Origin of the sequence: uncultured Sulfitobacter sp., from assembly GCF_947497275.1 — a bacterium.
In the GTDB taxonomy this organism is placed as follows: Bacteria; Pseudomonadota; Alphaproteobacteria; order Rhodobacterales; family Rhodobacteraceae; genus Sulfitobacter.
This window is the reverse complement of record NZ_CANMFS010000005.1, coordinates 110,731-304,188: the sequence shown is the minus strand read 5'-3', so window position 1 is coordinate 304,188 and position 193,458 is coordinate 110,731. Positions and strand designations below refer to the sequence as shown.

General features: G+C 61.5%; 203 protein-coding genes, 1 tRNA gene, 3 pseudogenes and 1 riboswitch (1 of these 208 only partly in view). Of the genes and pseudogenes, 93 read left to right on the top strand and 114 right to left on the bottom strand.

Annotation, left to right across the window (positions count from 1 at the left end; all coding sequences use genetic code 11):
* Positions 1 to 74 precede the first annotated feature (74 nt).
* From Q1A06_RS13070 to Q1A06_RS13060, 3 genes and pseudogenes are all read right to left on the bottom strand, one after another.
* Positions 75 to 789, bottom strand: a pseudogene (locus Q1A06_RS13070) (IS66 family transposase zinc-finger binding domain-containing protein); the annotation flags it as partial.
* Positions 790 to 843: 54 nt separating this feature from the next.
* On the bottom strand, positions 844 to 1,197 hold the full coding sequence (gene tnpB / locus Q1A06_RS13065; RefSeq protein WP_299564243.1) for an IS66 family insertion sequence element accessory protein TnpB: 354 nt from the start codon (positions 1,195 to 1,197) through the stop codon (positions 844 to 846).
* Positions 1,194 to 1,607 carry a transposase gene (locus Q1A06_RS13060; protein WP_299564240.1) on the bottom strand — a complete coding sequence of 138 codons (414 nt, stop codon included), beginning with the start codon at positions 1,605 to 1,607 and terminating at the stop codon, positions 1,194 to 1,196. The genes tnpB and Q1A06_RS13060 overlap by 4 nt, the downstream gene beginning before the upstream one ends.
* Before the next feature lie 706 nt (positions 1,608 to 2,313).
* Between Q1A06_RS13060 and Q1A06_RS21040 the strand changes: the two are divergent.
* Positions 2,314 to 2,781 (top strand): annotated as a pseudogene (locus Q1A06_RS21040) (transposase); the annotation flags it as partial.
* 763 nt (positions 2,782 to 3,544) lie between these two features.
* Here the strand turns inward: Q1A06_RS21040 and ftsH are convergent.
* From ftsH to ruvC, 13 genes are all read right to left on the bottom strand, one after another.
* Positions 3,545 to 5,464: an ATP-dependent zinc metalloprotease FtsH gene (ftsH, locus tag Q1A06_RS13055; protein ID WP_299564237.1), complete on the bottom strand. Its 1,920-nt coding sequence runs from the start codon at positions 5,462 to 5,464 to the stop codon at positions 3,545 to 3,547.
* A gap of 83 nt (positions 5,465 to 5,547) precedes the next feature.
* Positions 5,548 to 6,795: a tRNA lysidine(34) synthetase TilS gene (gene tilS, locus Q1A06_RS13050; protein ID WP_299564232.1), complete on the bottom strand. Its 1,248-nt coding sequence runs from the start codon at positions 6,793 to 6,795 to the stop codon at positions 5,548 to 5,550.
* Between the two features lie 3 nt (positions 6,796 to 6,798).
* Positions 6,799 to 7,635 (bottom strand): tol-pal system protein YbgF, encoded by an 837-nt coding sequence (ybgF, locus tag Q1A06_RS13045; RefSeq protein WP_299564229.1) that lies wholly within the window; start codon positions 7,633 to 7,635, stop codon positions 6,799 to 6,801.
* 34 nt (positions 7,636 to 7,669) lie between these two features.
* Positions 7,670 to 8,197 carry a peptidoglycan-associated lipoprotein Pal gene (gene pal, locus Q1A06_RS13040; RefSeq protein WP_299564226.1) on the bottom strand — a complete coding sequence of 176 codons (528 nt, stop codon included), beginning with the start codon at positions 8,195 to 8,197 and terminating at the stop codon, positions 7,670 to 7,672.
* Between the two features lie 88 nt (positions 8,198 to 8,285).
* Positions 8,286 to 9,623 (bottom strand): Tol-Pal system beta propeller repeat protein TolB, encoded by a 1,338-nt coding sequence (gene tolB / locus Q1A06_RS13035; protein ID WP_299564223.1) that lies wholly within the window; start codon positions 9,621 to 9,623, stop codon positions 8,286 to 8,288.
* Positions 9,624 to 9,780: 157 nt separating this feature from the next.
* Positions 9,781 to 10,881 (bottom strand): energy transducer TonB, encoded by a 1,101-nt coding sequence (locus Q1A06_RS13030; RefSeq protein WP_299564220.1) that lies wholly within the window; start codon positions 10,879 to 10,881, stop codon positions 9,781 to 9,783.
* 4 nt (positions 10,882 to 10,885) lie between these two features.
* Positions 10,886 to 11,356, bottom strand: coding sequence for a protein TolR (gene tolR, locus Q1A06_RS13025; protein ID WP_299564217.1), 471 nt, complete (start codon positions 11,354 to 11,356; stop codon positions 10,886 to 10,888).
* A 3-nt stretch (positions 11,357 to 11,359) separates the two neighbouring features.
* Positions 11,360 to 12,055, bottom strand: coding sequence for a protein TolQ (gene tolQ / locus Q1A06_RS13020; RefSeq protein ID WP_299564214.1), 696 nt, complete (start codon positions 12,053 to 12,055; stop codon positions 11,360 to 11,362).
* A 113-nt stretch (positions 12,056 to 12,168) separates the two neighbouring features.
* A complete protein-coding gene (gene ybgC, locus Q1A06_RS13015) occupies positions 12,169 to 12,555 on the bottom strand; it encodes a tol-pal system-associated acyl-CoA thioesterase (protein WP_299564211.1) in 387 nt (128 codons plus the stop codon).
* Complete coding sequence (locus tag Q1A06_RS13010) at positions 12,552 to 13,184, bottom strand: hypothetical protein (protein WP_299564209.1); 633 nt, start codon at positions 13,182 to 13,184, stop codon at positions 12,552 to 12,554. The genes ybgC and Q1A06_RS13010 overlap by 4 nt, the downstream gene beginning before the upstream one ends.
* Positions 13,185 to 13,242: 58 nt before the next feature.
* A complete protein-coding gene (gene ruvB, locus Q1A06_RS13005; RefSeq protein ID WP_299564206.1) occupies positions 13,243 to 14,262 on the bottom strand; it encodes a Holliday junction branch migration DNA helicase RuvB in 1,020 nt (339 codons plus the stop codon).
* 45 nt (positions 14,263 to 14,307) lie between these two features.
* Positions 14,308 to 14,973 carry a Holliday junction branch migration protein RuvA gene (gene ruvA / locus Q1A06_RS13000; RefSeq protein WP_299564203.1) on the bottom strand — a complete coding sequence of 222 codons (666 nt, stop codon included), beginning with the start codon at positions 14,971 to 14,973 and terminating at the stop codon, positions 14,308 to 14,310.
* A complete protein-coding gene (gene ruvC / locus Q1A06_RS12995) occupies positions 14,970 to 15,476 on the bottom strand; it encodes a crossover junction endodeoxyribonuclease RuvC (RefSeq protein WP_299564276.1) in 507 nt (168 codons plus the stop codon). The genes ruvA and ruvC overlap by 4 nt, the downstream gene beginning before the upstream one ends.
* A 345-nt stretch (positions 15,477 to 15,821) precedes the next feature.
* Here ruvC and Q1A06_RS12990 point away from each other — a divergent pair, with 345 nt between their 5' ends.
* The gene (locus tag Q1A06_RS12990; protein ID WP_299564200.1) at positions 15,822 to 16,040 is read left to right on the top strand and encodes a DUF1127 domain-containing protein; all 219 of its coding nucleotides are present in this window, start codon (positions 15,822 to 15,824) and stop codon (positions 16,038 to 16,040) included.
* A 133-nt stretch (positions 16,041 to 16,173) separates the two neighbouring features.
* Here Q1A06_RS12990 and Q1A06_RS12985 read toward each other — a convergent pair whose 3' ends face one another.
* From Q1A06_RS12985 to Q1A06_RS12970, 4 genes are all read right to left on the bottom strand, one after another.
* Entirely contained in the window at positions 16,174 to 16,521 is a 348-nt protein-coding gene (locus Q1A06_RS12985) for a hypothetical protein (protein WP_299564197.1), read from the bottom strand.
* 112 nt (positions 16,522 to 16,633) lie between these two features.
* Positions 16,634 to 17,506, bottom strand: a complete 873-nt coding sequence (locus tag Q1A06_RS12980; protein WP_299564194.1) for a 50S ribosomal protein L11 methyltransferase — start codon at positions 17,504 to 17,506, stop codon at positions 16,634 to 16,636.
* 251 nt (positions 17,507 to 17,757) lie between these two features.
* Positions 17,758 to 18,990: an MFS transporter gene (locus Q1A06_RS12975; RefSeq protein ID WP_299564191.1), complete on the bottom strand. Its 1,233-nt coding sequence runs from the start codon at positions 18,988 to 18,990 to the stop codon at positions 17,758 to 17,760.
* A gap of 77 nt (positions 18,991 to 19,067) precedes the next feature.
* Positions 19,068 to 21,308, bottom strand: coding sequence for a primosomal protein N' (locus Q1A06_RS12970; RefSeq protein ID WP_299564188.1), 2,241 nt, complete (start codon positions 21,306 to 21,308; stop codon positions 19,068 to 19,070).
* 71 nt (positions 21,309 to 21,379) lie between these two features.
* Here Q1A06_RS12970 and fsa point away from each other — a divergent pair, with 71 nt between their 5' ends.
* The 4 genes from fsa (at position 21,380) to Q1A06_RS12950 (ending at position 24,619) form a co-directional block, all read left to right on the top strand.
* The gene (fsa, locus tag Q1A06_RS12965; protein WP_299564185.1) at positions 21,380 to 22,033 is read left to right on the top strand and encodes a fructose-6-phosphate aldolase; all 654 of its coding nucleotides are present in this window, start codon (positions 21,380 to 21,382) and stop codon (positions 22,031 to 22,033) included.
* Positions 22,034 to 22,230: 197 nt separating this feature from the next.
* Positions 22,231 to 22,938 carry a DUF484 family protein gene (locus Q1A06_RS12960; RefSeq protein WP_299564182.1) on the top strand — a complete coding sequence of 236 codons (708 nt, stop codon included), beginning with the start codon at positions 22,231 to 22,233 and terminating at the stop codon, positions 22,936 to 22,938.
* Positions 22,935 to 23,873, top strand: coding sequence for a tyrosine recombinase XerC (locus tag Q1A06_RS12955; protein WP_299564179.1), 939 nt, complete (start codon positions 22,935 to 22,937; stop codon positions 23,871 to 23,873). The genes Q1A06_RS12960 and Q1A06_RS12955 overlap by 4 nt, the downstream gene beginning before the upstream one ends.
* A 47-nt stretch (positions 23,874 to 23,920) precedes the next feature.
* Positions 23,921 to 24,619 (top strand): CDP-alcohol phosphatidyltransferase family protein, encoded by a 699-nt coding sequence (locus Q1A06_RS12950; RefSeq protein ID WP_299564176.1) that lies wholly within the window; start codon positions 23,921 to 23,923, stop codon positions 24,617 to 24,619.
* On the opposite strand, the gene Q1A06_RS12945 is transcribed toward Q1A06_RS12950, so the two are convergent.
* The 6 genes from Q1A06_RS12945 to Q1A06_RS12920 all read right to left on the bottom strand — a co-directional run bounded on the left by Q1A06_RS12945 (position 24,616) and on the right by Q1A06_RS12920 (position 33,961).
* Complete coding sequence (locus Q1A06_RS12945; protein WP_299564173.1) at positions 24,616 to 25,071, bottom strand: methylated-DNA--[protein]-cysteine S-methyltransferase; 456 nt, start codon at positions 25,069 to 25,071, stop codon at positions 24,616 to 24,618. The two genes, Q1A06_RS12950 and Q1A06_RS12945, sit on opposite strands and share 4 nt — an antisense overlap.
* A 51-nt stretch (positions 25,072 to 25,122) precedes the next feature.
* Positions 25,123 to 28,119 (bottom strand): isoleucine--tRNA ligase, encoded by a 2,997-nt coding sequence (gene ileS / locus Q1A06_RS12940; protein WP_299564170.1) that lies wholly within the window; start codon positions 28,117 to 28,119, stop codon positions 25,123 to 25,125.
* 182 nt (positions 28,120 to 28,301) lie between these two features.
* Positions 28,302 to 31,046: a DUF2339 domain-containing protein gene (locus Q1A06_RS12935; protein WP_299564167.1), complete on the bottom strand. Its 2,745-nt coding sequence runs from the start codon at positions 31,044 to 31,046 to the stop codon at positions 28,302 to 28,304.
* Positions 31,047 to 31,089: 43 nt separating this feature from the next.
* Entirely contained in the window at positions 31,090 to 32,100 is a 1,011-nt protein-coding gene (locus Q1A06_RS12930; protein ID WP_299564164.1) for a TIGR01620 family protein, read from the bottom strand.
* Positions 32,100 to 32,549, bottom strand: a complete 450-nt coding sequence (locus Q1A06_RS12925; RefSeq protein ID WP_299564161.1) for a GNAT family N-acetyltransferase — start codon at positions 32,547 to 32,549, stop codon at positions 32,100 to 32,102. Before Q1A06_RS12925 ends, Q1A06_RS12930 begins: the two co-directional genes overlap by 1 nt.
* Positions 32,546 to 33,961, bottom strand: coding sequence for a YcjX family protein (locus tag Q1A06_RS12920; RefSeq protein ID WP_299564158.1), 1,416 nt, complete (start codon positions 33,959 to 33,961; stop codon positions 32,546 to 32,548). The genes Q1A06_RS12925 and Q1A06_RS12920 overlap by 4 nt, the downstream gene beginning before the upstream one ends.
* A 90-nt stretch (positions 33,962 to 34,051) precedes the next feature.
* Here Q1A06_RS12920 and truA point away from each other — a divergent pair, with 90 nt between their 5' ends.
* Positions 34,052 to 34,825 (top strand): tRNA pseudouridine(38-40) synthase TruA, encoded by a 774-nt coding sequence (truA, locus tag Q1A06_RS12915; protein WP_299564155.1) that lies wholly within the window; start codon positions 34,052 to 34,054, stop codon positions 34,823 to 34,825.
* Here truA and Q1A06_RS12910 read toward each other — a convergent pair.
* The 3 genes from Q1A06_RS12910 to Q1A06_RS12900 all read right to left on the bottom strand — a co-directional run bounded on the left by Q1A06_RS12910 (position 34,822) and on the right by Q1A06_RS12900 (position 36,668).
* Positions 34,822 to 35,187 (bottom strand): DoxX family membrane protein, encoded by a 366-nt coding sequence (locus Q1A06_RS12910; protein WP_299564152.1) that lies wholly within the window; start codon positions 35,185 to 35,187, stop codon positions 34,822 to 34,824. The genes truA and Q1A06_RS12910 overlap by 4 nt on opposite strands.
* Before the next feature lie 249 nt (positions 35,188 to 35,436).
* Positions 35,437 to 36,129 (bottom strand): anti-sigma factor, encoded by a 693-nt coding sequence (locus tag Q1A06_RS12905; RefSeq protein WP_299564149.1) that lies wholly within the window; start codon positions 36,127 to 36,129, stop codon positions 35,437 to 35,439.
* Entirely contained in the window at positions 36,126 to 36,668 is a 543-nt protein-coding gene (locus tag Q1A06_RS12900; protein ID WP_299564146.1) for a sigma-70 family RNA polymerase sigma factor, read from the bottom strand. Before Q1A06_RS12900 ends, Q1A06_RS12905 begins: the two co-directional genes overlap by 4 nt.
* A gap of 192 nt (positions 36,669 to 36,860) precedes the next feature.
* Here Q1A06_RS12900 and Q1A06_RS12895 point away from each other — a divergent pair, with 192 nt between their 5' ends.
* From Q1A06_RS12895 to Q1A06_RS12875, 5 genes are all read left to right on the top strand, one after another.
* Positions 36,861 to 38,057, top strand: a complete 1,197-nt coding sequence (locus tag Q1A06_RS12895) for an FAD-binding oxidoreductase (RefSeq protein ID WP_299564143.1) — start codon at positions 36,861 to 36,863, stop codon at positions 38,055 to 38,057.
* Positions 38,058 to 38,172: 115 nt separating this feature from the next.
* Positions 38,173 to 38,619: a GNAT family N-acetyltransferase gene (locus Q1A06_RS12890; protein WP_299564141.1), complete on the top strand. Its 447-nt coding sequence runs from the start codon at positions 38,173 to 38,175 to the stop codon at positions 38,617 to 38,619.
* A 48-nt stretch (positions 38,620 to 38,667) separates the two neighbouring features.
* Positions 38,668 to 40,746, top strand: a complete 2,079-nt coding sequence (locus tag Q1A06_RS12885; protein WP_299564138.1) for a hydantoinase/oxoprolinase family protein — start codon at positions 38,668 to 38,670, stop codon at positions 40,744 to 40,746.
* Between the two features lie 4 nt (positions 40,747 to 40,750).
* Positions 40,751 to 42,451 carry a hydantoinase B/oxoprolinase family protein gene (locus Q1A06_RS12880; protein WP_299564135.1) on the top strand — a complete coding sequence of 567 codons (1,701 nt, stop codon included), beginning with the start codon at positions 40,751 to 40,753 and terminating at the stop codon, positions 42,449 to 42,451.
* Between the two features lie 26 nt (positions 42,452 to 42,477).
* Positions 42,478 to 43,326: an NAD(P)-dependent oxidoreductase gene (locus Q1A06_RS12875; RefSeq protein ID WP_299564132.1), complete on the top strand. Its 849-nt coding sequence runs from the start codon at positions 42,478 to 42,480 to the stop codon at positions 43,324 to 43,326.
* 44 nt (positions 43,327 to 43,370) lie between these two features.
* Here Q1A06_RS12875 and Q1A06_RS12870 read toward each other — a convergent pair whose 3' ends face one another.
* From Q1A06_RS12870 to Q1A06_RS12860, 3 genes are all read right to left on the bottom strand, one after another.
* Complete coding sequence (locus Q1A06_RS12870) at positions 43,371 to 43,841, bottom strand: MarR family winged helix-turn-helix transcriptional regulator (RefSeq protein ID WP_299564129.1); 471 nt, start codon at positions 43,839 to 43,841, stop codon at positions 43,371 to 43,373.
* A 142-nt stretch (positions 43,842 to 43,983) separates the two neighbouring features.
* Positions 43,984 to 45,297 carry an AarF/ABC1/UbiB kinase family protein gene (locus Q1A06_RS12865; RefSeq protein ID WP_299564126.1) on the bottom strand — a complete coding sequence of 438 codons (1,314 nt, stop codon included), beginning with the start codon at positions 45,295 to 45,297 and terminating at the stop codon, positions 43,984 to 43,986.
* A 50-nt stretch (positions 45,298 to 45,347) separates the two neighbouring features.
* Positions 45,348 to 45,812 (bottom strand): CIA30 family protein, encoded by a 465-nt coding sequence (locus tag Q1A06_RS12860; protein WP_299564123.1) that lies wholly within the window; start codon positions 45,810 to 45,812, stop codon positions 45,348 to 45,350.
* 206 nt (positions 45,813 to 46,018) lie between these two features.
* On the opposite strand from Q1A06_RS12860, the gene Q1A06_RS12855 reads away from it, so the two are divergent.
* Genes Q1A06_RS12855 through Q1A06_RS12845 form a run of 3 tightly spaced genes read left to right on the top strand, consistent with a single transcriptional unit; the run spans position 46,019 to position 50,101 of the window.
* On the top strand, positions 46,019 to 46,675 hold the full coding sequence (locus tag Q1A06_RS12855; protein WP_299564120.1) for an ABC transporter ATP-binding protein: 657 nt from the start codon (positions 46,019 to 46,021) through the stop codon (positions 46,673 to 46,675).
* Positions 46,672 to 49,071 carry an ABC transporter permease gene (locus tag Q1A06_RS12850; RefSeq protein ID WP_299564117.1) on the top strand — a complete coding sequence of 800 codons (2,400 nt, stop codon included), beginning with the start codon at positions 46,672 to 46,674 and terminating at the stop codon, positions 49,069 to 49,071. The genes Q1A06_RS12855 and Q1A06_RS12850 overlap by 4 nt, the downstream gene beginning before the upstream one ends.
* Positions 49,061 to 50,101, top strand: a complete 1,041-nt coding sequence (locus Q1A06_RS12845) for a lipocalin-like domain-containing protein (RefSeq protein WP_299564114.1) — start codon at positions 49,061 to 49,063, stop codon at positions 50,099 to 50,101. Before Q1A06_RS12850 ends, Q1A06_RS12845 begins: the two co-directional genes overlap by 11 nt.
* A 19-nt stretch (positions 50,102 to 50,120) precedes the next feature.
* On the opposite strand, the gene pcaQ is transcribed toward Q1A06_RS12845, so the two are convergent.
* Complete coding sequence (pcaQ, locus tag Q1A06_RS12840; RefSeq protein WP_299564111.1) at positions 50,121 to 51,035, bottom strand: pca operon transcription factor PcaQ; 915 nt, start codon at positions 51,033 to 51,035, stop codon at positions 50,121 to 50,123.
* 88 nt (positions 51,036 to 51,123) lie between these two features.
* Here pcaQ and pobA point away from each other — a divergent pair, with 88 nt between their 5' ends.
* The 4 genes from pobA (at position 51,124) to pcaG (ending at position 54,126) form a co-directional block, all read left to right on the top strand.
* Positions 51,124 to 52,293: a 4-hydroxybenzoate 3-monooxygenase gene (gene pobA, locus Q1A06_RS12835; RefSeq protein WP_299564108.1), complete on the top strand. Its 1,170-nt coding sequence runs from the start codon at positions 51,124 to 51,126 to the stop codon at positions 52,291 to 52,293.
* Positions 52,294 to 52,389: 96 nt separating this feature from the next.
* A complete protein-coding gene (pcaC, locus tag Q1A06_RS12830) occupies positions 52,390 to 52,770 on the top strand; it encodes a 4-carboxymuconolactone decarboxylase (RefSeq protein WP_299564104.1) in 381 nt (126 codons plus the stop codon).
* Positions 52,767 to 53,513 (top strand): protocatechuate 3,4-dioxygenase subunit beta, encoded by a 747-nt coding sequence (gene pcaH, locus Q1A06_RS12825; protein WP_299564101.1) that lies wholly within the window; start codon positions 52,767 to 52,769, stop codon positions 53,511 to 53,513. The genes pcaC and pcaH overlap by 4 nt, the downstream gene beginning before the upstream one ends.
* Before the next feature lies 1 nt (position 53,514).
* A complete protein-coding gene (pcaG, locus tag Q1A06_RS12820; RefSeq protein WP_299564098.1) occupies positions 53,515 to 54,126 on the top strand; it encodes a protocatechuate 3,4-dioxygenase subunit alpha in 612 nt (203 codons plus the stop codon).
* 110 nt (positions 54,127 to 54,236) lie between these two features.
* Here the strand turns inward: pcaG and arsJ are convergent, their stop codons facing one another.
* From arsJ to Q1A06_RS12805, 3 genes are read right to left on the bottom strand one after another with little or no spacing between them, the layout of a single operon-like run.
* The gene (gene arsJ, locus Q1A06_RS12815; protein WP_299564095.1) at positions 54,237 to 55,502 is read right to left on the bottom strand and encodes an organoarsenical effux MFS transporter ArsJ; all 1,266 of its coding nucleotides are present in this window, start codon (positions 55,500 to 55,502) and stop codon (positions 54,237 to 54,239) included.
* On the bottom strand, positions 55,499 to 56,497 hold the full coding sequence (locus tag Q1A06_RS12810; RefSeq protein WP_299564092.1) for an ArsJ-associated glyceraldehyde-3-phosphate dehydrogenase: 999 nt from the start codon (positions 56,495 to 56,497) through the stop codon (positions 55,499 to 55,501). The genes arsJ and Q1A06_RS12810 overlap by 4 nt, the downstream gene beginning before the upstream one ends.
* Entirely contained in the window at positions 56,494 to 57,339 is an 846-nt protein-coding gene (locus tag Q1A06_RS12805) for a helix-turn-helix domain-containing protein (protein ID WP_299564087.1), read from the bottom strand. Before Q1A06_RS12805 ends, Q1A06_RS12810 begins: the two co-directional genes overlap by 4 nt.
* Positions 57,340 to 57,985: 646 nt before the next feature.
* Between Q1A06_RS12805 and Q1A06_RS12800 the strand changes: the two genes are divergently transcribed.
* The 3 genes from Q1A06_RS12800 (at position 57,986) to Q1A06_RS12790 (ending at position 59,000) form a co-directional block, all read left to right on the top strand.
* Positions 57,986 to 58,073: transfer RNA gene (locus Q1A06_RS12800), tRNA-Ser, on the top strand.
* A gap of 155 nt (positions 58,074 to 58,228) precedes the next feature.
* Positions 58,229 to 58,621: a DUF6538 domain-containing protein gene (locus Q1A06_RS12795; protein WP_299564082.1), complete on the top strand. Its 393-nt coding sequence runs from the start codon at positions 58,229 to 58,231 to the stop codon at positions 58,619 to 58,621.
* Positions 58,587 to 59,000 carry a hypothetical protein gene (locus Q1A06_RS12790; RefSeq protein ID WP_299564075.1) on the top strand — a complete coding sequence of 138 codons (414 nt, stop codon included), beginning with the start codon at positions 58,587 to 58,589 and terminating at the stop codon, positions 58,998 to 59,000. Before Q1A06_RS12795 ends, Q1A06_RS12790 begins: the two co-directional genes overlap by 35 nt.
* Positions 59,001 to 59,063: 63 nt before the next feature.
* On the opposite strand, the gene Q1A06_RS12785 is transcribed toward Q1A06_RS12790, so the two are convergent.
* The 6 genes from Q1A06_RS12785 to Q1A06_RS12760 form a co-directional block, all read right to left on the bottom strand.
* Positions 59,064 to 59,243: a hypothetical protein gene (locus tag Q1A06_RS12785; RefSeq protein WP_299564072.1), complete on the bottom strand. Its 180-nt coding sequence runs from the start codon at positions 59,241 to 59,243 to the stop codon at positions 59,064 to 59,066.
* Between the two features lie 118 nt (positions 59,244 to 59,361).
* Positions 59,362 to 59,559 (bottom strand): DUF2190 family protein, encoded by a 198-nt coding sequence (locus Q1A06_RS12780; protein WP_299564069.1) that lies wholly within the window; start codon positions 59,557 to 59,559, stop codon positions 59,362 to 59,364.
* The gene (locus tag Q1A06_RS12775) at positions 59,556 to 59,690 is read right to left on the bottom strand and encodes a capsid cement protein (protein WP_299564066.1); all 135 of its coding nucleotides are present in this window, start codon (positions 59,688 to 59,690) and stop codon (positions 59,556 to 59,558) included. Before Q1A06_RS12775 ends, Q1A06_RS12780 begins: the two co-directional genes overlap by 4 nt.
* A gap of 363 nt (positions 59,691 to 60,053) precedes the next feature.
* Positions 60,054 to 60,455: a hypothetical protein gene (locus tag Q1A06_RS12770; protein WP_299564063.1), complete on the bottom strand. Its 402-nt coding sequence runs from the start codon at positions 60,453 to 60,455 to the stop codon at positions 60,054 to 60,056.
* 132 nt (positions 60,456 to 60,587) lie between these two features.
* The gene (ychF, locus tag Q1A06_RS12765) at positions 60,588 to 61,685 is read right to left on the bottom strand and encodes a redox-regulated ATPase YchF (RefSeq protein ID WP_299564060.1); all 1,098 of its coding nucleotides are present in this window, start codon (positions 61,683 to 61,685) and stop codon (positions 60,588 to 60,590) included.
* A 75-nt stretch (positions 61,686 to 61,760) separates the two neighbouring features.
* Entirely contained in the window at positions 61,761 to 61,958 is a 198-nt protein-coding gene (locus Q1A06_RS12760) for a hypothetical protein (protein ID WP_299564057.1), read from the bottom strand.
* Between the two features lie 158 nt (positions 61,959 to 62,116).
* Here Q1A06_RS12760 and trpA point away from each other — a divergent pair, with 158 nt between their 5' ends.
* From trpA to Q1A06_RS12715, 9 genes are all read left to right on the top strand, one after another.
* Positions 62,117 to 62,908 carry a tryptophan synthase subunit alpha gene (trpA, locus tag Q1A06_RS12755; protein ID WP_299564054.1) on the top strand — a complete coding sequence of 264 codons (792 nt, stop codon included), beginning with the start codon at positions 62,117 to 62,119 and terminating at the stop codon, positions 62,906 to 62,908.
* A 126-nt stretch (positions 62,909 to 63,034) separates the two neighbouring features.
* Entirely contained in the window at positions 63,035 to 64,204 is a 1,170-nt protein-coding gene (locus tag Q1A06_RS12750) for an alpha-hydroxy acid oxidase (RefSeq protein WP_299564051.1), read from the top strand.
* Positions 64,205 to 64,226: 22 nt separating this feature from the next.
* On the top strand, positions 64,227 to 64,847 hold the full coding sequence (locus Q1A06_RS12745) for a hypothetical protein (protein ID WP_299564048.1): 621 nt from the start codon (positions 64,227 to 64,229) through the stop codon (positions 64,845 to 64,847).
* 298 nt (positions 64,848 to 65,145) lie between these two features.
* A complete protein-coding gene (locus Q1A06_RS12740) occupies positions 65,146 to 65,811 on the top strand; it encodes a 50S ribosomal protein L25/general stress protein Ctc (protein ID WP_299564045.1) in 666 nt (221 codons plus the stop codon).
* A 147-nt stretch (positions 65,812 to 65,958) separates the two neighbouring features.
* On the top strand, positions 65,959 to 66,648 hold the full coding sequence (pth, locus tag Q1A06_RS12735; RefSeq protein ID WP_299564042.1) for an aminoacyl-tRNA hydrolase: 690 nt from the start codon (positions 65,959 to 65,961) through the stop codon (positions 66,646 to 66,648).
* The gene (locus Q1A06_RS12730) at positions 66,645 to 67,685 is read left to right on the top strand and encodes a DUF2332 family protein (RefSeq protein WP_299564039.1); all 1,041 of its coding nucleotides are present in this window, start codon (positions 66,645 to 66,647) and stop codon (positions 67,683 to 67,685) included. Before pth ends, Q1A06_RS12730 begins: the two co-directional genes overlap by 4 nt.
* Positions 67,686 to 67,767: 82 nt before the next feature.
* Positions 67,768 to 68,931, top strand: a complete 1,164-nt coding sequence (locus tag Q1A06_RS12725; RefSeq protein ID WP_299564036.1) for a serine hydrolase — start codon at positions 67,768 to 67,770, stop codon at positions 68,929 to 68,931.
* A gap of 11 nt (positions 68,932 to 68,942) precedes the next feature.
* The gene (locus Q1A06_RS12720; RefSeq protein WP_299564033.1) at positions 68,943 to 69,323 is read left to right on the top strand and encodes a DUF2237 domain-containing protein; all 381 of its coding nucleotides are present in this window, start codon (positions 68,943 to 68,945) and stop codon (positions 69,321 to 69,323) included.
* A complete protein-coding gene (locus Q1A06_RS12715) occupies positions 69,320 to 69,898 on the top strand; it encodes a DUF4893 domain-containing protein (RefSeq protein WP_299564030.1) in 579 nt (192 codons plus the stop codon). Before Q1A06_RS12720 ends, Q1A06_RS12715 begins: the two co-directional genes overlap by 4 nt.
* 10 nt (positions 69,899 to 69,908) lie before the next feature.
* Here Q1A06_RS12715 and trpB read toward each other — a convergent pair whose 3' ends face one another.
* The 12 genes and pseudogenes from trpB to Q1A06_RS12655 all read right to left on the bottom strand — a co-directional run bounded on the left by trpB (position 69,909) and on the right by Q1A06_RS12655 (position 79,825).
* Positions 69,909 to 71,141, bottom strand: coding sequence for a tryptophan synthase subunit beta (trpB, locus tag Q1A06_RS12710; RefSeq protein ID WP_299564027.1), 1,233 nt, complete (start codon positions 71,139 to 71,141; stop codon positions 69,909 to 69,911).
* Between the two features lie 90 nt (positions 71,142 to 71,231).
* Complete coding sequence (locus tag Q1A06_RS12705) at positions 71,232 to 71,879, bottom strand: phosphoribosylanthranilate isomerase (RefSeq protein ID WP_299564024.1); 648 nt, start codon at positions 71,877 to 71,879, stop codon at positions 71,232 to 71,234.
* Positions 71,880 to 71,885: 6 nt separating this feature from the next.
* Entirely contained in the window at positions 71,886 to 72,236 is a 351-nt protein-coding gene (locus tag Q1A06_RS12700) for a LapA family protein (protein ID WP_299564021.1), read from the bottom strand.
* On the bottom strand, positions 72,236 to 72,520 hold the full coding sequence (gene ihfB, locus Q1A06_RS12695; RefSeq protein WP_299564018.1) for an integration host factor subunit beta: 285 nt from the start codon (positions 72,518 to 72,520) through the stop codon (positions 72,236 to 72,238). Before ihfB ends, Q1A06_RS12700 begins: the two co-directional genes overlap by 1 nt.
* Positions 72,521 to 72,776: 256 nt before the next feature.
* Positions 72,777 to 74,453, bottom strand: a complete 1,677-nt coding sequence (rpsA, locus tag Q1A06_RS12690; protein WP_299564015.1) for a 30S ribosomal protein S1 — start codon at positions 74,451 to 74,453, stop codon at positions 72,777 to 72,779.
* Positions 74,454 to 74,672: 219 nt separating this feature from the next.
* Positions 74,673 to 75,170, bottom strand: a pseudogene (locus tag Q1A06_RS12685) (permease); the annotation flags it as partial.
* Complete coding sequence (locus Q1A06_RS21035) at positions 75,161 to 75,364, bottom strand: hypothetical protein (protein WP_366523521.1); 204 nt, start codon at positions 75,362 to 75,364, stop codon at positions 75,161 to 75,163. The gene Q1A06_RS21035 and the pseudogene Q1A06_RS12685, both read right to left, overlap by 10 nt.
* Before the next feature lie 298 nt (positions 75,365 to 75,662).
* On the bottom strand, positions 75,663 to 76,040 hold the full coding sequence (locus tag Q1A06_RS12675; protein WP_299564012.1) for a rhodanese-like domain-containing protein: 378 nt from the start codon (positions 76,038 to 76,040) through the stop codon (positions 75,663 to 75,665).
* Positions 76,041 to 76,064: 24 nt separating this feature from the next.
* Positions 76,065 to 76,880 carry a glycosyl transferase gene (locus Q1A06_RS12670; protein WP_299564009.1) on the bottom strand — a complete coding sequence of 272 codons (816 nt, stop codon included), beginning with the start codon at positions 76,878 to 76,880 and terminating at the stop codon, positions 76,065 to 76,067.
* A gap of 164 nt (positions 76,881 to 77,044) precedes the next feature.
* On the bottom strand, positions 77,045 to 77,665 hold the full coding sequence (locus Q1A06_RS12665) for a d(CMP) kinase (RefSeq protein ID WP_299564006.1): 621 nt from the start codon (positions 77,663 to 77,665) through the stop codon (positions 77,045 to 77,047).
* Between the two features lie 12 nt (positions 77,666 to 77,677).
* Entirely contained in the window at positions 77,678 to 79,033 is a 1,356-nt protein-coding gene (gene aroA / locus Q1A06_RS12660; protein WP_299564003.1) for a 3-phosphoshikimate 1-carboxyvinyltransferase, read from the bottom strand.
* Between the two features lie 87 nt (positions 79,034 to 79,120).
* Positions 79,121 to 79,825 (bottom strand): tRNA (guanine(46)-N(7))-methyltransferase TrmB, encoded by a 705-nt coding sequence (locus Q1A06_RS12655; RefSeq protein ID WP_299564001.1) that lies wholly within the window; start codon positions 79,823 to 79,825, stop codon positions 79,121 to 79,123.
* A 120-nt stretch (positions 79,826 to 79,945) separates the two neighbouring features.
* Between Q1A06_RS12655 and Q1A06_RS12650 the strand changes: the two genes are divergently transcribed.
* On the top strand, positions 79,946 to 80,782 hold the full coding sequence (locus Q1A06_RS12650) for a response regulator (RefSeq protein ID WP_299563998.1): 837 nt from the start codon (positions 79,946 to 79,948) through the stop codon (positions 80,780 to 80,782).
* A gap of 67 nt (positions 80,783 to 80,849) precedes the next feature.
* Here Q1A06_RS12650 and metK read toward each other — a convergent pair whose 3' ends face one another.
* From metK to miaB, 8 genes are all read right to left on the bottom strand, one after another.
* On the bottom strand, positions 80,850 to 82,031 hold the full coding sequence (gene metK / locus Q1A06_RS12645) for a methionine adenosyltransferase (RefSeq protein WP_299563995.1): 1,182 nt from the start codon (positions 82,029 to 82,031) through the stop codon (positions 80,850 to 80,852).
* Positions 82,032 to 82,036: 5 nt separating this feature from the next.
* Positions 82,037 to 82,085: riboswitch (SAM-SAH riboswitch) on the bottom strand.
* A gap of 38 nt (positions 82,086 to 82,123) precedes the next feature.
* Positions 82,124 to 83,599, bottom strand: a complete 1,476-nt coding sequence (gene lnt / locus Q1A06_RS12640) for an apolipoprotein N-acyltransferase (RefSeq protein WP_299563992.1) — start codon at positions 83,597 to 83,599, stop codon at positions 82,124 to 82,126.
* Entirely contained in the window at positions 83,596 to 84,492 is an 897-nt protein-coding gene (locus Q1A06_RS12635; protein WP_299563989.1) for a hemolysin family protein, read from the bottom strand. Before Q1A06_RS12635 ends, lnt begins: the two co-directional genes overlap by 4 nt.
* Positions 84,493 to 84,518: 26 nt before the next feature.
* A complete protein-coding gene (gene ybeY / locus Q1A06_RS12630) occupies positions 84,519 to 85,046 on the bottom strand; it encodes an rRNA maturation RNase YbeY (protein ID WP_299563986.1) in 528 nt (175 codons plus the stop codon).
* A 10-nt stretch (positions 85,047 to 85,056) separates the two neighbouring features.
* Positions 85,057 to 86,085, bottom strand: a complete 1,029-nt coding sequence (locus Q1A06_RS12625) for a PhoH family protein (RefSeq protein ID WP_299563983.1) — start codon at positions 86,083 to 86,085, stop codon at positions 85,057 to 85,059.
* A 140-nt stretch (positions 86,086 to 86,225) separates the two neighbouring features.
* Complete coding sequence (locus tag Q1A06_RS12620; RefSeq protein WP_299563980.1) at positions 86,226 to 86,546, bottom strand: hypothetical protein; 321 nt, start codon at positions 86,544 to 86,546, stop codon at positions 86,226 to 86,228.
* Between the two features lie 12 nt (positions 86,547 to 86,558).
* A complete protein-coding gene (locus Q1A06_RS12615) occupies positions 86,559 to 87,086 on the bottom strand; it encodes an OmpA family protein (protein WP_299564274.1) in 528 nt (175 codons plus the stop codon).
* Positions 87,087 to 87,352: 266 nt separating this feature from the next.
* Positions 87,353 to 88,666 (bottom strand): tRNA (N6-isopentenyl adenosine(37)-C2)-methylthiotransferase MiaB, encoded by a 1,314-nt coding sequence (gene miaB, locus Q1A06_RS12610; protein WP_299563978.1) that lies wholly within the window; start codon positions 88,664 to 88,666, stop codon positions 87,353 to 87,355.
* A 121-nt stretch (positions 88,667 to 88,787) separates the two neighbouring features.
* Here miaB and Q1A06_RS12605 point away from each other — a divergent pair, with 121 nt between their 5' ends.
* Positions 88,788 to 89,657, top strand: a complete 870-nt coding sequence (locus tag Q1A06_RS12605) for a hypothetical protein (RefSeq protein ID WP_299564271.1) — start codon at positions 88,788 to 88,790, stop codon at positions 89,655 to 89,657.
* A 70-nt stretch (positions 89,658 to 89,727) separates the two neighbouring features.
* Here the strand turns inward: Q1A06_RS12605 and Q1A06_RS12600 are convergent, their stop codons facing one another.
* From Q1A06_RS12600 to Q1A06_RS12585, 4 genes are all read right to left on the bottom strand, one after another.
* The gene (locus Q1A06_RS12600; protein ID WP_299564268.1) at positions 89,728 to 90,216 is read right to left on the bottom strand and encodes a calcium-binding protein; all 489 of its coding nucleotides are present in this window, start codon (positions 90,214 to 90,216) and stop codon (positions 89,728 to 89,730) included.
* The gene (locus tag Q1A06_RS12595) at positions 90,159 to 90,641 is read right to left on the bottom strand and encodes a hypothetical protein (protein WP_299563975.1); all 483 of its coding nucleotides are present in this window, start codon (positions 90,639 to 90,641) and stop codon (positions 90,159 to 90,161) included. The genes Q1A06_RS12600 and Q1A06_RS12595 overlap by 58 nt, the downstream gene beginning before the upstream one ends.
* Positions 90,598 to 91,278: a BspA family leucine-rich repeat surface protein gene (locus tag Q1A06_RS12590; protein ID WP_299563972.1), complete on the bottom strand. Its 681-nt coding sequence runs from the start codon at positions 91,276 to 91,278 to the stop codon at positions 90,598 to 90,600. The genes Q1A06_RS12595 and Q1A06_RS12590 overlap by 44 nt, the downstream gene beginning before the upstream one ends.
* Before the next feature lie 305 nt (positions 91,279 to 91,583).
* The gene (locus Q1A06_RS12585; RefSeq protein WP_299563970.1) at positions 91,584 to 91,952 is read right to left on the bottom strand and encodes a hypothetical protein; all 369 of its coding nucleotides are present in this window, start codon (positions 91,950 to 91,952) and stop codon (positions 91,584 to 91,586) included.
* Positions 91,953 to 92,042: 90 nt separating this feature from the next.
* On the opposite strand from Q1A06_RS12585, the gene Q1A06_RS12580 reads away from it, so the two are divergent.
* Together Q1A06_RS12580 and kdsA are read left to right on the top strand one after the other, a co-directional pair.
* Entirely contained in the window at positions 92,043 to 93,161 is a 1,119-nt protein-coding gene (locus Q1A06_RS12580) for a class I SAM-dependent RNA methyltransferase (protein ID WP_299563967.1), read from the top strand.
* Between the two features lie 50 nt (positions 93,162 to 93,211).
* On the top strand, positions 93,212 to 94,057 hold the full coding sequence (kdsA, locus tag Q1A06_RS12575; protein WP_299563965.1) for a 3-deoxy-8-phosphooctulonate synthase: 846 nt from the start codon (positions 93,212 to 93,214) through the stop codon (positions 94,055 to 94,057).
* A gap of 96 nt (positions 94,058 to 94,153) precedes the next feature.
* On the opposite strand, the gene Q1A06_RS12570 is transcribed toward kdsA, so the two are convergent.
* The 3 genes from Q1A06_RS12570 to fabA form a co-directional block, all read right to left on the bottom strand.
* Positions 94,154 to 94,945 carry an enoyl-ACP reductase gene (locus Q1A06_RS12570; protein ID WP_299563962.1) on the bottom strand — a complete coding sequence of 264 codons (792 nt, stop codon included), beginning with the start codon at positions 94,943 to 94,945 and terminating at the stop codon, positions 94,154 to 94,156.
* A gap of 10 nt (positions 94,946 to 94,955) precedes the next feature.
* A complete protein-coding gene (fabB, locus tag Q1A06_RS12565) occupies positions 94,956 to 96,185 on the bottom strand; it encodes a beta-ketoacyl-ACP synthase I (RefSeq protein ID WP_299563959.1) in 1,230 nt (409 codons plus the stop codon).
* Between the two features lie 90 nt (positions 96,186 to 96,275).
* A complete protein-coding gene (gene fabA / locus Q1A06_RS12560) occupies positions 96,276 to 96,785 on the bottom strand; it encodes a bifunctional 3-hydroxydecanoyl-ACP dehydratase/trans-2-decenoyl-ACP isomerase (protein ID WP_299563956.1) in 510 nt (169 codons plus the stop codon).
* Between the two features lie 218 nt (positions 96,786 to 97,003).
* Here fabA and irrA point away from each other — a divergent pair, with 218 nt between their 5' ends.
* Complete coding sequence (gene irrA, locus Q1A06_RS12555; protein ID WP_299563953.1) at positions 97,004 to 97,423, top strand: iron response transcriptional regulator IrrA; 420 nt, start codon at positions 97,004 to 97,006, stop codon at positions 97,421 to 97,423.
* Positions 97,423 to 98,220, top strand: coding sequence for a phytanoyl-CoA dioxygenase family protein (locus Q1A06_RS12550; protein WP_299563951.1), 798 nt, complete (start codon positions 97,423 to 97,425; stop codon positions 98,218 to 98,220). The genes irrA and Q1A06_RS12550 overlap by 1 nt, the downstream gene beginning before the upstream one ends.
* A gap of 425 nt (positions 98,221 to 98,645) precedes the next feature.
* Here Q1A06_RS12550 and Q1A06_RS12545 read toward each other — a convergent pair whose 3' ends face one another.
* The 3 genes from Q1A06_RS12545 to Q1A06_RS12535 form a co-directional block, all read right to left on the bottom strand.
* Complete coding sequence (locus Q1A06_RS12545; protein WP_299563948.1) at positions 98,646 to 99,206, bottom strand: cytochrome c; 561 nt, start codon at positions 99,204 to 99,206, stop codon at positions 98,646 to 98,648.
* A gap of 1 nt (position 99,207) precedes the next feature.
* Entirely contained in the window at positions 99,208 to 100,455 is a 1,248-nt protein-coding gene (gene soxC, locus Q1A06_RS12540; protein WP_299563945.1) for a sulfite dehydrogenase, read from the bottom strand.
* A 524-nt stretch (positions 100,456 to 100,979) separates the two neighbouring features.
* Positions 100,980 to 101,414 carry a peptidylprolyl isomerase gene (locus Q1A06_RS12535; protein WP_299563942.1) on the bottom strand — a complete coding sequence of 145 codons (435 nt, stop codon included), beginning with the start codon at positions 101,412 to 101,414 and terminating at the stop codon, positions 100,980 to 100,982.
* Positions 101,415 to 101,601: 187 nt separating this feature from the next.
* On the opposite strand from Q1A06_RS12535, the gene Q1A06_RS12530 reads away from it, so the two are divergent.
* From Q1A06_RS12530 to Q1A06_RS12485, 10 genes are all read left to right on the top strand, one after another.
* Complete coding sequence (locus Q1A06_RS12530) at positions 101,602 to 102,288, top strand: haloacid dehalogenase type II (protein ID WP_299563939.1); 687 nt, start codon at positions 101,602 to 101,604, stop codon at positions 102,286 to 102,288.
* Complete coding sequence (locus tag Q1A06_RS12525) at positions 102,288 to 103,112, top strand: alpha/beta hydrolase (RefSeq protein ID WP_299563936.1); 825 nt, start codon at positions 102,288 to 102,290, stop codon at positions 103,110 to 103,112. Before Q1A06_RS12530 ends, Q1A06_RS12525 begins: the two co-directional genes overlap by 1 nt.
* Entirely contained in the window at positions 103,109 to 104,077 is a 969-nt protein-coding gene (locus tag Q1A06_RS12520; RefSeq protein ID WP_299563933.1) for a threonine/serine dehydratase, read from the top strand. The genes Q1A06_RS12525 and Q1A06_RS12520 overlap by 4 nt, the downstream gene beginning before the upstream one ends.
* 22 nt (positions 104,078 to 104,099) lie before the next feature.
* Entirely contained in the window at positions 104,100 to 104,888 is a 789-nt protein-coding gene (pcaD, locus tag Q1A06_RS12515) for a 3-oxoadipate enol-lactonase (RefSeq protein WP_299563930.1), read from the top strand.
* A gap of 29 nt (positions 104,889 to 104,917) precedes the next feature.
* A complete protein-coding gene (locus Q1A06_RS12510) occupies positions 104,918 to 106,249 on the top strand; it encodes a lyase family protein (RefSeq protein WP_299563927.1) in 1,332 nt (443 codons plus the stop codon).
* Positions 106,250 to 106,454: 205 nt separating this feature from the next.
* Positions 106,455 to 106,601, top strand: a complete 147-nt coding sequence (locus Q1A06_RS12505; RefSeq protein ID WP_299563924.1) for a hypothetical protein — start codon at positions 106,455 to 106,457, stop codon at positions 106,599 to 106,601.
* Between the two features lie 202 nt (positions 106,602 to 106,803).
* Positions 106,804 to 107,892: an alcohol dehydrogenase catalytic domain-containing protein gene (locus Q1A06_RS12500; protein ID WP_299563921.1), complete on the top strand. Its 1,089-nt coding sequence runs from the start codon at positions 106,804 to 106,806 to the stop codon at positions 107,890 to 107,892.
* A 26-nt stretch (positions 107,893 to 107,918) separates the two neighbouring features.
* Positions 107,919 to 109,160 (top strand): mandelate racemase/muconate lactonizing enzyme family protein, encoded by a 1,242-nt coding sequence (locus Q1A06_RS12495; protein WP_299563918.1) that lies wholly within the window; start codon positions 107,919 to 107,921, stop codon positions 109,158 to 109,160.
* A 131-nt stretch (positions 109,161 to 109,291) separates the two neighbouring features.
* Positions 109,292 to 110,380, top strand: coding sequence for an alkene reductase (locus Q1A06_RS12490; protein WP_299563915.1), 1,089 nt, complete (start codon positions 109,292 to 109,294; stop codon positions 110,378 to 110,380).
* Positions 110,381 to 110,455: 75 nt separating this feature from the next.
* On the top strand, positions 110,456 to 111,898 hold the full coding sequence (locus Q1A06_RS12485) for an MFS transporter (protein ID WP_299563912.1): 1,443 nt from the start codon (positions 110,456 to 110,458) through the stop codon (positions 111,896 to 111,898).
* Positions 111,899 to 111,955: 57 nt separating this feature from the next.
* On the opposite strand, the gene Q1A06_RS12480 is transcribed toward Q1A06_RS12485, so the two are convergent.
* Positions 111,956 to 113,179: an acyl-CoA dehydrogenase gene (locus Q1A06_RS12480; protein ID WP_299563909.1), complete on the bottom strand. Its 1,224-nt coding sequence runs from the start codon at positions 113,177 to 113,179 to the stop codon at positions 111,956 to 111,958.
* A 109-nt stretch (positions 113,180 to 113,288) separates the two neighbouring features.
* Between Q1A06_RS12480 and Q1A06_RS12475 the strand changes: the two genes are divergently transcribed.
* Together Q1A06_RS12475 and Q1A06_RS12470 are read left to right on the top strand one after the other, a co-directional pair.
* Entirely contained in the window at positions 113,289 to 114,179 is an 891-nt protein-coding gene (locus tag Q1A06_RS12475; protein WP_299563906.1) for a LysR substrate-binding domain-containing protein, read from the top strand.
* Positions 114,180 to 114,287: 108 nt separating this feature from the next.
* Positions 114,288 to 114,746, top strand: coding sequence for a hypothetical protein (locus tag Q1A06_RS12470; protein WP_299563903.1), 459 nt, complete (start codon positions 114,288 to 114,290; stop codon positions 114,744 to 114,746).
* Between the two features lie 49 nt (positions 114,747 to 114,795).
* Here the strand turns inward: Q1A06_RS12470 and Q1A06_RS12465 are convergent, their stop codons facing one another.
* Both Q1A06_RS12465 and Q1A06_RS12460 read right to left on the bottom strand, forming a co-directional pair.
* Positions 114,796 to 115,473 (bottom strand): SOS response-associated peptidase, encoded by a 678-nt coding sequence (locus Q1A06_RS12465; protein WP_299563900.1) that lies wholly within the window; start codon positions 115,471 to 115,473, stop codon positions 114,796 to 114,798.
* Positions 115,474 to 115,659: 186 nt separating this feature from the next.
* Complete coding sequence (locus Q1A06_RS12460) at positions 115,660 to 117,216, bottom strand: bifunctional metallophosphatase/5'-nucleotidase (RefSeq protein ID WP_299563897.1); 1,557 nt, start codon at positions 117,214 to 117,216, stop codon at positions 115,660 to 115,662.
* 162 nt (positions 117,217 to 117,378) lie between these two features.
* Here Q1A06_RS12460 and Q1A06_RS12455 point away from each other — a divergent pair, with 162 nt between their 5' ends.
* Genes Q1A06_RS12455 through Q1A06_RS12435 form a run of 5 tightly spaced genes read left to right on the top strand, consistent with a single transcriptional unit; the run spans position 117,379 to position 120,332 of the window.
* Positions 117,379 to 117,729, top strand: coding sequence for a DUF952 domain-containing protein (locus tag Q1A06_RS12455; protein WP_299563894.1), 351 nt, complete (start codon positions 117,379 to 117,381; stop codon positions 117,727 to 117,729).
* Positions 117,726 to 118,157, top strand: a complete 432-nt coding sequence (locus tag Q1A06_RS12450; RefSeq protein WP_299563891.1) for a DUF1330 domain-containing protein — start codon at positions 117,726 to 117,728, stop codon at positions 118,155 to 118,157. The genes Q1A06_RS12455 and Q1A06_RS12450 overlap by 4 nt, the downstream gene beginning before the upstream one ends.
* A 17-nt stretch (positions 118,158 to 118,174) precedes the next feature.
* Positions 118,175 to 119,197, top strand: coding sequence for a quinone-dependent dihydroorotate dehydrogenase (locus Q1A06_RS12445; RefSeq protein ID WP_299564265.1), 1,023 nt, complete (start codon positions 118,175 to 118,177; stop codon positions 119,195 to 119,197).
* Positions 119,194 to 119,535 (top strand): arsenate reductase (glutaredoxin), encoded by a 342-nt coding sequence (arsC, locus tag Q1A06_RS12440; RefSeq protein ID WP_299563888.1) that lies wholly within the window; start codon positions 119,194 to 119,196, stop codon positions 119,533 to 119,535. The genes Q1A06_RS12445 and arsC overlap by 4 nt, the downstream gene beginning before the upstream one ends.
* Positions 119,532 to 120,332, top strand: coding sequence for a class I SAM-dependent methyltransferase (locus Q1A06_RS12435; protein WP_299563885.1), 801 nt, complete (start codon positions 119,532 to 119,534; stop codon positions 120,330 to 120,332). Before arsC ends, Q1A06_RS12435 begins: the two co-directional genes overlap by 4 nt.
* On the opposite strand, the gene Q1A06_RS12430 is transcribed toward Q1A06_RS12435, so the two are convergent.
* The 3 genes from Q1A06_RS12430 to Q1A06_RS12420 are packed head-to-tail and all read right to left on the bottom strand — an operon-like array spanning position 120,329 to position 122,572.
* Entirely contained in the window at positions 120,329 to 121,648 is a 1,320-nt protein-coding gene (locus Q1A06_RS12430; protein ID WP_299563882.1) for an MATE family efflux transporter, read from the bottom strand. The two genes, Q1A06_RS12435 and Q1A06_RS12430, sit on opposite strands and share 4 nt — an antisense overlap.
* Entirely contained in the window at positions 121,641 to 122,153 is a 513-nt protein-coding gene (locus Q1A06_RS12425; RefSeq protein ID WP_299563879.1) for a PaaI family thioesterase, read from the bottom strand. The genes Q1A06_RS12430 and Q1A06_RS12425 overlap by 8 nt, the downstream gene beginning before the upstream one ends.
* Positions 122,150 to 122,572 carry a PaaI family thioesterase gene (locus Q1A06_RS12420; RefSeq protein WP_299563876.1) on the bottom strand — a complete coding sequence of 141 codons (423 nt, stop codon included), beginning with the start codon at positions 122,570 to 122,572 and terminating at the stop codon, positions 122,150 to 122,152. The genes Q1A06_RS12425 and Q1A06_RS12420 overlap by 4 nt, the downstream gene beginning before the upstream one ends.
* Before the next feature lie 137 nt (positions 122,573 to 122,709).
* On the opposite strand from Q1A06_RS12420, the gene Q1A06_RS12415 reads away from it, so the two are divergent.
* Positions 122,710 to 123,090 (top strand): MerR family DNA-binding transcriptional regulator, encoded by a 381-nt coding sequence (locus Q1A06_RS12415; RefSeq protein ID WP_299563874.1) that lies wholly within the window; start codon positions 122,710 to 122,712, stop codon positions 123,088 to 123,090.
* Positions 123,091 to 123,102: 12 nt separating this feature from the next.
* On the opposite strand, the gene Q1A06_RS12410 is transcribed toward Q1A06_RS12415, so the two are convergent.
* Positions 123,103 to 123,291, bottom strand: coding sequence for a hypothetical protein (locus tag Q1A06_RS12410; RefSeq protein ID WP_299563871.1), 189 nt, complete (start codon positions 123,289 to 123,291; stop codon positions 123,103 to 123,105).
* A 593-nt stretch (positions 123,292 to 123,884) separates the two neighbouring features.
* Between Q1A06_RS12410 and Q1A06_RS12405 the strand changes: the two genes are divergently transcribed.
* The 8 genes from Q1A06_RS12405 to Q1A06_RS12370 all read left to right on the top strand — a co-directional run bounded on the left by Q1A06_RS12405 (position 123,885) and on the right by Q1A06_RS12370 (position 131,632).
* Positions 123,885 to 124,283 (top strand): MerR family DNA-binding transcriptional regulator, encoded by a 399-nt coding sequence (locus Q1A06_RS12405; RefSeq protein WP_299563868.1) that lies wholly within the window; start codon positions 123,885 to 123,887, stop codon positions 124,281 to 124,283.
* Between the two features lie 71 nt (positions 124,284 to 124,354).
* Positions 124,355 to 126,136 carry an acyl-CoA dehydrogenase C-terminal domain-containing protein gene (locus Q1A06_RS12400; protein ID WP_299563865.1) on the top strand — a complete coding sequence of 594 codons (1,782 nt, stop codon included), beginning with the start codon at positions 124,355 to 124,357 and terminating at the stop codon, positions 126,134 to 126,136.
* A 54-nt stretch (positions 126,137 to 126,190) separates the two neighbouring features.
* Complete coding sequence (locus Q1A06_RS12395) at positions 126,191 to 126,403, top strand: hypothetical protein (RefSeq protein WP_299563862.1); 213 nt, start codon at positions 126,191 to 126,193, stop codon at positions 126,401 to 126,403.
* A 78-nt stretch (positions 126,404 to 126,481) separates the two neighbouring features.
* A complete protein-coding gene (locus Q1A06_RS12390) occupies positions 126,482 to 126,928 on the top strand; it encodes an acyl-CoA dehydrogenase family protein (RefSeq protein ID WP_299563859.1) in 447 nt (148 codons plus the stop codon).
* 74 nt (positions 126,929 to 127,002) lie between these two features.
* Positions 127,003 to 127,641 carry a glutathione S-transferase family protein gene (locus Q1A06_RS12385; protein WP_299563856.1) on the top strand — a complete coding sequence of 213 codons (639 nt, stop codon included), beginning with the start codon at positions 127,003 to 127,005 and terminating at the stop codon, positions 127,639 to 127,641.
* 53 nt (positions 127,642 to 127,694) lie between these two features.
* The gene (locus Q1A06_RS12380; RefSeq protein ID WP_299563854.1) at positions 127,695 to 128,906 is read left to right on the top strand and encodes an acetyl-CoA C-acetyltransferase; all 1,212 of its coding nucleotides are present in this window, start codon (positions 127,695 to 127,697) and stop codon (positions 128,904 to 128,906) included.
* A 3-nt stretch (positions 128,907 to 128,909) separates the two neighbouring features.
* Positions 128,910 to 129,377 (top strand): hypothetical protein, encoded by a 468-nt coding sequence (locus Q1A06_RS12375; RefSeq protein WP_299563851.1) that lies wholly within the window; start codon positions 128,910 to 128,912, stop codon positions 129,375 to 129,377.
* A 50-nt stretch (positions 129,378 to 129,427) separates the two neighbouring features.
* Entirely contained in the window at positions 129,428 to 131,632 is a 2,205-nt protein-coding gene (locus tag Q1A06_RS12370) for a 3-hydroxyacyl-CoA dehydrogenase NAD-binding domain-containing protein (RefSeq protein ID WP_299563848.1), read from the top strand.
* A 99-nt stretch (positions 131,633 to 131,731) separates the two neighbouring features.
* On the opposite strand, the gene Q1A06_RS12365 is transcribed toward Q1A06_RS12370, so the two are convergent.
* The 3 genes from Q1A06_RS12365 to Q1A06_RS12355 form a co-directional block, all read right to left on the bottom strand.
* Positions 131,732 to 133,513, bottom strand: a complete 1,782-nt coding sequence (locus Q1A06_RS12365; RefSeq protein WP_299563846.1) for a calcium-binding protein — start codon at positions 133,511 to 133,513, stop codon at positions 131,732 to 131,734.
* A gap of 227 nt (positions 133,514 to 133,740) precedes the next feature.
* On the bottom strand, positions 133,741 to 134,421 hold the full coding sequence (locus Q1A06_RS12360; protein ID WP_299563843.1) for a Hint domain-containing protein: 681 nt from the start codon (positions 134,419 to 134,421) through the stop codon (positions 133,741 to 133,743).
* Between the two features lie 233 nt (positions 134,422 to 134,654).
* Entirely contained in the window at positions 134,655 to 135,305 is a 651-nt protein-coding gene (locus tag Q1A06_RS12355) for a sulfotransferase family 2 domain-containing protein (RefSeq protein WP_299563840.1), read from the bottom strand.
* 352 nt (positions 135,306 to 135,657) lie between these two features.
* On the opposite strand from Q1A06_RS12355, the gene Q1A06_RS12350 reads away from it, so the two are divergent.
* Positions 135,658 to 137,286 carry an AMP-binding protein gene (locus Q1A06_RS12350; protein WP_299563837.1) on the top strand — a complete coding sequence of 543 codons (1,629 nt, stop codon included), beginning with the start codon at positions 135,658 to 135,660 and terminating at the stop codon, positions 137,284 to 137,286.
* Here Q1A06_RS12350 and Q1A06_RS12345 read toward each other — a convergent pair.
* Positions 137,281 to 137,745 carry a GNAT family N-acetyltransferase gene (locus Q1A06_RS12345; protein WP_299563833.1) on the bottom strand — a complete coding sequence of 155 codons (465 nt, stop codon included), beginning with the start codon at positions 137,743 to 137,745 and terminating at the stop codon, positions 137,281 to 137,283. The two genes, Q1A06_RS12350 and Q1A06_RS12345, sit on opposite strands and share 6 nt — an antisense overlap.
* Positions 137,746 to 137,869: 124 nt before the next feature.
* Between Q1A06_RS12345 and Q1A06_RS12340 the strand changes: the two genes are divergently transcribed.
* Together Q1A06_RS12340 and Q1A06_RS12335 are read left to right on the top strand one after the other, a co-directional pair.
* The gene (locus tag Q1A06_RS12340; RefSeq protein WP_299563830.1) at positions 137,870 to 138,883 is read left to right on the top strand and encodes a hypothetical protein; all 1,014 of its coding nucleotides are present in this window, start codon (positions 137,870 to 137,872) and stop codon (positions 138,881 to 138,883) included.
* Positions 138,880 to 139,587 carry an SGNH/GDSL hydrolase family protein gene (locus Q1A06_RS12335; protein ID WP_299563827.1) on the top strand — a complete coding sequence of 236 codons (708 nt, stop codon included), beginning with the start codon at positions 138,880 to 138,882 and terminating at the stop codon, positions 139,585 to 139,587. Before Q1A06_RS12340 ends, Q1A06_RS12335 begins: the two co-directional genes overlap by 4 nt.
* Positions 139,588 to 139,611: 24 nt before the next feature.
* Here the strand turns inward: Q1A06_RS12335 and Q1A06_RS12330 are convergent, their stop codons facing one another.
* The 5 genes from Q1A06_RS12330 to Q1A06_RS12310 all read right to left on the bottom strand — a co-directional run bounded on the left by Q1A06_RS12330 (position 139,612) and on the right by Q1A06_RS12310 (position 144,717).
* On the bottom strand, positions 139,612 to 140,997 hold the full coding sequence (locus Q1A06_RS12330) for an SPOR domain-containing protein (RefSeq protein WP_299563824.1): 1,386 nt from the start codon (positions 140,995 to 140,997) through the stop codon (positions 139,612 to 139,614).
* Positions 140,998 to 141,155: 158 nt separating this feature from the next.
* Entirely contained in the window at positions 141,156 to 141,791 is a 636-nt protein-coding gene (gene upp, locus Q1A06_RS12325; RefSeq protein WP_299563821.1) for a uracil phosphoribosyltransferase, read from the bottom strand.
* 27 nt (positions 141,792 to 141,818) lie between these two features.
* Positions 141,819 to 143,018, bottom strand: coding sequence for a phosphopentomutase (locus Q1A06_RS12320; protein WP_299563818.1), 1,200 nt, complete (start codon positions 143,016 to 143,018; stop codon positions 141,819 to 141,821).
* The gene (locus tag Q1A06_RS12315) at positions 143,018 to 144,322 is read right to left on the bottom strand and encodes a thymidine phosphorylase (protein WP_299564262.1); all 1,305 of its coding nucleotides are present in this window, start codon (positions 144,320 to 144,322) and stop codon (positions 143,018 to 143,020) included. The genes Q1A06_RS12320 and Q1A06_RS12315 overlap by 1 nt, the downstream gene beginning before the upstream one ends.
* Positions 144,322 to 144,717, bottom strand: a complete 396-nt coding sequence (locus tag Q1A06_RS12310; protein WP_366523520.1) for a cytidine deaminase — start codon at positions 144,715 to 144,717, stop codon at positions 144,322 to 144,324. The genes Q1A06_RS12315 and Q1A06_RS12310 overlap by 1 nt, the downstream gene beginning before the upstream one ends.
* Before the next feature lie 241 nt (positions 144,718 to 144,958).
* Here Q1A06_RS12310 and Q1A06_RS12305 point away from each other — a divergent pair, with 241 nt between their 5' ends.
* Positions 144,959 to 147,232 carry an NADP-dependent malic enzyme gene (locus Q1A06_RS12305; protein ID WP_299563815.1) on the top strand — a complete coding sequence of 758 codons (2,274 nt, stop codon included), beginning with the start codon at positions 144,959 to 144,961 and terminating at the stop codon, positions 147,230 to 147,232.
* Between the two features lie 45 nt (positions 147,233 to 147,277).
* Here Q1A06_RS12305 and Q1A06_RS12300 read toward each other — a convergent pair whose 3' ends face one another.
* Positions 147,278 to 147,412, bottom strand: a complete 135-nt coding sequence (locus tag Q1A06_RS12300; RefSeq protein WP_299563812.1) for a hypothetical protein — start codon at positions 147,410 to 147,412, stop codon at positions 147,278 to 147,280.
* Positions 147,413 to 147,671: 259 nt separating this feature from the next.
* Here Q1A06_RS12300 and Q1A06_RS12295 point away from each other — a divergent pair, with 259 nt between their 5' ends.
* Complete coding sequence (locus tag Q1A06_RS12295; protein ID WP_299563809.1) at positions 147,672 to 149,564, top strand: propionyl-CoA synthetase; 1,893 nt, start codon at positions 147,672 to 147,674, stop codon at positions 149,562 to 149,564.
* A 199-nt stretch (positions 149,565 to 149,763) separates the two neighbouring features.
* Here the strand turns inward: Q1A06_RS12295 and Q1A06_RS12290 are convergent, their stop codons facing one another.
* The 3 genes from Q1A06_RS12290 to Q1A06_RS12280 form a co-directional block, all read right to left on the bottom strand.
* Positions 149,764 to 150,279 carry a YetF domain-containing protein gene (locus Q1A06_RS12290; RefSeq protein WP_299563806.1) on the bottom strand — a complete coding sequence of 172 codons (516 nt, stop codon included), beginning with the start codon at positions 150,277 to 150,279 and terminating at the stop codon, positions 149,764 to 149,766.
* A gap of 300 nt (positions 150,280 to 150,579) precedes the next feature.
* The gene (locus Q1A06_RS12285) at positions 150,580 to 150,777 is read right to left on the bottom strand and encodes a CsbD family protein (protein WP_299563803.1); all 198 of its coding nucleotides are present in this window, start codon (positions 150,775 to 150,777) and stop codon (positions 150,580 to 150,582) included.
* A 115-nt stretch (positions 150,778 to 150,892) separates the two neighbouring features.
* Positions 150,893 to 151,654, bottom strand: a complete 762-nt coding sequence (locus Q1A06_RS12280; RefSeq protein WP_299563800.1) for an NAD kinase — start codon at positions 151,652 to 151,654, stop codon at positions 150,893 to 150,895.
* A 215-nt stretch (positions 151,655 to 151,869) separates the two neighbouring features.
* Between Q1A06_RS12280 and glyA the strand changes: the two genes are divergently transcribed.
* Genes glyA through Q1A06_RS12265 form a run of 3 tightly spaced genes read left to right on the top strand, consistent with a single transcriptional unit; the run spans position 151,870 to position 154,278 of the window.
* Positions 151,870 to 153,159: a serine hydroxymethyltransferase gene (glyA, locus tag Q1A06_RS12275; RefSeq protein WP_299563797.1), complete on the top strand. Its 1,290-nt coding sequence runs from the start codon at positions 151,870 to 151,872 to the stop codon at positions 153,157 to 153,159.
* A 55-nt stretch (positions 153,160 to 153,214) separates the two neighbouring features.
* Complete coding sequence (locus tag Q1A06_RS12270) at positions 153,215 to 153,880, top strand: class I SAM-dependent methyltransferase (protein WP_299563794.1); 666 nt, start codon at positions 153,215 to 153,217, stop codon at positions 153,878 to 153,880.
* Positions 153,877 to 154,278, top strand: a complete 402-nt coding sequence (locus tag Q1A06_RS12265; protein ID WP_299563791.1) for a cupin domain-containing protein — start codon at positions 153,877 to 153,879, stop codon at positions 154,276 to 154,278. Before Q1A06_RS12270 ends, Q1A06_RS12265 begins: the two co-directional genes overlap by 4 nt.
* Here the strand turns inward: Q1A06_RS12265 and Q1A06_RS12260 are convergent.
* Positions 154,269 to 154,643: a hypothetical protein gene (locus Q1A06_RS12260; protein WP_299563788.1), complete on the bottom strand. Its 375-nt coding sequence runs from the start codon at positions 154,641 to 154,643 to the stop codon at positions 154,269 to 154,271. The genes Q1A06_RS12265 and Q1A06_RS12260 overlap by 10 nt on opposite strands.
* 54 nt (positions 154,644 to 154,697) lie before the next feature.
* On the opposite strand from Q1A06_RS12260, the gene Q1A06_RS12255 reads away from it, so the two are divergent.
* Positions 154,698 to 155,459: an alpha/beta fold hydrolase gene (locus tag Q1A06_RS12255; protein ID WP_299563786.1), complete on the top strand. Its 762-nt coding sequence runs from the start codon at positions 154,698 to 154,700 to the stop codon at positions 155,457 to 155,459.
* 175 nt (positions 155,460 to 155,634) lie between these two features.
* Here the strand turns inward: Q1A06_RS12255 and Q1A06_RS12250 are convergent, their stop codons facing one another.
* Positions 155,635 to 156,330, bottom strand: coding sequence for a YoaK family protein (locus Q1A06_RS12250; RefSeq protein ID WP_299563783.1), 696 nt, complete (start codon positions 156,328 to 156,330; stop codon positions 155,635 to 155,637).
* A gap of 422 nt (positions 156,331 to 156,752) precedes the next feature.
* On the opposite strand from Q1A06_RS12250, the gene carB reads away from it, so the two are divergent.
* The 3 genes from carB (at position 156,753) to Q1A06_RS12235 (ending at position 161,573) form a co-directional block, all read left to right on the top strand.
* A complete protein-coding gene (carB, locus tag Q1A06_RS12245) occupies positions 156,753 to 160,085 on the top strand; it encodes a carbamoyl-phosphate synthase large subunit (protein WP_299563780.1) in 3,333 nt (1,110 codons plus the stop codon).
* A gap of 255 nt (positions 160,086 to 160,340) precedes the next feature.
* Positions 160,341 to 160,826, top strand: a complete 486-nt coding sequence (locus tag Q1A06_RS12240; RefSeq protein WP_299563777.1) for a GNAT family N-acetyltransferase — start codon at positions 160,341 to 160,343, stop codon at positions 160,824 to 160,826.
* Between the two features lie 126 nt (positions 160,827 to 160,952).
* Positions 160,953 to 161,573, top strand: a complete 621-nt coding sequence (locus tag Q1A06_RS12235; protein WP_299563774.1) for a class I SAM-dependent methyltransferase — start codon at positions 160,953 to 160,955, stop codon at positions 161,571 to 161,573.
* A gap of 456 nt (positions 161,574 to 162,029) precedes the next feature.
* On the opposite strand, the gene Q1A06_RS12230 is transcribed toward Q1A06_RS12235, so the two are convergent.
* Positions 162,030 to 162,473: a BrnA antitoxin family protein gene (locus tag Q1A06_RS12230; RefSeq protein WP_299563771.1), complete on the bottom strand. Its 444-nt coding sequence runs from the start codon at positions 162,471 to 162,473 to the stop codon at positions 162,030 to 162,032.
* Positions 162,474 to 162,652: 179 nt separating this feature from the next.
* Here Q1A06_RS12230 and Q1A06_RS12225 point away from each other — a divergent pair, with 179 nt between their 5' ends.
* Entirely contained in the window at positions 162,653 to 163,777 is a 1,125-nt protein-coding gene (locus Q1A06_RS12225; protein ID WP_299563768.1) for a beta-ketoacyl-ACP synthase III, read from the top strand.
* Positions 163,778 to 163,818: 41 nt separating this feature from the next.
* On the opposite strand, the gene Q1A06_RS12220 is transcribed toward Q1A06_RS12225, so the two are convergent.
* Positions 163,819 to 164,280 carry a hypothetical protein gene (locus tag Q1A06_RS12220; protein WP_299563765.1) on the bottom strand — a complete coding sequence of 154 codons (462 nt, stop codon included), beginning with the start codon at positions 164,278 to 164,280 and terminating at the stop codon, positions 163,819 to 163,821.
* A gap of 136 nt (positions 164,281 to 164,416) precedes the next feature.
* Here Q1A06_RS12220 and Q1A06_RS12215 point away from each other — a divergent pair, with 136 nt between their 5' ends.
* Entirely contained in the window at positions 164,417 to 164,998 is a 582-nt protein-coding gene (locus tag Q1A06_RS12215) for a thymidine kinase (protein ID WP_299563762.1), read from the top strand.
* Here Q1A06_RS12215 and Q1A06_RS12210 read toward each other — a convergent pair.
* The 5 genes from Q1A06_RS12210 to Q1A06_RS12190 all read right to left on the bottom strand — a co-directional run bounded on the left by Q1A06_RS12210 (position 164,995) and on the right by Q1A06_RS12190 (position 168,209).
* A complete protein-coding gene (locus Q1A06_RS12210; RefSeq protein ID WP_299563759.1) occupies positions 164,995 to 165,945 on the bottom strand; it encodes a D-glycerate dehydrogenase in 951 nt (316 codons plus the stop codon). The two genes, Q1A06_RS12215 and Q1A06_RS12210, sit on opposite strands and share 4 nt — an antisense overlap.
* Positions 165,942 to 166,280, bottom strand: a complete 339-nt coding sequence (locus tag Q1A06_RS12205; RefSeq protein ID WP_299563756.1) for a tRNA-binding protein — start codon at positions 166,278 to 166,280, stop codon at positions 165,942 to 165,944. The genes Q1A06_RS12210 and Q1A06_RS12205 overlap by 4 nt, the downstream gene beginning before the upstream one ends.
* Positions 166,273 to 167,088 carry a pyrroline-5-carboxylate reductase gene (proC, locus tag Q1A06_RS12200; protein ID WP_299563754.1) on the bottom strand — a complete coding sequence of 272 codons (816 nt, stop codon included), beginning with the start codon at positions 167,086 to 167,088 and terminating at the stop codon, positions 166,273 to 166,275. Before proC ends, Q1A06_RS12205 begins: the two co-directional genes overlap by 8 nt.
* A 32-nt stretch (positions 167,089 to 167,120) precedes the next feature.
* Positions 167,121 to 167,621 (bottom strand): YbjN domain-containing protein, encoded by a 501-nt coding sequence (locus Q1A06_RS12195; protein WP_299563752.1) that lies wholly within the window; start codon positions 167,619 to 167,621, stop codon positions 167,121 to 167,123.
* Positions 167,622 to 167,966: 345 nt separating this feature from the next.
* Positions 167,967 to 168,209, bottom strand: a complete 243-nt coding sequence (locus Q1A06_RS12190; protein WP_299563749.1) for an accessory factor UbiK family protein — start codon at positions 168,207 to 168,209, stop codon at positions 167,967 to 167,969.
* A 91-nt stretch (positions 168,210 to 168,300) separates the two neighbouring features.
* Between Q1A06_RS12190 and lgt the strand changes: the two genes are divergently transcribed.
* Genes lgt through pgeF form a run of 3 tightly spaced genes read left to right on the top strand, consistent with a single transcriptional unit; the run spans position 168,301 to position 171,007 of the window.
* Positions 168,301 to 169,197, top strand: a complete 897-nt coding sequence (gene lgt, locus Q1A06_RS12185) for a prolipoprotein diacylglyceryl transferase (protein WP_299563746.1) — start codon at positions 168,301 to 168,303, stop codon at positions 169,195 to 169,197.
* Entirely contained in the window at positions 169,194 to 170,255 is a 1,062-nt protein-coding gene (locus tag Q1A06_RS12180) for an SAM-dependent methyltransferase (RefSeq protein WP_299563743.1), read from the top strand. The genes lgt and Q1A06_RS12180 overlap by 4 nt, the downstream gene beginning before the upstream one ends.
* Positions 170,252 to 171,007 (top strand): peptidoglycan editing factor PgeF, encoded by a 756-nt coding sequence (gene pgeF / locus Q1A06_RS12175; RefSeq protein ID WP_299563740.1) that lies wholly within the window; start codon positions 170,252 to 170,254, stop codon positions 171,005 to 171,007. The genes Q1A06_RS12180 and pgeF overlap by 4 nt, the downstream gene beginning before the upstream one ends.
* Positions 171,008 to 171,257: 250 nt before the next feature.
* Here pgeF and Q1A06_RS12170 read toward each other — a convergent pair whose 3' ends face one another.
* Positions 171,258 to 171,395 (bottom strand): hypothetical protein, encoded by a 138-nt coding sequence (locus Q1A06_RS12170; protein ID WP_299563737.1) that lies wholly within the window; start codon positions 171,393 to 171,395, stop codon positions 171,258 to 171,260.
* Between the two features lie 409 nt (positions 171,396 to 171,804).
* Between Q1A06_RS12170 and Q1A06_RS12165 the strand changes: the two genes are divergently transcribed.
* Positions 171,805 to 172,521, top strand: a complete 717-nt coding sequence (locus Q1A06_RS12165) for a Hint domain-containing protein (RefSeq protein ID WP_299563734.1) — start codon at positions 171,805 to 171,807, stop codon at positions 172,519 to 172,521.
* Between the two features lie 47 nt (positions 172,522 to 172,568).
* Here Q1A06_RS12165 and Q1A06_RS12160 read toward each other — a convergent pair whose 3' ends face one another.
* On the bottom strand, positions 172,569 to 173,069 hold the full coding sequence (locus Q1A06_RS12160) for an Lrp/AsnC family transcriptional regulator (RefSeq protein ID WP_299563731.1): 501 nt from the start codon (positions 173,067 to 173,069) through the stop codon (positions 172,569 to 172,571).
* Positions 173,070 to 173,332: 263 nt separating this feature from the next.
* Here Q1A06_RS12160 and trxB point away from each other — a divergent pair, with 263 nt between their 5' ends.
* The 5 genes from trxB (at position 173,333) to Q1A06_RS12135 (ending at position 179,406) form a co-directional block, all read left to right on the top strand.
* Positions 173,333 to 174,337, top strand: a complete 1,005-nt coding sequence (trxB, locus tag Q1A06_RS12155) for a thioredoxin-disulfide reductase (protein WP_299563728.1) — start codon at positions 173,333 to 173,335, stop codon at positions 174,335 to 174,337.
* 193 nt (positions 174,338 to 174,530) lie between these two features.
* Complete coding sequence (locus tag Q1A06_RS12150) at positions 174,531 to 176,243, top strand: bifunctional sulfate adenylyltransferase/adenylylsulfate kinase (protein ID WP_299563725.1); 1,713 nt, start codon at positions 174,531 to 174,533, stop codon at positions 176,241 to 176,243.
* A gap of 127 nt (positions 176,244 to 176,370) precedes the next feature.
* Entirely contained in the window at positions 176,371 to 177,594 is a 1,224-nt protein-coding gene (locus tag Q1A06_RS12145; protein WP_299563722.1) for a PhnD/SsuA/transferrin family substrate-binding protein, read from the top strand.
* A gap of 118 nt (positions 177,595 to 177,712) precedes the next feature.
* Positions 177,713 to 178,177 (top strand): DsrE family protein, encoded by a 465-nt coding sequence (locus Q1A06_RS12140; RefSeq protein ID WP_299563719.1) that lies wholly within the window; start codon positions 177,713 to 177,715, stop codon positions 178,175 to 178,177.
* Between the two features lie 158 nt (positions 178,178 to 178,335).
* The gene (locus tag Q1A06_RS12135) at positions 178,336 to 179,406 is read left to right on the top strand and encodes a YeeE/YedE family protein (protein ID WP_299563717.1); all 1,071 of its coding nucleotides are present in this window, start codon (positions 178,336 to 178,338) and stop codon (positions 179,404 to 179,406) included.
* 9 nt (positions 179,407 to 179,415) lie between these two features.
* Here the strand turns inward: Q1A06_RS12135 and Q1A06_RS12130 are convergent, their stop codons facing one another.
* The 3 genes from Q1A06_RS12130 to Q1A06_RS12120 all read right to left on the bottom strand — a co-directional run bounded on the left by Q1A06_RS12130 (position 179,416) and on the right by Q1A06_RS12120 (position 181,013).
* The gene (locus Q1A06_RS12130; protein ID WP_299564260.1) at positions 179,416 to 180,291 is read right to left on the bottom strand and encodes a PhzF family phenazine biosynthesis protein; all 876 of its coding nucleotides are present in this window, start codon (positions 180,289 to 180,291) and stop codon (positions 179,416 to 179,418) included.
* An 83-nt stretch (positions 180,292 to 180,374) separates the two neighbouring features.
* On the bottom strand, positions 180,375 to 180,596 hold the full coding sequence (locus Q1A06_RS12125; protein ID WP_299563714.1) for a DUF1150 family protein: 222 nt from the start codon (positions 180,594 to 180,596) through the stop codon (positions 180,375 to 180,377).
* Positions 180,597 to 180,599: 3 nt separating this feature from the next.
* Entirely contained in the window at positions 180,600 to 181,013 is a 414-nt protein-coding gene (locus tag Q1A06_RS12120; RefSeq protein ID WP_299563711.1) for an Hsp20 family protein, read from the bottom strand.
* 172 nt (positions 181,014 to 181,185) lie between these two features.
* On the opposite strand from Q1A06_RS12120, the gene Q1A06_RS12115 reads away from it, so the two are divergent.
* The 3 genes from Q1A06_RS12115 to Q1A06_RS12105 all read left to right on the top strand — a co-directional run bounded on the left by Q1A06_RS12115 (position 181,186) and on the right by Q1A06_RS12105 (position 183,088).
* Positions 181,186 to 181,410, top strand: coding sequence for a DUF465 domain-containing protein (locus Q1A06_RS12115; protein ID WP_299563708.1), 225 nt, complete (start codon positions 181,186 to 181,188; stop codon positions 181,408 to 181,410).
* A gap of 129 nt (positions 181,411 to 181,539) precedes the next feature.
* The gene (gene purE / locus Q1A06_RS12110; RefSeq protein ID WP_299563705.1) at positions 181,540 to 182,028 is read left to right on the top strand and encodes a 5-(carboxyamino)imidazole ribonucleotide mutase; all 489 of its coding nucleotides are present in this window, start codon (positions 181,540 to 181,542) and stop codon (positions 182,026 to 182,028) included.
* Positions 182,021 to 183,088, top strand: coding sequence for a 5-(carboxyamino)imidazole ribonucleotide synthase (locus Q1A06_RS12105; protein WP_299563702.1), 1,068 nt, complete (start codon positions 182,021 to 182,023; stop codon positions 183,086 to 183,088). The genes purE and Q1A06_RS12105 overlap by 8 nt, the downstream gene beginning before the upstream one ends.
* A 6-nt stretch (positions 183,089 to 183,094) precedes the next feature.
* On the opposite strand, the gene Q1A06_RS12100 is transcribed toward Q1A06_RS12105, so the two are convergent.
* Complete coding sequence (locus tag Q1A06_RS12100; RefSeq protein WP_299563699.1) at positions 183,095 to 184,237, bottom strand: alpha-D-ribose 1-methylphosphonate 5-triphosphate diphosphatase; 1,143 nt, start codon at positions 184,235 to 184,237, stop codon at positions 183,095 to 183,097.
* Positions 184,224 to 185,000, bottom strand: coding sequence for an alpha/beta fold hydrolase (locus Q1A06_RS12095; RefSeq protein WP_299563695.1), 777 nt, complete (start codon positions 184,998 to 185,000; stop codon positions 184,224 to 184,226). Before Q1A06_RS12095 ends, Q1A06_RS12100 begins: the two co-directional genes overlap by 14 nt.
* Positions 185,001 to 185,081: 81 nt before the next feature.
* On the opposite strand from Q1A06_RS12095, the gene Q1A06_RS12090 reads away from it, so the two are divergent.
* Entirely contained in the window at positions 185,082 to 185,540 is a 459-nt protein-coding gene (locus tag Q1A06_RS12090; RefSeq protein ID WP_299563692.1) for an NUDIX hydrolase, read from the top strand.
* On the opposite strand, the gene Q1A06_RS12085 is transcribed toward Q1A06_RS12090, so the two are convergent.
* The 6 genes from Q1A06_RS12085 to Q1A06_RS12060 form a co-directional block, all read right to left on the bottom strand.
* Positions 185,537 to 186,367, bottom strand: coding sequence for a DMT family transporter (locus Q1A06_RS12085; RefSeq protein ID WP_299563689.1), 831 nt, complete (start codon positions 186,365 to 186,367; stop codon positions 185,537 to 185,539). The two genes, Q1A06_RS12090 and Q1A06_RS12085, sit on opposite strands and share 4 nt — an antisense overlap.
* Positions 186,368 to 186,431: 64 nt before the next feature.
* Positions 186,432 to 187,094 carry a response regulator gene (locus Q1A06_RS12080; protein WP_299563686.1) on the bottom strand — a complete coding sequence of 221 codons (663 nt, stop codon included), beginning with the start codon at positions 187,092 to 187,094 and terminating at the stop codon, positions 186,432 to 186,434.
* Positions 187,095 to 187,226: 132 nt separating this feature from the next.
* Positions 187,227 to 187,955 carry a HAMP domain-containing sensor histidine kinase gene (locus tag Q1A06_RS12075; protein ID WP_299563683.1) on the bottom strand — a complete coding sequence of 243 codons (729 nt, stop codon included), beginning with the start codon at positions 187,953 to 187,955 and terminating at the stop codon, positions 187,227 to 187,229.
* A 160-nt stretch (positions 187,956 to 188,115) separates the two neighbouring features.
* On the bottom strand, positions 188,116 to 189,768 hold the full coding sequence (groL, locus tag Q1A06_RS12070; protein ID WP_299563680.1) for a chaperonin GroEL: 1,653 nt from the start codon (positions 189,766 to 189,768) through the stop codon (positions 188,116 to 188,118).
* 82 nt (positions 189,769 to 189,850) lie between these two features.
* Positions 189,851 to 190,138, bottom strand: coding sequence for a co-chaperone GroES (gene groES / locus Q1A06_RS12065; RefSeq protein WP_299563677.1), 288 nt, complete (start codon positions 190,136 to 190,138; stop codon positions 189,851 to 189,853).
* A 209-nt stretch (positions 190,139 to 190,347) separates the two neighbouring features.
* Complete coding sequence (locus Q1A06_RS12060) at positions 190,348 to 191,025, bottom strand: DUF2161 domain-containing phosphodiesterase (RefSeq protein ID WP_299563674.1); 678 nt, start codon at positions 191,023 to 191,025, stop codon at positions 190,348 to 190,350.
* Positions 191,026 to 191,079: 54 nt separating this feature from the next.
* On the opposite strand from Q1A06_RS12060, the gene Q1A06_RS12055 reads away from it, so the two are divergent.
* The 3 genes from Q1A06_RS12055 to Q1A06_RS12045 form a co-directional block, all read left to right on the top strand.
* Positions 191,080 to 191,433, top strand: coding sequence for an MmcQ/YjbR family DNA-binding protein (locus Q1A06_RS12055; protein ID WP_299563671.1), 354 nt, complete (start codon positions 191,080 to 191,082; stop codon positions 191,431 to 191,433).
* A 100-nt stretch (positions 191,434 to 191,533) separates the two neighbouring features.
* The gene (locus Q1A06_RS12050) at positions 191,534 to 192,454 is read left to right on the top strand and encodes a manganese-dependent inorganic pyrophosphatase (protein ID WP_299563668.1); all 921 of its coding nucleotides are present in this window, start codon (positions 191,534 to 191,536) and stop codon (positions 192,452 to 192,454) included.
* 134 nt (positions 192,455 to 192,588) lie between these two features.
* Positions 192,589 to 193,458, top strand: the 5' portion of a protein-coding gene (locus Q1A06_RS12045) for a TIGR01459 family HAD-type hydrolase (protein WP_299563665.1). Its footprint extends 3 nt past the window's final position; 870 of the gene's 873 nt are visible here — the first part of the coding sequence; the start codon lies at positions 192,589 to 192,591; its stop codon lies off the right edge, out of view.

Below are 193,458 nucleotides of genomic sequence, written 5' to 3'. Positions count from 1 at the left end.
GCCCAGAAGTATCCAGTTTTGGTTTTGCGTTTGCCCGCTGCCCGGCAGTCGCCGCTTGCGGCGATGAGAGGGGGGGGGGCAAGAACTGGCGCACGCGCTTCATCCATGAACAGTTTGTGGAGCACTTCAGATCAATGCCTTGGCGGCTGTAAATCTGCGCCTGCAGGTAAAGCGGCAGATGGTCTGCGTATTTGCTGACCAACACATGCGCCACTGTGGCCTCTGCCGGCATGCCGTCGGAATTGAGCTGCGCGGGTGCGGGCGCCTGAACAACCCCATTCGTGCAGGACCGGCAGGCGTACTTCGGGCGGCGTGTAACAATGACCCGGAACTGTGCCGGGATAATATCGAAGCGTTCGGACACGTCCTCACCAATCAATTGGCGCTCGGCACCGCAGCCGCAAATTGTGCTGTCGGGCGCAATCACCTCTTCAATGCGGGGCAGATGCTTGGGCAGCGACCCACGATTGGTTTTACGCGGCTTTGCCGTGGGCGACGCAGGCGGATCAGGGGCTTCGTCTTCGGCGTGAACCGCCGCCATTGCCGTTTCGATGTCTTCCAGCGCCAGCTCAAATTGCTCAGGATTGGCTTTCTCGGAGCGCGTACCGAACAAGGCGCTTTTGAAGTCAGGGACCAACTTCTGCAACCGCTGGATACAATCTTCCTTGCGCTCAATCACAGTGTCCCGGTCCGCGACCAGCGCATCCGCTGAGCAATCTCAGCCTGAGAAGCCAAGATCATTGCCTTCAGCACATCAATATCATCTGGAAGATTTGAACCCGTCATCATGGCGGATACCTACCAAAAGATGCCGCTAATCGCCCGTGCAAAAGCCTGCTTGTTTCACTCTGCCGCAGTCGGTGGGCGTGGTGCCAAAGCCTTCACTTTGCGGCAGTCCAACCCCGAGAACAGCGCCTCAAATTGCGGATGGTTCAATGCCATCAGGCCGTCTTTGATCGCAGGCCCGGTAAAGGTTGTTTCCTCCAGGCGTTTGTAGGCCATCACGAGACCAGTTCCGTCCCAGTCAAGCAGCTTCAGCCGATCCGCCCGCTTCGCGTGGAACACAAACACCGTGCCGGTGAAGGGGTCCTTGCGTAGCTTAATCTTGACTAGAGCTGCCAGACCGTCATGACCCTTGCGGAAGTCCACAGGTTTGGTCGCCACGACGATCCGCACCCGGTTTGACGGAAACATCATGGGGTTGTGGACAGGGCGTGCGCAATCTCAACAACCCGGTCCGGTTGGGTTCCAGCATCCAAACAAATAGTGATTGCACCATAAATGATCTCAACAGCACGTTCCGACGGGACCGCAACCGGCGCAGCCTCAGGTGCCAGCACAACAGGGGCAAATTCGGCACCCGCCAAATCCGGCACAACCAGCTTGCCGTTCTTCGCCAACCGCCGCCACGATGACAAATGATTGGGCCGCAGATCATGCCGCCGCGCAACCTCATTGATCGTCACACCGGGCACCAAAGTCTCGGCGACAACCCGGCCACTAATTGAATCAGACCAATGCCGATTTCCCGAAGGCCCAAACATGACCTCCATTCGGCCAGTGTCCTCCATATGATGCTCTATATGTCCTACCAACGCTGTTTCCATTCCAAATCTACACATGGAAACGGACTCGCAGATCAAGCCGTCGTCGGGAAGGTGGGGTCAGCGCAACGCTTACGGAAAGCAGGCCAGTGCGCATCGAAACAGCACCTTGTGGGTCTGCCGCAAATAGGCCCGCAACAGAAACGCATGGTCATGTGACAGCTTGATGCGTGCGATTTGAAGCTCAACGCCCTCACTGCCGATAATGGTAGCCCAATCCTCGCTCCAATCCCACCGGAACGCCTCGACAGGTTGACACACCAGCGGAACGAATGTCCCCCACCCAGTCGTTTGCCGTACGTGCTGCCGATCAACCTTCCAGGCGCGCACATGCCACCACGCTCTCAGGAGAACCGTCAAATCCCAGTTGCACCAGATCCGCATGCATCCGCTTGGCAGTGGGCCGGTCTTTGCGCGATTTACACTGCTCCGTCAGCAACCAACCCGTCAGTTTTCCCGCAAACGGATCCAGCTTGCTTGGCCGCGTCGACATCCTGAAATCGGACTCAACTATATCAGCCCGCGGATATTTCCTGATGGTGTCGCGAGACAGCCCTGTCCCCCGTGAAATCGCGGGAATAGGCATCCTGTCGCTTAGGCGGTGTCTTCATTTAGGAAACTCCCATTTGCGGTGGGTTCTGATTCAAGATCGAAAAACGGAGCCGATCTTGTACCAGAACTCTGGACGGACGCGTAGTGGACGCGGGCGGAACCACTTGTACCGGGCAAGACTGGTGGTCGTGAGCGTACTGTCACTGACAACAGACTTTTCCTTGGCGCGATCGTGTGGCTTGTGCGAACGGCGTCGCGGTGGCGTGATCCTCCACCTAAACTGGGCAACTGGAAAACGAGGCATTTCCGGTTTCGGCGATGGACGCAAGCGGGCGTTTGGGAGAGACTTCTAAGAACCGTTAAGCCAAGACCCCGACTTCGGATATATGTTGGTGGACGCTACGATCTGAAAGGCACACGCCCCCTCTCGGCGGATTACTACGTGATCGCCCGGCGGGCAGTGGGCGCCAGCGGCGCAAAAGGGGGCTCAAACTCACGCAATCGGACGTTCAAACGGCTGCCTGACCACGAAGATACATGCCGCCGTCGATGTTCTTGCCCTGCCGATCCGGTTCACGATCGCACCGGGCCAAATTCGGGGGAAGCCCTCTGGCACGCGGCCTGATCGAAGGGCTGACGGGTATTGGCTATGTCATGGCGGATGCGCCATATGATGCGGATCATCTGCGCCAATTCAAAGGTATACATTTAGTGCAGTATGCACCTCTCCTTTCTTCGGTGCTCAGTGAACCAGGCAAGGTGCGACAGTCGTGCGCGAGCCATCAAACGAGAAACACGCCCAAGCGTTGCTATAATCACTTCGACCAGTGGTCCTGCGAAATCATCAGATGTCGCTGAGCGCGAGCCATCTGCCATCACGATCATGGGGCCGAAGGGGGGCGTCTTCGACGGAGTTTCATGCATCGAATAGAGCGCCGCCAACATCTCGAGAAGTGGCCGATCTGGTGCGCAATCGTTTAACTCTCGCAGTTTGCCTTATTGGGCGGCACTAAGGTCGGATGCGTAGACTGAGGTGATGTCATCAATAGTTCGCCTATGATGAGGTGCTCTACCATCCCAACAGTCCCATGCTGCCCTTTCGCCAGTGCTGGCTCGCTTTGTTGATCATCCGGCATTGAAAATTCCTTATTACACAACCCGAAAACGGACCGACCAGCTGCATGCGCTGCGAAGGTCCACACCGATGATATTGGTCTGGCTGGGAGAAACGGGAAAGGCTATTTTTTATGACAAATTTTACATTTGCGCTCTGATACGAATACTAGAAATGAAACCGCCGGGAAACAAACTGCTTCCCGGCGGTCTTGCCCCAATTTCCGGAACGAACCGAAATATGGCGGAGCCTTTGTCAATCAAAAGGGCGTCGTTCAGACCGAAGGTTCAGGTTCCATGCCGCCAGAGGGAGGTGTCTTCTTACCCTTCGCTTTGGGGATCGCGGTTACGCTGGGTGCGGATCCGTTATCGGGTGTATCGTCGTCGTTGGGCGCTTGTGGTGGCTTGCCTTCCATCACGCGCTTGATCTCTTCACCGGTGAGTGTTTCGTATTCCAGCAAACCTTGGGCCAGTCGCTCGAATTCGTCCTCATGGTCAGTGATAATCTGCACGGCGCGCGCGTAGCCTTCGTCAATGATCCGCTTCACTTCGCTCTCGATCAGCTCTTTCGTCGCCGCAGAGACGCTGAAGCCACCGGCCCCGCCATTCGCCTGATACCCTGCGGCGGCTTCGGAGTAGTCGATGTTGCCGACCTTGTCGGACATCCCCATTCGCATCACCATACCGCGCGCAAGCTGGCTTGCCTGCATGATGTCGCCCATCGGACCGGAGGACACCGTTTCTGCGCCGTATTTGTGGATTTCCGCCGCCTTGCCCGCCATTGTCATGGCGATCTTTTGCTCGGCTTCGTCCTTGAACATCTGCAGCTTGTCCATCTCGGGCAAGCTCATCACCATGCCCAAGGCACCGCCGCGCGGAATGATCGTCGCCTTGTAGACGGGGTCGCACTTGTCCAGCTTCATGCCGACGATGGCATGGCCCGCTTCGTGGTAGGCCGTCTTTTCCTTCTGGTCCTGCGTCAACACCATGGACCGGCGCTCGGCACCCATCATGATCTTGTCCTTGGCGGACTCGAAATCCAACATAGCAACAAACCGCCGCCCGACCCGCGCCGCGGTCAGCGCCGCTTCGTTCACAAGGTTCGCCAGATCAGCACCCGAAAATCCGGGCGTCCCGCGCGCGATGATGCGCAAATCCACATCGGGGCCAAGCGGGGTCTTGCGGGCGTGCACACCCAGGATCTTTTCACGGCCCTTGATATCGGGATTGCCGACCGAAACCTGACGGTCAAAACGGCCCGGACGCAGCAACGCGGGGTCCAGCACGTCCTTGCGGTTTGTCGCCGCGATAATGATCACGCCTTCGTTCGCCTCGAAACCGTCCATCTCGACCAACAGCTGGTTGAGTGTCTGCTCACGTTCGTCGTTGCCGCCGCCATAACCCGCCCCGCGGTGCCGGCCCACAGCGTCGATTTCGTCGATGAACACGATGCAGGGCGCGTTTTTCTTGGCCTGCTCGAACATGTCGCGTACCCGACTTGCGCCGACACCAACGAACATCTCGACAAAGTCGGAGCCGGAAATGGTGAAGAACGGCACGCCCGCCTCGCCCGCGATTGCCCGCGCCAGAAGCGTCTTACCGGTACCGGGAGGGCCCTCAAGCAACGCGCCCTTGGGGATTTTCCCACCAAGGCGCGAGAACTTTTGCGGATTGCGCAGGAATTCGACGATTTCTTCAAGTTCTTCCTTGGCCTCGTCAATACCCGCAACGTCATCGAACGTCACGCGCCCGTGTTTTTCGGTCAGCATCTTTGCCTTGGATTTACCGAAGCCCATCGCGCCGCCCTTACCGCCGCCCTGCATCCGGTTCATGAAATAGATCCAGACCCCGATCAACAGCAGGATCGGAAGCAGCGAGACAAGGAATGTCTGCAAGCCGCTTTCCTGCTGACTTTCGGCACGCAACGGGATGTTGTTATCGATCAACAGGTTGGTGATTTCGGCATCGGTCGGTTTGATGGTAACATAGTCGCCCCCATCCGAGCGCCGAAAGCGTACTTGCTCTCCGTCGAGCGTAACATTGCTTACATCACCGCTTTCAACGGCGCTGACGAAATCGGAATAGCTTATCTCGCGGTTCTGAAGTCCGCCCGATCCGCCGTTGAACAGGTTGAACAGCGAAAATACGAGGATCAGCAGGACTGCCCAGAATGCGAGATTGCGAAAATTGCCCAAGGGAACTCTCCTGAATGCGTTTCGGCCAGAGATGGATCCCCGGCCACAGGCATAAGATAGACATGCATGCCGTCAGTTCAATGTCATAATGGGGTGTCGAAAAAGGCTTTTTCATCGCGCTTGAGTGTCCAGCGCCAATTCTGATGGGGTTTGGCGCACGGCGATGAGATAACCGTGTCACCGTGCCACAGGGCTGGATGACCCAGCAGCAAGCCGCGCGGCAGATCAAGAGATCTCCACTTATCACATTGTTTCAAACCCTTATCACCAAGTGCGCGGATTTCGTAAGGGCCATTCACTTCCCGTTCTTGGTTGCGCGTGACATGCCACCGCCCGTCCCATGCGGCGTTGATGTCGCAAACAGTATCTCGCACCCGCTCGGATTCACGGAAAAGCCAGATCGTATCGCGCCGTTTTATGACAGCGCAGCCCGCCCCGACGCTCTGTTTTTCGGTCTTTGCTGCTTCCATCAAGCTGTCGACGGTGGCGCGCCGGGGCGGATAGCGATGCTCTGCAATCCAGCCGAGCGCATGTATCCACAGCCGTCTGCGGATCTCGCGAGGATACATAGCGAGTTTTGCCGCGTCGATCGCGACGCCTCCTTGTACGAGTCTTGCGCTGTCGCGAACGGCCGCCTGCGTTGCATGGCGCAGCGCCGCGCGCGCATCCGCCATGTTCTGCGCCACTGCGGACAGGGCCGGAACATCAATGCCTAGATTACCCAGCATGGACAATGCTTTGCGCGCCCTGACCCGGTCAAATCTCAGGTCTTCGTTGCTGCTGTCGCTGACCCACTCAATACTACGCGCTGCCAGATAGTCCTGTAAGGCACCGCGCCGCTGGTCGAGCAAGGGACGCAGCCAGACCATACCGCCCCGTTCGCTTTGCCGCGCCATCGCACAAAGCCCGTCGACGCCCGCGCGCCGTTTTAGCCGCATGAGAACGGTTTCTGCCTGGTCCTCTGCGGTATGACCCAAAGCGACCGCATCCAGTTGGAGCGATTTGGCCCATACCCCCATAAGAGCATACCGCGCATCGCGTGCCGCGTTTTGCAGATTGCCGGTGCCGTCCCACCCCTCCCAGCGAAGCGTCTGGTGATTAATACCGCTGGTTTTACACAGATCCTTGACGCTCTCCGCCTCGCGCGCGGATCCGGGGCGCAACCCATGGTCGACGGTAACAGCTGAAAGCGATATGCTATGAGCGTCGGCGATGCGGTGGAGGATGGTCAGCAAAGCGACAGAATCGCTCCCCCCCGAAACCGCGACACCCAAACGAGTGATATCGGTTGCGCCAAGAGTCGCCGAAACGGCCTCTTCCAGCGGATCCACGATCTAGGAGCAGCCGAGCAGTTGCCGCTCCGCCAGAGCCTGATCCGCAAATGGCGTGCCCGGAAAACGGCCCGGTACCTCGCCCAGGGTCACGCAGGCCTCCTCAGTCTGGCCCAGCGCACCAAGAGCGGCACCCAGCCTGAACAAAGCTTCGGGCGCGTTCTCGCCGGTGGGGGCGGTGCCGAAACTTGCCAGATAGGCGCGCGCGGCCTCGCGCGTGTCGCCCATTTCGCGCAGCGCGTCGCCCCGGCGCAAATCGGCGTCAGCGGCTAACGGAGAGCCTGGATAGGTCTGGTTGAAGGCCGCAAACTGGTCAGCGGCGGTGCGAAAGTCACCGGATGCGAGCGCCTCCTGCGCCCGCGCGAAATCGTCCTGTTCGCCCACGGCGAGTTGCTGTGTCGTGCCGGTCTGCGGAGCGGGTTCCGGTGCCGGTGTCGGTGCGGGCGCAGACGCCTGTCCTTCGCCACCTAGCGTCTGCGTCTCGCCCAGCGCAGAGATGTCTCCGCCTTCCAACTCGACGAGCCTGAATTCAAGGTCGGCAATCCGGCGCGTACCGTCATCGACGATGCGGTTGATGCGATATTCAAGTTCTTCCGTCTTGGCCGTGACACGCGCCAGTTCGCTTTCCATCGTTGCCACACGGTCCAGCACCGATCCAGCCGCCAATTGAGAGTCGGCGCCGGCGGTCCCGGTTGTCGACAACTCGCGCTTGAGCTTCGTCATCTCGGTATTGAGCACGGTCAGTTCCTGCCGGATATCGGCCAGGGTTTGCGCATCCTGTGCGGTGGCGGCCAGCGGCACGGCCCCCAGAACAACGGCGAAAATAAAAGCAAAACGCATCGCGACTATCCTTCTGTACGATGGCCTGTGGCGATCAGCTTGTCAGACCACCCGCAAGCACTGTGACCGCGCGCCGGTTCTTGGCATAGCAGGCCTCGTTCGAACAGATTTCGATCGGGCGTTCCTTGCCATAGCTTACCACACGCAGACGTCCCGCCGGTACGCCTTTGGACAACAGGTACTCGCGCGCGGCATTTGCCCGGCGCGCACCCAGCGCAAGGTTGTATTCGCGCGTGCCCTGTTCATCCGCATGCCCCTCGATCACCGCCTGATAATCGCTGTTAGTCAGCAGCCACGTCGCCTGCCCGTCCAGCGTGGAGCGCCCGATGGGCGTCAGGTTGGACTGGTCCACCTCGAACAGCACACGGTCTCCGATGGTCTGGTTGAAATAAGCGGTGGAAGCCGGATCGTTGGCGCTGCCGGGTTGGATCGAATTCAGCGGCACGCCTCCGTTCGGATTCCCGTTGCCGGCCAACGCATCATCGGCGCCAAAGCGATCAGGGTTGGTGCAGGCCGACAGCGCAACGGCTGCGACGAGGACCGTCATGGGCAGGAATTTCATATGTCTCGACCTCGGGTTGAATGTCATGTTTCTTGTCAATTTGGCGAGCAGACTAGCACAGCCTGCCCGGCAGGGGAAAGGCCCGCAATCACTGCTGCAACGGCGACCAGCTCGGATCAGACCCGCCTTCGGGCGTGGCCACTTTGCGCAGCACCCGTCCGGTGATGTCCACTGAATAAAGCGATGAGGCACCGTCTTCGCCCTGGGTTTCGCGGGTAAACATGATCACGCGCCCATTTGGCGCCCAAGTCGGACCTTCATCCAGGAAAGAAGCCGTCAGCAGACGTTCCTCGGACCCGTCGGTGCGCATGACGCCGATGTGAAAACGACCCGCGTTCTGTTTGGTAAACGCGACCAGATCGCCACGGGGGGACCAGACCGGCGTGCCATAGCGCCCTTCGCCAAAGGAAATCCGCTGCGCCTCCCCGCCACCTGCCGACATGATGTAGAGCTGCGGCGAGCCCGATCGGTCGCTTTCGAAAACGATACGGTTGCCATCGGGGCTGAAACTGGGAGCAGTTTCGATGGACGGTGTATTGGTCAGGCGCACAGATTGCCCCGAATTGATGTCCATGGTGTAGATGTCGGTATTGCCGCCCTGCGTAAGGGAATAAACAACTGTCTGGCCCGACGGCGAGAAGCGCGGCGCAAAGCTCATCGTGCCTTCGGCGCTTTCCAGCACACGCTGTTGCACCGAGCCGACATCAAGGACATTGATCCGCGGAAATCCGCTTTCATAGCTGGTATAGAGCACTCGGTCACCGGTAGGAGAGAATCGCGGCGCAAGAACAAGCGCACTGCTGTCGGTCAGGTAGCGTACATTGGCGCCATCGTAATCCATCACTGCGAGACGTTTCTTGCGATCATCTTTCGGTCCGGTTTCGGAAACGTAAACCACCCGGCTGTCGAAATAGCCGCCCTCGCCGGTGATCCGGCTGTAAACCTCATCCGCGATCTTGTGCGCCATTCGGCGCCAACCGTCAGTGGTTCCCGAGAACTGCAACCCTTCGCCAAGCGTGGTGCCCGACACCACGTCGTAGACGCGAAATTTGACGTTCACGTTCGTACCGCTGACCGACACCGCGCCGGTCACGAGCGCCTGTGCGTTGATCGCCTTCCAGTCGGAATACTGTACCGCCGTCTCGAAATCGGTATACTGCGCAATGAAGGCAGAGCTCGGGATCTCACGAAAAACGCCTGTGCCTTCCAGGTCCGCCGCGATCACGCGGGCCAGATCACCCGCAAGCTGCGCCGCCTCATCTGTCTCGGCCTGAAAGTCCGGCACCGCAAACGGCAAAGGCTGTATGATCCCTTCCTCGATCGTGATGCGCAGTGGGCCCTGCTGGGCGGAGGCCATGCCGGTTGGCAACACGAGTGCGAGCGCGCAGGCGCAGACAATCGCCGAAGCGGTCCTTAGAAAAGTCATACGCCACTCATCCTTTCGCAGTTGAATCTTGGCTTTCTCATCGTTCGCCAGCACGCTGACCCCCGACGCCGCACAGCGTGCGGCTTTCTCACCGACTGTACCAGCCGGTCACGCGACATCAACGCGGCACAGGCCGCAAAGGTTGCGCGCAGGCTCGTCACCGGATTCGCATCCGTTCCGGGTTGAATGTCATCTCGATCTCTTGCCATTGGCCATATTTTTCCGCCGGCAACGGGTATCCGCCCTTCTGGCACAGCAGGATCGCCCGCCGTGCTGCACCGAAAGCGGCCTCCGCCGTCGCCGCGTCCCCACCTTCGCTACCGATCATCCGCAGCGAATTGCCGACAACCTTGCCGTCCTGCGTCATCGACATCGCCACCGTGACGGTGGTCTGAGCCCAGCGCGCACCGGGATCGACGTTCCAGCAGCCCTGGACCGCAAGACGCAGCGCGTCCTTTTCGCCCGACGACATCGGCGGCCCGGTGGGCACATCCGCCTGCGCCGAACTCATCGCCGCCTCAAGAGCTGCCTGTACGGCGGCGTCGTCCACCGGACTGGGGTCTTCCTGCGCCGGTGTGGGCGTAGATGTTTCGGCGGTACGCGCGGGCGCGGGGCGCTCGGGACGGCGGGCGGGCGGGCGCATAGAGGCGGTAGGCGACGAGGCGGGAGGCTGTGCCGCCTCGGTAATGATCCGGTCTGTTGCTTCGGGCGTCTGCGCTGCCTCCTGCTGCTCGCGCACCGTCTCGCCCGTCTCTTCGGGTGTTACGGCGTCCTGCGGCACTGGCTCCTGCACCACGTCGGGCGCTGGTTGCGGCGCAGGTTCGGGTGCGACCCGCTCCGCCGGACGCTCCACCGGCGTCTCGGCGACGGGCGCCTCCTCGACCGTAAGATCCGCAGGCGGTTCCGGCACTTCGGGTGCAGCCTCCGAAACTTCCGGAACCGGTTCCTCCACCGGCTCGGCAGCGGGCTCTTCCGTCACAGGTTCGGGTGGTGGTGGCGAAATGTCGGGGGCCACAGTGACGTCGGGTGCATCCGGCGTGATTTCCGGCGCGGCAGTCTCCGGCTCCGGCGCGATTTCCCGTGACTGTTGTTGCGCATCGAGAAGCGCCTGAAACTCCACACCGCTGATCACCGCGACCTCTTGCACCTCGACAGCGTCGGGCCGTGCCGTAAACCAACCGCCGAACAGGATCCAGCCGATAAGGCCGACATGCCCCACTCCGGAAATAATGTTGCCCGTCTTGCGTGCGCGCGACATGGGATCAGTTCCCGGTTCCGTCCAGCGTCGGCCCGCCGATGTCCGTCACCAGTCCGATGTTGGAAAACCCGCCAGCATTCAGCGCGCCCATGATCTCCATTACCGCACTATACGGCACGGTACCGTCCGCGCGCAGGAACACGCGGTCGCCCTCGCGCTCCGCCGCGACCGCACGCAACTTGACCACGAGTTCCTCGCGCGCTGTTTCCGTGGTCATGATCTGTACCGACCCATCCGCGGTGAGCGTCACGGTCAGCGGCTCTTCCTGCTCGCTCGGCAGTGCGGTCGCTGCCGTTTTCGGCAACTCCACAGGTACGCCGACAGTCAAAAGCGGTGCCGCGACCATGAAGATGATCAAAAGGACCAGCATCACATCCACGAATGGCGTGATATTGATCTCGGCCATCGGTTGCGCGCCGCCTCTGCGGCTGCGCCGTCCACCACCGCTCTTTCTCTGCATTATACCTGCGGCCATGGCTCAGCTGTCCAACTGGCGGCTGAGAATGGTGGCGAACTCGTCGGCAAAGGCTTCGTACCCGCTCAGGATACGCTCGCTGTCGGCGTTCAGCTTGTTATAGAAGATCACGGCAGGGATCGCGGCAAGAAGACCGATGCCCGTCGCCAACAACGCCTCGGCGATGCCGGGTGCGACCACTGCCAGATTGGTGTTCTGCTGCGCCGCGATCTCGATAAAGGCGTTCATGATCCCGATCACCGTCCCGAACAGACCGATGAACGGCGCGGTCGATCCGGTCGTGGCCAGCACCGGCAGCCCCTTCTGCAGCCGCTCGGCTTCTTTCGCAATAGCGACGTCCATCGACCGGTCGATGCGCGCGGTGGCACCGGGGATCAGCCCGCCATCCTCACGATGCGAGCGGCGCCATTCCGTCATACCGGCGGCGAATATCTTTTCCGCGGCACCCGATGGCTCCGCACCGATCTGGTCGAACAACGCATCCAGCGGCTCGCCCGACCAGAAAGCCTGATCAAAGCGGCCCGCCTCGCGCCGCGCCGCGCGATATTGCATGATTTTCTGGACAATGATCGACCAGCACCAAAAGGAGGCGAGAACCAATACGACCATCACCAGTTTCACGGTCAGTGTCGCCTGTGCGAACATCCCCCAAACGGTAATATTGCCGCCGATTGCGGCGGCGATCAGTGCTGTTTGCATAATATCTGCTCTTTGCTTGTCTGCCTCGGACGGGCCTGTTTTACAGGCTCCATTTGGACGAAATCTATCTCAAGGCAAATGGAAAAGCGAGGGCTAGGTGCAAAGGCGCACGATCACGATTGCAGTAGGCGAAGTTCCGCTGGCAAACGTGTGGGCTTTCCCGCCGCGCCGATGCACACGATCTGCACTTTCGCGGTAAAAAGCAGGTCAGGACCGCGCCAGACCTCTTGCGCCATCACCATGCGTGCCGCTGACAGGCTGTCGAGCGTGGTCCGCACCTCCAGCACATCTTCGAACCGCGCGGGCTGGATGTATTCGGCCTCGATCTTGCGCACGGCAAAGACCACGCCGCCGCCTTTCATGCCCAACTGATCGATGCCGATCTCGCGCACCCAATCGCTGCGCCCGCGCTCGATATAGCGCAGGTAGTTCGCATAGTAGACGATACCGGCCATGTCGGTGTCCTCGTAATACACCCGGACGGTCATGCTATGGCTCATTGCACACTGTTCCCCGCCTTTGCGCGCGCATAAAGCCGAAGGGCATATGCCGGATCCTGTGCGGCGTGCGGCAGGACCGGATCGTAAGCCGCCCGGATCAATGCCGCGACATCTGGCCGCAAAATCGTGCTCTCCCCCGCAACGGCCAGAGGCGATTTCTCCCGGAAGGCCGTATCGGACCACAACAGATAGGACTGCACGATCTGGCTCAGGGCCAGCGTCTGCGCCGGCACCGCGGACAGATGCGCATCCATGCGCAAGAATACGAAACACGCCTTGATCGCACCCTTCTCGTCGAACCGGAAGAACCGGTACTGGTTCGCCTCCGCGGCGCCAAGCCTGTCGACCAGTTCCGTCAGATCCGGCACCAACCGGTCCATCCCCGGCACCTCCAGAAGCTCCGCCCAGTCCTCAAAGAAGAACATCATGAGATTCGCACCCAGCTCCGGGTCCGTTTCCGCCATCCTGTGCCCCGTCAGCACCGCCACAGCCTCAAGCGCCCCCTTGACCACTCCCAGCGTCGCATCCTCGACCCCGAAAATAACCGGCGCAATCGGCCGGCCCCAGCGGGCAAATACGAACTGCCCGTCCTCACGGGTGAAAAGCGCTTCGATCTCGTCCGGCTCCATCGCCAAGTCTCCTCTTCCGGCCCCTATTTCTTTTGGCCAAAAATATCCAATTCCGGGATCAGCCAAACAGATCCGTCTGTGGTTTGGGTGGTGCCATTCCCAGATGCTGCCACGCCTTGCGCGCCAACATCCGGCCGCGCGGGGTGCGCTGGATCAATCCCTGCTGCAGCAAGAACGGCTCGATCACCTCTTCGAGCGCATCGCGCGATTCCGACAGGGCGGCCGACATCGTCTCGATCCCGACAGGCCCGCCCTGATAATTCTCCGCGATCAACCGCAGATACCGCCGATCCGCGCCGTCAAGGCCCAGATGATCGACGCCAAGCCGCGTCAGCGCCATATCTGCCAACGCCTGCGTCACCCGTCCGTCGCCCTCGACGACGGCGAAATCGACAACCCGGCGCAGCAGACGTCCCGCGATGCGCGGTGTGCCACGTGCGCGCCGTGCGATCTCACGCGCGCCACCCTCATCCGCAGGGGCGCCCAGCTTGCGGGCATTGCGCTCGACGATGATGAACAATTCGTCTTCGGTGTAGAACTGCAACCGCGTGGGGATCCCGAACCGGTCGCGCAGCGGCGTTGTCAACAGCCCCATGCGGGTTGTCGCACCGACTAGGGTGAAGGGCTGCAATTCGATGCGCACCGTGCGCGCCGCAGGCCCCTCCCCGATCACGAGATCCAGCTCGAAATCCTCCAGCGCCGGGTACAACACCTCTTCGACCGCCGGGTTGAGCCGGTGGATTTCGTCGATGAACAACACGTCTCGCGCTTCTAGATTGGTGAGGATCGCGGCCAGATCACCGGCCTTGGCCAACACCGGACCGGACGTCATCCGAAACCCCACGCCCAGCTCGCGCGCCATGATCTGTGCCAGCGTCGTCTTACCCAGACCCGGAGGGCCGTGAAACAGGGTGTGATCCATCGCTTCTTCGCGTTGGCGAGCGGACTGGATGAACACCTTGAGGTTCGCACGCGCCTCCGCCTGACCCACGAATTCGTCCAGCATCTGCGGACGCAGGGCGCGGTCGTGGTCTTCGGGCAGCGGCTGGGGCCGCAATGTCGGATCGCTGTCCATCATGTTCATCCTGCGCAGATCGCCCGCCGGGGTGCCGGTGCGCGCACCTTACTCTTTCGGGGCGAGGAGTTTCAACGCCGCACGGATCAACGCGGGCGTATCGGCCTGCGGCATGTCGGCTGCGGCCCGCGCCACGGCACCCGCCGCATCTCCGGGACCGCAACCGAGGTTGGACAAGGCCGACAATGCTTCCGACTGGGCGCTGGCATTGGGGGGCTCTGTGCGCTTTGCGCGCGGTGCCGCGGGTGCTTCGATCACCTCGGCCCCGGTGTCTCCGTGCGCCTGGGCTACTGATCCACCCATCGCCATCACGCCGGGCGCCTTGTCCTTGAGATCCAGCACGATCCGCTGTGCGAGCTTCGGTCCGACCCCCTTGGCCGCCTTGACCGCGTTCCAGTCGCCCAGTGCAATCGCACGGCTTACCCCGTCGGGACCGAGCGCCCCCAGAATTGCAAGCGACGCCTTCGCCCCCACACCCTGCACGGACGTCAGCAAACGGTGCCATTCCTTTTCGGCCAGCGTGGCAAAGCCGAACAGCTGCATCAGGTCTTCGCGTACCAGCAGATCGGTATAAAGCGCCGTCATCTCGCCGACACCGGGAAGGCCCGCCAGCGTGCGGTCCGAGCAATAGACCAGATAGCCGACACCGCGCACGTCGATCAGCACGTGATCCGGCGCGCGGTAATCTATGCGTCCCGTGATCTTGCCGATCATGCGCTGGCTCTTGCGATTGCGGTCGCCAGCGTCGACGCCCCGCCGTGGTGCGCGTGGCAGATCGCCACCGCCAGCGCGTCCGCGGCATCTGGCCCCGCGATATCGACCCCCGGCAGTTGCATCCGCACCATATGCGCCACCTGCCCCTTGTCGGCGTGGCCGACGCCCACCACCGTTTTCTTGACGTTGTTGGGGGCGTATTCGCCCACGGCAAGGCCCATCTGCGCGGGCACCAGCAAAGCGATCCCGCGCGCCTGGCCCAACTTGAGCGTGCCCGCCCCGTCCTTGTTGACGAAGGTATGTTCGACCGCTGCCGTCTGCGGGCGGTAAGTCGCGAAAACGCGGGTCAACTGTCCGTGGAGCGCAAGAAGGCGCATCGCCAGATCCTGCCCCGCGTCGGAATGGCAAATGCCGTTCGCCACATGGCTCAGACGGCTTCCCGTCACGTCGATCACGCCCCACCCCATATTTCGAAGCCCCGGATCGATGCCTATCACCCGTATCATCTGCCTCATCCTCGATATTGTTGCTTTTTGGATGCACTAGCACGAAACGCGAACACTGCATAACAAATTCAACCGATGGAACAATTGCGACAAACCGCGTGTCGCTTTTGCAGCGCGTGGCGAAAACTACCCTGAAAACGACCTCCGGTCACCTGCGAGCGACACGCGACCTCCCCCTATTTTTTCTTTTATTAACGGTATGTTACCGCAAACAAAACCTATGCAGAAATCGCATATCAGCGTTGCATTTTGGACCATTGCGGTATGGTCCCATTCTGCCTAACTGCGGATCAACCAGCCGAAGAATTCGGCATAACCAATTTTGCAAGAAGGACGGCTCCAATGGCTGCTTTTGACACCTCCCGCACCACCTACGGCGTTGCATCGTTTGCAAACCGGACAGCCCTCCTTATCAGCGACTTGATAACCTCTGCGATCTCATGGAACGACTCGCGCATCACACGTAAGGCACTGGCTGGTCTGACCGATCGCGAGTTGGCCGATATCGGCCTCGAGCGCGGTGCAATAGAAGACGTCGCACGGAGCGTTTTCATCCGCTGACCCCGTCTGGTACGCGGCTTCAAGCGACGACGCGCATTTCGAAAAATACAATGGCCGCGCCGGAATATGTCCGACGCGGCTTTCTCTTGTGTTTGGAGACACGCGGGCCCTACCGCGCAGCAGTTGAAATGCTCTACCGGAGAAGGGGTCCGATCTGGTTTGCGATGAGCTGCGTAAGCGGATCGACCTGAAGCAGTCTGGCGCCTATCACCTCGACCACCGTTCCGCTTTCCAGCATCGCAAGCCGGTCGTTGTAGGCATCCGGACCATTCGCGGACAGGATAAAAGCCTTGAATACGAAGAAGGAAGCGGCAAGGATCAGCAGGCCCTTGGCTGGGAAATAGATCCGGGCCCGTTTCGCCTTGAGGATGACGACCCCATTCTTGTCCACACGGGTATAGACACCGTACTTGCCCATTTTGGCATGTTTGCGTTCAAGGCCTGTCAGGCGGCGCGAAAAGTGGTCTTTTGTTTCAACCATGGCAGTGGTCTCTTTCAACAGTCGGCCCCCACCGCTGTTAAGTAAATTTTTAGGTTTCAAATGTGTCAAAAGTTAGGCAATTAAGGCAGAACCACCCAAATCATGTCGAATATCAGGTCTTTTTCAGGAGCGTTATCGTCGTCCAGTCACCAATGCTTTCGCGGTGGTGCAGATTGATGCCGTTCTGTGCATAGACGCCGATCACCTCGTCCGCCTGCTCGTTCAGGATACCGGAAAGAATCGCAAAACCACCCTCCTGCATTGCCCGTGCCATGTCAGGCGCGAGTGCGACGAGCGGTCCCTTGAGGATGTTGGCAAACACCAGATCAAAGGGCGCGCCCGCCGCGAGCGCCGGGTGGTCGAACCCCGCCGCCTCCACGCAGATCACCTTTCCCTCCAGTCCGTTCGCCGTCACATTGGCCTGGGCGACGTCGACCGCGACCTCGTCGATGTCGGACGCAAGCACCGGATCACCCCAGATCCGCGCGGCCGCCATCGCCAGAACCGCCGTGCCGCAGCCGATGTCCACGACCCGCCGCCCGACGAAGCCGCCGAGCGCCAGCCGGTCCAGCGCACGCAGACAGCCCAGTGTGGTGCCGTGGTGGCCGGTGCCGAACGCCATCGCGGCCTCAATGAGCAATGGCTCGCATGCGTCCGGCACCTTGTCGGCGTCGTGGCTGCCATAGACGAAAAAACGACCCGCCTCGACCGGCGCAAGTTCGCGACGCACATGGGCGACCCAATCGGTTTCGGGCAGCTCGGATACAATGAACGGTTTCGCCCCCATAGCAGCGGCAAGAACCGCAAGCGCGGTATCGTCGGGTACGTCCTCGAAGTAGCCGCCCACTTCCCACAGGCCCGATCCGTCCTCCATTTCGAACACGCCGACGCCGGTCGGCTCAGGATTCAACGTCTCCATTGCATCGCCAAGCGTATAGGCTGCATCGCGGCCCGCAAGGGTGGTGAGGGCGGTATAGGTCGGCATCGGCGGCTCCTGTGTCTGTCAGGGTTCGGGTAGGCCCGCACGGGCGCCGGGTCAAGGGTAGCCGGATCGCCCACGCGCAGGTTGCGCAGATAGATCCAGCCTCATAGTGCGTACAATCTACCAACGCCCCCTCACGTCACCAGCGTATACCCAAAGCAGAAGATCGGCATGTCGCGGTACATCGTGCGCACAAGGTCGAGCTGCGCCGCGCTAAAGCTCTGGCCGAAGGTCGAGCCGGTCAGAAACCGGCCTTATTCTGCCGGTTGGGGTACCGCTGCGGCGAACACTGTTTCGTGTCCGGGTTCAGGGTGGCGCGGGATCAGCATGGCCAGCATAAGCGATACGGACGCCATGCCCGCCGCCAGCAAGAACACCGCCGTCGGCGAGACAAGCCACAGCAGGCCCAGCGTCACCGGCAAAAATACCGCCGCGATGTGGTTGATCGTGAAAGCGACGGCGGCTGTCGGTGCCATGTCACCGGGGGCACCGATCTTCTGAAAGTAGGTCTTGAGCGCCAGCGCCAACCCGAAAAACATGTGGTCAAGCACGTAAAGCACCGCCGCCACCTGAAAACCCCAGTCAAAAAAGTACACTCCGCCATAGGATAGAAACACGCAGACCAGACCGACATATTCGAACACCAGCGCGTTGCGCTCGCCAAAGCGGGCGACGATACGCCCCAGCAGCGGCGCGATGAGCATGTTGAGCATCAGGTTGACCAGGTACAGCCCTGCGACCTCGTGCACCGCAAATCCGAATTTCTCGACCATCATGAAACCAGCGAACACCATGAAAATTTGCCGCCGCGCGCCGGACATGAATTGCAGCGCGTAGTAGAGCCAGTAGCGCCGCCGCACCACCATCCGCTTGATCTGCGGATGCGGGCTTTCGTATTGCGGATAGGCGAGCAGCGCGAACAGCGCCACCGCGACCGTGATACCGCCCCCCGCCATGAACACGCCGTTATACGTAAGGCCCAGCGGCTCCCACAGCAGCATGATCACGAAATACACACAGAACGTCGCCGCCGATCCCGTCGCCATAAGCCAGCCGAGGATCTGCGGCGCGCGGTCCTTGGGCAGCCATTGCAGCTGCAAGGACTGGTTGACCGTCTCGTAGTAATGAAATCCTACGGAGCTGAGAAACGTCAGGATCATGATGCCGGTGAGTTGCGGAAACCAAGCGGTGATCGCGGTTGCCGTCCCCAGCAACATCAGCGAGACCAGCCCCAACACCTGTTCGCGGATAAAGATGATCAAAAAAATCACCAGAAACGCCAGGAACCCAGGTATCTCGCGTACCGTGTGCAGCAGGCCGATATCGGCCCCGTCGAACTGGGCCACCTCCTGAACGAAGTTGTTGAGCAGCGCATACCAGGTAAAGAACGCTACCGGCATCGCCAGCGCCATCACGAAGAGCAACGTAATGGGCCTCCGCCAGAGCGGTTGGTCGGATGCGGCATCAAGAGGCAAGATCTTTGTCATGCAGCAGCATTACGCCTGCACCGGCACAAAGACGAGATAAAAACGTGCATCGTGCATGTCCGGATTTGCGCGGTAGCCTAGTAAAAACTCTGCGGATCAATATCGATGGCCAACCGGAGATCCCCCTTGAGCCGTAGTTGCCCGACCCATTGTGCCAGCGCCCTTTGCAGCGCGACGTTCTTGTCCGCTTTGACCAGCAACCGAACGCGATGCCGTCCGCGCACCCGCGCAATCGGCGCCGGGGCGGGCCCATATACCTGCGCGCCCGCATCGCGCAGCACGCGGTCGTTGCGCGCCAGTTGGTTGCCTGCGTCAAATACCGCCGCCACGTCCGGCCCGCTCAGGATGATGCCCGCCAACCGACCATAGGGAGGCATACCCGCCTGTGACCGTTCGGCCGCTTCGGCTTGCCAGAACGCTTCCTCGTCGCCTGCGAGAATGGAGCGGATTACCGGATGATCGGGCTGATACGTCTGCAAGAGTGCGGTGCCGGGTTTGTCCGCGCGCCCGGCGCGTCCCGCTACCTGCCGCATCAGTTGAAACGTCCGTTCCGCCGCGCGCAGGTCGGATCCGGTAAGGCCCAAATCCGCGTCGATGACCCCGACGAGCGTGAGATTGGGAAAATTGTGCCCCTTGGCGACAAGCTGTGTGCCGATGATAATGTCCGCAGAGCCCTGCGCAATGCCTGCAATCTCGGCCTTCAACGCCCGCGCGGTGCCGTACATGTCGGAACTCAGCGTGGCAATGCGCGCGTCGGGCCACAGCGCCGCCGCTTCCTCGCCCAACCGCTCCACGCCGGGGCCGACCGGGGCCATCTTGCCCACCGCCTCGCACGACGGACAGGCTTCGGGCATCGGTTTGCTCTCGCCGCATTGGTGGCAGATCAGACGCTTGAGGAAACGATGCTCCACCATGCGCGCGTCGCAATGATCGCATCCGATCTGGTGCCCGCAGGCCCGGCACAACGTGATCGGCGCATAGCCGCGCCGGTTGATGAACAACATCGCCTGCTCGCCGTTCGCCAGCCGCGCATCGACCTCTTTCTTCAACGCAGGCGATACCCAGCGATCGCTCGGCAATCCTTCGCCGCGCATGTCAATCGCGCCCATCTGCGGCATTACGGCAGGCCCGAACCGCGACACCAGATCAAGCCGCGCGTATTTGCCCGCCTGCGCGTTCGACCAGCTTTCGAGCGACGGCGTCGCCGAGGCCAGCACCACATGCGCACCGCAGATCGAGGCGCGCAGCACGGCCATGTCACGGGCGTGATACAGCACGCCGTCCTCCTGCTTGTAGGAGGTGTCGTGTTCTTCATCCACCACGATCAGGCCGAGATTCTGGAACGGCAGAAAAAGCGCCGAACGTGCACCGATTACAAGCTGCGCCTGCCCTTCGCCCACCATGCGCCAGATCCGCCGGCGTTCGGTCATCGTGGCCCCCGAATGCCATTCCGCAGGCTTGGCGCCGAACCGCGCTTCGACCCGCGTCAGGAATTCTGCTGTCAGCGCGATCTCGGGCAACAGCACCAGCGCCTGCCGCCCCTGCCGCATGGCGGCGGCAACCGCTTCGAGGTACACCTCGGTTTTGCCCGATCCTGTGACACCGCGCAGCAAGGTCGTGCCATAGTCGCCCGAAGCAACGCCCGCACCCAGCGCCGCCGCGCCTGCCGCCTGATCCGCCGTGAGAACCTTGCCGGGCAGATCGGGATCGAGCCGTGCGAATGGCAGATCGCGCGGGCTGTCCTCCTCGAACACCACACCCTGTTTTACCAGCCCCTTGATCACGGACGCCGTGACACCGGCCATCTCCGCCAACTCTTTCAGGGTGAACGACAGATCGCCGTATTCGGCCAATGTCTCCAGCACCTGCGTGCGCGCCTTGGTCACGCGATCCGGCGCGCCGGTACCGCGCCGGTATACCTTGCGCATCGAAGGCGGATCGCCCAGGCCCGGCGCGCGGGTGGCCAACCGCAGCATCGCGCTCAGCGGTGTCAGCGTGTAGGCGGCTGATTTCTCCAGAAACAACTTCATCTCGTCGCGCAGGGGCGGTGCATCGAGCACCCGGATCACCGGGCGCACCTTCGCGTAATCGTAATCGCCCTGCCCCGCCCCCCAGACGACCCCCAGCACCTTGCGCGGCCCCAGCGGCACCTCGACGAACGCGCCCAGATGGCAGCCGCCTTCGGGCGCCTTGTAGTCCAGCGCGCGGTCCAGAGGTTGCGTGGTTTGCACCGCGACAAGCTCTCCGGGATCGAAATAGGTCTTTTGCGCCAAGGAGCGGCCTCTCTGTGGATCAACGGGTTTGAGGGCTTTCAGCATCGCAGATCATGCGGTAAAGCAAAGCCAGATATAACGACCGCCGCTGCCAATCCAACCGCGAAGGACCCGACATGAAATTTTTTGTAGACACGGCCGAAATCGACGACATCAAGGAGCTCAACGATCTGGGCATGGTGGACGGGGTTACGACGAACCCTTCGCTGATCCTAAAATCCGGGCGCGATATTCTGGAAGTGACCAAGGAAATCTGTGGTATCGTGTCCGGCCCCGTTTCGGCCGAGGTTGTCGCACTCGAAGCCGATGAGATGATCGCCGAGGGCCGAAAGCTGGCCGAGATTGCCGATAACATCGCCGTCAAGCTGCCGCTGACGTGGGACGGCCTGAAGGCGTGCAAGGTGCTGTCGGGCGAGGGCAAGATGGTCAACGTGACGCTTTGCTTTTCGGCCAATCAGGCGCTGCTGGCGGCGAAGGCGGGGGCCACGTTCATTTCGCCGTTCATCGGGCGTCTGGACGACATCAACCTCGATGGTATGGACCTGATCGAGGACATTCGCACAATCTACGACAACTACGGTTTCGAGACCAACATCCTTGCCGCATCGATCCGCACCGTGGGGCACGTACAGGACTGCGCGCGCATCGGTGCGGACGTAATGACCGCACCGCCCGAAGTGATCCGCAAGCTGGCGAGCCATCCGCTGACCGACAAGGGGTTGGAGCAGTTTATGAAAGATTGGGCCAAGACCGGCCAGAAGATTCTGTGACAGCAGCGCTGGATCGGCAGTGACATTAGCATGTCGTTAACCATCACCGTATAGCGTCAGGTGGCCGGTCGTGCGGATCGGCCACAGGTGACGGAAAAATCCGACGCCTATCTCAAAAAGCGCGCTTTGCGCACAAAAAGGGGCAGCTTTTTGCGCAGGCCCCTGCTATGAAGTGCCAACAAGAAACTGAGAGCAGCATGAGCAGCAGCCCCAAGATCGAAGATGCCGTCCGCGAGGCGATCATCTCTCAACCGGACGTGATTCTGGATGACAGCGATGTCATGCAGGCGCTGATCGCGGCCAACGAAAAAGCGATGGGCGGCAATATCGTCGACCTGCGCGGCATTGCGATGGAGCGCCTCGAGACCCGTCTCGACCGGCTTGAAGATACGCACCGCAGTGTCATTGCCGCGGCCTACGAAAATCTTGCCGGCACAAACCAGATCCACCGCGCGATTTTGCGGATGCTTGATCCGCTGGATTTCGAGCCGTTTCTGCGCGATCTGGGCGGCGAAGTTGCCGAAACCCTGCGCGTCGACGCAGTTAAACTGGTCCTCGAATCCGTGCAAAACGACAACGATCCGGCGGTTCAGCGTCTTGGCGACGTGCTCAGCGTGGCCGAGCCAGGATTTATCGACCGCTATCTCACCCAGTCCCGTGCCAGCACGGTGCGGCAAGTCACGCTGCGCTCGGTACAGGACGCGTCAGAGCAGATTTACGGCGTCAACGCAGAGTGGATCCGCTCTGAGGCCTGCCTCAAGCTCGATTTCGGCGCGGGTCGCCTGCCCGGCATGCTGGTGCTTGGTGCCGAGGATCCGCATATGTTCGGACCCCAACAGGGCACTGATCTGCTGGCGTTCTTTACCGGTGTGTTCGAGCGCGCGATGCGCCGCTGGCTGTCTTGAGCGGGCCTCAAAATACACTCGCCATCAGTCCCGCCGCGCGCGATGCCCTTCAAACATGGCTTGACCATCAGCGCGCGCTGAAAGGCGCCGCCGACAACACGCTGATCGCCTACCACGGCGATGTCACCGAATTCCTCGCCTTCATCAGCGTCCATCACGGTGGCGCGCAGGGTCTGGGCGCGCTTGCGAAGATTACCGTCAGCGACATGCGCGCGTGGATGGCACAGACACGCGGCGCGGGCGTCGGTCCGCGCTCGCTCGCGCGCAAGCTCTCTGCCGTCAAGGCGTTCTATCGCTGGCTGGCCGCGCGTGAGGGATTCGAGCCTACGGCGGTGCTCTCCACCCGTGCGCCGAAGTTCACCAAGAAGCTGCCGCGCCCGCTGGCTGTCGATGCCGCGCGCGAATTGATCGACTGCGTCGAAACGCAGGGCCGCGCGCCCTGGGTCGGGGCGCGCGATGTGGCGGTGTTGACGCTCTTGTGGGGGTGCGGGTTACGGATTTCCGAGGCGTTGGGCCTGAGGGGGTCGGATGCGCCCCTGCCGGACGTGTTGCGCATCACAGGCAAGGGCGGCAAGGAACGCGTTGCGCCGGTCCTTCCTGCAGCGCGCGAGGCGGTCGCGGCATATCTGCGTCTGTGTCCGCATGCGCAAGAACCGAAAGGGCCGCTGTTCCGCGCGGTAAAAGGGGGCAAGTTGGGCCCCGGCGCGATCCAGAAGGTGATGGCCTCCGCCCGCATGCAACTTGGCCTGCCCGCGAGCGCGACCCCCCACGCGATGCGCCACAGTTTTGCCACGCATCTTCTGGACGCGGGCGGGGATCTGCGCACGATACAGGAGTTGCTCGGCCATGCGTCCCTGTCCACCACACAGGCCTACACGGCCGTCGACACATTGCGCCTGATGGAAGTCTACAACCGCGCCCATCCCCGCGCCTGACCCGCTTTTCCTTTTGCATCCCTCCTGCGGATTTGAGACACAGACCTATGAACGCACAAAACAAAGCTCTCGCCGTCCATCTGTTCACCGCGACCGGCGCCGTCTTCGCCATGCTGGCCATGCTCGCCGCCGTGAACGATGAATATGACATGATGTTCCTGTGGCTCGTCGTCGCGTTTTTCGTCGACGGTATCGACGGACCGCTGGCGCGTAAATATGACGTTAAAACCAACGCGCCGCAGTTCGACGGGGTGCTGTTGGATCTGATCATCGACTATCTGACATATGTTTTCATTCCTGCCTTCGCGCTGTTCCAGTCGGGGTTGATGGACGGATGGAGCGGGTGGATGATGATCATCATCGTCACTTTTGCCAGCGCGATGTATTTTTGCGATACCCGCATGAAAACGAAAGACAATTCGTTTTGGGGATTTCCGGGCTGCTGGAACATGCTGGTGCTGGTGATTTTTGCGCTGGACGTGGAATGGTACATCAGCCTCGTTCTGGTGACATTTCTTGCCATCACGATGTTCCTGCCGCTTAAATTCGTCCACCCCGTGCGCACGGAACGCTGGCGCAGCGTCACCTTGCCTATGGCACTGGCCTGGACGTTCTTTGCCGGTTGGGCCGCGTGGGTGAATTTCCACCCTGAAAGCTGGGCGCAGTGGGGGCTTGTCGTGACGTCCGTGTATCTGATGTTTGCCGGGATCGTGCAGCAGTTCTTTTTCGACGACAAAGACAACTAGATCAGGAAACTGCCCGCGCCCTCATGGCGCAGCAGTGCGACCTTGGTTTCGACACCGCCCGCGCCCGAAAAACCGGTTAGCCCCTTCGCACCCAGGACCCGGTGGCATGGGATGATGACCGGAATCGGATTATTGCCGCACGCCTGCCCGACCGCTTGCGCGGGTACGCCCAGCGCCTTTGCGATATCACCGTAGGTGCAGGTTTCGCCAAACGGGATCGCGGACATCGCGGCACAGACATCACGCTGGAAATCGGATCCCGTGACTCGCATCGGCAGATCGAAGTGCTGCTGCGTGCCCGACGCGTAGGCAGCAAGCTGCGTGGCAGCCTCGGTCAACAGATCGGTCCGCGCGCCGCCCGGTACGCGACGCCAGTGCAGCGCCACGATGGCGCCGTCTTCCTCTACGAGGGTCAGATCGCCGAAGGGCGTGGGAACGGTGCATTGATTCATGACACCAAAGTGGTGGATCGCGCCCGCAGGCGCAATCCGGAAGCTGCGCAATCAGTCGAGAGCTTCGTCTACCGCTTCATCACAGCGTGCGCAGATGCCTGGATGCGTATGCGTGCCGACATCCGGCAGCACTTTCCAGCAGCGTTCGCATTTGTCGCCCGCCGCCTTGGCGAACACCACGGCAACGCCTGCGATCTCCGGTAGGCGGAACGCGTCGGCAGGGGCCGCGTCGCCGTTCACGGCGATGTCTGACGTGATGGTCACATCCTCGAACGATACGCTCTTCAACGCGGCACGCTGCGCGTCGTCCTCGACATAGACGATCGGCGCCGCCTCCAGCGAGGCGCCGATCACCTTGTCAGTCCTCTGAACCTCCAAAGCGGCGGTCACGACACGGCGCGCGGCGCGCACCGCTGCCCATTTCGCCGCAAGGTCGACATCGAGCCAGCCTTCGGGTGTCACGGGAATGTCTTGCAGGTGGACCGAGCTGCCCTCCCCCCCGAACCGTTCAAGCCAGACTTCCTCCATCGTGAATACCAGCACCGGGGCCAGCCACGTCGTAAGACGGTGAAACAGAAGATCAAGCACGGTGCGCGCGGCACGGCGGCGCAGCGTGTCGCCATCGCAATAAAGCGCATCCTTGCGGATATCGAAGTAGAACGCGGACAGATCAAGCGTTGCGAAGTTGAACACCGCCTGGAACACACCCTGAAAATCAAAGCGCGCGTAACCGTCGCGCACAACAGTATCCAGTTCTGCCAGACGGTGCAGCACCCAGCGTTCAAGCTCGGGCATGTCCGCCGCATCTACCCTGTCGGCCTCGGTGAAATCGTTCAGCGATCCCAACATATACCGCATCGTGTTGCGCAGGCGGCGATAGCTGTCAGCCACCCCCTTGAGGATCTCCGGCCCGATGCGCTGGTCGGCGGTATAGTCAGACTGCGCCACCCACAGGCGCAGAATATCGGCACCGTACTGTTTGATGATTTCGTCGGGGACGATGGTGTTGCCGATGGACTTGGACATTTTCATGCCCTTCTGGTCCAGCGTGAATCCGTGCGTCACCACCTGCCGGTACGGCGCGCGCCCGTAGGTGCCGCAGCTTTGCAGCAGCGAGGAATGGAACCAGCCACGGTGCTGGTCGGTGCCTTCCATATAGACGTCCGCGATCCCGTCGTCGGACCCGTCGGGACGGTCGCGCAGCGTGAACGCGTGGGTGGAGCCGGAGTCGAACCACACGTCGAGGATGTCCATCACCTGATCGTAGTCGTCGGGGTTCACGATCCCTTCGAGGAACCGCGCCTTCGCGCCCTCTTCATACCACGCATCCGCGCCTTCGGCCTCGAAGGCTTGCGTAACGCGCTCGTTCACATCCGCGTTGCGCAGCAGGAAATCCGCATCCGTCGGGAGCGCGCCCTTCTTTGTGAAGCAGGTGAGCGGCACGCCCCACGCCCGCTGGCGCGACAGCACCCAGTCCGGACGCGCCTCCATCATCGCGTGCAGACGGTTGCGACCCGATTTAGGCGTCCATTTGACGTTGTCGATCTCGGTCAGTGCACGTTCGCGGATCGTCTCGCCGAACTGGTCCTGACCGTCGCCTACCGGTTTGTCGATCGCGGCGAACCACTGCGCCGTGTTGCGGTAGATCACCGGCGCCTTGGAGCGCCACGAATGCGGATAGCTGTGCTTGATCTTGCCGCGCGCCAGCAGGCCGCCGACCTCGACCAGCTTGTCGATCACAGCAGCATTGGCGTTACCCTCCTTACCGTTCGGCTTGAGGATCGCCTTGCCGCCGAAAAACGGCAGATCGTCGCGGAAGCGGCCGTCGGGATTCACGTTGTAGGTGATCACCTGCTCCAGCATTCCCAGCCCGCGATAAAGGTCGTATTCCTCCAACCCGTGGCTCGGCGCGCAGTGGACGAAACCCGTCCCCTCGGTGTCGGTCACGAAGTCGGCGGCGCGGAAATCGCGGATATCGTCCCACTCGCCATCCGCCCCTTCGGCACCCGACAGAGGATGCGACAGCGTCATGCCGGACAGCTGGGCCGGCGTGATATCGCGCAGGCGGCGGTACATCGTGTCGTCCAGCCGTGCCGCAGTCAGCACATCAGCCGCCAGTTTGTCGGCCAGCAGATAGCGATCCCCTATCTTGACCCAGCTTTCCTCGGGACGCCCCGTGACCTCGTACAGCCCGTAGGAGATATCCTCGCCGAAGACGACCGCCTTGTTGGATGGCATGGTCCATGGCGTCGTCGTCCAGATCACCACATACGCGCCCTCGACGTCGCGGGCGACGTCCGCCTGCGCCCGCTCGATGGCCTCGCGGTTTTCGGCGGTCTCGTCCTCGCCCATCGTGACAAGCTCGGGCAGGTCGAACGACGCGACCTTGAACTTCACCCAGATGGTGAAGCTATCCTTGTCGTGATACTCCACCTCGGCTTCGGCAAGTGCTGTCTGCTCGACCGGGGACCACATGACGGGTTTCGATCCCTGATAAAGCGTGCCGTTCATCAGGAATTTCATGAACTCTTCCGCGATAACGCGCTCGGCGTGAAAATCCATCGTCAGGTACGGGTCGGCCCAGTTGCCGGTGATGCCGAGACGCTTGAATTCCTCGCGCTGGATATCCACCCAGCCGCGCGCGAACTCGCGGCATTCGCCCCTAAATTCGTTGATCGGCACCTGATCCTTGTCGCGTCCCTTCTTGCGGTACTGCTCTTCGATCTTCCACTCGATCGGCAGGCCGTGGCAATCCCAGCCGGGGATATAGCGCGCGTCGTATCCCATCATCTGGTGGGAGCGTACGATCATGTCCTTGATTGTCTTGTTCAGCGCGTGACCGATGTGCAGATGCCCGTTTGCATAGGGCGGACCGTCATGCAGGATGAACGGCTTGCGGTCCTCTTTTTCGCGCAGACGGTCGTAGACACCGATTTCTTCCCAGCGTTCCAGCCAAGAGGGCTCGCGCTTGGGCAGGCCCGCGCGCATCGGGAAATCGGTCTTGGGCAGGTTCAGTGTCAATTTATAGTCGGGCGTTTCGGCGCACATGGGGGGCGTCCTTTTTCGTCGGATACGTTCAGAATTGAGGGGGTCGGTGCGAGCGGTTCGAACACCTTTGCCCGGCGGCTCAGACAGGGCCGAGCGCCGGGGAAATAATTCGCTTTATGATCGATATCCGCGTCATCTTCGCGCCGCTTATAGGCCGCAGCCCCGACCGGAGCAAGCGCGTCTTAGTCCGCGCTCGGGCGCAGGGGCGGCCGGACCTGCCCCTTCGCCCGGGCCCAGCGGTCAAGCCACGCCAGCCCGGCAAGTGACAGACCCAGTACCAGCAACGAGAACACCCGCGTGAGCCCGCCAAGACCAGATATGTCGATGAAGAACACCTTGGCCACGGCCAGCCCGATCGCGATCAGACCCGCGCGGCGCAGCCCAGCAGAGCCACGCACCAGCGCCTGATAGAACAACCCCGCCCCCAGCAGCAATAAGGCGACCGTGTAGGTATAAAGCTCCGGCTGTCCGATTCCGGTCGTCAGATCCATTGCCGCCCCGCCCTGCCAGAAATGCCGGATGACCGTCACGGCCCAGAATGCGGCAAGCGCGAGACCCAGCCCGCACAGCACGCGGCGGGCCCTCGCGTCCAACGACCGCAACCGCCAGACGCCGGCCAGCAGTACCGAGGCAGGCAGCAGATACGCCGCACCGAGTGTATTGAACAGAACCGGGCCGAAAACGATCTGACGCACACTGCTGTTCAAAAGCGGGTTCGCTTCGGTCAGGGCCACGACAATCGCCGCGCCGCCCAAAAGCGCGAAACCGACCGCAAGCCCCCAGCGAATGCCGGACAACAGTCGCGGTCCGCCCGACCCGGCACGCTGCACCTGCGCAAGTGACAGGCCGAACCAGATCGCGGCATTCAGACCGAGGCTCCAGTGCGCATCGAAATAGGAAGCGTCGAAGCGGAAGGCGATCCAGCGAAAGATGAGCAGACTGACGGTCATGCCGCCGAACGACCACGCGGCAGATTCGAGCATTATCCTGGCCATCGGACGCCTACGCGCCCGCAGCAACCCAAGCGCCGCGACAAGCGCCGCCAGGCTGCCGCCATAGGACAGGAGCGTGCCGCCCAGCGGTCCGCTGCGGCCAAAGGCCAGCCCCGGATCGACAACCAACCGGTAGCCAAGCGTAACCACGCCCGCCGCGATGAAATAGCTAAGCGGGGATAAATCCCATCTGCGGTCGAGTGCGGCTGCGGCAACGACCGTGGCGGCGAGTGCGACGGTCAGTGCCACATCGCTCAGAATGATCACGAACCCGAAAGCGAGACACGACAACGCCGAGATCACCGCAAAGCTGACCCTTAATTGCGCCGCCCCGTCGCGGCGCGCAAAGCGCTCGGCCAAACCGACCATAAGTGCCGCAAGCGCCGCCGCGTGAAGCGCCCAAGGGTAAGTGCCGATCACTGTCGACGGAATCCAGGTTACTTCGAGCATGATTGCCATCGCGGGCGCGTAAAGGGCTGCGAACGCGGCCCACAGGATTGCGAACCGTCCGCCGCGCAAGGACCGCCACGCTGCGGCCACCGACAGCACGATACCCAGTCCGACGAGAAACGTCACCGTCCAGGGAAAGGCGGCTTCGGGCGCGCCGGTGTAGGTCGATGCGAACATACGGTAGGTGACCGCATTGTTTTCGGCCTGAGCGAGGACCGAAAGCAGCAGGGCCGCCGCCGGCATCGCGGCCAGATCCTGAAGCGCGGGTGCGCGCACGGACCAGATCACGGCGATCAGTGCCAAGATTGAAAAGATCCCGGTGCTGAGCCAGAATTCGACCGCTCCCGGTTTCCACAGGAGCAACAGCATGACGGAACTTGCTAGCATCCCGCCGAACGCGAGCGACGTTGCAAACCCCGGAAGCTGGGTCTTTCCCGCAGCACCCCGCCGGAACAAGGCCGCCGAAACCGGGCGACCTGCGTGGTCCGGCCAAAGCCCGCGTGCGGGGATCAGCGTGGCCAGCAGCGGCAAGGCTAGAAAATACAGCTGTGCGCTAAAGGCGACGGTGCGCCCTGCGTCCCATGTGAGCACGAAGCCCATGAAATACGCCAGAACCAGCGTCAAAACCGAGATCCAGCCCCAGCGCCGGATCGTATCAACGCCAAGCCCCATTATGGCGATTGCGGCGAAGTATCCGTAAAGAGGGCTGGCATCCGCGTCTGATCGGCCCAGCACCACCGGCGCGCTGTACGCGCCGATCACGCCGACAGCCACCAGAAGCGGGCCGTGCATCCACCCCAGTACCACCGCAACCCCCGCGACAGCCACCATGCCGACCATCGCGGCACCGCCGTCAATCAACCCGTAGAGCAGTCGCGCGGACAACACCGCTCCGAACAGCGTGACGATGCCCGCACCGGAGAATACGGACGGCAGATAGGCGGTCGTCGTCTCCTCTCCGTCACCGAACCGGCGGCGAATCCATTCGCCGCCCGCGATCAGGACAGCGCCGAACGCAAGTGCCGCCGCGATACGCGCACCCGGCGGCAACAGCCCGTTTTCCATTCCGTACTGCACAAGAAAGATTCCCGCCAGCGCCAGCGAGGCGGCGGATACAGCATAAAACCAGTTGCGTTGCAGCCATGGCCCGACCGCCGACACCGCGTCCGAGGTGCGCAAAGGGGCGATTTCGGCCTGCTGCGGCACGGGTGGAGGTGCCACGATCTCTTTGCGCGAAGGGCCGACGATATCTGCGCTATCAGAGGCGTCCTGCGCGACCACGGGTGTGGTTGCGGAAGGTTCGCTTTGCGTCGGGACGATCGCGCTATTTGCCCGCAGGCCGTTCAGATCGCGCCGCAGTTCTGCGATCTCCTCCTGCGCACACGCAACTTGCCGCCGCAGCCCCGATTGACGCAGGAAAAGCACGACAATGCTCAGCGGAACACCCAGTACGATTGCGCCAAAGAGCACCAACAGACTTTCCATACTCGCCCCTTTCCAATCCCTCCGCCGCGCAAGCCGCCCCGGTTCAGCCGGCCTTGCCCGCGCCGAACAGGCCGCCCAGACTTCGGGCGATGATACCCCTGACTTTCGGTCTGCGCCCTGCCCCGAACGGCAGCGGACGGCAGACCTCGATGGCCGCCACACCGACCCGCGCGGTCAGCGCCCCGTTTACCAGCCCCTCTCCGAAACGTCGGCTGAGCTTGGCTAGCAACGACCCACCCAGAATCGGCTCCAGCATGTCATCGCCCACCGCCACCGCACCGGTCGCCACCAGATGCGATAGCACCGCCCGCGTCAGACGCCATGAGCCGAAAAAGCCCGAACGCCCGCCGTATATTTCCGCAATCCGACGGATCATCCGCAAGTTCGAGGTAAGCGCCGCCGCCACGTCCGCCAGCGCCAGCGGTACCAGCGCCGTCACCGTCGCCACCTGGCGCGCCGCCGCTTCGACTTCACGCTGTGCCGCTTGGTCAAGCGGCGCAAGAAGCTCCGCTTCGGCAACCCCCAGAAGGCTCGCGGCATCCATCTGGTCCCCGCGCAATTCCGCCAGACGGTCACGCCCCCAGCGGGTATCCTCGCGCCCCTTGTAGAGCGCCTTCAGGCGGTCGGTTACGTCGCGGGCCTGCACCAAATCCTCGTGTGCCAGCGCTTGAGCGGCCGCATGGTGCAGCCCATCGAGCCGACCCAGCCTGCCAAAAGCGGCGATCTCGCGCAGGGCCACCAGCGCAAGCACCAACAGGAACATCCCCATCAGCACGCTCATCGCCAGACCGATCACCGGATAGCGCGCCATCAGATCGGTGATGAAGGTCCACGCCGCCAGTGACACGAGGGCCGCGACAAGCGCGCCCGCCAAAGCCCAGAAGAGCCGCGTCAGACGGGAGGGTTTGCGCGCCGCCAGCCGTGCGGCGATCTGCATCGCCTGACCCTGCGGCGCTCTTTCGTCGGGCGTATCCAGCACCGGCGGCGCTTCTGTCACCGACGGACGCGGGCCGGTGTCTGTATCAAGATCAAAGAAAACGGGACCTTTGGCCATTACGCAGGCTCCTTTCGCCATTCAAAGCGGATATCCGGCAGATGGGCGTCATTGCCTGCCCCGTCACTGCGCGCCACCTCGACGAAACCGGCCTTGCGATAGAACCGCGCCGCCCGCGCGTTCTGCGCATAACTCCACAAGCCGAGCATATCCGCCTCGCGCTGCGCCTCTTGGATCAACGCGCGCGCAACTCCGCGACCCTGCAAATGCGGGCGCAGATACAGCGCGTGTATTTCGCCGCCCCTGCGGGCGACGAATCCCGCCGTTTGGTCACCGCTCACTGCGACGCGGACCCATCCGGCGTCGATCAGATCACCAACAAAACCGATCTCTTGCGCGCCGCTGTAAAGCTGCGGCAAAAATCCCAGACGCGCGTTCGCTTCGCCCATGATGGCGCCTAACGCCCCGGCGTCGAGCGGTCGGGCCGCGCGCAAGTGCACATCGCTCACAGACGGTCTCCGAAAAGGAACTCGGCGGCCCGGTCGAGCCGGATGTGAGGCGGTCCGTCGCCGGGGCGCAGCTTCAGCGGGCTGGGGGCAAACCGCATCACCCGGTAATCCCCGTCAAGCCAGCTTGTCGCGCCCGCCCGCGCCGGGGCCAGCAGCACGTTGGGGTCCTCTGGCAGATCACCGGGATAAAATGCCGCCTGCTTGCCCGTATCAAGCAATGTTCCGCGCACCACACCCAGCGCGGCGCCTTCATGGGTCACCATCTCTTCGGTCGTCGCACGCAATGATGCAATCGCCAAAGCTTGAGTCTGTGCCCCGGCGAACCGGGCGCGGTCACGGGCGTCACGGGTCAGCGCCTCCATGATCGCGGTCAGTTGCTTATGCTGGGTATGGTGCAGATGATCGGCTTTCGTTGCCGCAAAGAGGATCCGCTCAACCCGCTTGCCGCGCAGAACCCCCGATAGAAAGCCATTGCGTCCGGGCCGAAACGCGCCGAGAATTTCGCTCATGGCGGCGCGCAGATCCTCGATCGCGGGCGGTCCTGCGTTGATCGCGCCCAGCGCATCGACCAGCACGACCTGCCTGTCGATCCTTGCGAAATGGTCCCGAAAGAAGGGTTTTACGACCTCCCGCTTGTAGGCTTCGAACCGTCGCGCCATTTCGCGCCGCAGCGATTTGCGCGCGTCCGCGCCATCGCCCGGCAGCGGCGCGAACGTCAGCACCGGCGACCCGGCCAGATCCCCCGGCAGCAGGAAACGCCCCGGCGTACAGTCCGAAAAGCCCTGTGCGCGCGCCTCTTGCAGGTACGCCGCATAGCTTGCGGCGAGTGCCTTGGCCTTGGTCTCGTCCAGCTCTGCCTGCGCATCGGTATCCGCCATCAGCGTCAGATAGCCTTGCGCAGACGGACGGTCGGCGATGCGTGCCAGCGTCTGCGCGCACCATGCGTCATAGGTGAGATCCAGAAGCCCCAGATCGAGCAGCCATTCCCCCGGATAATCGACGATATCAAGGTGGATCGTGCGCGGCCCCTGCAACCCTGAAAGCATTCCCTTCGGCCGCACCCGCAGGCTCAGCCGAAGTTCTGATATCGCACGGGTGCTGTCCGGCCAGCTCGGCTGCGGACCTGTCAGCGCGCCTAGATGCGATTCGTAATCAAACCGGGGAACGGTGTCGTCCGGTTGCGGTTGCAGGAACGCAGCCTCGATTCTCCCCTCGGAGGCAGCGACCAGACCGGGCATCCGCCCCCGATCCATCAGATTGGCCACCAGTGACGTGATGAAAACCGTCTTGCCCGACCGCGCAAGGCCGGTCACGCCAAGGCGGATCACCGGTTCGAAGAATGTTTCCGACACCGTGTCCTGCACGGCCTCGACCTGCCGCCAGATACCATCCGCGATTTGAGAAATGACCACCCGTCTGCGCCCTGCTCCAGTTCCAGCACCTCAACATAAGGCGCGCGTGCGGGGATTGCCAGAACCGCGCCCGCGCGCTAAGCCCGCGCCATGTACCGCTTTGCCCTGAAAATCGAATATCACGGCGCACCCTTTCGTGGCTGGCAGCGGCAGAAACAGCATCCATCGGTGCAAGGTGCCATCGAATCCGCCCTGGCCAAGCTGGAGCCGCGCGTACACAATATCGCTGCCGCGGGGCGCACGGATGCCGGCGTCCACGCGCTCGGACAAGTGGCGCATTGCGACATGGACCGCGACTGGGGGGCTTTTCGACTGTCCGAAGCGCTGAACTATCATCTCAAGCCGCAGCCGGTCGCAATCGTGGATTGCGCGCCTGTTGACGACAGTTTTCACGCGCGGTTTTCGGCGGTCGAACGGCGCTATCTTTTTCGCCTGCTCACCCGTCGCGCGCCTGCGACACATCAGGCGGGCCTTGTCTGGCAGGTCAAACACGATCTGGATATTGACGTAATGCAGGACGCCGCCAACAGGCTATTGGGCAAGCATGATTTCACCACCTTCCGTTCGACGATCTGTCAGGCCCAAAGCCCTGTGAAGACGTTGGACAGGTTAAATATCAGCAGGGTCGAGACGGTCCAGGGCGAAGAGGTTCATTTCGACGTGCGCGCACGGTCGTTCCTGCACAACCAGGTGCGTAGTTTTGTCGGCACGTTGGAGCGGGTCGGCAGCCACGCGATGAGCGCGGATGACGTGCAGGGCGCGCTTGAGGCGCGCAACCGCGCCGCCTGCGGGCCGGTCTGCCCGCCGCAAGGATTGTACCTTGCCGGTGTCGGATATCCCAATCCGCCCTTCGCGGACGGCTAAGGGCGCCAAAATCCCCGTTCGGCGCCGCGTGCGGCCAGCATCAGCAAACCACCTGCGATGGCCCAATTCTTGACCACGATGCTCATCTGCCACGGATCATCGGGCAGAAAATGGAAATAGCTGGTCACGCCGCAATAGAGCGCAAGGGTGATCCCGACCGGACCGGGCAAAATCCCCGCCACAAGCAGGGCAGCCCCGACCGCGTTGAGCGCCAAGGCTGGCCACATCAGCCACACAGGCCACCCCCGCATCGCCAGCAACGCCTGTGTCGCATCCGGGTCCACCAGTTTCTGCAGGGTGCCGGCGATAAACAACAGGGCGATACAATACCGACCGATGCGTTCGATCCAAAGAACCATCATGCATTCAGCTTTGTGAAGTTGTGAAAAACCGCGGGCCCGTGCCATTCCGCACGGACCCGTGATCCACTCGTTAAACGGGGCTGCGCCCCTAACTGTTCAACTTTGCGCAGGCTCACGTTCATGAGGCCCTGCACGAAAGAGCGCACGGCTCTTACCAGCCGATTGCTACACGAGGTACCACGCGCGAGATGCGTCTTAGGTTTCATCGAAGTGCATTATTTTGCAAAATTGTGACACCTGTCGCGGTCGCTATAGCTCGCTGACGGGTGATGCTGCCAAGACTGCGCCGGTCGGTGCGCCGGTCGGTGAGCCGCCCGGTGGCTCGTCCGAGATTGCCAAGGTGATCTGCGCGGCCTGCGTAACCAGATCCGGCGGCAGCGCAATGCGGACCGCCGGGTTGTTCGGCAACACACCGAGAGACACGGGCGCTTCATCGGGCAGGATCGCCCAGAGTTCAAACACGCGGTCGGCTGCCGCCTCCCCCGCGACCCGGTTGATCGCGATCTGCGAGGTTGCGGGGTTCAGCACCGCAAGCACCCGAAGCTCGGTCGCATCCCCGGTGAGCTGCGTCGCATAGACCGGGACCCTCGCATCCGCATCCTGCGGCGCGGGACCAAGTTGCTGGATGCCCATGTAGGCCGCCAAGGCAATCGCCGCGAGGCTGAGCCCCTTCCACACCCACAACCGTTCGGAAAGCGGCACGAACGAAGAGCCGAAAAGCCGCTTCATCAGCTTTTTGCGGCTGCGGCGCGAAGGTCGGACGGCGGCGATATCATCGGTCATTGCAACAAGGCGTTCCTGCCAGTCCGCAACCAACGCGGCAAAGGCAGGATCGCGGCCATATTTGCGCAATGCGGCCTCGCGCTCTTCGCCTTCCAGAAGGCTCAACACCAGTTCTGCGGCCAGTACATCGTCTTCGGGCATGTCGGGTGCGTCACTCATCGGCTCATACACGCCCGCAGGGATATCAGACCACGCCGCAACCAAGTGCGCATGGTATTGAGCGGAACGGCGAATGTCTCGGCCAGTTCCGCGTAGCTTTTCCCTTCAAGATAAGCCCCGCGCAGGGCGGCGCCGCGATCTCCCTCCAACTCGTCCAGACACCCCATCAGCCGCTTGGCCTCCGACGCGGCGATGGCAGATTGCTCCGGCGACGGACCACGCGCGGCAAGCTCGAAACCCGGCATGTCGATGTCCTGATGACCCTTGCGCCGAGCACGCAGACGGTCGATCGAGGTATTGCGTGTGATCGTGATCAGCCAGGTCATCGGACTCAGCCCATTGGACTGATACCTGTGCGCATTCTTCCAGATCTTGACGTAACTGTCTTGCATGGCGTCCTCTGCCGCGGCCTTATTGTTCAATACACGCAAGGCAACACCAAAGAGTTTCGCGGAGGTGGCGTCATACAGCTTGCTGAACGCATCCCGATCCTTCAAAGCCACCCGCGCGATCAGATCCTCAATGTCCTGAAGGTCCATGATAACTGCACAACTCCATTCACTACAGCCTACAGGGTGACGCAACAGCGCGGAATGTCAAATAGCCAGATTGCCAATGCGCCAAAACATGCGGTCTGTCCGGACACCGGGACCGATGGGAAAAATATTTCTGGGCATGGCACTAGCCCTGTGTTTACGTCAGCCTATCCGTTTCAGCGAAAGGCCCGGACCATGACGACCCCGAACCGCTCGGCCTATGATGTGGTGATTATCGGTGGCGCAATGCATGGCGCGTCCGTTGCCTGGTGGCTCAGCCGCGACGACAGTTTCAACGGCACCGTTCTCGTGATCGAGCGTGATCCCTCCTACGCTCTTGCATCCACCTCCCACACCAACAGTTGCATACGCCAGCAGTTCAGCAACGAGGCGAACATCCGTGTGTCGCAATTCGGTGCCGAATTCATCCACAGCTTTCGCGATTTCATGGGCGGTGATCCCGAAGTGCCAAAAATCGTTTTGCAGAACTTCGGGTATATGTATCTTGCCGATACGTCCGAATTCGCAGCCGAATTAAAGCAGGCACAGAGAATACAGGAATCACTCGGGGCCGGCACCCGCCACATGGGTCGCGAAGAAATCGCTTCCGCCTATCCTTTCTACAATCTCGACGACATCGTCGCCGGCAACCACAACACGGTGAACGAAGGCTACTTCGACGGGGGAACGATGTTCGACTGGTTCAAGCGCATGGGGCGGCGCAACGGTGTCGAATTCCTGCACGGTGAAGTGACCGCGATCACGCGCGGCGCGCAGGGCGTTGAAAGCGTGACGTTGGCGGATAGGACGGCCATTTCCTGCGGCACACTGGTTAACGCGTCCGGCCCCCGCGCGGCGGCAACGGCGCGGATGGCGGGGCTTGAAATCCCGGTGGCTCCGCGTAAGCGCTACACCTTTATCTTCGATGCCGCGCACCCGCTGGAGCAGGATCTGCCACTCACCATCGATCCCTCGGGCGTGCATTTTCGTACCGACGGCAGATACTACATGGCGGGCTGCACTCCGGATGCGGATCCTGACGTCGCCTTTGACGATTTCGACTTCGATCATTCTCTTTGGGAGAACAAGGTCTGGCCCACAGTCGCCACCCGTGTGCCGCAGTTTGAGGCGGTGAAGGTAATCAACGAATGGGTCGGCCATTACGCCTACAACACGCTGGATCAGAACGCGCTGCTGGGCCGCGCCGCAGAATGCGAAAACTTCATTTTCGTTAACGGCTTTTCCGGCCACGGCCTGCAACAGGCCCCGGCCATGGGACGCGGCATCGCCGAACTGATTACCTTTGGCGGCTACCGTAGCCTTGACCTGCGCGCGTTCGATGTAAACCGGGTGCTGCGTGGAAAGAGTTTTCTGGAAACGGCGGTAATCTGACGGCCGCCCGCGCAGATCGAAGCCCGCAGTTCGAAGCCCGCAGGCAGTTTTGGATATTGACAGGGCCGGACGGCAATGATGCCCTAAACCCAGCCCGCCGCGAAAGGATGCCACGATGACGGTCACCACACGCCCCGTAGCGAAAAACGACTTCGAGCACTGGAACCGGCTCTATGAGGGCTACGCGCAATTCTACGGGGTTGTGCAGGACCAGCCGATGCGGGACACCGTTTGGGGATGGCTGCACGACGCAGATCACCAGACTTGCGGTCTCATTGCGCAGGACGCGAAAGGTAAAGTCATCGGGCTTGCCCATTATCGCCCCTTTGCGCGCCCTCTCGCGGCGGCGACGGGCGGATTTCTCGACGATCTTTTCGTCGATCCGCAGGCCCGCGGCAGCGGGGCTGCCGCCGCGCTGATCGACGCACTCAGGACCGAGGGCGAGCGGCGCGGTTGGAGTTTGATCCGATGGATCACGGCAGACGATAATTACCGCGCCCGGGCGCTATACGACAAGATGGCAACACGTACACAGTGGCTGACCTACGACATCAAGATCTGATCGCACGCGCGCAGAAACCGGCAGCACATCGAAAGACTGGAAATACTCATGGCCTCACCCTCTATCCGGCTTGGCGTCGATATTGGCGGTACATTTACCGACGTGGTTCTTGAATCCGGCGATGACCGGTACAGCACCAAGGTGCTGACCACCTATGCCGCGCCCGAAAACGCGATCATCGACGGGATGCATCAGGTTTGCACCAAAGCCGGAATCGCGGCGGCGGACATCGGCCAGATCATTCACGGCACAACGCTGGCAACGAACGCGCTGATCGAGCGGCGCGGGGCGAAAACCGCGCTGATCACCACCGAAGGCTTCCGCGATGTGATCGAAATGCGCACTGAGTCGCGGTTCGAGCAATACGACCTGAACCTGCAACTGCCCGCACCACTGCTGCCGCGCCAGATGCGATTTACGGTGCCGGGGCGGATGGACGCGACCGGCGCTGAACTGGTGCCGTTGACCCGCACGGACATCGAACCGGTCGTCGACACCATCGCGCGGGCGGGGTTCGAGAGTGTCGCCGTCGGCCTGATCCATAGTTATCTCAACGACGCGCACGAGCGGCTGGTCCGCGACGTGCTGCGCGACCGCATGCCCAATGTGATGATCTCGCTGTCGAGCGAGGTTTCGCCGCAGATGCGCGAGTACGAACGGTTCAACACCGTGGTCGCCAACGCCTACATCAAGCCGCTGATGAAGAGCTATCTTGACCGTCTGCGTGGCCGATTGCACGACGAGGACGTACGGTGTCCGGTCTTCCTGATGCACTCTGGGGGCGGCATCATATCGATCGAGAGTGCGGCGGAATTCCCGGTGCGGCTGGTCGAATCCGGCCCGGCGGGTGGTGCCGTTTTCGCGGCACATATCGCCGCGCGCTACGGGCTGGACAAGGTCCTGAGCTTTGATATGGGCGGCACCACTGCCAAGATTTGCCTGATCCGCGACCAAACGCCCAAGACATCGCGCGTTTTCGAAGTCGCACGAACCTACCGGTTCAAGAAAGGATCGGGAATGCCCATTTCCATCCCCGTAATCGACATGGTCGAGATCGGCGCGGGGGGCGGCTCGCTTGGCTCCGTCGATGCGATGCGACAGATCCGGGTCGGACCGGAGAGTGCCGGATCGGAGCCCGGCCCCGCCTGCTACGGTCGCGGCGGTATACGCCCTGCGGTCACGGACGCCGATCTGGTGTTGGGCAAACTAGACCCCGACAATTTCGCAGGCGGCACCATCCCGCTCGACCCCGCCGCGTCGGAAACGGCGCTGACCAATGAAATCGGCGACACGTTGGAGATGGACGCCACCACCGCCGCCTTCGGTCTGGCAGAGGTGGTGGACGAAAACATGGCCAACGCAGCGCGGGTCCATGCGGTGGAGAACGGCGAGGATCTAGGCGGGTATACCATGATCGCTTTCGGAGGGGCCGCGCCCCTGCACGCGGGACGGTTGTGCGAAAAGCTGGGCGTAAATCGTTTGCTGGTGCCGCCGGGCGCCGGTGTCGGGTCCGCTATCGGCTTTCTGCGCGCCCCCTTCAGCTTCGAAGCGAACCGCTCGGTCTATATGACTTTGGCGGGCTTTGATCCCGCGCGCATCGTTACATTGCTGACCGAACTGCGCGAAGAGGCGCAGGGGTTCGTGCGCACCTGCGCACCCGACGCGCCAATCCTGAGCGAATTCAAGGTCTACATGCGCTACAAGGGCCAAGGTTGGGAAATCCCGATCATTCTGACCGAAGCGCAGGCGATGGCGCCCGATGCCGTCGTCTTTGACCGGCTGTTCAACGAGGATTACACGCGCCTGTTCGGACGGCCCGTTGCCGGGCTGGACGTCGAAATCACCGTCTGGTCCGTTAACGCGACCACCGAACCTGACAGCGTCGCACAGGTACGCGAGGCGGCCCCCGGCGCGCCGGCGACGTCGCACACGTCCCGCAGCCTTTTCGATCCTGCGCGACAAGAGTTCGCGGAGGCGCAAGTAGTTCTGCGCAACAGAATGAAAACCGGGCAGACCGTGAACGGCCCCGCCGCCCTCACCGAAGACGAGACGACGATCATCCTGCCCACCTCGCGCCGCGCGATCCGTCAACCCGATGGCTGCATCGACATCACCGCAAAGGATTGAACCGATGGCCCAACATTCCAACGTCGCCTATCAGGTCATGTGGAACCGCCTCATTTCGGTGGTAGAGGAACAGGCGCAGGCGCTCGTGCGCACGGCTTTTTCGACGTCCGTACGTGAGGCCGGTGATCTCTCCGCAGGTGTCTACGATGCGCAGGGGCGCATGTTGGCGCAGGCGGTTACCGGCACCCCCGGTCACGTCAACGCAATGGCTGACGCAGTGCCGCATTTCATCCGCCGCATCGGGCGCGACAACATCCGTGAAGGTGATGTGTACCTTACCAACGATCCTTGGGAAGGTACCGGCCACCTGCATGATTTCACCATGGTCACACCATCGTTTCACAACGGCGCTCTAGTCGGGTTCTTTGCCTGTACCGCGCATGTGGTCGATGTGGGCGGGCGTGGTTTCGGCGCAGACGGCAACAGCGTGTACGAGGAAGGTATTCACATCCCGATCATGCGCTTTGTCGATGCCGGCACGGTCGACGCGACGCTCATCGCCATTTTGCGCGGCAATGTGCGCGAGCCGGATCAATTGATCGGGGATCTCTATGCGCTGGCCACCTGTAACGAGATCGGCCACCGCCGCCTAATCGACATGATGCGGGAATTCACGCTCGACGATCTGGGCGGCATTTCCGGCTTCATTCTTGAAAACTCGCGCCGCGCAACGCTTGAGCGGATCGCCGCCCTTCCCCGTGGCAGCGCCAACGGCGAGATGACGGTCGACGGATTTGCCGCGCCGATCACCCTGCGTGTCAAACTGACGATCGAGGAAACCCGCATCCTTTCGGATTTTTCGGGCTCTTCCGGTCTGGACCCCAAGGGTATCAACTGTCCGCTGGTCTATACCAAGGCCTACGCTTGCTACGCGCTCAAATGCGCGATTGCACCGGAAATTCCCAACAATGCGGCATCGCTTGCACCTTTCGAGATTGCGGCGGAGGAAAACACCATCGTGCACGCGCTGCATCCCGCCCCTGTCGCCTTGCGCCATATCGTCGGGCACTTTGTCCCCGATACGGTCTACGCCGCATTGGACCAGTTGCTGCCGGATCTGGTACCCGCCGAAGGCGCGGGATGCCTGTGCAATTTTCAGATGTCCCTGCGTCCCACTGCACACGCCGCCGAGGGCGCGCGCCGTGTCGAGGTGCTGACCTTCAACTCGGGCGGCTCGGGTGCGCGGCCAACCGTCGACGGGCTGAATGCGACGGCGTTCCCCTCGGGGGTGATGACGATGCCCGTCGAGGCAACCGAACACGCAGGCCCGGTCATCATCTGGCGTAAGGAGTTGCGCGCCGGATCCGGTGGCACTGGCAAGCAACGCGGCGGACTGGGCCAGTACATGGAGGTCGGCGCGCGGTCAGGATACGAATTTGATCTCTCCGCCATGTTCGACCGTGTAAACCATCCGGCGCGCGGGCGTCGTGGTGGCGGTGCCGGCGCGCCGACGACGATCGCACTGGACGACGGCACCCCGATGAAAGGCAAGGGCCGCCAACGCGTCCCGGCGGAACGGCGCGTCCTGATGGCCTTTCCGGGCGGCGCAGGCTACGGCAGCGCGTCCGAGCGCGAGCAGCAGGAAATCAAACGCGACCTTGCGCGCGGCTACATCACAGCGCAAAGCGCCGCCCAGGATTACGGCCTGAACGCCGCTGACATCGCAGACGTCCAGCGCGCGATCCGCGCGGGCGAAGACATCTAGCCCCCCTCTGAATGAAAGGCCCCGACATGACCAGAAAACTTAAGAAAATCGTTCTCACCGGTGCGGCAGGTCGCCTTGGCTCCTATCTGCGCGAACCGCTTGCGAACATGTGCGAAACGCTCGTATCCACAGACATTGCGGAGCAGCCCGCTACGCTTTATCCCGGCGAGACGTACAAGCAGGCTGATCTGGCCAGTTTCGACGCCATGATGGAAGTGATCGAGGGTGCCGAAATGGTCGTTCACATGGGCGCTTTCGTGGACGAAGGTCCGTTCGAGCAGTTGCTCGGACCGAACTTCGTCGGCTCGTACAACGTATGGGAGGCCGCTTACCGCCACGGTGTGCGCCGGGTGGTCTATGCCTCGTCCATCCACGCGGTCGGCATGTACCCAAAGAACGAATTTATCGGCACCGACGTTCCCCACCGCCCAGACACGTTCTACGGCCTTGCCAAATGCTTTACCGAGGATCTGGGCCGGATGTACTGGGAAAAGCGCGGGCTTGAAAGCGTGCACATGCGCATCCTGTCCTGTGCTCAGGTCAACAATGCCCGCGCATTGGGATCCTGGCTCAGCTATGACGACCTGATCCAGCTTGTCACCCGCTGCATTGACACCCCCGTAACCGGTTTCGCCATCATCTACGGCGTGTCCGACAACGACCGCGCGCCTGTGGACAACGCAAACGCGCACTTTATCGGCTATCGCCCGAAGGACAACGCGGAGGTGTTCGCCGAAGAGGTGCTGGAGAACGAGCCGCCGATGGATCCGCAGGATCCAAGCCATATGCGTCACGGCGGTCCTTTCGCGGGCGTCGATCTGGGCAACTCCGGGCTTGCCAATATGAACGTCATCGACGATTCCAAAAAGAGCTGACGAAGTATCCTGCCGCCAGGTGGGGCCAAGATTGCGCAGCATCGCTAGAGCGGATCGCGCGTTTCCGATGCTGCGTCGATCTTTGCCAGAACTTCTAAGAAAACTTCCAGATCAGCCTGCGAAATGCCCTCGACCAACAGTCGCTGTCGCTCCTGCACCTTCGGAAGAATATCTCTGACAAGCTGCCGTCCCGCCTCGTCGATGCGCAGGATTTGCTGGCGGCTGTCGACCTGATCGACCCGGCTTGTCACCAGCTTGCGCTCCACCAATCCGCGGATCTTACGGCTTAGCTGTCCCTTGTCCATCTGAAGCAGCCGCGACAGTTGCGACATCGTGGTATCGCCCATCGCTTCGAGCAGGCGCAAGACACGCCAGTCTACGAGACCGATATCGGAATAGATTCGAAGGTAATGAGATATCTGCGCATTCAGCTTATTGTGCGCGCGCGCAAGCCGAAACGTCATGAAAGACGTAAGGTGCCCGGCCAACAGCTCTTTTCCATTCGTGTCGCTCATAGCTGTTTTTTGCAGTATTTAGTTGATATGTCAACCAAATTCTATATCGCTAATTGTTCATATGTTACCATTCGTCGAGACAAAGGTAAACGGTTTGCCGCGCCCCGCTGATGCGGCTTTCCGTACGACCGCGCTACAAATTTCACAGATGCCTGAAAAGGATTTCCGCGACTGGTAGTTTGGCGCGCAAACGCGCACCAAGCAGGAACATCCCGGCGATCTTACGTTGCAGATACAGGACGTCTATCGGAACAATCGGCGGTACGAACCCGTCATGCGCAAGCGCCTCGCCCTCCTGCTGCATCCGGCGACTAAGCGAGGTATCGGCGAAGTCGAACTTCGGCTCGCGCAGCGCATCGAAAGCAAACATGATCAGGCGCAGCACACGCTCTTTGTGATCGGGACTAACGGAATCGTCCAAAAATCCCAAATCCTCAGCGGCTTCCTCGACCGCCTTTCGGTCACCGTTCAAACCGGATTTAAGGAGCGTCCGATAATGCTGTGAAATCTCAGCGCCGATCTTGCGGGTCGCACCGAAATCCAGCAGCACGATGTCGCCCGTGCTTGCCAGATAACGATAGTTCGCAAAATTAGGGTCAGTCTGCATCAATCTGAATTGAAACAATTCTCTGAGCGTCAGATCCACGAGGCGGGCCATGATCAGATCGCGTTCTTCTTGCGATGCGTCTGCGGCAGTCTCGATCGGGGCACCCTCGATGAATTGCATCGACAGGACCGCTGGCGTCGTCCAATCGGGATAGACCTGCGGCAGCACGAACCCTTCGGCATCCTTGAGCAACGTCGCAAAGCGGGTCAGATGCTGCGCTTCGAGCGCATAGTCTGTTTCCTCATGCAGCTGTCGGGCCGCCTCTTCAAGATAGGGATCGAGGGAGATCCCTTTCGGCAACAGACCTGACATGCGGATCAGCGTACCGACATTGGCCACGTCACTGTCGATGCTGCGCACCACACCGGGATATTGTACTTTGACGGCCATGTCGCGCCCGTCCCTGAGCACCGCCCGATGAACCTGGCCGATGGAGGCTGCCGCAATCGGATGGACATTGAACCGCGCGAAAGCGCGCAGCCAGTTGGCGGGCCATTGCGCCGCGAGCACTTTCTTCAGCTGTGCCGGGGGCATGAAATACGCATCGTCGCGCAGGCGCGCCATGATCTGGGCCAGTTCAGGGGGCAAAACATCCCCTGTATCCATCGAGATCAATTGCCCGATTTTCATCGCGGCACCGCGCATTTTCGCGAGTTGATCCGCGATCCGGGTAACGTTGGATGGTGTCAGCAGCAGGCCGCGCCAGGTCGGTCGCTGACCCCGGCCAAGTTGCGCCGCCCCGCCAAGCGCCATGTTTCCCGCAATTCCAGCTGTCATCGAGCCAAGGCGCGTGAGCCGGCCGATGCGGCTTGACGGCACCGCCATTCCCTTGCTGCGCGCATCGGTCATTTCCGCCTCATCCTTTACATTCAATACTGACTATTGACGATTGAAACTGCTCAATAAAACCGAGTTTCGCAAATCGCGATATCGGCCTCCATTTCCGAACCGATCGCCAGAACTCCGATCCGTCGCAAGCGCGCAGAATCGAAACGGACATCTGTCCGGTGCGGCTCGAATATATCGAACGGCAGACGCCGGACTGACCACTCGGTGGGGGCATCGAAGGCGGCGCGAAAGGACTGCCACGGGCGCGCGAGCTGGTCCGTTCGCAGGCGCATTTCGTACGTCGCCGCGTTGCCGCGCACCTCGAATTCGATGCCTTCCCATACAGAAGCGTCGACCGTCTGACCGTCCGCGACATCGAAAGCCATCTGGATGAAGCCGCCGTTGTTGTCGAGCGACACTGCGCCGGTCAGCCGCGCGGCAGGACGCCCCGCAACGGGTCGGTGCGTCACTTCTCCGGTAGAAACGCCGCCCATCACGGTATCGGAGACGTATTCCCAATCGGGACTTAATTTCATTTTAATTTCTTTCGCTGTTGCGCAGGTGCCGACGAAACCCAGCACAACTGCACCAGGTTTGAGAATATGCACATCCGATGTCTTCTCGGGTGATGAAATAGGTGCGCCATCCGCACTGACCAGTGCAACTTTGCCGCGCCGCTGACCAAAAGACGCTGGCCTTCGCAGGCTGGCAGTTTACCTGTTGTGCAATAACGGGGATTGCCATGTTACTCAGCGTCAAAGCTCTTGCTAAATCATATCCGGGCGCTGATGGCCCCGTGCCGGTCCTGCGGCACGTCGATCTGGCGATGCAGGCGGGTGAAACGCTGGCGTTGACCGGCGAAAGCGGATCGGGAAAGAGCACCATACTGCATTTGGTGGGCGGGCTCGATACCGCAGACAGTGGAGAAATCCTGCTGGACGGTCATGACATGACGCGCCTTGATGACAAGGGTCGCGCAGCGATGCGGCGCGATGCGGTGGGCATCGTATTCCAACAGTTCAACCTGATCCCCTCGCTCGATGTAGCGGCAAACATCGCGTTTCAGGCGCGTCTTGCGGGCCGATACGATCCGCACGCCACACAGGATCTCGCCGAGGCACTTGGACTGACGGCGCAAATGGCGAAGTACCCCGAGCAGTTATCCGGCGGACAGCAGCAGCGCGTCGCAATCGCGCGCGCACTCGCCGTGCGGCCCCGGATCATTCTGGCGGACGAGCCGACAGGAAACCTCGACGAAACCACCGCCGAAGACGTGCTGGACCAGATGCTCGCGCTGGTCGCCGGGACGGGTGCCGCGCTGATGATGGTCACCCATTCGCGCGGGCTTGCTGCCCGGATGGAACGGCAAGTGCACCTGCGGCAGGGCACGCTCGAATGATGCGCACAGGACTCTCGGCGCTTTGGTCGCACTGGCGGCGCAATCCGTTGCAGTTGTTTACGCTTGTGGCGGGGCTCGCACTGGCGACAGCGCTTTGGTCCGGCGTCCAGGCCGTCAATGCGGAAGCACGGGCCAGCTATGATGCCGCTGCCGCCACGTTGGGGGACGGCCAGTACGATCAACTTTTGCCCGAACGGGGTGATTTGATCGCGCAGAAAACGTTCATTGCGCTGCGCCGTGCTGGCTGGCTGGTTGGGCCGGTGGTCGAAGGACGCATCGGCGCACCGGACAACCGTGTGCGTTTGGTAGGGCTTGATCCGCTTACCACGCCCTCAGGGCTTGGCCCCTTGGGAGACGCAGCCACCACCGGCCTGCCCGACTACCTTGAGCAATTGCCCGTCTATGCCAACGCGGCAACGGCAGCCAAGCTGGAGGGCCTGCTGAATACCCCAGTGGTGATAGATGCGGATATCGCGCCCGATACCGCCATCACCGATATTTCGGTCGCACAGCGCCTGTTGGGCATGGATGTGCAGTTGAGCCGTCTGATCGTGGCTCCGGTCCAGCCGATCGGTCGCCCGCCGCTTGCGGAAATCGCACCCGACCTGATCCGCCGGCCCGCACAGGGCGGCGGCGATGTCGGGCGGCTCACGGACAGCTTTCATCTCAACCTTACGGCCTTTGGTCTTCTCAGCTTCGCCGTCGGGATCTTTATTGTCCACGGTGCGATCGGCCTCGTGTTCGAGCAACGGCGCGGCATGGTGCGCACGTTACGCGCTCTTGGAATGCCGCTGAACCGGTTGATCGTGCTGATGGCGGCAGAACTGCTGGCGCTGGCGCTTCTGGGCGGGGTCGTCGGTGTTCTTCTGGGCTATCTGATTGCGGCCAGCCTGTTGCCCGATGTCGCTGCAACGATCGAAGGGCTGTACGGCGCGCAGGTCTCCGGCACCTTGCAACTGCGGCCTGCATGGTGGCTTTCCGGGCTTGCAATTTCCGTGCTGGGCACCGGTTTGGCGGCAGCGGGCGCGCTGGTCGGGATCGCGCGCATGCCACTGCTGGCCAGCGCGAAACCGCGGGCGTGGGCCACCGCGCGCGGTACAGCGCGCAGGCTGCAGGCCATGGGCTCGCTGGCACTTCTCGCAGTGGCGGGCCTCCTTGCTCTCGCAGGCGAGGGGTTGATCATGGGCTTTGGTTTGCTCGGCTGCTTGCTGATCGGCGCGGCCTTGCTGCTGCCTCCTGTGCTCGACCGGGTGCTTGCGGGGGCGCAGCGGTTGGCAACAAACGTCACGGCGCAATGGTTCTGGGCCGATACCCGCCAGCAACTGCCCGGTCTCAGCCTGGCGCTTATGGCACTTCTTTTGGCGATGGCGGCCAACATCGGTGTTTCGACCATGGTGTCGAGTTTCAGACTGACGTTCACTGGCTTTCTCGACCAGCGTCTCGCGTCCGAGCTTTATGTCACAACCGAAAGTGCCGCACAGACAGCGGCCTTCGAAGCGTTCGTCGCAGATCCTGCGCGCGAAACATTACCGCTGCTGTCGGTCGATACGACGCTCGCAGACCTTCCCGCCGAACTGTATGGCGCACGGATCGGCGCGACATACCGCGAGAATTGGGTCTTGCTGGCGCAGGCACCTGACGTGTGGACCCGCGTTGCCGAACAGCAGGCGTTGATCGTGAACGAGCAACTGGCGCGGCGCGCGGGGCTTTGGGTCGGCGATGACCTGACCATCGGCACCGGACTGGCCCTGCCGATCGCGGGCATTGTTGGCGATTACGGTAATCCCATCGGTCAGGCGATCGTCGCGGAGCCGCTGTTCCGCGACCTGTATCCGGAGGTGGAGGCCCTGAGCTTCGGGGTGCGCAGCGAAACGCCTCAGGCGCTGCGCGAATCCCTGATCGAAGAGTTCGGCCTGCCTGCGCAAAACATCACCGATCAGGCGCAGATCAAGGCATTTTCGCTGTCGGTGTTCGAACGCACTTTTACCGTCACCGCCGCGCTCAATGTTCTGACGCTTGCCGTGGCGGCCTTTGCCATTTTCATGAGCTTGCTGACGCTCGCCACCATGCGCTTGCCGCAACTGGCGCCGGCATGGGCACTGGGGCTGACACGGCGACGTCTGGGTCAGCTGGAACTGGTCCGCGCGGTCGTGCTTGCGGCGCTCACGGCGCTATGTGCGCTGCCGCTCGGGCTGGCGCTGGCGTGGGTGCTTCTGGCGGTGGTCAACGTCGAAGCGTTTGGATGGCGGTTGCCGATGTTCCTGTTTCCACTCGATTATCTCACACTGGCATTGTTCGCCCTTGTCGCTGCGGTGATCGCGGCCACTCTGCCCGCCCGCAGGCTTGCGCGTACACCGCCCTCGGATCTGCTCAAGGTGTTTGCCAATGAACGTTAAGATACTGATCACGTTTCTCTTGCTACCGGTATGTGCCGTCGCGCAAGGGTTCGCGGGGCTGGGGACGCAGGCGGAGGGCTTTGCCATGCCCGCGCCCGCCCCCCAGTTCGACTTTCCCGCCGACCATGGAGCGCATCCCGACTACCGGATCGAATGGTGGTATCTGACCGCGAACATGACGGGCCCCGACGGGACACCCTATGGACTGCAATGGACCTTGTTTCGATCCGCCCTCGCCCCCGAAACGACCGAAGGCTGGGACAGCCCGCAAATCTGGTTCGGCCATGCGGCAGTGACGACGCCCGAAGCGCATTTTGCCACCGAACGCTATGCCCGTGGCGGGATCGGGCAGGCCGGCGTGCAGGCCGATCCTTTTACTGCATGGATCGACGAATGGCAGTTGGCCGGCACCGGTATCGACCGTCTGCGCCTGACCGCATCCGGGCCTGATTTTGCCTATGACGTCGCGCTTGAGGCGCAAGGGCCGCTCGTGTTTCACGGTGACGGCGGATACTCGGTGAAATCCGCACAGGGACAGGCCAGCTATTACTACTCGCAGCCGTTTTTCGAATTGGCAGGCACGATCACCCTGCCCACGGGCAAGGTCGACGTAACGGGGACCGCCTGGCTGGACCGGGAGTGGTCTTCGCAGCCGCTGGCGGCAGATCAGACCGGGTGGGACTGGTTCTCGCTCTCGTTCGATACGGGGAACAAACTTATGGGATTTCGGCTGCGACAGAGTGATGGCAGCTATTATACGTCGGGAACATGGATCACGCCGGACGGACACACGACTGCTTTGCCGGACGGCAGTTTCGACGCCGAACCGCTGGCGACCACTGCCGTCGCGGGCCGCGACATCCCCACCCGCTGGAGAGTGCAGGTGCCGTCGCGCGATGTCGATACAATCGTCGAGGCCGTAAATCCCCAAAGCTGGATGGATCTGTCCGTTCCCTACTGGGAAGGTCCGGTCCGAATGGTCGGCGGTGCATCCGGCGTGGGCTATCTGGAAATGACGGGCTATGAGTGATCCGCCAGATCGGCAAAATTCAGCGCGGATCTAGACACATGTCGGCCAATAACGCGCTAAACGCGCGCGCGGCGACGGAAGGCGTCTCTTCAGAGCGGCTCATGATGCCCACTGCTCCCCGGGTCGGCGCCATGTCGATCCGCAGAAGCCCCAGCCGTCCATCCGCGATGTCTTGCGCAACGACGCCCCGGCTGATGAACCAGACGGTATTCGTGTCCGCCAAGGTGACGGCACGGCCAAAAGCAGCTGACGCAGTCTCGATCCGGTTTCGGAAAAGCGGCACACCGCGCGAGATCAACAGCCGTGCGACAAGGGGCCGGATGGCGGAATCCTGCGGCGGGTACAGCACCCGAAACTGTTCAAGATCGGCGCAATCTTCGATTTGCAGTGCTTCGCTTGCAGGGTTTGCCACGATCACCACCTCCTCGGTATAGAGCTGCTGAAAGCTCAGGCCGATCATCGTACCGGGTCGTCCAAGCCGACCGACGACCAGATCCAGTCCCCCACTTCTGAGCCGCGCGGTCAGATCATGGTGCGGGCCTTCGTGGATCTCCAGAAGCGTGTCAGGATTCGTCCCGGCAAAGGCGTAGGCCGCCTGAGGCAGCAGCGACGACGCAACAGTCGGCAACGCGCCCACCTTCAACTGTCCCGCCGCACCGCCTGTCGCCTGGATAGAGCGCAGACCGTGCCGCAAGGCTGCCGTGCTCTGCTCCGCGAATTGCAAGAACACCTTGCCCTGGGGCGTGAGCGATATGCCTGCCCGGCTTCGGTCCATCACCACGACACCCAGAATTTCTTCAAGTTCCTTTAGCGTCTTGGAAATCGCGGGCTGGGTAAGGTTCAACTGCTCGGCGGCAGCCTTGAAGCTGCTGGCCCGTGCGATGGCGCTGAACGCATCGAGATGACGAAACTTGATCCGGCGGTCCATATTCATTCCACTTTCGACATACAAACTGCTCAATATCTCATTTTAAGTACCAATAGAACTATGCGAAGCAGATACGAATGCACGGGAGAGTGGTATGAAAACCCAGGTTGCGATTATCGGGGGCGGACCTTCCGGGCTATTGCTCGCGCAGCTCTTGCAGACACGCGGCATTGAAAGCGTCGTGCTGGAACGCAAGACGAGAGAGTATGTGCTGGGCCGGATTCGTGCCGGTGTGCTGGAGCGGGGGCTGGTGCAGTTGCTGGAAGAAGCGGGTTGTGCCGCGCGTCTGCACGCCGAAGGCATCGCGCATCACGGCACGCTGATCTCTTACGGAGACGAGATGTTTCGCGTGGATTTCACCGAGCATACCGGCCAGCAGGTCATGATCTACGGACAAACCGAAGTCACCCGCGATCTGTACGCAGCGCGCGAGAAGGCCGGTGGCGGAATCGAATTCAATGTCGCGGATGTCGTCATAGAAGGCGCGGATACGGATGCCCCGCACGTCGATTATACCGTGGAGGGGGAGGCGCGCAGGCTCGACTGTGATTTCGTCGCAGGCTGTGACGGGTTTCACGGCGTCAGTCGGCAGGCGATCCCGCCAGAGGTACGCAGGGAATACGAAAAGGTCTATCCTTTCGGCTGGCTCGGTATCCTGACGCAGACACCGCCCGTCAACTCCGAGCTGATCTACGCCAACTCGCCCCGTGGCTTTGCCTTATGCTCCATGCGCACCGAAAACCTAAGCCGGTACTACATCCAGTGCTCGCTGTCCGACAAACCCGAAGACTGGACGGACGAGGCTTTCTGGCGAGAGCTCAAACGCCGCATTCCTGCCGAACAGGCCGAAACATTGATCACCGGGCCGAGCATCGAAAAATCCATCGCGCCCCTGCGGTCCTTCGTGACCGAACCGATGCGCTGGGGTCGTCTGTTCCTGTGCGGCGACGCGGCCCATATCGTACCGCCGACCGGAGCGAAGGGGCTGAACACGGCCGCGTCGGACGTGCATTACCTCTATAACGGCTTGCGCGAATTCTACGAAGACAACCGCAGCGATGGCATCGACAGCTATTCACAAAAGGCGCTCTCCCGCGTTTGGAAGGCCCAAAGATTCAGCTGGTGGTTTTCGTCGCTGATGCACACCTATCCGCACCAATCCGAATTCGACCTGAAAATGCAGGTCGCCGAAATCGAGTTTTTGCGCTCTAACAAAGCGGCACAAAAGGCGATGGCGCAGAATTATGTCGGGCTACCCTACTGATCCCGTTCGCAGCCATTGCGTTTGCCCGTTCGTTTGCGCCAAAATCCGATCATGCAGGAGCCGATATGCCCAACTTACCGACTAAAGGAGCATACCATGTCCGACCGTCTTAAACAAGGAATGGCCATGCGCCGGTCCGTTCTGGGCGACGCGCATGTCGACAGGGCGGAAGCCGGGAAAACGGCCTTTGATGAACCGTTCCAGACCATGATCACCGAAGGGGCGTGGGGCACTCTTTGGTCCGACGACACGATCAGCAAGCGTGAACGCTCGATGTTGACGCTGTCCCTGCTCGCCGCAACCGGCAATTTCGAGGAAATTCCAATGCACATCCGCGCCACGGCAAATACCGGTGCCAGCCCGCAGGATGTGGTACAGGCGTTCATGCACGTCGCTGTCTATGCAGGCGTCCCCAAGGCCAACCACGCCATCAAGCTTGCCAGACAGACATTTTCCGAGATGGGGATCGTCCTGTGAGGTCCGCTGGCCCGCCGCCGAAACCGGGCGGCTTCATTCCGCGCGACCGCAATTGGCAGCCCGATGCGCTGACACCGCCCTACAGGACGAGCATCAAACGCAGTCCGCAAGCCGCACCGTTATCGTTCCCCTCGACCATCAGCGAGGAGACATCACCGGTTTTCGGGCATACCCTGCTGGGCAAACATGACAACGACCTTATCCACAACTACGCGGCAGCGGGGGAAAGCGCGATCGGTCCGCGCATCATCGTACACGGCCAGGTTCTGGACGAATCCGGCCGGGGGGTGCCCGGCGCATTGATTGAGGTCTGGCAGGCAAACGCAGGCGGCCGTTACCGCCACAGAAACGAAAGCTACCTCGCCCCGCTGGACCCCAACTTCGGCGGTTGCGGACGCACGATCACGGACGCAGACGGCAGATATGAATTCGCCACGGTCCAGCCGGGTCCCTACCCCTGGCCGAACGGCATGAACGACTGGCGCCCCGCCCATATTCATTTCTCGATATTCGGGCATGGTTTTGCCCAGCGCCTAATCACCCAGATGTATTTCGAAGGCGATCCTCACATTCCGCTGTGCCCGATCGTCGGCACCCTCAAGACACCGCAAGCGGTTGATGCGCTGACCGCACGGCTGGACATGAACAGCGCAGTACCTATGGACAGCCGCGCCTATAAGTTCGACCTCGTGATCCGGGGCCGCAGGCAGACCTTTTTCGAGAACCGCAAGGAAGGACTGTAGCATGCAACGTCTTAATCACCTTCGCGAAAGCCCGAGCCAGACCGCAGGCCCCTACGTCCACATCGGGTGCACACCAAACTTTGCCGGGCTCACGATGTACGGTGGCGATATGGGCGTCTCGATGAAAACCGGCCCGGTTCAGGGTGTCGCAATCACGATCAAGGGGGCGGTATACGACGGTACCGGCACGCCTTTGCGCGATGCGATGGTCGAGATCTGGCAGCCCGATGCCGCAGGTCTTTTTGCGTCCGCCAACGAGACGCGGGGCACGCCCGATCCCAACTTTACCGGCTGGGGCCGCGCGGCGGCCGACATGCACACGGGCGAGTTCACGTTCGAGACGGTCAAGCCGGGCGCCGTTCCGTTCCCCGACGGGCGCATGCAGGCTCCGCACGTCACAGTGTGGATCGTTGCGCGCGGCATCAATATCGGACTGCACACGCGACTTTATTTCGGGGACGAGGCCGAAGCAAACGCGAAAGATCCCATTCTAACACGGATCGAGCATCAAAACCGGATTCCGACCCTGCTGGCCACCAAACAGGACGATGGGAGTTACCGGTTCGACATTCACCTGCAAGGACCGCTCGAAACGATATTTTTCGATATCTGAGAACCGTGTTTGCACCGGCTTTGTGACCGGACACCCCCGTACCGTCGGCACCTGAGGCGCCGCGATCATGGCAAGAACTGGTTGATCTGCGGCATGGTGTTGCCAGACCCTCATGCAGGGGTCTCTTGCGGGCGCAGCTGCCCCGCCGCGCCAGCGGAAAGCCCGACCATCACTGCCGCTGTACCAAGCATCAAAGGCAAACCGCCGCTTTGATACGTCAGCCCGGACAGAACCGTACCGGCAAGCCGCCCGGCGGCGTTCGCCATGTAGTAGAACCCGACGTCCATGGTCACCCGCTCGGCCCTTGTAAACGCCAGAATAAGATAGGAATGGAGCGCCGAGTTGACCGCGAAGACAGCGCCGAAGACCAAAAGCCCGACGACGAGCGTAACCGTCAACCAAGGCTGAGGTCCAGATGCCGCCCATGCTGCTACCGCCAAAGCGGCAGGCACGGCGAACAACAGCCATGCCCACCTGTTCGCGGCGGCGACCAGATCCGCCTCCGGTCGGGTCGACGCCCGCAGAAATGCCGGTGCCGCGGCCTGAACGGCGCCATACAGGATGGTCCAGATCGCCATGAAGCTGCCGATCATGAAGAAAGTGGCGCGGTTGCCGGCCTCGCTGCCGTCCGACAGAACGGCGTAGAAATAAATCGGAATACCCACGACAAACCAGATGTCACGCGCCCCGAACAGAAAGACGCGCGCGATGCTGAGCCAGTTCACATTGACCGATTTGGAGAAAACCTCGGAGAACCTCGCGCCCTTGCGCCCCCTGGGCAGACCCGGCGGCATGGCCAGCAGAACCGCCAGGAGTATGATGGCCAGCACCGCCGCCAGCACCAGCAGCGCCCCGACAAAGCCGACCCCCGCCAGCAGAGCGGCCCCAAGCAAGAAGCCCACCCCCTTCACCGCGTTCTTGGACCCCGTCAGCACAGCAACCCAACGGAAAAGACCGCCCTGCCCGATCGGCGCAAGCAGCTTTACGGCGGACTTCGACGACATCTTGGCCAGATCCTTCGCGACGCCGGACGCCCCTTGGACAATCATCACGTAGGCGACTGACAAACCGATCGCCCAAGCCGGATCGAGCTGCGCCAATGCCATCAGCGCCACAACCTGAAGCGCCAGTCCGGCATAAAGTGTGGAAACCAACCCAAAGCGGGCCGCGATCCAGCCCGCCGAGAGGTTGGTGATGATGCCCGCAATTTCGTAGAATACGAAGAGCCAGGCCAGTTGCACCGGTGTGAAGCCCAGCGTGTGGAAATGCAGCAGGACCAGCATCCGCAGCGCCCCGTCGGTTAGCATGAACGCCCAATAGGCAGCGGTCACGGCAATATAGGCCGACAAGCCCTCGGGCCGCGAGGGCGCGTTCAAAGTGCCTCTCCCACCATCAATGCCACATCCACGAGACGATGCGCATAGCCCATCTCATTGTCGTACCAAGCATAGATTTTCACCTGGGTGTCGTTCACCACCATGGTGCAGGGGGCGTCGACAATGCTCGACCGGGTGTCGTTGGTATAATCGGCAGAAACGAGCGGGCGCTCCTCGTAGCCGAGGATCCCCTTCAACGGCCCATCCGCCGCCGCCTTGAACAGCGCATTCACCTCTTCCGCCGTTGTTTCCCGTTCGACCTCAAACACACAATCGGTAAGCGACGCATTCAACAACGGAACGCGCACGGCATGGCCGTTCAACCTGCCCTTGAGTTCGGGATAGATCAGGGTGATCGCCGTGGCGCTGCCCGTCGTAGTCGGGATCAGCGAATTGAGCGCAGACCGGGCCCGCCGCAAGTCCTTGGCGGGCCTGTCCACAATCGTCTGAGTGTTCGTCACATCATGGATCGTCGTGATTGAGCCGTGCCGGATGCCCATGGCCTCATGGATCACCTTGACCACCGGCGCGAGACAGTTCGTCGTGCAGGACGCCGCCGTGACGATCCGGTGCCGTGCCGGGTCGTAAATGTCATCGTTCACGCCATAGACGATGTTTGCGGCATTCCCGTCCTTGACCGGGGCGGAGGCGACAACCTTTTTCACACCTGCGTCGAAATAGGGCGCAAGCTTGGCCTCGGTCTTGAAGGCACCGGTGCAGTCAATCACCACGTCGACACCATTCAGCGGCAGCGCCGCGAGATCCCGCGTGCCGGTGAAGGGTAACCGGGTCCCGCCGACAGTCACACTTTGCCCGTCATGGGCGAATGTGGTGTCCCAACGGCCGTGCACGGTATCGAATTCCAGCAGATGAGCGTGCATTTCGGGATCACCGACCGTATCATTGATCCAGGCGATCTGTGCGCCCCGCTCCAGCAACTGCCTGAGCGCCAGTTTTCCGATGCGGCCGAGGCCATTCAACGCATAGACGGTCATACGAAATCTCCAGAGTTCAAGCGCCCGATCGCATCCACTGCATCTTGCAGCGAAACCCGGTCGAGCGCGGGGAAAGGTAAGATGGCAAACGCCAGCACACGGTCGGCGACCGCGTCATAAGCAGCTTCGAACGCGCGGCTCTTGTCGGTCCGTGTCCCCTGTGCGGCTGCGGGATCGGGAATGCCCCAATGCGCGCTCACGGGTTGACCGATCCACGCCGGGCATTCTTGGTTGGCCGCCTTACTGCAAACAGTGAATACGAAATCAAACCTTGGCGCGTCCGGTCCCTGCATCTCGGTCACACTTTTGGGCCGAAGCGCCGTAACGTCATGGCCCTTGCGCTCAAGCACCTCGCGCGCGAACGGGTTCACACCCCGTCGAGGGTCGCTGCCGGCCGAGAACACCTCGAACCGATCGCCAGCCTCCTGCCGCAGGATCGCTTCCGCAAAGATCGAGCGCGCGGAGTTGCCGGTGCAGATGAAAAGGACGTTGCGTTTGCGCTCGGGCATGGGGCCGACCCCCGGGGCTGTCAGCGGATAGCCCGGCGAGCACAGATCCGCCCGCCCTCGGCAGCAATCGAGGAACAGGTAATCGAAGGTGCGCCGAACCTCCGCCATCGCAATACAGTAACGCAAGGACGTACCCGTGCGCTCTTGCGTCACCAGCCCCGAACGCATCAACGCCGCGAGATAGGCTGATAGTGTGGATGGCTTAATTGCAAGAGCGGCGATCATCTCCCCTGCCGCAACCTTTTCGGGATAACGCCGCATCAAAAGCCGGAAGATGGCCAGCCGTTGCGGATGTCCCAAGGTAGAAAGGCGTGAGGGAATCTGTTTTTCCATACTTCCAGAATAATCGAATTACCGGTCTGCGCAAGCGGCGATGCGCGGTGAGCGGTCAGTTAATGCTCCTGCATTCTCGGGGATGGTTTGCGGGTCCGAGCTTCCCAGCGCTTCTCTTTGGTTCAGGCAAGCGCACCGTACGCGGTACCTTCAGATCCGGCCCAGTTCAAACCGTCTGCGGGTCTGTTCGCAGCTGCTCTCTGAGTGGTTGGAGCGGTTCGCTGAACCCATGCTGCAACGGGGCTTTGATAACCCAACTCATTACCGGCGACTGCAGAGCGCACGCCGGGTATCTCCGATTCTATCGCCTGGCTTCGCTCCCTTATAATGCACCACCGGTTCGAACTGCTGTGACACTGTTGATAGTTTGACTGATCTAAACTTCGCAACACTTGTATTGGATCGGTGATGCGAAGACTTCGAGAAGGGTAACTCTGATCCGCGACACTATCGATCCGGAATCTCGCACCATGGCCCTTATTCTCATGGAAAAACGCTGTTCAAATTGACCAGATCTTACCCAAACCCGGTGTCGAAAACTCTTGTTTCCTGCCGTCTCCTGCCTACGTTGGCCACACCGACGAAGTTGAAAAAAGCTGAAAAACCGCCTTGTAATATAGGTATTTGCGCGGCTATACGCGTCGGTGGAGACGTGGCCGAGTGGTCGAAGGCGCTCCCCTGCTAAGGGAGTAACGTGCAAGCGTTCGAGGGTTCGAATCCCTTCGTCTCCGCCACCAAAACCGACTACGGTTTGGAGTTTTATCAAATGAAAACGATCAGTTAATAATCCACGACTCATCTCCGCTCCGCTAATTTGCCCCGTTTTGCAACACATTTCGCCGCAAATTCTGCCGCACAAGCTCTTTTCCGCCGATCGACCGCGACCATAATGAAGCGCGGCAATAACTATTATTTGAAAAAGCGCGTGCCGCGTCGGTATCAGAACGTGGAAGAGCGCAGGAGCGTATGGGTCAGCCTGCATGCTGATTCCTTTAGCGTCGCCAAAGAGAAGGCACACGCAGCTTGGCAGCACATTCTCGAAGGCTGGGAAGCCCGGCTTGCCGGAGACACCAGCGACGCCGAAAAGAGATTTGAAGCCGCCAAGAATCTAGCCGCTGTGCGCGGATTCCGTTATCTGCCCGTAGAGCGCGTGGCCGAGCTGCCCCGCATGGATTTCGTGGAACGCATGGAAGCCGTAGTTGGTAAAGACGGCGAGCCCGGCTTGCGCGAAGCTGCGGCGCTTACTCTTGGCTGCTGGTGCGCTGGATGGGCTCAACAATGAGGCTCCCAGTGTCGTGTTGACGATGGTCAACACCGGAGCGGGGCCAAGCGAGCTGGCTGCCCTCACACGCGACCAGATACGGCTTCGGGCCGCCGTACCGGATATCTCGATCGAGCCGGTTGGTCGGCAAATAGAGAGCCAAAACGCCCGGCGAGTCATCCCTTTTACCGGAGTGAGCCTGAAAGCAGTGGTACAAAATCCCGACGGCTTCCCCCAATACCTCAACAGCTCCGCCACCCTCTCGGGTACGGTGAATAAGTATCTCGGGGCAAATGGGCTTTTGGAGACGCCAGAACACTCTCTTTACGGTTTGAGGCATAGCTTTGAAGACCGGATGTTGGCAGCGGAATTGATGAACGGATTAGGCGTGACCTGTTAGGCACGCCCTTGGCCGAGAGCGGTATGGCGACGGGGGTTCCCTCGCCAATGTACAGAAGTTGCTTCAGCGTTTTGCGCTTTGAATGATGGCCCGTGCTCGGGCCACCACATCGTTGGCGGCGATGGCTTCCAACTCGGCAATGTCTGCGTCTATGCGCTGAAAGATCGGCACATAGACCGGATTATCATACATCATGTGCGCAACCTTTTCACGCGCAGCTTTAAGGCGTTCGAGTGTCTCCATTAGTTTTTACCGTGACAGGCGCATTGCGTGGAGAGATGCCGCGCGGCACTAAATTACACGAGGTGGTCAGCCCCCGCGCTTGCGTGGCCGGGTGATCCCATTCATCCGGCCTCAAGGTTCAAAACGTGCCGTTAAGGCGGACGCGGACGGACTTGTACGGGTTGCCCACTGCCGAGACGACCACGCCGATCTTGGGGTTGGCGCTGGCCGTGCTGATGACAGCAGAGTCGGCAGCCTTCCAATCGATTGCGTCGCCTACGGCCAAGTCATCGGGCGAGACTTTGGGCATGTCGAAAAAGCCGGTCGTGACAATCACAAGGGATCGCCAATGGCCGCGTCACCGGACGCGATACCGAAGATGTCGCCGAGCCTCACACCGTCGCCAGCGTTGGCGGCAGCCTCGGCGGTGACGGTCAGGTTGTCACCTGGTTGCACGAAGTTGCGCATATTAGAGTCCTTTCGAGGTACGGAAGTTTAGGGTTGTTGACGTGCGACGCGCTGCCAGCTCGGCAGTATGCCGCTCCAAAGACGCCAGAGCGGCGGACCTTTAGGCGTCGGACTTGTATTCGACTTCTTCGCCGTTCAGGTCTCGCAAGCGTCGCATGCCAACCGCCCGCGCCTTCAAAAGCGCGTCACGGGGTTGCGTGGGCTGATCAAGCGTCAAATATACTCGGAAGTCGCCACACGTTGAGCGCCACGCGAGTCGAGCCAGCCCGCGCTAAAGTCGAGGAAGTCCAGGAAGGACAGTCCCAGCGTATCCCAGCTTTCGCGGCGCTGGACTTGGACACCCTCGGCCCCGCTCATGTAAGCTTAGCGAAGACAGGCCAGACGTGCCGGGTCAGCGAAGAGATACCAAGTGCCCGACGGTAAGCGCGGTTCCACCAGCAGTTCCAACTTGCCCGCAAAGGGGTTCACGTCGGCAGTGCTGCCGGGCTGGATCGCGGCAAGCATTTCCTCGGCTTCGGTTTCCAGATCGGCGGGCACCAGCAGGTAGCGCGGCGGGGCGTCGATGATCGTTTTGCCATCGGTGCCGGTGCGCAGGCGCATGGCTTCGCGGTTCTCGGTCAAGGTCGCCTTGGACGGCAACCCGGCAGTATCCCCGATGTTGCCCCGGCTTCGGGGCCGGCTTGGCGGACGGATGCGTGTTGGGTGCGCCTGCCGATCATGCGCGAAATACAATGACACGAAAAGCAACCGTTGGGGAAATATCATGCGAGAAAACGCATTCGGCAGTGCCCGTTCGAACCGGGGTCTCGTCAGGGGGGCAGCGCCTTCTGATCGAAAATCAGTGTACCCCTGACGGCCGCTGTGCCGCGCGGCACAGCGCACGGTGGTGTGGCTCGATCAGGTGTTGAAAAGGAAATGAAGTACGTCCCCGTCCTTCACCGTGTACCCTTTGCCCTCGGCGCGCATCTTGCCTGCCTCTTTGGCCGGTCCCTCCCCGCCAAGCGCCACGAACTCGTCGTATGCAATGGTCTCTGCACGAATGAACCCTTTTTCGAAATCACCATGGATCACGCCGGCGGCCTTGGGCGCCGAAGTGCCTGATTTGATGGTCCAGGCACGGGCTTCCTTGGGGCCAACGGTGAAATACGTCTCGAGATGCAAAAGCTCGTATCCCGCACGGATCAGCCGGTCGAGACCGGCCTCGTCAAGCCCCATCTCGGTCAGAAACATCTCGGCCTCTTCAGGATCGAGCTGGCTGATCTCTTCTTCGATCTGGGCGGAGATGATGACGTGTGCGTTGCCCTGCGCCGCCGCCATGTCAGCCACTTTCGCGGAAAATGCGTTGCCTTCGGCCGCATCGCTTTCACCGACGTTGCAGACATAAAGAACCGGTTTGGTGGTCAGCAGTTGCAGCATCCGCCATGCCTTTGCGTCGTCCGCGTCGACCTCGACCACGCGGGCCGGTTTGCCCGCTTCGAGCGCGTCGAGCGCGAGCCGCATCAGGCGCTCTTGCTGGACCGCCTCCTTGTCGCCGCCCCTGACACGGCGCACGATGTTCTGAAGCCGCTTCTCGATGCTCTCGATGTCCGCGAGCATCAATTCGGTGTCGATCGTCTCTGCATCGGCCACCGGGTCCACACGACCCTCTACATGGGTAACATCGCCGTCCTCGAAACAGCGCAGGACATGCGCGATGGCGTCCACTTCGCGGATGTTGGCAAGAAACTGGTTGCCCAGACCCTCACCCTTGGACGCACCTTTCACGAGGCCCGCGATGTCGACAAAGGTCATGCGGGTCGGAATGACGCTTTTGGATTTGGCGATGGCTGCTAACGTGTCGAGCCGCGCATCGGGTACGGCAACCTCGCCCACATTCGGCTCGATTGTGCAAAACGGGAAATTCGCCGCCTGCGCCGCAGCCGTGCGTGTGAGCGCATTGAAAAGGGTCGATTTGCCGACGTTCGGCAGACCCACGATACCCATTTTGAAACCCATGACAGCGTCCTTCTGTGCGTTTGCGCTGTCCTAGGCCGTCAGCGCCCTCCGCGCAAGCGGTCGCCAGGCGAAATGTCAATCGGTCCGCGCTGCCGCGCGTTCACGCGAGGTGAAGATCAAAAACCAGGCGAGCAGGATGAACATCGGATGCGTAAGCCCGCCTGATAGAAGCAGGGCGGGGATCCAGATGAAAAACACGACAATGCCGAGGATCGGACGACCGGTCAGCAGGATTGAGAGGGGCGGGAGCAATATGGCGAGGATATAATTCATGGAGGAGATATGGGGCGACGTGAGTGGTTTGAAAAGGGGGCGCCCGGCGAATTCGGACCGGTCGCGTCCCACATGCCCGCCCCGCGCGCTGCCAGTTCCGCATTGCATTAATCCGCCGCTTGGGACAAGAAACCCGTATCAGGACCGAGGATGACCACATGACACGCATCGACGCCACATTCGCCAGGCTGAAAGCCGACGGCAAAAAAGCTTTCGTTTCCTATGTCATGGCAGGCGATCCGGATTTCGAACGGTCTTTCGAAATCGTGCGTGGCCTGCCCGCCGCCGGGGTCGACATTATCGAACTGGGCCTGCCCTTTACCGATCCGATGGCTGACGGGCCGACGATCCAGCTTGCGGGTCAACGCGCGCTGGATGCCGGCATGACGCTGAAACGGACGCTCGAAATGGCGCGGCGATTTCGCGAGGAAGACGACAGCACGCCGATCGTGCTGATGGGGTACTACAATCCTATCTATTCGATGGGCGTCGACCGTTTCCTTGTCGCGGCCAAAGAATCTGGCATCGACGGTCTGATCATCGTCGATCTGCCGCCCGAGGAAGACGCTGAGCTGTGCCTGCCCGCTCAGGCGGCCGGGCTGAATTTCATCCGACTTGCCACGCCGACGACCGACGACAAGCGCCTGCCCCGCGTAGCGCAGAACACATCCGGCTTTATCTATTATGTCTCGATCACCGGCATCACCGGTTCTGCCGAAGCGGATGCAGGCGACGTGGCCCCCGAAGTCGTGCGCATCCAGAAGGCCAGCGGACTGCCCGTCATCGTCGGTTTCGGTGTGAACACCTCCCAGAAATCCCGCGCGATTGCCGAAGTCGCGGATGGTGTTGTCGTAGGCTCCGCCATTGTCAGCCAGATCGCGGCAGGCAAGAGTGCCGCAGAAGTTTTGGCCTTCGTCAAGACGCTGGCCGATGGCGCGCACGCGGCATGACACTTCATCAGCCGAACCTGCCTGCGCGAAGGTTGGCGCCTGCATCACCATAGCGATTCCCTTGACAGTTGATCTGAATGCTTCCAATCGGTAAGCAAAAGTGACCAACGAGAGGGAACGCCGCCCATGCCAGTCATTACCAACATCGACGACCTCAAGCGTATTCACGCACGCCGCGTGCCGAAGATGTTCTATGACTACGCCGAAAGCGGCAGCTGGACCGAGCAGACCTTCCGCGAGAACACCACGGATTTCGACCAGATCCGCCTGCGCCAACGGGTGGCGGTCGATATGTCCGGTCGCACGACCAAGGGGAAGATGATCGGACAGGACGTGGCGATGCCCGTAGCCCTCGCGCCTGTCGGGCTGACCGGGATGCAGCACGCCGATGGCGAGATCAAGGCGGCCCGGGCAGCGGAAGCGTTCGGCGTGCCGTTCACCCTGTCGACCATGTCGATCAACTCGATCGAGGACGTGGCGAGTGCCACGCACAAGCCCTTCTGGTTCCAGCTCTATACCATGCGCGATCAGGACTACGTTTCGCGCCTGATTGAACGGGCGCGCGCCGCGAAATGCTCGGCGCTGGTGATCACGCTGGATCTGCAGATTATTGGCCAGCGCCACAAGGATATCAAGAACGGCCTGTCCGCCCCGCCCAAGCTCACCATGAAATCCATGGCGAACCTCGCGACCAAATGGCGATGGGGGCTTGAGATGCTGCAAACCAAGAACCGCAGTTTCGGCAACATTGTGGGTCATGTGGACAATATCTCGGATGCGTCCGATCTGAGCGCCTGGACCGCGGAACAGTTCGACCCCACGCTCGACTGGGGCAAGATTGCCAAGATCAAGGAACAGTGGGGCGGAAAAGTAATTCTCAAAGGCATTCTCGACGCCGAGGATGCCCGAATGGCGCTGAAAGTCGGTGCCGATGCGATCATCGTGTCCAATCACGGCGGACGTCAGCTCGACGGCGCGCTCAGCTCGATCCGCATCCTACCCGCGATCCTCGATGCGGTCGGGGACCAGATCGAGGTCCACCTCGACAGCGGTATCCGGTCGGGTCAGGATGTACTCAAGGCGCTGGCCATGGGGGCAAAGGGCACCTACATCGGGCGCGCCTGGATCTACGGGCTTGGCGCGATGGGACAGGCTGGCGTGACACGCGCACTCGAAGTCATTCACAAGGAGCTGGACACCACGATGGCGTTGTGCGGCGAGACGAATGTTGCCGATCTGGGACGCCACAACTTGCTGATCCCGCAGGATTTCAGCGGCCGTTGGCAGTCAAGCTGACCAATACGGAGGCTCTGACGCCATGCTGGTCTTTCTGCGCCACAAGATCACATTCCTCGCAACACCGAAAACCGGGACTACCGCCGTGGAACTGGCCCTCAAGTCGCGCGCCGAGATCATATTCGCCAAGAACCGCAAGCACGTCACCGCCGCCCGCTATGCCAACCAGATCGCGCCGTTTCTAGAACAGACGTTCAACGTGCGGCCCGAGTCTGTCGCGGTGATGCGCGAGCCGGTGGACCAGATCCGCAGCTGGTACAAATACCGCAGCCAAAAGCGGCTGGACGGCAGCGAGCTAAGCACCCAAGGCATCAGTTTCGACCAGTTCGTGAGCGAAGTCTGCGCCGACAATCCGCCCGAGCGGGCACAGATCGGGCGCCAGTTCAGCTTTCTCACTGACGGTAAGGACCGTGTCATGGCCGATCACCTATTCGCCTACGAGGATCAGGACGGTTTCGTGGCGTTCTTGTCGAAGCGGCTGAAGCACCCGGTCGAGCTTGGCGAAAAAAACGTCTCTCCGCATGTCGACGCCCTGCTCAGCGGTCCCGTTCTGGACCGATTGCGCACGGTTCGCGCTGCGGATTTCGCTCTTTATGACGCGATCAGATCGGGGGGCGGTCATTTGCAAACGCCACGCACCTGACGCGTCCGCCCCGCCAGTGCCGAAATCAGAGTCAGCAGACTGTCCGTGCCACCCGCATTGAACATGGCGATTGCAGGCGAGCGGTTTGGCGTAGGCACATTGTCATAGACGCCCCGCAGAATTCCCTTGGAACCGCCAGCCCATCCGCTCTGTCCGACGCGTCACCCTGTGCAAGCTGTCTTAGCAGACGCGCGCACCGCATTAGCCCTTTTCACAGCGGCAAAACCGGTCTATAGGCACGGCTTCACGCGGGACTACAGCCTTGGAGGAGTCCCGCCCTATCGTATTGGAGATTATTATGGCCGGAGAGATTCCAGATCTCGAAGTCCTGGAACGGACGGGGACAGGCAAGGGCGCCGCTCGTCAGGCACGCCGCGATGGCATGGTTCCGGGAATTGTTTTTGGTGGCGACGCGGACCCGCTTCCCATCCAGCTCGATTTCAACAAGCTGCTGACAATGCTGCGCAAGGGCCGTTTCAAAGCGACCCTGTTCAATCTGAAGGTCGAAGGCCACGACGACGTGCGCGTCATCTGCCGCGACGTCCAGCGTCACGTCGTCAAGGACCTGCCGACGCACGTCGACTTCATGCGTCTGAAGCGGACCACCAAGATCAACCTGTTCATCGGTGTCGAAGTGACCGGTGAAGAGGAATGCCCCGGCCTGAAAAAAGGCGGCGTGCTGTCGTTGGTCCGCCCCGAGGTCGAGCTTCTCGTGACGGCTGCGGATATCCCCGAAAGCATCACAATCGATGTGTCCAACCTCGAAATCGGCGACAGCCTGACGATTTCCGATGTCACGCTGCCAGCAGGGTCCAAACCGACGATCGACCGTGACTTCGTGATTGCACAGGTTTCTGCGCCGTCCGGTCTGGCCAGCCAGTCCGACGACGATGATGACGTCGATGCGGACGAAGTTCCGACGACCGAAATGGGTCCACCCGACGGCGAACAGTCCGACGATTGATCCCATAGGGACGGCATGCAAATTTCTACGGGGCTGCGTCACGCGGCCCCGTTTTTCGTTCAGGCCGCGATGACCGTCAAAGCACTTTCGTCGCTGGACCCTGACGGCACTGCCCCCTATCTTGCTTTGTAAAAGCGGAGAACTTCCATGAAACTTATCGTCGGCCTTGGCAATCCGGGCGCGAAATACGCCCGCCACCGGCACAACATCGGCTTCATGGCGTTGGACCAAATCGCGTCAGACCATGATTTCGCGCCGTGGAAGAGCAAACATCAAGGCAGCATGAGCGAGGGGCGCTTCGGCCCGGACCGCGCGGTCTTGCTTAAACCCGAGACGTTCATGAACAAATCGGGCGATGCGGTGCAGGCGGCGATGCGGTTTTACAAACTCGGGCCAGAAGACGTGATCGTGCTGCACGACGAGATAGACCTTGCGCCCGGCAAGGTGAAATACAAGCAGGGTGGCGGGCATGCGGGGCACAATGGTCTGCGCTCGATCCACAGCCACATCGGGCCGGAATACGCCCGCGTGCGACTGGGCGTGGGCCATCCGGGGCACAAGGATCGCGTACCGGGCTATGTGCTGCACGATTTTGCCAAGGACGACGCGGCATGGCTCGACGATGTGCTGCGCGGTGTCAGCGACGGCGCGCCATGGCTCGCGCGCGGCGACGGTGCCAAATTCATGAACGCGGTCAGCCAGCGCATCGCGCCCTCGCGCCCGTCGACAGGCAAGAACCCCCCGAGACAATCACCAGACGCGACAGCGCAACCAGAACCCGCTGTGGAACCCGACACCCGCACGGCCCTGCAAAAGCTGATGGACCGCTTCACATGAACCTTCGGGACGCTTTTCACCAGCAGGCCACGAGTTGCACGGCCCTCGGTTCTCCCTTCATGGGACGTTTGCTGGATCTTCTTGCCGATCATTGGCCAGAAGACAGTGCTTTGGCGCAACAATTCGGAGCGTATCAGGGCGATCTGGGGCCTGCCGGTCACTCGTTGCCACTGCGTCTTGCGGGCGGTCTCCACGCGCTGGTGCTCAGACGTCGCGACGCGCGCCTTGCCGCCGTTTATCCGCCGAATACGGCAACCACGCCCGACCTGCGCGACGCCGTATTGGCAGCCCTCGATACCCACAGTGCCTTCCTGATCGACTGGACGAGCAGCCCGCCTCAAACCAATGAGGTGCGCCGCGCCGCCGCGCTGATCGCGGGCGCGCATGTCGCGGCGGCTCACTTCGATTTGCCCATGATCCTGAGCGAACTGGGGGCAAGCGGCGGGCTGAACCTGATGTGGGACCATTACGCGCTGGAAATCGCCGGCACCCGATTCGGACCGCAGATGCCGGTCTTGACCCTGACACCTGAGTGGGCAGGCCCGTTGCCGCCGCCCTATCAGCCGCGTATCGCCAAACGCGCGGGCGTCGATCTCAATCCGCTCGACCCGCAGCGCGGCGATCATCTGCTGCGGCTTACCGCTTATCTCTGGCCTGACCAGCCCGAACGGCTGTCTCTGACACGCGCTGCAGCGTCCGTCATGAACGCCCCGATCGACAAGGGCGACGCGATCGACTGGCTCTCCGAGCGTCTGGCCCGCGCGCCGCAGGGGCATCTGCATCTGGTGCAACATTCCGTCGCGTGGCAGTATTTTCCGGCCGCGACCCGTGCACGCGGGACCGCGATGATCGAAGCTGCGGGCGCGCGGGCCAAACGGGACCGCCCGCTGGGCTGGCTCAGCATGGAAAGCGACGGAGATACCGGTGGCCGGAAAGGTGCCGCTTTGACATTGCGTCTCTGGCCCGGCAACCTGACACTGCCGCTGGGGCGCGCGGATTTCCACGGTCGCTGGATCGACTGGCAGTACCAAGGCTGACCCACCCCGCCGCACAAAGATGCGCTGGCCCCTGCCGCCCGGACATGTTTGAGTTGACCAAAACCAAAGGGGAAAATCGGCGATGCGCACATTCGGAAAATGGTTGGGACGTGTCTTGCTGCTACTGGTGCTGGCCGCTGCCGTTGTCGGTTTGTGGAAGCGCGAAGAGATCATGCGCCTGATGGCGGTGAACTCCTTGTTCTCCGAAGATAAAATCGTTTCAAACTTCAGCCATATGGATGCGGCATTTCTGACCGTTCCCGTATCACGCGGCACCGGCCCGACAGCCGAGTTGCGCTATGGCCCCGACGCGGCACTTCCGCCGGACGTCGCGCCCTGGGTCGAAGAGCGCGATGTAACGGCTTTGGTCGTGCTCAAGGACGGGCAGATCGTGCACGAAAGCTATCACATGGGCACCGCACCGGATGACAAGCGGATCAGCTGGTCGGTCGCTAAAAGCTATCTCTCGGCGCTGATCGGCGTGCTGGTCGAAGAAGGTGCAATCGCCTCCATCGACGACCCCGTAACCCGCTACGCCCCCGCGCTGGAGGGTAGTGCGTATGACGCGGCGACGGTGCGCAATGTGCTGAATATGGCAAGCGGCGTGACCTTCAACGAAGATTATCTGGATTCGAAATCCGACATCAACCGCATGGGCAGGGTGCTGGCCCTCGGCGGCCGAATGGATGATTTCGCCGCCGGCCTCGACGATTCCTTCGCCGCCCCCGGGACCGACTGGCAATACGTCTCCATTGACACCCATGTGCTGTCCATGGTGGTGCGCGGCGCAACGGGACGCGGCATTGCCGATCTGCTGAGCGATAAGATCATCGCGCCGATGGGCCTCGAATATGCCCCCTACTACATCACGGACGGCGTCGGCACCGCTTTCGTTCTGGGCGGGCTCAACATGACGACGCGCGATTACGCACGTATGGGGCAGATGTTCCTGCAGAACGGTTTCTACAACGGTCGCCAGATCGTGCCGCAGGATTGGGTAGCGGCGTCGACGGTCCCTTCCGCGCCAACAGACGAGGGCGAGACGGGATATGGATTTCAGTGGTGGATCCCCGAAGACGCGGTTGCAGGGGAGTTTCTGGCGCGGGGGGTGTACGGGCAATACGTCTATGTCAACCGCGCGCGGGATGTGGTCATCGCCGCCAACGCCGCGGATCGGAAATTCCGCGATAACGGCGTTTTCGATCAGAACCTCGCGATGTTCCGCGCAATCGCAGACAGCTTGTAAGGAGACATCAGATGGAGCCGGACGACAGCATCAATGTCGAAGGCGGGGCGCTCGCGCTGTGCGGCAGCGACCCTGTCACCGGCTTTTTTCGCGACGGGCTTTGCAACACCTGCACCGCCGATCATGGCAATCATACGGTCTGCGCCGTCATGACAGCCGAGTTCCTTGCGTTCTCCAAATACGTTGGCAATGACCTGTCGACACCGCAGCCTGTATTCGGCTTTGCGGGTCTCAAGCCCGGCGACAGCTGGTGCCTGTGCGCAGGCCGTTTCATGCAAGCCGCAGAGGAAGGCTGCGCACCGCAGGTGCATCTTGCCGCGACGCACATCCGGGCGCTGGAGGTGGTGCCGCTGGAAGTGTTGCGAGCCCATGCGCACGGAGGTGATTCATGATCCGCGCGGTCCTCGTCGGCTTGGCGACGCTCACCGCGACAGTCGCATTTGCGGAAATCATCCGGCCACAGGAACAATCGCGTCTGGATCGGTTCGAACAGACCGCTGGCAAAGCGTTGCTGGACGCGCTGGCGCATGGCTCGGAGGTGGACATCGCCGCCGTGACCGAGGCGCTTTCCGGTGCACCGCTTGTCGCCTTTGACCCGGGCCTGCACGGGGATTGGACCTGCCGGACCATTAAGTTGGGCGGGCTGGCGCGGCTAGTGGTCTATACCGATTTCGCATGCCGTATGACGCTTGACCTGACCGGTGTCACATTCGAAAAGCTGACCGGTTCACAGCGCACATCGGGCCGGATCGAAATGCGGGACGGGCGTGCTGTCTATCTTGGTGTCGGATATGTCTCATCGGAAGCGCCGCAAGCCTACAGCGATCTTGAACCCGGTTTTCGCGGCACTGGCACGATGACGCCCGATGTCGCCGTGTTCGAACGCGTGTCGGAGACACGCGCCCGGTTGATGTTTCCCGCCCCCGTCAACGAAAGCGATTTCGACATTCTCGAACTGACCCGCTAGGGGCCGGACCTTAGGCGAACTTGCCCATTTCGAAACCGAGCGCGCGTGCGACTGTAAAGATGTCCTTGTCCCCGCGTCCGCACATGTTCATGCAGATGATGTGGTCCTTAGGCAGTTCGGGCGCGATTTTCATCACATGCGCCAACGCATGCGACGGCTCCAACGCGGGAATGATCCCTTCCAGCTCACAGCACTTCTGGAACGCCGCAAGTGCTTCGGTGTCGGTGATCGAGACGTATTGCGCCCGCCCGATATCGTGCAGCCACGCATGTTCCGGCCCGATGCCTGGATAATCGAGACCGGCGGAAATCGAGAAGCCTTCGAGAATCTGCCCGTCGTCGTCCTGCAAGAGATACGTGCGGTTGCCGTGCAGCACACCGGGACGTCCGCCTGTCAGGGAGGCGCAATGCTCCATCTTGGCGTTAACGCCCTTGCCGCCCGCCTCGACGCCGATGATGTTGACTTCCTTGTCGTCGAGAAACGGATAGAACAGGCCCATCGCGTTTGACCCGCCGCCGATTGCCGCGATTACCGTATCGGGCAGACGACCCTCGGCGCGGTCCATCTGGGTGCGGACTTCCTTGCCGATGATGCTTTGGAAATCCCGTACCATCGCCGGATAGGGGTGCGGCCCCGCGACTGTGCCGATACAGTAGAATGTATCCCGCACGTTCGTCACCCAGTCGCGCAGCGCGTCGTTCATGGCGTCCTTAAGCGTCCCGCGGCCCGATGTCACCGGCAAGACTTCAGCCCCCAGAAGGCGCATCCGGAAGACGTTGGGCGCCTGACGCTCCACATCATGCGCGCCCATGTAGACCACGCATTTCAGCCCGAATTTCGCGCAGACCGTGGCGGTGGCCACGCCGTGCTGCCCTGCGCCCGTCTCTGCGATGATGCGTTTCTTGCCCATCCGCCGTGCGAGAATGATCTGCCCCAGCACATTGTTGATTTTATGCGCGCCGGTATGGTTCAGTTCGTCCCGCTTCATATAGACCTTTGCACCGCCCAATTCGTCGGTCAGACGTTCTGCGAAGTACAACGGGCTCGGACGACCGACGTAATGCTCCCAGAGATCGTCCATCTCGGCCCAGAACGTATCGTCGGTTTTCGCTTTCTCGTATTCTTCCTGAAGTTCGAGGATCAGCGGCATCAGCGTCTCGGATACGAAACGCCCTCCAAAATCGCCGAAACGGCCATTCTCATCGGGGCCGGTCATGAAGCTGTTGAACAGATCGTTTGCCATTGTGCGTCGTCCTTCAGGGGAATCTTGCTGGTCACAGCAGTATCCTTCACCCGCCCGATGGTAAAGAAGGCATCCGTCCATTGCACCCGTTCAGGTGGCAAGAGCGGCCTGTACAAAACGCGCAATCAGCGTGGGATCCTTTTCGCCCGGCGCAGATTCCACGCCCGATGAAACATCGACCTGGCGCGCGCCGGTACGCGCGATCGCCTCCGCTACATTGTCGGGCGTCAAGCCCCCCGCCAACATCCACGGGGACCGCCACACGCGCCCCGAAAGGAGCCGCCAGTCAAAGGATAACCCGTTACCGCCCGGCAAATCGGCGCCTTCGGGAGGCTTCGCGTCGACCAGCAACTGGTCCGCGACACCGGCGTAAAGATCGAGCTGCGCCAGATCATCCGGTCCCGCCACGCCCAGCGCCTTCATCACCGGCAAGCCATACCGCGCCTTGACCTGCGCGACCCGTTCGGGAGTTTCTGCGCCGTGCAGTTGCAGCATATCCAACGGGACGGTCTGCGTCAGTTTGTCCAGCGTCGCATCGTCGGCGTCGACGGTAAGCGCGACCTTGCATATCCCTGCAGGGACATCCGCCGCGAGTGCCGCAGCCGCCGCAAGCGCCAGATGCCGCGGCGATTTCGGGAAGAACACAAATCCGACATAGCGCGCACCCGCAGACGCGGCCGCCGCGACGTCAGCGCCATCGCGCAGACCGCAAATTTTTACCAAAGTGTCGGTGGGCATCGCCGGTTAACCGGCTTCATCCAAAAGCGCGAGCACCTGATCCTTGCCCCTGTGCTTTTCCGCCTTCAGTCGCGCCACTTCGCGCTCGAGACGGCGCATTTCGCGGGCTTGCTTCGCTGCCTCCGCCCGTTCGCCGTATTCGCGGATCCATTCCCAGATAAATCCGACAAGAAGTCCTGCGAGAATGCTGCCCAGAATAACAAGGAACAAAGGCATCCGAACCGTCGGGTTAACCGCGAAAAGCCCCGAGATTTCAACGGGTACAACCTGAAGCGAAACCATATCGCGGTTTGCCAGAGCAACTGAAATCAATGCCACCGCAAAGATGGCGATACACACATACCGTACATAGCGCATTAACTTTTCCCGTTCAGCCGATCACGGAGCAGTTTCCCCGTTTTGAAGAACGGTACATGTTTCTCTTCGACATGAACAGTCTCGCCGGTGCGCGGATTGCGACCAATACGCGCATCCCTTTTCTTGACGGAGAAAGCGCCAAAGCCGCGCAGCTCGACCCGGTCGCCGCGTGACATGGCCGTGGTTATCTCGTCGAAGATGGTGTTCACGATCCGCTCAACATCGCGTTGATAAAGATGTGGATTGTCGTCTGCGATCTTTTGGATCAATTCGGACCGGATCATCACAAGCTCCCCGCTAATTTTGTCGTAGTATACTGAAAACCGGACGCTGCGAAAGCACAGACATGGCCAGTTTGTCGCATATTATATCGTTACCGCGACTTTCCCAGCCAAACTGCACGCATAGCGGTAGAAATCCCTGCTGTATCGCCGATGCCAACATTCACCCCGCCTTAAACTCCGCCGATTCGCAAAAAGCCCCACACATCGCTGTGCAGGGCTTTCTCATTCTTGCTTACGGAATAACCCGCGTGGGTGGTCAGTCGTCGCCGCTTTTCAGCGCCGCACCGAGGATATCGCCGAGCGATGCGCCGGAGTCGGACGAGCCATACTGCTCCACGGCCTCTTTCTCCTCCGCAATCTCGCGCGCCTTGATCGAAACGCCCAGGCGGTGAGCCTTGGTGTCGACGTTGGTGATGCGCACGTCGACCTTGTCGCCGACCGAGAAACGCTCGGGCCGCTGTTCGGCACGGTCACGCGACAGATCGGAGCGGCGGATAAAGGATTTCATGCCCTCGTATTCCACTTCGATCCCGCCATCCTCGATGGACGTAACGGTCACGGTCACGATCGAGCCGCGCTTTACGCCGCCAACCGCTTCGGCGAACTTATCGCCGCCGACACCCTTGATCGAAAGCGAGATACGCTCTTTGTCGACGTCGACTTCGGACACCACGGCGTGAACCATGTCGCCCTTGCGGTAGTCCTGGATGGCTTCTTCGCCACGCTGGTCCCATGACAGATCCGAGAGGTGAACCATACCGTCGATGTCGCCGGGCAGACCCACGAACAGACCGAATTCGGTGATGTTCTTGACTTCGCCTTCGACTTCAGTGCCCTCAGGGTGCGTTTCAGCGAACACCTCCCATGGGTTGCGCATGGTCTGCTTGAGACCAAGCGAAACGCGGCGCTTGGCACCGTCGATCTCCAGAACCATGACTTCGACTTCCTGGCTGGTCGATACGATCTTGCCGGGGTGTACGTTCTTCTTGGTCCAGGACATCTCGGAGACGTGCACCAGCCCCTCGACACCGGGCTCCAGTTCCACGAAGGCGCCGTAATCGGTGATGTTGGTCACGCGGCCAGTGTGGGTCGATTCCAGCGGGTATTTCGCGCCAACCAGATCCCACGGATCTTCCTGCAACTGCTTCATGCCGAGGGAGATACGATGTGTCTCCTTGTTGATCTTGATCACCTGCACCTTGATCGTCTCGCCGATGGCGAGGATCTCGGAGGGGTGGTTCACGCGACGCCATGCCATGTCGGTGACGTGCAGCAAACCGTCGACGCCGCCCAGATCAACGAACGCACCGTATTCGGTGATGTTCTTGACCACACCATCGACCGTCTGGCCTTCGGTGAGGTTGCCGATGACTTCGGCACGCTGTTCGGCACGCGATTCTTCGAGGATCGCACGGCGCGAAACCACGATGTTACCCCGGCGACGGTCCATTTTCAGAACCTGGAACGGCTGCTTGAGACCCATCAGCGGGCCTGCATCGCGCACCGGGCGTACATCGACCTGCGAGCCGGGCAAGAACGCCACGGCACCGCCGAGATCGACCGTAAAGCCGCCTTTGACACGGCCAAAGATCGCACCTTCGACGCGCTCTTCCGCAGCGTAGGCTTTTTCCAGACGATCCCATGCTTCTTCACGGCGCGCCATCTCGCGAGAGATCACAGCTTCGCCGCGCGCGTTCTCTACCTGCCGCAGGAACACTTCGACTTCGTCGCCGACTTCAACTTTGGGAGCTTCGCCTGGTTCGGCAAATTCTTTAAGCTCGACGCGGCCTTCCATCTTGTAGCCTACGTCGATAATGGCCTGGCCCGCTTCGATTGCGATCACCTTGCCTTTGACAACAGAACCCTCTTCGGGCGTGTCCATTTCGAAGCTTTCGTTCAGGAGTGCTTCAAACTCGTCCATCATATTCGCCATGTAGCGTATTATATCCTTTGAGTGATGTATCTGGCCGTGCGGTTGTCTCCGCCGGTCTTGCGTGTGAATTGGACCAGAGAGCGAAGCCGTGCGGAATAAACAAAGAGGGCCGGAAATTTCCGACCCTGCCCCGATTATCACGCCCGGAGCCTGTTTCCGCTCCTTAGACAATCGCGCTATAAGCGATTGCGGCACGCAGCACAAGACCGCAGCGCCGCTTTAGCGCGGAGCGGCAGGCGATTGCCGCCAAACCGAGGTCCAGAGCTGAAACAGCACGCCAGCCGCGAACGATACAGTCAACGCGAACCCGAGGTAGAGGGCAAAAACCCTCCATCGGACCAGCGCGAACACGGCGATCGCAGCGGGCAGCGGGTAGCGAACTGTCCCCTGCCCCCTCAGGCCGCCAATCAGCGGCAGGGCGGCATACCCGTTCAGATATGCAGGCACCCCCACGACTGTTACCAGCCCGATCGGCGCGACGCCCTCACCCCCCAACGCGCAGGCGACCCGATCGGCAGGAACATACGTCAGCTTCAGGCTTTCCAGAAGGAACGCCAGCGTCAGCCATTTGGCGAGAAAAAGCGTAGTCTTAAAATCCTCGCGGGCAAACTTTGCAACACGGGTGTCGTCGTGCCAGAAGGCCCAGACCACCGATTGCACCGTGCGGACCTTCGACACGCCACAACCGCCGTTGCCGATCCCGTCTCTCAGCGTATCGAACTTGCGAGCGAGACGATCCATACACGCTGCTCGCGCAGACCCACGTAACAATCGCAGGTCATAAACGAAACCGTACGGTTCATAGCATTGGAATCCACGCAATTGACGATCTGACGTCCGATGCAGTCCTGAACGACAAGGTCTGCTTCGACCAGCGTACGCAGATGATGCGCGAGCCTTGACGGCGCCATACTGAGATGGGCGCCGATTTCGCCGACATTTTAACTCCTCCTTACCCGCCCGCACCAGAAGGCGGAATATCGTCAGACGGGTGTCATGCCCCAATGCTGCCGGCGTGCGGGCGGAACGGGTGCGGGAGGTGTCATAATGCTGCGTCATTATAAACTAAAAGACTACGTTCGTGGTTATTTAGAGCCGGTAGACCCACGGTCTCTTGATACCTTCGCGCAAAGAAAAAGGCGGACCAGTAGTGGTCCGCCGCAGATTGTCTTCTGAAACTGTAGACATCAACTGCCACCAAAAATCAGATCAGGTTTCGGTTGGCCCCCCCGCCTCTTTCCAGTCAGGAAAACCGCCGATGTTCGTCACCTTCGAATAACCCATCTCCTTGAGAGTTTTGCCCGCAAGCGCCGCCTGTCCACCCGCGCCGCAGATCAGGTGAATATCGGCGTCCTTCTGGAAGACGGGGTTATACATTTTTTCAACTGCCGGATCGGCGTGAAACTCGATTACGCCACGCGGCACCCGGTGGGCGCCCTTGATGGTTCCGCTGTCCGCAATATCGGCGCTATCGCGCACGTCAATAAAGACGCCCTGCCCGTCGGCGTGTTTTGCAATTGCATCCTCGCTGCTCATTGAGGGGACGTCGTCCTTGGCAGCGTCAAGATAGTCTTTTGCCGTTTTCATGTCGTTTCTCCTATTATTGCAGCGCTATTCGCGCCAATGTTCCGCGATCCACGGTGTAGGCAACATGAAGCGACGCAGATGGCGAAACCTCTTCTTGAAATGCCGCGGCCCGCGAATCGCGCGCATCAGGTGCTCGAACCGGCTACGGTCGCCTTCTTCGGGCACCCATCTGCCGACCAACGCATCAGGCGGGTTTGGGGTTGCAGGAAAAATGACCACACGCGCATCGGCGGGCAATTTTGGCGCGATGAAGTAATTGAGCGGAAACAGGGGAACACACTGCGTACGGAAATGGCGCACCCAGGACTTCGGCCAGAATTTAACGCCACCCGGCGCATTGCGCGTTACGAAACGCTGCTCGAACGTATAGGTATCGGCAATTCCTTGTGGATCCGCGCGAAACTTGTCGAGAAGCGGTGCAAGCTTGCCCACAGGGAAGCGGAAAATCGAGGTTTGTCCCAATTTCTCGAAAGGTGTCGTAGGATTGCGCGCCAGAATGATGTCGTCCGGGTCGCCGTACTCGAAGAAACCATCGAGGTTTCCGGTGATAACCAGATCGAGATCGAGGAACAACACCGGTCCCTCGACACCTTCAAGCGTCTCGTTCCAAAGCCGCGATTTGGGCCAAATCCCTTTCGACTTCGGCATGACAATGTTACTTGGGGGTAGATCGCGGCAGATCACCTCGTCGCGTACACCATCGGCGTTGTCCGTGAAGCAGGTCATCGAAAAACTGCCCGTAATGTTGCGCGCGCACATGCCGTACAAGCGGTTGATATAAGGCGCGCCATATTTGGAACCCCAGTTGATGCAGATAATCTGCTTATTGACCGCGACCATCGTAGGCCTCCTGACTTTCTCTTAGTGTCCGTCAACGACGCGGCAAGGTCAATCGATCCGCTCCGGTTGCATCCGCCAGAAATCGCGCGCACCTGATGCAATGGTGTCCGGAATTTTCAACAAAATTCCGGCGCAAATTTTTCAAAAAAATTTGTTTGCTCCCGCTACGTTTTGGTCCTCTTGGCATTTACGGCGCCAATGGCAGCAGAGACGGCTTCGTCGATGCTCAGGTTTGATGTGTCGATCAGCAGGGCATCTTGCGCTGGGCGCAATGGGGCTTCGGCCCGTTGCATATCACGCGCGTCCCGCGCCCGGACATCCGCTAGTACCTGCGCAAGGCTCTCGCTACTGTCGCTGTGTTGCATTTCCGCATGCCGACGTTTCGCACGCACTTCAGCACTCGCAGTCACGAACAGTTTGGCATCGGCATTCGGACAAATGACTGTCCCGATATCGCGACCGTCCAAAACGGCACCGCCCTCTTGTGTCGCGAAATCCCGCTGAAATGCGGTCAATGCATCACGCACGGCCCCGATTACGGCAACCTTGCTAGCCTCTTGAGCAACTGCACTGCTGCGCAGACCCTCCGCTTCGAGATCTTCTCGCGCGAGCGTACGCGCGGCCTCGCAGGGGCCCATTCCGCCGATGACCTTGGCGCCGACCGCCCGGTAAAGCAGGCCGGTATCAAGATAGGCAAAACCGAAATGGGCGGCTACCGCTCTTGACACGGTACCCTTGCCGGCAGCCGCCGGCCCATCAATCGCAACCGTGAAACTGCATCCCATCGCCGATCTCCACTACTGTCCACTATTGCGCGACACCCGTGCGCCCAAAATCGCCATCAACGGTTCGAAAATCGGAAAAGACGTGGCAATCGGCCCGCCGTCATCCACTTGGACAGGCGCGTTGGCAGCCATTCCGAGGATAAGAAACGACATGGCGATCCGGTGGTCGAGGTGGCTCTCGCAAACTGCGCCTCCGGCCACTTGACCGTGGCCCGCGCCGGTTACGATCCACCAGTCCGGTCCGTCCTCGACAGCAACTCCGTTCGCGCGCAGGCCTTTGGCCATCGCCTCGATCCGGTCGCTTTCCTTCACACGCAATTCCTTGACGCCGCGCATCAATGTCTGGCCTTTTGCAAAGGCTGCTACGACGCTCAACACCGGATATTCATCGATCATGCTTGCCGCGCGCGCCGGCGGCACCTCGATACCGATCAGATCGGGTGAAAACCGCGCCCTCAGATCCGCGACAGGCTCGCCCCCCTCGGTTCGCTCGTTCTCAAAGCTCAGGTCGGCGCCCATTTCGCGCAGTGTCGTAAACAGCCCCGCCCGCGTCGGGTTCAGCCCGATCCCCGGCACCAGAACATCCGATCCGGGCACGATCAGCGCCGCGCAGACCGGAAATGCAGCAGAGCTTGGGTCGCGCGGCACCTCGATATGCTGCGCGCGCAGTTCCGGCTGCCCCGTAAGCGTAATTTCACGCCCTTCTTTGGTATCACGTACAGTGATTTCCGCGCCGAACCCCTCCAGCATTCGCTCGGTATGATCGCGCGTCGCCTCTTTCTCGATCACCACAGTCTGGCCCGGCGCGTTCAGACCCGCGAGCAGGACCGCCGATTTCACTTGCGCAGACGGCACCGGCACCGTGTACCGCACCGGCAAGGGATCCGCCGCTCCGACCAGCGTCATGGGCAAGCGCCCGCCCGCGCGGCCTACGGCCTGACAGCCAAACAACGCCAGCGGATCCGTCACCCGCGCCATTGGCCGCCCGTTCAGACTGGCATCGCCGGAAAACGTCGCGGTGATCGGCTGGGACGCCATCGCCCCCATGATCAGCCGCACCCCCGTTCCCGAGTTTCCACAATCAATGACGCCGTTCGGTTCCATGAAACCGCCGACACCGACACCGTGCACAGACCACGACCCGCCTCCGTGATCCACAACCTGCGCGCCGAAATCGCGCATCGCCTGCGCGGTATCCAGAACGTCCTGACCCTCCAGCAACCCGGTGATCGTCGTTTCACCTACGCACATCGCACCCAGAATCAGCGCCCGGTGCGAGATCGATTTGTCCCCGGGCACATCGGCAATACCGGTCAGCGGCCCACAGGCCTGCGCGGTCATGGGAATAGGGTGTCCGTGACCCGACATATCAGCAGCCTTTCCTTGTACGTTCGCCGTCTTCTACCGCAGCAGGCAAACCGCGTCCATGCAGGACAGGCCTGCGCGAAGGCAGCGTCAGATGCGCCGGAATGTGAGATAATGCGGCACGCGCCCTTCGCGCAACGCTTTTTGCTCGTATCGGGTCGAGATCCAGTCATCCCACGGTTGCCGCCAATCGCCGGGCCGCTCGGCCAGCCATTCAAACCCCGCGCGCGGCACTTCTTCGAGAGTCTGGCGAACGTAATCTTCGATGTCCGTTGCGACACGAAAGAGTGCGCCGGGTTTCAGAACGCGGTGCAACGGTTCAAGATGTTCGCGCGTTACAAAGCGGCGGCGGTGATGGCGCGTCTTGGGCCAAGGATCCGGATACAGCAGAAAGGCGCGCGAAATGCTTTGCGCGGGCAACACATCGAACATGTCGCGCACATCGCCGGGATGCACCTTTACGTTCCCGACACCGGCGCGGCGTATTTTTCCCAAAAGCATTGCGACGCCGTTGATGTAGGGCTCGCAGCCGATGATACCCACCTGCGGGTTCGCCGCGGCCTGATGCACCATATGTTCACCGCCGCCGAAACCGATTTCAAGCCACGCAGGCTTGCCCCCGAACATCGCGTCCGGGTCGAGCAGCGCGCGTTCGGGGTTCGCCTCCCAATCCACCGCTCCGGGCGAGAGGGCGGCAAGGTCCTCTTCGATATAGCCCTTCTGGGATTGCTTGAGGCTCTTGCCCTTCAGGCGGCCATAGAAATTTCGACGGGGGCGGACAGGACGTGTGCTCATGCCGCGCGATGTAGCGGCTGCACCGCGATACCGCAATGGGCCAAGCGGGTGATGCTTCACCCCCCGTTAAGACACCGGGCCATATACTGCGGGCTGATCCTATTCCAAAGAAGGCTGCTCATGAGCCGTTTGTCACCGATCCGACCCAACGCCACGCACCCGCCGCCGATGCCAGGCTCCGCGCGCATTCTGATCGTCGAAGACCAGAGATTCGACAGGATGCGCCTGAAACGGCTTTGTACGGCGCTGGAGTTCAACACCCACATCGCAGAGGCCGATACGCTCTCGGCAATGCTGGATCACCTGAACAAGGATCGGTTCGATCTGGTGCTGCTCGATCACAACCTGCCGGACGGCACGGGTCTGCAGGGGGTCGAGATGATCCGCGCCAACCCTGCGAACCGGCACGCGGCGACGATCATGATCACCGGTGTCGAGGATATGGAGATCGCGGTCCGAGCCCTCAAAAACGGTTTCAGCGACTACATGACCAAGGACGAATTGTCGGCGGCCTCGCTGCGCCGCGCTGCAATCAACGCGCTGCAAAAGTCCACGCTCAGTGCGGGGCTGGAGAACCAGGGTGCCCTGCGCGCAGAGTTGCAGAAATGCCTGTCGCGGTTTTCGCGCGAGTGCGCGCAGGAGATAAAACCAGTGGTCAGCCGCATGTTGCGCCAGATGCGCGAATTGCGCGACTTCGACCGGCTGACACCCGAACAGGCGGCGACGAAGTTCGATCGCATGGAGTTATCGTGCCAACGATTGTGGGAGTTTCTTGACGATCTCGACAGCTATACCGCTAGCGATCTGGCGATCGACCAGAGCAGCCCGATGCCAATACCTGGCAACGAGTCCGCAACACCCGACGAGAATGAGCCCGTCAGCCCTGGTCAGGAAAGGTCACGCCATCCGGCAAAGGGCAAACGACCGCCATTGGTGTTCAGTCGCAGACCGGACTGATTGCGCAAACCGAACGGGCAGGCACATCAAATCCCTGCCCCTTACATCAGGTCCGCGATCCGCCCGTTTAAACCGCCGATTGCAGGGCAGCCGCCAGATCGGTCCGTTCCCAGCTGAATCCGCCGTCTTCGTCGGGTGCGCGGCCAAAGTGGCCATAGGCGGCAGTGCGCGCGTAGATCGGTTTGTTGAGCTGCAAATGCTCTCGGATGCCGCGCGGCGTGAGGTCCATCACCCGCGCCACTGCGCGTTCGATTGCCGCATCGTCCACCTCGCCGGTGCCGAAGGTATCGCAGTAGATCGACAGCGGTTTACTCACCCCGATGGCATAGCTCAGCTGGATCGTGCATTTGGTCGCCATCCCGGCGGCCACCACGTTCTTCGCAAGATACCGCGCGGCATAGGCTGCGGACCGGTCGACCTTGGTCGGATCCTTGCCCGAGAACGCGCCGCCTCCGTGCGGCGCTGCACCGCCGTAGGTATCCACGATGATCTTGCGGCCCGTCAGGCCCGCGTCTCCATCCGGCCCGCCGATCACGAAAACGCCCGTCGGGTTCACCCACCATTCGGTCGCCTCAGAAATCCAGCCTTCTGGCAGAACTTCGCGGATATAGGGCTCGACGATGGCGCGGATGTCGTCGCTGGTCTGGCTTTCGTCCGCGTGTTGCGTCGACAGCACGATCGAGGACACACCCACCGGCTTGCCATCCTCATAGCGCACGGAAAGCTGCGATTTGGCATCGGGGCGCAACGTCGGCTCGGTGCCATCCTTGCGCGCTTGGGCCAGACGCCGCAAAACCGCGTGCGCGTAATGAATCGGCGCCGGCATCAATTCTGGCGTCTCGTCCGTCGCGAAACCGAACATGATACCCTGATCCCCCGCGCCCTCTTCCTTGCCCTCACGGCTGTCCACGCCCTGGGCGATATGCGCCGATTGGCTGTGAAGAAGATTGGTGATCTCGCAGGTGGCGTGATGAAATTTGTCCTGCTCGTAGCCGATATCCTTGATGCAGGTCCGCGCGATGCTCTCGATCCGCCCCATGTATTCGTCAAGTTTTGCCTTGTCGGTCAAACCGACTTCGCCGCCGATCACCACGCGGTTGGTGGTCGCGAAAGTTTCCGCCGCAACCCGCGCATGAGGCTCCTCGGACAAAAATGCATCGAGGACCGCATCGCTGATCCGGTCGCAGACCTTGTCAGGGTGTCCCTCGGACACGGATTCCGAGGTGAAAATATAGCTTTTGCGGGACATTTGAGTGCTCCAATGAAATTCTTGCGCCCCGTCAGGAAGCCGTTGGGACGCGTCCCGACCGACCTATGCCCGCAGACAAGGCAGGTCAATCTCTATTTCCGGCCCCGGATGCGGCGCGACAGCGCGGCACCGATGGTGCTCGCAAGCAGGATCAGCGCCAAAGGTAAATCGCCGGTGACACCATAGAACGTTGCTGCCCGCGGCTCTGGTACAAGCGCATCGACATAGCCCGCCTGCCCCAGCCCGATCTGCGTGACACTCCGCCCCCACGGGTCGATCATCGCCGATATTCCGGTATTGGCCACCCGCGCCACCGGCAATCCCTGCTCAATCGCCCGCATACGCGATTGCGCCAGATGCTGTTGCGGACCGGCGTAGGTGCCGAACCAAGCATCGTTCGTCGCGTGGATGATGAAATCCGCGCGTGCCGGTGCGGCGTTGAGATCCTGCGCAAACACCGCCTCGTAGCAGATCAGCGGCAAAGCCCGCCCCAGCGGCCCGAGATCCAGCAAACGCGCCCCCGGACCGCTGGAAAAGCCGTTGCCGAGGCTGGGCGCAAAGCTGGTGATCCCGAAACGCGCGGCCAGATCCCCGAACGGGATGTACTCGCCGAACGGCACCAGATGGTGCTTGTCATAGGTCTGTGTGACGTCGCCCTGCGGCCCCAGAACGACGAGCGAATTGTAATAGCTAAGCTTGTCACTGCGTTGGACACCCATCACGACGGTCTTGCCACCCGCCGCCGCGCTAATTTCCTCCAGAACCCCATCCGCGCGCTCGAGGCTCCATGGAATGGCCGTTTCGGGCCAGAGAATAGCGTCAGGTGCCTGCTGGCCCGCTACGACGGGCGCGGCAGTGTATTCAAGCTGGCGATCGTAGAACACGGGGATCATCAGCGGATCCCATTTCTGGTGCTGTGGCGCGTTCGGCTGTACCAACCGCACCATATTGTCCGTAAGCGGTGCAGGAGGTGCCAGCGGAGGCAACAGCACAACGACAAACACAGGCACCACAAAGATCCAGCGAATCCACAGACGCCGCAGTCCCACCAGGGCCGCAATCGCGACCGCCGCCCCCACGACAGCCATGTTCAGCCCGTGCGGCCCGATCCACGCCAGCGCCTGTCCTGCAAGGCTGCCGACCAGCGCCTGTGCGGGCGACGCCCATGGAAATCCCGTGAAAATATACGCGCGCACCAGTTCAGCCAGTGGCCAGCACAGGAGCAATCCCCAGTGACCCGGCGACAGTCTGCGCGCGCCCCAGAACGCGGCTCCCCAGAACAGCGCCATGCCGGTGGCCAAAAGAACCACCGCGAAGGGAGCCATCCAGCCATGCCGCGCGGCATCGACCAGGAACGGGGACACGATCCAGTGCAGCGCCACGGCGAAATAGCCGAACCCGAAGGACCAGCCAAAGACCGCTGCGCGCCACGCCGTCTGCGCCACGGCACTTGCGCTGATGGCCACGGCCATCGCCGCGATCATCACCAACGGCAGATCGAAGGGGGCCTGCCCCAAAGCTGCCAGTGCGCCAAGCACGACCGGCAGCAGCCGTCGCGACAGGCTCATCCCGACTGCGCGCCGTTCATCCGGACCCGCAAACGTTTGATCCGGCGCGGATCCGCGTCCATCACCTCGAACTCGGGCCCGTCGGGATGTACCACGACCTCGCCGCGCGCGGGCACCCGACCCGACAACATAAAGACCAGCCCCCCCAAGGTGTCGATTTCCTCTTCGTCGACGTCTTCGTGGTCGGTAAGTGACAGGCCGACTTCCTCTTCGAAATCCGATAGCGGCGTCTTGGCCAGCGCCAGATACTGGCCCGGTTTCTCGACGGACCAGTATTTGCCCTCATCGACGTCGTGTTCGTCCTCGATCTGGCCGATGACCTGTTCGATCAGATCCTCGATCGTCACCAGACCGTCAACACCGCCGTATTCGTCGATCACCAGTGCCATGTGGCGTCGCTCGGACTGCATCTTGGTCAGCAACACGCCGATCGTCATGCTGGGCGGCACGTAAACCAGCGGTCGCAGCATTTCTTGCAGGTTGAAATTCTTTGGTTTGCCGTTGAACCCGTGGGTCAGTGCCAGATCCTTGAGATGCGCGATCCCCACGGGCGTATCCAGTGTGCCGTCGTAGACAGGCAGGCGGGTCATGCCGCTTTCCTTGAACACCTTGACCAGTTCGTCCATCGTCGACTGAACGGAAACCGCGATGATATCCGCCTTGGGAATCATCACATCGTCAACCCGCATGAGGCGCAGGTTGCCCATGCCGGCGGTGCTGGGGCTGGATTGCTGAGGCTCTTCCTCGGGCTCGGAGGAACTGAGTGCGCCGATGACGCGGCTGAAAAAACCGCTTCTGACGGGCTCCGCTTCGGCATGCTGTTGCTCTGTGTCGGGGGTGGTTTTTGACTGCGCGCTCTGCGCCGCGTCAGATGGTCCGTCTGTATCGCCCATTGGGTCCTGTCTAATGTAGAGCGCGCCTATTGTGCGCCTGTGGTCGTCTGAGTGGTAGTGTATGGGTCATCCAAGCCCAAATTGCCAAGGATTTCGACCTCGATCTTCTCCATAAGCGCCGCATCGCCGTCATCTACATGATCGTAGCCCAGAAGATGCAGTACGCCGTGTACGATCAGATGGGTCAGATGGTCATCCATCGGTTTGCCGGCAAGATCCGCCTCGCGCGCGCAGGTGTCGAAGCTCAGCGCGATGTCGCCCAGTTCGATCAAACCGTCGAAGCCGCGCGCGGGTGTGCCCGGTGCGGCACCGCTGCCGGGGCGCGAGAGAATCTGTGCGGGCCAGCTGAGCACATTTGTAGGCACGGCCTTGCCCCTGAAATCTGCATTGAGGGCCGCGATGCGCGCGTCGTCGCACGCAAGCACGGAAATTTCCGTCTCTTCCGGGTCCAGTATTATGTGCGACAGCACGGCTCTCACGGCCTGCTCAGCCACGCATGAAAATTGCGTTGCGTCCCAGGGTCCGGATTCGATGACGATATCCAAGGTGTCCATGCCGCGCGGCTCAACCGTTGCGGTGCTGCGTGCGTTCGGCCTCGGCCTCGTAGGCCTCGATGATCGCGGCGACAAGCGGGTGGCGCACCACATCTTTCGATGTGAAGTAATTGAAGCTGATCTTGGGAATGGATTTCAAAAGACGCTCTGCATCCGCCAGACCCGACGCCTGCCCGCGCGGCAGGTCGATCTGTGTGCGGTCGCCGGTGATCACCATCCGCGATCCCTCGCCCAGACGGGTCAGAAACATCTTCATCTGCATCGTCGTCGCGTTCTGCGCCTCGTCCAGCACAACGAAGGCATTGCTCAGAGTGCGCCCGCGCATGAACGCCAGCGGTGCGATCTCGATCGTTTTTTCCTCGCGCAGCTTGGCCAGCTGCTTGCCCGGCAGAAAATCATTCAGCGCATCGTAGAGCGGCTGCATGTAGGGGTCGACCTTCTCATCCTGCGTGCCGGGCAGAAAGCCCAACTTTTCTCCCGCCTCGACGGCCGGGCGGCTGAGAATAATCTTGTCCACCTTGCCCGACAGGAACATCGACACGCCGACGGCGACGGCAAGATAGGTCTTGCCGGTGCCCGCAGGCCCGATACCGAACGCCAATTCATTCTCGAACAGCGATTGGACATAGGCCTTTTGTGCATTCGTGCGCGGCTCGACGCGTTTTTTGCGGGTCTGGATCTCGATCCCCTGTGGAATCGGCATTTCGATCTGGTCTCCCGTCCGCACCCCTGTGCCAGCAGCGGAGTTACCCATCCGCAGGACCATATCCACATCCGCCGGAGACACGCTGCGCCCGCTTTCCAGCCGCGCGTAGAGCGCGTTGAGGATCGCCGCCGCCCGCTCCACTGCGGAAGCATCGCCGTGCAGGCTCAACTGATTGCCCCGCCGGATAATCTGCACCTCAAGCGCCTTTTCGATGGCGGCCAGATGTTGATCGAATGGTCCGCACAGATCGATCAAGAGCCGGTTGTCCGGCAGATCAAGCACTTGACCGGGCGCTGCGGTGTCGTTCGCTGTGGCAATATCGTTCGAGGGCAAGAGCGGCTCCTTCTAGGCAGCTGAATGCGTGAGATAAGGCTGCGGCCCCGTCAATACCAGTGACTGGGGGAGAAAAAACAAAAAGGGCCGCGATGCATTGCACCACGGCCCCTTGTCGATGTCGTGCACCTGGGTCAAGATCAGATCGGATCCCCGATAAGGCTTGTCGACCCTTTCTTGAAGTCGCCGACGGTCTGCGTCGGTGGCGCAACGCCAGAGCACACGGGTTTGCCATATTTATCCAGACGCGCCGACAGATAGCCTTCGACGCCATCATCAATGATCCAGTGATCGCATCCGTTCGGATCGACCCAGATACCGGCCTCAAGCTGGCTGAGGTGTTTGGCGTCGACGCCGCGGTCCATCGTCTTATCAGGCCCGTTCTTGACGAATTGCGCGTCCTCGCAGGCGGCCAGAAAAGACCCCAAACTCACAAGCGCCACGATTTTGGTGATTTTCATGTCTCGGGATCCTTAACGAATACAGATGATTTCGACGCGACGGTTCTTCGCCATGCCTGAGGCCGTGCCGTTGGAGGCAGCGGGCTGACGCTCGCCATATCCGCGTACATCCGCAATGCGCGCACCGGACGATTGCGCCACGCGGGCCACCGAATTTGCACGGTTCAGCGAAAGACGCATGTTATAGGCATCCGACGCGCGGCTGTCTGTATGACCGGTGATGATATAGCTTGTGGCGCTCGCCTGCTGAAAGAACTCGCGCAGCCGCCCCTGACCCGACTTCGAAATGCGCGCGCTGTTGGTGGCGAAGAACTGGTCGCTTTGCATCACCCCGCAGACGTTCCCCCGACGGCAGACCGGAATACCCTGACGGTTGGTGTGCGGAGTCATGTATCCCTCGACACCGTCATCCATGACCCAGTGCTCGCATCCGTCCGGATCGACCCATACGGTTGGAATGTACTGGCCGCCGTCGCGGTCGCGCTGCGATTTGGTCTGGGCGTCGGCGACCGTTCCCTGAAGCGCCAGCACCGCGATCATCGCGGCCCCTGCCGCTCCGCGCGCTGCTTTCAAAAGTGTGTTTGGCACAGCTCTTTTCCTTACCTTGTTCCGCCGGGGATGCTCTGCCGCCCGCAAGCGCCCGCACATCCTCCACATTTCATCAGGTTAAGCAAATCTTTACGCTGAGGGAAGTACAATGTGCCAGATATTGTGCCTGAACTTGCGAAAGCCCCCAATTCCGGTTGGTTTGTCACGGCCTTCGCTCGCGGATCGCACCCTTCAACGCAATATTCCCGTATGGGGTGTCACATCTCGACAGCGGTCAGAGAGTTGGTCATCGCGCGGGTGATCCGAACCGGTACCACATCCCCGACCTGTGCGCGTGCGTCGTCTATGTGGACCGCGTGCAAATATTCGGACTTGCCCAGCATCTGACCCGCTTCACGGCCCGCCTTCTCGACCAGCACCGACAGATCACGTCCGACCATGCTTTCCTGGATGGCGCGCTGTTGGCGGGTGATCAGCGCCTGCAACCGCTGCAATCTCTCGTCGGCTTCACCCGCGTCTACCTGGGCGCGCTCCGCCGCCGGTGTGCCGGGACGGGTGGAGTATTTGAAGCTGTAGGCGTAGCCGTAGTTGACCTCTTCGACCAGATCGAGCGTCGCCTGGAAATCGGCCTCGGTCTCTTCGGGAAAGCCGACGATGAAATCGCCCGACATCATGATGTCGGGGCGCACGTCGCGGATCCGCTCGATCAGGCGCAGATAGCTTTCGGCGGTGTGGCTACGGTTCATCCGCTTCAACATCCTGTCGGAGCCGCTCTGCACCGGCAGGTGCAGATACGGCATCAGCTTGTCCGTATCCGCGTGCGCCGCGATCAGGTCGTCGTCCATGTCGTTGGGATGCGAGGTGGTATAGCGGATCCGCTCCAGCCCGTCGACCTTTGCCAGCGCGCGGATCAACTGCGCCAGCGTCATGCCGCCGTGATACGCGTTGACGTTCTGGCCCAGAAGCGTGACTTCACGCACCCCGCGCTCCACCAGATCCTGCGCCTCCCGCACGACGCGCTCGGCGGGCCGGGACACTTCGGCACCCCGGGTATAGGGTACGACGCAAAACGCACAGAACTTGTCGCAGCCTTCCTGCACCGTCAAGAACGCCGCAGGGGCGCGTCGTGCGGTGCTGCGTCCCTTGAGGTGGGCGAACTTATCCTCTTCGGGAAAGTCCGTATCCAGCGCCGGCTTACCGGCGCGCACCTGCGCCTCCATCTGCGGCAGCCGATGATAGCTTTGCGGTCCGACCACCAGATCGACGGCAGGCTGGCGGCGCATGATCTCGGCCCCTTCCGCCTGTGCGACACATCCGGTCACGCCGATTTTGAGATCAGGCTTCAGTTCTTTCAGCGGTTTCAACCGCCCCAGCTCCGAATATACCTTTTCGGCGGCTTTCTCGCGGATGTGGCATGTGTTCAGCAGGATCATATCCGCGTCTTCAGCGCGGTCCGTCTGCACATACCCGTCAAGGCTCTCGGCCATCCGCTCGCTGTCATAGACGTTCATCTGACAGCCGTAAGTCTTTATAAACAGCTTTTTCGGGGCGTCGGTCTTGGTCTCGGACATGGGGCGTCTCACAAACGGATCGGGTAAAGGGGATGAGGCGGCAGCTATCAGCGCGCGCACCATCTTGCAATGCACGGCGATTTAACCGATTCTGCGGATAACTCAACCGATGCAGGATCCCATGCGCCATACCTCGCTTGAAAGCTTTATCGCACAGAACGCCGGGGCGCTGTCCATGGGGCCGATCGCCATCGTTATCGTCGAGGACGATGTGGAGGTGGACACCACCCTGCGCCACCACCTGCAATCAGGGTTTCTTCAGGTGTTGGCGCTGATGCCCGATGTCTTCGACCTGCCGCGCGATCTGCAGGAAACCGTGCACCGCATCGACTTTGACACCGCCACCATCGACGCGGCGCAAGTCGCGGTGAATGCCGTGATCGACGCGGCACCGGGCCAGTGGATCTATTATTGCTATAACGCGGAATACTTCTTTTTCCCGTTCTGCGAAACGCGCTCTGTCACCGAAATGCTCGCCTTTCATACCGAAGAGCGGCGCGATGCGATGCTGACCTACATCGTGGATCTCTACGCCGACGATCTCGACAGGTATCCCAAGGCGGTATCCCTGGACGCCGCACATCTCGACCGCTCGGGCTATTACGCGTTGGCCCGCCCCGATGTGCTCAACCACGGCCACCCCAAGGAGCGCCAGCTTGATTTCTTCGGGGGCCTGCGCTGGCGCTACGAAGAACACGTGCCCCCCGCCCGTCGCAAGATCGACCGTATCTCGCTTTTCCGCGCCAAGCGAGGTCTGCGCCTGCGCGAGGACCACACGTTCTCGGACGAAGAATACAATACCTACGCCTGCCCGTGGCACCACAACATCACCGCGACGATCTGCTCGTTCCGAACGGCCAAGGCCCTGAAAAGCAATCCGGGTAGTAAATACGAAATCGACACGTTCAGATGGCATAACTCCGCACCGTTCGAATGGCACTCCCGGCAGTTGCTTGATCTGGGCCTGATGGAGCCGGGACAATGGTTCTAGCCGGGATGGTCGGATTTCCCGGATAAATCTCAATTTTTTGCGGTGAAAAACATTTCTTCAGCGTTTTACCTCACGCGAGCACATCAAACGTTGCACCCTGAATCCACAGGTTAATCTCTGCCTGCTCCTGCCCATCCACCAGCGCCCAGAGGGTCTGGCCTGTGGGGCGATAGATGACAAACGCCTCCGCGATGCCAGCGGCACCGGCATTCTGCGTGTCCCCGAATTTGATCTGAAACTGATCGGCGCTTGCCGTTCCGCCGAATTGCAAGACATCCCCCTGCGCTGCTGAGTAGTCCTGAATCCAGTCAGAGCCATGCCCCGCAACACCGGTATGGAAAAACTGATCTGCGCCCAAGCCACCGTTTACGCGATCAGACCCGAACCCACCATTAATGAAATCATCACCGTAAACGCCAAAGATCAAGTCACTCAGCCCTGATCCCGTAATTACGTCAGCACCCTCCCCACCGTACAAAGAATCCGCGCCCTGCCCGCCGATCAATGTGTCCGACGCAGCATCACCGCGCAGCTCGTCGTTTCCGTGGCCGCCGTGTATGAAATCATTGCCATTACCGCCAAAAATGCGGTCTCCCCATCAATCTGCCCGCCGTACAGAAAGTCATCCTGCCCGCCGCCAATGATTATGTCACGACCAAGGCCCCCTTCGATTGTGTCTTCGCCCTGATCACCAGAGAGCACATCGTCAAAACCACTGCCAATGATGGTGTCATCGCCGACGAGCCCGCTGACGGTCACGCCTGAGGTATCTCTAGAACCGTCAAGGACATGATCTCCATCGGCACCCTCAAGATAGTACGTTGCACCGGAGATCTGCCAATTGTAGTCATTTTCGAGCGTTTCGAGGGCCCAGATATCTGAATACACGAGCCCCACTGCGCCTAGATAAATACCAGTAGGGATTTGGGCCTCTCCAACGTCAAGTGCGGACCACCCAGCAAGAGTAGCATCGAAGTTTTCCAATGCTCATATTGGTACCGCTCAGCATGCCGCTTGCTGATGTCAGTGAAGAAACGTCCTGATTCCCAAGGCTCTGATCAAAGGAAGTGGCTCCTACGAGGAAATCCATCATCGTCGTAACGTTGCTGGTATTCCACGCTCCAATGTCTTGATTAAAGGCAGAAGCGTTTCTGACCGTGCTTCTCAAATCCGTCACACTCTCGGTATTCCAATCTCCAACGTCTTGATCGAAGGAGGTGGCCCCCAGAAAAGTGCCTGCTAGAAACCTAACGCTACTGGTATCCCAACCTCCGATGTTCTGATCAAAGGAAACAGCGTTTTGAAACGTGGCCCCGAAGTTAGTTACATTGCTTGTATCCCACCCTCCAATGTCTTGATTGAACTGATCCGCTTCAAGAAACATACCTGTCATGCTGGTGACACTACCGGTATCCCAACCGCCAATATCCCGATTGAACGGATTGGCAGCGAGGCCGCCGACATACCCGGCAAAAGTATAGTTCATCAATGTTACCGAGCTTGTATCCCAATCCTCGATATCGGCTGGGATCTCAGGAAACAGCGTTGGGAAATCAAACTCAGGTCGGAAGTGTTCCGTCAGATCATTACTTGGCGCCGGCATCATGTAGCCTTTTAACATGTACGATCATTACAATGGTACATGTAAGCAGAAGTTTCTCAGTAACGGAATAACCTGTTCTTCCTAGAAGAGATAGGATGGTAAGGGCCACACATTTTCTCAAAACCAATCTGGCTATTCGTCTGCACGGCATTCGCGTTTGCGGCAAAGCCCTACGAAAAATGCCAACCTTTTTTGCACTTTGCCCAAACTCGACGACCTATAACAAATCGATTTCGAAACCTGCGGACGAAATCGCCCAATTCATCGCAATAAGATGGGCAGGTATCACGCCGAGTACCAACGCCAGTCCGCCGCGCCCTGCCCTAGTCCAACGCGGGGCGATTGATCTTCACCCGGCTCTGCGGCAAACGCGCCACCACGAGTGTGCTGAAATCTGGCTGCGCATTCAAACCGAGCTGGTCAGGCACCTCGTCCTCCCCGCTTCCCGCGACATATCCCAGATCTGCAATCGCCTGCGCTTGCGGATCCGCAACGTCTTGCTGTGTATCTGTCCCGATCGCCTTGAGTGCGATATCGGCGACGACCGCCTGTAGCTGGGGATCGCTGCGCAGGACCGCGGCAAAGCCAATCATCAGACCAAAGCCGATGATCCGACCTGCGAGCCGTGCCTTGCGCGCACGACTGCGGCGGCTGATCAGCCGTTCCTCACGGTAAATCTGGGCAAACTTCATGCGCGTCCCTTACGCTGCAAACACGGCCAAATTTAGACGACACGTCACTATTGGGATGCGGCGGATGTCCGCAAACAGTATGCCGATGTCATGACCCAAACCCAAACTTTCGAAATCTTCCTCGCCACCGTCCCCGGCCTTGAGGCAACTCTATGCGAAGAAGCGCTCGAGCTTGGCTTTGCCGGTGCCGCCCCGGTTCCCGGCGGCGTGGTCTTGACCGGCGGCTGGCAGGACGTTTGGCGCGCAAACCTCGCGTTGCGTGGCGCCACGCGCGTGCTGGCAAGGATCGGCGGCTTTATGGCATTCCATCTGGCCCAACTCGACAAGCGAAGCCGCAAGTTTCCGTGGGGCAACCTGCTGCGCCCCGATGTGCCGTTGCGGGTACAGGTCACTACCAAAGCATCAAGGATCTATCACGCGGGGGCGGCCACCCAGCGGATCGAAAAGGCGCTGGTCGAAAGTCACGGCATGACGCTGGACCCAACTGCTGCGCTCGTCCTAAAAGCCCGCATCGACGACAATCAAGTGGTGTTCAGCATCGACACCTCCGGCGAAAGCCTTCACAAACGCGGCCACAAGGAAGCGGTCGGCAAGGCACCGATGCGCGAAACGCTGGCCTCCCTGATGCTGCGGGCTGCGGGCTATAACGGGCACGAACCCGTGGTCGATCCGATGTGCGGATCCGGCACCTTCATCATCGAAGCGGCGGAAATCGCCGCTGGGCTTTTGCCCGGTCGCAACCGCTCCTTCGCGTTCGAGAAACTCGCAAATTACGACGCCGACACCTTCGCGGCCCTGAAGGCACAAATGGCCGGCCCCAGATGCCCGGCACACCGGTTTTATGGATCTGACCGCGACGCCGGCGCCATCCGAATGGCCGCCGCCAACGCCGACCGGGCCGGCGTCGACGCCTTCACGCAGTTCACCTGTCACGCGGCCGGAGAACTCACGCCGCCCAAAGGTCCGCCTGGCCTGGTCATCGTAAACCCACCCTACGGCGCGCGCATCGGCAACAAGAAACTGCTCTATCCGCTCTACGGGACCCTCGGGCAGACCCTGCTCACCCGGTTCAGGGGCTGGCGCGTCGGCCTTGTAACAAGCGAACCCGGCCTCGCGAAGGCGACAGGCCTGCCCTGGAAACCGCAGGGCTCCGCCATTGCCCACGGCGGCACCAAGGTATGGTTCTGGCAAACACCGCCTTTGCGGTAGAAACCCGCTCCACCCCCAGCTAAATAGGTCGCAGCGCAAAGGAGCCCGAAATGACCGATGTATCCGTCGCCGACCTCACGATAGGCAACGCCCGCCCGATGACACTGATCGGCGGCATGAACGTGCTGGAATCACGCGATCTGGCACTGCAGGTCGCGGAGGAATACGTGAAGGTCTGCGAAAAACTCGGCATTCCTTACATTTTCAAAGCCTCCTTCGACAAGGCCAACCGCTCCTCAATCCAATCCTACCGCGGTCCCGGACTGGACGAAGGCCTGATGATATTCGACGAGATCAAACGCACATTCGACGTTCCGGTTCTCACAGACATCCACACCGAGGCCCAATGCGCTCCGGTGGCCGAAGTTTGCGACATCCTCCAGGTGCCTGCCTTCCTCGCTCGACAAACCGATCTCATCGCCGCCGTGGCCGCGACCGGCGCCGTGGTCAACGTGAAAAAACCGCAATTTATCAGTCCTCCCCAGATGAAGAACATCGTCGACAAACTGCGCGAATGCGGCAACGACAGGATCCTGCTATGCGAACGCGGCGCATGTTTTGGCTACGACAATCTCGTCGTCGACATGCTGGGCCTGCGCACCATGCGCGACGTCTCGGATGACGCACCGATCATCTTCGACGTCACCCACGCCCTGCAAATGCGCGATCCCGGCGGCGCGGCGTCAGGAGGCCGCCGCGCCCAGGTTGCGGAACTGGGCCGCGCCGGCCTCGGCGTCGGCATCGCCGGTCTCTTCCTCGAGGCCCATCCAGATCCGGATCAGGCCCTCTGCGACGGTCCCAGCGCCCTGCCGCTCGACAAACTCGCACCATTCCTCGCCCAGATGAAAGCCGTCGACGACGTCGTCAAATCCCTGCCCCAACTCGACATCCGCTAAGCAATTTTCTTTTGGCCGCAAATATCCCGGGGAGTCCGTGGCCAAAGGCCGCGGACGGGGCAGAGCCCCCCTGACCGCCCGAACCATACAAAAAGGCTAGAGGTTTTCCGCCTGCGGCATCCCCAGGATATGATAGCCGCCATCAACGTGTATGATCTCGCCCGTGGTGCAGGCCCCGGCGTCCGATGCCAGATACACGGCCGTCCCGCCGACCGCCTCCAGCGTCGCGTTGGCTCGCATGGGCGCGTTCTGGTCGGTGTGCTTGTAGGTCTTGCGCGCCCCGCCGATCGCCGCCCCGGCGAGCGTCTTCATCGGACCCGGGGAAATCGCGTTCACCCGGATGCCTTCCGGGCCCAGATCGTTCGCAAGATACCGTGTGGTACTTTCCAGTGCCGCCTTGGCTACGCCCATCACATTGTAATTGGGTACCACCTTGTTCGAGCCCTGATAGGTGAGCGTCATCAGCGTTCCGCCCTGTTCGACCATCATGGGATGCGCCCGCCGGGCGACCTCGATGAAACTATAGGCCGAAATATCCAGCGAGTGCTTGAAGTTCGCCCGCGATGTATCGAGAAAACGCCCCGTCAGTTCCGATTTGTCGGAAAACGCAATCGCATGCACCACGAAATCAATCGTCGGCCAGCGCGCGCCCAGTTGCTCGAACGCGGCATCGAGCGACGCGTCGTCGGTCACATCGACATCGACCATGAAATCCGACCCGACGCTTTGCGCCAGCGGTTTCAGGCGGGTGCCGAACGCCTCTCCCTGATAGGTAAAGGCCAGCTCCGCCCCGGCGCCAGCCATCGCGCGCGCAATGCCCCACGCGATCGAGCGTTCATTGGCGACACCCATGATCAGGCCGCGCTTTCCGTCCAGCAATCCCGCCATCTACCCGATCCTACTGCTTGAATTTCGAAAGGATCATCGACCCATTCGTGCCACCGAACCCGAAAGAGTTCGTCATAACGGAATCGAGCGCCGCTCCGTCGACGCGCGTTGTCGCGATCTCCTCGGGGTCAAGCCGGTCATCCAGCGTCCCCACATTGATCGACGGCGCGATGAAGTCGTCGCGCAGCATCAGAAGGCAGAAGATCGCCTCCAGCGCGCCGGCAGCCCCTTGGGCGTGGCCCGTCATCGACTTGGTCGAGCTGACCGGCGGTGTGCTGCCCTTCCCGAACACCCGGCGCACGGCCTCGATCTCGCCGACGTCGCCCACCGGCGTCGACGTGCCGTGCGCGTTGATATAGCTCACGCTGCGGCCTTCCGGCAGCGTCTGCAAAGCAAGGCGCATCGCGCGCTCGCCGCCCTCGCCGGATGGCGCCACCATGTCGTGCCCGTCCGATGTCGCGGCGTATCCGGTCACTTCGGCATAGATCTTCGCACCGCGCGCCAGCGCATGTTCGAGATCCTCCAGCACGACCATCCCGCCGCCGCCCGAGATCACGAAACCATCGCGATCCTGATCGAACGCGCGCGAGGCCTGCGCAGGCGTGTCGTTGTACTTGCTGCTCATCGCCCCCATCGCATCAAACAGGCACGACAGCGTCCAGTCCAGTTCCTCGCCACCGCCCGCGAACATCACGTCCTGCTTGCCCATCATGATCTGCTCCGCCGCGTTGCCGATGCAATGCAGCGATGTCGAACAGGCCGAGGTGATGGAATAGTTGATGCCCTTGATCTTGTAGGCGGTTGACAGGTTCGCGCTCACGGTCGAGGACATGCATTTTGGCACCGCAAAGGGGCCGATCCGCTTGGTCGCACCCGTTTCGCGCACCACGTTGTGCGCGGTGAGCATGGCTGATGTCGACGGCCCGCCAGACCCCGCGACCAGACCCGTGCGCGGGTTCGATACCGTCGCGTCATCCAACCCCGCATCGGCAATCGCCTGTTCCATCGCGATATAGGCATAGGCGGCACCCGGCCCCATGAAGCGAAAGGTCCGCTTGTCGATATGCTCGGACGGATCAATCTTGAGCGTCCCGGCGACGCGGCTGCGAAACCCGTGCTCCGCCATTTCCGGCGAGGCTTCGATGCCGCTGGTGCCGGATTTGAGCGCGGTTGTGACCTCTTCGGCGTTGTTCCCGATGGATGAGACGATGCCAAGTCCCGTGACGACGACGCGGCGCATGCGCAGCACTCCTTTGATACCTTCGATCCTGTTTAGGACAGCAAAACGGTTCGGCGCAACCAAATAGGGTACACCGGCCCGCGCCCCGGATCAGCTTTCGCTGAGCGCGACCTTCATGTCTTTGACCTGATAAATCACGTCGCCATCCGCCTCGACGATGCCGTCCGCCACGCCCATCGTCAGCCGCCGCGTCTGGATCGCCTTGGTAAAGTCGATCTTGTAGGTCAGCATCTTGCGGTCGGGGCGGACCATGCCGGTCAGCTTGACCTCGCCCACGCCCAGCGCATAGCCGCGCCCCTGCCAGCCGCGCCAGCCAAGGTTGAAACCGGTCAGCTGCCACAGCCCGTCCAGACCCAGACAGCCGGGCATGATGGGATTGCCGGGGAAGTGGCAATCGAAAAACCACAGGTCGGGCGTGATGTCGAACTCGGCCACGATGTGGCCCTTGCCATGTGCTCCGCCGTCGCCGGACACGTCCGTGATCCGGTCCATCATCAGCATCGGCGGCGCGGGCAACTGCGCATTTCCCGGCCCGAAAAGCTCTCCGCGGGCGCATTTCAACAGATCGTCTTTATCGAAGCTTGTGGGAAAGTCTGCCATGGGTCGCGGTCCTTGTCTGGAAAGCTGAAATTTCTGTCCCAACGCTCCTACCACCCCGATCTGCGTCGCTGCAAGGGTTGCGAACCGGCTCCTGTCTGCGCTGCGCAAAGGACACGGTCGCCCGGTGCGTGATCCCCATCGCGGGCCGGAATCAGGTTTTCGTTTGAAAACCGCGCTCGCAGCCTCCATATTGCACAGGATGCTGAACGAGGTCGATCATGCTGGACACTGAGCTCGAAACCGGAACGAAATGGCTTGCCGACGCCGGGCTGCGCCCCACCCGGCAGCGGCTTACCCTCGCGGCCCTGCTGGTCGGCGACGGGCAGCACCGCCATGTCACCGCCGAAAGCCTGTTCGACGCCGCCAAGGACAACGGCGGCACCGTATCTCTGGCGACGGTCTACAATACCCTGCGCGCCTTTTGCGACGCGGGCCTTTTGCAAGAAGTCACCGTCGACGGCTCGCGCAGCTACTTCGACACCAACACCCATGACCATCCCCATTTTTTCTGGGAGGATGAGGCGCGCCTTACGGATGCACCGCTGGACCAACTGGTGATCTCGCAACTCCCCGACGTGCCGCCGGGCGCGGAAATCGCCTCTGTCGACGTTGTGATCCGCCTGCGCAAGAAACGCTGATGGCCCACCCGCTTGTGACTGATGAGGCCATCGCGCAATTCCGGCGCGACGGCGTCACACTCGTGCGCGGCCTTTTCGCAGATCATGTCGGCGCGCTCCGGGCCGGCGTGGCGCGCAATATGGATGCGCCGGGCCCCTACGCCTCCGACAACGACAAGGCGGGCGAGACCGGGCGTTTCTTCGACGACTACTGCAACTGGCAGCGCATCCCCGAATTCAACACGGTCATACACTCCTCTCCCGCAGCGCAGGTCGCCGCCGATCTGATGGGTTCGCTGCGTGTCCAACTGTTCCACGATCATGTGCTGGTGAAAGAGCCGGGCACCTCCATGGCGACACCCTGGCACCAGGACGGCCCCTATTACTTCGTGGAAGGCCGTCAGACCGTCAGTTTCTGGTCGCCCCTCGATCCTGTGACCGATGCGACGCTGCGCTGTGTCGCCGGATCGCACCTGTGGGAAAAACCTGTGCTGCCGACCCGCTGGGTAAAGGGCGACGCGTTCTTCGACCCCGCCCCCTACATGCCGGTCCCCGACCCCGATGCCGAAGGCATGGACATACGCGAATGGGACATGACACCGGGCGATGCGGTGGCGTTCAATTTCGGCATTTTGCACGGCGCGCGCGGGAACACTTCGCGTGACAGGCGCCGCGCATTCTCGCTGCGGCTGGTCGGCGACGATGCGCTCTATACCCAACGCCCCGGTCCGACATCGCCACCATTTCCCGATCACGGCATGGTAACGGGCGACCGCCTGCGCGAAGACTGGTTTCCCGTCCTGCTTGACCGGACATGACATAAGGACGTCCCCTGAGGGACCAGCCCTGAGCAGTAAACCGTGCAAACGCCGACAGCTTTTCGGCCTTGGAAAGGGGTTTGTGCCAGCGACAATCGGAATTTTTTATGCATGTGCCGGAAAGAACCGGCCGGTCGGCCAAGACCCGTTTTAGATCACAGGCTTTCCGGCGCAGATCGTTGCCCTCATCCGCAGCTGCGGGGCGAATTGCGTTGCCTGCCAACCGCCGTTTCTTAACCCCAATAATTTCCCCGGACCACACGGTTATCGGCCTGTGCGGTCCAGAGAATCTGCGGGGTGATCAAGGTGCAGCGCCACGGATTCGGACGGCAACGCCGACGTGACATCTGGCATTCCTGCCAAACCTGGCCGTCCCGTCGGGTGAAGACAGTGTTTACTTCAGCACTACCGTTACAAAGCCTAAATCAGTCTGCGTCAGCCTGATTGGCAGGCCATATATCACTGTGAAATCCGTCAGCGTTGGGCATCCGGACCGCGGCAAGCGAGCCCGCATCAAGCGTCGCGTCATCCGGCAGAATATCATTCACATGCAACAGATAAGCGGTCACAGCATAGACTTCGTCAGGGGCGAGGGACTGAGGGCTCTCGAATGGCATGGCGCGATTTACATAGTCATAGATTGTAGTCGCGTGAGGCCAATAACTGCCAATGGTCCTGACCGGTTTGTCGGTGTCCAGGGAACCCTGCCCACCGGCAAGTGCGGGATACCCTTTAACTGGCTCTGTAGGGTCCTCCCCGTGACAATGCGCACACTGATAGGCATAAATCTCTGTGCCCTCGGCAACCGTACCGCTGCCTTCAGGCAGGCCGGTACCGTCAGGATGGATATCAATATCCCAGCCAGCAATTTGTTCCTGTGTTGCGGATGAGCCAATGTCGAAACGCCCGTCGGCATCCTGAGCCATTGCAGGGGCGACCGTCAGAGCCAAGAGAGCTGTTGTCGCAGCCACCATGGTCATTGTCATATTATGCGTTTGCATTTGTCACCTCTGCATTCTCTGCCACTTTCCAACCCTGAATACCGTTATAATGGTAGAGAGCGTTGCGCCCCACCTCGTCAATCAGCCTTTCGCGGGCTGGTTGGACGTCCCCGTGCTCGTCGGTCGCGCGGCTCTGAACCTCGAACGGCTGGCCAGTCCACGTGAAGGGCAAACGGAACCTCGTCAAACATTTCGAGATAATCGGCTCCTGCAATTGTGCCTCTTGCCAGGTTGAGCCACCATCAACCGAAACTTCGACCTTGGCGACCTTGCCGTTGCCTGACCATGCAAGGCCGGAAATCTCGTAGAAACCTTTTTCGGTGAAAGACTTCTCGAAGTTGGGGAAAGTCACGACTGACTTGATCGGCATGTTGAAGGTGAACTGCCTCGCTGTCCCATCGGGAAGAAGGTCTGTGTACTTGGAAGTCTCCTCGCGGGTCTGCCAGGGTTGTTCACCAATCTCGATTCTGCGCAGCCATTTGATATTCGAATTCCCCTCAAAGCCGGGCAGGAACAAGCGAACAGGATAACCCTGCTCGGGGCGAAGCGCCTCGCCGTTCTGCGCGTAGACGATAATCGCGTCGTCCAGCGCCTTTTCGATTGGAATGCTGCGCGTCATAGCCGCAGCATCAGCGCCTTCAGCCAGCAACCATTTACTCTCTGGCTTAATGCCAACCTCGTCAAGAAGAGTAGAAAGACGCACACCGGTCCATTCGCAACAGCTGAGCAAGCCGTGCGACATCTGTACCGACAGGCGCGAACTCTTCTCACTGAATTCTGTACTCGAATTACCTGAACACTCCAGAAAGTGCAGTTCGGAAACCGAAGGGAAGCGCATTAGATCTTCCATCGTGAAGATCAGAGGCCGATCGACAAGTCCATGAATGATCAGCCGGTGTTCATCAGGGTTGATCTCGGGAACTCCGCCGTGGTGACGCTCGAAAGTCAGCCCGTTGGGAGTGATGATACCGTGCAGGCGATGGATCGGTGTCCAGCTGGCAACAGCTGTGTCCGTGACAAATCCGGCTATGGAGCGGCGAACTACATCAGCTTCATGCGGCGACGGTGTACCGTAAGCGGGATTCAGGTAAGGCTGTCCCTGATACTGCATCCATTCAGGCACATGAGGCGGCAAGTTTCCACCTGATGATTGCGCTTTCACCGTTCCCCCGATGCCACCCGCAGCCATTGCCGCGCCGCCGGTTCGGATTAGTGTCCTTCGATTGATCCTCATGCTGGCTCCTCCCTAACTTTCATAAAGTTACATCTCATTTGTATACCAAATATTCATCATTATTGTAAACAAAATCTGCGTCATTCTTGTAGACTAGCGCGCACAACTCGGGAATAAGCTAATTTTCCCTGAAAAACACCGGACAAAAGCAAACTCCGCTAAATCAATGCGCGGGAAATAACGCAGACAAACTACCGGGCAACACGCCACCTCCGGCAATCCTGAAATCGGCGAAGGCGCTTAAGAGTTGCGACCGAATCTGCAATATTTTTTTGCGGATCGCCTCAAAGCGATCGTATATTCAACGGCTCACCGAACCGGACGCGCGCGTGTCTGCAGCGATAGCGCACCTCGTCCGCATAGCGGACATCTAGAACAGGTGGCTCGCAACGCTCTCTTCGTGGACCGTTGATTGAACAACAGCTCGCAGATACACCGGGTTTTGCCGAACTCTGCACTTAATAATGCAAAAGGCTGGCCCCGAGGCCAGCCTTTCACGTCTCAGTTCACTGCGCTGATGTGGATCAGGCGGCGTCGATCTTGACCAGTTCGATATCGAACTTCAGATCCTTGCCCGCGAGCGGATGGTTCGCGTCGAGCGTTACGGTTGCGTCGTCCGCTTCGATCACCGTCACTGGCATCGCCTGCCCGTCGGGTGTCTGCATCTGCAACTGCGTACCCGGCTCAAGCGGGATGTCCGCCGGGATGCCCTCGCGGGGTACGGCCTGACGCATTTCGGGGTTCGGCTGACCGTATGCGTCATCCGCGCCGATCGTGACTTCCTTTTTCTCGCCCACGGTCATGCCGGGGATCGCAGTATCGAGGCCCGGAATGATCTGGCCGGAGCCGACGACGAACTGCAAGGGGTCGCGCCCCTCCGAGCTGTCGAAAGTGGTGCCATCCAGCAGGGTGCCGGTATAGTGCAGATGTACGGTGTCGCCAGCCTTGACTTCGGCCATAGGGAATCTCCAATATTGTCGGGAAAAGAAGGGGGGAGGCCGCGTATCTGCGCGGGTGCTCCGAAAGACGGGTGCACCCTTTCAACTCCTGCGCCCGAGGACAACCCCCATTTCGCCCCTTTTCGCGCGGCCTGCCCCGTGCCACTCTGCGGCCAGACCTATGAAATTCCCGCCGGAGCCTGCGCCTATGCCCATCACCACCTGTATCTTCGACGCCTACGGTACACTTTTCGATGTGTCCGCCGCCGCCCGCCAGGCCGCGTCCGAGCCCGATTACGCCGCCATCGCCGACGACTGGCCCGCGCTGGCCGAGCACTGGCGGAACAAACAACTCAGCTACAGCTGGCTGCGCGCGGTCGCGCACGCACACTGCGATTTCTGGCAGGTCACACAAGAGGCGCTCGATTGGGCGCTGGAGAAAACCGGCCACGCGGGCGACACCGCCCTGCGCGAGCGGCTGTTGCAGCTTTATTGGGAACTGGGCGCCTACCCGGAGGTGCCCGACATGCTGGCCACCCTGAAAGCTGCCGGGCTGAACACCGCGATCCTGTCCAACGGATCGCCCGCGATGCTGCGCGGCGCGGTAGACAGCGCCGGCATCGACGGCGTACTCGACGCGCTGCTGTCGGTCGAAAGCGTCGGCATCTTCAAGCCTGACGCCCGGGTCTACGATCTGGTCGGCGGGGCGTTCAATTGCGCCAACGACGAGGTGCTGTTCGTCTCCTCCAACGGTTGGGACGCCGCCGCCGCGACCGGCTATGGCTTTACCACTGCTTGGGTCAACCGGGCCGACGATCCGATGGACCGTCTGCCGTGGACCCCGGCGCACACTCTTTCCGATCTGACGGGCGTCCCTGCCCTGGCAGGTGTGTGATGGCGCATTTCACCAGCTCCGACGGCCTGTCGATCTATTACGAAGATACCGGCGCGGGATTGCCGATCCTGTGCCTCGCGGGGCTGACCCGCACCTCGGCGGATTTCGACTATGTGACCCCGCACCTGTCGGACCACCGCCTGATCAAGATGGATTATCGCGGGCGCGGGCAGTCTGATTTCGACCCCGACTGGAAGAATTACATTCTGCCGGTCGAATGCCGCGATGTGATCGAACTGCTCGATCACCTGGGCCTCGACAAGGTGGCGATCCTTGGCACGTCGCGCGGCGGTCTGAACGCGATGGGTCTCGCAAGGGGCGCCAGCGACCGGCTGCTCGGTGTGGCGCTCAACGACGTGGGCCCGGTAATCGAACCCTCGGGCATGGCGCTCATATCGGATTACATCGGCCGCGCCCCTTCCGAGAAAACCCACGAAGAGGCCGCCGCGGCGATGGAGCGCGCCTTCACCGAATTCAGCCATGTGCCCGAGGGCCGTTGGCTGGAAGAGGCCAAACATCACTACAGACAGGATGCAGACGGCCTCCACCTCGTCTATGACCCGCATCTGCGCGACGCTGTTCTCGCGGCGGGCGACAAGATGACGCCGGATCTGTGGCCCTTTTTCGACGCACTACAGGGGCTGCCGCTGGCGTTGATCTGGGGGCTGAATTCCTCCCTGCTGAGTGCGGAAACAGTAGCCGAGATGCAAAGCCGCCGCCCCGACATGATCGTGGGCCGCGTGCCCCATCGCGGCCACATCCCTTTCCTCGACGAGGACGAGGCCGTCGCCGCGCTACACGCCTGGGTGAAAGCGATGCAATGAACATCGACATGATCCGTGCCGCCGCGCACCGCATCGAGGGCCACGCGCTGCGCACGCCGCTCTTGCGTTCGCCGTTTCTGGACGAGATCGCGGGCCGGCGGCTATGGGTCAAGCCTGAATGCCTGCAACACACCGGCAGCTTCAAGTTTCGCGGCGCCTACGCGGCGCTCAGCGCGCTCGACCCCGATCTGCGCGCGCGGGGCGTTATCGCGTTTTCCTCCGGCAACCATGCGCAGGGCGTTGCCTACGCAGCGCGCTTGCACGGTACGTCTGCGGTGATCGTCATGCCCTCGGATGCGCCTGCGCTCAAGATGGAAAACACCCGCGCATTTGGCGGCGAAGTCGTGCTTTATGACCGCGACACCGAAAGCCGCGAGGGCATCGGCGCGCGGATCGCCGTCGAGCGCGGCCTGACCCTGATCAAGCCCTTCGACGAGCCGGAGGTCATCGCGGGCCAAGGCACCACCGGTCTTGAAATTGCGCAGGACGCCGCCCTGCACGGCATCACATCGGCGGACGTAATCGTATGCTGCGGCGGCGGCGGGCTGACGTCCGGCATCGCACTGGCGCTTGAGGCGGATGCGCCCGAATTGCGCGTGCGCCCCGCCGAGCCCGAAGGCTTTGACGATGTTGCCCGCTCTCTCTCGACCGCCACCCGCCAGCGCAACACCGCGACCTCCGGCAGCATCTGCGACGCAATCGTCACGCCGCAACCGGGCGATCTGACCTGGCCCATCCTTCAGCGTCTGTGCGGTCCGGGACTGGTGATCACAGAAGACGAGGCGCTGTCAGCGATGGCACAGGCGTGGAACCGGCTCAAGATCGTTGCGGAACCGGGCGGGGCCGCAGCCCTTGCCGCAGCCCTCTACCGGTGCGACGACATTGCAGGTGACGATGTGATTGTTACCGTTTCGGGCGGCAACGTGGATCCCGCCATGTTCTCCCGCGCACTGGAAAAGCTCTAACCCGCAAGAAAGGCCAATGATCATGCAGATTTTCGACACCGGAGACGTTCGGATTCATTACCGCGTAGACGGCCCGGAGGATGGCGCGCCGGTGGTCTTCGCCAATTCGCTTGGCACCGATTTGCGCCTGTGGGACCCCATCCTGCCTTTGCTGCCCGAAGGCCTGCGCATCATCCGCTGGGACAAACGCGGTCACGGCCTGTCCTCGATCCCGCCCGCACCTTATTCGATGGGTTCGCTCGTCACAGATTGCGAACGCTTGCTCGATCATCTTGACGTTAAGGAATGTGTATTCGTCGGCCTCAGCATCGGCGGCATGATCGCGCAGGGGCTCGCCGTTAAACGGCTTGATCTGATCCGCGCGGTGGTGCTGAGCAATACCGCCGCCAAGATCGGCAACCCCGAGATGTGGGCCGAACGCATTGACACCGTCGAGAAGAACGGCGTCGAAAGCCTCGCCGATGCCGTGATGGAGCGGTGGTTCGCCGCCGAGTTCCGCGCCAAGCCCGAAATGGAGCTGTGGCGCAACATGCTGGTGCAGCAGGCCGACGAGGGCTATGCGGGATGCTGCGCCGCAATTTCGAACACTGATTTTTTCACCCCCACCAGCGGTCTGCGCCTGCCCTGCCTCGGCATCGCGGGATCCGAGGATGGCTCGACGCCGCCCGATCTGGTGCGCGAGACGACGGACCTCATCCCCGGATCGAAATTGCACGTGATCCGTCGCACGGGTCATCTTCCCTGCGTAGAGCAGCCCGAGGAATACGCCCGCGTGCTGACCGAATTTCTCAAGGGTGTCGGCCATGTCTGAAGCGGCGCGCGTCCGGTCGGAGCGCTGACATGGCGGCAAGCGTTTTCGACAGCCCCCTGCACGCCCGCCTGTTTCCCGTCGGCAACGCGGGCCGTCTGTTCACCGACAGCGCCGCCGTGCGCGCGATGTTGCTGGTCGAAGGCGCGCTGGCCAAGGCGCAGGGCGCGCAGGGCATCATCCCCGAGCTCAGCGCCGCCGCGATCCACCGCGCCAGCCTCGAGATCGCCATTGATCCAGGCGCGATTGCCGCCGCCACGGGGGAAAACGGGGTGAGCGTGCCGGGTCTCGTTGCGGCCTTCCGCACCGAGATGAACGCGCCGGAGCACGCGCAATTCGTCCATTGGGGCGCCACCAGCCAGGACATCATCGACACCGGCCTGATGCTGCGCCTGCGCCAGCTTCTGATGCTGGCCGAGGCCGATCTGCACGACATTCTTGCGCATCTCGCGACCCAGGCCGAAACCCATGCCGAAACCCCGATGGCCGCGCGCACCTGGGGCCAACACGCCACGCCGACAAGCTGGGGCGCGGTGGTGGCCGACTGGGGCCATGCCCTGTGCGATCTGCGCGACGCACTGCCCGCGTTGCGCGATGTCTCGCTTCTGGTCTCGCTGTCCGGTGCCGCCGGCACATCTTCGGCGCTGGGACCGGATGCCGCGGCCACCCGTGCCGCGATGGCCGAAGCGCTCGGGCTTGGCGATCCGGGGCGCAGCTGGCATGTGGACCGCGGACCGATCCTGCGCATCGCCGATTGGCTTGTGCAGGTAACGGATGTATTCGCGCGCATGGGTGCGACGCTGACGGCGCTGGCCGCGACCGATCTGGCCGAGATCGGCCTTGGTGCCACCGGCGCATCCTCCACCATGCCGCAAAAGCAAAACCCTGTGACCGCAGGTGTCTTGCAGGCTCTGGGGCATCAGGCGACCGGTCTGCGCGCAGCACTTGGCCCCGCCGGACGGCACATGCACCAACGCGACGGAGCGGCATGGTTCACCGAATGGATGGTCCTGCCACAGCTATGCCTCGGTGCGGCCTGTGCCTTGCAACACGCGGGAAAGATCGTCGCCACGTTGCAACCCGACGTGGACCGCATGCGCGCCAATGTAGATAGAACCCAAGGTCTGATCCACGCCGAGGCGCTCAGCTTTGCACTCGCGCGCAACCTGCCCCGGCCAGAGGCACAGAAGCGCACGAAATCGCTGTGCGCCTCGGCGCGAGACAGCGGCACACCCCTTGAAACGCTTGCCCGCAGCGCCCATCCGGATCTGCCCGACGATCTTTTCTCCGCCGCGCACAGCTTGGGCGATGCCCCTGCACAGGCCCGCGCCTTCGCCGCCCGTGCCCGCACCCGCGCAGCATGAGCCGCAGCGCCGGTGAGTGCCGACGCGACGGACACCCGCGAGATCTGGTTCGCGACCTACGGGAGACGCACACGGGTCGCGGTCAGGATCCCGGACAGTATCCTTCCGACGGCAAACGCTCTTTCGGTCCCATTATGCTCTACAGCCACAAACGCGACATGACGCGTCTTCAACCGGTGGCGCGTCCATCCAGCGGGCGCGCTGCTTGGCCTGTCTGTCGGGTGTGACCCGTCCGCTGCCGGTCTACGCCGTCTACCGCATCGGTTTCGCGGTTTATCCTTCCGTCTGGCTCTATGACGGGATCGGGCGGAATCATCCGGCGCGCTTTGCAGGACATCTTGTCGGCACCTGAGCCCGTTGATGCAGCGGGCGCGCCGCCCTTCGACCAGACGTTGGCGATAAGCCTGTCGCCGCAGGTGTCGACGAATGCCGTCGCCCTTCTTCTGGAATGCCGATGCACCGCCCCGAGGTTCGACCGAAAACTGCTTGCCGCTCGCCGCGATCTGCGCGACCCTCGCGGCGAGCCCTTCAAGCGCCCTCAAGGACCAAACCAGATGAAAAAGATCAAAGCCGCCGTCTGCCATGAATTTGGCGCCCCCCTGAAGATCGAGGAAATCGCCCTGCGCCCGCCGGAATCCGGCGAAGTCGAGGTCCGGCTCGATGCCGTCGCCATCTGTCACTCCGACATTTCCTTTGCCGAAGGCGCGTGGGGTGGTTCGCTGCCGGCCGTCTATGGCCACGAGGCGGCGGGTGTCGTGGCAGCCGTCGGTAACGGGGTGAAGGGCGTCAGCGTCGGCGACAGCGTCGTGGTGACACTCATCCGCTCCTGCGGCACCTGCGCATCATGTGCCAGCGGCGCACCGACATTGTGCACAACCCCCTACGACGGCGACCAAGGCCCGATCAAGACAGCCGATGGCGGCAGGCTGCATCAGGCGATGGCCTGCGGTGCCTTTGCCGAGGCGGTGGTTGTGGACCAGCGCCAGATCGTCAAGATCAGCCCCGACGTGCCCAAAGATTCCGCTGCCCTCATCGCCTGTGGCGTGATCACCGGTGTTGGTGCGGTGGTCAACGCAGCCGGGCTCAAGGCGGGTCAGGATGTTGTCGTCATCGGCGCGGGCGGTGTCGGGCTTAATGCCATCCAAGGCGCGCGCATCGCAGGCGCGCGCCGGATCGTCGCTGTCGACATGAGCGAGGAAAAGCTGGCGATCGCCAAAGAATTCGGTGCCACCGACGGCGTGCTCGCCACCGGCGCAAAACCATGGTCGGACGCGAAAAAGCGAATGGGCCGGGGTGCGGACGCGGTGATCGTCACCGTCGGCGCGATCCCCGCCTATGACACGGCTCCACGCTATCTCGCCTACGGCGGCAAGGTGGTGATGGTGGGCATGCCCCACTCCGGCGCGACCTCGACCTACGAGCCCGTCGTCATGGCCGCCGTCGGTCAGGGCATGGTCGGATCGAAAATGGGCGATGTCGTGATCCAGCGCGATATTCCGTGGATGGAAGACCTCTACACCCAGGGCCGTCTCAAACTCGATGAGCTGATCTCGGGCCGCTGGTCGCTCGATCAGATCAACGAGGCCATCGCCGATACCAAGACCGGTGCGGCGCGGCGCAACGTGATCATGCTCAATCAATAAGGCCGACCACGCGCGGGGGGACAGCCATGCGACTGAGCGATCTCGACATTATCGTGACGGCGCCACCCGCGCCCGGCTGGGGCGGGCGGTACTGGATACTGGTCAAGCTGACCACCGCCTGCGGCATCATCGGCTGGGGCGAATGCTATGCCTCTTCCGTGGGACCGGCGGCGATGCGCGCGGTAATCGAGGACGTCTTCGCGCGCCACATGCAAGGCGAGAATCCCGAGAACATCGAGCTGATGTTCCGCCGCGCCTATTCCGCCGGTTTCACCCAACGCCCCGATCTGACGGTAATGGGCGCGTTTTCGGGGCTGGAAATCGCCTGCTGGGATATTCTCGGCAAGGCGCGCGAGCGGCCTGTCTACGCGCTTCTGGGCGGCAGGATGAACGAGCGCGTGCGCGCCTACACCTATCTTTACCCGCTGCCCCATCACGACCTGAACGCGTTCTGGACCTCCCCCGACATGGCCGCCGAATCTGCGCTGGATGCGGTCGAACGGGGCTATACGGCGGTCAAGTTCGACCCCGCAGGTCCCTATACCCTGCGCGGCGGCCACATGCCCGCGATGACCGACATCACGCAGTCCGTGGCCTTCTGCAGGGCGATCCGCGCGGCGGTAGGCGACCGTGCCGACCTGCTGTTTGGCACCCACGGACAGTTCTCGACGGCGGGGGCGATCCGCCTTGGCCGCGCCATCGCGCCCTACGATCCGCTGTGGTACGAAGAGCCGATCCCGCCCGACAACACGGCCGAAATGGCCAGGGTCGCGGCAGCAGTGGGCATTCCCGTTGCCACCGGCGAACGGCTCACGACCAAGGCCGAGTTCGCCCCCGTCCTGCGCAGCGGCGCGGCCACCATCCTGCAGCCCGCGCTGGGCCGTGCGGGCGGCATCTGGGAGATGAAAAAAGTCGCGGCTATGGCCGAGGTCTATAACGCTCAGATGGCACCCCACCTTTATGCCGGCCCCGTCGAATGGGCGGCCAACGTCCATTTCGCCGTCAGCATTCCCAACCTGCTGATGGCAGAAACCATCGAGACACCGTTCCACGACCGACTGATCAAAGGCAGCATTCGTGTCGAGGACGGTTTCGTCGCGGCACCCACCGCTCCCGGCCTCGGCATCAATGTGGACGAAGATTTCGCGCGCGCCCATCCCTATGACGGCGAGGGCCTCCACCTGCAAATGCAAGAAGCACCCTGTGACTACGTCAACGGAAACGCCTTCGAGGGCGGCGCACCCGCGCCGAAGGATCCGCCAAACTAAGAACCTTGCGTCAGGCGCAATGCTGCACTGCACGAATAATCCGGAGATGGCCGGAACACCGCCGCACGCGGCGCGTTGGGCCGCCGATACATTCCGATTGCAATAGATTCAAGACAAGGAAACACCCCGACATGAGCACCAACAGCATCCTGTTCAGCCCGATCCAGATGGGCGGCACCGGCCTTCCCAATCGCGTTCTGATGGCGCCGCTGACGCGCAACCGGTCCGACACGGACGGCACGCCCAAGGACATGGCCCAGACATATTACGCCCAGCGCGCGAGTGCGGGCATGATCCTGACGGAAGCAACCCAGATTTCACCCTTGGGTAAAGGCTATCTCGACACACCGGGCATCTACACCGATGCACAGATCGACGGGTGGAAGAAAATTACCGATACCGTGCACGCAGCGGGCGGGCGCATCTACTGTCAGCTCTGGCATGTGGGACGGATCAGTCACACGTCTCTGTTGCCCGACGGACGCGCACCGGTGTCCTCCACCGACAAGGCCGCGAACGCGCAGACGTTCACCGCCAACGGTTTCGAGGACACTTCCAAACCCGAAGCGCTGAACGCCGAAGGCATCAAGACGGCCATCGCGGATTATGTCACCGCCGCGCAGGCCGCGAAGAAGGCCGGGTTCGACGGCATCGAGGTGCACGCCGCGAATGGCTATCTCATCGATCAGTTCTTGCAGGATGGCGTGAACGACCGTGCCGACGCCTACGGTGGCAGCATCGAGAACCGCATGCGCCTGCTCGAAGAAGTGCTCGACGCCGTTACGGATGTGTTCGGTGCGGATCGCACCGGCGTGCGCCTGTCGCCGCTCGGTGAGGCGAACGATATGTCCGACAGCGATCCCGAAACCCACTTTACCGCGATCTACAAGATGCTGGACGCGCGCAAGCTGGCGTACCTCCACATCGTGGAACAGTTTCCCGGGAACGACGGCGAGAAAAGCGTGATCAAGGCGCTGCGCCCGCATTACACCGGGTTCTACATCGCGAACGGCGGCTACGACGCGAAAACGGCGGCGGACGCGATTGAAAGCGGTCACGCCCATGCGGTCACGTTCGGACGTCCGTTCATCGCCAATCCCGACCTGCCCGAACGCTACCGGCGCGGTGCGGACCTCAACCCGCAGGACCAGAACACGTTTTACGGTGGCGGTCGCGAGGGTTACACGGACTATCCATTCCTCGACACCCCTCCGGCGTAAGCCACGAATGGAAGGGCCGGTAGCATTTGCGCCGGCCTTTTTTGTATCCACGTTTGACGCGCCCGTTGCGCGCGCATGACGCGCCTGTTTGAGTGCACCGATACCAATCACGGGATGCGCATGTCCGACCGACCCGACACCGATATGTCAACCGCCTGGTCCGCTGTACTGACCCGCGCGAATGCGACCGCGCTTGGCATCACGTGCCTTGCCGTTTTCCTGCACGCCGCCGACGGGCTGTTGGTCGCCACGATGCTGCCCGCGATCGTGGCGGAAATCGGCGGTGTCACGCAAATCGCCTGGGCCGTCATGCTGTACGAAGTCGGCTCCATCGTCGCGGGGGCAGCGGGCGGTCTGCTGATCGCCCGGCGCGGATTGCGCCTGCCGATGGCGGCGGCAGCCCTTTTATTCAGCGTCGGATGTCTGGTCAGCGCGTTGGCAGACACGATGTCTTTGTTCCTGTGGGGCCGCCTGTTGCAAGGGCTGGGCGGCGGCGGGTTGATGGCGATGTCCTTCGTCGCAGTTACCATGCTCTTCGCCGCGCACCTGCGCGCCCGCGTCATCGGCCTGATCTCGACGGTCTGGGCAACTTCCGCATTTGTCGGACCGCTTATCGGGGGTCTCTTCGTGGATCTGCTCAGCTGGCAAGCGGCCTTTCGCAGCTTTGCGGTAGTTGCTACCGCTCTTGCGCTCTGGCTGTGGCGGTCGTGCCCCGCGACCCCACCGCGTACCGGGGAAACGGCAGCGTTCCCGCTTTATCGCCTCGGGTTGCTGTCCTGCGCGATCATACTCATCGCCTACGGAGGCGAGCATATTTCCACGCTCACCACGCCCCTGTTCATGGCGCTTGGTCTGGCACTTTTTGCCGGGTTTCTCTGGCGCGACGCGCACAGTTCGAACAACCGGCTGTTGCCGCCTTTCGATCCGCTGTTGCGCGATGGCGTGTCCGCGATTCTGGCGATGATCTTCTGCTTTGCCGCCGCCAGCGTCGCGATCGGTGCTTTCATCCCCTATTTCTTGACCACGCTTTACGGCTACAGCCCGATCAAAGCTGGCTACATCATCGCGTGGGAGGCGGTTTTCTGGGCGATTTCCTCGGCACTTTTTTCGGGCCAGCCCGAGCGGCGCGATACCCCCTGGATCGCGCTTGGCCTGACGCTGGTCATGCTCAGCACCGTCGGTTTCGTTTTTGCGGTGCCGGGCGGCCATGTCTGGCTCATCATGGGGTGTGCCGCCGCGCAAGGCACCGGTTTCGGCGTCGCATTTACTTTCATGCCCCGTCTTGCCACCCGGCTGTGCGCGCCGCGCGATCAGGGCATCGTCGCGGGGGCTGTGCCGACGGTGCAACGCACCGGCTACGCAGTTGGGGCGGCCTATCTGGGCATCGTCGCCAACATGTCGGGCATTGCAGAGCCTGAACCGTTGCACGCCGCGCGCATGGTTTTCCTCGCGGGGGTGCCGATGGCCGCCCTCGGGATGCTCGCCGTCTTGCGCCTGATACGCCTCGACCGCCTATAGAAAATCCCGCGCAAGCAGTGCCTTGCGCGGGATCACTCGTGTACTCGGGATCAGGATCTAGAAAAACGCCTGCAATCCGGTCTGCGCACGTCCCAGGATCAGCGCGTGAACGTCATGCGTCCCTTCGTAGGTGTTCACCGTTTCGAGGTTCACCATGTGACGGATCACCTGGAATTCACCGGAGATGCCGTTGCCACCGTGCATGTCACGGGCGTGACGCGCGATTTCGAGCGCCTTGCCACAGTTGTTGCGCTTGATGATCGAAATCATCTCGGGGGCCGCGTTCGCCTTGTCCATCAACCGGCCCACCTGCAACGACGCCTGAAGTCCAAGGCTGATCTCGGTCATCATGTCTGCCAGCTTCTTCTGGAACAGCTGGGTCTGCGCCAGCGGTTTGTTGAACTGATGGCGGTCCAGACCGTACTGCCGTGCCGCGTGCCAGCAGAATTCGGCCGAGCCCATGACACCCCAGCTGATGCCGTAACGCGCCCGGTTCAAACAGCCGAATGGCCCTTTGAGACCCTGCACATGCGGCAACAGCGCGTCTTCACTGACCTCGACATTATCCATCACGATTTCGCCGGTAATCGACGCGCGCAGGGACAGTTTGTTGCCGACTTTCGGCGCGCTCAGACCTTTCATGCCTTTCTCAAGGATAAAGCCGCGGATCTTGCCGCCATGCTCTTCCGACTTCGCCCAGACCACGAAAACATCCGCAATCGGCGCGTTCGAAATCCACATCTTGGACCCGGTGATCCTGTAACCGTTCGCCGTCTTGACAGCGCGTGTTTTCATGCCCGCAGGATCCGATCCCGCGTCAGGTTCCGTCAGACCGAAACACCCGACGAACTCACCCGAGGCGAGCTTGGGCAGGAATTTCTTGCGCTGCGCTTCGGAGCCATAGGCATAGATCGGGTACATGACCAACGACGACTGCACGGACATCATCGAGCGGTATCCGCTGTCCACCCGCTCGATCTCGCGCGCGACCAGACCGTATGAGACATAGTTGCCGCCCAGACCGCCGTACTCTTCGGGGACTGTCACGCCCAACAGCCCCATATCGCCCATCTCGCGGAAGATGCCCGGATCGGTTTCCTCATTTTCGAACGCCTTGATCACGCGCGGCTGCAGTTTCTCCTGCGCGTAAGAGCGCGCGCTCTCCATGATCATGCGCTCGTCCTCTTCAAGCTGGTCATTCAGACGCAGCGGATCGGACCATTCGAACGATCCCAGATCGGGAGCGTCCTTGGCTTTGAGTATCGGTGCTTCGGCGTTCATGGCATATCCTTTCAGGGAAACGATTTGTACTTCTCTGCACCTCTTATTGCATTTTCTAAGGCAAAGTTCTAACGATCCTTAGTCCTCAACCTATGAGAAAATGTAATAGATGATCGCGCCGCGCCGCTATTTGCCTTCCGTGTCAGCCCTGCTTGCGTTCGAGGCTTGCGCACGGCTTGGCAGCGCGACACAGGCAGCGACGGAGCTGTCGCTGACGCAATCCGCGATCAGCCGGCAGATCAAGACGCTCGAACAGCAGCTTGGCGTATCGCTCATGGCGCGCAAGGGCCGCGCGCTGGTGCTGACGCAGACCGGCACGGAGTATGTCCGCGAAGTGCGCGAAATTCTGGGACGGCTGGCGCAGGCCTCTGTAAACGCACGTACTGAACGGCAAAGCGGTGTGCTGACACTGGCCATTCTGCCCGCGTTCGGGATGCACTGGCTGGCGCCACGCCTGTCGGACTTCTCCGCCGCACACCCCGAAATCACGGTCAACCTGTCCACCCGCCTGCGCCCCTTCTCCATCGGTTCCAGCCCCTTCGACGCCGCCATCCACTTCGGGCGCGAGGATTGGCCGGGCGTGCAGTACATGCCGCTGTTACCCGAAATCGTGGTGCCCGTCTGCGCCCCCGACCTGGCGGGCGCGCCGTTCGATGCGGCGACAGCACTGCTCGGCCATCCGCTGCTGCATCTCGAAACACGGCCCCGCGCGTGGTCGCGCTGGTTCGAGGCGGTTGGCCTGCGTACCGAGCCGCCGAACGGCATGGTGTTCGACCAGTTCGCGACGATGGCACAGGCCGCAATGCACGGGCTCGGCATCGCTCTTCTGCCCACTTTCGTGGCGCACCCCTATCTGAGCGAAAAGCAACTGATGCTCGCCTCCGACAAGACCAACGAAAGTATCGGCAGCTACTATCTTGTCTGGCCCGACGACCGCCCCGCCCCTGCCGCCCTCATCGCGTTTTGCGACTGGCTTGCCGGACAATCCGAACCGGGTTGACCGCACCGTGCCGACCAAATCAGGACAATCTGTCAAAATTCCGCCACAATCACCGCGTAGAGAAACTGCATCTGTGACCGGGTGGGGCCGACACATAGGAGCATTCGGATGCTTAAGACATTTCGCGCAGGCGCCGCAGCAGCAGCCGCCACGCTGACCATCGCGGCCAGCCCGGTCGCAGCCGAGAATCAGGATATCCTGATCATGGAGAACGCCTTTTTCCCGGAACTGAGCTATGTTCAGCCCGGCGACACGATCACGTTCATCAACATGTCGGGGATCGAGCGCGCGGTACAGGCCACGGACGCAAGCTGGACAACCGAAAGCCTGAGCGACGGTGACTCCTCGGTGGTAAACGTCGTGGAGCAGATGGAAAAGAATTTCCGCATCTCCCTAACGAATGAGACCGAAGGGGACGAAGAGGCCATCGGGAACGGGGAAGACGGTGCCCTGACGGACGACAACGTGCTGACCGACGACACCGCAGCAGCGGATCCGGAGACCGAAGAAAATCTCATCCTAGGCAAACTCAACTTTGCAGCACCGCCGCAGTTTTCGTCGAACTGATCCAGAACCGCGCAGGCACCCGCTACTGACCTCGGCGCGCGGCCCGGCATCACTCCGTTTCGGATAGTGCCTCGAAGGGTTCGACAAGATCCGGTCCCGAAGCGCGGTTTGAATTGACCGTGCGCCCGACCCGGTGCCAGTGCAACGTCTCCTCTGCCGCCGCCCGCATCAGCGGCGCGGCGCCTTTACCCCGTTCACCCAGCCACAGCCCATAATCTGCCCGCTCGACAACCACCGGCATCCGGTGATGGATCCGTTGCATCGCTTCGTTCGCCGCAATGGTCAAGGCCGCGACGCCCCGCAGGGTCTCGCCGCTTTGCGGATCCTGCCAGGCCTGCCACAGCGCCGCGAACGCCAGCGGCGCTCCGTCGCGCCGGGTGATATACCACGGGTCGCGCCCGCCATCCGCGCTCTTGCTCCATTCATAGAAACCGCTGGCCACCACCAGCACGCGGCGATCGTGCACAGCACCGCGAAACGCCGGTTTCTCCAGCACCGTCTCTGCCCTTGCGTTGATCAACAAGGGGCCATCCGTTGCGGCCTTGTACCACGCAGGGATCAGCCCCCAGCGCATGGTCTCCAATTGGCGCGGCTGGTCGGCGCCGCCGGTCACGACCGCAATCTGCGTCGTCGGACAGATGTTATAATTCGGCATCTCCGGCAGCGTGTTCGCGGGCGCTGCATCGAACGCCTGCGCCATGGCCTGCACCGGAACCGTGATCGCCATCCGTCCACACATCCGCATCCCCTTCGCGTCCCGCCACCACAGCGATCCTGCATCGCGGGCGCACCGCCTTCAACAGCAACCGTTCGGTGCCACGCCCCCAAACGCCGGTTCCATTCCCGGCTTCCCCTGCAACGAAAAAGGGCGCGCCGGACATCCGGTGCGCCCTTTCGCATGATCTGCCATTCTCTACTTCACGGTAATGCGGCCATCGGTATAGGGCTTGTAGGGCGCGTTCGCCGCGAGGAACTCCGCGGTGACATCGGCCAGATCGGGCCCAAAATCATAGGCATTCTCAGCCGTCTTGAACATCACAAAACCGTCGCCCCCGTTGCGGACATAATCGTTGGACACCACGCCGTACACCTTGTCGGGATCGACGGGCGCGCCGCCGATCATCACGTCGGACACCCGGTTGCCGGGCTCTTTCGATGCGTCGAAGGCATATGTCATGCCCGCCACCTGCACGAAACGGCCCGCCCCTTCGGCCACTTCACTCACTCCGTTTTCCAATGCTTCGACCAACGTCGCGCCCGTCACCTGGAACGTCGACAGCGTGTTCTGGAACGGCAGTACGGTCAGCACCTCGCCCATCGTCACCTCGCCCGCGTCGATAGATGCCCGGATGCCGCCGCCGTTCTGGATGGCCACTTCGATGCCTTGGTCCTTTACCCGCGCCAGCATCGCATCGGCGATCAGATTACCCATGGTGCATTCACGCGCACGGCACACATCACGCTCACCGCCGATCATCTCGCTCGTCTGCGCGACCACCTTGTTGCGGATCTCTTCCAGCGGTGCGGCCATTTCGGCAATCCGGTCGACCGTCTCGGCATCTTCCACCACGACGGCGTCGATCAGGATCGGCTCGCCGCTGGCTTCGGTGATGTTGCCCTCGTCGTCGAAGGTCACGTTCAGCTCGCCCAGATACTTGCCATAGGCATAGGCCTGCACGATGGCGGTGTTGTTGACCATGGTCGGATACGGCCCCTCGGCCCGCTCGTTGGTGTTGGACAGCAGCGTGTTGGTGTGCCCGCCCACGATCACGTCGACGCCCGTGGTCTCCGCCGCGACCCGCTGATCCACACTATATCCCGAATGGCTCAACACGATGATCTTGTTCACGCCCCGCGCGGCCATCAGATCCACTTCGCCCTGCACGGAGGCAACCGGATCGGTGAAGGTGATGTTGTCACCTGGGCTGGCCAGTTCGTGGGTGTCCTGCGGGGTCAGGCCGATCAGGCCGATCTGCTCGCCGCCGCGTTCGATGACGGTGGATTTCGCCAGTTTGTCGGCCAACAACGGCTCGGCGCTGACGTCGGCGTTCGACATCAGGATCGGAAAATCGATCGCCGACATGAACGATGCAAGCACTTCGGGACCGTCGTCGAATTCGTGGTTGCCCACGGTCATCCCGTCATAGCCTAGCTTGTTCATCATCTCGGCGGCGAGCTTGCCTTTGTAGTACGCGTAAAACAGGGTGCCCTGAAACTGGTCACCGCCGTCCACGAGGATCGCATTGTTGCTGCGCGCCTTCGCGTCCCTGATCGCGGTGACAAGGCGCGCCGTGCCGCCGAAACAGTCACCCGCGGTGTTGTCCTCGGCGGCGCAGGGCCCGTCGTATTTGCTGATCGGCTCGAACCGCGCATGAAAATCGTTGGTGTGCAGAATGGTAAGGTTGTACTCGGCGCTGGCCGTGCCTGCCGTCAGGCTCAGGGCGGCGGCGCTCAAAAGGAATCGTTTCATCGTCTGGGCTCCCGGTTGGATCATACCACCCATGGTGGCGCGCACTCACTGACCTGTCAAAGCGGATGTGCACCGCCGGTAAACTTGCCCGACGTCAGGCGGGCGGTTTCTAGGCACCCGATCAGGCTTGACCGCCCCGCGCCCAAGATGCATCACAAGACCATGCTTATTTATAAAATCTTCCGCACCGACGAATGGCAGACGCTACGCGACGCGCGCGAAACCGCAGGCGCGCCCATTGATGTCGCAGACGGCTACATTCATTTCTCGACCGCGCAACAGGCCCCGGAAACGGCGGCCAAACATTTCGCCGGACAGGACGGATTGTTCCTCGTTGCCGCCGAAACCGATGCGCTGGGCGATGCGCTGGAATGGGAAGAGTCGCGCGGCGACGCCCTGTTTCCACATCTCTACCGCAAGATGACCCTCGCCGACGTGGTCTGGGCACAGCCCCTGCCGCTTGAAAACGGGGAACATCAATTTCCTGCAGGACTTTTGGAGGCCTCTCTATGACCGAATACCGCGACACGGACCGCGCGCAGTTCGAGATTTTCAAATCGCTCGACCGCACGACTCCCATCCACATGCTCAACCTCGTGCAGTTTCACGATCACGCCGCCTACCCGGACGATCATCCACTCGCCAGCGAGGGATTGACCGGCGCGCAGGCCTATGCCAACTACGGCATCGCCAGCGGCCCGGTTCTCAAACGGGTCGGCGGGGAAATCATCTGGCGCGGCGGTTTCGACGTTTCGTTGATCGGCGATCCATCGGAGCAGTGGGACGCGATGTTCATCGCCCACTATCCCACAGCGGGCGCTTTCCTCGCGATGGTTACGGACCCCGAATACCAAAAGGCTGTCATCCACCGGCAGGCCGCCGTTGTCACCTCCCGCCTGATCCGCACACGGCCTTTGCCGCCCACGGACATATTCGCGTGAACTCCCTGATCGAGGCGATGGGCCTGAGCGCGCTGCGCCAGATCGATCCCGAAGCTGCCCATGGCCTCGCCATCCGCGCCCTGCGCGCGGGCCTCACGCCCAAACCCGGTCCGATCACCAGCACGCGGCTTGCCACGACGCTGGCGGGGATGGACCTGCCCAACCCGGTGGGCCTTGCCGCCGGATTTGACAAGAACGCCATGGCCGTCGACCCTCTTGCGATGACGGGCTTTGGGTTCATCGAAGTCGGGGCCGCCACGCCCATGTCACAGGCAGGGAACGACAAACCGCGCCTGTTCCGGCTGACCGAAGACCGCGCGGCCATCAACCGCTTTGGCTTCAACAACGACGGTGTCGATGCGATCTGTGCCCGGCTCGCCAAGCGGTCGCATGTCATCCCCGTTGGCCTCAATCTTGGCGCCAACAAGACCAGCACTGACCGCGCGGCGGACTTCGCCCGCGTCATGGAAACCGCCTGCGACCATGTCGATTTCGCCACCGTCAACGTCTCGTCACCCAACACCGAAAAGCTGCGTGACCTGCAAGGCAAGGCGGCGCTGGCCGCGCTGCTCGACGGGGTGATGGACGTGCGCGGCGACACCCCCGTTATGCTCAAGATCGCGCCGGACCTGACCGACGCGGAAATCACGGATGTGGCCGGGGTGGCCCAGGCCGCAGGGGTCGCCGCGATCATCGCCACCAACACGACGCTCTCGCGCGAGGGCTTGCGCTCGGCCCATCGGGGCGAGGCGGGGGGCATGTCCGGCGCCCCCCTGTTCGAGCGGTCCACCCGCGTACTCGCACGGCTGTCTACGCTCACCGATGTGCCGCTGGTCGGCGTCGGCGGCATCAGCGACGCGGACCAGGCCTATGCCAAGATCTGCGCGGGTGCTTCCGCCGTGCAACTTTATACCGCGCTCGTCTACGGCGGGCTGTCAATGGTGGGGCGCATCGCCCATGGCATCGACGCGCTGCTGGCGCGGGATGGCTTCGCCACTGTCGCCGATGCGGTCGGAAGCAGACGCGGCGACTGGCTGTGATCACGATCTGGCACAATCCGCGCTGCTCCAAATCGCGTGCGGCTCTGGCGCTGATTATCGCCTCCGGCCATCCCCATACGGTACGAAAATACCTGGAAGATGCTCCAAATATCTCGGAACTGGAAGCCGCACAGGCCGCGCTCGGCTGCCGCGTCATCGACATGTTGCGCCGGGGCGAGGCGCGCTTCGGGGCGCTTGGGCTGCGCGCTGACACCGCCCCCGCAGACCTGCTTACCGCTGCCGCCGCGCACCCGATCCTGATCGAACGCCCTATCGTGTTTCGTGGCGACCGCGCAGTCATGGGACGGCCGCCCGAAGCTGTGAAAGAGCTGATGTGACCGACACCGGCCACATCACCGCGCTCAACCGGGCGGCTTGGGACGCCTCCGCCCCGTTGCACGGAACCGGCCCCGCGTGGGACGCGCTGTGCCGCGGATTTCGGGACCGGACGTTCAGCGTATTCGACGAAACAATGACCGCCGCGCTGAACGCGGCGGGCGTCCAGGGCGCGCGGGTCGTACAGATCGGCTGCAACAACGGCCGCGAGACGCTGTCGGCGCTGGCGCTGGGTGCATCCGAAGCACTGGGCATCGACCAGTCGAACGCATTTCTGGACCAGGCCCGCACGCTTGCGGACCTCTCGCCGCACAGCGCCGACTTTCTGTGCGCCGACATCTACGCGCTGCCCGCTGACACGCCGCGCGATTTCGACATCGCCTTTATAACCATCGGCGTGATCAACTGGATGCCGGACCTCGGGGCGTTCTTTGCCGCCGTTGCGGGCCTGTTGCGTCCCGGCGGACAGCTTGTAATCTACGAAACCCACCCGATGCTTGAGATGTTCGATCCCAACAGCGCCACGCCGGACCTGCCCGCCTTCAGCTACTTTCAGAGCACGCCGCACATAGAGACCGGTGTAATCACCTATGACGGCACCCGTGCCGATGCGGATACGCAGGGTCACTGGTACATCCACACGCTCGGCGCGATCGTGCAGGCAGGCATCGATGCGGGCCTGCGTCTGACGACGCTGCGCGAGTTCGCGCAGTCGAACCGCGAGGTCGACTATGACATCTACGAGAATCGCTCCGCGCAGATCCCGATGAGCTATCTGATGCGCGTCGTTCGGACCTAGGCTGCCGCGCGTTCCAGCGCCGGGTAGCGCAGGGCAAGTGTAATCGCCCGCGCGACGAACGAGATCAACATCGCCAGCCACAGCCCGTGATTGCCCAGTACCGGCAGCAGCACGGCAACGCACAGTGCGTAGACCCCGAATGAAACCGCCATCATGTTGCGCATGTCGCGGCTGCGTGTGGCGCCCACGAAAATGCCGTCCAGCATGAACGCCGCACAGGCGAGCACCGGCACTCCGACAAGATAGGGCAGATAGATCCGCGCGGCGGCCCGCACCGGATCGGACGTCGTCATGGTATCGACGATGGCGCCGCCCGCCACCGCGAACACCAGCGCCAGAAGACCCGCCGCCGCCATGCCCCAGCCTGACGCAAGCAGCGCGGCACGGCGCAGCCGCTGCGGATCACGCGCGCCAGTGGATTTACCGACCAGCGCCTCCGCCGAAAAGGCGAACCCGTCAAGCGCGTAGCTGGCGATCATCAGAAATTGCAGCAGCACCTGATTGGCGGCCAGCGTCACATCCCCCTGCCCCGCCCCGAAGAACATGAAGCTGACGAATATCGCCTCCAGCAGAAGCGAGCGGATCAGGATATCGGTATTGACCCCCATCATCCGCACCCAGCGGATGCGGTCGAACACCTGCACCGGGTCGCGCCACGCGGGCAACCAAAACGCGGCACGGCAGAACCACAGGCCCAGCGCAAGACCGCTCCATTCCGCAATGACGGTGGCAAAGGCCACGCCCTGCACACCCCAGCCGAGGCCCAGTACGAACCATAGATCTAGCAGGATGTTCAGCCCGTTCATCCACAATTGCAAGACCAGCACCGCACGGGTGCGCTCCTGTGCGATCAACCAACCGGTGATACCGTAAAGCGCGATGGCCGCAGGCGCCGACCACACCCGCAGCGCCATGTACTGCCGCGCAAGCTCCTCGACCTGCGGACTCGCCGGCGACACCATGAACGCGGCCCAGAACAGCAACCCTTGCAAGGCGATGATCACCACCCCCGCACCCAGACCGATCATCAGCGCGCGGGTCAGCATTGCGGCCACCTCGCGCTGGTCGCCCTGCCCGTCGGCCTGCGCCGTCAGGCCCACGGTGCCCATGCGCAGGAATCCGAACACCCAATAGAACGCTGACAGAATGATCGCACCGATGCCAACCGCACCGATGGGGGCGGCCAGCCCCATCTGCCCCACCACCCCGGTATCGACAGCGCCAAGGATCGGCACCGTCGCATTCGAAAGCACCACCGGCACCGCAATGCGCAGCACCCGACGATGGCTCAGTTTCTCGACCGCTGCGTCAGCCACGCTGTGGCGGCATCAGGAAATGGCCGGTCGCCTGTGCATATAGACGCGCATGATTGTCCTGCCAGCCTTCGACCTGCACGCTGGCATACCGGCGTCCTGCACGGGTGATGCGCGCACGCGCGTAGGCGTCGCGCGGCAATCCGGTGCGCAGGTAATCAACGGTGAATCCAACCGTCTTTGGCAGACGCGGCAGATCCTGCGGCACCGTCCCTTCCAGGTTCAGCTTTCCCGATTCGAGATCTTCCCACAGGTACGACCAGTTCAGCGTCATCACCGCAGTCACCTCCAGAAATGCCGCCGTCACGCCACCATGCAGCGCCGGCAGCAGCGGGTTGCCCACAAGGTCCTGACGGAACGGCAGGATGCCCGTCAACTCGTCGCCGCGCCGCTCGAACTGGATGCCGAGAAACCGGATGTAGGGCACCGCCTCGACCAGTGCGGTCAGGGCCGCATCCCGGCGTTGCTTGACGATCTGCACCGGCTCGGGTTTGGGACGCTTGCTCATCGCTTTGCCTCGACCGTAAAGGCGCCGGTGGCCGTGGCGACCGGATGCTCTGAATCCTCATCCATCGCGACCGCACGCACAAAAGCGACAGACCGCGAGAAGTGATAGCAGGTGGCATGCGCGGTGATCGTCTGGCCCGGTGCCGCGGGGCGCATATAGTCGATCCGCAGGTCAATCGTTGCGGTACCGCCCTTGTTGTCGGGATGGCACATCACCGCAGCACCGCAACAGGTGTCCATCAGTGACGACACCGCACCGCCGTGGATCACACCGGTATGCGGATCGCCGACCAGCTCATCCTTGTACGGCATGCTGATCACGGCTTCGCCGTCCCCCATCCGTTCTGCCTGCATTCCCAAAAGTACGGAATGTGGCAGCGTGGTCATGAACTGTTGCGCAAGTTCGGTCATGTCTGGCATCGGAAGCTCCGGTATAGAGGGCCAAGGTGGCCTTTGATTCCCTATACAACGCAAGGTCGCCCAAAGGGCAAGAGCAGCCGTTGCACATCGTTCCCAAGGGACATAGCTTGTGCGCACGGAGGAGATAAGGACATCCCATGAGCGACGACACCCGTTTGACCTTCAAAGAGATGTGCGCACGCTTCGACGTGACACCGCGCACCCTACGCTACTACGAATATATCGAACTTCTCTCACCCGAGCGTGAAGGCCGCTCGCGGTTCTACGGGCCGCGCGAACGCGCACGGATGGAGCTTATCCTGCGCGGGCGGTCGTTCGAGTTCGCACTCGAAGACATTCGCCAGTGGCTTTTGATCTACGAGAACGAAGGCAACGAGGCGCAGATGCGCGCCTGGGTCGAGATGGCGACACGACAACTCAAGGAGCTGGCGGAGAAACGCCGGAACCTGGATGACGCGATCAGCGAACTGACCCGCCTGCGCGACACCACGCAGGACAGCCTCGACAAGCGGTCCTGACTTGCGCACATATCACAGTTGCGTGCGCGCAATCTCGATCTCGCGTGCTATTGACAGCAGACGTTCGACCATGCTGGCGGGCTGGACTTCGGCCAGCTCAAACGCCACCGTCTCGATAATCTTCGACGCGACATCGAGGTAGACGCACAGGTCATCCTCGTGCCAGTTAAACGCCGACAGGTCCCTGATCGTATCGCACATCGCCAACAACCTCATTTTCCGGGCCGATATACCCGCCGTTAGGATAATACATTCCGACAATCAAGTCGCGCGCTTGCGCCGTATTTCGCCGATTTGCGCTGACACGACGCGAATAGAGCTTTTCAACGGCGCGGTCGCTCGCATCAGTCGGATGGGCCAATCGAACCTCCTGAACGGGCCCCGGGACACTTCGGCGATATCGGTAGGGATTTGACAACGCGGCACGAATTACCCGCAGCACGGCACCTGCGGCGACGGTCCGGCACTCTTCCCTCACCCCGCCGGTCGGAGAAAAAGCGCAAATAAAGTACCGAATTTAAAAGCCACGTCGGACAGGTCGCGGATACATGCCGACGCACTTTTTTTCCAGAATTTACGCGACGTTCAGCGCCAAGGCTTGCACACGAACGGGGAATCACCTTCCGTGCCCGACTGCGGTACCCCGTGCTGCGCGCAGGCGGAGGTTTACCCGGCTTTACATCACGTAAACTATAAAGTGACGTGACGTATGACTACGTCAACTCGCGCGACTGTTGTAATTGCCGTCCGAAACACCCAAATCGGCGGCTGAAAAGTCAATTGCGAGAGCACCCATGAACAGCGAAACAATGACGATCCGCCAGATGTGCGACACATTCGGCGTGACCCCGCGAACATTGCGCTTCTACGAAGCCAAAGAGCTGCTGTTTCCGCAGCGTGTCGGCCAGAAACGTCTGTTCACGAAACGCGACCGTGCCAGGCTCAAGCTGATCCTGCGCGGCAAACGGTTTGGTTTCAGCCTCGAAGAGATCCGACAACTGCTCGATCTCTATTACAAGGGGGACAGCCAGCTTCACCAGCTTGAGCAGACCTACGATGTCGCGCGCACCCGGCTCAAGGACATGGAGCAACAGCGCGCCGAACTCGACAGCGCCATCGACGACTTCCAGGACCAGCTCAAATGGCTCGAAGAAATGATCGTCTCGATGGGCACCACCCGCAAGGCAGGCTGACAAGGCGGCGGTACCGGAGCCACCGCACAGATTACAAGTACCACCGCGATACGATCTCAGGGAGAGAAGACATGCCGACCTATACCGCCCCTACGAAAGACATGCAGTTCGTCCTTCACGACGTTCTGAAAGTGTCCGCCGCCAAGATCCCCGGTTACGAGGACCTCGAGCCGGATTTCACATCCGCCATCCTTGATGAAGCGGGCAAACTCACCTCCGAAGTGCTCGCGCCCCTCAACGCTGTGGGTGACAAGGAAGGCTGTCGTCTAGAAAATGGCGTCGTCTATACGCCCGCCGGATTCAAGGCAGCCTTCGATCAGGTCCGGGCAGGCGGCTGGACCGGCCTCGATATGCCCGAACAATACGGCGGTCAGGGCATGCCCTACGTGCTGGGCACGGCCGTGGGCGAGTTCTTCTCGGCGTCGAACCAGGCGTTCACAATGTACCAGGGCCTGACACACGGTGCCGCCTCCGCGATCCTCGCGCACGGCACCGATGCGCAAAAAGACACCTACCTCCCCAAGATGGTCAGCTGTGAATGGACTGGCACCATGAACCTGACAGAGCCGCACTGCGGTACCGATCTGGGCCTAATGCGGACCAGGGCGGTCCCGCAGGACGACGGCAGCTACAAGATCACCGGTCAGAAAATCTTTATCTCGTCGGGCGAACATGACATGGCCGACAACATCATCCATCTGGTGCTGGCCAAGATCGAAGGCGGCCCCGAAGGCATCAAGGGCGTGTCGCTGTTCATCGTGCCCAAGATCAACCTGAACGAGGACGGCAGCCTTGGGTCGCGCAACAGCGCCACTGTCGGTTCCATCGAAGACAAAATGGGTATTCACGGCAATTCCACCTGCGTGATGAACTACGATGGCGCGACAGGCTTTCTGCTGGGCGAAGAACACAAGGGCATGCGCGCCATGTTCACCATGATGAACGAGGCCCGCGTCGGCGTCGGCATGCAAGGTCTGGCTCAGGCCGACGTGGCCTATCAGAACGCGCTGGCCTACGCGCACGACCGGCTTCAGGGCCGAGCCGTGACAGGTGCGGAATTCCCTGACAAACCCGCTGACCCGCTGATCGTGCACCCCGACATCCGCCGCTCGCTGATGGACCAGAAAAGCTTTGTCGAAGGTGCCCGTGCCTTCATCCTGTGGGGCGCCACCATGATCGACGCGTCGCACCGCGCCGATGACAAGGACGCGGACGGCCTTGTCTCGCTGCTGACACCGGTCATCAAGGGGTTCCTGACGGACGTCGGCTACGACATGACGGTCAAGGCCCAGCAGGTCTACGGCGGCCACGGCTATATCGAGGAATGGGGCATGTCGCAGTTCACCCGCGACGCCCGCATTGCGATGATCTACGAAGGGGCGAACGGCGTTCAGGCGCTCGATCTGGTCGGCCGCAAGCTGGCGCAGGACGGCGGCAAGCATGTGATGGCGTTCTTCGATCTGGTCAAATCCTTCTGCAAAGACAACGCAGGCCAGGATGCGGCCTTCGACAAGAATTTCATCGAACCGCTGAAAGCCGGCAGCAAGGATTTGCAGGCTGCGGGGATGTATTTCATGCAGAACGGCATGAAAAATCCGAACAACGCGCTCGCAGGGTCGAACGATTTCATGCACATGTTCGGCCATGTCTGCCTTGGCCTGATGTGGGCGATGATGGGCAAGGCGGCGACCGAGGCGCTTGCCAACGGCACCTCTGACACCGCATTCTACGAGACGAAACTGGCCACGGGCCGCTATTACATGGCGCGCCAGTTGCCCGCGACATCCTTGCACCTCACCCGCATCCAGTCGGGCGCGGAAACGGTGATGGCGCTGGACGCGGCCAACTTCTAAGATCGGGCGGCGGGGGCAGATCCCCCGCCAACCAACCAATCTGCCGGAGAGACCATGCCGAAACGCTTCCGCCTGACCCGCCGATTTCCCGTCGCCATGACCGAGGACGGCTATCGCCGCCTGAAGAAATTCAGCACCGATGCGGGGCTCGATGAAGGTGAGGCGCTGTCGTTCCTGTTCGAAAATTTCTCCTCCGTGATGAACGAGGAAAACCTGATCGCACGGCTGCGGCTGTTCAATTCCGATCTTGAGGACAGGAAAAGGTAAGCAGCCTGGCGGTTCCGTGCGCGGTGCCAAGACGATATGCAAACGCCGATAAGGCGTGTGACCGGACGGGGGAACGGGATGATCCGCAAAAGATATCGCACAGTCGCGACACCCTGTGCCGTCCCGCCCGAAAGCCTGCACGGTGTGCGTCGCGTTCCTGCTGGCATCGTCGCGCACCGCACCACCCATCGCAAGACGGGCGAGGCCCTCGGCGGACCGTTCACCCAATTCCGGAACATCCGTTCCGAACTGGCCGAGCGCAAGATCACCGTGGCCCGCGCCGTTCCTGGTCAACGCATCGCCGTGCTCCCGCAGGGCGTGCAAACAATCGAACGCGCCGCGATGGCGAAATACTGGACGACCGATGCCCAAGGCGAACGGCTTGCACCCTGCCTCCGGTTGCAAGAAAGGTACGGTTTCATGCAAGACTACGTCATCGGCCAGATGTCGGCCGACGCCCGCGTGCAGCGGACCTACGGCGGCACCAACGAGATGACGACAAAGCTGATCGCCCGCAGTCCCTGAAACCGCGCGCAGTCATTCACAACAGAGGCGCGGCGGCCCTGCCCCGTACCCCGAACAAACGACAGGAACCGGCTATGACCATCAAACTCTATTGTTTCGGCGAAAGCGGCAACGCCTACAAAGCCGCACTCGCGCTCGAACTTTCCGGCCTGGACTGGGAACCGCTCAAGGTCGACTTCTTCGGCGGCGAAACCCGCACGCCCGATTACCGCACGCAGATCAACACTCTGGGCGAAGTTCCGGTGATGATCGACGGTGACGTCAAGCTGACCCAGTCGGGCGTCATTCAGGACTATGTTTCCGAGAAATCGGGGAAATTCGGCGGACGCGACGCCGCCGAACGGCGCGAGATTTTGCGCTGGGTGCTTTGGGACAATCACAAGCTCAGCTCGATGGCCGGTATGACGCGGTTCCTGATGAACTTCCTGCCCGAAGACAAACAGCCCAAAGAGGTGATCGCCTTCAACAAGAACCGCCTCGCTGCCACCTATGATCTGCTTGACAGCCATCTCGACGGCCGCGACTGGATCGTCGGCGACAGTGTGACAAACGCCGATCTGAGCTGCTGCGGGTATCTGTATTACCCCGAGCCTTTCGGCTTTGACCGCACCGAGTACCCCCACATCGACGCATGGCTGACGCGCCTGTCCAACCTCGACGGCTGGAAAAGCCCTTATGATCTGATGCCCGGATCCCCTGCGGATCGGGCCTGAACACGCCAATTCCCCGCGAGGGGACCGAGAAATGCGAACCGAAGGAAACGGATATGACCGACGCCTATATTTACGACGCCCTGCGCACCCCGCGCGGCAAAGGCCGCAAGGACGGCGCGTTGCATGAACTGACATCGCTGCGCCTCTCGGCGCTTACGCTCAACGCCTTGAAAGAGCGTAACAATCTCGACGGTCACGCCGTCGAGGACGTGATCTGGGGCAACGTCACGCAGGTGATGGAACAGGGCGGTTGTCTTGCCCGTTCTGCCGTGCTCGCCTCCGATCTGGATGAACGCATCCCCGGTCTCGCGATCAACCGCTTCTGCGCCTCCGGCATGGAAGCCGTGAACCTGGCGGCCAACCAGATCAAAGGCGGCGCCGGCATGGGCTACATCGCCGGTGGCGTGGAGATGATGGGCCGCGTGGCGATGGGCAGCGACGGCGCCGCCATTGCCGCCGATCCAAGCATCGCGATGGAGAGCTATTTCGTGCCGCAAGGCATCTCCGCCGACATCATCGCAACGGAATACGGCTTCAGCCGCGACGACGCGGACCAGATTGCCATCGCCTCGCAACAGCGTGCGAAAAAGGCGTGGGACGAAGAACGGTTCTCCAAATCCGTCATTACCGTGCGCGATCAGAACGGTCTGGAGATCCTCAGCCACGACGAATACATGCGCCCGCAAACGGACATGCAATCGCTCGGATCACTGAGCCCCGCGTTTCAGCAGCTGGGTGAGGTAATGCCCGGTTTCGACAAGGTGGCGCTGCTGAAATACCCGCATCTGGAAAAGATCAATCACATCCACCACGCAGGCAACTCGTCCGGAATCGTCGATGGTTCCGCCGCCGTGCTGATCGGTAACAAGGAGTTCGGCGAAAAATACGGGCTGAAGCCGCGCGCCCGTATCCGTGCAACCGCCAAGATCGGCACCGATCCCACGATCATGCTGACCGGTCCTGTCCCCGTGACCGAAAAGATCCTCAAGGACAACGGTATGGACATCAAGGACATCGACCTGTTCGAGGTCAACGAAGCCTTTGCCGCCGTTGTCATGCGCTTCATGCAGGCGTTCGACGTGGACCACGACAGGGTCAACGTCAACGGCGGTGCCATCGCAATGGGTCATCCGCTGGGCGCGACGGGTGCCATGATCATCGGCACACTGCTCGACGAGCTTGAGCGCGCGGACAAGGAGGTGGGCCTCGCCACGCTCTGCATCGCGTCCGGCATGGGTGCCGCGACGCTTATCGAGCGGGTCTAAGCAGTGAATGTCCTTGATCAAACCGACGAGGCGGCGCAGCAGATCTATCAGGATCTGCTCGACCGCATCGCCAATTCGTATCGGGACAATGATTTCGAGGCGCTGACGGGGCTGATCCATCTGCCCTATACGGTTCTGAGTTTTGGTCCAGTCACGGTTCTCGAAAACCCCACGGACCTGAGAAAGCTCTTCGACGGCATCCGCCGCTATCTCTCCCGCACGGGCATCACGCATTATCACCGCGTCTGTCTCGTGGGGCGATTCACGGCCACGGACGAGATCGAAGCCATGCACGAGACGCGGTTGCTGGCCGGCGCGCAGCTGGTCGAGACGCCCTATCCGGTGAAATCCGTGGTGCGGCGGTTCGGGGACAAATGGAAGGTCTGCGAATCCGACAACGCGCTGGAACCGGATCGTGGTTTTGGACGCATTTTTCAAGAACATCGCGCGAACCGCGGGCGCCGCCACTGAAACATTCGGCCCCGCAAGGGGCAGCGACACAGACAAAGGAAACTCAGCATATGACTGATTTTACGATGAAAACAGATGCCGAAGGCATCGCAACGATCACATGGGACGTGGACGGCAAATCCATGAACGTGATGTCCATCGATGGTCTCGAAGAGCTTGACGCGCTGACCGACCAGGCGCTGGCCGACGACGCCGTCAAAGGCATCATCATCACCAGCGGAAAGGAAGGCTCCTTCGCCGGTGGGATGGACCTCAACTTGCTCGCGAAGATGAAAGAAGACGCCGGCGACGACCCGGCAAAGGGCCTCTTCGAGGGCACGATGCGGATGCACAAGCTGCTGCGCAAGATCGAACGCGCTGGGATGGACCCCAAAACCAACAAGGGCGGCAAACCCGTCGCCGCCGTGGTGCCCGGCACCGCCGCAGGCATCGGACTTGAACTGCCGCTGGCCACGCACCGCATCTTTGCCGCCAACAATCCCAGGGCCCGGATCGGCCTGCCCGAGATTCAGGTCGGCATTTTCCCCGGTGCCGGCGGCACAACCCGACTGGTGCGGATGCTGGGTGCGATGGCCGCCTCTCCGCTGCTGCTGGAGGGCAAGATGATGGCACCCGACGCCGCCAAGAAGGCAGGCGTCATCCACGAGGTATCCGACGATCCGATGGCCGACGCCCGCGGCTGGGTTCTCTCTGCGAAAGATGCCGATATGCTTAAACCGTGGGATGCCAAGGGCTACAAGATGCCCGGCGGCGCCCCTTACCACCCCGCCGGTTTCATGACCTTCGTCGGTGCCGCCGCGATGGTCAACGGCAAGACCAAAGGTGCCTACCCAGCCCCGAAGGCGCTGCTGAGCGCGGTTTACGAAGGTGCGCTCGTCGATTTCGACACCGCGCTCAAGATCGAGGCGCGGTGGTTCACCTCCATCCTGCTCAACCCGTCGTCCTCCGCGATGATCCGCTCGCTCTTTCTCAACAAGGAGGCGCTTGAAAAGGGTGCCGTGCGCCCCGAGGGCGTGCCGGACCAGCGCGTCAGGAAACTGGGCGTGCTGGGCGCGGGCATGATGGGCGCAGGCATCGCACTGGTCTCCGCGCAGGCGGGTATCGAGGTCGTCCTGATCGACCGCGACCAGGAAGCCGCCGACAAGGGCAAGGCCTATTCCGAGAGCTTCATGGACAAGGGGATCGCGCGCAAGAAAGCGACGCCCGAAAAGAAGGAGCAGCTGCTCAGCCTGATCACCGCCACACCCGATCTCGACGCGCTCAAGGGGTGTGACCTGATCATCGAAGCCGTGTTCGAAGACCCGAAGGTCAAGGCCGAGATGACGAGGAAGGTCGAAGCCGTGATCCCCGAAGACTGCATCTTTGCCTCCAACACCTCGACGCTGCCGATCACCGAGCTTGCCAAGGCATCGAGCCGCCAGGACCAGTTCATCGGCATCCACTTCTTCTCGCCCGTCGAAAAGATGCTGCTGGTCGAGATCATCAAAGGCGATAAAACCGGCGACCGCGCCGTGGCCAAGGCGCTTGATTACGTGCGCCAGATCCGCAAGACACCGATCGTCGTCAACGATGCGCGCTTCTTCTACGCCAACCGCTGCATCATCCCCTACGGCGGCGAGGCAAACCGTATGATCACCGAAGGCGTGGCGCCGTGGTACATCGACCATGCCGCACAGATGCTCGGCTTCCCTGTGGGGCCGGTGCAGCTGGGCGACGAAACCTCCGTCGATCTGGCCACCAAGATCATGCGCGCGACAAAAGCCGCGATGGGCAACGAATACCCCGCGTCCGAGGCCGACGATCTGATCGTCTGGCTCGAAGTTCTGGGTCGCCTCGGTCGCAAGACCAAGGCCGGCTATTTCGACTATGACGAAAAGGGCAAGCGTCTGGGCTACTGGAAAGGCATCCACGACAAATATCCGCTGGCCGAAGAGCAGCCAGAATTGCAGGATGTGCAGGACCGTCTGATGTTCGTTCAGGTCCTCGAAGCGGTGCGCGCGCTGGAAGAAGGCGTGTTGATGGACATCCGCGAAGGCGACGTGGGCGCGATCCTCGGCTGGGGCTTCGCGCCGTGGTCCGGCGGCCCGTTGTCATGGCTCGACATGATCGGCACGCCCTATGCCGCCGAGCGGTGTGACCAGCTTGAGGCACAGTTCGGCGAGCGGTTCAAATGCCCCGATCTGCTGCGCGAGATGGCGGAAAAGAACCAGACGTTCTATGGCCGCTTCGGGCCGGGCGACCAGAAAGCGGCCTGAGACGCCGCATCTGCTCTGCCCCTACCCACAGGTTAGGGGCACGAAACGAAAAACGCCGCCCCGGATCGGGGCGGCGCTATCATTTGAGATGCTATAGTATTACATCATCAGATCGAAGTTTTCACCGTTCGCCATGACATTCAGCGAGTCTTCTTCCGCGCCGTCGATCACTGCCCAGAGGATCTGGCCGGTGGGCCGGTATGTCACGAACGCCTCCGCGACGTCGTCTTCGCCTGCGTTGGCTGTCAGGGCCAATTGCACGATGAAATCATCCGCGCCTGCGGCGCCGCCACCAAACACAAGCGTGTCGCTGTCACCGTCGAAATCCTGGATGAAATCGGTGCCGTGTCCGGCGACTCCGGTGTGAAAGACCTTGTCAGCGCCGTCGCCGGTGTTGATCCGGTCGTTGCCAAATCCACCGTTGAGGAAGTCGTCGCCCTCACCGCCGACCAACAGATCGCCGAAGGCACCGCCAGACAGAACATCGTCACCGTCCTGACCAACCAGCGTATCACCGCCGGTGCCGCCCAAAATGGCATCGTCGCCGTCGCCACCATAGACCTGATCGTTGCCGTCTCCCCCTTCGAGGTTATCGTCGTCGTCACCACCGTCGACAAAATCATTACCGTCACCGGCCTTGATCGTGTCCTCGCCATCGTCGCCACGCAGGGTATCGTTGCCACTGTCACCGATCAGAATGTCATTGCCATCCCCACCCGATGCGAAATCGGCACCTGTACCGGTGTGCGTGTTCATGAAGCCATCGTTCGCGTCGGCCCATGATCCAACGTGGATCTCGTCGTTGCCGTCACCACCGAAGATCATGTCTGAGCCGTCAGCATCCGCGTCGAATGTCTCACCCGTGGCGTCAGCGACACGGCTTTCGTCATCGCCGGTGATGATGTCGTCACCGTCACCGCCGTTGATGGTGTCGTCACCGGTACCACCTGCGTAGGCGTTGTCATAATCGTCGATGGTCAGCGCGCCTGATGCCGCTTCGTCTGCCGCATTGGTGTCGTTATCATCGTCGTCACCTGCGTTGATCACATCGTCGCCACGACCGCCTGACACCACGTCGCCACCGGCACCGCCTTCGATCATATCGTCGCCAACGTTGCCAAGAAGCACGTCATCGCCGCCATTCCCAAAGATCGTATCGTCGCCCGCACCACCGTCAAAGGTATCATCACCATCGCCCAGCGTGGTGATCCGCGCACCCAGATCCTCCTGATCGTCCAGAATGTCGAAAGCTTCGACACTGTCGATCGCCTGAATCTCGCCCGCAGCGGCCGGCAGGAGGTTGACGTAGCCGTCCTGCTCGCCGTTGACTTCGCCGTCGGTTCCGGCGCCGATGCCTTCAGGGACGTCGATGCCGTGCAGAACGATTTCACGTAGTTCGAGCGGCATCAGATCATCGGCGGTATATTCGGTACCGAACGGGCTGAAGAACAGGTCGTCATTGCCCAGATCGTAAGAAGCGAAGAACGCCAGGTCGCCGTTTGCGTCAGCGGTCGGCAGTTCCCCGTCCTCGCCCAGCAGCGTCAGGATGATATCACCGTAAAGACCAAGGCCTTCGAACACCTCGACCGCGCCGTCGCGATCCGCATCGTCCTGGATCGTTGGCGTCGTCGAGTCGACGGGATTCATGTCATCATCGAAGAGCCCGTGAATGTGCTGCGGATGCTGAACATCGGGCGTCAGACCCTCGGCGGAGAGGGAGATGTTGAGATAGGTGTTCCCGTCATCGCCTTCACCGGTCGCGAGGATCGCCGATCCGTCGACACCCGAAGAGTTGAGCGCGGAGAAGTTCACTGCATGGAATGTATCTGCGTCATTGAGAAACGCTGCGAAGGAAGAAAAATCTGTACCTGGATTGGCCATGGAATAGTTACCCTTTATTGCTTACACCCCATAGTCACGATACATGTAGGCAAGAGTTTCATAAAAATCGGAAAATCCGAACCTGTCCGGATAACAACCTGATTTCAATAAACATTATATTGCAGTTTCCGACATTTTATTTCAAACACGGTCGGGAACCGTGAACCAGGGCGACCCCCACAAGCGCCGGAAATATGACGCGCGATCAAGTGTTCAAAGCGTTCGTTTCAGGCGTAACTAGCCGCCCGCGCTTGCGTCCCGTTCGTGGCCGCCAAGATGCGATCTTCCATGCAGATATGATCAACCAGTTTTTCCGCGTCTTCACCGCCGAGAACATGGTAGCGCGCGGTTGCGCCTGCCTCGATAAAGCGGTCGAGCCGGGCCAGTTTCTGCACGCAATGGATCAGCGCGCCGCCCTCGGCATAGATCACCTCTTCATCAGCAAAATAGACCGCGATCAGCTCGATCCGCTGCAAGGGCTGCCGGCGGTGGATGCCGCGATAGCCTTCGAGGCTGAGCGCCGTGAGGATAGCAAACGGATCGCCGTGAATGTCCTGCGCCGCATCGCTTTCGACCATCACCCCCTGGTCGGGCAACAGCACCAATTCTTCGCGGTTGCCCAACACCCCTTCGGGCACGACGACGGGCCACAGGGCTTCGGCGGTCTCCGGCGCATCAAGCCACACGTGGGCGCGGCGGATTTCGGTGATTTCCTGCATCCCGTGATCAAAGGTCAACACCTTATCGCCCACCGCCAGCGCGTCGATCGCGCGCCAGCCCAGATTGCTTGCCACCCGCGTACCCGCCGTCAACCCGTGGCCCAGCGCCGCCAGCCCTCCGTCACCGGCACCACCGGCTTCCACGGTGCGTCGGGTCGGCTGCTTCGTTCTGAATACCGGTCCAAACATGTTTTCCATCCCCATGGCGTGCACCCTTTTTGCGGTGCGATCGGTTAATAGGTTCATTCGTCGTGATTCGAAGGGCAACCGATGGTCATCTTCACAGCAGGATTGCGGCATTGTTCCTAATACGAAGTTAAATTCCCGCCGCACCGGTGGATTTCGCCGCTTCACGCAACAATTCTCGCGCGCCGAATCGTCGGATCACGAAAAACAGCCGTTCGCCCACTGCACCTTCACGGTTACGGTTCGAAACGATATCCGAACCGCGCGATGTCTTCCGCACAGATCCGCGCCACATGCGCGCGGCTCGCATCGGCGTACGCGCTTCGATAATCCGCGCGCCTGTCGCTCCTGTTCACATGCGGCAGATCCAGATCGAACCCGAGATGCGCCCGCAGCGGCACCAGATCCTCTTCAAGATGTTCAAGCCGGACAAAATGATTGGCGCGCAGACGTCCCGCCGCGTCCGTCACATAGGAGACCGTCGTGCCCGCCTTCATGCTCTGCGCGATCAGCGGCGCCGCGACGAACGCGTCGAACGTCGTCCTTTTCGCCAACGTTACGGCAGGATGATCGAAGTTCTGTCCGCGCAGCCAGTGATAATAGCTGACCATCCGGTCCCACGGATTGCGCACCATGGTAAAGATGAACAGATCGTCCAACTCGTCCAAACTGACCAACCCGTCCAGATCCGCCAGCGTCGCGTGCTTCCACAACCGGCCACGCGCGGTGACATCCGACAACTGCCGCCGCCGCCTGCGCGCCTTGGGCGTGTCGCCCAGCATGATGTCGTCCTTCATCGCACGCCCCTCAAGCGCCAGCGCCATCGACGTGCCGCCGGTCTTGGGGATGTGAATGAACAGGTACTTGCGTCCGCGCGACAGGATCACACACCGTCCTCCTCTGGCTGTTTGATCGCAGGTATCAGCACCGGAGCCGCCGACCGGAGGAGGATCACCGCCCCGACGGAACAGGGTATCGCCGCCACGAGACCCCCCATCAGCCCCGTGATTCCGCATCGGCAATGAACGGCATGAACTGTGCAGTCACCCCCTGCGCACACATCCCTCCGGGAACGCTCAACGCGGCCAATCCGGGGTACAATGCGGTTTCGTTCATGCGATGCGCCCCTCCGGCCACCAATGCGATTGCAAATTCTGTTCCTCTGCATATCGTGGTCCGGCCGGCCGGTGCCATACTTAATGGCCCGCCGTGCGATGGATAATTTGGGAGGACCGACCAATGGGTTGGATGACCGACGAGACCGGGCTCGATAAATGCGCCGCGAACTATGTGCCGCTGACACCGCTGTCCCATCTGCGCCGTGCGGCGGATGTGTTCGCCACGCGCACTGCCGTGGTCTACGGCAATCACCGCGTTACCTACGCGCAATACCACGACCGCTGCACGCGCCTCGCCAGCGCCCTTGCGGCGATGGATGTCCAGTCGGGTGATGTCGTGGCCACGCTGCTGCACAACACCCCGGCACAGGCTGAAGCGCATTTCGGCGTCCCGGCCTGCGGCGGCGTGCTCAATGCCATCAACATCCGTCTGGATGTCGACACGGTCGCCTACATCCTGTCCCACGGCGGCGCAAAAGTCATCCTCGCTGATACCCAGTTCATCGACCTTGCCGAAGCGGCAATCGCCGCAATGGACGGACCTGCGCCCCATATCATCGAAGTACCGGACCCCGCAGCGGGCTTCGATGCCACGGGCCGCCATCCGCTGTACGAAGACACGCTGAAAACCGCCGATCCCGCCTATGACTGGCGGATGCCGCAGGATGAATGGGAAAGCCTCGCGCTCAACTACACCTCCGGCACGACCGGACGGCCCAAGGGCGTTGTCTATCACCACCGGGGCTCCTATCTGATGACGATGGGCACGGTGATCTCGTGGCGGATGGTGCTGCATCCTGTGTTCATGCAGATCGTTCCGCTGTTTCATTGCAACGGCTGGAACCACACCTGGATGATGCCGCTGATCGGCGGCACGCTGGTGTGCTGCCGCGACGTCACGGCAACGGCGATCTTCAATGCCATCGCGGATGAACGTGTGACCCATTTCGGCGGCGCGCCCATCGTGCTCAACATGCTGGTGAATGCCGATGCCGGCGACCGGCGCGATTTCGACCACACGGTCGAAGTGTTCACCGCCGGTGCCCCGCCCGCCCCGGCCACCCTCGGCAAGATCGAGACACTGGGCTTCAACGTCACCCATGTCTACGGGCTGACCGAAACCTACGGCCACGTCACCGAATGCATCTGGCGCCAAGAAGACTGGGCCGCGCTCGACAAAAGCGCGCTCGCGGCGGTCAAGGCGCGACAGGGTGTCGCTTTGCCGATGATGGAGCACATTACCGTCATGGACGCACAGATGAACGAAGTCCCCCGCGACGGCACCACGCAGGGCGAAATCATGATCCAGGGCAATTCGGTGATGAAAGGCTATTTCAAGAACCCACAGGCCACGCAAGAGGCTTTCGCGGGGGGCTATTTCCACTCCGGAGATCTCGCCGTGCAGCACGATGACGGCTATATCCAGATCGCCGACCGCGCCAAGGACATCATCATCTCGGGCGGCGAAAACATCTCGTCGGTCGAGATCGAAGGCACGCTGATGGGCCACGACGCCGTGATGCTGACCGCCGTTGTCGCCAAACCCGACGAGAAATGGGGCGAGGTGCCCTGCGCCTTTGTCGAGCTGAAACCCGGCGCGCAGGTGGACGAGGCTGTTCTCATCGCCTTTACCCGCGAATCTCTCGCCGGTTTCAAAACGCCGAAAAAGGTCGTGTTTCAGGAACTGCCGAAGACCTCGACGGGCAAGATCCAGAAGTACACGCTGCGCAAGATCGCCGCCGATCTATAGCGTCTTCTCGAACCGCCAGACCTCGACGGTGCGCGGCCCCGCGCCCGTCTCCACCGCGCAAGGCTCCGCGCCGCAGTTGCGCCAGCCACATTTGGCATAGAACGCCGCCGCGCGTGCGTTGCCCACCGTGCAGGCCAGCCAGGCGCACGGCACCTCGAATGCGGCTTCGGCGGCCGTCATCAACGTGCGCGCCGTCCCGTCGCCGTGGCGCGCGGAGGCGACATAGAACTGGTACAACTCGTCCCCCTCGACCATGAAGAACCCCGCCAGCGCACCATCCGGCGCAATAGCCACACGGGTTTGCGGCAAATGCGCCTGCGTTCGCGCCGCGAACTCCGCCGGATCGCGCAAATCTACCAGATCGGGGTCCACGATAGCCGCATGGGCCTGATGCCAGCCCAGATGCCACATCCGCGCGATGTCATCCCTATCTTCGGTTTCCGCCGCCCTGATCTGCACGGTGTTTCCTTTACTAAATGTAGTCAGCACACCGCGATATCTGGCTGCGCGGGTACCATTGCCCTGCCCCGGCCAGATGATACTGTGTATGACAGCGTAACCATTCGAGCCTGTTTTAACATCCATGACCGCCCTCACAAGATACGACCGGATCGAGGCCACCGGCCTGTGGCGCCCCGCGCCCGATCGGCAGCGGCAGGAGGTCATCGTATCCATCGGAAACACCACGCTGGTAATCACCGATCTCAAGGATCAGGCGATCACCCACTGGGCGCTCGCCGCTGTGGCGCGCGCCAACCCCGGCAAGACACCGGCGATCTATCATCCCGACGGCGACGATACCGAAACGCTCGAATTGCCCGCAGGAGAGGCCGACATGATCGCGGCCATCGAAACCCTGCGCCGCTCGCTCGATCGAAGCCGCCCCAAGCCGGGACGCCTGCGCTGGCTTGGCACGTTTCTGTCGGTCGCGGTGGTCGTGGCGCTACTGATCTTCTGGCTGCCCGGCGCGATGCGCGACAACACGCTGCGCGTCGTGCCAGCGGTCAAGCGCGAGGCACTCGGCGTGGCGCTGATCGAACGGTTGCAGCGGGTGAGCGGACCGATGTGCAGCGATGCAGCAGGCCTGCGCGCCCTGCGCCGCCTCGGCACCCGGCTCGACACTCCGAAACTTGCCGTGGTGCCGGGCCTCACGCGCCCCGCCCTGCACTTGCCCGGCGGCGTGATCGTGCTGGACCGGTCGGTCCTCGAAGACTACGAGGAACCCGACGTCGCCGCAGGCTACATCCTTGCCGAAGTCGCGCTTCAGGTCGAACGCGATCCGCTGGCCGACCTTCTGGATGTCACGGGACCGTGGGAGAATTTCCGCCTCCTGACAACGGGCGAGATTTCGGACGCGGCACTCGACTCCTACGCCGAACATCTGCTCAAATCGCCGCGCCGCCGCCCGGACACCACCAATCTGCTGGCCCTGTTCGAAGGGTCGGACCTGCGCAGCACACCCTACGCCCTTGCACGCGACATCACCGGGGAAACCGTTCTCGATCTGATCGAGGCGGACCCGATGCAGGGCCGCGCCACCGAGCCGCTGCTCAACGACAGCACCTGGTTGCGCCTGCAAAGCATCTGCGGCGGATGATCCTCGACGCGGTAATCGCGGCAGGCCTATCGCCGGTGCTTCTGGTGCAGGCCGTACGGCTGCGCAAACGCGCGCTGCTTCTGCCCGAAGCCGCAGGGCTGCGCACCGGCAGCACCGGCTCAGGCACGCCCCTGCGCGTGCTGATCATCGGCGACAGCTCCGCCGCCGGTGTCGGTGCCGAGCATCAGGACGCGGCACTGGCGGGACAGTTGGCGCTGGCGCTCGCCCCGCACCGGCAGGTGACATGGCAACTCGTCGCGCGCACCGGCGCAACCACTGCCGATACCTTCGCCGGCCTTGACGGTATCGCGCTCGAACCGGCGGATGTGGCGATTATCGTATTAGGCGTCAACGACGTGACACGCGGCGGGCCTCTGCCGCGCTGGCGGCGCACCCACGCGCGACTGCGCTCCACCATCCAGCAGCGGACTGGCGCGCGGACACTCTACATCTCGCAGATCCCGCCGCTGGGCCGCTTCCCGCTGCTTCCGCACCCGCTGCGGTGGCTTTTGGGACGCCGCAGCCTGCGCTTTGACACGGCCCTGCGCGGGGACCTCGCAAAAGAGCCGCACAGCCGCCATGTCCTGCTGCCCGACACGCTGGACCCCAATGACATGGCGCGCGACGGCTTTCATCCGGGGCCGCGGATCTATGCACTCTGGGCCAAGGAAATGGCCCACCGGATCCTCTCCGACGGGCCATAAAGCATGATCGAATCCCGCGCTCACTCAGCGCGCGAAAGCGCCACTGAACCCGGCAGAGCGCAAACGGCTGACCGCGCGGCTCACGTCACGCTGGCCACCGAACGGCCCGGCGATCACCAGACGCGTCGTCCGACCATTCCGGGTATAGCGGCCGATCCGCACCGGCAGACCCAGGCGCTGCACCTGCTGCGCCTGCCGCTGCGCCGCCGCCGGATCCGCGAACTTGCCCACCTGGACAAATCCCTTTCCAGCCACCTCCGCTTTTGACTGCGCACGCTTCGGCGTCACCGCAGAGCTGCCCTCGGGCGTCGAGCGCGAAGAATACGTCGGCGTGCGCGATACTGTCTTCACCCGCGCCTGTCGCGGCTCGGGCGACACGACGCGCGACGTGTTGCGCACGATCCGCTTGAGCGTTTGGCCGTTGCGCTTGACGATCGTCACCTGCCCCAGCTCGCGCTGCTGGCGCGCGAAATCGGTATAGGGGTAAACCAGCGCGACCGATGCGGTCACATCGTGGCCGTCGGCCTGATTGATCAGACGGCGCGGCACGGTCGAGGTCCAGATCAGGCTCATCGCCGCATGGCCCGCCAGCGTCTGCTCGGCACGGTGCGGGTTCAGACGACCGTCCGTCCAGACGCGCTTGTACCCGTGCGGCACGGTCACGTTGGTGGTGTTGGTGCGGTTGACCGCGACATGGCGCGGCACGATGCGGGTATGCGGCGATACACGGATCGGCTGCGGTTCGGCGGTTGCCTTGGCGGTACGCCGCGCGGGTGCTACGGCAGTCGCGGACGGTGTTGCATAGGCAATGCGCGCACCGACGATGGGTTGCGCCTGCGGTCCGCAGCGCACGGCTGCACCGGTATTGCGGGTATACCGCTGACCCATCGGCGACAGGTTCGTACAGGCCGTGTCCACTGCCACCGGTGCGGCTGCAACTTCGACGATCGGCGCGGGTGCCTTGGCAACGACCACGGGTTTCGGCGCAGGCGCACGCGCCTTCTGACGCACTACGGGCGCGGGCTTGGGCTTGGACGCGGCGCGGACGGGGCGCGGCTTGGGTGCCGCGACGGGGGCCGGATTGCTGACCGGCGCCGGATTTGTGATCTGCTCGACAGCGGCGGTCTGCGCGGTCTGGACCGGCTCGGGCGATGTCACCTGCCCGGCAAATGTCGGACGAAAGCCGCAGACACCGCTCCGCGACCGCGTCACACGCGGCACCCAGCTTACGTTCCCGTCGATCCCGGCGCGGATAAACACGCAGCCATTGCTGTCGACGTACTGCTTGCCCTGATACGAGGCGGGCGGGAATTCCGCCGGCTCGCTGCCGGGCTGCGTCTGCGCCTGTAGTGCACCCGTGCCGACAGACCCCAACATCACAGCCGCCATAACAAGTCTGGTAAAATTCATCTATGCCCCCACACTATATGGGGGCACGATGTCAAACACCGCGCGCCGAGTAAAGCAATAGCATCGACAATTGCCTCAATTTAGCCATATTTGTCCCGTCTGCGCGAACAGTCTGACCGAAACCACCGGCAAGGCCCCAAACACCAGCGGCAAAGCGGTCACTTCGTGCCGAACATCCGGTCTCCGGCATCGCCCAACCCCGGCACGATATAGCCCTGCGCATTCAGCTTTTCATCGACCGCCGCCGTCACGATCGGCACATCGGGATGGGTCTGTTTCATCCGTGCTATGCCTTCGGGCGCAGCAAGCAGGCACATGAAAATGATGTTGGTCGCGCCCGCCCCCTTCAGCAGATCAATCGCCGCCGCCGACGAGTTGCCGGTCGCAAGCATCGGATCGACCGCGATCACCAGCCGGTCATCCAACCCTTCGGGCACCTTGAAATAATATTGCACCGGTTGCAGCGTTTCTTCATCGCGGTACAGCCCCACAAACCCCACCCGCGCCGACGGGATCAGCTCCAGCACACCGTCCAGAAGGCCATTGCCCGCCCGCAGGATCGAAATCAGGGCCAGCTTCTTGCCATCCAGCGTCGGCGCCATCATCGCTTCCATCGGCGTCTCGATCCGCTTCGTGGTCATCGCCAGATTGCGTGTCACCTCATAGGCCAGCAGTTGGCTGATTTCGCGCAAAAGCTGCCGGAACACGGCCGTCGGCGTGTTCACATCCCGCATGATGGTCAGTTTGTGCTGCACCAGCGGATGCTCCACCACGGTCAGATGTTGATCGCTCATGTCGTGTTCCCTCTATGCTTTGGTCCGTCAGGCCTTCGCCGGAACCTCTACCCCCAGATGCGCGGCGACGAAAGCCGCCACATCCGAAAATCCGATTCCGCCCAGCGTACCGGCACCGCGTCCTGCCACCAGAACCGGCACACGTTCGCGGGTGTGGTCCGTCCCGATCCATGTCGGATCATTGCCGTGGTCCGCCGTCAGCACCAGAATATCACCGATCCGCAGCGCCGCGATGATCTTGCCGATCTCCGCATCGAACCATTCCAGCGCGCGGGCGTAGCCCGACACATCGCGCCGGTGGCCATACAGGCTGTCGAACTCTACGAAATTGGCGAAGGTCAGACTGCCATCCGGCGCCTCCGCGACCAGATCGGCCAGATGCTGCATCAATGCCGCATCCGGTCCCTTGCGCACCTCGTCAAACCCCTGCACCGAGAAAATATCACCGATCTTTCCAACCGCGAATGTCGCCCGTCCCGCGTCCTGCACCCAATTGCTCAGCACCGGACCGGGCGGCGTGATCGCGAAGTCCCGGCGGTTCGGTGTCCGCACAAAGCCGGTCTCGGCATCGCCGACGAAAGGCCGCGCAATCACCCGGCCCACCCGCATTTCGTGCAGCATCGGCGCGATCTCGGCACATAGCTTCAGCAACCGGTCCAGCCCGAACACCTCTTCATGCGCCGCGATCTGGAAAACACTGTCGATGGACGTATAGCAGATCGGTTGGCCCGTGCGCATGTGTGCGGCGCCCAGCTCTTCGATGATGTTGGTCCCCGACGCGTGGCAATTGCCCAAAATACCCTCCGTGCCCGCCGCCTGCGCGACGGCGGCGACCAGATCCGCGTCGAACGAATTGGTGGTCCGCTCGAAGTAATGCCACTCCCACGGCACCGGCAGCCCCGCCAGCTCCCAATGCCCCGAGGGCGTGTCCTTGCCGCGCGAAACCTCCGTGGCGTGGCCCCATGTCCCCCGCAAAGGCGCATCGAGGGCTGCGATTTCCAGCCCGCTGGCCGCCCGGATGGCATGTCCCACCCCCAGACCCGACAGCGTCGGCAGGTTGATATTTCCGCTGCGCCCTTCCTCCGCGCGCCCCTGTGCGCAAGCCTGCGCGATGTGGCCAAGGGTGTTGGCCCCGGTATCGGGCACCGCACCGTTGTAATAGCTGTCAGCGTCCGGCGCACCGCCGATGCCAACAGAATCCATCACCACAAGAAACGCACGCCCCATCAGCCCACCCTTTCAAGGATCAACTCGGGCACCGCCACATCGCCGGCACCCAGTGTGATCGCGTCGCGCACCGCCTGCGCCGCGCGGTCGGCCTGCGCGGGCCGCGCGGCGTGGATCACCGCCAGCGGCTGGCCCTTTTCCACGCGCGCCCCGACCCGCACAACCCGCGCCAGACCCACCGCCGGATCGACCGGATCACTCTCGACCACGCGCCCGCCGCCCAGGTCGACCACGGCATTGCCCAACGCCTCGCCGTCGATGGCCTGCACTGTCCCGCCGCTCACAGCCGCGACTTCGCGCACCACCGTCGCCTTGGGCAGGAATCGCTGCCAGTCCTCGGCAAACCGCAACGGCCCGCCAAGGGCCGCGATCATCGCGCCGAACCGCTCCGCCGCGCGCCCGTCCGCGATCGCACCAACGATCTGCCGCGCGCCCGCGTCCGCATCATCCGCCAGCCCCGCCCGCGCCAGCAAGCCACCGCCCAGAGCACCACACAGATCGACGATTCCGCCGGTCTGCTCGCCGGTCAGAACGCGCATTACCTCAGCCACTTCCAGGGCATTGCCAAGGCTCGGGACCAGGGGCTGGCTCATGTCGCTGATGACCGCCTGCGTCGGGCAGCCGGCGGCATTCGCCGTACCCACCAGCGCCTGCGCCAGCGCGCGCGCCGCCCCGATGTCCTTCATGAATGCGCCAGAGCCGACCTTTACATCCAGAACCAGCCCGTCCAGCCCCGCCGCCAGCTTTTTCGACAGGATCGAGGCCGTTATCAGATCCAGCGAATCCACCGTCGACGTCACGTCGCGCACCGCATAAAGCCGCCGGTCCGCCGGTGCGATGTCGCCCGTGGCGCCGACGATGGCACAGCCGACCCGTTGCACCACCTCGCGCAAACGCGCCTCGTCCAGCATGACAGTGACGCCCGGTATCGCCTCCAGCTTGTCCAGCGTGCCGCCCGTGTGGCCCAGACCCCGCCCCGAAATCATCGGCACATAGGCCCCGCAAACTGCCAGTGCAGGCGCGAGAACGAGGCTCACACAATCCCCGACCCCCCCGGTCGAGTGCTTGTCGAGCACCGGCTTGTCCAGAGTCCACGACAGCACATGGCCCGATGCGCACATCGCCCGCGTCAACGCCACGCGCCCCGCCTCGTTCAGACCGTTGCGGCACACGCCCATCGCAAACGCCCCCGCCTGCGCCGCACTCAGCCGCCCGTCCGCCAGCGCGCCCGCGACCCATGTCAACTCATCTGCTGAAAGCGCCACGTCGTGACGCAGCTTGCCCAGTATTCCGCGCGCGTCCATCATGCCCCCAGAAACGAGGGATCGAACGCGCCGGGCAGCAGGTCGGCGATGCTGCGCACCTCCTCCGTGCCGCCGGTCGTCGCCATCGTCACGCGCACGTCGCCCGCGCCGAACTCCGCCAGCTTTTGGCGGCACCCGCCGCAGGGCGTCACCGGCAGCGGCGATCCGGCCACGACATAAACTTCGCTGAACGAGGTCTCTCCGGCCGCGACCATCGCCGCAATCGCCCCTGCCTCGGCACAGGTGCCTTCGGGATAGGCCACGTTTTCTACATTGCATCCGCAGTAAACCGCGCCCGACACCCCGCGCAGCGCCGCGCCCACCTTGAAGCCTGAATAAGGCGCATAGGCATTCTCGCGCACGGCGATTGCCGCCTGTTTCAGATCATTGCCCATATCCGGTTCGCTCCTCTGTCTTCTTTGCGTCCAAGCTGCGACAGCGCCACGCCAAACGCAACATCACGGCAGCAAATAAAACCCCCGAATGCGCCTTGAATTGCTACAATGATGATGCCGCGCCGGGACACGACGCCGGGGAAAGAATCGCGGCGGCAGCGCTGGCAGCCGCCGCGCCCCTATCCCAACCTGACAAAATGATTTACCGCTAAACTATCCTGAACCAAAGGCACCAATCATCATGTCCGACGCCGCCAGCCTCCGCCAAGCCGCCCTTGATTACCACGCGCTTCCGAAACCCGGAAAGCTGGAGATCCGGGCGACCAAACCGCTCGCCAACGGCCGCGATCTGGCGCGCGCCTACAGCCCCGGCGTGGCCGAAGCCTGCCTTGAAATCCAGCACGATCCCGGCACGGCGGCGCTCTATACCGCCCGTGCCAATCTGGTCGCCGTCGTCACCAACGGCACGGCGGTGCTGGGCCTTGGCAACATCGGGGCGCTCGCGTCCAAACCGGTGATGGAGGGCAAGGCCGTCCTGTTCAAGAAATTCGCCGGCATAGATTGTTTCGACATCGAGCTAGACCAGCCCGACCCCGAAAAACTCGCCGACATCGTCTGCGCGATGGAGCCGTCGTTCGGCGCGATCAACCTCGAAGACATCAAAGCCCCCGATTGCTTTACCGTCGAACGCATCTGCCGCGAGCGGATGAACATCCCCGTTTTTCACGATGACCAGCACGGCACCGCCATCGTCGTCGGCGCCGCCGCCACCAACGCGCTGCGAATCGCGGGCAAGGCGTTCGAGGACATCAAGATCGTCTCGACCGGCGGCGGTGCTGCGGGCATCGCTTGTCTGAACATGCTGCTGAAACTCGGGGTAAAGCGTGAAAACGTCTGGCTCTGTGACATTCACGGCCTCGTCTACGAAGGCCGCACCGAGGACATGAACCCGATCAAGAGCGAGTACGCCCAGGCCTCCGACTTGCGCACTCTCGACGATGTGATCGACGGGGCGGACCTGTTTCTCGGCCTGTCGGGGCCGAACGTGCTCAAGCCGGAAATGGTCGCGCGGATGGCCCCGCAGCCGATCGTCTTTGCGCTGGCCAATCCCAATCCCGAAATCATGCCGGATCTGGTGCGCGCCATCAGCCCCGACGCGATCATCGCCACGGGTCGGTCGGACTTCCCCAACCAGGTCAACAACGTGCTGTGCTTTCCGTTCATCTTTCGCGGCGCGCTCGACGTTGGCGCGACAACGATCAACGACGAGATGAAAATCGCCTGCATCGAAGGCATCGCGGCCCTTGCGCGCGCCACCACCAGCGCCGAGGCCGCCGCCGCCTATCAGGGCGAACAGCTTACCTTCGGAATGGACTACCTGATCCCTAAACCGTTCGATCCGCGCCTCGTCGGTGTCGTCTCTTCCGCCGTGGCCAGGGCGGCAATGGAAACCGGCGTGGCGACGCGCCCCATCGCCGATATCGAAGCCTACAAGACCGCGCTCGACGGATCGGTCTTCAAATCCGCGCTGCTGATGCGCCCGGTGTTTCATGCCGCGCGTCAGACGCCCCGCCGCATCGTCTTTGCCGAGGGCGAAGACGAGCGCGTGATGCGCGCCGCGCAGGCGATGCTGGAAGAGACGGTGGAAAAGCCGATCCTGATCGGGCGCCCCGACGTCATCGAACGGCGCATCGAACGGGCGGGCCTTACGATCCGGCTGGGCGAGGATGTCGATCTGGTCAACCCTGAGAACGATCCGCGCTACCGCGACTACTGGGAAACTTACCACGGCCTGATGGCGCGGCGCGGGGTGTCGCCCGACATTGCCCGCGCGATCATGCGCACCAACACCACGGCCATCGGCGCCGTCATGGTGCAACGCGGCGAAGCCGACAGCATGATCTGCGGCACCTTCGGTGAAACCCGCTGGCATCTCAACTATATCGAACAGGTGCTGGGTCGCGACGGACACCGCGCGCATGGCGCACTGTCGATGATGATTCTCGAAGATGGCCCGTTGTTCATCGCCGACACGCAGGTGCACCAGCATCCCAGCCCCGAACAGCTTGCCGAAATCGCCATCGGGGCCGCCCGCCATGTACGCCGCTTTGGCATCACCCCCAATGTCGCCCTGTGCTCGCAGTCGCAGTTCGGCAATCAGGGCGAAGGCTCCGGCAGCCGCCTGCGTCGGGCGATCCGCATCCTCGACGACGGGCATCCCGACTTCTGCTACGAAGGCGAAATGAACATCGACACCGCCCTCGATCCCGACCTGCGCGAGCGGTTGTTTCCGGGCAACCGTATGAAAGGTCCGGCGAATGTGCTGGTGTTCGCCCACGCCGATGCCGCATCCGGCGTGCGCAACATACTCAAGATGAAGGGCGGCGGGCTCGAAGTGGGGCCGATCCTCATGGGGATGGGCAACCGTGCGCACGTCGTGTCACCCTCGATCACGGCGCGCGGTCTGCTCAACATGGCGGCGATTGCCGGCACGCCGGTGGCCGAATACGGCTGAACCCTGCGCGGCTTCGGCGGGGGTCGTTGCCCCCCGCCGGTCTGCCTATTTCTTGCGGGCGACCATTGCGGCGACAGTCGGAACCTTCACGCCGACGGGCGCCGCGACAGGTGCAGGAGCCAGCGAGACTTTCGTCTTTCGCTTGGCCAGTTTTTCCTTGTTGGCGCGCTTGTCGCCCATGCGATACCCTTTCGAGGTCCTGGGTGCGTGACACAATGTCCGTACCTGACCCGATCAATAGGCGTTCCTCGCAGTCCCGTCGCATCCGTTTTCGACACACTATGCGATTCCCGACATCCTCGATCCGTTGTGCCCGACACCCGCACATGCCCCCGCGCATCTGAAGATTTCTTTACATAAACCAAGGCGCACGGCGCATCACATCTTGCCAGAGGGGGCCTCAAGAGCATACCCAAGGCACGTCAAGGAGGATAAGAAGATGGGCTATACAGAGGTTTATAACGCCGCGAAAGCGGATCCAGAAGCGTTCTGGCTTGAACAGGCCAAGGCGATCGATTGGGTCGAGCCGCCGACGCAGGCCCTCTTCGACAGGGGCCAGGACCTTTACGAATGGTACGCCGATGCCCGTGTCAACGGCTGTTACAACGCCGTCGACCGGCACGTCGAACAAGGCCGCGCCGATCAGGTCGCGATCATCCACGACAGCCCGATCACCGGCACCAAGCAAGAAATCACATTCGCCGAACTGCAAACCCGCGTGTCGCGCCTTGCCGGTGCGCTGGTGGCGCAGGGCGTCGAGACGGGCGACCGCGTCATCATCTACATGCCGATGGTACCCGAAGCGGTCGAGGCGATGCTGGCCTGCGCGCGCATCGGTGCCGTCCACTCCGTCGTGTTCGGCGGCTTTGCCGCGCACGAGCTCGCCGTGCGCATCGACGACTGCACGCCCAAGGCCATCATTGCCGCGTCTTGCGGGATGGAACCGAACCGGGTCGTCCACTATAAACCCCTGCTTGACGGTGCCATAGAAATGGCCGCGCACAAGCCCGACGCCTGCATCATCCTGCAACGCGCGCAAGCGCCCTGTGACCTGATCGAGGGGCGCGATGTGGAATGGCACGCCGCGATGGCCGCCGGCACCCCGGCCGACTGTGTTCCGGTCGCGGGCAACCATCCGGCCTATATCCTCTACACCTCCGGCACCACCGGTGCGCCCAAAGGTGTGGTGCGTCACACTGCCGGACATCTCGTCGCGCTGAACTGGACGATGAAGAACGTCTACAACGTCGATCCCGGCGATGTGTTCTGGGCCGCCTCCGATGTGGGCTGGGTCGTCGGTCACAGCTACATTGCCTACGGGCCCCTGATCCACGGCAACACCACGGTGGTGTTCGAGGGCAAGCCGGTCGGAACCCCCGATGCCGGCACCTTCTGGCGTGTGATCTCCGAGCATAACGTGCGCAGCTTCTTCACCGCCCCCACCGCCATCCGCGCGGTCAAGCGCGAGGATCCCAAAGGCCTCGAAGCCGCGAAATACGACCTGTCGTGCCTGCGCGCGCTGTATCTCGCAGGCGAACGCGCCGATCCCGATACCATCATCTGGGCGCAGGATGTGCTGGGCAAGCCGGTGTACGATCATTGGTGGCAAACCGAAACCGGCTATACCATCGTAGGCAACCCCGCAGGTCTCGAAGCGTTGCCGGTCAAGGTCGGCTCGCCCACTGTTCCGATGCCCGGCTACGACGTCCACATCCTCGACGAGGCGGGCCACGAAGTCTCCCGCGGCACGCTGGGTGCCATTGCGATCAAACTGCCCCTGCCCCCCGGCACCCTGCCGACGCTCTGGAATGCCGAGGACCGCTTCCGCAAGGGCTATCTCACTACCTTTCCCGGCTACTACGAGACCGGTGATGCGGGCTTGATCGACGAAGACGGATATCTCTACATCATGGCGCGCACCGATGATGTGATCAACGTGGCCGGCCACCGTCTGTCCACCGGCGCGATGGAAGAAGTGCTTGCCGGGCATCCGGATGTGGCGGAATGTGCCGTCGTCGGCGTCAACGATCCTCTCAAAGGACAGGCACCCGTCGGCTTTGTCTGCCTGACGAAGGGTGTGAACCGCCCGCATGCGGACATCGCGGCGGAATGTGTCGCACGGGTGCGCGACCAGATCGGCCCGGTCGCGGCGTTCAAGCTGACGCTTGTGGTCGACCGCCTGCCCAAGACACGCTCGGGCAAGATCCTGCGCGCGACGATGGTCAAACTTGCCGACAACGAGGAATTCAAGCTTCCCGCCACCATCGACGATCCGGCGATCCTGGACGAGATCAAGGAAGCCCTGCAGACGATCGGCTACGCCAAGGGTTAGGCCGGCGTCGGGCCGCCGGATCCGTGGTCACGCAACAAATGAGGGGGGTGTCCGTCTACTGCGTTCGCCCGCTTCGCGGAAGAAGCCGACCTTCGCAGTAATCACATCAATGTTCGGTTCGGTGAACCGTTCAGAAAACGGTCGTTTTTGAGAGGCAAAGTTATTCATGCATCACTAAATAGCGATGGAGTTTATAAAGCTAGAGGCGGCGGACACCTTTCAAAATCACATCCTGTAGGTTCTGGCCATGAAGAACAGATACATCACCTGTGGTCTCCAAAACCACTGCGCGTACCTCAGCTAAATCAAGAATATTTGCTTCCCGAAGCTTGGCAATAAGATCATCTTCAGCAACACGCGTTGCTTCGAGAGCATCGTGTAAAATCGCACCATCGCGCATCAACATGACCGGACAATTTTGTATGACTTGTTCAAACTGGTCCGACTGCTGACGCAGGCGGGCCACTACATACTGTACGCTAAGTAGTGCAGTCATAGCGATGATAGCTTGAAAGAAAGCCGGCCAAGTTGATGACTGACTGGCGCCGGCTAGCAAAGATGCAGTTGCAAGTGTCACGACAAAATCGAACGAAGTCATTTTTGAGAACGTTCGAAGACCAACAAATCGTACAACTATTATGATCCAGCATAGTGCTATGGATGATAATAGTAAGCCACGCAAAATAGTATCGAGCAGTTCATTGTCAAAAAACATAACAAAGCATCCTATCGCAGGGCATGGCCTGACCAATTAAATTTGGCTGAATTACCAGTCTGGTTAGTAGGTTACTCAACAAACCGTCCTTTTTTGGAACACAGGCGAACCAACCTGATTGAGGCTTCCACAAACCCCGTTCAAAACCCAAATAGCTTTTGGAGGTTTTTGGCTTGCTCATGATAGCAGACGTCAGACTTGGCCATATCGTATTCAAATCGAAGTTCACCGCACTATATATAGACACCTCATGAAAAAGGCGGCCACTGGGGCCGCCTTCGTACTCGTTAACGTCAGCGATCAGTGGCTCGCTGCAAAATCGTCTACCTGACGTTCCGCTTCGTCCTTCGCAACGCCGTATTTCTCTTGGATCTTGCCGACCAGCTTCTCGCGGTTGCCCGCAGCTTCGTCGACTTCGTCATCCGTCAGCTCGCCCCACTTGGCTTGTGCGGAGCCTTTGAATTGCTTCCAGTTGCCTTCGATTTTATCCCAGTTCATCGTGGATCTCCTCATTGTCTTTGTCTCGGCGCGTCACCCGCGCCGCTTCATCTACACAACGTGTCGCTCCGCCAAAGGTTCCACCGTCCGTCCGCAAAAAAGGCCTCAAGCACGCTTAATTGAACTGCTCCGAAATCAGACGCTCCTCCAACCCGTGCCCCGGATCAAACAGGATCTTGTGCACGATGCTCGGCTCAGACCGGATCTCCACCCGCGCCACATCGCGGTAGCTGGTGCCATCCGCGTCCGCCATCACCGGACGCTTTTCGGGTTCCAGAACGTCCAACCGGACCACCGCCGTACTGGGCAACAGCGCCCCGCGCCAGCGTCGCGGCCGAAACGCCGCCATCGCCGTCAACGCCAGAACATCGGCACCGATGGGCAGGATCGGACCATGCGCCGAATAATTGTATGCCGTCGACCCCGCCGGCGTCGCCACCAGCGCCCCGTCGCAGACCAGCTCTTGCATCCGCAGCCGTCCGTCCACCGTGATCTGCAGTTTCGCCGCCTGCGGCCCCTCGCGCAACAGCGCCACCTCATTGAGCGCCAGCGCCCGCGATTGCCGCCCGTCCGTATGCGTCGCATGCATGGACAACGGGTGGATCACCGCCTCTTCCGCCGCGTCCAGCCGCGCGCGCAGATCGCTCTCGGCGTAGGTGTTCATCAAAAATCCGATGGTACCCCGGTTCATTCCGTACACCGGCGCGGGCAGGTTCTGTGTCTCGTGCAGCGTTTGTAGCATGAAACCGTCCCCGCCCAGCGCCACGATCACATCCGCGTCTTCGGGCGGCACGTTGCCGTAGCGCCCGATCAGCGCCGCGCGTGCCGTCTGTGCCACTGGCGTCCGGCTGGCCAAAAAGGCGATTTTCTGTGGCATGGTGTTTCCGATACGCGTGTGTTTCCACCGAAACAAACACATTATTCCGGTGCGCGCCAGCGCGACCCCGCCAAATCTACGTCGCCCCCGAACAAAGGGTGTTGGCCGCGCCAAGACAGCCTATCTGTTGGCGCAGGATTTTGATACCTTCACCCCCAGCACGGTTTCCGATAGGAAACGACCAGACAGGACAACCAGCTCAAGGAGCCCCACGCATGTTGACCAAGACTTCCGATTTCTTCACCCGCTCATTGGCCGACACCGATCCCGCCATCGCCGACGCGACCGGCAAGGAACTGCAACGCCAGCGCACCGAGATCGAACTGATCGCCTCCGAAAACATCGTGTCCGCCGCCGTCATGGAGGCGCAGGGCGGCATCATGACCAACAAATACGCCGAAGGTTATCCGGGCCGGCGCTACTACGGCGGCTGCCAATACGTCGACATCGCCGAGGACCTCGCGATTGAACGCGCCTGCAAGCTGTTCGGCTGCGACTTCGCCAACGTGCAGCCCAATTCCGGCTCGCAGGCGAACCAGGGCGTGTTCCAGGCGCTCCTGCAACCCGGCGACACCATTCTGGGGATGAGCCTTGACGCAGGCGGTCACCTCACCCACGGGGCCAAGCCGAACCAGTCCGGAAAATGGTTCAACGCGATCCAGTACGGCGTGCGCAAACAGGACAACCTGATCGACTATGACGAGGTGCAGCGCCTCGCGACCGAACACCAGCCCAAGATGATCATTGCCGGCGGCTCGGCCATCCCGCGCACTCTCGATTTTGCACGTATGCGCGAAATTGCCGACAGCGTCGGCGCCTATCTGCTGGCGGACGTTGCCCACTTTGCCGGGCTCATCGTCGCGGGCGAATACCCCAACCCCTTCCCGCACGTCCATGTGGCGACCACTACGACGCACAAGACCCTGCGCGGTCCGCGCGGCGGCATGATCCTGACAAACGACGAAGCGCTGGCGAAAAAGTTCAACTCGGCCATCTTCCCGGGCATTCAGGGTGGCCCGCTGATGCATGTCATCGCGGCCAAGGCCGTGGCCTTCGGCGAGGCGCTCGACCCCTCGTTCAAAAGCTACATCAAACAGGTCATCAAGAACGCGCAGGCCCTCAGCGATCAGCTGATCAAAGGCGGTCTCGACACGGTCACTCACGGCACCGACACCCATGTCCTGCTGGTCGATCTGCGCCCCAAGGGCGTCAAGGGCAACGCGACCGAAAAGGCGCTGGAACGCGCCCACATCACCTGTAACAAGAACGGCGTGCCGTTCGATCCCGAAAAGCCGACCGTTACCTCCGGCATCCGCCTCGGCTCCCCCGCCGGTACCACACGCGGTTTTGGCGAGGATGAATTCCGCCAGATCGCGGACTGGATCGTCGAGGTCGTCGACGGTCTTGCGGCAAACGGTGAAGACGGCAACGCCGCCGTCGAGGAAAAGGTAAAGGCCGAAGTCGAAGCGATGTGCGCCCGCTTTCCGATCTATCCCAACCTGTAACACTTCTGCCCGGCCCCCAAACGGGTCGGGCATTTTTCAGCAAAGGGGCTGTCCCGTGACCGCACTTCTCGACCGCGTCGATGCCGCGTATGGCGATCTACCCTACATGAAACGCACCCAGGCGAACCGCCTGCGTGAACTGATCCTCAACAACAACGCGCGCAACATCCTTGAACTTGGTTTCTTCCACGGCAAGAGCAGCGCCTATATCGCTTCCGTTCTGGAAGAGCGCGGCGACGGGCATCTGACCACCGTCGATCTCGGCTCGGCCCGCGACAGATCGCCCAACATCAATGGCATCCTGTCGGACTTGGGGCTCTCGCACCGGGTCACACCGATCTTCGCGCACCGCTCCTACACGTGGGAGCTGCAAAAAATGCTGCGCGCCCGTCCGCGCCCGGTTGTGGATCTGTGCTATCTTGATGGCGGCCACACGTGGGACGTCTCCGCGCTCGGTGTGTTTCTGGTCGACCGGCTGCTGCGCCCCGGCGGCATCCTCGTGCTCGACGATCTCGACTGGTCCATCGCCACATCCCCCGCGCTGCAAAAATCTCCGCAGAAACTGAGCCATTACAGCGACGACGAAAAGACAGCCAAGCCAATCCGCATCCTGTGGGAAGACGTGCTGCCCGACATGGGCTACGATCACTTCGCCATCCATCCCAATCTCGGCTGGGCCATCGCCCGCAAACGCGGCACATCAAAGCAGGAGTCGCAATGATCATTCACGCCGCAGGCAGCCGCCCGTCCGGCACCGGACCCGCCGAGTATTTTACCGGCACCGTCCGGATGGACCCGCTGATCACAGCACCCGACCCCGCCCGCCTGCGCGGCGCGACGGTTACGTTCGAGCCGGGCGCGCGCACAGCGTGGCACACGCATCCGCTGGGCCAGACCCTGATCGTCACCGCCGGACTGGGCCGCGCGCAACGCGAGGGCGGCCCGGTCGAGATCCTGCGCCCCGGCGATACGGTCTGGTTTGAGCCGGGTGAAAAACACTGGCACGGTGCCGCCCCCGACTGCGCGATGACCCACATCGCCCTGCAAGAAGCCCTCGACGGCAGCGCCGTCACCTGGATGGAACACGTCACTGACGCACAATACACCGCTCAGACGTAGCCGCGCCACCACAGCCAAACGATGAACAGCACCGCCACCGCGATGAGGTTCGCCGCCAGCGCCCCCGCGACCCCAATCGCACGACCCTTGCGCTCTTCAACCACATCTATCGCTTGAAGATGCGCCTTTACCGTCTCGAATGCCCGCGCAACCGCCACCGGATCAATCTGCCGCGCGGTTTTGGGGTTCTTCGCCAACATCTCGGCGCGCACCAGTTCCGCCCCCTGCGCCCGGACGCCGCGCGGCAGCCGCCGGCCCGCACGGCGCAGCCCCTGCGCCAACGTCGCACTGCGCACGCCCAGCTTTGCACGCAATAATCCGCGCAGCACCCGTGACTTCTGCACCATGTCCCGATCCGTGATCATGCTGGCCTGTGTAAGCCTCTGGCCTTGGCGCTGCAATGGCGCTAGGCCAGTGGCATGCTCGACTATTCCGAATACGGGGCCGCGACCCCAGACCGCCCCGCCCTGATCATCGTCCACGGCCTCTATGGGTCGGGCCGCAACTGGGGCGTCATCGCCAAGCGGCTCGCCGACACCCGCCACGTGATCACCCCCGACATGCGCAACCACGGGCACAGCCCCCACCTGCCCGGCCACAGCTATGAAGACATGGCATGCGATCTGGTCGAGCTGATCGAACACATCGGCGCGCCCGTCGACCTGTGCGGTCATTCGATGGGTGGGAAGGCTGCAATGGTACTGGCCCTGCAACGCCCCGATCTGCTGCGCCGCCTGATCGTCGCCGACATCGCGCCGGTCCCCTACAGCCACAGCCAATCGCAGCACATCGCCGCCATGCGCGCCGTGGACCTGAGAGCGATCACCCGCCGGTCTGAGGCCGCAGAACAGCTTGGCGCGCAAGGGGTCGAACCTGCCTTGCAGAGCTTTTTCACCCAATCGCTGGACGTGGCCGAAAAACGCTGGCGCCTCAACCTCGACGTGCTCGAGGCCGAGATGGACAAGATCATCGGCTTCCCGCAGGTCTCGGGCAGCTTCGACAAACCCACCCTCTTTCTCGCCGGCGCAGACAGCGACTACGTCCGCCGCGAACACCGCGACCATATCAAATCCCTCTTCCCCGCCGCCCGCTTCGCGAAACTCCCCGGCGCCGGCCACTGGCTCCACGCCGACAAACCCCGCGAATTCGAGGCGGCGGTGCGGGCCTACCTGGACGCCTGAGCGGGCTATCGAACGCCCTTCGGGCGTCATCCATGATTGATTCAAAACGCGTTCGATTGCCAATTAATGCCGATGTCCGCTCAGCGGACTTTGCAGACCCTTGTTTCGAATGCATCAAGGTCCGCATCGGCAACCTGTTCAACAAACGGTAGTTTCCGGAAGCCGGAAAGTGAATCTATAGACGATGCGCACGGAAGGCTTCGGGCACGGCAATAAGCAGCAACACACTAGCGGAGATCACAAACAGCCAGTTCCCGGCAAGATGAAACAATAGCGCCCCGCAAACGCCGCCAATGGCAAAGCTGGCGAGTGTCAAGCTATGTAGTTTCAGCTTTGGCAAGGCGTCTTGACGCGACTTTGCGTCGCCAACCAGAGCCGCCAGTCCGATTCCGATGTCAGTTGCCATTCCCGACACATGGGTCGTTCTCACCCGCGCCCGTGAAATCATCGTAGTAACCGCGTTTTGAAGCCCCATGACAAAGCTGAGGGCAATTACCAAAAGTGTCTCATGAGAATGGGAGAGTAAGGAAATAAGCGCCATACCCAGTAGCATAAGCATGACGGCCTCGGCGCTTATTGCGAGGGCGTAGATCGACCGAAGGTTCCTTTTCTCTCCGGCTTGTATTGCAAGGGCCGCGATACCTGCACCGCAGACAAAGGCTGCGACCAGCCCCATGAACGACAACGATACAACGACAGCGCCATTTGCGAGGTTGTCAGCGAAGGCCGAAATATTACCCGTCATGTTCGCAGTAAACGATCCTGCGATCAAGAATCCGACGGCGTTCAGCGCCCCGGCTACCAAAGACAAAAGGCCTGCGAGAACCAGATCAATGTTTGATGTGCGATCATCGCCAACTTTGATTAGCATTATGGTTCCTGCTCATTGTTATCTTTCAAGACTCTGTTCTGCATAAACGCAAAGAAGAGCGTTTCCTCAGACGCGCCTATTTTGAACAAGTAAAAAACGAGCCGGTCCACCGCTGCGAGAAACACAGATCGAAACCCAGGCAGTCCATTGAACGTTTTCGCCTCATCTGTGTTGGACAATATTCGTGCCAGACGCGGCAGTCATCAAAATAGGCGCAACCCTGCCCTCCATATCCTCGCACACATCGCACCGTCGCCCGCGTATTTCGATCGCACAAACGCGCACCCCGACAGGCAGCGCACCATCCCGCCCGATACACCGGTGATTCCACCTTGCACCCCACCGCCCAACCCCTATAACCCACGACAATTTGCTGCATGCCAAGAGCATGACAACTTGCCAGAACATAGGGGGCCTGAGCCATGCCAAAGAGAACCGACATCAAGTCGATCATGATCATTGGTGCGGGCCCCATCGTCATTGGACAGGCCTGCGAGTTCGACTACTCCGGCGCGCAAGCCTGCAAGGCGCTCAAAGAGGAAGGCTACCGGGTCATCCTCGTGAACTCCAACCCCGCCACCATCATGACCGACCCCGGCCTCGCCGACGCCACCTATATCGAACCGATCACCCCTGAAATCGTCGCCAAGATCATCGAAAAAGAACGCCCCGACGCGCTGTTGCCCACGATGGGCGGACAGACCGGCCTGAACACCTCGCTTGCGCTTGAGGAAATGGGCGTGCTGGCGAAATTCGGCGTCGAGATGATCGGCGCCAAGCGTGAAGCCATCGAGATGGCAGAGGACCGCAAGCTCTTTCGCGACGCGATGGACCGTCTGGGCATCGAAAACCCGCGTGCCACGATCTGCACCGCGCCCCATGACGCGACTGGCAAGAAAGATCTGGCGGCAGGCGTCAAGCTCGCACTCGAAAGTCTCGAAGACATTGGCCTGCCCGCGATCATCCGCCCCGCCTTTACCATGGGCGGGACCGGCGGCGGCGTCGCCTACAACCGCGAGGACTTCGAATTTTACTGCCGCTCGGGCATGGACGCGTCGCCGATGGGCCAGATCCTGATCGACGAGTCGCTGATCGGCTGGAAAGAATTCGAGATGGAGGTCGTGCGCGACACCGCAGACAATGCCATCATCGTGTGCGCCATTGAAAACGTCGACCCGATGGGCGTGCACACCGGCGACAGCATCACCGTGGCCCCGGCGTTGACGCTGACTGACAAGGAATACCAGATCATGCGCAACCACTCCATCGCGGTGCTGCGCGAAATCGGGGTGGAAACCGGCGGCTCCAACGTGCAATGGGCGGTGAACCCCGCCGATGGCCGCATGGTCGTGATCGAAATGAACCCGCGCGTGTCGCGCTCCTCCGCGCTGGCGTCCAAGGCGACGGGCTTTCCGATCGCCAAGATCGCCGCGAAACTCGCCGTGGGTTTCACGCTCGACGAGCTGGACAACGACATCACCGGCGTGACCCCCGCCAGCTTTGAGCCGACGATCGACTACGTTGTGACGAAGATCCCCAAATTCGCGTTCGAGAAATTCCCCGGCGCCGAGCCTTACCTGACCACCGCGATGAAATCCGTGGGTGAGGCGATGGCCATTGGCCGCACCATTCACGAATCGCTGCAAAAGGCGCTTGCCTCGATGGAATCCGGCCTGACCGGGTTCGACGAAATCGACATTCCCGGCGCGCCCGACACCGCCGCGATCACCAAGGCGATCTCCAAGACAACCCCCGACCGGATGCGCACCATCGCACAGGCGATGCGCCACGGCATGTCGAATGACGACATCCACGCGGTTACCATGTTCGATCCGTGGTTCCTCGCCCGGATCCGCGAAATCGTCGACGCCGAGGAAGGCGTGCGGGCCGACGGTTTGCCCGACGAGGCAGATGCCCTGCGCCACCTCAAGATGATGGGCTTCACCGATGCCCGCCTCGCGACGCTCACCAGTCAGACAGAAAAACAGGTCCGCGCCGCGCGCCTGCGCCTCGGTGTCAAGGCCGTGTTCAAACGCATCGACACCTGCGCCGCCGAATTCGAGGCACAGACCCCCTACATGTACTCCACCTACGAGGCGCCGATGATGGGCGATGCGGAATGCGAAGCCCGCCCCACCGACCGCCAGAAAGTCGTCATCCTCGGCGGCGGCCCCAACCGGATCGGCCAGGGCATCGAGTTCGATTACTGCTGCTGCCACGCCTGCTACGCGCTGACGGATGCGGGCTATGAGACGATCATGGTCAACTGCAACCCCGAAACCGTCTCGACCGACTACGACACTTCCGACCGGCTGTATTTCGAGCCGCTGACGTTCGAACACGTCATGGAAATCCTCCGCGTCGAGCGCGAAAACGGCACCTTGCACGGCGTCATTGTACAGTTCGGCGGCCAGACGCCGCTGAAAATCGCGCAGGCCCTGCACGACGAAGGCATCCCGATCCTCGGCACCACGCCCGACATGATCGACCTTGCCGAAGACCGCGAACGCTTTCAGCAGCTTGTGCAGGGCCTCGGCCTCAAACAGCCGCACAACGGCATCGCCCATTCCGACGCCGAAGCCTTCGAGATCGCAAAGCAGATCGGCTTCCCGCTCGTCATCCGCCCCTCGTATGTCCTCGGCGGCCGCGCGATGGAGATCGTGCGCGATCAGGCCAACCTTGAGCGCTACATCACCCAGGCCGTCGTCGTCTCCGGTGACAGCCCCGTGCTGCTCGACAGCTATCTGTCCGGCGCGGTGGAACTTGACGTAGACGCCCTGTCGGACGGCACGCAGGTCCACGTCGCGGGCATCATGCAGCACATCGAAGAGGCCGGCGTGCACTCCGGCGACAGCGCCTGCTCCCTGCCGCCCTACTCGCTCCCGCGCGACATCATCGCCGAGGTCGAGACCCAGACCAAGGCGCTGGCAAAGGCGCTCAACGTCGTTGGCCTGATGAACATCCAGTTCGCCATCAAGGACGGCGACATTTACCTGATCGAGGTCAACCCCCGCGCTTCGCGGACCGTGCCGTTCGTCGCCAAGGCCACGGATTCAGCCATCGCAAGCATCGCCGCGCGCATCATGGCCGGTGAGCCGCTGTCGAACTTCCCGCTGCGCGCGCCCTACGATGCCTCCGCCGCCTATGATGACACGCTGCCGCTGGGCGATCCGATGACGCTGGCAGATCCCAACATGCCGTGGTTCTCGGTCAAGGAGGCCGTGCTGCCCTTCGCCCGCTTTCCGGGCGTCGATACCATCCTCGGCCCCGAAATGCGCTCCACCGGCGAAGTCATGGGCTGGGACCGCGACTTCCCCCGCGCCTTCCTCAAGGCGCAGATGGGCGCGGGCAACCCGTTGCCGCGCAACGGCTGCGCCTTCATCTCGATCAAGGACGCGGACAAGACGCCCGATATGCTGAAGGCCGCCGGAATCCTTCTGGCCCAGGGTTTTAGCATCGTCGCCACACGCGGCACCGCCGCCTGGTTCACCGAACACGGCCACGCCTGCACAGTGGTCAACAAGGTCTACGAGGGCCGCCCCGACATCACCGACATGATGAAGGACGGCGAAATCCATCTGGTGATGAACACCACCGAAGGCAGCCAGGCGGTCGAGGACAGCAAATCCATCCGCTCCATCGCGCTCTATGACAAGATCCCCTATTTCACCACCGCCGCCGGCGCCTACGCCGCCGCCCTCGCAATCAAGGCGCAGGCGGAGGACGAAATAGGGGTGAAGTCATTGCAAGGGTGACAAGGGGCGTACGCCGCGAAAAACTGCATCGAACTTTCACAACCGAGTTTCGGCGGTGCAGCAAACGCCGGTCGCCGCGGTAGAAACAATAAACGTTCACCACCTACTTTGATTTTGAACGGCGTTTGAGGAACCATCAGACAAGGACATTTGCGGGTATGCCAAGAAGGAAGGTTTTGGGTGCGGGCATGGCGGGCGGATCAGTAGACAAGCCGCTAGATGGAATTGGTTCATTCCACAGGCTATCATACCAAAATGGATATTCCCGAACTTGGTCCAGATATTACATTCCCTAGACTGGGGCCGCATTTCGAAGACGAGGAGTTTGCCTTCGAAGCTAAACATGCGGCGATGGGGCCGCATATTGTTCCGCGATGGGGGTGGGACGACGCGTTTCAACGCGATTTACACCTCAAGCGATATTCTCAGAAACCCTTCTCCGAGATCCGACAGGGGGCTAACCGACTTGGAACACTGTCCTTTCAGACATTTCCTGATCACATCAGATTTGGGGAATTCTATTTGTTTCCCAAGTTCCAACGCCAAGGGATCGGCTCAAGAGTTCTGAAGCACTGCCTGTTGATCGCCGATGAGTTGCGACTGCCTGTCAGGCTTGAACACTTACATTGGAACCCGGTCGGCGCACTCTATCGTCGCAACGGGTTTGAAGAAATCGAACAGTCGGACATTCACTGCTTTATGGAACGCCCCGTGCCTAAGCGGACGCCATCGGGTAATTAGGGCTTGAACCTGACTTCCACGACCTTCCAGAAAGGCGGGTCTGCATCTCTGGAGTCCGCTATACTGAATGGCGTGGCCGTTTGTGATGACACCTTGATCTGGTGATGATCGAAAGTGAATATACCAATGCCTGAAAATGCTGCCGACGCCATCATACACCTTTATCAGGAAAATGCCTCATCCTGGAATGGTCTGCGGACGCAAACGCTCTTTGAACAGCTCTGGCTGGATCGGTTTCTCGCACTCACGCTGAGCGGTGGGCGAAATATTCTGGACCTTGGTTGTGGCTCGGGTCAACCGATTGCGAGGTATTTCATCGACAACAAGTGTCAGATCACCGGCGTTGACGGTGCCGCTGCAATGACCAACATTGCGCGGAAGAGCTTTCCCGAACACACGTGGATAGCCGCTGATATGCGTAACCTGCCGTCATTGGGAAAATTTCATGGCGTGATAGCGTGGCACAGCTTTTTCCACCTAACGCCCGAAGATCAGCGCCCGATATTCAAAACCTTCAGCCGTCTCTGCTGTCCCGGTGCAGCCTTGATGTTCACCAGTGGCACATCGCTGGGCGAAGCAATTGGGACATACGCAGGCCAGCCTTTGTATCATGGAAGCTTGGACAGCACCGAATATCGCCACCTATTGCAGGAGAATGGCTTCGAAGTGATTGATCATGTCAAAGAAGATCCAACATGTGGTGGAGCGACTATCTGGCTGGCCCAGAAGATGTTGAACATCGACTGAAGGCTCGGAACTGACATTCACGGCAGGTTCAAGATCCACCTATATCGGTGAAAAATCTGGGCGTTAGGCGTTGCAGCTGGCGAGCAATCGCTTTCGTTGCCCCGCGTGAGCGACGAGTTGCTTTGGTGACTTTTTTGGGTTCACCTCTTCATTCCGGTACGAGCCTCACGAGGCGTTTGAGGCTCTGGGCAATTTCACTTTAGGGGCCGAGGGACCCTGTTACAGCGATATAACTGACCTTAGCCCGCAAACGACATTGGAAACGATTCACCACCGAAAACGATCATGAGGCGCGCCACGCGATCTCTGACAGAACCACGACTCCGGACGAACAGACAGCAATGCCGCTCGACCCAGCCGCAATCAGAGAACCGTTTGTGTACCGGTGGCCCTGAAGTCGCCATCGCTGACTGCGCTGCGGATCGTCGCTGTGCGCACGTGCTAAACCCTTCTTCATCACTCCTCCCCTTCTTCCAGATACCGCATCCCCTCCACATCAAAGATCCGCCCATCGGCTCCACGCACCAGATTGCGATCGCTCAGCTCCTGGTCTCCCAGCCGTGTGCGCCACTCCGTTCGCATCAGCTCCAGGTCGATATCGCCCGCGTCCGGTCCCTTGATCAGCGCCGCCAGCCGTCCGTGCATCCACGCCGACAGAACGTCGTTCATCCGCTGCTGGTACCCCGGCCCCATCTTGCGAAAGAACTTTACCACGTCCTCCTCCAGCCTGATCGTCAGCCGCGTCTTGGCTTGCCGCGTTTTGCCCTGCGCAATCTCGTGCCACGCGTCGGGCACCCGCCCCGCGTCGATCATCTCGCGGTGCAGGTCCCATTCGATCTGTTTCATCAGATCGACAAAATAGTTAAAGTGCTCTTGCTGTATCCTGCCCCGTCCCGCCATGCCGCGTTCCTTCTCAGATTTCCCATGGGCAGTTTGCAAAATTTTGGTTAAAAACGTGCGAACAAAGCGTATGCACGTCCGGTGTACGCGCAGTGTACATCCTGTGCCATTTCGCCTCGAATGGTGTTATCCACAGCAATTCACCGCGCCAACCATCTGACCATAAAGAGGATTTCAAGATGTACACACCCGCGATCACTGGAACCGGCGTCTTTACCCCGGATCAGGTCATCACGAATGCCGAACTGGTCAAAGCATTCAACGCCTATGTGGATATCTACAACGCCGAACACAGCGACGAAATCGCCGCCGGGACGCTGCCGGCCAAAGACCCCTCGTCGGAGGAATTTATCCTCAAGGCGTCCGGCATAGAACAGCGGTATGTCATTGATAAGACGGGAATCCTCGATCCCCATATCATGCATCCCCTGCTCCGCCAACGCACCGACGACGAGCCTTCCTTGATGGCGGAAATGGCCCTTGATGCCGCGCAAAAGGCGCTGGCCGCCGCGGGCAGGACGGCTGCAGACGTCGACGCCGTGATCTGCGCCGCCTCTAATCTCGAACGCGCCTATCCTGCAGTCGCTATCGAGATACAGGACCTGTTGGAAATCAATGGCTTCGCCTTCGATATGAACGTCGCCTGCTCCTCCGCGACGTTCGGAATACAGGCCGCCGCCGACATGATCCGCTCCGGCTCAATCCGCAGCGCCCTGATCGTCAACCCCGAGATCTGCTCCGCCCATCTCGAATGGCGCGACCGCGACTGTCACTTCATTTTCGGGGACGTTGCAACCGCTATGTTGATTGAGCGCAGCGAGGATGCTTCGGGTCCCTATTTTGAAATAAAATCAACGCGCTGCGCGACCGAGTTCTCGAATAATATCCGCAACAACAACGGCTTCTTGCGCCGCTCGCGCCCCGATGGCGTTGCAGACCGCCGCGATATGCAGTTCATGCAAAACGGGCGAAAGGTCTTTAAGGAGGTTCTGCCGATGGTCAGTGACCATATCGCAGGGCATCTGGCAGAAACTGGCGTCGAAGCATCTGATCTCAAAAGGCTTTGGCTGCATCAGGCGAACAAATCCATGAACGACTTCATTGGCCGCAAGGTTTTGGGCCGTGTTCCGGAACCCGGAGAACAGCCGAATATTCTGCAAGACTATGCGAATACCTCGTCCGCAGGTTCGATCATCGCCTTTTCCAAATATTCCGACGATCTCAAAGACGGCGAGACGGGCCTCATCTGCTCTTTCGGCGCAGGATACTCGGTAGGCTCAGTCGTCGTCCAAAAGCACGGCTGACCGTCGTAGCACCCTTCGCCATCGCGTTGAATAAAAAGGGGTCAGCGCCCGCTTTCGTCTTCCAGATGCAGCTTCATATCGACAAGCACCTGCTGGAGTTGCGATGTCTCCCTGAGCAACCGCTTCGCCTCGGTTACGGTAATTAACCCGTCGGTAATGGATTGCTGATACTCTGCCATCAACATCGCAAACCGCTGGCTCAGCGCGATCACGTCTGAATTGACACCGCCGGTTGACATATCGTTCGGTCGCCTTGCGTCGAAATCGATATGCGCACCCGAAAGTTCCGCAAGGGCTTGCGTCACATGGGGAAATCCGGCCACAGCTTCCAGCTGCGCCACCGCATCAACCGGCATGAAGCGATCCGCGTGCTCGTCATGATCCGAATAGTACCGCCCGATCGTGGCTTTCGATTTGCCAGTCGCGTCGCAGGCAGCTTCCACTCCCACCGCCTTGACCAACGCTTCGGTGTGTTTCTTCAAATAGCTACCGGCCGCACGCATCGTTCAATCCCTGACTGCCCTCATCCGGGCAACCGTACAAACAACGCCCTGCCAGTCCTAGTGCATTCTGCACGCCCTTTCTGAAAACCGCCGCGAACCCCTTGCGATGAACGTTTGTGAGCGTGTAAATGCCGCCATGGCAAAGCTGTATTTCAATTACTCCACCATGAACGCGGGCAAATCCACCCTGTTGCTGCAAGCTGCGCACAACTACATGGAACGAGGCATGGCGACCTATTTGCTCACCGCGCAGTTTGACAACCGCGCCGGAGAAGGCCGTATTTCATCGCGCATCGGTATCGGCCAGAATGCAGATACATTCGCGACGGACGAAGACCTGTTTTCGAAGATCAAGCAGCGTATTGCAGCCCAGCCTTGCGCCTGCGTTTTTGTGGATGAAGCGCAATTTCTCAGCGAAAATCAAGTCTGGCAACTTGCCCGTGCCGTCGATGACCTGCGCGTGCCGATCATGTGTTACGGCTTGCGCGTCGACTTCATGGGCAAGCTTTTCCCCGGATCGGCTGCGTTGCTGGCGCTATCGGACGAAATGCGCGAAATTCGGACAATCTGTCACTGCGGGAAAAAGGCAACGATGGTGGTGCGGCAGGACTCCGAGGGGCGCGTCCTGCGTGAGGGAGCACAGGTAAAGATCGGGGGCAACGAAACCTACGTCTCACTGTGCCGCAAGCATTGGCGGCGGGCCGTGGAGGATCTCTAAACCACGTTGGGCGGCGTTTCGTCGTTCAGAAATGCTTGTATATTTCGAACAACCATAAGGCCCATATCCACACGTACCTCCCGTGTTGCCGTGCCTAAATGCGGCAACAGCACTACGTTATCCAGAGCGCGCAAGCTCTCTGGCACCTCCGGTTCGAACTCATAAACGTCTAGCCCGGCACCCCCTATCGAGCTCGCTTTCAAAGCGTCGATCAGGGCGGTTTGTGACACAACATCGCCGCGCGCGATGTTGATCAAACGCGCATGCTGCCGCATCGCCGCCAGCACGTCAGCATTGATCAAATGATGGGTTTGCGGACCGCCCGGAACCGCGACGACAAGAACATCCACTTCACCCGCCAATGCCACGATATCATTGTGGTATCTGGCGTCAAAGGTCAGCTCCTTGCGGGTCCGGCTGTGATAGGCCACCGACATACCGAAACCGAAATGACAGCGCCGTGCGATAGCCTCGCCGATGCGGCCCATTCCGACAATTCCAACGGCTTTTCCGCTTAGGTGCAGGCCGAGCATCTGTGTCGGATGCCAACCCTCCCAGTTCCCCGACCGGACCAGACGCTCGCCTTCTCCGGCGCGCCGCGCGCTCACCAACATCAGTGTCATTGCAATATCCGCAGTGGCATCGGTGACGGCGCCGGGCGTGTTGGTGATCGTAATGCCAGCAGCTTTCGCCGCGTCAACGTCGATATGGTTGTACCCGACCCCGAAATTCGCCAGCAGCCGGCACCGCGGGTTGGGCACATCGTCGAAAACGTCGGCCGAAAAGCGATCTCCGAGGGTTGGCATCACGACGTCGAAATCGCGCAGCGCGTCGCGCATCTCGTCCGCGGCCAGCGGTTGGGTCCGGTCCCGCCGCACGACATCGAAACTGCTCAGAGCGGCATAAACTTCATCCGGCAAAATTCTGGAAATCAATACCCTTTTCAATGCATCCGCCCTCCTGCCGGGGTCTCGTGATCCGGCGCGACCAACACGACCGCGCCGTTTTCATCCGGTACTCCCAAAACTAGAACCTCGGACATGAAGGGCCCGATTTGCCGGGCGGGAAAGTTCACAACTGCCATCACCTGACGACCGATCAGCCCCTCCGGCGTGTAATGCACCGTAAGCTGTGCCGATGTCTTGCGCACCCCGATGTCATCGCCAAAATCGATCCACAGCTTGATTGCGGGCTTGCGCGCCTCAGGAAACGGTTCGGCCCGGATGACGCGGCCAGTGCGCACGTCGACCTTCAGGAAATCGTCGAACGAAATGTCATCCATGCGAGAGCTCCCGCGAGCGGTCCGCCGCAGCGGCGACCGTTCGTGCGATCAGCGGCGCAAGGCCCGTCTTTGTGTCCATCAGCACGTCCAGACCCGCTTGGGTCGTCCCGTTCGGGCTGGTCACATTAACGCGCAGCTGGCTGGGATCTTCGTCCGCGGCCATGGCAAGCGCGCCCGCTCCCGCGACTGTGGCCTTGGCCAGTTGCAAGGCAAGGTCGCGTGGCAAACCCTGCGCCGCACCGGCATCGGCGAGCGCTTCCATCATGTGGAAAACATAGGCCGGACCAGAGCCGCTGACGCCGGTGACGGCATCGATCTGTGCTTCTTGCGTCAGCCGCACGACGTCGCCCACCGCCGACAACAGTGTTTCCGCTTCGGCCAATCCATCATCGCCCGCGCGGTCGTTCCCGACGATTGCCGTGATCCCTTTCGAGATCGCAGCAGGGGTGTTCGGCATTGCGCGGACAACCGGGGTCTCGGCACCAAGCGTATTTTCGAAGAATTGGATCGGCGTGCCCGCAGCAACGCTGACGAACAGCGTCTTGCCGTTGCCCATCGCCCGCAACGTCGGCAGCGCGTCGGCCATCATCTGAGGTTTCACCGCCACGAGCACGATCGCCGGATGGGCGGGCATATCCGTGTTCAGGTTGATCCCCTGCGCCTGCACCCAATCCGACGGGTAAGGATCCTGCACCCAGACCGAGGCAGCTGGCAATCCGCGCGCAAGCCAGCCTTCGAGCATGGCAGAACCCATCTTGCCGCACCCCAGCAGTACGAGCCCGTCGCGGGCAATCCGTGTGTCTTTCATGGTATTTCCCCTCATTTCTTCGGGGAACAGGGTTACGCGCGCCCGTAAGCCTCCGCAATGGCGACTTGCAGCGCATCGGCGGGGCTTTTGTCGCCCCAAACGACCAATTGCACTGCCGGATAGTAGCGCTCGGCACTCATCACGGCGGCGGCGATCATCGTGTCGATCTGTTCAGGGCTGGCCACATGACCGCCAGACAGCACAAGTCCGTAGCGGTACACCATCACCTGTTGATCTACCCAATACGTGAAAGCGCCCGCCCAGCAGCGGTCGTTCACATCGTTCAGAAGATGATAAAGGGACGGCAACTTATCCTCTGGCGGCTCCATCTCGAAGGTACAGATCAAACGCAGGGTTTCGTCGAATGCGGACCATGCCAGCGTCACTGAATAGGTCCGCCACTGGCCTTCGACGGCCATCGCGATCTGCTCGTCAGATATGCGGTCGAAATCCCAGTCGTGATAGGCTGCAAGGTTTTCGACGATGTCGATGGGGTGAATATCGTCTTCGATGTACTGCTCGGACAGGGCCATTTTGCCACCTTTTTTTGTTATCGCCTAGCGATGGAGGCCCCGAAACGCCCCCATTGCTTGGGTGCTTCCGCTAGAAAACGCGAACTTGCCTGTGCGTCATACTAGATATGGTGGCGGTCCGAACAGGGTCTGGCAAGTGTTTTTCTGGGGATAACCGCAAATGAATAGTGGATAACGCCAGATATAGCATCGTTTGGACGCCGATTACCTGGTCCGACTGTGTTCGGCGCAAACGCGCTTCGGGCGGCGCGGTGTCCCCGCCCGTCGGGTTATCTGGACGGTCGGTTCAGGATAGCCACATCACACCGGATGAGTGCTGTGCGCCTTGCGGCGCATACGTGGGTCTCAGGATTTGCCTTCGAGCGTCTCGAGCCGCGCCTTGAGGGCCTCGTTCTCTTCGCGCGCTTTCTGCGCCATTGCACGAACGGCATCGAACTCCTCGCGGGTCACGAAATCGCGATCAGCGAGCCAGCGGTCCATCAGACCTTTCATGGCGTTCTCCGCCTCGTCCTTGGCCCCCTGCGCCACGCCCATTGCGTTGGTCATGATCTGGCTGAGGTCGTCGAAAATCTTGTTGCGGGTCTGCATGTTTACTCTCCGGTGACTGTTCCGCCTATATGGGGTGCGACGGGCCTCCGTGCAAGGTTGACTTCCCCGCCCAGCCGCGCTCAATCAGCGCATGATTGCTCTTCTTCCCTTCCCCGACATCGCGCCCGAGATATTCTCGATCTCCCTGTTCGGCATGACATTCGCACTGCGCTGGTATGCGCTGGCCTATATCGTCGGCATCTTGTTGGGCTGGCGGCTGGCCGTGCGCGCCGCTGCTACGCCACGGCTCTGGCCAGCGCAAACCCCCGTCATGTCGCCCGCCCGCCTCGAAGATTTGCTGACATGGATTATCATCGGCGTCATCGTCGGCGGGCGTCTGGGGTATGTCCTGTTCTACCAGCCCGGCTTTTATCTTTCAAACCCAAGCCAGATCATCAAAGTCTGGGAGGGCGGCATGTCGTTTCATGGCGGTGCATTGGGTGTGATACTGGCCGCTCTCTTCTATACGTGGCGGCGGGCCATTCCGAAGATCAGCGCCGGGGATCTGATCGCCCTCGGCATCCCGCCGGGTCTTTTGCTGGGGCGTCTCGCCAATTTCATCAACGCGGAATTGTGGGGAAGGCCCACGGATCTGCCGTGGGGTGTCGCATTTCCGACCGAGGCGGCGCAGTACTGTCCGCAGGTGGTCGGCCTGTGTGCACGGCATCCTTCGCAGCTGTATGAGGCGGCTCTCGAAGGGGTTGTCTTGGGCGGCGTTCTGATCTGGCTGGCCTGGCGCAAGAGGGCGTTCAAGACGCCCGGTGTGATCATGGGAACGTTCCTCGCCGGCTATGGCATCGCGCGCTTTCTGGTCGAGTTGGTGCGCCAGCCCGATGCGCAATTCGTCTCGCCCAGCAATCCGTTGGGCTATGTGTGGCAGATCGGCGATCTGGGACTGACAATGGGTCAAATCCTCAGTCTGCCAATGATTGCCGTGGGTGGGCTGCTGATCCTGCGCGCCCGCCGTCTGCCGCGCACCGAACCATGAGCCTGCGCGACATATTGATCGCGCAGATCCGCAGCGAAGGGCCGATGCGTGTCAGCGATTACATGGCCGCCTGCCTGCTGCACCCCACCCACGGATACTACACAAACCGCGCTCCCTTTGGCAGCGCGGGCGATTTCGTAACGGCACCGGAGATCAGCCAGATGTTCGGCGAAATGATCGGCCTGTCGCTCGCGCAGGCGTGGCTGGACCGGGGTGCGCCGGATACCTTTACGCTGGCCGAACTTGGGCCTGGACGCGGCACCTTGATGGCCGACATCCTGCGCGCGACACGCGGCGTGCCGGGGTTTACCGAAGCGGCGCAGATCGTCCTTTACGAAGCATCGCAGGCCCTGCGCGGCGTGCAGGCCGAAACGCTGTCGCACCACCGCCCCCGCTGGATTTCGAAAATAGAGGACCTGCCGGAACAGCCGACCTTCCTGATCGCCAACGAATTTTTCGATGCGCTGCCGGTGCGCCAGTTCGTGCGCGATGGCGACGGCTGGCGCGAGCGGCAGGTGGGGCTGGCAGGCGACGATCTCGTCTTCGGGCTGGGTCCGGCACAGCCGCAACCCGTGCTTGTGCACCGGCTGGACGACACCCGCGACGGAGACCTGATCGAACATTGCCCCGGTCTTGCGCCGGTGCTGGGCATCGTCGCCGACCGGATCGCGCGTCACGGCGGTGCCGCGCTGATCGTGGATTACGGCGACTGGCGGTCGTTGGGCGATACGTTGCAAGCGGTGCGCGACCACGACGCGACAGACCCGCTGGCCACCCCCGGCACCGCGGATCTGACCGCGCATGTGGACTTCGAGGCGCTGGTTTCGGCCTGCGGTCAATGCACGCACAGCCGTGTCACACCGCAGGGCGTTTTCCTAGAACGGCTGGGCATTACAGCGCGTGCGCGGGCGCTTTCCGACCGGCTGAGCGGACCGGCACTCGAAAGCCACATCGCGGCACATCGGCGGTTGACGCACCCTCAGGAAATGGGAAACCTGTTCAAGGTGATCGGTGTGGTTGCCCCAGAGGACGCGATGCTGCCCGGATTGGAAACATGACGCTCGAAATTCTTACCAGTGACGCTTTGGCTAATGTCAAACACGGCTTTTTTACCCGCCGCGGCGGTGCGTCGTCGGGCGTTTTCTCGGGGCTGAACTGCGGTCAAGGCTCTACCGATCAGACCGAAATCGTCTCTATCAACCGCGCACGTGTCGCAGCCGCGATGGGGGTGACGCCCGATCATCTGATCGGCGCGCACCAAGTGCATTCCGCCACCGCGCTGCCGGTTGCAGGACCATTGGCAAACAAGCCCCGCGCCGATGCGCTGGTGACGAAAACACCGGGTCTTGCCCTGTCGGTGCTCAGCGCCGATTGCCAGCCGGTGCTGTTCGCCGAGCAGGCGGCCGGTGTCATCGGGGCAGCCCACGCCGGGTGGCGCGGCGCGCTTGACGGTATCCTGGAGGCGACGGTGGAAGCGATGATTGCCCTCGGCGCCACACGCGAGAAGATCACCGCTGTGATCGGGCCCTCCATCAGCCAGCGCGCCTATGAGGTCGGGCCGGAGTTCATGGACTGTTTTCTGGACGAAGACCCGGACTTTGCCCGCTACTTCATCAATGGCGAAGGCGACAGGATGTTGTTCGACCTTCCCGGCTTTGGATTGAACCGGTTGCGCGCGGCGGGCGTTGGCCACGCGGAATGGACGCGCCATTGTACGTTTTCCGATCCGGACAGATTTTATTCCTATCGGCGGACGACGCGCGCAAAAGAAGCCGACTATGGCCGGCTGATCGCATCCATCGCGCTTTGAAAACCGGCAAGAATGCGGCGCGCGGTGCCCGGATACGGCCCCAAACGATTGATGCGATTTGGGAAACGCACTGTTGAACGGCACCGATTCCGGCACGAAGCAGTTGATTTCATCTATGTATCAACTGCCAAAAACAATTTGACCGAGCGGCCTTAATTCGGCCTCGCCGATCTGGGGGTTTTCTGAAACTTTTCCGACAATGCCAAAAACCGGCCCTATTGCCCGGTCATAATGATTTCCACAGAGGCATTCAGCCGCACATCACCAGAGCAACGGGAAACAGGGCTATGAAAACCAACGCACGCTTCATCAAATCGATCACGAAGGCCGCCGCCGAGAATGACACGGTCATGCCTTGGGCGCGTAGCACAAGGCGCGCGGCGTTCATCGCCAAACGTCAATCGGCCGCGTTGCCACTGCGCAAGACAGCCTGACCCTCGCTCCGGGGGCACCTGCCCCGACACCAGATTCACGCAGCCCCTGCGCACGGTTGATTCGTGCGCGGGGGCTTTCTCGTTGCGCGAGAATATGGCGCTGCGCACGCGCTTCATCGAAACAAATTCGATAAATTCATCGGTATTGGTGCCCTGGCAGCGCCCGATGTCGCGAAAACTTTGACAATGCGTTCGGATCATGGCGAATTAGGCCTCACCAAAGACATGAAATGACCAATCTGTTATTTCCGTCGTTGTCGGTGGGGGCCGACGCGGATGTGACCAACCCGTTAAGGTGTTCGCATGACATTAACTGCCAATCCTGTTGCCGCGCGTGCGTCGGTGCGCGCTGAAAGATTCGGAATGACCCACTCTTCATTGACGTCTTCCAAAGGTGAAAAGCCTGCCGTGCAGTTGCCCAAGCGGTCGTACGAAGTTGCGGCGCTGCGCACGGACGGCTCGCTTTTTATCGGGCAAAGCACCGCACCGACGACCCCGCTGTTCGAGAGTGCTTTTTCCGCGTTCACCCATGGCAGCCTGATCCGGACCACGATGGGGCCCGTCGCCGTCGAGGATCTGCAACCGGGCGACATGATCCACACATCGACGGGCGAGCCCGCCGAGCTTGCGTGGATCGGCACATCGACGTTCTCGCCCGCCGACACCGGCAAGCGGACCCCGTTGATCCGGATCATGCCCGACAGTCTGGGCCCGTCGCGGCCCGAACGGTCGCTGACCGTGGGACCGGGCGCGCGCATCCTGCACACCCCGCCCGCCCTGCGCGGCATTGCGGACGGCAAGCAGCTGCTAACGCCCGCGTCGCGTTTCGTCGATGGGGTCAACGTCATTCAGGTCACGCCGCCGACACCGACGCGCCTGTTTCATATCTGCCTGACCCGCCATGCGGCGATATCGGTGGACGGCATCGAAATGGAGACGTTTCATCCCGGCACCCAGGCACCGCGCGACGTCAGTTATTCGATCCGGGACCGCTTTCTCTCGCTTTTCCCGCAGATCAGCCATGTTTCTGATTTCGGACCGCTGGCCCATCCGCGCGCACCGGAAACCGACACACACTAGCGCGCTTCGTGACCCACCGGACGGAGCAACCGATCCGGCGTGGCGGTTCAGGCCTCGACGCGCAGGCGCTCTTCGAGCACGTCGAAAGGCACGCCCGGCTCATCCTTGGCATCCCTGATCACAAGGCTGGTCTTGACGCTGGCCACGTTCGGGGCGGTCAGCAGCTTGCCGGTAAGAAAACTCTGAAAGCTCGACAGGTCGGGAGCTACGCATTTGAGCATGAAATCAACCTCGCCGTTGAGCATGTGGCACTCGCGTACCAACGACCAGCCGCGACAGCGTTCTTCGAACGCGGATAGATCCGCTTCGGCCTGACTGTTCAGGCCGACCATCGCGAATACCTGCACTTCGAAACCAAGCTCGCGCGCGTCGACATCCGCATGATAGCCTTTGATGAAGCCCTGCTCTTCGAGGGTGCGCACGCGGCGCAGGCAAGGCGGCGCGGAAATCCCCACCCGTTTGGCCAGTTCGACGTTGGTCATACGCCCGTCCGCCTGCAATTCAGCCAGAATTTTCCGGTCAATCGGATCAAGCCGTGGCCCTGCCATATATCCCCCTACAGATTTGCGATTGTTATACGCCTAACCGCTGTGCGCGCAACATTGTTTCGCGCTTACGCAATATTCTATACGCGCAACACTTGCCAGAAGGATTCGTTGCCTTGCGGCCCTTCCCCCGTGATTTCCGGATTCGAGCGGCCCGCATTTTCGTACGTCGCAATAGCGGCACGCGTACACGCGTGGGGTTTAAGCCCGTCGGCGGCATGTATATATCCTTTGCAACCAATTCAGATTCCCAAAGGGGGCGCCACATGGCCGAGACTCGCAAGACCAAGCTTTTGATCATTGGTTCCGGCCCTGCCGGATATACTGCCGGCGTTTACGCCAGCCGCGCCATGCTCGATCCGATCCTCGTGCAGGGGATCGAGCCGGGCGGGCAGCTCACGACCACTACCGAGGTCGAGAACTGGCCCGGTGACACCGAGGTACAAGGCCCCGATCTGATGGTGCGCATGGAAGCGCACGCCAAGGCGATGGGTACCGAGATCATCGGCGATATCATCACCGATCTGGACCTGTCAAAGAGCCCGTTCACCGCGAAAGGTGACAGCGGAACGACGTATTTGGCCGACGCCCTTGTCCTCGCCACCGGGGCACGGGCGAAATGGCTTGGATTGGAGAGCGAAGAGAAGTTCAAGGGCTTCGGCGTTTCGGCCTGTGCAACCTGTGACGGCTTTTTCTATCGCGGACAGGAGATCGTGGTGATCGGCGGCGGCAACACCGCGGTCGAAGAGGCGCTGTTCCTCACCAATTTTGCTTCCAAGGTGACGCTGATCCACCGTCGCGACGAATTGCGCGCCGAGAAGATCCTGATCGACCGGCTGATGAAGAACCCCAAGATCGAACCGCTGTGGTTTCACCAGCTTGATGAAGTCTATGGCACAGACAATCCGCTGGGCGTCGAAGGCGTGAAAGTGAAACACACCAAAACCGGCGAGATCACGGATATTCCGTGCAAGGGTGTTTTTGTGGCCATCGGCCATGCGCCGGCGAATGAACTGGTGAAAGACACTCTCGAAACGCACATGGGCGGGTATGTCGTGACCAAGCCGGACAGCACCGAAACCTCCATTCCCGGTGTTTTCGCCGCTGGCGACCTGACCGATCACAAGTATCGTCAGGCCGTGACCTCTGCGGGCATGGGGTGCATGGCCGCGCTGGAAGCGGAGCGTTTTCTGGCAGAGCATGGCGATGACGAGGGCAAGGACACGTCGCTTCCCTTAGGGTATGGTGCACCGGTCAAAGAGGGCGCCTAGCGCTCGGTCTGCATCAATCGGCGGGAGCGTTCTTTGCGTCGCTCCCGTCTGTGTCACCAAAACACTGTAAATATCTCACGCGCGGCAATGAATTGCGCAAAAAATTCGCTGCCGACTTGATTCTGACTGCATCCGGGGTCTAGGAGGCGGAGAACGGCGGCACGAGGCCGCGATCCCTGATGTGAGCAAACCGATGCAAATTCCCAATCTCGCCCCCCTTCCCGAACTCTACGTCTCATACGACTCCGCGCAAAAGCTGAAAGCGGAAGCGGGCGATCTGGCCAGTCACGATCTGACTCCGCGACAGATCTGCGATCTGGAGTTGCTGATGAACGGCGGCTTCAACCCGCTCAAGGGGTTCCTGAGCGAGGCGGATTACGACAGCGTAGTGGAAAACATGCGTCTGGCGGATGGCCAGCTTTGGCCAATGCCGATCACCCTCGATGTGACCGAAGCCTTTGCGGACAAGCTGGAAATCGGGCAGGACATCGCGCTGCGCGATCAGGAAGGCGTGATCCTCGCCACGATGACGGTGACCGACCGGTGGGTGCCGAACAAGGCCCATGAGGCGGAAAAGGTGTTCGGGGCCGACGACGATGCGCACCCGGCCGTCAACTATCTGCACAATCAGGCGGCCAAGGTCTATCTGGGCGGTCCGATCACCGGCATCCAGCAGCCGGTCCACTATGATTTCAAGGCGCGCCGCGATACACCGAACGAGTTGCGCGCCTATTTTCGCAAGATGGGCTGGCGCAAGGTTGTCGCGTTCCAGACCCGCAACCCGCTGCACCGTGCGCATCAGGAGCTGACCTTTCGCGCCGCGCGCGAGGCGCAGGCGAACCTGCTGATCCATCCCGTCGTCGGTCTGACCAAACCCGGCGATGTTGATCACTTTACCCGCGTGCGCTGCTACGAGGCGGTGCTGGACCAGTACCCGCAGGCCACCACGTCGATGTCCCTGCTGAATCTCGCGATGCGCATGGCGGGTCCGCGCGAAGCGGTCTGGCACGGTCTGATCCGCAAGAACCACGGCTGCACCCATTTCATCGTCGGCCGCGATCACGCTGGCCCGGGCAAGAATTCCGCCGGTGACGATTTCTATGGCCCCTATGACGCGCAGGATCTGTTCCGCGAACACGAGGCCGAAATGGGCATCGAGATGGTCGATTTCAAACACATGGTCTGGGTGCAGGAACGCGCCCAGTATGAGGCGATGGACGAGATCGCGGACAAGGACGATGTCACGATCCTCAACATCTCGGGCACCGAATTGCGCCGCCGCCTACAGGAAGGTCTGGAGATCCCCGAATGGTTCTCTTTTCCCGAAGTGGTGGCCGAGCTGCGCCGCACCCGCCCCCCGCGCGCGCAACAGGGCTTTACCGTATTTTTCACCGGCTTCTCGGGCTCGGGCAAATCGACCATCGCGAACGCCTTGATGGTCAAACTGATGGAACAGGGCGGACGCCCGGTGACGCTGCTGGATGGTGATATCGTGCGCAAGAACCTCTCCTCCGAGTTGGGCTTTAGCAAGGAACACCGTGATCTGAACATCCGCCGCATCGGTTATGTCGCGAGCGAGATCACCAAGAACGGCGGCATCGCCATCTGCGCACCCATTGCGCCCTATGCCACCACCCGCCGTGCGGTGCGCGAGGATGTTGAATCTTTCGGTGCCTTCGTTGAAGTCCATGTCGCCACCTCGATCGAGGAATGCGAACGCCGCGACCGCAAGGGGCTGTACAAACTGGCCCGTGAAGGCAAGATCAAGGAGTTCACCGGCATCTCCGATCCGTATGACGTGCCCGAAAGCCCCGAATTGTCGGTCGAGACGGAAAACGTGGATGTCGACAACTGCGCGCATCAGGTACTGCTGAAACTCGAAAGCATGGGCCTTATCAAGGGCTGACCGATCCGTCGTATCCCAGCTAGGCCAGCCATCGCGGCTGGCCGTTTTGCGCGACGTTGACCGCCACAGCTGCGACCACTTGCCACGCCGACCACTACCTGCGTAGGATTGGGTGCGGGGGCGTATCATGTACAAGTTTTTCCTGGTTTGCTGCGTTGCAGGTCTTTTCTTGCAAGGGGGTGCTGCAGCGCAAGACAGCCGGAAAGAGGCGCACATCGGCGTGCTTGCATACCGCGGATCGGAACAGATCCAACTGCGGTGGCTTGCGCTGAGCGAGTATCTGAACGCCACAATTCCGGATTGGTCCTTCCACATCGTTCCGATGACGCTTTCTTCGGCACAGACGCAGATCAACACGGGTCAGCTTGATTACATCGCTACCAATCCTGGACATTTCGTTACCCTGAACCGGGCCAACAGGATGAGCGTTCTTGCATCGCGCGCGCAGCAAAAATCGGACGGAACCTTTGCGGGGCAATTCGGCAGCACCATCATTGCCCGCAAGGGTACCGGCATCGAAGGTCTTCAAGACATTTCGATGCGCTCGGTGTCGGCGGTCGATCTCAGCGCGTTCGGCGGTTTCCAGGTGGCATGGTACGAAATCGACCGCGCCGGTGTAGATATTTTCGCGGAAGATGTTCAGTTGAAATTCATTGGCTTCCCGATGGACGAAATCGTTCTGCAGGTCGCGCGCGGCGAGGCCGACATAGGGATCGTCCGAAGCGGTCTGATCGAAGAGATGGCCCTGGAAGGACGTATCGATCCTGACAGCTTCACCTACCTCAATGCCAACGTCACATATAGTCACCCCGACCGGATCAGCACGGGGCTGTACCCCGAATGGCCTTTCGCCGCCCTCGCCTCCGCTGATCCGGCGCTGAACGACCGTGTGACGCTCGCTCTCCTGATGGCGCAGGGTAGCGATTTGGCGCAGGTGCACGGCATGGTCGATATGTGGACCGCACCGGTCCCCTACCACAGCGCCGCCGAATTGACCGATGCGTTTCAGGCGCGGCTGGCGCTATTGAATGAGAAGCGGGATCGGCCCACGCGTTTTGTCGTGATACCCTTGCTAGTGCTTGTTCTCGCGGCTTGCGTCCTATACTGGCGCCGTCGGATCGCACCTCCCGCGCGTACCCCAAATGCTGTCATCGCAGGTGACAAGAGCAGTGCTGCCGGTCTGACCCCGCGCGAACGCGAAATCCTTGATCTGGTCGCCCGGGGAAACTCGACGAAGGAGATCGCGATCCAGCTTGGCATCAGCCCCAAGACGGTCGAATTTCACCGCGCCAATCTGTTGCGCAAATTCGGGGCGCGCACGTCCAGCCAGCTTGTCGCGCTGGCAACCTAGGGAATTCCCCGGTGCCATTTTGGGCGGAAAACCGGTGGTTGCCACGGGGTGTCACTGAACCCAAGACGTGTAATGATGCGGCAGCCCGGACATAAGGGCGAAACCCAGGGAGGAAGACATGAAACGCATCTATACACTTTGCGCGGCACTCGGACTGTTGGCAGCGACGCTTGTTGCGCAGACGACTGACGCGCAGGCGAACGAGCGCTACGGCAAGCAGAAAGTCGTCTATCATATCAATTACGACGGTGGGCAGGATGACAAGGCGTACCGAGGTGCGCTGCGCAATATCCAGAACCACATCAATGCGGTCGGTGCGGAAAATATCGAAGCCAAACTTGTACTTCACGGTAACGGCCTCGGGCTTTTGTCGCAGGCGAAATCCAACGAGATGCTGCAAGGGCAGGTTCTGGAACTGAAAGGTCAGAACGTCGCGGTGCATGTCTGCAACAACACACTAAAGGGGCGAAATATATCGTACGAGAACGATCTGTTCGACGTGTTCGAGGAAGACATCGTGCCGAGCGGCGTTGCGGAACTCTCGCATCTGCAGCAAATGGGATACACCTATATCAAGCCGTAAGGGTCGATGCCGCGCCGGCCGATCACGTTTCCGGCCGGCGCCGCGCGCTATCTTGTATGGGTCCGTCCAATCACCTCGACCCGGCACTGTTTGTATGACCCAGATCAAGGTATCGCTGCGGGATCTGCTTCATATTTCGGTCCGAAAGGACCGCCGACATGGATTCAATCACATATCTTGATACTCTGGGAGAGCCCGCCGTTGCGGCCCTCGCAGGTGTGTTGACGGGCATCATTTTCGGCACCTCTGCCGAGCAAAGCGAATTCTGTTTGCGCGCCGCTGCGGTCGAGGTCGCGCGCGTGTCTTTGGGTCCGCGCATGGCAGTGTGGTTGCTGACGTTTTCCACGGCGCTGCTTTGGACCCAGGGCATGCATCTTTTCGGGATCATCGATCTGGGCACCAGCCGATGGCTGTCCGCACCGGGCACATTGTCGGGAGCAATCATCGGCGGCGCCGTTTTCGGGGTCGGCATGATCCTCGCGCGCGGCTGTCCCGGCAGGCTTTTGGTGCTCGGATCCACGGGCAACCTTCGCGCAATCCTGTCCGGGTTGGTTTTCGCGGTGGTGGCCCAGATGAGCTTGCACGGCGCGCTGTCACCCGTCAGAGAGTACATTTCCGGCGGCTGGATCACGTCAGGACCCAATCCCAACATACTTTGGGAACTGGGATTACCGGTGGGAAGCGGCATCGTGGTCGCCCTCGTGTTCGCGGTCTTGGCGCTGGTCATTGCGAAACGCAATACGGTGTCGTGGGTCACGTTACTTTTCGGTTGCGGTGTGGGATTCGCCGTCGCCGTCGGCTGGCTTCTCACCTATGCGCTCTCCCAGATCAGCTTTGATCCGGTACCAGTGGGAAGCTTGACTTTCTCTGGACCGTCGGCAGACACGCTGATGTATCTGCTGTCGGACAACGCGGTTCTTGAATTCGACGTCGGCCTCATTCCGGGCGTGGCGGTCGGTGCCTTCTTGTCAGCGCTGTTGTCTGGGCGTCTTGCCTGGCAGGGCTGGGATGGCGAGAAGTCAATGCGCCGCTATCTGCTTGGTGCCGGGCTGATGGGATTCGGCGCGATGACAGCGGGCGGCTGTACAATCGGTGCAGGCGTTACCGGCGGGTCGACGTTCGCGCTGACCGCGTGGGTGGCGCTGGTGTCGATGTGGGTGTCAGGGATGATTACCGACAAGCTGCTTGACCAGCGGCCCGAACAGTCGGCGACGCCCGCCACACTGTAAGGCGCTGGCCTAGTCCAGAAAGGCGTGACCGGACATCACGACGACCCCTTGCCCCGAAACCTCGACGCCGGATATCGCGTCACGCGGGCCTAGTACCCGCACCTGCGCCTGCCCCGGCCGGCCGATCCCGTGTCCCTGTTGCGCGACGAAATCGGGCCTTTCGATCAATCCATGCGCCCAAAGGTACGCCGCCATGCAGCCGGTCGCCGAGCCGGTAAAAGGATCCTCCGGCGGGCTGGGCGGAACAAGCACGAGCCGCGCGAAGGTATCGCCCGCCGACGTGGCACCTTCGCGCGTGACCCAGAACGGCTCCATCACGTCTGTGCTGTGATAGCCAAGCGCCCGGGCATAGGTTTCCATTGCGTCAGAGTCGAGACGCACCCGTTCGAGCGTGGCCAGATCTTTGACCAGGGCGATACAGAACGGCAGCCCGGTCGAGACGATTTGCGGCGGATGAACGATGTCGTCAGCCGCCAGCCCTCCGACCGCTGCAACGATGCCCGCGTCAGGGCACGTCCCGAAGACCGGCGCGTTCTGCGTCATCGTTACGGACGTGCCATGCACAGTGACCGGTATGATACCTGCCGCCGTTTCAAGCGTCAGCGGCCCGTCGGCGATCATGCCACGCGTGCGCATCGCCACCACCGTCGCGACGGTGGGATGACCAGCAAAGGGGATCTCTCGACTGGCAAGGAAGTACCGCACGCGAATGTCGGCGATGTCGGACGGACCGGTGAAGGTGCATTCCACCAACGACGTCTCGCGCACATAGGCCGTGCAGACATCATCGGGCAGCAATGCGCCGCCGTGGACCACCGAACAGCCGTTGCCGCCGAATGGCGTATCGGTGAACGCATCTACCCAGTCGAATTCGAATGCCATTATACCCTCACAGAAAAAGGCCACAGGATCCTGCGGCCTTCGTCATTTTTCATCGGTACCGGTATCCGGTCAACCGCGCATCGCGGTCAGTGCACCAGAACCGGAGCGTAGTTGTGCTCGCGCGCCAGCTCGAAGGCCAGTTTGCGGTCGCCCACAAGTGCCAGTTGCTGGCCCTGCGCATCGTGCACCGCGTAAAGCTGCTCCAGGCCTTCGGCCTGATCGCGCACCTCACGGGGCAGATCCGTCACGGCGATCGTCTTGACGTAGACTGTGCGGTCTGTCCCGCCCGTCGCTTCAAGGTTATCCATGTCTTACCCCTTTCGAATGTTTATGGTCTGAACAACTGTTTCCGGCTTGGCCTGAGTCAAGTCTACATGCAGCAAACCGTTCTCCATCAGGGCCTCGCCCACTTCGACCCCTTCAGCCAACACAAAGCTGCGCTGAAACTGGCGGCCCGCGATGCCGCGGTGCAAGTACACACGGCCTTCGCTGTCGTCCGATTGTCTGCCCCGGATGACCAACTGGCGGTCCTCAACGGTAATGGACAGATCATCTTGCGCAAACCCTGCCACCGCAAGCGTTATGCGATAGCTCAGATCCGAGGTCTGCTCGATATTGAAGGGCGGATACCCTTCGTTGCCGGATTTTGCGCTGCGTTCCAGCACCCGCTCCAGCTGTTCAAATCCCAACATATGGGGATAGGAGGCCAGCGTTAGTTTCGTCATCTGCGACACGTCCTTATCATCTCAAGCGACAGTCAGAGCGGCCCCGTTGTGGCAACCGCCTGAAGCAAATATGGGGAGCGCGAGGCCAGCGCGCAAGGGCTAGGCGACAAAGCGGTTAAGCATTATGGTCCAATGCGCAGCACCGGGTCAGAATCAGAGAAGCCAGACAGCGATGAACGCGCAAGACGATCTTTCGATGAAAAACGACGATGTCCTCAGGGTCGAATTGGAAGTGTTCCGGTGCGAACACCGCGATCTTCATGACGCCATCGCGGCGCTGAACGACCGTGGCACCGCCGATCAGCTCACACTGCAACGGCTGAAAAAGCGCAAATTGCACCTGAAAGACAAGATCGCCCAGATCGAGGACCGCCTCCTTCCCGATATCATCGCCTGATACGGCGCCGCGCGGGCGGGATTTGCCAACGGCGCTGTCATGGACCGAAAATTGCCGTTCTGCGCATTGCCAGTGCGTATGCGTTGGCTATAGTGCCGCTTTCAGCATTGTCTTCAAAGGCGAATACATATGAGCACACCCGTCGTCGGAATAATTATGGGATCCCAGTCCGACTGGTCTACCATGCGCGAGGCAGCTCTCATGCTCGAAGAATTCGGCATCGAACACGAGACGCGTATCGTCTCTGCGCACCGGACGCCGGACCGGCTTTGGGACTACGGCAAAACGGCCGTGTCGCGGGGGTTGCAGGTGATCATCGCCGGTGCCGGCGGGGCCGCACATCTGCCCGGCATGATGGCGTCCAAGACCCGCGTGCCCGTCATCGGTGTGCCCGTGCTGACCAAGGCGCTGTCGGGTGTCGACAGTCTCTATTCCATCTTGCAGATGCCACGCGGCTTTCCTGTCGCCACGATGGCCATCGGGCCTGCGGGGGCTGCCAACGCCGCCCTGATGGCTGCCGGTATATTGGCACTTCAGGACGCCGCACTGGCCGCGCGTCTCGACGATTGGCGCGCGGCACTCTGCGCCTCCATTCCGCAGGAGCCCACAGATGACTGACCCCTTGCCCACCGGTGCAACCATCGGCATCCTCGGAGGCGGCCAATTGGGGCGGATGCTCAGCGTGGCCGCGGCCCGCCTCGGACTGCGCACCCATATCTTCGAGCCAGGCGCGGACGCCCCGGCCGGCGATGTCGCTCACGAGGTCACGACCGCCTCCTACGAGGATGAAAGCGCCCTCACCGCTTTTGCGCAATCCGTCGATCTGGTGACATTCGAGTTCGAGAACGTACCGACCTCGGCGCTTGATCTGATCGAGGCCATCGTGCCGATCCATCCCAATCGCGGTGCGTTGGGTACATCGCAGGATCGGCTTACGGAGAAGACTTTTCTGCAAGACCTCGGCCTCAGCGTCGCGCCCTTTGCGGATATTACCGATGAGGCCAGTCTGAACGCCGCGCTTGCGCGGATCGGCGCGCCCGCGATCCTGAAAACCCGTCGCTTCGGCTATGACGGCAAAGGGCAGGTCCGTCTGCAAAGCGCCGACGATGCCAAGGTGGCCCTTGCCGAAATCGCGGGTGCGCCTGCGATCCTCGAAGGGTTTGTCGATTTCAGTGCAGAAATTTCAGTTATCGCCGCGCGCAATCCGCAGGGCGAAGTGGCCTGTTACGATCCGGGGATGAACGCCCATCGCGATGGCATCCTGCATACGACGACAGTGCCGGCCCAAGTTTCCGCCAACTTGCGCACAGATGCCGTTTTGCTGGCGGCCAAGATACTGAATGCACTGGATTATGTCGGTGTCATGGGGGTTGAGCTATTCGTCACATCGCGCGGATTGATCGTAAACGAAATCGCGCCGCGTGTGCACAACTCCGGCCACTGGACCCAGAACGGCTGCGCCGTCGACCAGTTTGAGCAGCACATCCGCGCCATCGCGGGTTGGCCTCTGGGGGATGGATCGCGTCATTCTGACGTGACGATGGAAAACCTGATCGGCACCGATGTGGCGCGGGTGTCCGAGCTTGCTAGGGAGCGTAACTGCGCCTTACATCTCTACGGTAAAACGCAGGTCAAGGCGGGTCGCAAAATGGGGCACGTCAACCGGATCATCGGCTGAAGCGCGTCAGACAAAAAAACGGGCTGCGATGTCACCCGACATATAGCTGACTCGCCCCTGCACCACCGTCGCCGCGACGCGCAGACTGTCGCGATCCAATATCGTGAGATCCGCGCGTTTGCCCGCCGTGAGCACGCCGCGATCCTTCAGCCCCAACATCAATGCGGGTCCGCGCGACACCAGCGCCCAGGCGTCCTGTATCGGCAGCATCCCGTTCTGCCACAGCATCAGCGCAGCACGCCGCGCGCTTGGATAATGGTAATCCGATGCAAGCGCGTCGCAATACCCCATAGCGATCAGATCAATCGCCGAGATATTCCGGTTGTGCGAGCCGCCGCGCACGACATTGGGCGAGCCCATCACCACCAGCGCGCCTTGCGCCTTCGCCGCTTCGGCGGCCTCCAGCGTTTCGGGAAATTCCGACACCCGGACGCCGCGCGCTGTCCATTCGGCACGCTCTTGCGCCGTACAATCATCATGGCTGCCCATGGTAATCCCCGCCTCCGCCAACTGTGCGCACAGGGTGTCCAGCGCGGCAGGAACCTCGCCCGAGCGCGCCTCCATCTCCTCCATCATCGCAAGCTGCTTCTCGGGGCTGCGCCCCGCCTTGAGCGCCTGTGCCACCAACCGTCGTGGCTTTTGCCCCGCCGCCAACCGATCGTGCGGCAGATGGTCGTTGAACACGACATACCTCAGCCCCCAATCCGCTATCATCTGCGGAAGATCGCGATAGAGCTCCAGCATAAAGGTCTCGAACCGCAACTGCCCGCGCAGATCAGTAACCATCGACGGCGCGACATCGCGCAGCGTCTCGAACACCTGCGTGGCGAATTCAAGACTGCGCACGCCGCCTTCCCAGCTGACGAATTGCGCCAGCGTGGCGGTCGTGATCCCGTTGGCGCCAAGTTCCGCCTCGACTGCGATCAGCCCTTCGGCCATCTGTTTCATCGCGCCGCGCCGGGGTGCCAGATGCCTTTCGAATCCGTCACCGTGCAAATCGACGACCCCCGGCAGCACCATGTACCCGGTCAGATCCACCGACCGACCGGCATGGGATCCAACGACAAGCCCCTCCGAGATGGACAATCCGTCGCGGTGCAGCCCATCCGGCCCCAGAACTTCCGCGCCCGTCAGATCAACGTTCAGCATCGGACGCCTCTATGCCCGGCAGGCACTCAGCCTCGGGGCAGCCAAGCTGGTCCAGTACTGCATCAAGAAGCGTGAGCCCATGATCGAAATGCCCTGTGCGCAGGAATGTAACGGCTTCGGCGATCACGCGGGGGTTGTTCATCATGAAGGTATGCGTAACCGGCAGAACGATATGATCGTTCATACCGCGCAACCGCGTCGAGGCGACGGACACCTTGCCGTCGTCCGGTCCGGGCAGCAGTGACGAAAAATAGGGGTTAAGCGATTGCGAACCCGCGATGATGCCCAGATCGAAGTTGGCGGGCGGAAGGTTGCGCGGCAGAGACTCCGCGCCGGTACCCATCTGCAATCCCGCAGGCCCGTTGACCCAATCGAAAACCACCACATCACGGAGCTCGTCGACGATCTCGCTGCCGCCGTTCGGCGGGCTGAGCATCACGACACGGCCGATCCGGTCGGCACCCGCCTCGCTGGCCCATTGGCGCACAAGGATTCCCCCCATCGAATGGGTCACGAAATCGACCTTTTCAGTGCCACAGGCCGCAACAGCGGCGGGTAATGTCTCATGGGTGAGCTGTTCGATCGGCGCTTCGGTCGACGGATAGCCGGGCCGTACGACCTTCCAGCCTTCCGCTTGCAGCGCCGCTTCCATCAATGCGAATGACGTCTCGGTACGGGCCAACCCGTGCAGCAGGACCACACAACGCGCATCCACGGCGCTTGCCGTCAGCAACAGGGCACATATGATCATCGCCATTCTCATCCTGCGCTATGTAGTGTGAAAGAGCGGGCGTTTAAACAGCCGTCTCGTACCTCACACCCGCCAAAAGGAGCTTTATCGCCGATGACCGCCGCTGCCTCTCCCCGCCTTGCCGTGCGTGCGATCATCATGCATGAGGACCGACTGCTTCTGGTGAACGCATGGCCCGATGGCAAAAGCGATCTGATGTGCGCGCCGGGCGGCGGTGTAGAGCGTGGCAGTGCGCTCCCGGAGAACCTGCAACGGGAGGTGTTCGAGGAAACAGGACTGCGCATCACCGTCGGCGCGCCTTGCCTTGTGAATGAGTTTCACGCCCCCGACCGGGATTTTCACCAGGTCGATGTCTATTTCCGCTGCTCGGTGATCGGGTCGGCGGCAATTGACGCGACGTGGCGCGACATCGAGGACATTGTAACCGACCGCCGATGGGTCAGCCGTCACGAGATGGCGGCACTGCGCGTCAAGCCCGACAGCCTCGCCGCCGTCGCGTGGCAGGATGCCGATGCACCGATGTACGATCCGCTGGAACCGTTGGTCGCCTAGCGTTTCGCGGTCACGGCCAATCCGATGCCCCCCAGAACGAGGACGGTCGCAACGGCGACGATCATCGGCACTTCCTCCCCAAGGATCACCGCGCCGCCCGCGATCGCGAGGACCGGCACCACGAGCTGGACCACTGCGGCGGTCGTCGTGCGCAGATGCGGCAGAACCGCGTACCACAAGGCATAGCCGAGACCGGAAGTAACCGCGCCGCTCGCACCTGCCAGCGCCACACCGGGCACACTCCATTCCGTGGTCGAGGCGAACAGCAACAACGCCACGACTGGCGTGCACAACACGAAATTCGCGGCCGTCGCTGCCAGCGGATCCTCTGCCATCCGCCCCGCGATGGTATAGATACCCCACCCCAGACCGGCGGCCACCATCAGCACGGCACCCGCAGGGTCGGTCAGGCTTGCCGGTCCGGGCCACAACAGGACGGTGAGGCCGCTGAACGCAACCAAAGCGCCCGAAACCTGCCGCACATTGGGTGCTGTTCCCGCGATCGCCGCGAACAGGAACATCGTAATCTGCGTCACGCCGAACAAGATCAGCGCACCCAGACCCGCATCGAGCGTACGGTAGGCCAGTGAAAAGCCGACCATGTAAACCGCCAGACTGGCGGCACCCACGACGCGCGCCCTGCCCTTTAGCGGGAGCGACCGGGCGCGCAGTGCGAGGATAAGGCCCAGCATCGCGGCACCCGAAACCACGCGCAGCGCCGTAAACGCCGCAGGATCAATGTACCCGCCCCCGATCGCCGCGCGCGCGAGGACGGAATTGGCGGCGAAGGCCAGCAATGTCAGCGTGGTCAGAAGAAGAAGGCGCATGCCCGCTCTCTATCGCGCGAACCGGCTGAACGCCACGGCAGAAACCGGCGCAGTCCATGCCTCTCTAGTTAAAGATGAAATCGTCCTCGTCGTCCTGAATTGTGGCAAGAAAGACGTCGAGGTCGCGGTGGTCGTCCGTTGCCCCCACACGCGCCTGCGCACCAAGCGCGGCGTCGACCTGGGAGCGGAACATCGACACCACGGTGCCCTGCACCTTTTCGTCCATCAACGCTGCTGTCAGGCCCTCACGTATAACCTCGCGCTGATGCGCGTGTTGCACCGCCAGTTCACGGTTGTGGCGCGCCGTGCCTATGGCCGTCGTCATCGCCGTGCGCAGCTGATCGGCGGTCATGCCGTCTTTGGTCAGGAAGTCGTGACAGCCGTTGCGCATTGCCGTGACGGCTGTTTCCATGTCCGCCTCGCCGGTGACCATGATCGTCGCCGTGTCCCGATTCAGCGGGCTGTGCTGGATGTAGTCGAGCACACCCAACCCGTCGCCCTGCGGCAAGCGGTAATCGATCATGATCAGATCGAATACCTGCCGGGCGACGGCGTCCTTCATTTCCGCGATGCTGGACACCTCGTCCAGCTGGAGTGCCAGATCGGTTTTCTGGCCCAGCCGCCGGATCCGCGCCCGATCAAATGTGCTGTCGTCCAGCAGCAGGGCTTTGATGACGGGCGGAAAGGCTCCCCCTTCGGGACCGATGACTTCGACAGGCAATGACATTGCTTATTCTCCCACAGATTTACTCACCGTGATCAGAATAGCGCCTGTGGACCTTTCAAAAGATAAACGCGACGGGATGAAAAAGTATTTATCTGTAAAGGATTATCGAAGAAAACTGCTAAACTTTGCGTTTCAATCGCCGCGCCGCAACAGCAGGTCCACGCGCAGGCCGTCCTGCCCTGGTTCGGCCGCCGACAGCGAGACGGTGCCGCCGTAGTGCTCCGCGATCTTGCGAATGTTGGCCAGTCCCATGCCGCTGCCTTCGACCTCATCGCGGGGACGCAAGGTGGTCATCGCGCCGAGCACTTTCGCACGGAACTCTTCGGGTATCCCGGGTCCGTCATCACACACGGTAAACCGAATCATATCCCCTTCCGCCCTTGTCGCCAGAGTAATGTGTCCTGAGGACAGGTGATGGTGTTTCACGGCGTTGCCGATCAGCGCGCTCCATAGCGTCAGGATGTCCTGCTGTCCGATCAGACAGTAACGGCACGCAATATTTCGCGATACGTGAAATCCTTTCGGAATTGTGAGCACGCCGAGCACCTCGTCCAGCGCGGCATCCACGTCGACCAGATCCATTCCCTGCATACGGCCAATCCGCGAATAGGCAAGCAGATCGACAAGCATCCGGTCCAGCCGTGCGCTATGACGGTTCATCATTTCGATGGTCTCGCCAACCGAACCGGACGCGTCAACGCCTGCCTCTTCGAGATCTTCGACTATCCACTGCGGCAACTCCAGCAAGGCCCGCACGGAAGCGCGCACATCATGGCTCATCAGATAGATGAAATCATCAATGTCCTGAGTGGCCGGGCCAGAACCCTTCCTCTCGGGACGGGTAACATCGGAAACAGACATGGGCATAAGACATCTTCCCTCTCACTCCCTTTCGAGACTAGCAGAGGTATCCTTGCCAAGGCGTTAAGCTCTCAACACGACTTCCGACATGACAAAGGGCCCCGCAGGGCCCTTTGCTTTGCGCGTCTTTACAGTGCGCGGATTTGCCTGGCAGGCGTGATTACATCATGCCGCCCATGCCGCCCATGCCGCCCATGTCGGGCATGCCGCCGCCAGCAGCGCCGCCGTCTTTCGACGGACGATCAGCAACCATGGCTTCGGTGGTGATCAGCAGACCGGCGATGGACGCCGCATCCTGCAGCGCCGTGCGCACGACTTTCGCAGGGTCGATCACGCCGAACTTGAACATGTCGCCATATTCTTCGGTCTGCGCGTTGAAGCCGAACTTCAGATCGTCGCTTTCGCGGATCTTGCCCGCTACGACGGATCCGTCCACGCCGGCGTTCTCGGCGATCTGGCGCAGGGGCGCTTCGAGCGCCTTGCGGACGATCGAGATACCGACGTTCTGGTCGTTGTTCGCACCTGTCAGACCGTCAAGTGTTTTCGCCGCCTGGATCAGGGCAACACCGCCGCCAACGACGATACCTTCCTGCACAGCCGCGCGTGTCGCGTTCAGGGCGTCATCGACGCGGTCCTTGCGCTCTTTCACTTCGACTTCGGTCATGCCGCCGACGCGGATCACGGCAACACCGCCTGCCAGTTTGGCAACGCGCTCTTGCAGCTTTTCACGGTCGTAGTCGGATGTGGTTTCCTCGATCTGGTTACGGATCTGGGCGACGCGCGCTTCGATCTCGGCCTTCTCGCCTGCACCATCGACGATGGTTGTCTCATCCTTCGTGATTGTGACCTTCTTGGCCGACCCAAGCATGTCCATTGTCACGGATTCGAGTTTCATGCCGAGGTCTTCGGAGATGACCTGACCGCCTGTGAGGATCGCGAGATCCTGCAGCATCGCTTTGCGGCGATCGCCGAAACCGGGAGCCTTCACAGCTGCGATTTTCAAGCCGCCGCGCAGTTTGTTGACGACGAGAGTCGCCAGGGCTTCGCCTTCAACATCTTCGGAGATGATCAGCAGAGGCTTCTGCGACTGGATCACCTGCTCGAGCAGTGGAACCATTGGCTGCAGCGAGGACAGTTTCTTCTCGTGCAGCAGGATGATCGCGTCTTCCAGCTCGACAGTCATCTTGTCGGAGTTGGTCACAAAGTAGGGGGAGAGATAGCCACGGTCGAACTGCATGCCTTCGACGACGTCGGTTTCTGTTTCCAGACCCTTGTTCTCTTCGACGGTGATCACGCCTTCGTTGCCGACTTTCTGCATCGCTTCCGCGATCTGACGGCCGATTTCAGCTTCGCCGTTTGCAGAGATCGTGCCGACCTGTGCGACTTCGTCGCTGTCGGTGACGTCACGAGCAGCGGCGCGGATGGCTTCGACGACCTTCGATGTCGCCATGTCGATGCCGCGCTTGAGGTCCATCGGGTTCATGCCTGCGGCAACCGATTTCATGCCTTCCTTGACGATGGCCTGGGCCAGAACAGTCGCGGTTGTCGTACCGTCGCCTGCTTCGTCGTTGGTCCGGGAAGCGACTTCCTTGACCATCTGTGCGCCCATGTTCTCGAACTTGTCTTCCAGCTCGATCTCTTTGGCCACGGATACACCGTCTTTGGTGATGCGTGGGGCGCCGAACGATTTGTCCAGAACCACGTTACGGCCTTTGGGGCCGAGCGTTACCTTGACGGCGTCTGCCAGGATGTTCACACCCTTGAGCATCTTGTTACGCGCGTCGGTTGCGAATTTGACGTCTTTAGCTGACATATTCGAAGTCTCCTAAAATTTGGTTGATGTGAGCGTTCTCATCGGGTGGCCGCTCGCGCGGCCCGTCTTTCGGCCGGTGGGCTTACTCGATGATCCCCATGATGTCGCTTTCTTTCATCATCAGCATTTCTTCGCCGTCGACGGTGACTTCCGTGCCGGACCATTTGCCGAACAGGATCTTGTCGCCAGCTTTTACCGCAGGTGCGATCAACTCGCCGCTGTCCTTGCGCGCGCCATCGCCAACGGAGACGACCTGGCCCTCGGAGGGCTTTTCTTTCGCGCTATCGGGAATAATCAACCCGCCAGCAGTTTTCTCTTCGCTTTCTGTGCGCTTGACCAGCACGCGGTCGTGAAGCGGTTTCAATGCCATCTTTGTAGCTCCTTGATGCTCAAAGTTTCATATTCGGGGGGCCGCGGATCGTTGACGGACACCGCAGCCATTATCACTCACACCAGGCGAGTGCTAACGATTGGTTAGCTAGGGATCGCAGCGTGGTGAGTCAAGAAGTATCGGCGAAATTTTGTGGCGCTTCGAGGGTCGCGCAACTTGACCGGACAGGCCCTGACCGGACCCCGTGCTTACGCACCCAGAACCCGATCCGCAACCGCGACCGCCTGCGCGCCTGCAGGGCTCAGCCCGTAGACGCCTTTGTCGACCTTTTCGAACCAGCCATAGTGGTTGTCGCGCATCATCGTCGTGGCCTTGGCCACCGCCGCTTCGCGCGCCACGTCGGCCCCCTTGCTGGCACCGGCTTCGTAAAGGTAAACCGCAATCTTCAATGCGTCCTGACGGTAGGCAGTCACAAGCCCGGCGCGCGTCTGCCCGCCCGCGTTCGGATCGCCCTGACGGCGGGCGAATTCGCGCAAGAGCTGCGCTTTGCGCTTGCTGTTCTTGCGCGGCGCGTAGGGACCCGGATCACAGTGTACCTCGACCAGCCCGTCCGATACCCGCACCGTCATCAGCCCGATGCCAAGCCTGCGCGCCAGCACGGTGTTCGCCTTGACCGATTTCGCAAACCGCTTGCCCGGCTGTCGCGCAACCGCAAGATAGACGTCGTCGGTCAACTTCAGCCGCTCCAAGCATTGGTGAAAGAGCGCAAGACTGAATCCCAGTTTCAACTCCACCACGACAGGCGCTTCGCCGCCGCGCACGGCAACCACATCGGCCGCACCGACTTCGGCTTTCACGGTATACCCCTGATCTTCGAGAAATGCCTTTACGGGGGGATACAGATCGGTTTCGCGGGCGCTGCTCATGGCTGGCAAACTAACAGTATTCACGCACGCCGTGAATCCTTATAGCATCGCGGCATGACCCACGACGAGCTAAACAGCTTTTGTGCCGCCCTGCCCCATGCTACCCATGTCGTGCAGTGGGGCAATGCCGATGTCTACAAGATCGGCGGAAAGATGTTCGCCATTGTCGGCATGGCCGATACCAGCGCCACCGTTACCTTCAAGACCTCCGATCTGGCGTTCGAGATCCTGTCGGACAGCCCCGGCTTGCGCCCCGCACCCTACATGGCGTCGCGCGGGTTAAAATGGATACAGCAGTTCGACACACCCGGTCTTTCCGACGAGAGTTTGCGCGACCACATTCGCGCCTCCTTCGATATGGTCGCGGCGGGGCTTACCGCGAAGAGGCGCGCGACACTGGGGCTTTAGCCGCGCAGCCCCGCATCGGGCACACCGTATCCCCGTGACACCGTACCCGATCCTGCTATAAGGCGCGAAAAATTGCATTTCACCTCATTAGGAGTCCGCTATGACAACGCTTGTATTCGGCCATAAATCCCCTGACACCGACAGCACCGGCAGCCCGATCATCTGGGCCTGGTACCTCAACCGGATCAAAGGCATCGAAGCCAAGCCCGCGCTGCTCGGAGAGCCGAATACCGAAGCCCTGTTCATGCTCGACCACTGGAACCTCGACAAGCCCGAGATCATCAAGGGCATTGACGCCGGTCAGGACGTCGTAATCGTAGACACCAACAACCCGGCGGAGCTGCCTGACAACATCAACGAGGCGAACATTACCGCCATCATCGACCACCACCGCCTTGTCGGCGGTATAGAAACTGTCGCACCGTTGGAAATCCGGATTGAGCCTTTGGCTTGCACCGCCACGATCATGTGGAAGATGATCGGCAGCGACATCGCGCAGATGCCTGCCGAGATCAAAGGCGCGATGCTGACATGCATCCTGTCCGACACGCTCGAATTCCGCTCGCCCACGACGACGCAGGAAGACAAGGCAATCGCGTGGTCGCTGGCCGAGGAACTGGAGATCGACATGTCGTCCTACGCGGCAAAGATGTTCGCAGCGAAATCCGATGTCTCTTCTTTCTCCGAGCCAGAATTGCTGCGCATGGATAGCAAGGAATACGAACTCGACGGGATGCAATTCCGCGTCTCGGTTCTTGAGACAACGTCTCCCGACCAGATTTTGAGCCGCAAGGATGCGTTGATGGCAGCGATGCCCGGTGTCGCGCAGGCGGACGGGGCGGATCAGGTTTTGCTGTTCGTCGTCGACATCCTGAACGAAGAAGCAACAATGATGATCCCCAACGATCTGACCAAGACGATGGCCGAGAAATCCTTTGACGTCACCGTTTCGGGCGACACCGTGGTGCTGCCCGGCGTCATGAGCCGCAAAAAGCAGATCATCCCCAATCTTAAGATCTGAAGCCTCGCCTTGCCAAAAAACCTCGAAGGCTCTCTTGAAAAAGAGAGCCTTTTCCGCGCGCTGTATCGCGCCCGCTTTGCATCAGGCACCCGCGTGCTTTAAGCGGCGATCAACCCCTGTCCGGAGCCCGTCCCATGACCCGCATCATACCCGCCTTGTCCGAAATCTCTGCCGCCTACGACGCGTTGTTCGTCGATCTGTGGGGATGTGTGCACAACGGCGTCGCCGCGATCCCGAGCGCCGTGGCGGCGTTGCAGGCTTATCGCAGGACCGGTGGCAAAGTCGTTCTTGTGACCAACTCGCCCCGCCCTCGCAAAGGTGTGGCCAAACAACTTGACCACTTCAAGATACCCCAAGACGCCTATGACGCCATCGCGACCTCGGGCGATTCAGCGCGGGCTGCGATGTACACCGGTGTCGTGGGGGAGCATGTCTGGCATTACGGCCCTGTCACGGACAGCCGCTTTTTCGATCCACTCGAAATCCTCGACAACCCGGTCGAGATCGCCCGCGTGCCGCTGGAAGACGCCACCGGCATCGTGTGCACCGGCCCCTTCGAGCCGCAGACGGAGCCCGAGACATGGCGCGCCGATCTGGAAAAGGCGCTGGCGCGGGGGCTGAAACTGCTCTGTGCCAACCCCGATATCGTCGTGGACCGCGGCGAGACGCGTGAATGGTGCGCGGGCGCCGTGGCGAAAATGTACACCGAAATGGGCGGCACCAGCCTATATTTCGGCAAGCCGCACGCCCCGATCTATGACCTGGCCCGTCGCCGGCTACGCAAGCTCGACGATACGATACCGGACAGCAAGATCCTCGCCATCGGGGACGGCATTGCGACGGATGTGAAAGGCGCCATCGACGAAGGGGTAGATTGCCTGTTCATCTCTGGCGGTCTGGCCGTGGCAGAGACAAGAACCGGCGTCCAACCCGATGAGAAGGCGTTAAACGCTTATCTCAAAGCGGAAAACCTTGATCCGACCTTTACCATAGGACAATTGCGC

Bases quoted from the DNA above. Each gene is read 5' to 3' on its own strand.
- tnpB (WP_299564243.1), bottom strand. From the start codon at position 1,197: ATGATGTTTCCGTCAAACCGGGTGCGGATCGTCGTGGCGACCAAACCT.
- Q1A06_RS13060 (WP_299564240.1), bottom strand. From the start codon at position 1,607: ATGGAAACAGCGTTGGTAGGACATATAGAGCATCATATGGAGGACACT.
- ybgF (WP_299564229.1), bottom strand. From the start codon at position 7,635: ATGCGTTTTGCTTTTATTTTCGCCGTTGTTCTGGGGGCCGTGCCGCTG.
- pal (WP_299564226.1), bottom strand. From the start codon at position 8,197: ATGAAATTCCTGCCCATGACGGTCCTCGTCGCAGCCGTTGCGCTGTCG.
- tolB (WP_299564223.1), bottom strand. From the start codon at position 9,623: ATGACTTTTCTAAGGACCGCTTCGGCGATTGTCTGCGCCTGCGCGCTC.
- Q1A06_RS13030 (WP_299564220.1), bottom strand. From the start codon at position 10,881: ATGTCGCGCGCACGCAAGACGGGCAACATTATTTCCGGAGTGGGGCAT.
- tolR (WP_299564217.1), bottom strand. From the start codon at position 11,356: ATGGCCGCAGGTATAATGCAGAGAAAGAGCGGTGGTGGACGGCGCAGC.
- tolQ (WP_299564214.1), bottom strand. From the start codon at position 12,055: ATGCAAACAGCACTGATCGCCGCCGCAATCGGCGGCAATATTACCGTT.
- ybgC (WP_299564211.1), bottom strand. From the start codon at position 12,555: ATGAGCCATAGCATGACCGTCCGGGTGTATTACGAGGACACCGACATG.
- Q1A06_RS13010 (WP_299564209.1), bottom strand. From the start codon at position 13,184: ATGGAGCCGGACGAGATCGAAGCGCTTTTCACCCGTGAGGACGGGCAG.
- ruvB (WP_299564206.1), bottom strand. From the start codon at position 14,262: ATGATGGACAGCGATCCGACATTGCGGCCCCAGCCGCTGCCCGAAGAC.
- ruvA (WP_299564203.1), bottom strand. From the start codon at position 14,973: ATGATCGGCAAGATCACGGGACGCATAGATTACCGCGCGCCGGATCAC.
- Q1A06_RS12990 (WP_299564200.1), top strand. From the start codon at position 15,822: ATGGCTGCTTTTGACACCTCCCGCACCACCTACGGCGTTGCATCGTTT.
- Q1A06_RS12985 (WP_299564197.1), bottom strand. From the start codon at position 16,521: ATGGTTGAAACAAAAGACCACTTTTCGCGCCGCCTGACAGGCCTTGAA.
- Q1A06_RS12980 (WP_299564194.1), bottom strand. From the start codon at position 17,506: ATGCCGACCTATACCGCCCTCACCACCCTTGCGGGCCGCGATGCAGCC.
- Q1A06_RS12975 (WP_299564191.1), bottom strand. From the start codon at position 18,990: ATGACAAAGATCTTGCCTCTTGATGCCGCATCCGACCAACCGCTCTGG.
- Q1A06_RS12970 (WP_299564188.1), bottom strand. From the start codon at position 21,308: ATGCTGAAAGCCCTCAAACCCGTTGATCCACAGAGAGGCCGCTCCTTG.
- fsa (WP_299564185.1), top strand. From the start codon at position 21,380: ATGAAATTTTTTGTAGACACGGCCGAAATCGACGACATCAAGGAGCTC.
- Q1A06_RS12960 (WP_299564182.1), top strand. From the start codon at position 22,231: ATGAGCAGCAGCCCCAAGATCGAAGATGCCGTCCGCGAGGCGATCATC.
- Q1A06_RS12950 (WP_299564176.1), top strand. From the start codon at position 23,921: ATGAACGCACAAAACAAAGCTCTCGCCGTCCATCTGTTCACCGCGACC.
- Q1A06_RS12945 (WP_299564173.1), bottom strand. From the start codon at position 25,071: ATGAATCAATGCACCGTTCCCACGCCCTTCGGCGATCTGACCCTCGTA.
- ileS (WP_299564170.1), bottom strand. From the start codon at position 28,119: ATGTGCGCCGAAACGCCCGACTATAAATTGACACTGAACCTGCCCAAG.
- Q1A06_RS12935 (WP_299564167.1), bottom strand. From the start codon at position 31,046: ATGGAAAGTCTGTTGGTGCTCTTTGGCGCAATCGTACTGGGTGTTCCG.
- Q1A06_RS12930 (WP_299564164.1), bottom strand. From the start codon at position 32,100: ATGGCCAAAGGTCCCGTTTTCTTTGATCTTGATACAGACACCGGCCCG.
- truA (WP_299564155.1), top strand. From the start codon at position 34,052: ATGTACCGCTTTGCCCTGAAAATCGAATATCACGGCGCACCCTTTCGT.
- Q1A06_RS12910 (WP_299564152.1), bottom strand. From the start codon at position 35,187: ATGATGGTTCTTTGGATCGAACGCATCGGTCGGTATTGTATCGCCCTG.
- Q1A06_RS12905 (WP_299564149.1), bottom strand. From the start codon at position 36,129: ATGAGTGACGCACCCGACATGCCCGAAGACGATGTACTGGCCGCAGAA.
- Q1A06_RS12900 (WP_299564146.1), bottom strand. From the start codon at position 36,668: ATGGACCTTCAGGACATTGAGGATCTGATCGCGCGGGTGGCTTTGAAG.
- Q1A06_RS12895 (WP_299564143.1), top strand. From the start codon at position 36,861: ATGACGACCCCGAACCGCTCGGCCTATGATGTGGTGATTATCGGTGGC.
- Q1A06_RS12890 (WP_299564141.1), top strand. From the start codon at position 38,173: ATGACGGTCACCACACGCCCCGTAGCGAAAAACGACTTCGAGCACTGG.
- Q1A06_RS12885 (WP_299564138.1), top strand. From the start codon at position 38,668: ATGGCCTCACCCTCTATCCGGCTTGGCGTCGATATTGGCGGTACATTT.
- Q1A06_RS12880 (WP_299564135.1), top strand. From the start codon at position 40,751: ATGGCCCAACATTCCAACGTCGCCTATCAGGTCATGTGGAACCGCCTC.
- Q1A06_RS12875 (WP_299564132.1), top strand. From the start codon at position 42,478: ATGACCAGAAAACTTAAGAAAATCGTTCTCACCGGTGCGGCAGGTCGC.
- Q1A06_RS12870 (WP_299564129.1), bottom strand. From the start codon at position 43,841: ATGAGCGACACGAATGGAAAAGAGCTGTTGGCCGGGCACCTTACGTCT.
- Q1A06_RS12865 (WP_299564126.1), bottom strand. From the start codon at position 45,297: ATGACCGATGCGCGCAGCAAGGGAATGGCGGTGCCGTCAAGCCGCATC.
- Q1A06_RS12860 (WP_299564123.1), bottom strand. From the start codon at position 45,812: ATGAAATTAAGTCCCGATTGGGAATACGTCTCCGATACCGTGATGGGC.
- Q1A06_RS12855 (WP_299564120.1), top strand. From the start codon at position 46,019: ATGTTACTCAGCGTCAAAGCTCTTGCTAAATCATATCCGGGCGCTGAT.
- Q1A06_RS12850 (WP_299564117.1), top strand. From the start codon at position 46,672: ATGATGCGCACAGGACTCTCGGCGCTTTGGTCGCACTGGCGGCGCAAT.
- Q1A06_RS12845 (WP_299564114.1), top strand. From the start codon at position 49,061: ATGAACGTTAAGATACTGATCACGTTTCTCTTGCTACCGGTATGTGCC.
- pcaQ (WP_299564111.1), bottom strand. From the start codon at position 51,035: ATGAATATGGACCGCCGGATCAAGTTTCGTCATCTCGATGCGTTCAGC.
- pobA (WP_299564108.1), top strand. From the start codon at position 51,124: ATGAAAACCCAGGTTGCGATTATCGGGGGCGGACCTTCCGGGCTATTG.
- pcaC (WP_299564104.1), top strand. From the start codon at position 52,390: ATGTCCGACCGTCTTAAACAAGGAATGGCCATGCGCCGGTCCGTTCTG.
- pcaG (WP_299564098.1), top strand. From the start codon at position 53,515: ATGCAACGTCTTAATCACCTTCGCGAAAGCCCGAGCCAGACCGCAGGC.
- Q1A06_RS12810 (WP_299564092.1), bottom strand. From the start codon at position 56,497: ATGACCGTCTATGCGTTGAATGGCCTCGGCCGCATCGGAAAACTGGCG.
- Q1A06_RS12805 (WP_299564087.1), bottom strand. From the start codon at position 57,339: ATGGAAAAACAGATTCCCTCACGCCTTTCTACCTTGGGACATCCGCAA.
- Q1A06_RS12795 (WP_299564082.1), top strand. From the start codon at position 58,229: ATGAAGCGCGGCAATAACTATTATTTGAAAAAGCGCGTGCCGCGTCGG.
- Q1A06_RS12785 (WP_299564072.1), bottom strand. From the start codon at position 59,243: ATGGAGACACTCGAACGCCTTAAAGCTGCGCGTGAAAAGGTTGCGCAC.
- Q1A06_RS12775 (WP_299564066.1), bottom strand. From the start codon at position 59,690: ATGCGCAACTTCGTGCAACCAGGTGACAACCTGACCGTCACCGCCGAG.
- Q1A06_RS12770 (WP_299564063.1), bottom strand. From the start codon at position 60,455: ATGATATTTCCCCAACGGTTGCTTTTCGTGTCATTGTATTTCGCGCAT.
- ychF (WP_299564060.1), bottom strand. From the start codon at position 61,685: ATGGGTTTCAAAATGGGTATCGTGGGTCTGCCGAACGTCGGCAAATCG.
- Q1A06_RS12760 (WP_299564057.1), bottom strand. From the start codon at position 61,958: ATGAATTATATCCTCGCCATATTGCTCCCGCCCCTCTCAATCCTGCTG.
- trpA (WP_299564054.1), top strand. From the start codon at position 62,117: ATGACACGCATCGACGCCACATTCGCCAGGCTGAAAGCCGACGGCAAA.
- Q1A06_RS12750 (WP_299564051.1), top strand. From the start codon at position 63,035: ATGCCAGTCATTACCAACATCGACGACCTCAAGCGTATTCACGCACGC.
- Q1A06_RS12745 (WP_299564048.1), top strand. From the start codon at position 64,227: ATGCTGGTCTTTCTGCGCCACAAGATCACATTCCTCGCAACACCGAAA.
- Q1A06_RS12740 (WP_299564045.1), top strand. From the start codon at position 65,146: ATGGCCGGAGAGATTCCAGATCTCGAAGTCCTGGAACGGACGGGGACA.
- pth (WP_299564042.1), top strand. From the start codon at position 65,959: ATGAAACTTATCGTCGGCCTTGGCAATCCGGGCGCGAAATACGCCCGC.
- Q1A06_RS12730 (WP_299564039.1), top strand. From the start codon at position 66,645: ATGAACCTTCGGGACGCTTTTCACCAGCAGGCCACGAGTTGCACGGCC.
- Q1A06_RS12725 (WP_299564036.1), top strand. From the start codon at position 67,768: ATGCGCACATTCGGAAAATGGTTGGGACGTGTCTTGCTGCTACTGGTG.
- Q1A06_RS12720 (WP_299564033.1), top strand. From the start codon at position 68,943: ATGGAGCCGGACGACAGCATCAATGTCGAAGGCGGGGCGCTCGCGCTG.
- Q1A06_RS12715 (WP_299564030.1), top strand. From the start codon at position 69,320: ATGATCCGCGCGGTCCTCGTCGGCTTGGCGACGCTCACCGCGACAGTC.
- trpB (WP_299564027.1), bottom strand. From the start codon at position 71,141: ATGGCAAACGATCTGTTCAACAGCTTCATGACCGGCCCCGATGAGAAT.
- Q1A06_RS12705 (WP_299564024.1), bottom strand. From the start codon at position 71,879: ATGCCCACCGACACTTTGGTAAAAATTTGCGGTCTGCGCGATGGCGCT.
- Q1A06_RS12700 (WP_299564021.1), bottom strand. From the start codon at position 72,236: ATGCGCTATGTACGGTATGTGTGTATCGCCATCTTTGCGGTGGCATTG.
- ihfB (WP_299564018.1), bottom strand. From the start codon at position 72,520: ATGATCCGGTCCGAATTGATCCAAAAGATCGCAGACGACAATCCACAT.
- rpsA (WP_299564015.1), bottom strand. From the start codon at position 74,453: ATGGCGAATATGATGGACGAGTTTGAAGCACTCCTGAACGAAAGCTTC.
- Q1A06_RS21035 (WP_366523521.1), bottom strand. From the start codon at position 75,364: ATGGCGCCGTCAAGGCTCGCGCATCATCTGCGTACGCTGGTCGAAGCA.
- Q1A06_RS12675 (WP_299564012.1), bottom strand. From the start codon at position 76,040: ATGAAAACGGCAAAAGACTATCTTGACGCTGCCAAGGACGACGTCCCC.
- Q1A06_RS12670 (WP_299564009.1), bottom strand. From the start codon at position 76,880: ATGGTCGCGGTCAATAAGCAGATTATCTGCATCAACTGGGGTTCCAAA.
- Q1A06_RS12665 (WP_299564006.1), bottom strand. From the start codon at position 77,665: ATGGGATGCAGTTTCACGGTTGCGATTGATGGGCCGGCGGCTGCCGGC.
- aroA (WP_299564003.1), bottom strand. From the start codon at position 79,033: ATGTCGGGTCACGGACACCCTATTCCCATGACCGCGCAGGCCTGTGGG.
- Q1A06_RS12655 (WP_299564001.1), bottom strand. From the start codon at position 79,825: ATGAGCACACGTCCTGTCCGCCCCCGTCGAAATTTCTATGGCCGCCTG.
- Q1A06_RS12650 (WP_299563998.1), top strand. From the start codon at position 79,946: ATGAGCCGTTTGTCACCGATCCGACCCAACGCCACGCACCCGCCGCCG.
- metK (WP_299563995.1), bottom strand. From the start codon at position 82,031: ATGTCCCGCAAAAGCTATATTTTCACCTCGGAATCCGTGTCCGAGGGA.
- lnt (WP_299563992.1), bottom strand. From the start codon at position 83,599: ATGAGCCTGTCGCGACGGCTGCTGCCGGTCGTGCTTGGCGCACTGGCA.
- Q1A06_RS12635 (WP_299563989.1), bottom strand. From the start codon at position 84,492: ATGGGCGATACAGACGGACCATCTGACGCGGCGCAGAGCGCGCAGTCA.
- ybeY (WP_299563986.1), bottom strand. From the start codon at position 85,046: ATGGACACCTTGGATATCGTCATCGAATCCGGACCCTGGGACGCAACG.
- Q1A06_RS12620 (WP_299563980.1), bottom strand. From the start codon at position 86,546: ATGAAAATCACCAAAATCGTGGCGCTTGTGAGTTTGGGGTCTTTTCTG.
- Q1A06_RS12615 (WP_299564274.1), bottom strand. From the start codon at position 87,086: ATGATCGCGGTGCTGGCGCTTCAGGGAACGGTCGCCGACGCCCAGACC.
- miaB (WP_299563978.1), bottom strand. From the start codon at position 88,666: ATGTCCGAGACCAAGACCGACGCCCCGAAAAAGCTGTTTATAAAGACT.
- Q1A06_RS12605 (WP_299564271.1), top strand. From the start codon at position 88,788: ATGCGCCATACCTCGCTTGAAAGCTTTATCGCACAGAACGCCGGGGCG.
- Q1A06_RS12590 (WP_299563972.1), bottom strand. From the start codon at position 91,278: ATGTTAAAAGGCTACATGATGCCGGCGCCAAGTAATGATCTGACGGAA.
- Q1A06_RS12585 (WP_299563970.1), bottom strand. From the start codon at position 91,952: ATGAAGTTTGCCCAGATTTACCGTGAGGAACGGCTGATCAGCCGCCGC.
- Q1A06_RS12580 (WP_299563967.1), top strand. From the start codon at position 92,043: ATGACCCAAACCCAAACTTTCGAAATCTTCCTCGCCACCGTCCCCGGC.
- kdsA (WP_299563965.1), top strand. From the start codon at position 93,212: ATGACCGATGTATCCGTCGCCGACCTCACGATAGGCAACGCCCGCCCG.
- Q1A06_RS12570 (WP_299563962.1), bottom strand. From the start codon at position 94,945: ATGGCGGGATTGCTGGACGGAAAGCGCGGCCTGATCATGGGTGTCGCC.
- fabB (WP_299563959.1), bottom strand. From the start codon at position 96,185: ATGCGCCGCGTCGTCGTCACGGGACTTGGCATCGTCTCATCCATCGGG.
- fabA (WP_299563956.1), bottom strand. From the start codon at position 96,785: ATGGCAGACTTTCCCACAAGCTTCGATAAAGACGATCTGTTGAAATGC.
- irrA (WP_299563953.1), top strand. From the start codon at position 97,004: ATGCTGGACACTGAGCTCGAAACCGGAACGAAATGGCTTGCCGACGCC.
- Q1A06_RS12550 (WP_299563951.1), top strand. From the start codon at position 97,423: ATGGCCCACCCGCTTGTGACTGATGAGGCCATCGCGCAATTCCGGCGC.
- Q1A06_RS12545 (WP_299563948.1), bottom strand. From the start codon at position 99,206: ATGACAATGACCATGGTGGCTGCGACAACAGCTCTCTTGGCTCTGACG.
- soxC (WP_299563945.1), bottom strand. From the start codon at position 100,455: ATGAGGATCAATCGAAGGACACTAATCCGAACCGGCGGCGCGGCAATG.
- Q1A06_RS12535 (WP_299563942.1), bottom strand. From the start codon at position 101,414: ATGGCCGAAGTCAAGGCTGGCGACACCGTACATCTGCACTATACCGGC.
- Q1A06_RS12530 (WP_299563939.1), top strand. From the start codon at position 101,602: ATGCCCATCACCACCTGTATCTTCGACGCCTACGGTACACTTTTCGAT.
- Q1A06_RS12525 (WP_299563936.1), top strand. From the start codon at position 102,288: ATGGCGCATTTCACCAGCTCCGACGGCCTGTCGATCTATTACGAAGAT.
- Q1A06_RS12520 (WP_299563933.1), top strand. From the start codon at position 103,109: ATGAACATCGACATGATCCGTGCCGCCGCGCACCGCATCGAGGGCCAC.
- pcaD (WP_299563930.1), top strand. From the start codon at position 104,100: ATGCAGATTTTCGACACCGGAGACGTTCGGATTCATTACCGCGTAGAC.
- Q1A06_RS12510 (WP_299563927.1), top strand. From the start codon at position 104,918: ATGGCGGCAAGCGTTTTCGACAGCCCCCTGCACGCCCGCCTGTTTCCC.
- Q1A06_RS12500 (WP_299563921.1), top strand. From the start codon at position 106,804: ATGAAAAAGATCAAAGCCGCCGTCTGCCATGAATTTGGCGCCCCCCTG.
- Q1A06_RS12495 (WP_299563918.1), top strand. From the start codon at position 107,919: ATGCGACTGAGCGATCTCGACATTATCGTGACGGCGCCACCCGCGCCC.
- Q1A06_RS12490 (WP_299563915.1), top strand. From the start codon at position 109,292: ATGAGCACCAACAGCATCCTGTTCAGCCCGATCCAGATGGGCGGCACC.
- Q1A06_RS12485 (WP_299563912.1), top strand. From the start codon at position 110,456: ATGACGCGCCTGTTTGAGTGCACCGATACCAATCACGGGATGCGCATG.
- Q1A06_RS12480 (WP_299563909.1), bottom strand. From the start codon at position 113,179: ATGAACGCCGAAGCACCGATACTCAAAGCCAAGGACGCTCCCGATCTG.
- Q1A06_RS12475 (WP_299563906.1), top strand. From the start codon at position 113,289: ATGATCGCGCCGCGCCGCTATTTGCCTTCCGTGTCAGCCCTGCTTGCG.
- Q1A06_RS12470 (WP_299563903.1), top strand. From the start codon at position 114,288: ATGCTTAAGACATTTCGCGCAGGCGCCGCAGCAGCAGCCGCCACGCTG.
- Q1A06_RS12465 (WP_299563900.1), bottom strand. From the start codon at position 115,473: ATGGCGATCACGGTTCCGGTGCAGGCCATGGCGCAGGCGTTCGATGCA.
- Q1A06_RS12460 (WP_299563897.1), bottom strand. From the start codon at position 117,216: ATGAAACGATTCCTTTTGAGCGCCGCCGCCCTGAGCCTGACGGCAGGC.
- Q1A06_RS12455 (WP_299563894.1), top strand. From the start codon at position 117,379: ATGCTTATTTATAAAATCTTCCGCACCGACGAATGGCAGACGCTACGC.
- Q1A06_RS12450 (WP_299563891.1), top strand. From the start codon at position 117,726: ATGACCGAATACCGCGACACGGACCGCGCGCAGTTCGAGATTTTCAAA.
- Q1A06_RS12445 (WP_299564265.1), top strand. From the start codon at position 118,175: ATGGGCCTGAGCGCGCTGCGCCAGATCGATCCCGAAGCTGCCCATGGC.
- Q1A06_RS12425 (WP_299563879.1), bottom strand. From the start codon at position 122,153: ATGAGCAAGCGTCCCAAACCCGAGCCGGTGCAGATCGTCAAGCAACGC.
- Q1A06_RS12420 (WP_299563876.1), bottom strand. From the start codon at position 122,572: ATGCCAGACATGACCGAACTTGCGCAACAGTTCATGACCACGCTGCCA.
- Q1A06_RS12415 (WP_299563874.1), top strand. From the start codon at position 122,710: ATGAGCGACGACACCCGTTTGACCTTCAAAGAGATGTGCGCACGCTTC.
- Q1A06_RS12410 (WP_299563871.1), bottom strand. From the start codon at position 123,291: ATGTGCGATACGATCAGGGACCTGTCGGCGTTTAACTGGCACGAGGAT.
- Q1A06_RS12405 (WP_299563868.1), top strand. From the start codon at position 123,885: ATGAACAGCGAAACAATGACGATCCGCCAGATGTGCGACACATTCGGC.
- Q1A06_RS12400 (WP_299563865.1), top strand. From the start codon at position 124,355: ATGCCGACCTATACCGCCCCTACGAAAGACATGCAGTTCGTCCTTCAC.
- Q1A06_RS12395 (WP_299563862.1), top strand. From the start codon at position 126,191: ATGCCGAAACGCTTCCGCCTGACCCGCCGATTTCCCGTCGCCATGACC.
- Q1A06_RS12390 (WP_299563859.1), top strand. From the start codon at position 126,482: ATGATCCGCAAAAGATATCGCACAGTCGCGACACCCTGTGCCGTCCCG.
- Q1A06_RS12385 (WP_299563856.1), top strand. From the start codon at position 127,003: ATGACCATCAAACTCTATTGTTTCGGCGAAAGCGGCAACGCCTACAAA.
- Q1A06_RS12380 (WP_299563854.1), top strand. From the start codon at position 127,695: ATGACCGACGCCTATATTTACGACGCCCTGCGCACCCCGCGCGGCAAA.
- Q1A06_RS12370 (WP_299563848.1), top strand. From the start codon at position 129,428: ATGACTGATTTTACGATGAAAACAGATGCCGAAGGCATCGCAACGATC.
- Q1A06_RS12365 (WP_299563846.1), bottom strand. From the start codon at position 133,513: ATGGCCAATCCAGGTACAGATTTTTCTTCCTTCGCAGCGTTTCTCAAT.
- Q1A06_RS12360 (WP_299563843.1), bottom strand. From the start codon at position 134,421: ATGTTTGGACCGGTATTCAGAACGAAGCAGCCGACCCGACGCACCGTG.
- Q1A06_RS12350 (WP_299563837.1), top strand. From the start codon at position 135,658: ATGGGTTGGATGACCGACGAGACCGGGCTCGATAAATGCGCCGCGAAC.
- Q1A06_RS12340 (WP_299563830.1), top strand. From the start codon at position 137,870: ATGACCGCCCTCACAAGATACGACCGGATCGAGGCCACCGGCCTGTGG.
- Q1A06_RS12335 (WP_299563827.1), top strand. From the start codon at position 138,880: ATGATCCTCGACGCGGTAATCGCGGCAGGCCTATCGCCGGTGCTTCTG.
- Q1A06_RS12330 (WP_299563824.1), bottom strand. From the start codon at position 140,997: ATGAATTTTACCAGACTTGTTATGGCGGCTGTGATGTTGGGGTCTGTC.
- upp (WP_299563821.1), bottom strand. From the start codon at position 141,791: ATGAGCGATCAACATCTGACCGTGGTGGAGCATCCGCTGGTGCAGCAC.
- Q1A06_RS12320 (WP_299563818.1), bottom strand. From the start codon at position 143,018: ATGGGGCGTGCGTTTCTTGTGGTGATGGATTCTGTTGGCATCGGCGGT.
- Q1A06_RS12315 (WP_299564262.1), bottom strand. From the start codon at position 144,322: ATGGACGCGCGCGGAATACTGGGCAAGCTGCGTCACGACGTGGCGCTT.
- Q1A06_RS12310 (WP_366523520.1), bottom strand. From the start codon at position 144,717: ATGGGCAATGATCTGAAACAGGCGGCAATCGCCGTGCGCGAGAATGCC.
- Q1A06_RS12305 (WP_299563815.1), top strand. From the start codon at position 144,959: ATGTCCGACGCCGCCAGCCTCCGCCAAGCCGCCCTTGATTACCACGCG.
- Q1A06_RS12300 (WP_299563812.1), bottom strand. From the start codon at position 147,412: ATGGGCGACAAGCGCGCCAACAAGGAAAAACTGGCCAAGCGAAAGACG.
- Q1A06_RS12295 (WP_299563809.1), top strand. From the start codon at position 147,672: ATGGGCTATACAGAGGTTTATAACGCCGCGAAAGCGGATCCAGAAGCG.
- Q1A06_RS12290 (WP_299563806.1), bottom strand. From the start codon at position 150,279: ATGTTTTTTGACAATGAACTGCTCGATACTATTTTGCGTGGCTTACTA.
- Q1A06_RS12285 (WP_299563803.1), bottom strand. From the start codon at position 150,777: ATGAACTGGGATAAAATCGAAGGCAACTGGAAGCAATTCAAAGGCTCC.
- Q1A06_RS12280 (WP_299563800.1), bottom strand. From the start codon at position 151,654: ATGCCACAGAAAATCGCCTTTTTGGCCAGCCGGACGCCAGTGGCACAG.
- glyA (WP_299563797.1), top strand. From the start codon at position 151,870: ATGTTGACCAAGACTTCCGATTTCTTCACCCGCTCATTGGCCGACACC.
- Q1A06_RS12265 (WP_299563791.1), top strand. From the start codon at position 153,877: ATGATCATTCACGCCGCAGGCAGCCGCCCGTCCGGCACCGGACCCGCC.
- Q1A06_RS12260 (WP_299563788.1), bottom strand. From the start codon at position 154,643: ATGATCACGGATCGGGACATGGTGCAGAAGTCACGGGTGCTGCGCGGA.
- Q1A06_RS12255 (WP_299563786.1), top strand. From the start codon at position 154,698: ATGCTCGACTATTCCGAATACGGGGCCGCGACCCCAGACCGCCCCGCC.
- Q1A06_RS12250 (WP_299563783.1), bottom strand. From the start codon at position 156,330: ATGCTAATCAAAGTTGGCGATGATCGCACATCAAACATTGATCTGGTT.
- carB (WP_299563780.1), top strand. From the start codon at position 156,753: ATGCCAAAGAGAACCGACATCAAGTCGATCATGATCATTGGTGCGGGC.
- Q1A06_RS12240 (WP_299563777.1), top strand. From the start codon at position 160,341: ATGGATATTCCCGAACTTGGTCCAGATATTACATTCCCTAGACTGGGG.
- Q1A06_RS12235 (WP_299563774.1), top strand. From the start codon at position 160,953: ATGCCTGAAAATGCTGCCGACGCCATCATACACCTTTATCAGGAAAAT.
- Q1A06_RS12230 (WP_299563771.1), bottom strand. From the start codon at position 162,473: ATGGCGGGACGGGGCAGGATACAGCAAGAGCACTTTAACTATTTTGTC.
- Q1A06_RS12225 (WP_299563768.1), top strand. From the start codon at position 162,653: ATGTACACACCCGCGATCACTGGAACCGGCGTCTTTACCCCGGATCAG.
- Q1A06_RS12220 (WP_299563765.1), bottom strand. From the start codon at position 164,280: ATGCGTGCGGCCGGTAGCTATTTGAAGAAACACACCGAAGCGTTGGTC.
- Q1A06_RS12215 (WP_299563762.1), top strand. From the start codon at position 164,417: ATGGCAAAGCTGTATTTCAATTACTCCACCATGAACGCGGGCAAATCC.
- Q1A06_RS12205 (WP_299563756.1), bottom strand. From the start codon at position 166,280: ATGGATGACATTTCGTTCGACGATTTCCTGAAGGTCGACGTGCGCACT.
- proC (WP_299563754.1), bottom strand. From the start codon at position 167,088: ATGAAAGACACACGGATTGCCCGCGACGGGCTCGTACTGCTGGGGTGC.
- Q1A06_RS12195 (WP_299563752.1), bottom strand. From the start codon at position 167,621: ATGGCCCTGTCCGAGCAGTACATCGAAGACGATATTCACCCCATCGAC.
- Q1A06_RS12190 (WP_299563749.1), bottom strand. From the start codon at position 168,209: ATGCAGACCCGCAACAAGATTTTCGACGACCTCAGCCAGATCATGACC.
- lgt (WP_299563746.1), top strand. From the start codon at position 168,301: ATGATTGCTCTTCTTCCCTTCCCCGACATCGCGCCCGAGATATTCTCG.
- Q1A06_RS12180 (WP_299563743.1), top strand. From the start codon at position 169,194: ATGAGCCTGCGCGACATATTGATCGCGCAGATCCGCAGCGAAGGGCCG.
- pgeF (WP_299563740.1), top strand. From the start codon at position 170,252: ATGACGCTCGAAATTCTTACCAGTGACGCTTTGGCTAATGTCAAACAC.
- Q1A06_RS12170 (WP_299563737.1), bottom strand. From the start codon at position 171,395: ATGAACGCCGCGCGCCTTGTGCTACGCGCCCAAGGCATGACCGTGTCA.
- Q1A06_RS12165 (WP_299563734.1), top strand. From the start codon at position 171,805: ATGACCCACTCTTCATTGACGTCTTCCAAAGGTGAAAAGCCTGCCGTG.
- Q1A06_RS12160 (WP_299563731.1), bottom strand. From the start codon at position 173,069: ATGGCAGGGCCACGGCTTGATCCGATTGACCGGAAAATTCTGGCTGAA.
- trxB (WP_299563728.1), top strand. From the start codon at position 173,333: ATGGCCGAGACTCGCAAGACCAAGCTTTTGATCATTGGTTCCGGCCCT.
- Q1A06_RS12150 (WP_299563725.1), top strand. From the start codon at position 174,531: ATGCAAATTCCCAATCTCGCCCCCCTTCCCGAACTCTACGTCTCATAC.
- Q1A06_RS12145 (WP_299563722.1), top strand. From the start codon at position 176,371: ATGTACAAGTTTTTCCTGGTTTGCTGCGTTGCAGGTCTTTTCTTGCAA.
- Q1A06_RS12140 (WP_299563719.1), top strand. From the start codon at position 177,713: ATGAAACGCATCTATACACTTTGCGCGGCACTCGGACTGTTGGCAGCG.
- Q1A06_RS12135 (WP_299563717.1), top strand. From the start codon at position 178,336: ATGGATTCAATCACATATCTTGATACTCTGGGAGAGCCCGCCGTTGCG.
- Q1A06_RS12125 (WP_299563714.1), bottom strand. From the start codon at position 180,596: ATGGATAACCTTGAAGCGACGGGCGGGACAGACCGCACAGTCTACGTC.
- Q1A06_RS12120 (WP_299563711.1), bottom strand. From the start codon at position 181,013: ATGACGAAACTAACGCTGGCCTCCTATCCCCATATGTTGGGATTTGAA.
- Q1A06_RS12115 (WP_299563708.1), top strand. From the start codon at position 181,186: ATGAACGCGCAAGACGATCTTTCGATGAAAAACGACGATGTCCTCAGG.
- purE (WP_299563705.1), top strand. From the start codon at position 181,540: ATGAGCACACCCGTCGTCGGAATAATTATGGGATCCCAGTCCGACTGG.
- Q1A06_RS12105 (WP_299563702.1), top strand. From the start codon at position 182,021: ATGACTGACCCCTTGCCCACCGGTGCAACCATCGGCATCCTCGGAGGC.
- Q1A06_RS12100 (WP_299563699.1), bottom strand. From the start codon at position 184,237: ATGCTGAACGTTGATCTGACGGGCGCGGAAGTTCTGGGGCCGGATGGG.
- Q1A06_RS12095 (WP_299563695.1), bottom strand. From the start codon at position 185,000: ATGAGAATGGCGATGATCATATGTGCCCTGTTGCTGACGGCAAGCGCC.
- Q1A06_RS12090 (WP_299563692.1), top strand. From the start codon at position 185,082: ATGACCGCCGCTGCCTCTCCCCGCCTTGCCGTGCGTGCGATCATCATG.
- Q1A06_RS12085 (WP_299563689.1), bottom strand. From the start codon at position 186,367: ATGCGCCTTCTTCTTCTGACCACGCTGACATTGCTGGCCTTCGCCGCC.
- Q1A06_RS12080 (WP_299563686.1), bottom strand. From the start codon at position 187,094: ATGTCATTGCCTGTCGAAGTCATCGGTCCCGAAGGGGGAGCCTTTCCG.
- Q1A06_RS12075 (WP_299563683.1), bottom strand. From the start codon at position 187,955: ATGTCTGTTTCCGATGTTACCCGTCCCGAGAGGAAGGGTTCTGGCCCG.
- groL (WP_299563680.1), bottom strand. From the start codon at position 189,768: ATGTCAGCTAAAGACGTCAAATTCGCAACCGACGCGCGTAACAAGATG.
- groES (WP_299563677.1), bottom strand. From the start codon at position 190,138: ATGGCATTGAAACCGCTTCACGACCGCGTGCTGGTCAAGCGCACAGAA.
- Q1A06_RS12060 (WP_299563674.1), bottom strand. From the start codon at position 191,025: ATGAGCAGCGCCCGCGAAACCGATCTGTATCCCCCCGTAAAGGCATTT.
- Q1A06_RS12055 (WP_299563671.1), top strand. From the start codon at position 191,080: ATGACCCACGACGAGCTAAACAGCTTTTGTGCCGCCCTGCCCCATGCT.
- Q1A06_RS12050 (WP_299563668.1), top strand. From the start codon at position 191,534: ATGACAACGCTTGTATTCGGCCATAAATCCCCTGACACCGACAGCACC.